This window comes from Brevibacillus fulvus, assembly GCF_016908525.1.
Lineage (GTDB): Bacteria > Bacillota > Bacilli > Brevibacillales > Brevibacillaceae > Brevibacillus_G > Brevibacillus_G fulvus.
The window spans coordinates 402,186-632,871 of sequence record NZ_JAFBEB010000001.1 but is presented as its reverse complement, the minus strand read 5'-3'; the positions used below and the strand labels follow the sequence as shown (position 1 = coordinate 632,871).

Below are 230,686 nucleotides of genomic sequence, written 5' to 3'. Positions count from 1 at the left end.
GGTTTAATAAACGAAGAGTCGGGCGTCGCGAAGATGTTATTTCCCTTGTGTTGGGCGATCATCTGGAAGCCATCTGCTATCTGCTTGACCAGCGCGGCAGTCGGGCGGAATTAACGGATTTTCTCCGCAAACGGGAATTGCTCCGCTTGCCGGGAGAAAACCATCTGCGTTGGATATACGGACGGGAGTAAGCAAAGAAAGCGGCAGGAGGTGAAGCGGTATGAAGAAGGAGAAAAAAAGCAGACGAAGCATGCGGGAGAGCGGCAGCAAAAGTGCAAAAAATGCCAGCGTCGGCAAAAAACATGACGATTCTTTTTTGCGAAAAGTGTACAAAGCCTCCTTTTTGCGGGAAAATCAGCAGCATTTGTCCGTGATCATCTCAGTCTACAATGAGGAAGAAACGATAGGCGCTTTGTTAAAAAGCGTAAAGAAGCTCAATCCGAAAGAGATCATCGTGATCGAGAACGGTTCGACGGACCAGACGCTGGATGTTTGTCTCGATCATGGCGTCAAATGCATTTCTTATCCGTTTCGGCTGGGCCATGATGTCGGCAGGGCGATCGGCGCGAGGGAATCGACCGGCGATGTTTTGCTGTTCCTCGATGGGGACATCGTGTTTTCTTCCAAAGACCTCGCTCCCTTCGTAGCGGCTTGCTATGAAGGTGTCGATCTGGCTCTCAATGACGTCAATCCGTTTTACACCAATACGGAACTTCTCGATTATGTCAGTTTGGCCAAAGCTTTTCTCAACAAAAGCTTGCTTCATTCAGAACTGGGCTACGCTTCGTTGACAGCGGTGCCCAATGCGATGCGACGAAGCGCGGTGGAGCTGATTGGCTATAACAATCTGGCCGTTCCGCCAAAAGCGCAAGCGATGGCGGCCATTTTGGGACTGAGCATCCGCTGTGTCCATTTTGTTAATGTGTTTAAGCCGAACAAAGTTCGCCTGTACAATTCCACAGAAAACAACCGCGTCGAGCAGATGATTTTGGGCGATCACATTGAGGCGATTGAGTGGGCACGCTCAGTCAAGGGCGACCGCGTCTTTTTTGCTGATCATCTGCGACGGCGGGAAATTCTGGACCAGCTTTCCCACAGTTTGCTGACCAGTGAAGATCAATTGCTGTTCTCGCCTACCCAGGGTCCTAATTAACAGAGAGAGATAGAGAAAACGAAGAGGGTGTGATTATGTCAACTAACAGTTCGATAGCTGTGATTGGCCTCGGATACGTCGGCTTGCCGTTGGCACAGCTATTTGTTGCTGAGGGGTATCGCGTGATCGGGGTCGATATTGACCAGGCCAAGATTGAGTCGATTCAACAAAAGAAAAGCTATGTTTCCGATATTAGCGATGCCGACTTGCGGGCCATGGTTGAAAGCAGCAGGTTTGAAGCAACGCCAGACTTTCGCCGTGTCCAAGAAGCCGATTATATTGTCATATGTGTGCCGACACCGCTGACCAACAGGGAACCAGACATTACGTATATCAAATCGGCGGTAACCAGCATAGCGCCGTATTTGCGGGAAAATCAGACGGTGATTCTGGAAAGTTCCACTTATCCCGGAACGACCGAAGAGATTGTCAAACCATTGCTGGAACAAAATCCGCAAAGTCTCATCATTGGACAACATCTGTATCTCGGCTATTCACCCGAACGCATCGATCCGGGAAACAAGCAGCTAACTTTGCGGCAGATTCCCAAAGTGATCAGTGGAGTGACCTCCGCTTGTCTGGAAAAAGTAAAAGCATTTTACGGGCAAGTGTTCGAGACAATTGTTCCCGTCACTTCAACCAAAGTGGCGGAATTTGTGAAAATGTTGGAAAACAGCCAACGACTGATCAACATATCGTTTATCAATGAAGTGAATTTGTTGGCCAATCGGATGCAGGTCGATCTGTGGGAAGTCATTGAAGCGGCAAAATCCAAACCGTTGGGATTTACGCCCTATTACCCGAGCGCCGGTATCGGCGGACATTGCATCCCGGTAGATCCCTTCTTTCTTTCGTGGATTGGCTTGCGCGAGGGCGTTCCGTTGACGATGATTCATTTGGCGGGAATGATTAACGAACGAATGCCGCATGAAATTGTAGGCCGTGTCCTGGAGGAACTGGACAAAAAAGGCATTGATCCGCAAAACGCTTCCGTTGGCATTATTGGACTAACCTATAAGAAAGACGTTAACGATATTCGCGAATCAGCCGCATTGCGCGTCATTGAGCATTTGCTGATGAAAAAAGTAAACGTTTCGGTCTATGATCCGATGTATACCGGGGAACCGCCGTTCCAAGTAAATCGATTTGAGTTGACTCCGGAAGCTTTGGGCAAGCAGGACATCGTCGTAGTGCTCGTTGACCATTCGGCGATGGACTGGCAGCAGATCGCCATGCATAGTCAATGTGTGATTGACACCCGCAATATTGTGCCAAATCAGGCCGGAACCGAAATCATCCGCATCTAGCCATGCGAGTACCGACCTGTCAAGGGAGGGAAAGAGGATGATGTACCGCATATTTTTTCTGGACCATCGCTCCATCTATTTAAACAGTTTGGGGGACGCGCTTAGTCAACGGGGAAATCAGGTATTTTACCAGACTTCCTGGAATATGCGGGAGATTGAGGCGGGCATTGCCTACTTCAAACCCGATATTTTGTTAACGGTAGGTTGCGATCTGCCTTTGTATGGATTGAAGGAAGGGGAACTTGCCGAACTGTGCCGGAAGTACAATCTTTTTCATATATACTGGGCTACCGAAGACCGCCTTTTTTTCGAACAATGGTCCGTTCCGTTCATCCGACGCATTCAGCCCGATCTGGTTTGGACAGTCCACCCGCTCTGCGTGGACGAATACAAAGCGCTGGGAATTCCGGCCCAATTCTTCAATTTTGCCTTTAATCCGCGGATGTTCCCGGCCAAGCCGGCACAGCCCAATGAATTATTTGACATTACTCTGATTGGCACTACACATCTGCATCAACGAACGTTTCGGTATGAAAGTTTGCGGCATTTGCTGTTTCCGCTTGTCGAAGGTCATCGGGATTTGCACATTTGGGGCTATGGCTGGGAGCAGGATCGGCAACTGATTCGAGAAGAGTTTGGCGTGCAGCTTCCGCCAACCATTCTGCACGGGTATTTGCCGTATAAACATAATTACTTCATCTATCATCAATCGAAAATTGTGCTGGGGGTTCAAAATGCTCTCGACCAATTGTCGCAACGAACATTCGAAATCATGGGGACCGGAGCGTTTATGATTGCCAGCAAAACCGCTGAGCTTTCCCGGTTGTTTCAAGACGGGGTGGAACTGGTTTTGACGGAAAGTCCGGCGCAAACAAGAGAACTGGTCGACTATTACCTGGATCGACCGTCAGAACGTCATCAAATAGGACAAAACGCTCGGAAAGCGGTAGTAAGCAACCATACGTATGAAGCGAGACTAAACGAAGTCTGGGAACAGCTTGAACAAATGATCGCCGCCCGAAAAGGAGGGGTGTAAATGATTCCATTGGTAGATTTGACTCGCCAGTTTCAATCCATCCAGACGGAGATTCTTCAGGCAATTGCCAGCTTGATCGACAGTGGTCACTATATTTTGGGTGAAAAGGTAAGCGAACTGGAGCAAAAAATTGCCGAAAAATTGCACGTCCCCCATGCAATTGGGGTCGCAAACGGGACCGATGCGCTTACACTAACCTTGGAAGCGTACGGAATCGGCCAGGGTGATGAGGTGATTACCACGCCGTTCACCTTTTTTGCGACGGCGGAAGCCATTTCACGTGTAGGCGCGAGGCCCGTTTTCGTCGATATCGATCCGCATTCGTACAATCTCGATTACCGCCAGATCGAAACGAAGATTACCTCGGCTACGAAAGCGATTATTCCGGTCCATCTGTTTGGCCAGCCGGCTGACATGGCGGAGATCAAGGAGATTGCCCGCCGCTATCATTTGCGGGTGATTGAAGATGCTTGCCAGGCGTTCGGTGCCACCTATCAAGGAAAGTCTGTCGGCGCTTTGGGAGACGCCGCCTGCTTCTCTTTCTTTCCCACCAAAAATCTCGGTACGATTGGCGATGGCGGGTTAATCACGACCTTTGATGATCAACTGGCCGCTAACCTGCGACAATTGCGCCAACATGGCAGCCGCCAAAAATATTATCATGAGCGGATGGGCTACAACAGCAGATTGGATGAACTGCATGCAGCCATCTTGCTGATTGCGCTGGAGCGGCTGGAGCAGTGGAACGAACGGCGCCGACAGTTGGCCGCGCGTTACCGGGAAAGGCTGCAACATCAGCCGCTGTTTCGCATCCAGCCGGAAGCGGCCGACCGTACCCACATATACCATCTGTTTTGCCTGGAGACCGCGGAGCGAGATCGGCTGCGCTCTTTCCTGGAGAAAAGGGGAATTCAATCAGGGGTTTATTATCCGCTGCCGCTGCATCTGCAAAAAGTGTACCAAACGCTTGGCTATCGAGCGGGGAATATGCCGCATGCCGAAAAGGCAGCGACTTCGCTCATCGCGATCCCACTCAGCCCGTTTCTGCAAGAGACGGAGCAAGATCAGGTAATCGAGGCCATGCTTCAGTTTGCGGATACTGCCCCATCGGGGGAACAAAGATGACGATAAAGGGTGTTTCAGCATGAATTACGGGAATGTTTTGGTTACGGGCGGGGCCGGCTTCGTCGGCTCGCAACTGGTCAAGCGGCTGCAACCGATCGCCGGGAAAATTTATGTGATTGACGACTTGAGCACGGGCCAGGCGGAGGCGATCCCGCAAGCGGACAACATTGTGTTTTACCACGATTCGCTGTTGAATGAAGCGCTGTTGGAAGAAATTTTGCCGCAAGTCGAATGGATTTTTCATTTGGCTTGCCGCAATCTGGTCTTGTCGGCGACCGACCTCTTTGCTGACTTTCAGGTGAATTTGGCCGGAGGTCTGCTGCTCTTGGAAAAAGCGCGAACATGCGGGGGCAAGCTGAAAAAAATGATCTACACCTCAACGGCTTCGGTATACGGCAATGCACCGCTGCTCCCGACACCGGAAACATGGCATCAAACGACAATGCCGTATGCCGCCAGCAAATTTTCGATGGAACATTATTGCCAGGTGTATTATCACATGTATCAACTCCCCGTAACGACGCTGCGTTTATCCAACGTGTATGGACCTGGTCAATTGTCATCCAACCCTTACTGCGGCGTGGTCGCCAAATTTTTTGAAGCCATCTGGCAAGATCAACCGCTGATCATTTATGGAGACGGACAGCAAACACGAGATTTCACCTATATCGACGATGCGATCGATGCATTGTTGACGGTAAGCGGAGAGAGCAGGACAACCGGCGAAGTCTACAACGTGGGGACCGGTGTGGAAACCAGCGTCAATCAATTGGCAAAAGCTGTGCTACGGATTACGCAAAACGAGCAGCGAGCGATACTCTATCAACCAAAACGGACGGTTGATCGCATCAGCCGCCGAGTGTTGGACAGCAGCAAATTGCAAAACGAAACGAACTGGCGGGTCCGGATTTCCCTGGAAGATGGGCTGCGAAAAACCTATCAATGGCTGCGGGAAGGAGGGAAGCAGGGGTGAAGATCTTTCACGGCATCATTGAGATCGCAGGGCAAATGGGCATTCTCAGCGGAGCGCTCAAGCGCAAAGGACATTTGTCTGTCGGCTACAATACGTTTCATAGTTACTTGGGCTATAAAGATCATTTGATCAATACAGACTGGTTTGAAATTCAAAATATATATAAACCACTGCTCAATTTCTTCGATGTCTATCATTTTCACTACGGCAGCACCATCCTCGACAATTTTGCCGACTTGCCGATTCTGGCGGGAAAAGGAAAGAAAATGGTGATGCATCATTGGGGAAATGACGTGCGCTTCCATGACAAGGCCCGGGAGCGAAATCCGTATGTATTCACCGGCGACTCGCCGCCGAACGAAGAAATTCATCAGCGATTAAGCGAAATCAGCAAATATATTAAAGAAGCAATCGTGCAGGACTATGAAGTGTTGCCTTACGTGGAACCTTATTATGAAAAAGTCCATGTTGTGCCGATCGCCGTAGAACTTGCTCGTTTCCAGCCTGTCTATCCGGCTTTGGAACAGACGACTCCACTGATTCTGCACGCACCGACCAATCCGGAGTTTAAAGGAACGGCCAGTATCGAACAGACATTGGTTGAGTTGAAGAAACAGTATCCATTCCGCTATCGGCGGATTGAACAGATGAGCAATGAAGAAGCGCTGCGTCTGTACGCTCAGGCCGATATTATTATCGACCAGATTCGCTGCGGTTCGCACGGGTTGCTCAGCGTAGAAGCGATGGCTCTGGGCAAGCCGGTCGTCGCTTATATACGCGATGATTTGGCAGCGAAGTTTCCGCCAGACCTGCCGATTGTCAACGCAAATCCGGATACTCTTTATGAACAATTAAAAAAGTTGCTGGAGCAACCCGAATTGCGCCAACAGTTGGGAATCCAGGGAAGGCAGTATGTCGAAAAGTATCATGCCAGTGACGTCGTGGTGGAACAGCTGTTAGCCATTTATGAAAATTTGCCGCACTAAGGGGGGAGCACAGTGGTTTCCTTTGAAAAATGTATGTTTTTTCTGCCCAATCGCTTCTTTGTGCAGGGCAAAGAAGCATATGTCTCTTTTAATATCGCCTCGATTCCTTCCGATATGATCGTTACATCCATGAATTTGCAAATACCGTTGCCCGCTCATCAAACGGATCTGGCGATTCTCGTTCAGGAGATCACGACCGGTTGGGACGAATCTTTGATGGCTGGGGGTTATCAACCCCAGCATCCGCTTTTGATCAACCAGTTGGTTAGTCCGGCCGGTGAACCGGAGATAACGGTCCATTTGCAACACTTGCAGGAAAAATGGCGCCATGACAGTTTGCAAAACCATGGCGTCTACATTCAATTGCTTTCGTTGGAACCTTGTTGTTTCACCGAAGAACAACCGCCGTATTTGCTCGTGTCCACTGTATAGTCGTCTCGCGCGGGGAGAGCGACTGCCGCTGTTGCAAAAAGGTCGTACGGTTTCTGGGGTGGAGCAAGTTTTTCACCGTTCGCTCAAATTGTTCCGGCGAAAGGTTATCGAACCGGGAGAAGCCGTGTCCTTTCAAGGCGATCGTTTTTCCATCCATGATTGGATAGACGCCTTGCCAACCGCCGACCAAAGAATAAAAATTGGTTCCTTTTACCGGCTGCAAGAACAGGGCATACTTGCCCTCGGCTAGCGCCCCCGGATAGGTGATGTTGGAGGAATGAGAAGGATCGGGAAGCGGTTCAACCCCTGTCGTGACGAGACGAATGTCACGGCCGACTTCTCCTTTCACTTGCTTCTCGACCTTCAAATTCTGCACATAGTGAACCAATCTTCCATTGGGGATTGTGCGGTTGGTCGGATAAGACTGATAGCTGCCGTCACAATTCACCATCAAAATCAAGGCTGCGCGATTGACCAAGGCTTGTTCGGTTTGAGAGCGGCTCATGTCCAGTTTCAGATTGGCCAGTTCCGTCACGGTTTGTCCCGTTTCAATACTTACTGTCCAAATGAGGCAGGCCAGCAAGAGTGATTTCAACACAATGATCCCTCATTTCCCTCTTTATGGTAGCTCTCCTGCTAGTATCTCTCCCGGTCATCGGATTCATGTACGAACAATCAAAGCGGAATCTGTCGCGAGACGAACAGAGCCAATGAAAAAAGCTCGAAACGTCATGTTCGAGCTTTTTCGGGAGTTTAAGAGGGACAACGTCGGCGGCAATACTGGCATGCTCTTCTGCTGCCATAGGCGGCGCAGCGGTAACAATTTGCACAGCATGCATCGTAGCAGATTGGGCCGGCCGCGGCTGCGTAGGGACGAACATAAGGGAGCGGAACAAACGGAGGTCCTCCGTACGGATAGGGCGGAACAGCGGGAAAGGGAGCGCCTGCCCCTGCATACGGGCGAACCGCAGCTGGTGTGCGCGGCGGACAGTAGCGTCGTTCTACGGGGCTGGCAGGAGCAGTGGGAAAAGGAGCAGGAAAACCTTGCTGCATAAATGGACCAACCCCTGGAGGAATCTCCCCGTACGGATTCAGCGATGGAGCGCACGCATTGTCTCCGTAACTGGAAGAACCCCATGAGACAAGACGTTCTTTTGTCTCTCTCTTCTTGCGTCTCATCGAATCACTCCTAGTGATGTACTGTACCATATGTATATGTTTATCCACGTTGGGGGAATAGGCATCTAGCGGGAGCAATTCGTCTATTTTCGCACCGGCGAGACGGTCGGCTGGCGTTTGCCTTTTTGCTGGCGTCTATTAGCAAGTCATCTGACCCATTTCGATACGTGACAAGCACGACTTGGCTGTCTGCGAATATTCTTGTAACGAGATCGGACAATCATGCTGGGCCGTATGATCGGTCATGCGCTTGGGGAGGGAAAGGAGGCACTATGCCATTTAGTTCAACACAAGGTAAGGCTTGGATCGAACGTCTGGTAACGCGACTGATCCATCACTGCAAAGAAAACTCGATCTTGGATGTTGGGGCGGGTGCCGGCACTTATTCTGAGCTGTTGCGTTCCAAATTGCCAGGGACGCATTTTACCGCAATCGAAATTTGGCAGCCGTATCATGAGATGTACAAGTTGCAGCAAAAGTATGATCTCGTACTCAGCGAGGATGTCCGGACATTTGAACCAGCCAAACGGTACGGAATCACGTTTTGCGGCGATGTTCTGGAACATATGACAAAGGAAGAAGCTTTGCAGGTCTATGAAAAATTGCTGACGGCCAGCGAATTTGTTGTCATCAGCATCCCTATCGTACATTATCCGCAAGAGGCTTATTTGGGCAATCCCTACGAAATTCATGTTAAAGATGATTGGACACACGAAGAAGTAATGGCGACCTTTCCTCACCTCGGCTTGACTCATCGGGAAGGGATCATGGGCGTCTATGTTGGCTACAATCCGCAGTTTCAGTCCAAAGCGACACTAAGCAAAGCGAACCAGCCGCTTACCGCTGTGTATGCCTTGTATCAAAATGATCAGCAGGGCGTTCGGCGATTTTTGCAATCCGTCAAAGAAGCCGATCAAATCGTCCTCTGCGATATCGGGGCTACTGATCAAACGACAGCGCTGATCGACGAGTTCGCTCGCGAACATCCCGCGGTTCATCTTCAACGTTACGAGCTTTGCCTGTCTCCCTGGCGGTTTGACGATGCCAAAAACATTGCCTTATCGTTGGTAAGTCCGGCGATGGATTTATGCATTTGCCTGCAACTGGACGAATATATGGAACCGGGCTGGAAAGAGCAAATAAATGCGGCGTGGGAAAGCGGGATCACCGGATTTGCCCATCGACTAAAAATCATTCAGCCTGATGCAACGGAACTGGAAGGGTGGGCACAGCAAATCCATCTGCGCAAAGGACATTTGTGGAAGCTCCCGGTTCATGAGGTGCTTGAATATCAGGATTTGGCGATTATCAAGGAACTGAATCAACTGACGATTTTCCGCCAACCATACCGTGACACGACTCCGGAAAACTACGAAAAACTGTTGGAATGGTCGGTCAAAGAACGCCCGAACAATTGGAAAACCTGGTATCATCTAGCCCAGGTCTATGCGCGGCAACGAAAATGGACAGAAGCGCAAACGGCCATCGACAAGGCAGCCAGTCTGCCTGAAATGAATCCTGCCGCTATTTACCGGTTGAAATATGAGATTTGCCGGGAGCTCCAGCAAACGGATCAAGCCTTGGCTTACTTGAATCTGGCCATTCTTCATCTGCCCGCGCGACGGGAATGGATCTTTGAAAAGGCGACCTATCTTTTTCAGCTTGGCCGGTTTCGCGAAGCTTTTTCCGCGATTCTGGAAGCGGAGCAGCATACCGCGGTCAAAATGGATGCCTTTTACAATCCGGAAGCGTGGGGAGACAAGTTTGCGCAGTGGAAACAGCAGATTAGCGAAAACGTGAAAAAAGAAGGGTTTACGCTATGAACAACTTGAAAATTGCTGTTTATGCCATTTGCAAGAATGAGCAACAGTTTGTAGACCGTTGGATGGATTCGATCCAGGATGCCGACGTCGTCGTCGTTGCGGACACCGGTTCCAGCGACGATACCGCTGCCGCTTTGCGGGAAAGAGGCGCCATTGTGCAAACTATTAAAGTCGATCCTTGGCGATTTGATCTGGCCCGCAATGCCGCGCTCAGTTTTGTTCCCAAAGACATCGATATTTGCATCTGCATGGATCTGGACGAAGTATGCGAACCGGGATGGCGCGAAAAAATTGAACGGACATGGACGCCAGAAGCGACTCGGATGCGCTACATGTTTACGTGGTTATTTAACCCCGACGGCACGCGGGGAAAGTCATACCGGGCAGAGAAAATTCATCGTCGCCATGGGTTTCGCTGGGTTCATCCGGTCCATGAAATTTTGCAATATTATGGTGATGATCCGGAACATTACGTGGAAGATTTAAGCCTGTACATCAATCATTTTCCGGATCAGGGAAAACCGCGAAGTCAATATTTGCCCTTGTTGGAGCTCTCGGTCAAGGAAGCTCCCGATTACGACCGGAATGTGCATTACTTGGGGCGCGAATACATGTACTACCGGATGTGGGACAAATGCATTGAAACCTTGAAGCGGCATTTGGAACTGCCGACCGCCTTGTGGAAAGACGAGCGCTGCGCCTCCATGCGGTATATCGCCCGTTCCTACCGGGAAAAGGGCGATTTTGCAGAAGCGCGCAATTGGTATTATCGGGCGATCGCAGAAGCGCCGCATCTTCGCGAACCATTTGTCGATATGGCAGTTCTAGCTTACATGGAAAAAGACTGGACAACCGCCTATCACATGATCGAGGAAGCATTGAAAATTACCCAACGACCAATCACCTATATCAATGAACCGTATTGTTGGAATGCGAGCGTCTATGATCTTGGAGCGATGGCTTGTTATTATCTGGGTATGTATGAAAAAGCGGAGCATTACGCCAAAATCGCTGCCGAGATGGCTCCGCAAGATCAACGGATTCAAAACAATTTGGCGATCACCCAGGCGAAAATCCGATCGCTGGGCAAAACAAGCATAGAACAAAAATGAACACATCAGGTTGCCTGTTTTTTTACGTATATAAATTCTGCTAACATCGCTGAAAACAGGTACAGGAAGCCATTAAAAGGAAAGCACCAAGGGGGCGTAGCGAAGCAAACGCCTCCGTTTTTCCATTTTATGAAAAAATCTGTTGAATCTAGCCGGCCAGCCGCAGCCTTGGCTTACCTCGTCATTAACAAATTGCCTTCGGAAAACAGTCCCGATATTTTTGTCGATGATGTAATGTTAAGCAAATTGTTTGCACCAGGTGGTCCAACCGGCCCAGGTTCAACCATCTTCTTTTCGCAAACTGCTACACCTCAGCCAATCGCCTTGACGGGCGCGGAAACAACCGTGCTTACCACTGGGCCTGTCCCTGTCGTGGCTGGCCAAACTTTAAAAATTGACACCACCGTGCAGATCACAGCCGTGTCTACTGCTAATTCCACTCTCTCCTATAATATTAATGTTAGAAGAAATGGTGTACTGCTTACGACAACAACCGTTCAGCGGAGTCTAGCCATAGCAGGTACAGCCATCTTCGTAACCCCCAATACGTATGTTGATACAGCGCCGGCCACAGGAAGCAATACGTATACGGTCGGTGTGATGGTTACGGATGCAACCAACATTACATCCCTTACCGCCATGACAAGGGCAAATAATGTGGTGCGATTCCCTTGAACGAATTTGTTGACTGACTGCCTTCTTCATCGTGAAGTGCAGTCTTTTTTGCTTTCCATTTCCGTTTCGAAAGCGAAAGGGTGTAAAATGTAAGCAGACACTGTTCCGAAGGAGGTTTGACCATGAAAGCGGTTTTAATAGACGAACAAACGAAACGACTCTTTATTGGAGATTGGGAAGAGCCTGTGCCGGAAAGTGACCAACTGCTGGTCAGCGTGCGGGCTACCGCCTTAAATCGCGCCGATTTGCTGCAAAAACGAGGCTTATACCCCCCGCCGCCGGGCGCTTCGCCTATCCTCGGCCTGGAGATGGCCGGCGTAGTTGAGCAGGTTGGCGCCAGCGTCACGGGCTGGAAACCGGGCGATCGCGTATTTGCCTTGTTGCCGGGCGGTGGCTACGCCGAGCGCGTCGTGATACCGGCGGCGATGGCCATGCGGATACCTGATTCGTTTACATTTGAACAAGCTGCGGCGATTCCCGAGGTCTTTTTGACTGCTTATCTGAATCTTTTCCAATTGGGCCAACTGCAAGCCGGACAAACCGTTTTGATTCACGCCGGGGCGAGCGGCGTTGGTACTGCGGCAATTCAACTGGCGAAAGAGGCCGGCGCTCGTTCGATCATTACCGCTGGCAGTCAGGCAAAAATTGATTTTTGCCTGCAACTGGGAGCGGACTTCGGCTTAAATTATAAAGAAGGGCCGTTTGGCGAAAAAGTGCAGGAGATTACCGAACAAAAAGGCGTCAACTTGATTTTGGATTTCGTCGGAGCTCCCTATTTCGAGCAAAATCTCCGCTCGCTGGCCACCGATGGACGGCTGATTTCGATTGCGACGATGGGCGGACGCAAACTGGAGCAGGTAGACCTGGGAATGTTGATGGCGCGTCGTCTGCAACTGATTGGCAGCACTTTGCGTTCGAAGCCCGTTCAGCAAAAGATTGAACTGACCCAACAATTCGCGGCATATGCGATGCCCCGCTTTGAGCAGGGCCGGTTAAAAGCGATCATTGATTCCGTGTGGGATATGCGTGACGCCAATGAAGCGCACCAGCGGATGGAAGAAAACAAAAACATCGGAAAAATCGTTTTGCGGATCAATCCATAACGGCAGTCGGAGGGCAGCAAGCGGCGAAGCAGGAGAGCACATCACTCCGATTAGCTCCCGTCCTTTCATCGCTCGTTGCCCTCTTGAGCGATAGCGGCAATGGAAGCGCTTACAAATCTGGCCTGTTTTTAGTCAGGATCGAAAGTGTTCAGGAGGTTTAGCCATGTTACAACCGAAAGAATGGGTAAGGCAAGCATTTGGGCAGATGCTGAAACAGAACCGGCCCGTCATTGGGGTAGCGACGGGAACGGGCTTTGCAGCGCGGCAAGCAGTGGAAGGCGGAGCGGATTTTTTGCTGGCGCTAAATGCAGGGCGATTTCGGTCTTCAGGCATCTCCGCAATGGGCTGTTTGCTGCCGTTTGCCAACAGCAATCAAATGGTGTTGGACTTTGCTTCCCGCGAACTTCTTCCCAATGCCAAGGGAAAGCCGGTTATTTTTGGCGTGTGCGCGACAGACCCGACGGTGGATCGGGAAAAACTGCTGCAACAGATCAAAAGGGAAGGTTTTCATGGCGTCAACAATTTTCCTACCGTGGGACTGATCGACGGCAAGTTCAGGGAAGCATTGGAAGAGCAAGGCTTGGGTTTTCAACTAGAAATTGACTTTTTGGCGGAAGCCGCTCGCGCAGGCCTGTTTACGATCGGTTTTGTTTTCGACGAGTTGCAGGCGGAAGCAATGGCTGCCGCCAACGTTGACGTGATCTGTACCCATCTGGGCTGGACCATCGGCGGAGAAACGGGAGTGAAAACTGGCTTAAGTCTTGAAGAAGCGGCTGTGTTGGTCCAGCGGAATGAGCAAGCGGCCAGGCGGATGAATCGCCATAGTTATCACATGGTTTATGGCGGGCCGATTGTATCGCCGGAACAAGCAGGGTACCTCTACAAACAAACGAGAATCATCGGAACGATCGGCGGGTCCTGTTTTGAGCGGTTGCCGACAGAAGCCAAAATCAAGGAAATAACCGATCAGTTTAAAAATTTCACCGGTTTGGCCGATAACGCCGGCTTTCGCGGAGAGCATCTGCAAAAACAGAGCGGATTTGGCGAATTGATTGGCCAAAGCCGGGCGATGCAGGAACTGTACGAACTGATCAGAAGAGTGGCCAACAAAAATGTGAACGTACTGGTAACGGGTGAGAGCGGAACGGGGAAAGAACTCATCGTGCGAGCACTTCACGATTGCAGTGATCGACGAGGAGAAGCATTCATCAAGGTAAATTGTGCAGCTTTGCCAGATAACCTGCTGGAGAGTGAACTGTTCGGCCATGAGAAGGGAGCATTTACAGGAGCGACACAACAGCGATTAGGCCGCTTTGAACTGGCGCATAAAGGTACGCTGTTTCTCGATGAGATCGGGGAGATGAGCCTGGCGACACAGGCGAAATTGCTGCGGGCGATTCAGCAACAAGAATTTGAGCGGCTGGGCAGCAACAAAACGATCAAGGTTGATGTCAGAATTGTTTGCGCGACCAATGTTGATTTGCGCAAAGCTGTCACGGAAGGCAGGTTTCGCGAAGATTTGTTTTATCGCCTGAATGTCGTAACGATTCAGACAGTGCCGCTCCGCGAGCATAAAGAGGATCTCCCGTTGCTGATTCATCATTTTTTGCACAAAATCAACGACAAATTTCAATGTTCCATCCGCAAATTGACGCCAGCGGCGATGGATGCCTTGACCATGTATGATTATCCCGGCAATGTCAGAGAACTGGAACATATGCTCGAGCGAGCGTCGATTCTGTGCAATGGGGAAATCATTGGTCTGCCTCATTTACCCGGTTATGTCCAACAAACGCTGGAACGTCAGCATCATCTCACTGTACCGGATGATCAGCCGCGGTTTGCTGACCATCTGACTACGGTGGCCAGTTTTGAACGGGAAATGATTCTGCAAGTTTTGCAAAAAGCGCTGTGGAACCGCAGCAAAGCAGCCAAACAGTTAAACATAACGCGACGCACGCTGTACAACAAGATGAAAAAATACAAGATCGAACCGCAAACCGAGCAACGGGAGTGAGCAAAGAGCTTCCCACTGTGTTAAGTGTGGGAAGCATTTTTCTCAGCTTTCGATTCAAGCTGTGCCCGAAAACGGTGCAGACAGCAGCGTTTTCAGGCACAAGCGCTTGGCACCAATCTTGCTTATATAGGCAATGTACGCTGAATGAAGCGAGAAATAGATAGAAGAGAGGTGCCGGGTTTGGGACAAGATGCCGCAAGCGCAAAAACAGTGGTCCTGCTGGGGACGCTGGATACAAAAGGTATCGAGTACGGGTTTGTTCGGGAACGTTTGCATGAAGCGGGACTTCGCACGATATTGCTGGATACTGGCATACTGGGGTCCCCGCAAGTGGCGGCCGATATTAGCAGAGAAGAGGTTGCTCTGGCCGGGGGCGCATCGTTGCCCGATCTGATCGCCTCTGGAGATCGCGGGGCGGCCGTTGGTGCAATGGCAGCCGGTGCGGTTAAACTGGTTTCCCAACTCTATGCATCGGGAAATCTGGACGGAATTCTCGGATTGGGCGGTTCGGGCGGAACGGCGATCGCGACGCAGGCGATGCGTGCGCTGCCGGTTGGCGTGCCGAAATTGATGGTTTCCACGATGGCTTCCGGAGATACGCGTCCCTATGTAGGCGGTTCGGACTTGATGCTGATGCATTCCGTTGTGGATATTGCCGGAATCAATCAGTTGTCTGCCCGCATTTTGAGCAATGCTGCGGCTGCGATGGCCGGGATGGTCGCCGCTGCGCCGGTGCTCCTGCCAGAGAACAAACCGCTGGTCGGGGCAACCATGTTTGGCGTCACGACTCCGGCTGTCATGGCCGGGCGGCAACGACTCGAAGAACTGGGTTACGAGGTGCTTGTTTTTCATGCGACCGGAGCCGGCGGGCAATCGTTTGAACAACTGATTCGTGACGGTTTTATTCAAGCCTCTTTTGATTTGACGACAACAGAACTGGCCGATGATCTCGTCGGCGGAGTTTTATCCGCGGGACCGAAACGACTGGAAGCCGCGGGCGACATGGAGATTCCGCAGGTGGTATCCTTGGGAGCGCTGGATATGGTCAATTTCGGGCCGCGCCAAACGGTACCGGAAAAATTTCAACAAAGGCTGTTGTATGAACATAATCCAACCGTCACTTTGATGCGAACGACCCCGGAGGAATGCGCCGAGCTTGGCCGCAGGATCGCCCGCAAGCTGAATCAATCCAAAGGGCCGGTCACCTTGTTTGTTCCGTTAAAAGGGGTGTCGGCGATCGCCAGTGAAGGAAACGTCTTTCACGATCCGCTTGCCGATGAAGCGCTGCTGACCGCTTTGCGTGAACAGCTCGATCGGCAAGTTGTCGAAGTGCGGGAATTGGACATGGAGATAAACGATCCCCGGTTCGCGATCGCCATGGCCGAACACCTGCATGAACTTTATCAACAGAAACATACCAGGGGGAAATAGGATGCTGACGAGAGAAGAAGCATTAAGCCAATTGCGGCAAGAAGTAAACGAAGGGCGGCCGATTATCGGAGCGGGAGCCGGTACGGGTTTATCGGCAAAGTGTGCGGAGGCCGGCGGCGCAGATTTGATTATTATCTATAATTCGGGCCGATACCGGATGGCGGGGCGAGGATCACTCGCAGGTTTGCTCCCTTACGGCGATGCCAATGCGATTGTCGTCGAAATGGCGGGCGAGGTGTTGCCGGTTGTGAAACGCACGCCGGTGCTGGCGGGAGTGTGCGGGACGGACCCTTTTCGGTTAATGCCAGTTTTTTTGCGCCAGTTAAAGGAGATGGGCTTTGTCGGTGTTCAGAACTTCCCCACCGTTGGCTTATTTGATGGAAATTTTCGCGCCAATCTGGAAGAGACGGGGATGGGCTATGATCTGGAAGTGGAGATGATTCGCCAAGCCCATCAGCTGGGAATGCTGACAGCTCCTTACGTGTTTGATGCGGAGCAGGCGCGTAAAATGGCGGAAGCGGGAGCGGATATTCTCGTTCCGCACGTTGGACTGACGACGTCCGGAACCATCGGTGCGAAAACAGCCTTGTCCCTCGAGGAAGCGGTCGAACACGTGCAAGCGATGCACGATGCAGCCAAAGAAGTCAATCCCGACATTTTGGTGCTTTGCCACGGCGGCCCGATCTCCGGACCGGAAGAAGTCGATTATGTGCTGAAACATACGACGGGAATTGTCGGTTTCTTTGGGGCATCCAGTATGGAAAGACTGCCAACGGAAGTGGCGATTACGGAAAATATGCGGAAATTTAAAGCGTTATAAAGCCAGAAGCAAGAAAAGCCGCTTGTTTGCCTTCGCGAACAGGCGGCTTTTTGTATAGACGAGCCGCAGAATGGATGCGGCACGCAAACATCTTGGATAGAAACGTTCTGTTATACATAAAATAGCAGAACAGAAAGAGAATAAGTATGATTTTCATCGAAAAGGAGAGATCAGCGTGGAATTATCCGAACAACCGAAGCTTTCCGGTTTGGCCATCCCAGTGAAGGCGTTGGCCACAGCGGACAAAAAGCTCAATCCTTTTCCCTGGTTTAAAGAAATGCGCCAGACCCAACCGATTTCGTTTGACCAGCATCGCCAGTGTTGGGATCTTTTCCGTTATGACGATATTCTGGCTGTCCTGAAAAATCCGCAAACATTTTCATCAGCCAGACCGGCCGTAGGCGCAGTGCTGCTCGGGAGCATCCTCTCGATGGACCCGCCCAAGCATAATCAAATGCGAGCGATTGTCAGCAAAGCTTTTACACCACGGTCGATTGCCGAGCTGGCACCGCGGATTACACAAATAACCGAAGAGCTGTTGCATCAAGCAAAGGGCAAGCAACAAATCGATTTGGTCAAAGAAATTTCCACACCATTGCCGGTGATCGTCATTGCCGAACTGTTGGGCGTTCCCCCGGAAGATCGGAAACTGTTTAAAGACTGGTCCGATGTTATCGCGGAGACTGTCGAGGACGACTCGGAAGCGACGATCAAACGTTTCATGGAACGTCGCGGGAGGACGAGACAAGAACTGGATCAGTACTTTATGCAGGTCGTCGCCGAAAGAAGAAAACAGCCCCGCAATGACCTGATTACCAAATTGGTCGAGGCTGAACTGGACGGACAAAAATTGCAAGATGAAGAAATCATGGAATTTTGCATTGTTCTGCTGGCCGCAGGGAACGAAACAACGACCAATCTGATCACCAATGCGGTGAGATTGTTTACGGAACGCCCGGAACTGCAGGAAAAATTGCGACAAGAACCTCAGCTGATGGAAACAGCGGTCGAAGAAGTGCTGCGCTTCTATTCACCGATTCTTGCGATGAACCGGTATGCAACCGAGGATGTGCAATTGAACGGCCAGCAAATCAAGAAAGGTCAGCAAGTGGTGACCTGGATCGCATCGGCGAATCGGGATGAGCAAAAATTTTCCGATGCCGAGCAGTTTGTCGCAGACCGCTCGCCCAATCACCACTTGGCGTTTGGCCATGGAATCCATTTTTGTTTGGGTGCCCCCTTGGCTCGTCTGGAAGCAAATATCGCCTTGCCGTTGATCCTCAAACATTTTCATCAGCTTGAGCTGGTTCCGGGCAGCGATTTAAAACCGATTCCCAGTACATTTGTTTATGGGGTCAAATCGCTGCCGATCCAGTTCAAGCCGGGGACAACGTTTCATTGAGAGGGAATGATCCCTCTCCCTGCTGTCAATGGTGCGCCGCCGCTGCTGCTGACTTGCTGTTCCTGCGGGGAAAAGACGGCGTTTGTCTGATCCCAAGTGACCCATGTTTGCAGGTAGCCTAACGTGTCGGCGTTATACCGGCCAATGATTCGTTGAAACAGCAACAACTCAAAAACGCCATCCCGGTTTCGGTCCAGCGGAAATGCGCCGCCGACAGCGAGAACTTCCCCTTGTTGCGGCTGTTTCAGCTTACCGTTTGCGTCATACAATTCGTTTAAGTAAGCGGGGTCGCGCAAACTGATGTCGAGCAAATATTCCTTTGCGAGAGAGCGATTGATGATTCGAACTTTTTGCCCATCCAGATAATTGACCGATGTATTGCTGAAGTTTTGCATATACCAGTCGTTGTCGTATAATTTTTTCCATTGATTTTGTTCAAACGAATAAATCCGGTTAATCGTATACCCGCCACTTCCGCCAGTGTCAGCACTTACCATGATTTGCTTCGCTTGCTGTCCGGTAAAGTTCCCCAAAAACAGCGTCGGTTGATAACCGGCGAAATCGGGCAGCGCGATCGTATATTTCCTGTTCGTGACGCGATCAATGATCACCAATTTTACTGAATCGACGTATCCGCTTGTTTGCTCGGGATTTTTTTGCCCGACCAAATAAACGAGCTCGGGAATTTGATCTCCGTTTACGTCTCCCCATTTGACGTCAAGAATGGTATCCGCTGCGCTTTCTGGCAGCCCTTCGTTTGTCGGTGTTGTCATACATTTCCTCCTCGTTGAGTACTGTTTTCCTAGCATATGCTTACAGGATATGCGCTCAGTACGGAGCGGAAACGGGGATCATGACAGGACAGAATCCTTCACCAAGCCGTTTCTCTCTTAATACATATGAAAAGAACGATCAATAAAACCGGCAAGGAAAGCTAGGGAGGTTGTCATGAAGGATAACGCCGAACGTATTGCGGAGTTGGCGAAACAGATTGAACCGATTCAGGGGTGGTTGAATCCCCAGGCAGGCGGCACTTTGTACAATTTGGGCGTCCAGCATATTCCAACAGCGGTTATTGTCGAATTGGGCTCGTGGAAAGGAAGGTCCACAGCTTGGCTAGGATTTTCCCTGTTGGACAGGGGCGGGGGAACCCTCTATGCCGTGGATCATTGGATGGGGAGTACGGGAGAGATTGCTCATCAACAATTGCTGCAAAATTATGGGGAAGATCAATTGTATCAAGAGTTTGTGCAAAATATGGAGAAACTTGGTTTGCAAAACATCGTGAACCCAATCCGCATGGATACGATTCGGGCGACGCGACAAATCCCGCTGGAAACGGAAATCGGGTTGCTTCATATTGATGCATCGCACCGTTACGAAGATGTCCGGCGCGATTTTGAGTTCTGGAGTCCTTATGTAAAAACGGGCGGCTATATTGTGTTTGATGATGTCCCGAGTTGGCCGGGACCGACCCGACTGGTTACAGAATTGCCGCGTTGGTATCGCCAGGTGGCAATCAGTCCGAACCAGTGGATTGTCAAAAAAGTGGAATATTGAGCAGCTTCAAGCGAAAACCCTGTGTCCGGTAACAAGGATGCAGGGTTTTTGCGCACTCTCGTACGATCGCGATAAAATAGACGGCATTTGGTGCAATCGTAAATAAATGTATTTGGTGTATGCTATACTTTGTACAGGAATGCTATAATGGAGTTAAACCTTGCCAGCTTTACCAAGCTACATACTTAAATGTTCTGAAAAGAAAGGGAGAAGAAGGATGGATACAGCTTCCAAACAAGATGCAAGCGTTTTATTGGAGGAATTGTCGAATAAAGAAGTACAAGAGGCAATGGTGACGCTTATCCAGAAACTGCCACAAATCAAAGATGCGGTATTGAAGGTCGAGCAGGGGATTGGCACCGTCACATCTTTCGCGACAGACCCCAAAAATTTCAATTCTCTGGCTGATACGATTTTTTCATTAAGCAATGTGCTGAACAAAGAAAATTTGGAAGCGCTGCTGACGATTATCGAGAAGCTGCCGCAGATCGCCAAGATGGTGGAACTGTTGGATCGAGTCGCTCCGTTCCTCGAATTGGTTGCCAATAAAGATAATTTGGTAACGGTCGCGGAAACGCTGGAAACCCTCGCATCACCGGTCAAAGATCGGATTCAGGACGGCGTTTCGATCGTGAGGGAAGCAAAAGAACGGTCAGCGCAAAATACAACAACGGTATCCGTATTTGGCTTGTTAAAAATGTTAAAAGAACCGGCCGTGCAAAACGGCTTGAAATTTACACAAGCATTGTTGGAAGTATTGGCAGAAAAAAAGCTGGTTAAATAATTTGAAAAAAAGTCCTGGAACAGTAGCCAGGACTTTTTTATGTTCAATGCGATCCGCTTCGGGCTGCGGACAAACGGCCCCAGCTCCAGACAAGCAAACTTAGCAAAATCATGATGGAGCCGGCCAGACAGACGCCCGCCCACTGCCACTTGCTCCAGGCGTAGCTGCCCAGGCTGGAACCGATCGCGCCGCCAACGAAGTAGGTGACCATAAACACGGTGTTCAAGCGATTTCTCGCCTCCGGAACAAGACTGTAAATACGGGCTTGATTGGTAATTTGCGCTCCTTGTACCCCCAGATCCAGCAAAATAACGCCAAGCACCAAGCCCCAGAGCTTGATTCCCCATAACCCGAACGAGAGATAGGAAAGCAGGGTAATCACAACAAATATCCCGACGATGATATTGGCGCTGTAGCGATCTGCCAGCCGCCCCGCATACGGCGCCGCCAACGCGCCGACAACTCCGACCAATCCGAACAAGCCGGCGACCTCACTGCTGTAATGGTAAGGGGCTCCTTCCAGAAAAAAGGAGAGGGAAGTCCAGAAGACGCTAAAACCGCCAAACAACAATCCGCCCATTAGCGATGCTTCGCGCAGGATCGGTTGCCCGACAACAAGCTGGCCCATCGATTTGAGCAGTTGCCCATACGTTAAAGATTGTTCCGGCAAACTTTTTGGCAGCAGCCGCCACAAAATAATGGCCAAAGCCAGCATCAAAATTGCGGCAATCCAGTACATGCTGCGCCAGCCAAACGCTCCGCCAACAAAGCCGGCGACGGTCCTGGCCAGTAAAATGCCAAACAGCAAACCGCTCATGACCGTTCCGATCACTTTGCCGCGTTCTGCTTCCGGGGCCATCTGGGCGGCCAACGGAACGATTACCTGCGGGACAACGGTTGTAAATCCGACGAGAAGGCTGGCCATATTTACCCACAGCAAATTTTGCGCGGTTGCAACGCCAACGAGGGAAAACGCCACGGCAAACAATAACAGGGTGATCAATCTCCGCCGTTCTTTAATATCGCCTAATGGAACGAACAGAAACATGCCGACAGCGTAACCGACTTGTGTCAGCATGGATGTATACCCCATCTCATGGGCGTTTGCGTGAAAGCTGCGGCCCATGTCCGCCAGCAGCGGTTGATTGTAATAAAGGTTCGCTACCGCCAGCCCGCAAGTGGTTGCCATTAGTAAAATAAGTCCTCTTGTTAACTGAATTGCTTCTTTTTTTGCAGATTGATGCATACGAACGTAATTCCTCCATTAATCCAGATGTAAGGCCGGCAGTATGTATGAAAGACAAGCAGTCACTCCATAAGTATACGGGATCAGCTCCCAATCGAACAAATCAAAAAACCCGCAAAAGTGCAACCAGAAATGGTGCAGCATTTGCGGGAATGGATAGACGAAGCGCAACTGCCTGGCTTCTTACCAGCCAGGGTCTCCGACTTTCATCGGGGAAATTTTCGAAGTTGAATCAGTCTGTTGGTCTGTTTGCGTAGTCACAGGAGACAGTACGAGCATGAATGCTGCGGCCAAGGCAACTAATTTCCAGATCGCTTTTTTCATCATAAATACCTCCTAAAATATCTAAACCTAATTTAAGATAAGTTTAGCATAAATTTCCTGTACTTTTTGTAAAATTGGCACATAATTTTCCTTTAATTCTTCTGTGCAAAGCTGAAGCACCTGATTGATACATTCGTAGCTCTGTTTATGGTCGTTAATGTTGCCATAAGTCAACGCGGCTTGCAAATAAGGATCAACTGCCTGTTCGTATTTTTTTTGCTGGCAGTAATAATCTCCTTTCAGCCGGTGATAATGAGCGTATTCTGCATGTTTGAACGGGGTAAGCAGGGGCAGCCGTTGAATGGTTGCTTCATGTTGAAAAAGACTTTCGATCCCCGTCCAATCGTGGATTTGCATATACAGTTCAAACAGTTGATTGACCACGTGAAGCAACACATGCTCGCCGGCCTTGTTCAAACATTCGTTCAGTTGTTTCGCGGCGGCGCCGGTGTTGCCCTTTTTCCACAGCATCACTGCTTTCAGCAGCTTGATGTTTTCAGACACACCGGGATAGGAATAGCGGCTGTACTCGTCCAGGTAACGTTCGGCCAGCTGGTATTCGCCCAAATAGTAGTAGGAGTTGCACAGGGCAAAGGTCGAATCCGCCTTCACCTTGCTATTCGTTACGTCATGCTGCAAAACATATTGGCACAATTCGACGCAGTCTTCATAATAGCGCAAATTGTAGGCGTGAACGCCCAGCTTGTAATGCAGCAAAATTCTTTCGTCAAACGACAGAAAATCTTTGTAATACAGCATGTAACGACTGGTCTGGTATGTTTTGTCTAAACGGGTAAAATCATCGCGTTCGATCAAATAAATTTGAAACGTGCCTTTGGCAACATATTCTTGTACGCCTCGTTCCCTGCTGTAATTCACTATCACGCGAAACAAAAGCGATTTGATGTGAGTCTCAGCGACGTTTTCTGTGAGGTCATAAAGCCGTTGCAAAGCTGAGAACGTGTCAATCGAAGGGGTTTGCAAAAAACGGGTGGCTACTTTTTCAATCAAAGCCTCATTGGACAACTCGATGGCATCTAGCAACAATTCTTGTAAAATATCGCTCCGCTGTTCAATTTCAACGTAATGTTCGATCAGCTTTTCGTACGGGATTTCCAGGGCTCTCGCTATCGGTTTAATTGTCTTGAACTCAGGATGCTTTGTATCCCCCGTTTCAATTTTGGAGATAACGCCTTTCCTGACCCCTGTCAGCTTTTCCAAAGCGGATAGTGATAATTTCGCTTGCTGCCTGTACCTTTTCAATGTTTCACCGATCGTGATGTACAAGAAGGTGTCTGCACGTTCGATCACTCATCACTCCCTTACAGGGCTGCAAGAAATTACAAAATTTATATTATTAGCATAACATATTTGAGCAGAAAGTGATAAAGCGAAATTGGATAATTGTGGACAAGAATTGTACGGGTATAACAGGTGTTGACAAACTCAATTTAACAGTGTAAGATACGAAGATAAGATGTTTTATGGTTCACTTTTTGTTTGAAACAATTCACACAGGCGCGGTCCAAGGAGCCGCATGGACGATTGAGAGGTTAGGGCTTTCGTTGTTTTGAGATTACAAAGATTTTGTTCCATTTCTATTCTTATCAAATAAAATATGCCATTCATATATTGGGGAAAACGAATTCACATATTAGAAAGCTTGTCATCTCCTTTAGACTGATGCTCTTTCTAATATGTGAATTTTTATTTACCTTGTAAATATAAGGAACATATTAATCAAATTTGTTGGAGGTTTTATTATGCAAACGACAGGAACTGTAAAATGGTTTAACGCTGAAAAAGGATTCGGTTTTATCCAAGTTGAAGGCGGCGACGATGTATTCGTACATTTCAGCGCTATCCAAGGCGATGGTTTTAAATCCCTTGATGAAGGTCAACGGGTTCAATTTAACATCGTTCAAGGAAATCGTGGTCCACAAGCTGAGAACGTAGTAAAACTGTAATCACTCTTTGAAAAAAACGCCTCCGTTTAACGGAGGCGTTTTTTTGTGTTTGCATGTTGATGGCAATGCGAGGGAAGGCTAAGTGCTGTCGTTTTACGGCAAAAAGCAGGGTGTATTCCATTCGCAAAGGAGAGAATCTGACTGTATGGTCACAGAAGGAAAAGATCGATATGCCAACATTATCCCGATCGCGGAACTTGACAGCGCGGAGAAGCGCATCCATCCGTTTCCCGTCTACAACAGGTTGCGGCAGACTACGCCGGTTCGCTATGACGAGACGCGCAGCTGCTGGGATGTGTTCCGCTATGACGATGTTCACGCCGTTTTGAAAGATCCGGCTGCTTTTTCTTCCCGGCGAGCGCTGGCCGTTCGGGAAAAAGAGACGATTTTGACGATGGACCCGCCGCGGCATAATCAAATGCGGTCGCTGGTCAACAAAGCGTTCACGCCAAAAGTAGTCAACGACCTTGGACCGCGCATCGCAGCGATTACCGATGAACTGCTGGATTCTGTTCTGTCGCAGGGAAGAATGGACATCGTTCATGACTTTGCGGTGCCGTTGCCGGTCATCGTGATCGCTGAACTGCTGGGTGTTCCTCCGGAAGACCGCCATCTGTTCAAAGAGTGGTCCGATGTTCTGGTGAAAGGGCCGGAACAAAATACAGATGAGGAATTCAGGCAAGTGATTGATGAAAAAATAAAGGCGACCGATGAGTTGACGGCGTATTTTACGAAGATTATCAGTCAACGCCGCACGGAAACGGCGGAAGATTTAATCTCCATCTTGCTGCGTTCGGAAATCGAAGGGCAAAAACTGAGCGATGAAGAAGTGATCAGTTTCTCCATCCTGCTGCTGGCAGCCGGAAATGAAACAACGACCAATCTGATCACCAATGGCGTACGGCGGTTGACGGAAGACCCGCAATTGCAACAGCGGCTTTCGCAAACGCCAGAGGACATTCCGGCATTTATTGAAGAAGTGCTGCGCTATTATCCGCCGGTTCAAGCAATTGGCCGGGTGGCGACCCGTGATATTGAAATCGGCGGTCAGCGAATCAAAGCCGGTGATCAAGTTGTTTCATGGGTCGCTTCGGCAAATCGCGATGAGACGAAATTTGACAACCCTGATCAGTTTATATTGGAGCGCAAACCGAATTCGCACCTGTCGTTTGGCTTTGGCATCCATTTTTGTTTGGGTGCGCCTTTGGCCAGATTGGAGGGACAGATTGCCATTCGTAAGATGATGGAACGTATGAAAGAAATTCAGCTTCAATCCGGTATCCAACTGACTCCCATCCCGAGTCCGTTTGTTTATGGCGTCAAGGAATTCCCCGTTTCTTTTCGAACGTTGCAATTCGCTTGAAGCAGTGCAGGAACGAGTCAAACGCCGGCGCGTAAGCAGATCGCGGTCGGCGTTTGATTTTTTGCCATTGTTGATTGAAGCATGGAGAAAATGGTAAAGCTGTTGTTATTCTGTGCAGACATTTGCGAAAAAAAAACAATATCTTTACTTTCTCTTATCAAGTATTTCACATCTTCACAGAAGTGGTTATAATGAGTAGCGGTAAATTTTAATTCGCTTGAAAGGGTGGCCTTTAGATTGGAGTCAACATCAAAAATAAAAATACCGATCTCAATCATCACATTCTGCTTGTTGATGATTAAGCTATATGCAGTCAAGCTGTATATGTTTCAGGGAGAGGTCAGCTTTATTTCCTTTCTGTTTGATTCGTTGTTCTTGTTTGTCGTGACGTTAGCTTTCGAGTTTTTGCCGAAGCAATGGAAGAATTATCCTTACCTGTTGATCAATTTGCTGGCGTCAACCTTTTTTCTCGGAATCACGATGTATTACGACTTTTTTGGAAAAATGGTCAATTATTACGCGTTGCTGCAACTCGGTCAGGTAGGGGGGATTCAGGGCAGCGTGTTTTCGCTGTTAAAGCCGATTTATTCGCTCTTTTACGTGGATATTTTGCTGTTGGGATTGTCCGGCTTTTCCAAACGAGTGATCGGATATACGCGGCTCCGCTTGCGAAAACTGTCGCTTGCCATCGTGTTGCTCGCTTTGGTGTTTGTTTTATCCGGTTCCTTCGTCATGATCGGGCATGCGGAAAGCAGTTCTGCTCTGGACCACGGTATTTTTTACTATGAAGCAGAGCAAGTTTTGGCTAAGACCGCTTTCAAAAAGCAGCGCAAAATTACATTTACGAATGCGGACATTCAGAAAATCAAAGGAACCGACCCAATCGTCAATCCGCAATATTTTGGCGTTGCCAAAGACAAAAATGTGATCATGATTCAGTTGGAATCGTTTCAAAATTTCCTGATCGGCTTGAAGATTAACGGCCAGGAGGTTACGCCGAATCTGAACCAACTCGTGAAAGAAAGCTATTACTTTCCGCGCTTTTTTTCGCAAATTGGTCAGGGGAACACATCGGATGCGGAGTTCATTGTCAACAGCTCGCTGTACCCGCTGGAAAACGGGGGAATCTCGCAAGTTTACGGAAACAAGGCGTTTCCAAGCTTGCCAAGGCTGTTGAACGCGAGCGGCTATTGGACGGCAACTTTCCATCCCAATGACGTTTCGTTCTGGAATCGGGATGATTTGTATCCCGCTTTAGGGTTTTCCACATACTTTGATGATGATTTCTTTGGCAAAGAGGATTTGGTCGGGATGGGAGCTTCCGATGAAGTGCTCTACCGCAAAACGGCTGGTGAATTGCAAAAACATCGCGGACAAAAGTTTTACGCGCACCTGATCTCCCTATCCAGTCATCATCCGTTTGAAATCCCCAGCGCGAAGCTGGACTCCTTTACCTTGCCTCCGGACTATTCGGGGACATTTTTGGAGAACTATCTGCTGGCAACGCATTATGCGGATCGGGCGTTGGGACAGTTCATTGACCAGTTGAAACAAGATCAGCTGTGGGACGATACTTTGTTTGTCGTTTATGGCGACCATTTCGGTTTCCCGTTGGATCAGGCGAACAAACGAAAGTCGCTGGTCACTTCCATGTTGGGCCGTGATTATACGATTCGCGATGTGTTTAACGTGCCGTTTATCGTGAAAGTGCCGCATCAGCAAACCGGGGAAGTTCGCGAAAATGTTGGCGGTCAGGTCGATGTCTTGCCAACTTTGGCCAATCTGCTTGGCATTCCTTTGGACAAACAGATTCACTTTGGGACCGATTTGTTAAACAGCCACCGCAATTTGCTGGGTGAACGTTTTTACATGCCGGAGGGTTCCTTTATCAATGACCATGTCATTCATGTTGACGGAAAACAACCGTACAATGTGCCGCTGGATGAACAAGGGATCGGCTATGAACCGGCCGAGGACAAACAGCGAATCCAACAGTTGCTGAAAATGTCGGAAGAATATATGGACGCCCTGCCCGAGCATTAAGTTCGGCAAAACCCGTTGCGCAAACAAGTTGCGCAGCGGGTCTTTTTTTCGGCAGACAAAAGCCGAATCCTTATTTTGGCTTATAAGTCGGGGAGAATTGGTAAAACTAACCGAAGCGAACCATACCGAACCTAACATGCACGCGGGAGTGACGGCCGTGAACAATTTTCGCAATCCCTTTCGCAATCGGCGTTACAAAGCTTTGGTCAGCCCCATTGGCACGACACAGCTTCACTTGCGCAAGCCGCTGGTCATTGCTGCCTGGTCGGTGGCCTTTCCGGGGTTTGGGCACTTGCTGTTGAACAAATATTTGCGGGGATATGCCTTGATCATCTGGGAAATGTTTATCAATCAAACGATTCATTTGAATCTGGCTATGGTTTGTTCGTTCAATGGCCAGTTTCAGGCAGCGCGGAATTTGATCGATCCCAAGTACATGGCGATGTACATTCCGGTTTACTTTTTCGCGATTTGGGACAGCTATCGAACAACCGTTGACCTGAACCGGATTTATTTGCTAGCCCAACGGGAAAATGCCCCTTACAGCACCTTCAGCATGGGCGGATTGGAAATCAATTATCTCGATCGGCGGAAGCCTTGGCTGGCGGCGATCTGGTCCATGGGAATCCCCAGTGTCGGTCAGTTATACCTGCATCGGATCGTCTTTGCCGCTTTTGTTCTTATCTATACGATTATCATTGTGGATCAATCCAATCTGCTTTTGGCGATCCATTATTTGATCTTGGGCGACATTTCTTCTTCGTCGGCGGTGTTGGACCCGCAATGGCTGTTGTATTTTCCGTCGTTATACTTTTTTTCGATCTATGATTCAACGGTGAACGCAATTGAAAACAATAAATTGTTTGAAGATGATTTGCGTCAATATCTTCAGCAATATTATCAACCAGCTGGAAAGTTCGTGATACCAGGAAGCAAGGTGAAATGATGCAAGTTTTTGCGACATTTGCGTACACTTCTCTCTTGGAGGTAGTGATTTCCGAACTAAAAATCCAAGGGGTACATGAGATCTATGCCGTACCTTTGGAAATACAACATCCGGAGCCAAAGTTCATCGATAGCATGTATTATACCGATGGCCTGTCATTTACGGATACGGGTTTTATTTTCGCTTTTTTGTTTGCCACAATTGGAGCTAGCAAAGGTTTTGTTTGGGAGTGGGGGCCGATTATTTGGGGATTGATCGGCGGCGGCAGCGGGTTTGTCCTCGGGGTGTTCGCCAGCTGGTGTTTATACCGTTTTCGTCACGGGAAGGGCAAGCGTCACATTCGCCGCGGGATAAAAGGTGAAGTCATCCTGATTGTTACCTGCAGTGCCGAGCAAGTCGGATTGGTTAAAAAACTGCTGTGGGAACATTCCGCGATTGGAGTGGCGGTTACTCGCTGAGCAAAGCGACTCCGTTAATTTGTCGGAAAACCGGTCACGACAACTGTTGGGAGCTGCTATTGCTGATTGGCTTTCTGCCGGTTGCCGCCCATGTCTCGCCGGTTCAGTTTTCCGCTGTTTGCATGGGCGCCCCAATCGCGACTTATCTGCAACTGTCAGCTGTTCAACGGCAAATGGCGCTGTTTCAGCGCTTTCTGCATCTCGACAAGTTCGTGACGAAGATTGGGGAATCCGGTAATCTCCGGGACTTCCTGTCCTTCAAACGGCAATTGGTGCTCAATAGAACTGGCCATTGACTCAAACAAATAAAGCAAACGCGCCAGCTCTGCTGCCGACAGTCCGGGGCGCTCATCATTTTTTGCGCTGGCATCCAGATAGTAGCCCAGCTGTTCCAGCGAAAAGAGGAGCGGCCAAAACGCTTCCACCTGTTCTTTGCCGGTTAATTCTCCCGAGGCGGTCTGGTACACCGCGATCAGATTGGTCAGATTGGTCCGCATTTTGTTGCGTTCCCGGCTGATTTCCAACGTAACTGACTGGTTGCGGGCCGAAAACAACCGCAGCAAATATTGTCCCTGGCTTCTGATCGTTTTGGCGATAAAATGGTTCAACAGGTTGGACGCCAGGCGTCTGCCGATCAAAATCGTTCCCGCCAAGCCTAGCAAGCTTCCCGCCAAAATGTCAGTGATCCGGACGGTTGCAAAATACGGGAAGTTAAACTGCTGGGCGGAATATTCCGCCATGAGCAAGGCATTGGGCGTAAAAAACATGGCGGCCAGGCCGTAATTGCGAACGATAAAAATCTCGGTGAGAAATGTCAGGACTACGATCAAGAGAGCGACGACGAAGCCGTTATGCACTTGCGCTAGAATCAAGCTGGCGATCAATACGCCGATGAGCGTGCCAAACGCCCGCTGGATTGCGCGATGAAACGTACCGATGAACGTAGATCCAGCCATTACGGCCACGCAAGACAACGGAACCCAGTAAGGACGGCTAAAAGGAAAAACAGTCGAAACAAGTGCAGCGATGATCACCACGAGTCCGGTGCGGACAGCGGTCAGCAGAACGATCGAGTTTTTATCAAACGCGGCAAGAAATTCCGATTTCAGGGAGGGCTGAAAGATTTGCACTTCCTGTCCGATTTGATCGGACGATTGATTCAAGATGGCATAGGCCTGATATATTTTTTCGACCAGCTGTTGCGATTCTGCATCGGCCGGCTCTGGCTGCGGCAGGGTCAACTCGCTTGAGTCATTCTCGCCAATCCGTTCGGCCAGACTCGCCACTGACTTCGCCCATGCTGCAGGCAGCTTGCTTTGTTCTCGCAGAGAGAAAGCGGCGGCATCCAAATAGATGAGATTGGCTTGTTCATAAAGGAACAACAACCGCTTTGACATAGCCGATGAAAAGCACGAGGAGCAGCCCGCGATCAAAATCTCTTCGGCTTCTTTTAATGTGCGAACCACCCGCTGTCTTGCCGCATTGAAACGGTCTGTGCCAATCGCTTCCAGAAAACCGGCCAGCTCCCGATAGACTCTTTGTAACATGGACACTTCCGGAGCATGCGGCTCGACCAACCAGCCGAGCATGCTATTTAACCAGGCTAAAATTCCGCCAAGAAACACCAAACCGCCGCGCAGCGGGGCCAGTGTGGGATCAATCGGCATCCCCGTCGTCATTGCATAGGTGAGCACGAAAAAGATGACCGAAGGGCCTGATATGCGCAATGCACCAAAAATGAAAATGGAAACCATCGCGATCAATCCCATGACAAAGGCCGAGAAAAGCGGATAGGGGGCAAAGACCGTGCCCAAGACGACGGAAAGCGAAAGTCCGACAGCGACGATGAAAATTCGTCTTGCCCGTTGCGCATACGGCTGATTAAACACGTATAGATAGGCAAAGCCGCCCAAACTGGCCAGCAACCCATAGTTGAAATGGCCGAACAACAACCCGATAAAAACGGGAAGTGCCGCAGCCAACCCGGCCCGGAACGCTTTGAAATAAGGAAAAGGATGTTGCCGTAAGCGAAACGCTTGTCGAAAAGCGGTATGGATTCCGTTTGTTTGTTGTTCTTTTTGTTTCCCCATGGCGCCAAAACCCTCTCCTCGAACATACTGCAGAACCGGCAGGAAGATATGATGATCCCTAAGCAGAAGCTTTCCTCAAGCGACTCATTTTATGCGAACGGGTTTGCGTGATGATCGTGCGACCAACGGATTCTCGGAGAACCGACTGCCCCGTTAAAAACTGCCGCGGGGGCAAGGCAAATGGGCGGCTTGAATTTCGGCGAATTGCAAAAAAAGTAGGTGGCACCCCAGCCGCTTTCCGCATACGTTGAAACCATGACCAACCAGAAAACGGGAACGGAGATAATGCCGTTTCGTAAATTTCATACTTTACAGATAGGATTAATCAGTTTAAGATCATGATACAGGAAGGTATTCCGCAATTTCCCCAATTTGTGCTGAAAAACATACTTGACCAGTCAAGTATTCGTTTGCAAACAAAGCCGTTTGTGCGGCAAGAAGGGTCGTTTCTGCGAGCCGAGTGTCATTCGCTACCCGGACCGGCGACCCGGGTCAATCCGGGGACCAGCCGCACAGCGTATCGAAAGCTCTCCTTAATCAGCCAGCCGATCGGATCACCGAAGGCTCCCATCACCAACCCTCAGGGTTTGGCGTGGGAGCCTTTTTTATATTAAAAGGGAAAGGATGTAGATTGCATGGAAATTTTCTGGTTTATCCCCACACACGGAGATGGCCGCTATTTGGGAACAGCAGAAGGGGCGAGGGAGTTCGACTGGAGTTATGCCAGTCAAATTGCCCGAGCAGCTGATCAGCTTGGATTTGGCGGAGTGTTGCTGCCGACGGGGCGTACCTGCGAGGACGCGTGGGTGACAGCATCCACTTTGATCCCCGTCACCGAACGCCTAAAATTTTTGGTGGCGGTCCGTCCAGGGTTAATGTCTCCTACGTTGTCGGCGCGGATGGCGGCCACGTTTGACCGGCTTTCCCAAGGGCGCATGATGATCAATATCGTTACCGGCGGCGACCCCGGAGAAGCGGCTGCGGATGGATTGTTTCTCGATCACGACGCAAGGTATGTAGTAACCGATGAGTTTTTGACGATCTGGCGAAAGCTGCTTCAAGGCGAGGAAGTCGATTATTTTGGCCGGCATCTTCGGGTGGAAAAAGCTAAAGTGCTGTTTCCGACCATCCAGCAGCCATACCCCAAACTGTATTTTGGCGGTTCCTCGGAGATTGCGCTGCAAGTGGCAGCCGAACACATTGACGTATACCTCACTTGGGGAGAGCCGCCCGCTCAGGTGAAGGAGAAAATCAGCCGCGTGCGGGAATTGGCGGAAGCTAGAGGGCGTCAGGTTCGCTTTGGCATACGCTTGCATGTCATCGTCAGAGAGACGGCAGAGGAAGCCTGGCGCGATGCAGACCGACTGATCTCCAGGCTCGATGAGCAGACGATCGCCAAGGCACAGGCCGCTTTTGCCAAAATGGATTCCGTTGGGCAACGCCGGATGGCCCAGCTTCATCTCGGGAACCGCAGTCAGTTGGAAATTAGCCCGAATTTGTGGGCGGGTGTTGGGCTTGTGCGCGGCGGGGCCGGAACGGCGCTTGTCGGGGATGCGGACACTGTGGCGGAGCGCATGCTGGAATATGCGGAGCTTGGCATTGAAACGTTTATTTTCTCGGGCTATCCACACTTGGAAGAAGCGTACCGCGTTGCCGAGTTGCTCTTTCCGCGCTTGCCGCTGGTGAGCCAAGAGACAGTACGCCGATATGCCGATACCAGTCCATTAGGGGAAATGATCGCCAACGGAATCGTGCCCCCATTGCCATCTCGCTCTTAAAACAGTTTTCGATTTGCTACGCTGACTGGTCAATCAGAGGCATGAAGGTTTGAAACGTTCTCGGATTGTGCGGACTTTGCTGCCGTTTTCATTGCGGCGGTTGACTGCCTGTGATCTGACAACAATGACGGAAGGAGACGGTTACCTTTGACAACATCCAATGTGTTGCAAGTAAGTTCGCTGTCAAAAACATTTGAAAAACCGCAGGGCAAGGTGCATGTGCTGGCAGACCTCAACTTCCAGGTGGAACCGGGTGAGTTCATCACGATCATCGGACCGAGCGGCTGCGGAAAAAGTACATTATTGAAAATCATTGCCGGGTTGGATGTGCATTATCAAGGTTCAGTCACGCTTGGTCATGCAAAAATTGATAAACCTGGCAGACGACAAGGTTTTATTTTTCAGGAACATCGCCTGTTTCCTTGGCTAACGGTGGAAAAAAATATCGCGGCGGATTTGTCCTTGAAGGACCCGGAAGTGCGGGCAAAGGTGGATGCTTTGATCAGCACGGTCCGATTGCAAGGCTTTGAAAACGCGTATCCGCGAGAATTGTCCGGCGGGATGTCGCAACGAGTGGCCATCGCCAGAGCGCTATTGCGTAATCCGGAAATTTTGTTGCTGGATGAACCGTTTGGCGCATTGGACGCTTTTACGCGCAATCATCTTCAGAATGTTCTGCTGGACATTTGGCAGCAAAACAAGACAACGATGATCTTGGTTACGCATGATATTGACGAATCGATTTATTTGGCCAACCGCGTCCTCATCATGGACGCAAAACCCGGCAGGATCAGCCGCATCGTGCCGGTTGATCTGCCTTATCCCCGCAAACGCTCGAGCAGCGGCTTTCAGGCAATTCGCCAGAAAGTTATGCAAGAGTTTGAACAAGTGGAACATATGCGAAGGGTGGAACGCTGAACGGAGAAATTGAAAAGGGGAGGAAGAAGATGGAAAATACCGAAAAGATGATTCGTACCGCCCATGGCTCGGAACGAGTGCTTGCCCCAAGGGCTGGAAAGCTCGGCAAAGGCGGCGGAAAGTGGAAGGCAACTGTGCGCGGGCTGTTCTTGCCCGTGCTCATTGTCGGCATCTGGCAGATGGTCGGTTCGCTGGGCTTTGTTTCGCCCACTTTGTTGCCGACCCCGCTGGAGATTGCCGAAGCGTTTGTGCAGCTGACATTATCGGGAGAACTGCTTGCCCATCTCAAAATCAGCGTGGTTCGCGCCTCGATCGGATTCCTGCTGGGCGGCGGATTGGGCCTGTTGTTCGGCCTGTTGGTTGGCTTTTTCAACAAGGCGGAGCAATCGCTTGACCCGACATTTCAGATGATCAAGACGATTCCGCATTTGGCGGTGTTGCCGTTGTTTATTTTATGGTTTGGGTTTGGCGAACTGTCGAAAATACTTCTTATTGCCAAGGGGGCGTTTTTCCCGATCTATTTGAACACTTTTCTCGGGATTCGCGGAGTCGATTCCCGCTTGTTTGAAGTGGCCCGCGTCTTGGAGTTTAGCCGTCTGCAGCTGATCACCAAGCTGATTGTGCCGGCAGCTTTGCCCAATATTTTGCTGGGGGTACGGCTCTCGTTGGGGATTGCCTGGCTCGGACTGGTGGTAGCGGAATTGATGGGCTCCAGTGAAGGCATCGGCTACATGATTACCGATGCGAGACAATTCAGTCAAACCGCCATCGTTTTTGTGGGCATTATCATTTTTGCCGTCGTGGGCAAGATCACGGATTCCTTCGTGCGGTTTTTGGAAAACCGCCTGTTGAAATGGCGGGACAATTACAAAGGCGAAGGAACTATGGCGTGAGTATTCAGGAGGGGAAGATAATGAAACGGTGGAAGAAGTTCAGCATACCGCTCATGTTTCTTGTAAGTTTGGCTCTGCTGACGGGCTGCTCACTCACACAAGCCGGCAGTTCCGGAAGCGAACCGGTCGGGTCCAATGCAGCCGCAAGCGCAGAGCCGGGCAAGGAAGCGATCGTTGTGAATATCGGCATTCAGCAAAGCATTTCGCCTTTGCTCCTCGCCAAAGAAAAAGGCTGGTTTGAAGAGGAGTTCGCCAAAGCGGGCGCAACAGTAAACTGGGTGGAGTTTCAAAGCGGGCCTCCGCATTTCGAGGCGATCGCCTCCGGGCGACTGGATTTTGGGCGAGTCGGAAATATTCCGGTTTTGGCCGGTCAGGCAGCCGCTGTGCCATTTAAGGAGATCGCCGTCGGCAGTCTCGGGGAAAAAGCAGACTCGATTCTCGTGACAAAAGATAGTCCGATCAAAACATTGCAAGATTTAAAAGGCAAGCAAATCGCGGTCGCCAAAGCGAGCAGCGGCTATGGGCTGCTGTTTCACGCACTGGACTATAGCGGATTGAAACCAAGCGACGTCAAAATCATCCAGTTGCAGCCCGATGAAGCACAACCCGCATTTGAAACAGGAAAAGTAGACGCATGGGCAATCTGGGAACCGTATCCGTCGATTGAGGTCGTCAAAAACGGAGCAAGAGTCCTGGCGGATGGCAAAGCGATCAATGCATACAGCCCGGGCTTTCATATCGTACGCTCAGCATTTGCCGAAGAGCATCCCGATCTTGTCGTCTTGTATTTGAAAGTGATGGAAAAAGCGACCAGGTGGCAAAAGGAACATCCGGAAGAAGCGATCGACCTTTACGCAGCCTTGAAAAAAACAGATAAAGAAACGATGCGTCGGGTGATGGAAAATACCGAACCGTTGAATCTGCCGACTACCCCGGAAGTGATTCAGATGCAGCAGGAGACAGCCGACTTCCTCGTCTCCCAGGGGGGACTGAAAGGAAAAATCGATGTCTCCGCTGTTGTCGATAACCAGTATATTGAGAAGGCACTGCGCGAATACGATTTGGAAGAAAAGGAATAAACAACAGACGGAAGCGACGAAGGTAACGGATGGCCAAATCAGTCAAAATGATCTGGCCATTTATTTATGCTTTTTGTCTGTCTTTCGCTTTGAAGGCATTGGAGGAAAAAGGCGAGCGAGCGGCTGCTCGCTGTTTCGGTTTAATGGCGAACAGAGCCAGGATCAAACCAACCGCACTGACGCCACTCAAAGTAACAAACAAGATCAGATGGGATTTCTCCGAGAGAATCGACACGAGCGGAGGTCCCAGCGACACTCCGACGAAGCGCATGCTGCTGTACAAAGCGGAAACGGTGCCACGCTGCGGTTTGGCAATTCCCTCGGTAATAAAAGCATCCAGACAGGGGAGAACCAGGCCGATGCCGATGCCGCCGATGAAGATAACGCTTAGCAACAAAAAAATGTTCGTCGAAAACGCTCCGCCAAACATCGAAGCTGTTAGCAGGACAAGCCCGCTGAAGCAGACTCGCTTCATCCGTCGTTTGTCTTGTCCGATGCCGCGCCCGGTGAAATAGGAGGCGACAGACAAAGCGGTCAACGGAATCGCCAGCATAAATCCCTTGCGCACGCCTTCCATATGATATTTCGCTTCCAGAAAGCTGGATAAATAAAACAGCACACCGAACAAGACAAACATACAGATCCCGCCAACGGCGAAAACGGCAGATAGCCAGCGGGCTTTCTGTTTGAAAATCCGCTTCAGCCCACGCAGAAAAACTGCCAAGTCCTTATCCGCATCGCTTTTGCGGGGAGATTTGACCAAAAGTGCCACCATCAGGAGCGAGGCCGCACAAAACACCGGGATGGAGAGCAGCGGCAGGAACCAAACAAATCCGGCCAGCAACGCGCCCAAGATCGGACTTAGCACCTTGCCGACGGTATTGGCGGTTTCTATAACGCCCAGCCCATGGCTGACATCCTGTTCACGTTTGAACATATCTCCCACCAACGGCAAGACCACCGGTGCGGCGCCCGCCGCGCCAATACCTTGAATGACACGTCCCGCCAGTATCCACCAATACGGCTGTTCGAAAAACCAGCAAGCCAGTCCCGCCACCAATCCGCCTGTACCGGCAAGGAACAGACTCGGAATGATCACCTTCTTTCGGCCGATTTGATCAGACAAGTAACCGGCAAGCGGAATGAACAAGATCGAAACAAAAGCATACACCGTAATTATCAAACTGATTTGAAAAGACGAAACCCCCAACTGTTTTTTCATTAGCGGCAGTACGGGAATCAACATGGAATTGCCTAATGTCATAATCAACGGAATGGAAGCAAGGGAAATCAAATCCCATTTCTTTAGCTGTTCCATGGCCAGAGCACCTCGCGTCGTCGGTTGAGTTTATAGTGAATTGTGCCCATGCCAAAACCATTTATTCAGATAAAACAAAGTGGTTTAAACGGATTAAGTGGACAAGGCCGGGAAAATTGGGCGACATAGGTTTGAAAATTGCCAACCGGTCTAGGTGTCAACCCAGAGCGTCTCATCATACGTTAAAAGCAAGAATCAACAGGAAACGGCGTCTTCGGATAATCGGTGAAATTATCCAATTCATACTTTACAACTATGATTAATCGGAATAAGATATGGATTATACAGGATGGGTTACGGGATGCCAGCGATCTTCACCAAAATGTTTACTTGATTAGTCGAGTATAGAAAGGAAGAGGATTCGATGAAAGTATCCAGCAGAGGGGAGTACGCCCTGCGTTCATTGCTGCTCTTGGGCCAACACCAAGGCCAAATTTTACCCATCAGTGAAATCGCCGAAAAAACGATGGTTACCGTAAAATACTTGGAACAAATCATGCATCAGTTAAAGAAACTCGGTTATGTAGACAGCAAGCGCGGCATGCAAGGCGGTTACACACTCCGGTTTCCCCCGGAAGAGATCAATGTGGGAGAGGTCATCCGCAAACTGGAAGGGCCGCTTTCTCCCATGGGCTGTGCCAGCGTCACTTCCTACGAGCGATGTTCGCTGGAAGCGGGCTGTCTATTGAAGCCGCTTTGGGTGCTGGTCAGAGACAAAATTGCCGAAGTGCTGGATCAGACTACGCTGGAGGATTTGTTGCAGCGGAAAATTAAACCGGATGCGGGGGGGAGTCTCCTTGTCAAAAATTAGACTGGATCAAGAATGGATCGATCGGATTATACAGACGATCCAAGGTTTGGAGTATGGCTCGGTTCATATTACCGTGCATGATTCGCAAATTACCCAAATAGAAAGATTGGAGAAACATCGCTTTGCGTTGGATAAAAATCCGGCGACAAAACGAAAAACGTCGGAAACTCGTTATGAATAATGTTGGCCGATCGGACCGCCGAAGGCTCCTTACATCTTGCACACATGCCAGTTGTGTCAGGATGTCAGGAGTCTTTTTTGTTCTGCCGACCACCATTGAACTACGTTTGGAGGGATCGAAAATTGAAAGTGATGCCAACGGTAACACCTTATCAAATCGCCGTGCGTTCCCTTTTGATCGGCTATCTGTTGGTCTTGGTCGTAATGCCGATTGCCGCTGTTTACGCTGAAGGATTCTCGCTTGGTTGGACGCCGTTTTGGGAAGCGCTGACGGCTGTCATCGCCTGGAAGGCCATCCTGCTGACGGTCAAATTGAGTGTCGTTACGACCGTGATCCAGGCGGTGATCGGCACGATGAGTGCGTTCGTCTTGGTACGCTGCCGGTTTTGGGGCAGACGGCTGTTCAATAGTCTGGTCGATCTGCCGTTTGCCTTGCCAACCGCAGTATCCGGTCTGATGCTGCTGACGTTGCTTGGGCCGCAAAGTTTGCTTGGCAGCTGGCTTCAGGCGTTCGGCATCAGTTTGCTGTTCAACCAGACAGCGATTGTCATTGGCATGGTGTTTATTACCTTCCCGTTTGTCATTCGTACTGTGCAGCCGCTGATCGAACAGTTTGACCTTGCCGAAGAGCAGGCAAGTTACACGTTAGGCGCCAGCAAGGTGTACACCTTTTGCAAAGTGTTGTTGCCCGCGGTTGTGCCGGGGATCATTGCCGGCGGCTTGTTGACCTTTTCGCGGGCGTTGGCCGAATTTGGCGCCCTGTCCTTGATATCCGGCAATCTTCCGGGGAAAACGCAAGTCGCTTCCGTGTTTATTTACGGGGAGATTGAAAATTTCAACACCCAGGGGGCAGCGGCCGTTTCCATCGTCCTGCTGACACTGTCCTTTCTCGTGTTATGGGCGGTTCAGGCGCTGCAAAAAAGGCGGGGAATCGTGACATGAGAAGCTTGTTTATCTTGTTGACTGTTCTGCTGTTCGTGCTGATTCTCGTTCTTCCTTTTCTGGGGATTCTCGCAGGGGCCGGGGCGGAAGGATTTGCCGCCATCTATGAGGCGTTGATGCGGCCGGAGTCGCTGCACGCCCTGCAAGTGTCTTTCATCATCGTCCTGATCGTAACGCTGTGCAACGGAGTGCTGGGGATTCTGTTTTCCCTGCAAATGGTGCGGGGACCGTGGCTTGCCGGCTGGCTGCGGCCATTGCTCAATGCCATTGTCGATTTGCCGTTTGCCGTTTCGCCGGTGATCGGCGGACTCATGATCATCTTGCTGTTCGGGCCGAACACCTTGCTGGGGGCGTTCTTTGAAAATGTCGGTTTCAAGATTGTGTTTGCGCTGCCAGGCATGGTCATGGCCACGATTTTTGTCACCTTTCCGCTCATGATACGCGAACTCGTGCCGGTGTTGACCGAGCTGGGGCAAACTGCCGAGGAAGCTTCGGCAACGCTTGGCGCAGGGCCGATCCGAACCTTTTTTCGGGTCACCTGGCCGTCAATTCGCTGGGCTGTGTACTATGGGTTGGCGCTTACGGCAGCTAGAGCGATTGGCGAATTTGGCGCGGTGCTGGTTGTTTCCGGTAACATCGTCAAGCAGACGCAGACGGCGACGACGCTGGTTTACCAGGATTCGATCGATCAAAATCTGGTTGCGGCCAACAGTGTTGCCTTGCTGCTCGGGCTCATCTCGATTGTGATCTTGCTGTTTTTGGAATGGATGAAAAAACGAAAGGAAGATCAGTTGCATGCACATTGAAGTGAGAGATTTGGTCAAAACTTTTGGCGACGTTGCTGCGGTCAACAAAGCCAGCTTTCAAATCCAAAACGGGCATCTCGTTGGTCTGCTTGGGCCTAGCGGCGGCGGCAAAACTTCCATTCTTCGCATGTTGGCCGGATTGGAGCAGCCGACAGCGGGCGAAATTTACTTCGACGGAAAGCTGGTCAACCCGATCCCTGTTCAGGATCGCGGGATCGGGTTTGTGTTTCAGCACTATGCGCTGTTCAAACATATGACCGTATTTGAGAATGTCGCCTATGGACTCAAAGTGAAAAAACAAAAACGCCAGGCGATCAACGAACGCGTCTACGAACTTCTTCAACTAATCGGGCTGGAAGGAACAGAGAACAAGTATCCCCATCAACTCTCCGGGGGGCAGCGGCAACGCGTTGCCTTTGCCAGGGCGCTCGCACCCAAACCTCGTTTGCTGCTGCTTGACGAGCCGTTCGCGGCGATCGATGCCAAAGTCCGCAAAGAGCTGCGCCTTTGGCTGCGCAACTTGATCAATCAGTTCGGGACGACGACGATTTTCGTAACCCACGATCAGGATGAAGCAATGGAGGTGGCCGATGATTTGATTATCGTACAAAAAGGGCGCGTGGAACAACAGGGAGCGCCCTGGGACATCTACAATCACCCCGCTTCCGCTTTCGTCGCCAGCTTTATCGGGGAGTCCAACAAGCTGAAGGCGCCGGTTGCGCTGCAAGGGTTTCCGGAGCTTTCCGCCTACCGCGCTGGAGGCGAGTGGCAGGAGGGTACACAAGTGTTCATTCGTCCGGAAGCGATTGAGCTGCGCGCGACGCACCATCCGCAAACGGCAGAAGCGGGAGAACCCGGCAAAATTACTCATGTGCATTTCCGCGGCGATGCCTGGTATGTGGAAGTCGAACTCGCGGGCGGCATGACCTTGTTCACGTATCAGCCGCTGCATCAAGAGGCGCTGCAGGCGGGAGACAGCGTCAGCGTATTCATCCAGCAACTGTTTGTCTTTGCCCCGTCCGATATCCGCATTCTGGAAAATCGGAGCAGGAAAGGTCAAAGACGACTGTATGTATATCCGACAACGGAAAAAAGGAGCGGGTCCAAATGAAGAACAACGGGCAGCGTCAGATTTCGCTCGCCACTCTCGTCAGCTTGCTTTTCACCGCTGTCTTGTCCGGCTGCTCTTTCACGGAAGCCTCGCCGGATTCGACGCCAGCTTCCGATGCCAGCTCGCGATCGGCGGAAACAGTCAGCTTGACGATCGGCGGGTATTCAACGATCAAGGAGGAATTTGAAGCAATCTTCCCTTTATTCCAGAAACAATGGAAAGAAAAGACGGGGCAAACCGTCGAGTTCAAACAATCGTATCAGGCATCGGGCGCACAGGCGCAAAACATTATCAATGGATTTGAAGCCGATATTGCCGCTTTATCCTTGGAAGGAGACATCGACAAAATTGCCAAGGCAGGCTTGATCACCCATGAGTGGAAAGAGGCGCCGCATGGCGGGATGATTACCGGCTCGATTGTGGCCTTGGGCGTACGAGCAGGGAACCCGAAAGCAATCGAGGACTGGGCTGACTTGACGAAGCCGGGGATCGAAGTCCTGCTTCCGAATCCGAAAACATCGGGCGGGGCGAAATGGGATGTCAACGCCATTTATGGGGCAGGGCTGAAACAGTCTGCGGAAGCGGGACAGCCAGACCCTGCTGCCGCCAAGAAAATGCTCAGTCGGATTTATCAAAATGTGAAAACCCTTGACAAGAGCGGGGAGGAATCGATGGCAACCTTTGACAAAGGCGTCGGCGACGTGATTATCACCTATGAAAATGAACTGATCGACCGGATCAAGTCGGGCAAAAACTACGAGGAAGTCGTGCCCCCCTATACGATCGCCATCGAAAATCCGGCTGTGGTCGTTGACGCGTACGTCGAGAAGCATGGCACAAGGGAAGTGGCGGAAGCGTTTCTCGACTTCCTTTGGAGTGCGGAAGCGCAGCGAATATTTGCCGAAAGCGGCTTCCGTTCGGTAGACCCGGAGATTGCCAAAACGTATGCCAACCAGTACAAACAACCGGCAAGCTTGTTTGACACGAACTATTTGGGCGGCTGGGACAAAGTAAACAAAGAACTTTACGGCAACGGAGGCATTTGGGATCAGATTGTCGCGGGAAACCAATAGCGTCGGTTCGGCCCTTCCAAATCAGCATCGGTTTTTTTGACGGCCGAACAGTTGGGCAAGCGGCTCGGCTTTCAAGTAGTAAAAAATATCGCGGAGTAGAATAAGGGTTGCAACCGGCTTTCCCGCCGATCTTGCAACCTTTTTCATGCGCGCTTGGATGCGACAAAATCAGATACAGTGCCGTTCCAGCCACCGCTGCAAGACGACGGCGTGGTTGTATACAGGATCTTTTGTCGCAGTCAGAAGCGTGACAGTGTTCTCTTTGGCGATCTCACAGATGTGCCGCACGAGTGCGCAGCGGGTCGGATCTTCGGCCAATTCCCGTTCGTATTGCGCGGAAAACGCTGAAAACAGCTCCGGTTGATGGCAGAACGACTTACGCAACTCGGGACTCGGTGCGATTTCCTTCATCCATTCGGCAATGAACGCTTTCTTTTTGGAAATGCCGCGCGGCCACAGACGATCGACCAAAATGCGCACGCCATCTTCAGCAGAGTGCGGTTCATAGATTCGTTTGATTTGGATCGCGGAGCAGTTCGATTCGTCCATCTGGTGTTCAACTCGTTTCCCATAATGTATTGGTCGCAAAACAAGATTTCCTTATAAAAAACAGCTTGTTTCCACAAACTGCTTTTCAACTGGCGACAGTTCATAATGCTTCCGGGTACGACCTCGCTCCAGTCCATGCGCGGCATACATTTGTTCCAAAAGCGATCGCTTCCGTCGTGCCAGTTTTTTCCCTAAGCATCCAGGGGGAAAAAGGGGTGATTCAGATCAAGCAATCCCATTCGCTAGGCCATGTACAGTTTGGAAATTTGATCGCCAAACAGACGACCTATCGGGCTGTTACAGCGGTACGAGCCGGTAACGAGCAGCATTTTTCGACGCTCTTTGCAGAAAACGAGTCACCGGAACCGCCGTTGTTGCTCGTGGCAAAAGCGCATGAGGTGCTGGCGGACGATATTCAATCCGCCGCCTTTTGTTCCCCTGACTTCCACGATGCCGTCCGTTTGCATCGCCTGCTGGATTCGATTCGAGAGGCAGCGATAACGGGAACCAGACAAAAACTGCAATAAGACAAGATACGAGCGACGAACCTGTGCGCGATCAGAGCGTTTGTCCGCTGTCCACGGTAATAATCTGTCCGGTCATCGCTTCTTGTTCAAGTGCGGCACATATAAAAGCGGCAATATCTTCCGGTGTGGAAATGCTTTGCAGCAACAGATTGGGAGCCAATCGCCGCATTTGTTCTTCTTTGCCGGCCCACCATCTTGTCGAGACGGCTCCCGGTACCACGCAATTTACCCGGATAAACGGCGCCAAGGCGCGTGCCAACGATTTGGTCAGGCCATGAACGGCGGCCTTGGATACCGCGTACGGCAGCGAAGAACCCAGCCCGGTATTTCCGGCAATGCTGCCGAGGTTGACGATCGCCCCATGCTGCCTGCGGATCATGTATGGGGCGACAGCGCGCGCACAGGAAAACATCCCTTTGACGTTCACCGCAAACAGCTCATTCCACACTTCCTCGGTTACCGCCTCCAGGTCCTGGAAAGGGATATGGCGGGTAATACCGGCATTGTTGACCAACAGATCAATTCCTCCGAACGTTTCCGCCACCCGTTCCACCATCAGCCTGACTTCCGTGTCTGCGGCAATATCCGCTTTGATGGCGATCGCTTGTCCGCCTTTTTGCTTGATCATTTCCACCGTTTCCGCAGCTTCTGCAGCTGATCGCGAATAGTTCACGGCAACAATCGCCCCGCGTTCGGCAAGCGCCAAGCTGGTCGCCCTGCCAATCCCCGTACCGCCGCCCGTAACCAACGCCACTTTGTTTGCAAGATTCATCATTTGCCATCTCCTTACCGTTTGATAGTAGTGATTGTAAATCATTGGCTTTCATTTGTATAATTGAATGAATTGAATTACAAATTCAACAAACGTGAATCGAAAGGTGAATGAGATGGATTGGAAAACATTAAAGACGTTTCAGGTGATCGTACAGTCCGGCAGTTTCATGCGGGCGGCAGAGGAACTGAATTATGTGCAATCAACGGTCACGATGCAGATACAAAAACTGGAAGCCGAATTGGGTGTGCAGCTGATCGAACGCGGGAAAAAGTCGCTTCGCTTGACGGAAGCGGGAAGATTGCTGTATGAGCAAAGTTTGCCGATCGTCAAAAGCATGGAACGCTTGACGGCCACTCTGGCGGAGCTGCAGTCAGGGGAAGGGGGCGAGATTCGCTTGGGAGCGACGGAGCCGACGGCCAGCTATCGTTTGCCTTCACTGCTTGCCATGTTTTTGGCCGACTTTCCCAAAATCAAGCTCTCCGTGGATATTGCCAATACGCCGCGCTTAACGGACCAGCTTCGCAAAGGAGAACTGGATCTTGCGGTCTGTTTCGCGCCGGACCTCAGTCCCGAGCTGTATTACGAACCGTTGCTGATCGAAGAATTTGTCTTGTTGCTGGCGGAAGATCATCCGCTTGCCGCAAAAGAAAACGTAACGCTTGCAGACTTAGGGGAATATCGGCTGCTGATTACTGCGAAAAACTGTCCCTACCGGCGAAAACTGGAGATGGTTTTGCAGGAAAACGGAGCGATTTCCATTGAGACGATGGAAATTGGCAGTATGACCGCTTTGCCGCATTATGTGGCAAACGGCCTGGGGATTGCCCTCGTTCCCAAGATCTTGGTGCAGCCGGTTCCCGCCGGTACCGTGATCAGGACGGTCAACGGCGATCTGCTCGGCATGAGCTTCGGAATTGTTTCCAGACCGTCCGAACATTCCGCGAATCACGCCAGCTTGCAGCTGTACCATTTCCTGAAGCGTCATTTATCCCAAACGGTCGCTCTGCTGGGATAATCGGTCGCTTGCGTCTGTCCGCAACTGTAAATAAATGCTAAAATCAACCTGGGGAGAAAGCCCAGAAAGGAATAAAGAAGAAACCATGTTATACGCATTTCTCTTTTTTGTCTTGGTCTGTCTTGCTGTGGTTTTGTTTTTAAACGTACACCCTGTGTTTGGCGGTAACGCAAGCAAAGAACAAAAGCAGGCGTATACCGGGTTGAACAACTATATGAACGGGAAATTTGTCAATCTGGTGCCGACGAACATGAATATGAGTGCACGCGATCTGTTTTCCATGATTCGCGATTCGTTTTCCGGCGGCACCGATCGGAAACCTCGCGGCGACATCCCTGTTTCGCCGATCGATTGGACACTGATCAATGGCGAGGAAGACATTCTGACCTGGTTTGGCCACTCTGCTTTTCTGCTCAGTATCGATCGGAAAAAGCTGCTCGTCGACCCGATGTTCGGCCCGGTTGCCTCCCCGGTTTCTTTCGCTGGCAGCAAACGGTTCAGCAAAGACATGCTGTCGGTTCTTGATCAAATGCCGTTTCTCGACGCTGTTTTGATTACCCACGACCATTATGACCATCTGGACTATCCTTCCATTAAGAAACTGATGCACAAGGTCGGTCACTTTTTTGTTCCGCTCGGAGTCGGAGCCCATTTGCTGCGGTGGGGCGTTGCCAAAGAGAAAATTACGGAACTGAACTGGTGGGACGAACGCGTGTTTGAAGGCTTAACGATTGCGTTCACGCCGTCGAAGCATTTTTCCGGAAGAGGAGTGTTGAATCGCGATTCTACTTTATGGGGAGGATGGGTGGTTCTTGGGCAACAGACGCGTTTTTATACGAGCGGAGATGGCGGATACGATGCCCATTTTCTGGATATTGGCAAAAAGTATGGCCCGTTTGACATGACTTTGATCGAAGGCGGTCAATACGATCGGCGTTGGTCCTGGGTTCATATGCAGCCGGAAGAAGCGGTGCAGGCCCATTTGGATGTACGGGGAAAAACGATGATGTTGATCCACTGGGGAGCGTTTTCCCTTGCCTTTCACGGTTGGGCAGAACCAGTCGAACGCGCATGGAAACAGGCCGAAGCAACCCATGTTCCTCTCATCGCGCCGAAAATTGGCGAAACGGTTTACTTGCACAAACAACGATCGCTGTCGGTATCGCCCTGGTGGAAAGAATGACAACAAAAGGAGGGAAAGCGGATGAAACCGCGGATTACGGTTCTGACATTGGGCGTCGATGATCTGGAAAAGTCGGTGACTTTTTATCGCGATGGCCTGGGCTTGCCGACAGAAGGGATCGTCGGTCAGGAATTTGCGCATGGAGCGGTTGCTTTTTTTGACTTGCAGGCAGGGGTAAAATTAGCGCTCTGGAACCGACAAGACCTTGCCCACGAGGCAAAAGTACCGTTGACCGCACGAAGCGCGGCGGAAATGACGATCGGACACAATGTTGCCAGCAAGGGAGAAGTCGACCTTATCATGGAACAAGCCAAACAGGCGGGGAGGGCTATCGTTATCGAATAAAAAATCAAAATAGGCGCGGGCGCGGATGGGTCATACTAGATCTATCAGGGTCGATCTCGAAAATTCAAGTAAGGAGGCGGGTGCCTGTGACGATCAATCGAAAACCGAATCGGCTCGCCAACGAAAAATCCCCCTACCTGCTGCAGCATGCTTACAACCCCGTTGACTGGTATCCTTGGTCGGACGAGGCATTTGCCAAGGCCAAAGCGGAAAACAAGCCGATTTTTCTCAGCATTGGCTATTCCACCTGCCATTGGTGTCATGTGATGGAACGTGAGTCGTTTGAAAATGAACAGGTGGCCGAGCTGCTCAATGAGCAGTATGTGGCGATCAAAGTCGATCGGGAAGAGCGCCCCGATGTCGATCACTTGTACATGACCTTTTGTCAGGCGTTGACCGGACAGGGCGGCTGGCCGCTGACGATTTTGATGACGCCGGAGAAACAACCGTTTTTTGCCGGGACCTACTTCCCCCGCGAGTCCAAATGGGGCCATCCCGGTCTGCTGGACATTTTGGGGCAACTTGCCGACAAGTGGGCGGAGGATCGCGCCGAGCTGGAACACCACTCCAGGCAAATCGTCGACAGCCTCACACCGCATTTGTCGCGGACGGAAGCGGGATCGATAGGCGAACCTATTTTTGCCAAAGCGGTTCAACTGTATCAGGAGCAGTTTGACCCTGAGTACGGCGGGTTTGGCGAAGCGCCGAAGTTCCCGACGCCGCACAACCTGCTGTTTCTGCTGCGTCATTGGAAGACAAGCGGCGAACACGCAGCCTTGGGGATGGTCGAAAAGACGCTGCAAGCAATGCAGCAAGGCGGGATTTACGACCACGTCGGTTTTGGCTTTGCCCGCTATTCCGTCGATCGCGAATGGCGGGTGCCGCATTTTGAAAAAATGCTTTACGACAATGCGCTCTTGGCTTACACCTACCTGGAAGCTTATGAAGCGACGGGCAACGCCGCTTATGCAACCACCGCCCGGCAAATCTTCAGCTACGTCCTGCGCGATATGACCGATCGGCAGGGCGGATTTTATTCGGCGGAAGATGCTGATTCCGAAGGCGTGGAAGGCAAGTTTTACGTTTGGACGCCGGAAGAGGTGTCTGAGGTGCTTGGTCCGGAGTTGGGAGCGTTGTACTGTGAAGCGTATGACATTACGCGCAGGGGCAATTTTGAAGGCCATAGCATCCCGAATTTGATCGGCCAGCCGCTGGAAACGTTTGCCCGGCGGAGAGGACAAAATCCGGATGAGCTGGGCCAAATGTTGGAGATGGCCCGTCAGAAGCTGTTTGCCGCCCGGGAACAGCGGGTTCATCCCGGCAAGGACGACAAAGTTTTGACCGCCTGGAACGGCCTGATGATCGCCGCCTTGGCCAAAGGGGCAAGAGTGCTGAATGAAGCGGAGTATTTGCAAGCGGCCGAAAAGGCGGTTCAGTTCATCTTGACCGTGCTGCGGACTCCGGAAGGGCGGTTATTGGCGCGGTACCGCGACGGCGAAGTGGCACATCTCGCTTACTTAGACGATTACGCCTTTGTCATCTGGGGACTTCTCGAATTGTATCAAGCCAGCCAAAACGTGGCGCATTTGCGAGAAGCCTTGTCGCTGACCGACGATATGCTTCGCCTGTTCGGGGATGAGCAGGAGGGGGGACTGTTTTTCTACGGCAGCGATGCGGAACAACTGCTTGCCCGGCCAAAAGAAATTTATGATGGAGCGACACCGTCGGGCAACGGGGTAGCGGCTTATGATTTGCTCGTCCTGTTTTATTTGACGGGCCGAATGGACTTGCGGGATAAAGCGGAGACATTGTTGCAGGCTTTTGCCGGCAGTATCGAGGAGTACCCGATCGGCTACAGCTTCTCCTTGCTTGCGCTGCAGTTGTTGTTGGGCCCTGTTCGGCAGTTGGTCATTGCCGGCGAACGGGAAGCCGAACAGACCGCGCTTATGCTTCAGGTGGCGCGAACCGACTATGAACCGTTGCTGTTTGTTGCTGTGCATGAGCCGGACGGTGGCTTGGCCGAGTTGTCGGAAGCAGTTCGGGACAAGCGGCCATTGGAGGGCAAGGTGACGGCTTACCTGTGCCAAAATTTCAGTTGCCAGTCTCCTGTGACGGAGCCGGCCGAACTCGATCGCCAGCTCGTTCAGCAATATCGTTGATTTTCCGATCGTCACGCAGAAACGAAAACAACAGGAACACTCCAAAGAGTTCCTGTTGTTTTTCGTTTACAGGAGAAACATGGCAAAGATCGTGGTCACGATCAGGCCGATCACGACGGGGAGCAGGTTTCGCTTGGCCAGCTCCATCGGATCGACCCCGCAGATGGCGGCCGCCGGGATCAATGCCCATGGCACCAACGTACCGCCGCCTACCCAGATGGCAGCGATTTGCCCCAAGGCAGTCAAGGTGGCGATGCCTTCTCCCAGTGCCGCCGAGAAAAGTTGGGCGAGCGAACCGGCCAAGGTGATGCCGGAGAAGCCCGATCCATCCAGGCCGGTAATAACCCCGACAGACGCCACAGTTACCGTCGCCACTTCGCGGTTGATCGGGAGCATGTGGGCCAAAGCGATCCCCAAATCATTGACAATCCCTTGCGATCCGGCGGGAAGCACTTCCCCAAAGACGGTCGTAAACCCAGCATCGCCCATATAAAAGAAGGCGGCGATGGGAATGACCGGGCCAAACACCTTGAAGCCAAACTGAAAGCCTTTGATCAACTCCTGCGTGACCCGTTCCAACGCCGCGCTGCGATGAGCGATCAGGGTGACGAGAATCAGGATGAGCAGAGAGGTGCCGCCGACCAATGCAGTGGCGTCGCCGCCTTTCAAATCAAAGACGAACATGGCGGCCACATCGAGGAGAAACAACAGCGGGATGACAATAGCCAAACTGCGAACGACCGATTTGCCCAAAAGCGACGTTTGCCGCCGGGAAGCGGGATCGGTCGCCGCCGGTTTGCCAGGCTGGCCTTCTGCCTGCAGCTTCCCTTTTTGTAAATCGCGCCGCAGCAGCCAAAAGGCGGTTACGGTCGTGACCAAGCCCATTACGGCAACCAATGGTACGCTCGCTGTAATGACGTCCTGCACGGGAATGCCGGCAGCCTTGGCCGTTAACGTCGGCGCTCCCTGAATAATGAAATCTCCGGACAAAGCGATGCCATGCCCAAACAGGTTCATCGCAATTGCCACGCCAATCGCCGGCAGACCGACGCGCAAAGCAGCCGGCAGCATAACCGCGGCCACCAATGCCACACCGGGAGATGGCCAGAAGAACCAGGAAATGATCATCATGACAATCCCGATCACCCAGTAGGCGGCCGCCGGATTGCGCACCAGTCTGGAGATCGGGCGAATCATCGTTTCATTGATGCCGGTTTCCGTCAACACATGGCTCATCGCCACAATAATACAGATCACCAGAATCGTCGGCAACAGCTCGGTAATGGCATAAATAAAACTGTTGAAAATTCCGCTGATGGAAGCGGTGAGCGAACCGGTGGCTGTCAGCCCCAGCAAGACAATCCCGATAATACAGACAAGACTCGTTTCCCTTCTGATCACCATCATGCCGATAATGATCAGGATAAAGAGGACATAGATCAAGTGCACGGAGCCAAGCGCAACACCCATTCCAACCCCTCCTTTACTTTTGATGGCAAGGGGTGCCCTTTTTTCTCACCATATGTCGGGGTCAGAAAATGGGTGAATACCTACGTGGGCTCTTCAGGATTGCTGAATGGGGAGCGGTTCAGTCACCTTGCCGTGATGAAGCAGACGCCATACTTCCCACATCAGATGGTGCGTCACATGATCCAACTCTTCGGTGCGGTCGAGGACTTTGTAAACACGTTCCATCAAACGCTGGTACTCCTCTTCGGAAAACTGCAGCTGCGGCAAAAGATCCACCTCCTTGTCGCTAATCGTTGAGTTTAGTTTTACCCAAACACCGCGGTCTTTTGTTCGAACGACCACGCGAAAACTAGCTTTTTGTCGCTCGTTGTGTCACTATAATAACGGAAAAAGATGGAGCTGAAACGAGAGGGGGACAGACGGCACTTTTACCTTTTTGTCAAAGTGGCCGAAGCATACGATGAAACTACAAATACAGCCATTGCAACGAAAAATGGAACAAGCGATGCAGTTGTTGGAAAAACGTTTCTTTGAACGCAGCGAACTTATCCGGCTTTTGCTGCTGGGGATCATGAGCGGGGAAAATGCGCTGCTGATCGGTCCGCCCGGTACCGCCAAATCGCAAATGGCGCGCAGCATCGCGCAACTGTTCGGCTCCGAACATTGGTTTGATTACTTGTTGACCCGTTTTACCACGCCGGATGAGATCTTTGGTCCCGTCTCGCTGCAACAGTTAAAACAAGACTTGTATGTGCGGAAAACGGCGGGCTACTTGCCGACCGCCCAATTCGCCTTTCTGGATGAAATTTTTAAAGCGAACAGCGCGATACTCAATGCGCTTTTATCCATTTTAAATGAACGGGTCTACTTCAATGGCCGGGAAAAGGAACAGGTGCCGTTGCTGTTTCTCATCGCCGCCTCCAACGAACTGCCCGAGGATTATGAACAACTGTCCGCCTTGTATGACCGGTTTTTAATCCGTTATGAGGTTGGTTACCTGAAAACCGCGTCGAGTTATGAAGCGATGTTTAACCAGACGCAGGAGCAACTGCCGGTCGTGTTTTCGCTGTATGATGTCAAGGACGTGCAGGCGGCCGCCCGACAAGCGGCGTTGCCGGAGTCGCTGGTCTATTTTTTATACCGTTTAAAGCAGGACCTCGAAGAAAAGGAATTTATGTTGTCCGATCGCCGTTGGAGCAAAATCGGTCAAGTTTGGAAAACTTCAGCCGTACTGAATGGCCGGGATACCGTTTCTCTCTGGGATACGATTTTCACCCCGCATATGCTGTGGGACGTGCCGGAAGATCTGCCTGTCTTGCAGGAAGTGTTTGAACAGCGGTTTACAGAGGCGTTGAAAGCGGAAATTGCCAATGAACTGCCGCTTCGCCAATATGAGCAAGTGGCGCAAAAATGGCTCGACAAAGAAAGCGAGCTGCAGTCGTTCCAATTTAGAAAAGAGCTTGGATCAAAAATGGGCAAGGAGACAGCGGAAACATATCGGGCGATGCTGGAACAATGCCGCTGGGAGTTGGAAGAAACGGCGCGCGAGCTGAAAAACAGGCTGGTCGCCTGGCTGCAAAAGGAAAAAGATCTGGAAGCCTATATTCGCGGCAAAAATTACTTGATTCTCAAAGCGGAGACGTACACCGTGAAATTTGCCCATTTGCGCGTGGAAGGAGAGCGGATCTTACAAGTATTGCAAGGGTTGTACCGAACGATCTTTGACAAGGAAATCCCCGGTATCGACTATGATTACACGTTGTAAAAGTCAGGAGGGGCGCCATGATTGTTCGCTGCAAACGGGTTGACCGTTACTTGTTTGACGCTTATTTCCATTCGTCGCGGGTTGCCCAGGAATGGATGGAGCAGGCCAAACTTCGCGCGGCATGGTTTGACCGGGAGCTGTTGGCCGACTTTTTCCTTTGCTTTTATCTTGCTGACCCGGAATTGGATCAGACACAAGACGCTCCTCCTTTTCATCGTTGGCTGGTGCAAACGCTGCGCAAACAGTATTTTTACCGGCTGATCCATCCGCGGACAGAAGGACAGGAGAGCGCTGCCTTCAAAACGGCGATTAAAGCGCTGATGTGGCTCAGTCAAACGTATGCCGAAGAAGTCCAGCGCCGCGAGAAAGAACAGCGTCCCTGGCCATTCGGAATGCAGGAGCTGCAAGGGGAGCAAGGGGAGCAGCAAGCGAATGTGGCAGAACGTTTGACCGACCAACAGATCGAGCAGTTGCGGCTGACCGGGTTTACGCTGCAGCAGGGCAAACGGATGGTCGAAGACAAGCAGTCCGCACGGGATCATCGCCCGCTGGTGGAACAGGAGATCAAGGCGTTGCGTCAGCGGCTGGAAGAAACGCGCGCGGAAATGAAAACGCAATTTACGAAGCGCAGCAAATTGCTGCAAAAAAGCAAAAAGCTGGAGGAGGAACTGGCGCAACGGGAGAAACAGCTGGACAGGCTGGAGCGGCAGGAAAAAGCGGCCATTGAACGGTTTGAACAGGAACTGGGCCAATGGGTGGAAAGCTCCTTGAAGCAATCTCTCGCGGAGGAAGCGGAGGAAAGCAGTTTGGTCCATGATTTGCTGCTGGCCAGCCAACGGTTTGCCAATCGCCGGTGGGGTAGCGAATTGGGCAAGCTGCGGCGGCAAAGCTTTGAACAATATTTGCAGTGGGTGGAAAAGTTAAAAAAATATCCGGATTTGCTGCAGTTTATCCAGCAAGTGGGCCGCAATGTCCACGAAATCCGTGTGAAGCAAAAACAGATCCGCCGCAACCGTCTGCCCGAAGAATACTATGATTTGCGGCAATCCAACGATATTTCACATCTGCTGCCAAGCGAAGCGGTGCTTCTGGCTGATCCGGAACTGGAAACCTACTTTATGCTCAAATATGTGGAAGAGAAATTGTTTACCTATGATACGGCGGGGTGGGTGGAACAGCCGCCGAAAGGTCCGGTGATTTGCATGCTGGACACTTCGCATTCGATGCGCGGTGCCAAGCTGAAGCTGGCGCAAATTTTCGTCATGACGTTCGCTGCGCTCAGTTTGCTGGAGAAGCGCGATTTTCTGCTGTTGTTGTTTGGCGCCAAAGGGGAGTTGAAAGAACAACCTTTGTACTATCGGCGTCCCAATTGGCCGGCTTTTTATGCTTTGGCCCAAATGGCATTCGGCGGGGGGACGCATTTTGATGCGCCGTTGAAGCGGGCGATCGAGCTGGTGGATGGCGAAAAAACGTTTCGCAGCGCCGATTTTGTTATGGTCACCGACGGGGTCGGCGGAATCTCGCCAAACGTGCAAGGGATGCTGGCACAATTGGCCAAACAAAAACAGGTGCGACTGCACAGCCTGATCGTCGGCTCAGCCCGCCAACACTTGATCCAAAAATATGATATTGCCGGCGTGTCCCACCAGATCCGCTTTGCTACGACCTGGGAGACGTCTAACGAAGAAAATACGGGCTTGCTGCTGGATGTGTTCGAACAGTAACCGCAAGGAATGCGGGCGACCGCTTCGCTATTGTTCCCGCCCAAGCATTTGCCCATACAACAAACCAGGTCTGCTCGCGACCTGGTTTGTTTTTTCGTGTTATGCATCAGCCGAGGCGGCTGGTTGTTCAGACAAGCGGACGGGACATTTTGGCCAGTCGGGAAATCATCGTTTTGCCAAATTCCAGCTCGTCAAATTTTTGCTCGACTTGCTGCCGATCAAACGCCCACTGGGCTTCATCCAGCGCGAGTTCAAGCGGAAGATCGCGGAAGATCGTGGCCAATTTCCGGCTGAGATACACTTGCTCTTGATGTGTTTCCAATTTTTCTCTCAGCTTCGCTGTGCATTGATGCAAGTTGGCATACAGATTTTCCAGACTGCCAAATTCCATGATCAATTTCAGGGCGGTTTTTTCGCCGACTCCGGGACAGCCGGGGATACAATCGGAGGTGTCGCCTTGCAATGCCTTAAGATCGACGACCTGTTCCGGCGTAATGCCGCGCAGTTCCCGCAGGCTTTCCGGTGTATAGTGCTCATGTTTGCCGCCATTTTTTAAAATTTTCACCGCCACCTGCGGCGCGACGAGCTGGAGACTGTCGTAGTCGCCGGTGGCGATCACGACTTCGCTGCCTTCTTCGGCAAAGCGAGTGCTTAATGTTCCCAAAATATCGTCGCCTTCATAGCCGGGCAAACCAACATTCGGGATGGAAAATGCTGCTGTTACTTCTTTGACCAGTTCAAATTGCGGCACGAGTTCTGGCGGCGGCGACACCCGATTGGACTTATACCCCGCATACCATTCGCTGCGAACCAGCGTTTCGCGGGAAGCGACGTCCCATCCGACAATGACGTGGGTCGGGGAAAGCGCCTCTGTATAATCAAGAAGCATCTTGGTAAAACCATAGACAGCATTGGTGTAAACCCCCGAGGAGGTTTGACGGTAACTGCCTGTCCAAGATGAAGCGTAAAAGGCACGAAACAGGAAACTCATTCCGTCAATCAGCAAAATAGTTGGTTGCAAACTCAAACTGTTGTTCTCCTCTCATCTTGTATTGAATGATTATAACACATTTCCTCCTTACAAAAATTACAAGGGATTGAAGATGAATCTGGAGGCATCCTAGTAACACCAACACAACAAAACAACTTCCCATCGCCTCTCGGTCTCACTGAAGAGAAGCATATAGCTGGCGGTGCAACCCCGTCCCGAGAGAAAAAAATGCTTAAGGAGGCATCACAAATGGCTAACAACGGTGGTAATAACAACAACTTGTTGGTTCCTCAAGCAAACCAAGCTCTGGATCAATTGAAGTATGAAATTGCTTCTGAATTTGGTGTAACTCTTGGTGCAGATACGACTTCTCGCCAAAACGGTTCTGTCGGTGGAGAAATCACCAAGCGTCTCGTAAGCTTTGCAGAACAACAACTTGCTGGACGTTAATTTTCCGCAAACTGAATAGCTGGATGCACAGAAGGGGTCCTACGGGGCCCCTTTTCCCTTTTTATAAAAAGTCGGGTAACGATCCTGTCAGGCCCATTCTCCTAGTTCTGGTTGATGGCACAAGCAAACAAATGGACGCGTTCGTAAAATACCGAAGAAACCGAGGTATGCGTTTTGAAAGGAGCATCGACGGATGAGGAGAAGGGCAGCAAGAAGAGCCGCCAACAAAATTTTGCGGGAAAATCCCAATTTCTCCAAATGGTTGCTCAGTGACAGCAATCGAGTAAAAGAAATTCGCGCCAATCCGGAAATCGTACAAACATGGCACCAAAAATGGAGAGAACAAAATTTTGGCAAATTAAACTTATATAATTTAACAGAAAAAACAAGAAGAGCGAATGAGTGGTTGACAAAGGTACAATCGGCTTTGGAGAATATGTCCAATCCTGACAAGAAAGATACAACCACACCGTGAGAGGGGGGGATTACCCTCCTTTTCCTTTTTCATTCGCTCTGTTATTTGGTATACTGGGAAAGGGAGGGAAAACCAAGCGATTTTTTTGCTTGTTTCCGCTCCTTAGTTTGAGTGTGTTCACTCCCGGGCTTGTTGAGGAGGTTTATAGCAAAGATGAAGACAGAAGTTCCAAAAAAAGTGTTTAATAGCCTGGTACATTTCCTCGCTCCGTACGAACAGGCGGTAGACGAGTTGAAAATAAAATTAAAAGGAATCAAATACGGCTTTTTGAAAAGCGGCAGATATTCTCCGATTGAGTTTGTCGTAGGAAGAGTCAAAAAAATCGATAGTTTATTAAAAAAAGCACGGGAAAAAGGAATCGACTTCACACAGGAAAACTGGATGGAGGTACTGAACCGCGAAATCGTGGATATTGCCGGTCTGCGGATCGTTTGCCGCTATATTGATGATGTGCGGGAAGTGATGCAGCTTTTGCAAAATCGGGAAGACATCATCGTGCACGACATTAAAGATTATATCACCCATCCGAAAGATTCGGGATACCGCAGCATTCACATGATCGCTTCCTATACGGTTTACCATGGCAGCGAGAAAAAGAAGCTGTTTTGTGAGATTCAAATCCGGACGCTGGGTATGAATTTTTGGGCCACAAACGAGCATGAACTGCGATACAAATATGACGGAAACATTCCAAAAGATGTCCTGGAGCATTTAAATCAAGCTTCAATGATTACACACCAATTGGACATTCTGATGAATAATTTGCGCCAGGATGTATTGACGCCGAAGCCGGTGGACAACACGTTGGAAGAGAAATTGGAAGAGATTTTTTCACTCTATGTCAAACAAGATATGGAATCGGCTGCTTCGCTTTATCGCGAACATGTGAGCAGCTTTGAACAAGCCTTTCAGGACAACCCTAAATTCAAAATGATCCATGATCTGTTGGGCAAACGCCTGGGCGAGTAACGTACAAGCCTTGTCCTTTCGCTCAAAAAACGGTAGAGTGTGTAGAGAACGTTTTGAAAAAATGAAAGGAATTACAGCTACGAATGAGAACATTAGTCCGACAACTGGTTCTGCTGGGCTGCCTGCTCTTGGTAATGGGAACAGCCAACATTGCATCTGCTCAAGCAGACGATCAACTGACGAACGAGATGATTAATGGAGAAGGCGCTGTCTTGATTGACGCGACAACAGGCAAGGTTCTGTTTGAGAAAAACCCGCACGAACGTTTGTTTCCGGCTAGTATTACCAAGATTGCAACCGGAATTTATGCGATTGAAAATGGAAATCCTGATGATATTGTAACCGTCTCAAAAAAGGCGAGGTATGAAGAGGGCACACGGGTTTACTTGGCGGAAGGGGAACAAGTGCCGTTGCGAAAGCTGGAATACGGCTTATTAATGAATTCCGGCAACGATGCGGCAACCGCGATTGCAGAGCATCTGGCAGGCACCACGGAACAGTTTGCCGAACAATTAAACGCCTTTTTGCAGGAGAAGGTCGGCGTACAGGATACACATTTTACCAATGCGCACGGTTTGCATGACGATAACCATTATACAACCCCTTACGATATGGCCAAGATTGCACAGTACGCCATGCGCAACCCGATTTTCCGTGAGATTGTCGCTACCAAAACATTGCCATGGGATGGGAAAGAGTGGAAGACAACGATCGTAAACCATAATAAATTGCTATGGAGTTACGAAGGGACGACAGGGATTAAAAACGGCTTTACGGATCAGGCCCAGAATACGCTGGTTACGTCTGCGAAACGGGGCGAGAGTGAATTTATCGCGGTGACGATGAAAGCTCCCTCGAGCAACTACGCCTACAAGGATGTAACCAAAATGCTCGATTACGCTTTTGCGCATTACGAGACAAAGCAAATCGCCAAAGCTGGCGACACGTTTGAACTGGCATCAACTTCACCTGATCAACCGAAACAGGAATTTTACACGAATCAAGATTTGTATGTAACGGTACCGCTTGGTTCCACAATCGTTCAAGAAGTAACGGCGAACGGTCAATTGGTCGTGCAAGCAGGGGCAGACGGCGAAGAATTTCCCCTGCAGAAAAAAGCCCCGCCGCGACAGGTAAAATCCGTTCAGCAAACAGCCTCACCGCAAGTACCTGGGCAATCCAATGCGCCGTATTATGCGCTGCTCATTGTTTGGCTGTTGCTCAATCTGTTCCTGCTGACCGTTTTGATCGCGAGAATCCGCAACAGACGGCGGCTGCGCCGAAACCGCTATCGTTATGAGCGCACCGACTACCGGAGAACAGATTGGTCTTGATGATGACAAACAGCACACTTGCCTGATGGACAAGCGTGCTGTTTTTTTCGTCCCCAAAAGCTTCTTTTCTTTATACTCTTTATACCGGACGCTTGAAACTGTGCATTCAACCAATCTTTTGACGGAAGCGATAGCTTACTTTTACGTAGCGCCAGATTCATTCAGCGGTCGCAGGAAACAGATCAAGAACCGTAACAGGGTCTGTTTTGATAATTTTCTTTGAGTCCGATAATATATATTATGTAAACTTATAAAACGAAAAAGAAAGGCACAGACGGATTTTTGTGGTTCACGCACAATGATTCGAACTGAATGGATCATTGTTGTTCTGATATGGTTGTACGAATGTTAAAACGGTCGCCTGGGATCGTTTATATTGGACGCTGTTTCATTATTATTCCGCTGCAGCGGTTTCTTCTGGGCGTGGAATGAATCATCAACCGAGATTTATTGGATAAAACTCATCAATAAAAATAATGGCCGATAAACGGTGCACAACCGTTAAAACATGTGATTTTTGGCGGATTGACGCAATCAATGAACACAATTGAACACAAATTGGCAAGATGGTCAGTCATCACATCGATTAGACTCAAATTTAGCTGGCTGACCCAAGAGCCAGCAGCTTCTTCATCATCCTTGCTTTCTGTTTTGATTTCAGTACATGAAATTGACATTTCATGTACTGTTTTTAATTTGATTAAAAACAGCAACTTTTTTAAGCGTTTTGTGAAATATTTGCTTACTCGAGCTTTTACCTAACAGACGTGCATCTGTTTTCTTCCACCCGTCAATCGGTTCATTCCCTGCTTGCCTCTCTTCTCTGTTCTGTTCTTCAGAATGACTGACCGATTATGTGAGTTAGCACCTTGTTCCGTTTTCCCCTCCTCTGCCTTTCCCCTGCGATTTTGCTGCGGAATGACGAAGTACGCCGGATAGACAGGCACGGCAGAAAAAAATAGACTCGATCGTCCGGACATGGATCTGATCGGGCCTTTCTGATGAGTCTTATATCGTTTTGTCAAGCTTCCGCATGAACGCGAAGCAAGCTGTTTTCTTCAACAAGCGCCTTGGGAAAACCATTAGCTTAGGTTTTTGTCGTAACAAATTTCTCCGCCAATAATCGTTTTCTCGATCCGCGTAGATAACAATTCATCCGGATCGATTTCGAGGAGATGATGCGAGAAAACGGTCATATCTGCATATTTTCCGACGCTGATCGTGCCCTTCACATGCTCTTCGTTGGTGGCATAGGCACCTCCGAGCGTGAACAACTGTAACGCCTCCGCCATCGTTAGTTTTTCAGCCGGGTTGTAGCCGGCGTGCTGCTCATGCGGTGAGCGGCGTGTCACAGCGGCGTGGATTCCCAGCAATGGTTCGATCGGCTCGACTGGCGCGTCAGAACCTCCAGCGCAAAGAATTCCCGAAGAGAGCATGGACTTCCAAATGTAGCACTGATTTGCCCGCTCTTCTCCAATACGTTCGATCAACCAGGGGAAATCACCGACCAGAAAACGCGGTTGAATATCGGCAACGATCGTTGGCTTACGGAGTCTTTCCAGCAAATCGGCACGGAGTAACGAGGTATGGATCATTCGATCCCGATACTTCACTGGCGGAAACTTCTCCAAAGTGGTCAACACATGATCAAGCGCTTGATCGCCAATCGTGTGAACGGCAATCGGCATCATGGCTTCTCTTGCTTCCTGAAACAACTCGGTTAAGCGCTCCAGATCATGGATTTCGCTGCCATATTCGTCCGGTTTATCTTCATATGGACTGGAGAGCAACGCGGTTCGGCCCCCAAAGCTGCCATCTGCGAAAATCTTGACCGCTCCGATCTGCAACGATGCGTTTCCATACCCCGCATACATCCCCAACTCGCGAAGTTGTTTGATGAATGGATAATAGATCAGCAAATTGCAACGCAACCCGCTCTGTTCCTCATTGATCAACTGATCGTATAGTTTGTATGTTTGCTCCAGTCCGCCCAGATAACGCAAATCTTCGGTGTGTACGCTCGTTAAGCCATGACTCATCGCCGCAGTCATCGCTTTCCGCAGAGATTCCTTCCACTCCGCGAATGTCGGTGCGGGAATGTGCCGCGCGATGATTTCTGACGCCGTTTCCAGCAACAACCCTGTCGGCTGCTGCGTTGTCGGATCTAGCACGACTGTGCCCCCGGGAGGGATGGGCATATCGGGTGAGTAGTTGGCCATTTCCAACGCTTTGCTATTGACCAGGGAAACATGGCCGCAAATCCGCGTCAGAAAAATCGGACAATGCGGGGCAGCTCAATCTAGTTCCGCAATGGTCGGCAAAAGATGATCGCAAAACCGGTTTTCATCCCATCCTCTGCCTTGAATCCAAACTCCTTCAGCGGTTTGCGCGGCTTTCTTCTTTACTGTCAGGAGCAGTTCTTCTTTGGAAGTTGCCTGGCTTAAATCAACGGATAAAAAGCTCATTGCCAGACCGGACAGGTGGAGATGACTGTCGATAAGACCGGGTGTGACGAACTTTCCTTCCAGATTGATCACTTTGACATCGTTGCGCCCCCATTGCAAGAGCATGTCGTCCTCGCTTCCCAGATCAACGATTTTCCCATCTTGCACCACTACCGATTCAACCAGTGGTTTAGCCGGATTCAACGTATGAAAGAACCCATTTCGAAATATGGTTGTCATCTTACAGATACCCCTCTTCCATCATGTGATAGACATCGCTTCCCGCTGCGATAATGTCGTTTTTCGACCGGCGACTGATCTCGTTTGCCGCTTCCTGCGCTTTCTTGATGGCGAGCTGTTCATCCACCGTCAACAACTTTCGCTCTTCCATAATCAGTTGTCCATCAATCAGCACCGTTTCCACCTCATTCCCGCGGGCTGAATAGACGAGATTTGGGACAAGATTGCGGATAGGGTCGGTGATAATCGGTGTCATATTGGCTTCCAACAAGTTAATTATAAGTATATCCGCCTTCTTGCCCGGGCGAAAGCTGCCAATTTCGTGATCCAATCCGATCGCTTGTGCGGCTTCGATCGTTGCCAGACGCAACGCCTGCCAGGCAGGGAAAACGCGGGGATCTGCTCGCTTAACCTTGTTTAAGATCGCTGCAAACTTCATTTCATTAAACATGTTGTTACAGTTGTTTCCCGGAGCCTGATCGGAGCCTAGCGCCGCCTTTCCACCCGCCTCGATAAAATCCAGAACAGGCGGTACCAACCCATCGATAATCCCGATGCTGCCCGGGCAGCAGATCATCGATGCTCCGCGCATGGCAACCAGCTGTGTTTCTGTTTTCGTGGCCTCAGTCAAATGCACAGCCATCAATCGGCGATCCAGGTAATTCAATTCATCGAGGAATGGAATTGAACGTTTCTGATAGCGCTTTTCCATTTGCGCGATTTCCCGATCCCCTTGTGCCACATGCATGTGAATCAAGGTATCGTATTTTTCGGCGAGAGCCTTTACTTCCAGCAACAATTCAAGCTCCAGCATATCCGGCCCCTGCGGCCCAAACAGACAAGTGATCCGGCCATTTTCTTTGCCGTGCCACTGCTCGATCAGACGGATGTTTGCCTGCAGTTTTCTTTCTCCGATCGCCGGATCAAACGGGTAAAGTTCCCCTACGGGAATGGAACTGATATCATCCGGAAGTTGATTGATCATTTCACACACTCTGGCACGGGCGCCTACTTTTGAATAGTTTTGCACCAGCCGGTTCATGGATGAATCGTAATCGCAAAAGGTGGTTGTGCCCGCCTTGATACCTTCAATAATGTTAACGAGCGAGCCGGCTGCGGCGTCATCTTCTTCGCTGTTCTTCTTAAAGGGCCACAGCCCTTTTTGCATCCAGTGCGACATATCCTGGGCCATCCCCCGATAGATCGAGATTCCCGTATGAATGTGAGCGTCGATGAGTCCTGGCATGACCAGCTTATTTGTGGCATTGATCAGCTGATCGGCTTGACAGTTTGATAAAATTTCATCGCTGCGGCCAACAGCGACAATCGTATTCCCGCGAACAGCGACCGCTCCGTCTGCGATCATGCCGACGCCTTTGCCTTCCATCGTGATAACATATCCATGCGCGATGATCAAGTCGACTTTCATCAGAATCCCCCCCGCCGATTAATGCTGTAATACTTTCGCCAAAAAGTCCTTCGCCCGCTCGGATTGGGGATTGCTGAAAAACTGTTCGGGCGGGGCCACCTCAACGATTTTTCCATCTGCCATGAACACAATTTGGTCGCAAATTTCTCTGGCAAAGCCCATTTCATGCGTAACGACAACCATCGTCATTCCGCTCGCGGCAAGTTTGCGTATCGCATCCAGTACCTCTTTGATCATTTCTGGGTCCAGGGCCGAGGTCGGCTCGTCAAACAGCATAAGTTTGGGGTCCATCGCCAGTGCCCGTGCGATCGCTACACGTTGCTGCTGTCCGCCTGACAGCTGTCCCGGATAGGATGCGAATTTTTCCCCCAGTCCCAAAGAGCTCAACAGCTCTCTCGCCTTCTCTTCCGCTTCTTTTTTCGGGACTTTTTTTACCTGTATGGGGGCTATGGCCACATTCTCCACGGTTGTCAGATGTGGATACAGATTGAAGGATTGAAACACAAAACCAACATCGGCTCGAAGTTTATTAATGTCTGTCTTTTTGTCATGCACCGATATACCATCGATCAAGATTTCGCCCGCTTGTATCGATTCCAGGGCATTCATCGTGCGAATCAACGTGCTTTTCCCAGCGCCGCTCGGACCGATGATCGCGTACACATGCGATTTCGGTACCGTGAGATTGATAGCCTTCAACACCTGCTGATGCCCAAAGCTTTTGCTTACTTGGTTCACCTGGATCACATCGCTTGCCCCCTTTACTCCAACACTTTGTATTTCCGCTCCAATAAACCGATGAGCTGAGATAATGAGAACGTCAGACAGAAATAAAGCAGGGCGACAAAGGTCCAAATTTCTAACGCGACAAACGACGTTGCCACCAGGTTTTTCGCCACGAGTGTCAGATCGACTACCGAAATAACGGAAACCAGCGAAGAGTCCTTAATGAGAATGATGAACTGCGATGCCATGGGAGGCAATACTTTGCGGATGGCTTGCGGAAAAATAATAAAACGCATGGCTTGTGCATAGGTCATGCCGGATGAACGGGCTGCCTCCATCTGTCCACGCGGTACGGACTGGATGCCTGCACGCACAATCTCGGCAATGAAAGCAGCGGAGAACAAAGACAAGCCAAGGATTGCTGACCAATACGAGCCGAGCTTTAAAAACCGTCCCAACACGAAATAGATCCAAAGGAGAATGACGAGGAGCGGTACGCCGCGAATAAATTCAATATAGCCGATGGCCAGATTGGCAATGACGCGATTGCGCGCTACCCGACAAAGTCCGATGAATACGCCAATCGGGATGCTAAAGAGCAACGCCAATGCGGAAATTTCAATGGTTAACCAAGTGCCCTCGAGGAGTAGATCAATATTTTCGGGAATGACATTCCAATGCATGCAGTATTCCTCCTCCTGCTATCCGTTCGTCTGCTCTACGGTATTGATCCAGTCGTTCGATTGAAACCACTTGGCAAATGAGGCTTGCTCCGCCGCCCCGCCCCGATATGAATACAGGAATGAGTTGATCCAGTTGACCATGGCAAAATCGTTCAAGCGCACGGCAATTCCCAAATTTTCGTTCGAAATCAACTCATAAACCCCTTTGACCGAATCGGCGTTCATGACTTCATACATCCGAATGCCCGGCTCGTCAAAAACGACCCCATCTATCTGTCCGCCCTTCAGCGCAATAGACGCACTCGTAAAGCCGTCAAAATCTAACACTTCAGCTTGTTTATACAGTTGCTTGGCGAGCAGCGCGCCTGTCGTACCTTGGGAAACACCGATCTTCTTGCCAGGCTGATCGAGGTCTTTCCAGCTTTTGGTGGCTTTGTCCCCTTTTTGAATCATCAATACCTGGCCAGAGGTGTAATACGGATTCGAGAAGCTCACAGATAATGCACGATCTCCACGAATCGTCACTCCTGAAATCACCATATCGATGTCACCCGTTTGGAGCGCGGGGATCAGCCCGCTAAATTCAAATTCCTTAAACTCGACGTCGACCTTCAACGACTCCGCGATCGCTTTCCCCAAATCGATGTCGTAGCCAACAAAGTTCCGCTCCTTATCTCTCATCTCAAACGGGGGATAACCGGGAGAAGTGCCAATAATCAGTTTTTTTCGCTCCTTGATCTGATCAAGGGTGGATGGTGCCGCTTGACCGACACCTGTCTCCTGTGAGCATCCCGTCACAAACAGCATGAGCAAGACCAAAAAGGTCAAAACGAGCTTGTTCATTCCCTTCCCTCCTCCATTTCGTATTTCATGACGAGCCGATCGGATCGCGGCGTAAAAATACGGTCATACAGTGGATGGCACCCCAACCTTTCATAATTTCGTCCATTTCCACTTCAATGACAGTCACCCCTGCATCTTCCATCTTGGCTTTCGTTTCCGGGTTGCCGGCCGGCATCAGAACTTTTCCTGGCTCCAGCGCGACAAAATTTGTACAGAACGACTCTTTCACCTCTGCGAGATTCGTCGCTTCAATAATGGTAAAGTCGCGGTCAAGCAAAGGTTTGACCACGTCATAAGGAACCTGCCAAGGGAACAAGACCGCTTTCTTTTTATCGCAAATATTCAATAGACCATCAATATGGGCATGGCCGTACGGGATTTCAAAGTGAATGAAGTCGGTAACCCCGATATTGCGCAATTCCGCTTCCACCTGAGCGGCTCCCGATTTGTTGGCACGCGCCCCCGTTCCGATAATGACCGTTTGCCGATCTACCCACATGGCACAGGCGCCGTCAAAGTAACCGTCCCCGTTGATCGTTTTCAAGATGGGAACCCCCAGCTTTGCCAGCTGCTCTGCCACATAGCGTTCTTCGCCCCTGCGCGCTTCGATGCCCGGTCGACACACGATCGCGCCTTCCGGTGTCATCACGATCAGATCACGCAAATAAAGCGCATTGGGTCTATCTGGTCGCATGTTCTCTACATAATGGACTTGTACCCCATGCTCTCGATAAAGCTGTGCCAAAACATCTTGCTGCCTGCGCGCACGATCGGTCTGCATGGGGGATTTCCAGCGGAATTGAGTGTAATTGTCCTGATTCACGATATCGATTTCCGCCCCCGGCCTCCGCAGCAACACGGTATGAAGCTTGCCTACCTCTGAGTCACAATACCAGTCCCCCCATAAGTGGGGCATATCCTCCGCAAAGCTCTTCTCGGAAGGGAACCAGCGCTCCCCTTGTACCGTGATTTGTGGCATCCAAAGATCACCTCCCTGTTTATAATCCATGCTATGCATAGTGATATAAACTTATTTACTGATTATTCAGAAAGATACAAAACTTAAAGACAAGATGGCTCTGTTCCTTCAGCTTGCAAGCACCGTCCTGCCCGCCCGATCGAATCCAGTCACGCGCCGAATTGCGAGGTTGCGAGTTTCAGCTGTTTGCCAAAATCTTCTCCAATCGCAGAATGGAAAGAGAAAGTCTATCAGTCTGTTGTACCCTCCTGAATAAGACCTCCTCATCTGGGAGCGCAAGCGGCCGCTTTCAAAAGTGGCGCAACGGTTTATAGAAACATTTGATAGAAAGGCAAGCAATCGTTAATCAGACAAAAAAGCGCAAGGGATTTTGCTTCCCTGCGCTTTTTTTGCGACGCTGCCATCGCGATTCGCAGTTTATTCTCAAGAAGTTTGCCCGCTAACGTCGGGATGGGGAAACGTGCGGAGCATTCCTTGCAGCGTCTGCTTGTCCAGATAGCGGCCATCGCTGATTACCGACCAAATCTGGCGCGTATGGGCAATCTCAACCAAAGGATTTTCGTCGAGCAGCACCAAATCGGCCCATTTTCCCGCTTCGATGCTGCCTGATGAATTTTCGATGCCCAGAAAACGCGCAGGTGTAATCGTCGCCGCTTGCAGCGCTTCCAGCGGAGTCAGCCCTGCTTGTACCAGCAATTCCAGTTCATCATGCAGGCTAAAGCCAAAGACGAGGTTAGGCGTCGGCTCTTTTTCGTGCCAAAGCGTATCCGTCCCGGCCATAATCGGGACGCCTTGTCTGTTCATCTCGTCGATTAAATGCGGATATATTTGATAGAGTTGGCTGATGACCGATTGGGTCAATTGTGCCCCCGGGTTTTTCGCTTTGATTTGCTTTTGGTAATCTTCCCAATATTTTTGGATGTCGGTCGGAACATGTTGAGCAAGCGCGGGATCGATCGGGCCTAACAGGTTGTGATACACAACCAGCGTCGGCACCATATGCGTATCGTGGTTGGCAAAAGTCTCAAACAAAGCGTGCGCCTTCGCCTTGTCGAAAGATTGGGCCGCTTCCAGGTCGACAGCAAAGATGTAGGATAAATGGTCGGCATAATTCTTTCTGATTTCCGCTTCCCGACTGGAAGAGGCGATCAGCACACCGTACAGATGCTCGATACTTTTTTGGCCCATCTCCGCTGCCGTTTTGGCACTGACGGCAAACGGCACATGACCGGCGAAGGGAATGCCTTGTTCCTTGGCCTCATCGGCGATTGCCTTGTACACGTTGTCCGGCAGATATGTATACACCTTGATAAAATCGACGCCGGCCTGAACCAATTGATCCACTTCCGCCCGCGCCTCTTCCGGGGAACGGAGATTGACCTGCATGAGTGAACCATCCCCCAATGTTCTCGCCCCATCGAGCGCGGGACCAGCGAAGAATACGTGCGGTGCCGGCGTCCCGTCCAGCAGCGTTTCCCGCCATCTCTGGACATCTTCCAGCGGCGCTCCCATATCGCGAATGCCGGTTACCCCGTTGGCCAACAAATACGGAAACGCAATCTGCTCATCATCCAGCAGGTGCACATGCATGTCCCACAAGCCCGGGATGACAAACTTCCCGGTCGCGTCGTAAACAACGGTGTCTTGCGGCAAGCGGATTTGGCCGGATGGTATCACCTGTACGATACGGCGGTTGTCCATCACGACAGTCTGATCAGGCAAAAGAGCACCGTTCTTCACATCGACGACGGTCACATGGGTGATCGCCAGCGGTGCGGGATTGCTTGCATCGTCGGCAGCTGCCGAACAGACGGGAGCAAGAACGACTAGGGAAGAGAATAGTAATGCGATCGTCAACAAACCTTTTGTCTTCATGCATTCCTCCGTAAACTGGGCTATGTCGCGTTGATTCCTTGTCTTGATTGTATCAAAGCTGGAAGCAAATCGCTTGAGCTTGGCGCAATTTGTTCGAACAAGCCATTTCGCGAACGAGCCCGGCATTGGTCAATCGATGCCAGCACGGTATAATATAAAGAGAAAACTTGCTTTTTGCGAGAAGAAAGCGCGTATGGACAGAGGATGTTGCAAAAATGAAATCTTTGATTGTAGTAGGTGCGGGAATACTGGGAGCATCCACGGCTTACCAGCTGGCGAAAAGCGGCGTTCCGGTCACGATCGTTGACGAAGCGCACAACGGACAAGCTACCGATGCGGCGGCGGGCATTATTTGTCCATGGCTGTCGCAACGGCGCAATCAGGCGTGGTACCAACTGGCCAAGAGCGGGGCTCGCTTTTATCCGACGCTGATCGATGAATTGCAGCAAGCGGGTGAAACGCAAACCGGTTATCGGCGGGTTGGAGCGATCAGTATTCACAAAAATCCGCAAAAGTTGGCGGATATGGTCAAACGTGCGGTCAAACGCAAAGAGGATGCGCCCGAAGTTGGCGAGATCACTTTGTTGACGTCTGCCGAAGCAAAGTCGTTGTTTCCGCCGCTCGCTGATGATTATGGAGCGGTCCACATCAGCGGTGCCGCCCGTGTCGATGGTCGAGCGTTGCGCGATGCCCTGCTGCGGGCGGCAGTCAGATTGGGAGCGAGACGAATCAAGGGAATGGCTGCGCTCCACTGCGATGCCCAACGTGTGACGGGTGTAAAAGTGGGAGCGGACTTGCTTGAAGCCGACACCGTGATCGTTTGCGCCGGTGCCTGGGCTGAGCAAATACTGGCTCCCTTGGGCGTCACGTTCAAGGTTACGTTCCAGAAAGCGCAAATTGTTCATCTCGAATTGCCCAAGACAGATACGGAACACTGGCCGGTCGTCATGCCCCCCAGCGATCAATATATGTTGGCGTTTGAACACGGGCGGATTGTCGTGGGCGCGACGCACGAAAACGAGGTAGACGGCTTCGACACGCGCCGCACCGCTGGCGGCATGCATGAAGTATTGACCAAAGCATTGGAAACGGCACCCGGCTTGGCCGACAGCACGTTTCTCGAAGCCAGAGTCGGTTTTCGCCCATTTACACCCGGATTTCTCCCCGTATTAGGTTATTTGCCCGGATATGAAGGAATTCTCGTGGCGAATGGTCTGGGTGCTTCAGGGTTGACGATGGGGCCATTTATTGGTGAGCAGCTGGCCAAGCTGGCTTTGGGACAAGAGGTCGACCTTGATCTTGAGCCGTACGAGGTAAAAGGCGCTTTGCTCCCTTCCTAGGAACGAAAAAACCGCGCAAAAAAACCTGGTGTTCCTCGCGATGAGGATCATCAGGTTTTTTACTTTCTGGCGTACAAAGGGTCCGTAAGCCACGTTTTGTTCTTCGTCGTGCTGGCAACGGAAGCCATCCTCGCACAATGAAGGAGAATCATCTATCTCACATCTTGTTTGCCCAAGATGTGCAACTCCTCTGTTCTCGTTTCCTTAGGAGTTGTTCCCCGACCAACATTTGGGTTTCTCGCAGAGGGTGTTTACCTCGTTCCACTTTCCACGTTTCCATGGAAACTTCGTCACTGTGGCACTTTCAAGGTATTCGGGACATATCCGCAAACGGACGTAGCCCCTTTCCCTGACGTAAGCTGATGTACAGCTCCCTAGGGTTGTTAGCCCTAGCCTCCAAACTCCAAGCATCTCAGCTTGGGCGAGCGTGGACTTTCCTCAAGGACATCGTCGTCCCTGCGATTCTCTTCGTTTACCTTTGTACCTCTATCGATTTTTGTGATTTACAAACGATCGGTCCCACTGATTGCTTGTCGGTGGGTGGACTCTTACTATACCAAAAAAGCGTCTTTATGCTCAAGGGACAAATATTGGCACTTCCGCCTTCTGTTTGAACGGACCGGCTCGCTCACTGGTGGCGATCCGGTTGACAATGGAGTTTTTTATGTCGACTTGCCTGTTTCAACCTCGCCATACCATTTATTCATTCCGCCGTTCATGTTTGTCACGTTGTAGCCTTGAGCGGCGAGAAACTCGCACGCTTTGCTGCTTCGTCCACCACTGCGACAGACGACAACCGTTTCCGTCTGGCGATCAAGTTCCTGCAGCCGCTCAGGAAGTTCGTTCAGCGGAATATGCTTTGCATTGGGAATATGGCCCGATTCCCACTCCTCTTGTTCACGCACGTCCAAAATAATCATCCGATCTTTGTTCTTCAACCGCTCGTGGATATCGGAAGGGAATTGTTCGTTAAAGCTGACCGCAGTCATTTGCTGCCTCCAATCTTATAAAAGTTTGCTGTTCCCGCGTAGTTTTGGTCTGCAGCGCAAAATGCATACGGTCTGCCGCTTTTTTGCCGGTGCATTTGCATTACAGTTTGCTGTTCCCGCGTAGTTTTGGTCTGCAGCGCAAAATGCATACGGTCTGCCGCTTTTTTGCCGGTGCATTTGCATTACATAGAGATACGAAAAATGGTAAAAATAACTGGTAATCCAAAACAAAGGTTGAATCCAATGTATACGTTTGCTTTTATTGCTTTGGCAGTCAATTTTCTGATCATCGTGCTGATGCCCAAGCGTCTTACTCGTAAAGAGATGTATATGACCGGGATGACCATGCTGGGCATCACCTTGTTTATTGATTGTATCGTTGGCTTTGCTCTGGACTTGTTTGACGATGTAGACAAAGAGATTCATGTTGTTGACATTATTCTGGAAGCTACGATCGGTCCTTCCTACGGATTGATCATTACCAACTTTTTGCCGAAAGGGAAGGCAAAATTTTGGCTGTACCTCGTCGCCGTTGTGATCATTTCGCTCGTTTTGGAGTCACTGTTCGTTTACTTTAAATTCCTCGTTTATAAAGGCTGGACCTTATGGTACTCGAGTCTGGTTTATGTGCTCGGTATGCTGTTTCTGCGTTGGCACTTGCGGTTTATCCGCTCGCCGGAATGAACCGAGTGAAACGGCAACATCAATACTATTCTTAAGGATCGATTCGTTGATGAGAATAATAGCTGCACTGTTCTCGATTGTCATGCCCGGATTTGGCCAAATCTACAACGGACAATTTATCAAAGGACTCGTGTTTGTGATTTTTGAGCACTTTGACAACTCCGCCGCTCTGATCAACCAAGCCATTCACCTGGATTTCAACGGTCAGCATGCAGATGCGATTCGCACGGTCAATTTCCAATACCTGCTGTTTTATTCTCCGTTTTATGCCTACAATGTATGGGATGCGATGTTTTTTGCCCGACCGGGTCTGGACAAAGCCAGGTCGGCCATCCCTTTTGTATGCGCCGCCATTGTTGGCGAGATTGGTTCCATATACGCCACTCTCATTCCGTTCCCCAGTTTCACCATCGGGTTGCTTGTTATTATTCCGATGCTCATTGGCTTGTTGGTGTTTGCTCGAAAATAATCGCAAAAGCCAATAAGATCAGGGCAATCATTGGCTAGATCCGCATTTTGCAAACCTCACTGCCTGCATGCTGTCCAACCGAATCTTCGCCAAAGCATCCCCTCTATTGGATTGACGTGCGCGGAGTGATTGCTGCCGGTTCCTTCCTGCAATTTTCAGTTTACGCCCCTCGTGGCGGCCTGCACGTTGCGAAACGTCGCGGCCGCGCGGTTTATACGCCCAAATATTGATGCTGTACCTCCTTGTTGGCCAACAGCGCTTGTGGCGAACCGTTCCAGACGATTTGCCCCTTATTCATGATCAGCACTTCATCTGCCACCGCGCAGGCCAAATAAAAGTTTTGCTCCACCAGCAAGATGGACAGTCCGGTTTTCTTCAAAGTTTGAATGATCTCACCGATCTGCTCGATCACGACCGGAGCCAATCCTTCCGATGGTTCATCCATGAGCAAAAAGTGCGGGTTGGTCAGCAGCGCGCGGCCAATCGCCAGCATCTGCTGCTGCCCTCCGGAAAGCTGCGTGCCCATGTTTTGCTCCCGTTCCTTCAAGATTGGGAACAGTTCATAAACCTCCTCCAGCGTCCACACCTTTTGCCCGGCTTTGCGATCTTGCCTCGCTTCCCGCGCCGATACGGTCAAATTTTCACGAATCGTCAAGGAAGGAAAAATGCGCCGCCCCTGCGGCACCAGGGCAATTCCCTGTCGGGCGATTTTGTACGACGGCAGGCCGGAAATCGTCGCGCCGCAGAAACTGATCCGACCGTGGCGCGGCGTGGTTAAGCCGGCGATCGAGTGGATGGTCGTTGTTTTTCCCGCGCCGTTGCGGCCGAGCAAGGCCATGCACTTGCCAGTCGGCACCTCAAAGGAGAGCCCTTGCAAAATATGGCTATTTCCGTAATAGGTATGAACTTGTTCAAGCTTCAGCATGCTGCAGGGTCCCTCCTCCGAAATAAATCTCCTTGATCCGTTCATCCCCGCTGATATTCCCAGGCGTGTCGCTGGCAAATACTTCGCCGTGGTGTAAAACCGTAATGCGGTCGGCGATGGAAAAGACAACCTCCATATCGTGCTCGATCACCAGCAGCGTGATCGAGCGCGGCATGCGCTGAATCAGTTTGGTCGTTTGCACCGTTTCCGCCGGTGACATACCCGAAGTAGGTTCGTCAAGCAACAAGATTTTCGGTTTGGAAGCGAGCGCCAACAACACTTCGAGCAATCGCTGCTCCCCGTAGGAAAGTTCATTGACAACGCGGCTGCGTCGCTCCCATAAATCCCATTGTTTGAGCAGCGACTCCGTTTCTTCGACCGTCTCCGTATATCGAGCGAGCGGTTTCAAAAAGTGAAAACGATGCGGCTTGCAGGCATTGACGGCCAGCTGCACATTTTCCTCCACCGTCAAACTGCCGAACAGATTGTTTTTCTGAAAGGTACGGGACATGCCGACCCGCACGGCGGTATAGGCGGGAAGGCCGCTGATTTTCTGTCCGTTGACGGTAACCGTGCCCGCGTCGATCGGCAAAGTGCCGGTGATGCAGTTAAACAAGGTCGTTTTGCCGGCCCCGTTAGGCCCGATGATGACATGGCGTTCTCCCGCGCCGATTGCCAGGGATACGTCCTTTAGCACATGCAGCCCTTTAAACGATTTGTGCAAGTGTTCAACTTTTAACAGACTCAATTCCATTCCCCTCCTTCGCCATCGCCTGTTGCGCGGGTTTGCTGTTGCGCTGCGGACGGAACCGTTGCCAAAGCAACGCGGCGATCTGCATAATGCCGCCTTTCCCGAAGAGGACGATCAAGACAAAGATCAGTCCCATGATCAGCGGCCAACGATCGGTAAAAGAGCTGATGTAGTTTTGCAGAACCACAAAGAACCCCGCCCCGATCGCTGGTCCGACGAGTGTTCCGACGCCGCCGACAATCACCATAATCAGCGCTTGCCCGGAGAACATCCAGTACAGCAAATCCGGGGACACATATTGGTTGAAATAGGCGTATAGCGCCCCGGCAACGCCCGCCAGCATGCCGGAGATTGTATAGACTGCCAACTTGTAAGTGCGTGTCTGGTAACCGAGAGCGGTCATGCGCGATTCGTTCTCTTTGATTCCCCGCACGCTTTTGCCAAAGGGCGAAGCGATTAACAGACGAAGAAAATAATAACTGATGAGGAAAGCGACCGCGGTCAGGTAAAAGAAGCCGAGGCGGCTGTCGATCGGACCTGCGCCCAGGTTCGGACTGGCGACAACCGCCATGCCATCAGCGCCCCCGGTCAAATCTTCCAGTTTGTAGACGATAGCGTAGATCATCTGGCCAAAGGCAAGCGTAATCATCAAAAAGTAGGCGCCGGATGAACGAATGAACAACAGTCCGGATAAAAAAGCGGCCAGCCCGGAAATGACGAGGGCGCTTATCAGCAGCAAATAGGTGTTCTCCCAATGATTGCCCAACAATGCCACCGCATAGGCCCCAAGGCCAAAAAAGGCAGCGTGGCCAAGCGAAACGAGACCGGCGAAACCGATGATCAAGCCGAGACTCATTACAAAAATGGCCATGATCAAAACTTCACTGGCTAACTTCACGCCGTAGCTGGTCAGGATGAACGGGCAGAGCAAAAACAAGGCGATGCAGCCGATGTGTTTTCCGTACGCGGATGCCTTCATGCCTGTGCCCCCCTTCCAAACAGTCCGTTTGGTCTGATTAACAGCACCATAATCATGATGACAAAGATCATCGCCATGGTCAGCGAAGGAAACCAGACACGGCCTAACGTATCGGTGAGACCGATCAGGATCGCTCCGATAAACGCTCCCTTCCACGTGCCAAGACCACCGACGACGACGATGACCAGGGAGGAGACCAAAATTTCCGAATCGATTCCGACGTACATGCCCATTATCGGTCCGCCCAATACGCCGCTTAACCCGGCGAGCGCCGCACCTACCGCAAAAATGGCGGTAAAAACAATTTTGATGTTGATTCCCAGCGCCGCAAGCATCTCTCGATCATCCACACCCGCGCGGATAATCGCTCCGATCCGTGTCTTGTTTTCCATGTACCATAGACCTGCGGCCAGCAGGCAGCCAATGCCGATGACAAATATACGATAAGCGGGGAATTCGGTCAGTCCGACATTCAAGGAAAAATCAAGCGCTGACGGTACCGGCAAAGTGAGCGGGCTTGATCCCCAAATCCATTTCACCACGTCGGCAAAAATAAAGGACAAGCCAAACGTGAGCAGCACCTGTTCCAATTCTTTGCCATAGACGCGCTCCATTAAAACCTTTTCCATCACCATCCCCAAGGCGGCAACAATGACGATTGCCAGCAACAAAGCCGGCCAAAATCCGGTTCCCTGTTGGACAAATGTGTAGGCAACATAGACGCCAACCAAATAAAACGTGCCATGGGCCAGGTTGACGATATTCATTAAGCCGAAGATGATTGACAATCCGGCTGCGATCATAAACAAAAGCATGCCGTAGGCCAAACCGTTCAAAATGTGCATCGCTAAGGTGGACGTCGTCATGGTCTTCTCTTCTCCTTTTCTCGCTGGTTTCCCGGGAGAGTTGGGGATTCTCCCGGGAAAGCTCAGCGTTTATTTGGATGGAGTCGGCGGAGTCTCCGGAATTTTCAGTCCCTTTGCTGCGATCCCGAGAACCTCCTGAACGATCTTGCCATCCTTCCAGACGTTTTTGACCAAATACATATCCAGTGCCAAATTATGCGTCTTCGGGTCCATGGCCAGCTCGCCGCGCGGGCTGCTGAATTTGATTTCCTTCAATACGTTGATCAGATCATCCGCATTTGTACTGCCGGCCTGTTCGATCGCTTTGGCGATCACTTGAGCCGAATCGTACCCTTGCACGTTGAAGTAGTTCGGTGTTTTGTTATATTTTTGGGTGAACGCTTCCACAAATTTTTGGTTGACAGGATTGTCAAGCGAGGAAGTATACATCGTCGCTCCGATAATTCCTTCTGCGGCCTGTCCGGTTGGCTCTGTGACTAACGGATCCAAAAACTCCTCTGTACCGGTCAGCGGAATCTTCCCTTTAACCCCGAACTGTTCATACTGCTGCACGAAGCGAATTGCATCGGTGCCCGACAGGAAAGAGAACACAAGGTCCGGCTTGGTTTGCAAAATGTCAGTCAAATAGGTGGCATAGTCGTTGTTGCCGAGTTTGGGCCAAGCCTCCTTGACAATTTCGCCTCCGGCTTTTTTGAAAGCATCCTCAAACGCTTCAATCGTTTCATGCCCGGCCGGATAATCGGGTGCAAGCACATACGCTTTCTTGCCGATATTTTGCGCAATGTATTCCGCTGCCGGCATGCCGTCCTGCCAGTTGGAAATGGATACGCGGTAAATGTAGTCGCTTTTTTTGTCCCAGGAAATATCGTTGGCGGCCGCATTGGCGTCGATCAGCACGATTTTGTCTTTTTCAATGACGTCGCGCAGCGCATAGACGACGGATGAAGAGATCGGGCCGACAAGCAAGTCAACTTGTTCGCTTTCAACCAACTGCCGATATTTGCGCAATGCGACCTGCGGATTGGCTTCGTCATCTTCATAGACGATCGAGACCTGGCGATCGCCGATCTTGTTGCCCGTTTGCTCGAAATACAGTTCCATCCCTTCCTTGATGCTTTCCGACAGCGGGGCAAAGTTGCCGGAAAACGAGAGTATCGCGCCAATTTTGATTGGCTCGCTCGCTCCGGCCGAACCATTCGTGCCCCCCGATCCTCCGGCACTCTCTGATGCGGTTTGGCTGCCGCACGCGGCGAGCAGCAGCGTCAACGCCAAGATTGCGCAAAGCCAGGCTCGTGTCCATCGTGTTTTTCTTGTTTCTTTCATCATTCTAACCCCCTCTTTTACGGATACGTCCCGTTACGGCTGTTACAAAAACATGCTGAGATTCATCATCGAAATGACCGTCTGATCCGGATAAATCGTCCGGGTGACTAGCTTCCAGCCATCTTTTTCCTTGCGCAGCACATCCATCCGCTCGCCAAACAATTCTTCAGCGGACAGATCGGCAGCCCGGCTCCGTTTCAGCAAGAAATTGCTGCGCGCCTTGACGAGTTGTTGGTCAGGCATTTGTTCAACGATCAAATTGGAGACAAAATGCCGTGTTCTTGGCGCCGGGTCCTCTGCCCAGGCCGAGGTTGTTCCCAGGCGATTGACCCGGGTGGTCAGCGATGTTTTCGTCTCCTCGAAAAATGTCATCGCCTCGACAATGCCGGAACCGTCTCGATTCTCCCGCGTAGCGCGCAGCGGCATTCGATAGACGATGTCATCCGCCAGCAAATCGAGCCATTCGGCAAATCGCCGGCTATCGAGAAGAAATGCTTCCCGATGGAGAAATTGCGTGATTTCAAAATGTACCTCGGCAATCAAGACCATTCCCTCCTTTTGCAGATCTGCTTAATCTTCACAAATCAGTTTCAGCCAGTTTTCATGTGTCGCCCGATGGATCGCATCAAGATAGCAGGTCGGATAGGCCAGGCCCGGTCCGGGAAACGATGGGTCCGGTTGTACGCGATCAAAGCCCATCAAGTAGTTGAGCAAATTGTTGTAACTCAGCATCTTATCCCGCGACATGAATCCTTTGCTCGCCTGAGCGACGCGCGTCCAAATCTCCGTATCATCCTGTTCCAGCGTGCCGGAAGGTCCAAAAGAACTGATATACCCTCTGTAAGCATCTTCTTTGTAGGATTCCGGAGCGGCTTTGTCGATCATAAACCATGACCAAATCTCTACCCGCTCTGGTCCAAGCGGTCGCCACAGACGAAAATTCAAGTAATTGTGCAGATGTCCTTCGCTTCCATGCACCGGGCTGTTGAACGACAAGGTCGGATAAATGGACCCGACAAACACGGTCGTTTTGGAGAAGACCTGCGCTTGCTCCCGTATCAAGTTTCGTTCAAACATCGGCCACATCGCTTCGGGCAAGCCTTGATACGGCGGCCGATCGTTCTTGCCCGGTGCGGAGGCGGTGATCACGTTGATTCCATGCCCATTTTGCAACACAACCTGATGGCCGTATCCTGCGTAGAGCGGATCTTTCGGGCTAATGCCTAATTCCACCGTCGAGCGGTGTGTCGTTTGCACATGGTAGGGATCGCCGGAAAAATTCTCCAGCACCAGTTTCCAGTTCGTGTTGACCACCCAGCGCTGCGGGATGCCGCGCACTTCCATTCCTCCGTCGCTTCGGCCGAGCAAAATATCCATGTACCATTTCATATCGCCTAAATATTCAGCCAGCGGCGGCGCATTTGGGTCGAGATTGGCAAAAATCATTCCTTGGTAGGAATCCAGCCGCGGTACTTGACGCAGCCCCCATTCCTCCTTGTTCATTTCCTCGCCGTACACTTTGTCGCCCGCGACCACACCGATCAACTCTCCGTTCAGGTTGAAACTCCAGCCGTGATAAGGGCAGATAAACGTTTTTTTCTTGCCAAAGTCAGCGGTGCACAATTGGGTGCCGCGATGCGGGCAAGAGTTCAAATAGGCTTTTATCTCGCCCTGATTCGTCCGCACGATCAAGATCGGATCATCCACCAACCAACGCGTGACATAACTTCCCGGTTCCGTCAGTTCCGATTCATGGGCCAAAAATTGCCAGGTGCGGGCAAAAATTTTTTCCTGCTCCAGTTCGTAAATGGCCGGATCGGTCAAAATCCACTGGGGCAGCAAGCCTTGTGCCATTTTTTCTTTGATGCCTGCCAGAATTTGCGGATCGATATTCCTTCTTTGCATCGGAAGTCAACCTCCTTGCCTGATCATACAGCCATGCGTTCAGCGTTTTTGTATGCGCTTACAAAAGGTGTTGTCTGGCGCTGCCGCCGGCATGTGACGGATTTTATCCTAACTATAGCTTTCAGCGGAACAGAGCCAAATAGCGTTGTTCCGATATAGTAAACAGGAATGCTTTTTTGCGGAAAATTTATGTTAAGAACAGGGAATAATGGTAATATTTTGATATATAATGAATGGCAAAAATGAGAGGGAGGTCTGTTCCATGGCCGCCAACGAAGAAAAACGGATGTTGTCGTCTTTAAGCAACGCTCTTCGCATCCTTCGTTCCTACTCTTTGGAAAAGCCGAGCCAAGGCATAACGGAAATCGCCGCTTCGCTGCAATTGGGAAAAAGCACGGTGCACCGGCTCGTTTCCACATTGGTCAGCGAAGGCTTTTTGGTGAAGGATGAAAAAACGAAAAAGTATCGGCTGGGTTACTCCGTTCTGGCTTTAAGCGGCGTGATCACCTCAACTTTGGACATATATACAGAGTCATTGCCGATCATCCGCAAGCTGGTCGATCACGTGGGGGAAACCGCGCATATCGCGATATTGGACGGGTGTGAAGTCATTTATGTGATGAAAATCGAGTGCAACCACCACGTTCGCTTCCTGACCCATGTCGGCAGACGCAATCCGCTGCATTGTACGAGTTCGGGGAAAGTTTTGCTGGCCCATCAAGAACCGGCATTTTTTGACAGACTTTTGCAAAAAGGATTGGTCAAGCATTCGCACAATACGATAACCGATCCGGTTGCGCTGCGTGAACATTTGCAAAAGATTAAGGAGAACGGATATGCGACCAGCTATGAAGAGCTTCTGGAAGGAGTTCACTCTATTGCCGCCCCGATTCGCGATTACACCGGACAAGTTATTGCCGCCGTTACCATTGTCGGGCCAAAGCAACGGCTGACCCGCGCCAAAATCCCGTTTCTTGTCAAAAAAGTCAAAGAAGCGAGCCGGGAAATCTCGGAAAAGATGGGATATTATCGCCGCAAACATGGATACTAGCCAACGGCGGCGATGGATTTGAGCAGTCCATGCTCGTGCGACGGAGATGGGCTGCTCGTTGCTTGCGCTCCTCAGAACTCCAGCGGCAAACCGACATAATTTTCGGCAAGGCTGACCGAAGCAGCACGCGAGGATGTCAAATATTCCAGTTCGGCCAGTTGCAGCCGCTGGTCAAATGGAGAATGCTGTTCGTCTCGATGCAGCATCGTGGTCATAAAACGGGAGAATCGCTCTGCTTTCCAGACGCGGCGCAGGCAAATTTCCGAGTAGCGGTCCAAATAATCCCGCTGATTCGACCGATAGTACAGACTGAAGCCACGGGCAAGCACTTGCACATCGGCAGCGGCCAGATTCAATCCTTTCGCACCGGTCGGCGGGACGATGTGGGCTGCGTCTCCCGCCAGGAACAGGCGGCCATACTGCATCGGGTCGCAAACAAAGCTCCGCATCGAGACGATATTTTTTTGGAAGATCGGTCCTTCAATCAGCTGAAAACCATCGTCTGTTTCCAGGCGGGCGTGAAGCTCTGTCCAGATGCGGTCATCCGACCAGTTGGCCAGATCGTCGCGCGGGTCGACTTGCAAATACAGCCGCTGAATCTCCGGAGACCGCGTACTGACCAAAGCGAAGCCGCGTTCATGCCGGGCATAAATCAATTCGGGCGCTGATGACGGCGCTTGGATCAAGATGCCCAGCCATCCGAACGGATACAGCTTCTGATACTCGGTTCGCCTGGCTGCCGGGATGCTTGGACGGCTTGGACCATGGAAGCCGTCGCAACCAGCGATAAAGTCACAAACGATGTCCTGCCATTCCCCGTCGCTGCCCTGCCGGAAACGGATTTTCGGCCGTTCGCTGTCAAGATCGTGCAGGCTGACCTGTTCCGCTTGAAACCGGATCTGTCCGCCTGTTTGCAGGCGAGCTGAAATCAAGTCTTTCAACACCTCGTGTTGCGCATAGACAGTGATATACTTGCCCCCGGTCAGTTCATGCACATGAATGCGATGCCGCTTGCGCTGAAAGAGCAGCTCAAAACCTTCGTGAAAATGCCCTTCCTTGTTCAGCCGCTCGCCGACACCGATGGCATTCAGCAAATCAACGGTTCCTTGCTCCAGCACCCCGGCGCGAATCGTCTCTTCGATCTCTTCACGCGAACGGGTTTCCACGATGACCGACTCGATCCCTTGCAGGTATAGCAGATGGGAAAGCAGCAATCCAGCCGGTCCTGCGCCAATAATTCCAACCTGTGTCCGCATTTTTTGCCCCCCTTGTGTCAGTGAATAGACAAATCCGCTTCCAGCAAACGGTGAAAAGATTTCTCCCCGTTGATCATTGGCGGGAAATCGCAGAGATCAAACGGAAAATCGGTGCCAGGCACAACTTTTTCCTCGCCTACCAAGCTGATCAGAAGCTGCAGACTGTCGCGGCTCCACAATACGGAGTCGTACCAGAACCGCCTGGCCAGCTCTTTTGGCGATTGCTTTACGCCTGTGGAAACAGCGGGCCATGTCTCGTAGCCTTTTTGCACCCGTCCGAGTTGAAACGGAAAATATCCGCCGCCGTGTGCCAACAAGATTTTGACATCCGGATACCGCTCCAACGTCCCGGACAGGACGAGGTCCGTTGCGCAGACGGTCGTTTCCCACGGAATGCCGATCAAATTGGGCATCATCCGTCGATTTAACCGCGGATCGGTGCTGAGCAACGGATGCAGAAAGACGATCGCCCGCTTGGCATTGGCCATTTCCCAAAACGGGGCAAAGCAATCGTCACTTAACCGGTGTCCTTGCCAGGAGGTCGCGACAATCGCACCGCGAAGTCCAAGGTTCATCGCCCGCTCCAGCTCGGCGGCGGCCTGTTCCGGTCGATTCAGCGGCAAGGTCGCCAAAGCAGACAGTCTGGCAGGATGTGACCGTGTCCATCGGACAAGACTGTCATTGTATACAGCAGCCAATTCCGCGGTAATGGCCGGTTCCAATTCATACAAAAACAACTGGGGGACCGGGGAGACGAGCGAGTGACGAATCCCTGCCTGCTCCTGAGTCTGCAAGTAGAGATTTTCCTGAAGAAAGTATGGCTTCAATTCAAACTCCCATTTTCCGTTTATGCGTAAAAATTCTGACGTTTTCGCTTCCTTTTGGTTCCACTCGGCTTGAACCAGCGACTGATGCTCTCTCAGCCAACGGATCACTTCTGTGGGGATGAAATGGGTATGAACATCGTACATGGTCTGACCTCCTGCCCGAACGGTTATGGCTTAACGATCCTCTCTGTCGGAAGCGGCGATGCCTCCAATCCCCCAATGCGTTTTCGGGATTTCAGTCACCAGCACTCTGATCCGCTCTTTCGGCGAGCCGAGCTCTTCAGCCACCGTGTCCGTAACGCGCTCGATCAACTTTTTCACTTTCTCCGGCGGTCTGCCGGCCATCATTTGAATCTGAACAATCGGCACCTTGCCTCATCCTTTCTGTTCTGTTACGCGAAACTCGACGCTGCCCAAGCCGTCAAACTTGGCGGACACCGAATCTCCGACATTCAGCATGACGGCGCCGGTAATGCCGCCCGTCAAAATCGTTTGCCCCGCCTTCAGCTTGATTCCTTTCCGCGCCAGCATATTCGCCAGCATCGCCACCGAATGGGCGGGATGGCCCACGACCGCTGCCCCTGCTCCCAACTCGCGAATCTGGCCATTGATAGATAACGTAACCCCGACCAAATCAAGCTCGAGCTCGTCGGGGCGAGCGAGTTTGCTGCCAAAGAAGACTCTCGCGGAAGAGGCGTTGTCAGCGATCACATCGGATAAGGTGAACTGAAAATTCCGATAGCGGCTGTCGATAATTTCCAGGGCGGGCAGTACATACTCGGTGGCCGCCAACACCTGGGCGCCGGTAATTCCTCCGCCCTCGATGTCCCGCCCCAGCACGAAGGCGATTTCCGCTTCCACTTTGGGATGGATCAGCTCGTTGAACGCCAGTTCCTGCCCGGATACGACCATATTGTCAAAAATGTAGCCATAGATCGGCTCATTGACGTTCATTTGCTGCATTTTCGCTTGGCTGGTTAATCCCATTTTCGGACCGACAATCCGATAACCGGCTTCCAGTTTCCACTGAACGAGCTGCTCCTGAATCTGGTAACCATCCTCGACCGACAGATCGGGATGATCCAACGAAATCCGGCTGACCTCGCGGCGATCCACTTCCGCACTGATCAAAAGTTTGGCCAGTTCCTTGGCTGTTGCTCTGTCCATGAAACGTCCCCCTCTCCCCCGTTATGGCTGCTGCTGGGCCAATTCGGCAGCCACGTCAACGATCATATCTTCTTGCCCGCCGACAACCTGGCGTTTCCCCAATTCCACGAGAATATCGCGTGAATCGATCGCGAACCGTTTGGACGCGCGTTGGGCGTGCAGCAAAAAGCTCGAATACACCCCGGCGTAACCGAGCACAAGGTTATCGCGGGTAATCTCCTGCGGCACCTGCAAAATCGGGGCCACAATCTCCTCGGCGGCATCCATTATTTTGTAAAGATCAATCCCGGTTTGAATCCCCATCCGGTCGAGGACAGCGACCAGCACCTCGGTTTGCGTATTTCCGGCTCCTGCGCCGAGGCAGCGAATGCTTCCGTCAATCCGTTGGGCCCCTTCTTCGATGGCCGCCAGCGTGTTGGCCATTGCCAGCGACAGGTTGTTATGGGCATGGAAGCCGATGTTTACACCGAGCGATTGCCGCAGGGCGCGCACTCTTTCCCGCACTTGATGGGGCAACAGCGCACCGGCGGAATCGACGATATAGACGGTATCGGCGCCGTAGCTTTCCATCAGCGCGGCCTGTTCGACCAGTTTTTCCACCGGCGCCATGTGAGCCATCATTAAAAATCCGACCGTTTCCAGCCCCATTTCCTTGGCCACGGACAAATGCTGTGCGGAGACGTCTGCTTCCGTGACATGTGTGGCAATCCGCGCCATTTTTACACCGAGATTGGCAGCTTCCTTCATTTGTTTGATCGTGCCGATTCCCGGGATGACCAAAACGGCGATCTTGGCAGGGCCGCAGACGGATACCGCCGCTTCAATCAGTTCCATTTCATTCGTTCTTGACAATCCGTACTGCAGCGACGATCCGCCTAATCCGTCCCCATGGGAAACTTCAATGTAAGGAACGTTCGCTTCCCCGAGCGCTTTCGCAACCTGCAACACCTGCTCGACCGTATACTGATGGGCAATGGCATGGCTGCCGTCGCGAAGCGCCACCTCCGTAATGACCACGTCTCGCTGCACGCTCATGATTGCATCTCCTCCCCGATTGCCGCGCCCTCCAGCCGATGGCGGGCGATCTCTTCCGCTACTTTGACGGCTGCGGCAGTCATAATGTCCAGATTGCCGGAATAGGTCGGCAAATAATCACCGGCACCCTCGACTTCCAGAAAAACAGTTACTTTGTTGTCGTCAAACAGCGGCTCTGTGCGCAACCGATAGCCCGGCACATATGACTGGATGGCGCGCACTGTTTCCACAATGGAACGGGTGATAGCCGCCCGATCCAACCGCTCGCGCTCCACCAGCGCATAGACGGTGTCCCGCATCAAAATCGGCGGTTCCGCCGGGTTCAGGATGATAATCGCTTTCCCTTTTTTCGCTCCGCCGATGTTTTCAATCCCGCGCGCCGTCGTTTCCGTAAATTCATCAATGTTCGCCCGCGTCCCGGGGCCGGCGCTTTTGCTGGAAATCGTCGCCACGATCTCGGCGTATTCGACAGGGGCTACCCGTTGAATCGCATGGACGATCGGGATCGTCGCCTGACCGCCGCACGTCACCAGATTGAGATTGGTTTCATTGAGATGCTCCTGTATATTGACGGTTGGTACAACCAGCGCCCCAACGGCAGCCGGCGTCAGATCGATCGCTACCTTTCCCGCATTGCGCAACGCTTTGGCATGACGAATATGCGCTTTTGCCGAAGTGGCATCAAAAATAATCTCGGCCAGCTCGGGCTGTTGTTCCAAAAAATCGTTCAGTCCTGTATCAAATGTGGCGCAGCCCAATTGTTTGGCGCGAGCCAGCCCGTCGGAAGCAGGATCGATCCCGATCATCGCCGTCAACTCCAACACGCTGGACCGGCGCAATTTATACAGCAGGTCTGTGCCGATATTGCCAGAGCCCAACACAGCCACCTTCACTTTCGTCATCGCTGTCACCATCCTTTACCGATTCCATCTCTTTCGACTGTCAGTCGGCCGAAAAGCTGACGCTCACTTCTCCCAAGTGGGCCAGCCTTGCCCGAAATTGGTCGCCGGGCTTGGCATCGATCGCTGCCGACAAGGCCCCTGACAATATGACCTCGCCTGCTTTCAGCGTGATGCCGTATTCAAACAATTTGTTGGCCAGCCAGGCGACACAAACTGCCGGATCACCCAGCGCGGCAGCGCCGACACCCGTGTTCATCATTTCGCCGTTTTTGTATAAAACCATCCCGATTTGCGGCAGATCGACAGCGTCCGGCTTCACCGGTTTTCCCCCCAAAACAAACAGGCCGGATGAAGCGTTGTCGGCGATCGTGTCTGCCAGCTTGATTTTCCAGTCGGCGATGCGGCTGTCGACAATCTCCAGGGCCGGCAGCACATATTCCGTCGCGAGCAAGACATCCAGTGCCGTCACTCGGGGGCCGATCAGCTCTTGTTTCAGCACAAAGGCGATCTCCGCCTCGACGCGCGGCTGCAGCACGCGGGAGAAAGGAATCACGCCGCCGTTTTCCACAGCCATGTCATCAAGCAGATGCCCGTAGTCGGGCTGGTCGACCTGGAGCAAAGTTTGCATGGCCAGCGAAGTGAGCCCGATTTTTTTGCCGACGATTCGCCGACCCGCTTCCACTCTTTGCGTGATCGTCTCCAGTTGCACTTGGTAGGCTTCCTGAATGGTGAAAGCAGGGTCCGCGCTGGTGAGCGGAGCCACAGCTTCCCGCTTTTCCATCGCCATTTCCAGCAGCCGGGCATAGGTTTTCACTTTTTCATTCATCCGCACTCCCCCTCTACAACTTGATGCAAATGTTGGTCAATTCGGTGTAAAATTCGAAGCTGTGCAAACCGCCTTCCCGACCGATCCCGCTTTGTTTCATCCCGCCAAATGGCGTCCGCAAATCGCGCAGGAACCAGGTATTGACCCAAACGATACCGGCTTCAATTTGTCCGGCCACACGATGAGCCCTGCGCAGATCGTTCGTCCAGACGGTCGCACTCAGACCATAGTGGGTGTCATTGACCTGTTCCAGCACTTCCTCCTCCGAATCGAACGGAATGACCGTGACGACAGGTCCGAAAATTTCTTCATTGACAACCCGGCATTTGCGATCAAGTCCGGTGATGATCGTTGGCTCCAGATAGTAGCCGGTATCCAATCCATCCGGGCGTTTGCCGCCACAGAGGATTGTTCCGCCTTCTTCCACTGCCAGGCGAATGTAGCCAGTGACCCGTTCGTAATGTTCCTCGCTGATCAAGGCCCCCACCTTCGTTTTTTCCGCAAACGGTTCACCGACGACCAGTTCTTTCGTTTTGGCGACAAATTTGTCGAGAAACGGTTCATACGCCGCCCGTTCCACATAAATGCGCGAGCCGCACAGACAAACTTCCCCCTGATTGATAAAACTTGACTTCAACGTGGTTTCAATCACTTCATCGAGATTCGAGTCGGCAAAAATAATGTTCGGATTTTTCCCGCCGAGCTCGAAGGAGAGGCGTTTGAGCGAGTGGGCAGCGGCGGCCATGATCACTTTTCCGGTCGTCGTTTCCCCGGTGAAGCTGAGCGCATTGACGTCGGGATGGGAAGACAAGGCGGCGCCTGCCGAGTTGGGACCAAAACCGTGCACCAGGTTGACGACCCCATCGGGAACGCCGGCATCGCGGCAAATCTCGGCCAGCACAGTCGCGGTCATCGGCGTCAATTCGGCCGGCTTCATCACAACCGTATTGCCTGCGGCCAGCGCGGGCGCGAGTTTCCAAGTCATGAGCAGCAAGGGCAAGTTCCATGGATTAATCAGCCCGATCACCCCGACAGGCCGGCGAATTGCGTAGTTCAGCGCCACATCGTCCTGCTGGGTCGCTTCCGTGGTGATTGTGCGGATGTAGTCGGAAAAGAAATGAAAATTGTAGGCTGCCCGGGGAATATCCACGCTTTCCGAAAGCCAGAGCGGTTTTCCGGTATCCAGCGATTCCAGCGCAGCCAACTCCGCTTTCCTTTCCAAAATCAGGTCTCCGATCTTGCGCATAATCGCGATTCGCTCGTTGGCGCTCAGTTTTTTCCACGGGCCATTCAGCGCTCTTCTCGCCGCTTGAACAGCCAGATCCACTTCCTCCGCTCCGCCTTCCGCGACTGTTCCGAGCGTTTCTTCCGTAGCCGGATTCATATTGGCAAATGTTTTGCCGTTCAACGACGGCATAAAGCGTCCATCAATGAAATGCAAACAATCAATCGGTCGATACGACGTTCTTTGCATCGGTCTCTCTCCTTTTGCTTGTATGTTAAGATACAAATGAGATCACGGCGTTGGCGCTGCCGGATGATTGGCCATACCCCCAGAATTCCGCCTTTTGATTCGGTTCCAGTACGCCGAGCAGCGCGGCCAAATGGCGACCGCCCGATTCCACGCTGGAGATGCGGGCATACTGGGTCAGCATTTCACGGGCGGCGGACAAATCCAATTTCATCAAATATTCAATAAATTGATTGTCCATCGCCTGTTCCGACAAGGTGGGCATGTGATGGCGACCGCGCACCAGATTATGCGATAGCGCGCCGCTGCTGATAAACACTGTTCGTTTTTCGCTTTGACGCAATACTTGGCCGATCACTTTGCCCCATTGCCACGATTCTTCCAGACTGGCGGACCAGCAAACAGACAAACTGATCACCGGGATGTCCCCGTCAGGGGTCAAGTAGCGCAGCGGAACGACTGTACCGTAATCCCAAATATAAGTCGGATCATCAAACCCGACGACGGGCAGCCCCGCCTCTACGCCTGCTTTCACCAGTTGGTTGGCCAGTTGTTCATCCCCAGGATAGTCATAGGCCACATCAGAAATCAGATCAGGGGCTTCCACCGATGTCAAAATCCCGCGATGATGCGGAGTCGCGTCCACATAATGGTGAAACGTGCCGGGAAAGTGGCAAGACATCAGAACAATCGCTTCCGTTTGCATCTCGTGGATGCGATCCCTCATCTTCTTCATGCCTTTGACCAGCTCCTGTTGAAAATCCGGCACTTTCTCCTCGTAACACATGCTTGGCACATGAGCGGCCAGCAACGCCATATTCAGCGGCATAAACATCCTCCCCTCGCTGGAAATGTAAGCACTTACAATCATTATCTTACGGATTGCGAATCGGCCAAACTATATCGGTGTTTCTCTATACGGAACGAGTGGGAATTTTTTTGCTTTTTTGCGGAATAGGCAAAGAAAAAAGCTTTACTCCTTCATCAGGAATAAAGCTTTGTTGCAATTACTGCCAAGCAGGGCTTGCCATTTATTAGAGGAACATCATTCAATCGTCAGCAGCTCGCGGACATCTTGCTCGGTCAAGGCGGACAATGCTTCTTCGCCAGATTGGATCACCTGGCTGATCAACGACTTTTTCTTCTGCTGCAGTTCATACATTTTTTCCTCCACGGTCCCTTGGGCGACAAGACGAATGATTTGCACGACTTTCTTCTGGCCGATGCGATGGGCGCGGTCCTCTGCCTGCTGTTCGACCGCGGGATTCCACCACAAGTCGTACAGCACGACGGTATCGGCGCCGGTCAAATTCAATCCGGTGCCGCCAGCTTTGAGCGAGATCAGGAACAGATCGCGCTCCCCCTCATTGAAGCGGGCACACAATTCGACCCGCTCGGCTGCTGGCGTGCTCCCATCCAGATAGAAAAACGGGAGCCCCCGGTAACCGAGTTCACGGCTGATGAGCCCAAGCATTTCCGTAAACTGCGAAAAGACAAGCAAGCGCCTGCCTGCGCGGCGACTGTCTTCAATCAGTTCCAGCAGTTGTTCGAGTTTTGCCGAACTTCCGGTGTAATCCTCAACGAACAAGGCGGGATGGCAACAAAGCTGGCGCAAGCGGGTTAAACCAGCCAATATCCTTATCCGATTGGCGTGGAAGTTGTCTTCGTCCAAATGTTTTAAGGTTTCCTGGCGCAGTTTGGCCAAATAGGCCGCATACAGTTTCTTTTGCTCCGGCAGCAGCTGAGACATTTGCAGCGTCTCAATCTTTTCCGGAAGCTCCTGAAGCACATCGCTCTTTAATCGCCGCAGCAAAAACGGGCGGGCGCGTTTGGCGATCGTCTCCCGCGGCAAGTCGGCAAACGCTTTGCGTTCGGGAAACAAGCCGGGAAATACGGCATCAAAAAGCGCCCATAACTCCTCCAATGAATTTTCAATCGGCGTACCGGTCAGAGCGAATTTGTACTCCGCCCGAAGTGACTTCACCGCCCGCGCCGTTTGGGTCGTATAATTCTTAAACGCCTGGGCCTCATCCAGTATCAAGGTATGAAACGAAAGTCCGCTGTAACGGGCGATATCCCGGCGTAACAACGGATAGGAGACAATCACCGCGTCAGCCTGTTCCGCTTCCTGTAAAGTCTTGGTGCGCTCGGTTTTACTGCCGTCCGCAATCACCGCTTTGATGTCGGGCGCGAATTTGCGCAGTTCGTTGCGCCAGTTATACATAAGCGAGGCCGGTGTGACGATCAGGGCGGGCTGTTTCCTTGCCCTGATCTCCGGCAAGACAGAAACGAGAAAGGCGATGCTTTGCAGCGTCTTGCCCAGTCCCATGTCATCGGCGAGGATGCCGCCAAATCGGTAATAGGCCAGCGTCTTCATCCATTGGTAGCCAAATTGCTGGTAATCTCGCAACACAGGGGTCAATGCCTCCGGGATGGGAAAAGCATGCTGCTGCGGATTGCGCAACTGTTCCAGCAGCTGTCGGATCGACTGTCCCAGGCGGACGACATTTCCGCCGCCGGTGTTGGTTCCCTCCAGCAAATGCAGAGCGCGCGCGATCGGGAGCCGGAAATGCGAACCGATTGCTTCCCCTTTCGGCAGGCCTGCTTCGTTGAGAAAACGGATCATATCTTGAAACTCGTCTGTCTCCAGCGGAAGCAGCGCACCGTCCTGCAACCGGTGATACTTGCGTTTTTCCGCCAACGAACGGATGACATGGCGAATTTCCGCTTCGGGAATCCCGTCAAGCTGAAAGCGGAACTCCAGCCAGTTCGTTCGTTCATCAAGGTCCACGGAAAGGTGCGGGACCGGATTGCCGGGAATGAGTCTTGCCTTCACCGCGGTCGTGGCATAAATTTTCGCCAGCTTTTCCAACTGGGGCACGACATGGTATAAAAAGTCGTACTCCCTCTCCTCATTTTGCAGGAAATAGCTGCCTTCCGTCTTGGTAAACCCGGCTGTTTCCAGCAGCTCCTGGATGCGGGCTTCCTTTTCCCCCTCGCGCAGAAGAATCCGCTTTTCTCCTCGCCGGGCACCTTCCCCCTGAAGCGGGTCAATCACAATATCGCCATATTGAAACTCCAGTCCGACGAGCAAGCGGTCGTGAACCCGATCCAAATAAATCCGGGCTTCCAGCGGGGATTGAACGATTCGTTCCGAGACAGCTTGGGCGATGCGAACGTCACCCAGTGTCATCAGTCCGGGAACGACCCGTTCCATGAAAGGTTCCATTTGTCCCGGCGGAATGCGGATTTGTTGCGTTTCGGCAGTTCGCAAAATTTGTTGCAGCTCGATCAGCCGCTTCGCTTGATCGGCATGCAGCCTGAAGCACTGTCCTTGCGACAGGGCCAATCCGTATGCTTCCAGAATCACGCTGTCATTCAAGCCGCGGATGTCGAGACGAAAGGCTTCTTCTCCCTCTGTCTGGTCAAATTCGAACGCAAGCGGGAGCGAATCCGCGCGGTAATCAATCCCGTCGTAGGTGCGTTCACCATACTGCAGCTTGGCTAAAGGAGCTTTTGCCAGCTTGGACGCAAGCGTTTCCCAAGCGTAAGGTGGAATTGGCATCGTTCGCGTATCGTCCACTTCTCCGGTATAAAGAGCGCCCGCCGCTTCCCGCTGCAATTTTTCGTTGCGGCGGATTTCGATCAGTTGGACGAAAATCGCCTCATCGCTGGCGTTGAAGCAATGCTGGGCCGGATCATACGTAAAATGCCGCGAAAAAGCGTACTCTTCCCCGCGTTCAAAATGGCGCAGAAACGCTCGAATGTCCGGCACAACATAGCGCTTGTCGCCCCCAACTCTCAGCTCGATGCCAAGCAAATGTTTGCGCGGGCCGAACAAATAGGGCGCAACGAGAAATTCCACTGTAAGCGGCGTCCGGCTTTCAAGAAGAGCGCGAGTACCGTTGACGGGACGCTGTCGGTATTGGAACAGGTCGAGCACACGGTTGACCAGTTGCAGTTCAGCCGCGCGCACGGCCTCAGGACGGCTTATTTCCGTTTCCGCAAGCGGCGGTTCGCCCATCTTCTCTTCCAGATGCTGCACACTGCGAATCTGCTGCAGCGTCGCGGCAACATGCTTGCAATATTTAGCGAATGAAAAATGGACCGAGCAAGAGCATTGCGCCGCGATCCGTCCGTCACGCTGAATTTCCACGGTAACCCGGCAACTGCCGTGATCCTTGACGTCCGCTTCGTAAATCAGGCGCTCCACATCAGTTTCCATGAGCGAGAGTTTCACTTTTCCTGCACGGCGGTATGCCTCGCCCTTCTGATAGGAACTTTGGCCGCACAGCGATTTGATCGTCCGTTCGGTTAGCTGAAAGCTCATGGCGGTTCTCCCTCTGCGAAATTTGTTCGTCTCGTCTAAGTCTACTTACCTACCCTACATGATCTTCATAGGAAAGATCAACTCCGTTTTACAAGATCCGTTTCGCGTTTCCGTCTCTTCTGTTGCCGTCTGCTGTTAAGGCGTACGAAAAATCGCAGGTATGGATGGGGAAGCGAATCGCTTGCTTGCCACTATTTATTACATAGACTTAACATAGTTATGAAACGTTCTCTCTCATTGAAAATTCTTTTGACAGATACCGAAAAGTACCATAAAATACGGATAGATAGGTTTTGAAAACGCTTACAGGAGGTAATCCGCATGATTATTTTCCGAAACTATGCGCTTTCTGAAAAAGACGACTATCGCCTCAATGTTCTTGTCTGGATTCATAGTAAAAATTACGCCAAACCGATTCGCGATCCGAAAAATGGTGTTGTCGGCTGGAAAATTTATCAGTAAAAAACAAAGACTGGGGATCGCGTATTAAAGCGTTCCCCAGTCTTTGTTTTGTCGGATCAAAGAGCCATCAATTCGACATTGAATGGCTTAAAAACAAAATACCCTGGCGACATGCTGCTGCCGAGGGTACTCTTTTTTTATTATCTTGACTCGCCGACTGCCGCGTATACCGGAGATGGTTCCTGTTCACACACGGGCAAACGAATGCTAAACACCGTTCCGCAGTTGACGATGCTTCGTACATGCAGCGATCCGCCGTGGTCCTGAATAATCTTCTGGCAGATCGACAAGCCTAATCCGGTTCCCGACTCTTTCGTCGTATAGAACGGATCAAAGATTTTGCTTAACACTTCTTCCGCGATCCCGCATCCAGTGTCTTCTATTTCGATCAAAATGTCTTTGTCTGCAAGAATGGTGCGAATAGAAACTTCTCCGGGGGCCTCCATCGCTTCAAAGGCATTGCGGATCAAGTTTAACAAAACTTGCACGATTTTATCGCGATCCATTAACAGCAAGCTGTCGCTTAGCGGTGTCTCCAGCACAATGTTATGACCTCTGGCCAACGCCTCTGATTCCGTCAAGGAAAGGACGCGCCGAATACAGTCAACGATCGGTTCCGGCTTGAGGTTGCTGATGTGCGGTTTGGAAAATTGCAAGAACTCGGCGGTCAATTCGTTCATCCGCATAATTTCTTCCATAATCACATCAAACCAGGGCTTTATGTTGTAATTGCTTTTCGCGGAAATTTGCAAAAAGCCTTTGATGGTTGTCAAAGGGTTGCGAATCTCGTGCGCCATCCCGGCCGCTAGCTCCCCGACCACCTTCAGTTTTTCCGAACGGAATAATTCCTCTTCCCGCTTGAGCCAAACCGCGCGTTTATGCTGAAACAATCTTTCTTCCGCAGTGGAGATGATCGCCTCTTTTGTCAGTGATTCTTCCGGATATTGCGCGATCCCGAAAGTGACTTCAAAGCCCAACCGTTTGGAGAGCAACAAGTTCTCCATTTTTTCCTTGCCTTGTCCAGCCGGCAGGAGCAACGCAAACTGGTCTCCGGCATAACGGGCGATGCCGTAAGCGTTGGGAAAATGTTTTTTCAGGACAAGCGCGATTTGTGCCAATGTTTCGTTTCCGGTCTGGATACTTTTATTATTGACCGACTTATAATTTTGCAAATCAAGCAATACGAGCAAAAATCTGGTTTGTTTGCGAATCAGCGATTGGATGCAATCGATATAACCGTCGTAGTTTAACAAGCCTGTCAGCGGATCGAGGATGACCAGCAGATCGTTTTCTGTCAGCAGACGGCTTTTTTCCAATTCCACGCGATAAATATACTGGACGATCAAAGCAAAAAGCATAATACTGATCAGATCGTATAGGGTAACGAGGAGAGTGTATTCGCTAAGGGGACTGTAGCTGAGACGGATTGCCGTATACAGCGACAAATATAACAAAGCGGTCAGCATCACCTTCAGATAATGCTGTTTCTCTCTCAACGAGAATACAAGTAAAATATAATACAGAATCATCGCCCAATTTAACTGAAGCGACCAATGAAAATATACCAAAGCAAGCAAACGTACTTTATATAAAAGGGGGAATCTCTTTTCAAACAAAAAACTGAACGCAAACAAACCGGCGGAACAGAGCAGCGATACCAAATTGCTCGCTGATCCCAATACCAGGGAAGAGATGACGAGGATGACGCAAAGCGATGGAACACATATGTTTCGAATCGATTTCAATACCATACACTCCCGCCCACAGCCTATGTTGGAAAGTTTTTTCCTTTTTCATTATACTGAATGGATTTCTTGTTTTTTGTCGACTTTTGCCAGAAGAGAATTTTTTTTCGTTCAACAACGTTGTTTTACAAGCGCGGCGGGCTTCGACATCGCTATGTCCTCAACTTCTCACCCTGCGTAATGGTCATTCCCATCTTCGTTTCCATACGCTTGTTCCACATCGGCAGCAGAACCGTTTGGCAGATTTGCCACGCTGAATGGTTCGATCTGCAACTCTTCCTGGATGCGCTGCAGATCATCATCCGTCAAAGCGGTAAAGCTCCCCATGTCGCCGTCTCCGTCGGTATCCACTTTGGTGATAATCCGCGGATACGCCTGCGGATTTGCCTGGTTGACCAACAGCTGGTAATGACCAAGCCGTTGTGAGGTAAACTCGCCGACGATCTGTTTGAATGTCTCCGACTCTGCGGCAATCTCTCTGATCCATGCTTTGTTTTGCTGATCGAGCACAATAATACGCATTGACCTATCCCCTGTCTGCTTCGTTCTCTTTTGACCCGTTTGTAGTTTGCCTTAGGAAACAGCGCTTTTATACTTGACTTTTTCATTGCATTCTAAAAAGCTCGCAGATGGGTACATTAATCTTTGCAGGCAACAGAAAGGAGCTGAATGGGATGGATAAGAATTTGCTATTTGAGCGAGTCAAAACGGCAATTCATTCTTCTACCAAAACTCCGAAATACATGGCGGTTTCCACCGTACGGCTCGCTTCGGTGTTCGATGTTTCCCCTGCTGAAATCGAACAAGGCTTGAATGAATTGGTGCAAGAAGGAAAACTGCAAAGAGGAACAGCCGAACAGCGGCCAAGCGTTACCGTCTATATGCTGCCTGCATGACCAAAGCCTTTCGCCGGCGGGCGGGGGCTTTTTTTCTACTGAATGAAAAAATCCCCCGCGATACCGCAGGGGATTTTTTGGCCGTTATTTATTGCCTACCAGCTCCGCGACGAGTTCGTAGGAGCGCAACCGTGCCTGATGATCATAAATCTGGGCCGTAATCATCAGTTCATCGGCTTGTGTTTCATCCAAAAACGTTTGCAGTTGCTTTTCAACTGTGGCCGGACTTCCGACAAACATGTAGCGCAGTTGCTGATGCACCGCAACCCGTTCAAATTCATTCCAAATCTCATCCATGCTGTCCACCGGTGGTCGTAGCTGACCAGGACGGCCGCGAACGAGATTGAGGAATTGCTGCTGCATAGAAGTCGCCAGACGTTGCGCTTCTTCATCGGTATCCGCCGCGACCACATTGGCGCAAACCATGGCATAAGGTTGGGCCAGCACTTCCGATGGCCGGAAGCTGTTGCGATACAATTCCAGAGCAGCCAGCATATGATTCGGGGCGAAGTGGCTGGCAAAAGCAAATGGCAAGCCTAGTTGAGCGGCCAACTGAGCGCTAAAGCCGCTCGAACCCAGCAACCAGATCGGAATACGTAATCCTTCGCCGGGAATTGCCCGCACCGGCATCGTTTCCGGATTAACAGGCGGATTTAAGTAGTAACGCAGTTCCTCGACAAGTTCGGGAAAATCATCGGCGCGTCCGTTCAGATCGCGACGCAATGCACGGGCTGTAACTTGATCTGTCCCCGGAGCCCGCCCCAGTCCAAGATCAATACGTCCCGGATAGAGGGATTCCAACGTCCCAAATTGTTCGGCGATCACCAGCGGAGCATGGTTGGGCAGCATGATCCCCCCGGAACCGACGCGAATTTTGGTCGTGCCCCCGGCGATATAACCGATAACAACCGATGTTGCCGAACTGGCAATCCCGGTCATATTGTGATGTTCAGCCAACCAGTAGCGATGGAAGCCCCATTTTTCCGCATGTTGGGCCAAATCCAGACTGTTGCGCAAAGCAGCAGCAGGTGTGGCTCCTTCCACAACGGGCGCCAGATCGAGTACCGATAACGGAATATCGCGAAGTTGTTTATTGGTTTGCCTGGACATACTGTGTCCTCCTTACGAAAGAAATGCATGGAATGATTGGTTCAAATCAATTTGAACATATCTTTATCATACTACATGTTTTCCCCTGCATTGACACTTTGCGGCAGCGTCACAGCATCTTCTTCATAAGAGATCAGATTGCGCCCGTGTTGTTTTGAACGAAGCAACAAGTTATCCGCCTTGACATAGTTCTTTTCCACCGGATCGGCGTTGTTGGCGTTTCGATAGGAAAGTCCAAACGAAGCGCTGTAAGTAATGTCTACGATATTTTCGCCAAACTCCACCCTTATGATACTGCGCTCGATTTCCTGCCGAATCTGTTCAACCAGCGCGACGCATGCTTCAAAGGAGCGATTGCGAAGAAAGATGGTGAACTCTTCTCCCCCGGAGCGAATCAGGACGTCTTCCTTGTCGAGAAGCGCCTGGATCGTTTTTGCAAAATGGATAATCACCTGATCGCCGACCAAATGATTATACCGATCATTGATTTTTTTAAAACGATCAATATCCGTTACAACAACGCCTACCGCTTCCCGTTTTTGATTTAATTCCAGCATTTGTTTTTCCATATAAGCGCGGTTGAAGACACCGGTCAAATAATCGGTGTAAGCCATTTGTTCAAACTTGTCCCGTTCCATTTTGTGTTGCATGTTTTGCATGCTTTGCAAAAATGTGCTGCCAATGAGATAGGTCAGCATGAACAGGCCGATCAGCATAACCCAGTTTTGCTCCAACAGGAAATGCAGCAGCAAGCCGTTGATAAAGGTTGTTTTCACAATATCGGAAAGGTCCCTTTTTCGATATATGGCTACCGCATCATCCCAAGCGCGAATCTGTTTATCCCAATACAAGCTGATAATCAGAAATGAGTCCGACAAAAACGTGTTGAGGCAAACAAGCACGAACAAAGAAATCCAGTGATACCAGGGAAAATCAAAAAACGGCTGCAAAAATGCCAGATAGATTGCGTAGGCAATCGTATTTTGCAGGACAAAGGAACCGACATTGTAAAAATAATCAATTCCTTCTTCCGGATCTGCGGTGCGCGTATATTTTTTGTAGGGGTCCCGCCAACATTTTAACGAAAATATACGCTAAGCCCTCAATTATGTGCGGCTTGGCGTTTTTTCTTACTCTAAGCTGGTCCGGGACTATCACCCGGACCAACCTTTCATTCAATGTCCTGTTCTTTAAGCGGACGCAATGAATTAAGAGAAGTATTCTGCCTTAAATTGAACTTGTATTCTCCTAAGAAATTGATATGCTCCCATCCAAGTGGTGAAATATGCTTTAGTAGATCTTCCTGAAGCTTACCTTGCTTTTTGCGATGTTCTGATGCTTGCTGGAGATAGACGGTATTCCAAACGCTAATAGCATTAATGATGATGTTCAATGCGCTGGCTCGCTGGAGCTGATCCTGTAGAGCGCGTTCTCGCAGTTCTCCATGTTTGCCGAAAAAGATCGCCCTGGCCAATGCATTCATGGCTTCCCCTTTGTTCAATCCCCGATGGATTCTTCGCCGTAGCGCTTCACTTGAAAGATAATCCAGGATGAAGATTGTTTTTTCGATTCTACCCATTTCCCGGAGTGCGGTAGCCAAACTATTTTGTCTTGCATAGGAGCCGATTTTCCCCATAATGAGTGATGCCGAAACCGTTCCTTCCCGGATGGAGTGAGCCAGTCGGAGAACATCGTCATAGTTTTCCTGAATGATTTTTGTGTTGATCTGACCTCGCAGCAGCTTCTCCAGTTTAGGGAAGTCGGCAGGCTTCCCAATTGTGTACAGTTTGGAGTCAGCCAAGTCGCGTAAGCGCGGCGCAAAGCGAAATCCGAGCAAATGTGTTAAACCAAAGACTTGATCGGTGTAACCGGCTGTATCGGTATAATGCTCCTCAATGGTCAGATCCGTTTCATGATGCAGCAATCCATCAATGACATGTACGGCATCCCGAGCGTTCGTATTGATGACTTTCGTGTAGAACGTAGAAAATTGATCGCTCACGAACCGATAAATCGTAGCGCCTTTCCCGGTACCGTAGTGAGGATTCGAATCTGCATGAAGCGCCGAAACACCGATCTGGACGCGCATTCCATCGGATGATGAGGTGGTACCGTCTCCCCAGTATGAGGGCAGCGCCAGCTTATGATGGAAATTAACAAGAACGGCCTGCGCTTTATTCATCGCGTTTTCGTACAGCCGCCATTGCGCTGCATTAGCCATCTGCCGATATGAAATGCTCGGCGTGGCTTCAGCCATTTTCGTAAGTCCAATGTTCGTTCCCATTGCCATAATGGTAGCCATAAGAATTTTCGTTTCTTCCTCGTTCGGAGTGCGGTTACTGGAGGCGTGAATAAACTGTTCATGAAAATTCGTCCAGTTGGCTACTTCCATGAGCAGATCCGTTAGTTTGATTCGTGGAAGAAGTTCGTAAAGGGAAAGACTGAAATTCCGAGATTCGTCCGGAACATCTTTCTCCAATCTTTCAATGTGCAATTTCCCGTTCTCCAAATTCACGCCGTCCAGCTCGTCGATATGTTCGGAAACCCAGTTTAATCTTTGAAGAAGCGATTCAGTCCGTTCTTCAAGATAATTTTTTGCCGAAAGGCTGACGGCAAGCTTTGTAGCATTTGGATCGATGCCATTCCAGTCTTCTTTCGGCACAAGGTATTCCTCGAAATCTTTATGCTGACGGCTCCCGACAATGGAAACGTCACCAGAACGAACGTAATTGCGCAGTTCTGTCAGAACGGCCATTTCGTAATAATGCCGGTTGATCGTTCCGTCATCATCGTAGACGTGCTTTTGCCAACGGTTTGAAACGAAATTTAGCGGTGCGCCTTCCGGAACTTTTCGCTTCCCGGTTTCATTCATATCCCGGATGATATCAACCGCCTTCATTAACGGTTCCGCCGACTTAGTTGAGTGAAATTCCAACGATTTTAACAGCGTTGGCGTATACTTCCGGAGCGCATAGAATTTCTTTTCCAATAAGTCTAAATAGTCATAATCTACGGGCCGCGCCAGCCGCTTGGCTTCCTCCACGGATTCGATGAGCTGATCCCACGGCATAACGGCTTCAAGCGCAACAAATGGGTCAACACCTTCACTACGAGCTTTGATCAGAGCCGCCCCAAGATCGGCAAAGTGAACAACCTTTTCGTTGATCGATTTACCGTTTTGCTTTTGAATTTCTTCTTGGGCTTTTCTCCCTTTCGAGAGCAGTATCATGATCTGCCGGTCATGAATCTCGAAAGCCAGGTCTGTCAAATCCTGAATCAGCTCCAGTAGGCACGCTACTAAAATCGCGTACTTTTTTGGATCATCAAAGCGACGGAAGGAGTGAGGTTCGTAGCGTGAACCAATTTTAGAAAGTTGCCGCAGCCGGTTCGGATGAATGCCTTTTGTATCGACTTGTAGCTGCAAGTCACGTATGAATTCGAGTTTTTCAATAACCTTCAAAAAAGAATCCGGAGAGCTGGTACCGGGAATTTCCCTTAACCATGCCAAGTAGGTTTTGCTGCTTTCCGGCATTATGGTCAAGATTCGATCCAGCTTAGCAATCTGTATTTCTGTAAGCGAGCTACTGAGCAGCCTGAATATTTTTTCTTCTGTTCGTTTGCGAGTCTCCCAAACTGCTCTTTCAATCGTGGCCATTGAAGGAAGTATGATTTTACGCTTGCGTAACTCTTCGAGTGCGAGTTGAATCAAGTGTAGAGGATTACCGTTCGCCATTGCATGGTTAAAAAGATGCTTGCACAGGGAACGATACTCACTCAAGGTAAACGTCTGGAAGCCATATTCCTTCCTGATTTCCTCCAAATGCTCGTATTTCGTGGCTTCTCGTTCGCCGTAAGATGCAAAAGACTCCAAATCGGCGTTGATTTGTTTAGCGATATAACGAAGGACTTGAATTGGTACTTCTTTTACGTCAGAGAGCGTCCAGCCGAGATAGCGAAGTACGCACAGCTGCACGGCAAAGCCGAGTCGATTATAATCTCTTCGCCGCTGCTGAATGATTTCAAGGTCATGCTGGGTAAATGTGAAATAGGTGCCCAATTCCCATTCGCCGAGATTAGGCGGTATTTGCAAATATTGCAGCCGTTCCTCCGGAGTTAGCAATTCCCTTACTCTCGCGTACATCGTTCTCATCCCCTCATTGCCATGCTATTTTTTCGACTTCAGATTGCAGATCCGCGCGAGTCGCCTTGACGTAAATCATCGTTGTATCCAGACTATCGTGTCCCATAATTTGCGCCAAGCGGTGCAATGGCGTGTTCTCTGCCATCACGTACCCGAACCGGTGCCGTAGATCGTGTGCGCTCAGTCCTTCGAGCCGCGCCACTTTCATGTATTTTTGAATCAAATGGCGTAAAGCTCGTTCGGTTAATCGATCGCCAGTTTTCTCCGAAGGAAACAGATAAGGACTATCCGGAGGAAGAACTGTCAGATATTTTTCCAAAGCAGATCTGCACGTTGCGTTCAAAGGTACTTCACGCTGTTTATTTCGTTTTCCGGACCGCACCGTAAGTTGACCGCTGCGTTTTCCGATTTGAATATCGCCGGGAGTCAAGTCGCAAACCTCCATCGTTCTGATGCCGGTATGAAGCATGACAATAAGGATCGTCTGATCCCGGAGAGAGCCGCTATGCTCGGCCGCAGCAATCAATGCAGCTTCTTCCTTGTCAGTCATCTGCCGAGGGCTTACCTTTTCTTCCGGAACCAATTTGACCGGCTTGGAAGGATCACGGCGAATCCTGGATTCCGAAGTGGCCCACTCAAAAAAACGTTTCAGAGTTATAAGTCGCCGATTAATGGTCGCCGGTTTTAATTCCATCACTTTTTGCGCGGCTTCCCGGTATCGTGTTAATGTTGGAGTAGCCACATCTTCGATTCGAAATATAACTTCTTCCTCTTGGTGGTCGGCTGTTTCAAACCAACCAATAAAATGTTTCAGGTCACTTGCGTATTCCTTTAGCGTTTTGGGATTCAAATCTTCGCGGGTGGTGAGAGCGTGAATGAAGTCATGAATAGTCTGCTCACCCTGTTCCGAAATCCCGGTCGTCTCTCTCATTAGCAAAGCCTCCAAATCTTGACTTACATTAGCGGACATGGTATTCTTATCTTAACCTATACATTAGCGGACATCAAGTGTGCGTTCTGAAAATGCATAACGACCGCTAATCTTAATTAGCGGTCGTTAGAAAATTAGGAGGTCATTCCTTCATGGTAGTTCGTAAAGACGATTTGCATAGCCTGATTGAACGGCTCCAAGAACCCGATCAAAAAACAGCTTTTGACTTTCTTCAATATTTAATAGAACGTTCGGAAAGAAAGCCGCTGAGCTGGGAAGAGATAGATCGGCAAGAACCCGATGACGAGCCTTTGACGGAAGAAGAACTTCGCCAATTAAAAAGCGATGCCGGATATGTGTCGGGGGAGGTAGCCAAGTGTGAGTTTGGGCTACAAGTTGACTTACCATAAAGATGCGGTAAAATTTATCGCCAAGCAAGAGAAGCGGATTCAAGAACAAATCACGCAAGGTTTGAAAGGTCTGCTCATCATTCCTCCAGTTGGAGATATCAAACCAATGAAAGGCTTTATTGGCCTGTACCGACTGCGGATCGGTACGTTAAGAATTCTTTTCGAAATCAATCACGATGAGAAGGTGGTTTATATACGAGCTATTGATTCGCACGGCGGGATTTACAAATAACTTTTCTTTCGCTTTGTAGAGTTTGGAGTAATTAAGGGAAATGGGAAGTTTCCGAATTTGGGTAAACCTACTACTGTAACCCAAGATATAAACAATATTATCCTGTGATTTAGGAACAAACCGTCGAGGGAGCATGCTATTATTTGTTGACCTCTTCAACGTAAAGGAACGAAGATTAGGAAAATGAGATTGATTAACGTCTGAGGTCGACGTTCGTCGTTAGGTCCTGATTTAGTGCCATTATCCGGCCCCCCGAACATCTGCCGAAAATGAAGAAACGGCACAATTTGGAGCCTCCGAATTTATGGTCACCAACAATAACTGAAAATATCGATATACCACTTTCGATATTCAGATTGCCCAATTTTTGATGCTGACAGTGCAGATGCACCGATCGCTTCGGCCATGACCCAATACGATTTGTCGGTATCGATGATTCTCCTATTGGGATCATCCATCGAGTAGAAAATCCCTCCATTCTCTCGGTCCACTCCCTTGGTCGCTGCAAATCGAAATAATCGCTCGGCATAGAGGGCATGCCAAACCTCCGGAGCGTACTGATCAAGCAACTTTGCACCATTCAATAGAATGACCAAAAATATATCCATACGGACGAGTTTCGTCTTTTGTTTTTCCCTTATTATAATTCCAATCGATTTCCCAGTTTCCCAGTCCGCGTTATAATGCTCCCAAATGAGTTCTCCAGATTGCGGCAATAGTTTAAACATGACTGATTGCGCCAACTGTCTTCCCAGAACGATATTTTACGAAATCCCCGATCTGGCTGGCAATACTAACCACGAAAATAAATCTGGAAATACCCACAAGATGTTTTGTTAAATTCTCTTCATCATTCGGCCGTTCGTTGCATTTTCCTGGATTCCCATGAAATAGCCAACGAGAAGCAATAGACGTCATTTACTATCCTCGGGGTTATTAACCCCATTCTCTATGTCTTTGAGAAATTGGGGTAAAATCAGGACTGCAACAAGGATACAGGTAAATATAACAAACATTGAGGAAACCGGGGAGCTTGACATATACATCCTCCCGGTTATTGCGAAGTGGAACGCGAAGAAAATCGCAACGATCCAGTTAAGAGTGATGCAGATTCGAATTAACGAACATAACAGTTTCCTACCCCGTGTCATTTTGTGGAACACCTCTTTTGTAGTTATCTGGAAATGGGTTTCATTTAGCCATTCCTTCCTTTTATCCTGATCGACCCCCTTCCATCCACTTCAACACTTACCATGTTTCAAGGTAACTTTAGTTTCCCTGCATTGTTCAATTTAACTGAAACCTTGATCTCTTGAAGGGATTCCGTTGTTATTTTGAAATCTCTTTCCGCGTAGATCTTTTTCCAATCTTTATTTTTCTGACGATACAGCGCATGTTCCAGTTGTAACAGGTCGGAATGGATTTCAAGCCCTTTTTCGAACGTTCTTTTGATTTCATTTTGTACTAGTTCTGCCGCTTTCTCCTCCATAAGCCGTTCAGACATGGGTTGGATGATCTCGCTAACATTTCCCGAAAGCTTAACATCGACGGTATACGTAACTTCCTTTCCCTTGACATGCGGAATGATTTTAACCTTTGGATTCTCGAGAGACAATGCAACCTGTGGCTTTCCACCACTGCGAAGTATTAAAGGGCTACGTTGGGTTTGGGGTTCCACCCAGCGGAGGCCCGGAATGTTTTCCCTGGTGAGCCGACCTCGATATTTTCCATCCTGCAAAACGAAAACACCATCCATTTCAAGCATCGAATGCGGGTCTCCACCTTTTTTCCAATGCCGATCCGAAATGGATAAAGAAGGTAAAAGGGTCGCCTTTCCTGGTTCGTGGATATCGGACACGAACTCCCTCGAGGTTATCGGGGCAATGACCGATTCTTGTTTGTAACTCTCCTGCGGTTGATGAAGCAATGACATAAGCGGTGATAGATTAAAAAAAGGAGTTACCGCGAAAATTTGGTCTATCGGCTCTGTAGTGCCAAAAAACCATGGTGTGTAGCGCATTTCATAATAGCGGTGCCGCAGTTCATCGATCTCCTTTAATCCCTTTTTCAATACGTTCTCACTTACGACAACGGTGATAATTTGGCCATAAAAAATCCGCATCTCCGATGTGTGGTACAAATCATTAACGGCACTAAGTGTCGTATCCCCCATGCCTTGACCGACCCACACGGGAATTGGCTGGAGCGGCTTCCCTGATTCCATTTTTGCGACATCCGAGAAGTCCAGCAGTTGCCCATAAACGACGTATTGACCCTCGACATAATCGATCCCGATACTTGTTAAATAATTGACATCTTGAATATCCTTAATATCCCAGCAGCCAGTTAAAAGAAGTGGGAATATCAAATAGATGGACGTCAATTTCTTCCATCCCGACATTTAGGAATCACCTCTTCTCGTGGAATCTTTCGTATGCAACATTTCGGGTCGGCGATTTATTGTGTTCCACGGTTTTCGGATAACAGCCGCAATAAAGTCCTTCCAAGTTAAAGGGGATAAGGGGGCAAGATACGGTACACCAAAGGACTCCAACCGCGAAAGATACAAAACAATCGCAATCGTAGACAAAATAAATCCGTACATGCCCAGCACCGACGAACAAATCAATACAAAAAATCGGATGATGCTAACTGAACCCACAAGCGATTGATTGACCAATGTAAAACTTGAAACTGCGGTTACGGCCGCTACGACAAGCAAAGTCGTTGAGGCAAGTCCAGCACGAATGGCTGCATCCCCAACCACAATTCCCCCAACAACAGATACCGTTTGGCCAACCGCTTTAGGCAGCCTCTCTCCGGCTTCTCGAAACAGCTCGAACATAAAGATCATTAAAATAGCCTCCATGGGCCCAGGCATAGGTAAGCCAATTCTTGACACCGAAATCGTTGCTAAAAGTGGATACGGTATTTGTTCCACATTAAAGGACGAAAGCGCAATCCAAAAACCCGGCAGCAGCAATGATATGACTAGACCCACAAGACGCAAAAACATCCCCAAAGTAGCATAATAAAACGGGAAATAGGCATCTTCAGGTGATTTTAGTAAGAGGGTTAAATTGGCAGGTCCTATAATGGCATTAGGGGCCCCCTCGACAATAACGGCGAATCGTCCGTGTATGAGACAGTCTGCCACATAATCGGGGCGACCGGAATAATCCAGTAAAGGGAATAAGGTGAACGAATAATCGGAAATGATTTTTTCCAATTGGCTGCTCCCCATTATGGCATCTATATCGATGTGTTGTAAGCGGGTTTTCGCCTCCTTCACAATTTCAGGCTGAATGATATCTTCGATGTAGAGCAAAGCCACTTTGCTGTTGCTCCTTTTTCCAATCGTAAATTGTTCATAACAAAGGGAATTGGTGCGAAGGCGTTTGCGAATTAATGCTACGTTGGTTGTTAGTTCTTCCACGAACCCGTCTTTTGGCCCTTTGATGGATATTTCCGTGTTTGATTCCGAGGGGCTTCGATGAGGGGGAGAAGCAATATCCAATGCATAAAGAGCATTCAGGTTTGAAAAGTAAATGATGAGTTGACCCGAAAATACGCGGGTTGTCAGATCCCCAGTCTGATCGACTCGGGTTAATTCCAGCTTTTTATCGAACCCTATACCAGGTTTCGAATGATGCAACATACTTTCCAATCGCGGAAGCACGTATTCGTTGATCTGCTGTATATCCGCCAACCCTTCGCAATAGATAAGGTGTACCGTTTGCAGGGAGTCCACATCGCCAAAGTCATACTTATCCATCTTCACATCTGCGCAATTGCGAAATAAGGAGCGGAACCCTTCCGGTGACCATTCGTGATTTTGGGGCAGGGCAACCGATGGTACCGGGGAAGATGTATGATTTTTCAATAGGGATTTCCATAACCGGCGAAATTTCATTTATGTCTCACTCCAGTTCTATTTTTCACGAGTACAGCAATAAACAACAAAAGCGATACCCCTACAACTAAACCTAATGACAAAGGTAAATATACCTGTTTCAAAAAGCTGGCATATTGCATGTCGCTGACGGGTAACTCAACAACGACGACAATAATGATGCCGAGGAGCGTTAACCATACAAGCCTAAAGTTCTTGTTATGACTTGCTGGCAATAGATCGATTAGTAAAAGCAGCGAAATGGAAACCCGGACAAATGCCCCCGATAGCCACTGATAAATGGATAAGAAGTCTACATGCCGAATATAATTTCCAACTTGTACGAGACGCCATTCTTCATAAGCCGGGTATCGCAGTTTGGCTGCTTCAAAAGGTCCAAATTCGGCGATTGCACCCGTAACGGGCCCAAATACCAATATAACCAAGAAGATGGCTAATAAACATAACGACCATGGACGAATGTTCGATTTCATTCGATGATGGAATAGCAGAATAATAATGAATTCTGCAAGTCCTCCACCTACATACATACATCCTTTGAGAACGGGCTCCACTCCATGTTCCATGATGGGTGTCAACAAAGCATAATTTTTCTTGGGAAGATTGGAGCTCATGACAAAATCCCCAAATACGACCACGAACGGCAGCAAAATGCCTGCAGTAATCGCAATGGTTCGGAGTCCGAAATGGACGGCATAACAACATAAAAGAATCAATGAAACGGATAAAACAAGTTGTGGCGTTTTTGGCAAGTAGGAGGCATGCGTCCAAGTGGTTGTTTCCTTTACCGTTAAAACAATAATCAAAAATAGATAGGCGATGAAAAAAAAACGAAATGCGACGGAAATGACCGTTCCATAATTCCCCTGTAACCAGGTCACAATCGGTTGCTGTTTTGTCTTTTTCATGATGTAGTAGAGAATAAGTGTCCATATTATATACGGCAAAATCATGGCCAAAACACTTAACCACGCGTCTCTTTTCGCCTCTTGCAACAAGGAGGGAATGACCATGACATGGTTCATTAACCCTACCGCTAAGGCAATGATGGAAAACGATGGGATTGTGCCAATGGCGAAACCTGTTTTATTAACCATATCGAATAGTCCCCTCAACAACAAATGGTTCCTTCTTCTTCAGCTTGTTATCCAAACTGGAAGGAAGCCATGAACTTAATAAACATTTATTCCCACAAATCCTGGAAGTATTCCTGTATCAAAGAAGTTGCAATATGTGCTTCTGGGACGTCCGCCATAATTGGATGACGGATTACTTTATGGACCATATTTGTAAACGTGAGTATCTCAAGCCAAAGAGTCCAGTTTGATCTTTTTACTCCTTAAAAAGAAAAGGGTCAGCGCCGTAGCGCCAACCTTTTATTTGAAGATGGCCAATCCACCGCTGAAAGAACTGGAAGTTGAATAACCGGTGGTCCGGGCTATGCCGCCCGGACTATTGAACTTAGAGTAAGAAAAAAAGCGAAGCCGGAAACATCCGAAGGCTTAGCGTATATTTTCGATAAAATGTTGGCGGGACCCCTTGTACAAATAAATCAGGAATCGGTATATAAGTTCAAAGAAGAGCAAACCGCTTGGTGTCGTGGCGATCACAAACGAGAGATTATAGTTCATCCCGTATTCGATTGTTTTGGTTCCCAAATGGCTGACAAAACGCAAGTGATAATAGAGCAAGGAAAAAAACAAATACACGCACAATGTTTTGACATATTGCAGATCGAAGGAAAACGTGTGCCAGGAGCAAACGGCCGCCCCTATACTGATTATAAATAAGAAGATTATAAAAATTCTGCTCAATAACATGTTCATTCAGCCCTATTTTTTACGTTTATCCGCAAGATACTGCCACTTCTGTCAGCAAAGAAGAAGGTAAGTAAAAAGCTTTTCTGTGGATGAAAAGAGAAAATATTGAAAATAATTACATTAGAGGGAATCAATGGATCTTGCCAAGGCAAGATTTAAATGGATGCACAATCGATAACGAACTGCAGTGCACAGCAACAACCATTCTTAGTCGAGGAAGACAGAGCTTTGTTTCCCGATCAAGAAGGACAATCTCTATTCTAGCGAAACCTAACAATAATTACAAACCTAGAATCGGGCAAATGCTGATCAACTGGAAGAAAAACCAAAATGAAGGTAAAATAAGGAATACGCGAAGAAGAGGAGGTTTGTCCATGAGTGAATCTGGTAGATATCCCCTGAACAAACAAAAATCGTATGGCGGGACAAGCACGGCAGAAAGGAGCGGAATACGATGCTGCTCGCAAGCAATGCTCTGCTCTCCCTCTGTCACGTCTTCATGATCAGCCTGCTGCTCGTTCAGAACGGTTCGCTGGCAGCAGAAGCGACACCAGGCTCCTCGCTATTAGGGGGACAGATCAGGAACCTGCTCGGCGAATGGGAACGAGATCCGCAGAGCAACGGAAGCATCGTTGGCATGGATATTTTCGACTTGTCTACCCGGCAGCACTTGTTTACCATCAACCATGAGCAAAACTTTGTGCCTGCCTCCATTATGAAACTGTTTACAACGGCGGCCGCCCTTGACCGCTTGGGACCCTCCTATCAATTTAAAACGGAGTTGTATGTGGACGGAACACTGAGCTCTTCCGGTGTATTGCAAGGAAATGTCATTTTGAAAGGTTACGGCGATCCTTCGCTTGATGTTGAACAATTGGCGGAATTCGCGCGGGATTTGAAGCGAGTCGGCATCAGGAAAATTAACGGAACGATCATGGTGGACGACTCGTTTTTTGATGGAACCCGGCTGGGACCGGCCTGGATGTGGGATGATGAAGCGTATGACTTTAGCGCGCAAATCAGCAGTTTGGCTGTAAACGAAAATACCGTCACGGTCAACATCATCCCTGACAGGCGGATTGGCGAAAGACCAACACTCACCTATACTCCCCCCAACCGCTATGTCAGGCTGAATAATCAACTCACGATTACAGATGGCGATGAAGATCAAACAGAAGCAGAGCGGTCCGTTTCAGGAAATACGATCACCTTGCGCGGCTCGATTGGCAAAGCGGCCCCGCCTGTTGAGGCCGGTTTCACTATGAACGATCCCGCCTTGTTTGTGGGAGACGTCTTTCAACATGTATTGGCTGAAACCGGGATCGTTTTTGCTACGGATGTTCACGTCCGCAAAACGGTGATGGACGATGCAACTCTCCTGTTGGCGACACATTACTCCCGGCCGCTATCTGAACTCATTGTCCATGCCAACAAGGAAAGCGATAACTTTTATGTCGAGATGTTTTGCAAAACATTGGGGGCGTTGGAAAAGCAGCAAGGCAGTTTTGCGGCAGGCACCGAGGTGGTCCGGGAGTTCTTGCAGAAAGCCGGCGTTCGCGATTACAGGCAGGCGGACGGTTCCGGTCTGTCGCGTTTGAACTTGTTCTCTCCCCGGGACATGATCCAACTGCTTCGCTATGTTGATCGGCAACCGTATCGAGATCATTTTTACCGCTCCTTGCCGATTGCCGGTGTGGACGGAACGCTGCAACACCGCATGAAAGATACAGCCGCCGCGGCCAGGCTCCAGGCCAAAACAGGCTCTATGTCCGGCGTCAATTCGCTCGCAGGCATCATTACGGCCGAAAACGGACATCGCCTGATCTTTTGCGTGATGATGAACGGCGTGTTGGACGCTTCCGCCGCTCAAGCGTTTCAGGATAAACTGGCTGTGTTGTTGGCGAAGTATCCCCAGCTCGCTATGCCGCAGCAAAAGCTGGCAACGTCCCAGTCGTATCCGGCGTCTGCCCGATTCGAGCGGATTTTGCAACAAAGCAAGCTGAACGGAACGATTGCCGGTGTATCGATTCGCCGCCTTGGAGACAATGGTGATGATTCGCTGCTGTATGAGCGGCTCGGCGACAAGCTGCTCTTCCCAGCCAACAACCTCCAGTTGCTGACGGTTGTCGCGGCCTTGCAACAGCTCGGACCAGCCTACCGGTTTCACACAGAAGTCTCTCTTGCGGCTCCGCCTGACCCCCAAGGGATCGTAAATGGCGATCTGTTCATCAAGGGGGGCGGCGATCCGCTGATCGCGGATCAAGAGCCGCTGCTCGCCGGCGGACTGACCTTGTCGCAATTGGTCAAAAACTTGCAGGAAAACGGTATCACCCAGCTTAACGGCAATATTATCGTTGATGACAGCTTCTTCGATGACCAACGGTTGCCGGCCGGATGGCGCTGGGATCGGGAGAGCGATGCCCGGAACGCGCAGATCAGCGCCTTGTCCTTGCAGCAAGGAAGCGTCAGGTTGAACATTACGCCGGCTGTACAAAGCGGACAGCCTGTCCAAGTCCAACTTTCTCCCAAGACGAACTATGTCCAGGTGACCAACCAGGCTGTCACTGTCGAACGTCATCAGCCCAAGACGCTGCAGGTTAAGCGGCTTCGCGGGACCAATACGCTGGTGATCCAAGGGAAACTGCCGATCGGCACTGCCTTGAGCCAACAATTGCTCACCGTTGATCAGCCTGCTTTGTACTTGGGAACTGTGTTCAAAGAACGGCTGGAGCAGGCAGGAATCAAAGTGAGCAAACAAAGCAAAGTGCTGCGCGGAAAAGCACCGGCAACGCAGAATCATGTCGCCCGCTATGACTCTCCGCCGCTTGCTGAGGTGGTTCGCTTCTGCTTGAACAACGACAGCGCACCTTGTATGGAGATGCTGCTGAAAACGCTGGGTGCGACCAAACACGGAGCAGGCGGTTTTGAGCAAAGCATCGAAATCGTCAAGGAAACGGTTCGCCGAATGGGTATTTCCCGCCCATTTGAAATGAAAGACGGCTCCGGTTCGAGCGGTTACAACCTGCTCTCCGCGAACCAACTTACCAGCTTGCTTGGCCAATCAGCAGAACAATTGTCTGACCTTCTGCCGCGCCTTGATCGACGAATCAGCGCTTACCGCGGCATGGCGGAAGGTACCCGGACGCTGTCGGGTTATGTCACGACCAAAGACGGGCAACGGCTTTGTTTCTCTTTATTCCTCAACAATGCCACCGGAGATCAACAGCAGTTAGCCCTGATCGAAAAACGGTTACTACGAGAGCTTGCCGCTCTTGATTTGACCAATCTGCGCTGATTGGGAACCCCGTGCCGAAGAGGATGGCAAATCTCCCGCCGAAAAATACGAAACGCTTCCGTTTGCGACGGAAGCGTTTTGCTGTCTTGTTATGATTGTTTTCGGAACTGCGATCAGCTTAAGATGCCGGTTCGGCGCAAATTTTCCTCGACCCGGTTATCCACTTCCACTTCATAGTGGTCACCAGCATCTTTGACGATCGTGCCATTCCCGATGTACATCCCCCGATCGGAAAACGGAACACTATCACCGACTTGCAACTTTTTGGCAAACATCTGTTTGGAAAGCGTAATTTTCATACATCCTCCTGGATCATCGTTGACTTATCCCTACTTTACACAAAGCCGAAGCGATCGTCAAAACGATCTTCGCCGCTTTGGGCCATTTCGTCCATTCGTTGCTGAAACTTGGCGCTAATTCGCTGCAGTTCCCGAATTTTCGCCTCCGTACTGCCTTTTTGCTTTTGCAACGATCGGGAACATTCCTGTTTCTGATTGATCGAGATACTCCTCTACTTTTTGGGAGACGAAATCGGGATTCCCATTATATTTGGTTGCCAGCGATTTAATTGTAGAGATACGCTTATTGGGATCATCATCCAAATAGATCATGGTGTAACCTGTATATCCCCGAAAATCTTCTCCAGTATTTTCTTGGAGATCAAAACTTGTAATGGCCCCATTTTCGATAAGAGATTTATCCGCTGACTTTACGATCAGGTATTCCCATTGCTTTACTAGAGCATTGTGTACCTCTTGTCTTGCTGATGGGGATGGGCTGAAATCACCATAGAACCGTATATAATCGTTTAACCTTAATGGCTCAGTTATACCAGCGGCAGATGCTATATTTGACCATAAAGAAACAGCCGTTAAAACGGCTGCCAAGATTGCTTTCTTTATCATTTTTTTCCCCCATATACAACCTTCATGGATGGATAATCTATGAGTACCTCACCAAAGTTTGTTCCATCTTGTCCGAGTAATTGAATTAGACTTTTGGCATCATTTATCTTTAATTCATATTTTTGGTTCGGTTTTAAAAAATCCGTATATATAACTGGCTTGTTTTCATCATCTGGAATAAATCCAACCAACATATATCCAGTAATGTCACTCGGAACTTGACCTGTTAATACACCATTTTCAACCTTGAAGGTGGATACAGTCGCTTTCCCACTCAACAACCAGGCAGGCAATAAAACCAGCAACGAAGGAACGTACATCGTCCATGAATAGCATCCCGATGCTGATGATCCCCAGCTGGATCAATAAGATTGATACCTTTCAGTACTCGTCTGCTTATTATGTGATGCACCTCCTCCATATCGTTGTTCACATACCCTTACTTCATCGGCGGTTTCTACATGCCGGAGAATCAATCCGCTCCTTTGCTTTTTGGTCAAACAAATTTATGAAAGATTTCCGGGTTGGCGAGGTGATCCGGCCGTTCCCCTGCCAGTACTTTCAGCACATTGCGAGCAACCGCGGTTGCCATCAAATAGTTGGCTTCCACAGTCGTTCCGCCCACATGGGGCGTGACGATCACATTCGGCAAGGAAAGCAGCGGCAGGTCCGCATCCGTCGTCGGTTCCGGATCAAAAACATCGAGACCGGCGCCGGCAATCTGTTTTTTCGCCAACGCCTGATAAAGTTCCTGCTGATTGACGACCGCTCCTCTCGCCGTATTGATTAAATAAGCGGTCGGTTTCATGCGTTGAAATTGCTCCCGCCCAAACATGCCTCTCGTCTGGTCGGTCAAAGGGACATGCAAAGACACAAAATCAGCTGTCGGCAACAAGTCGTTCAAGTCTGTTGTGACCGTAAGTCCGAGCTGCTCGGCCAATCCATGCTTGTCCTTGTCAAAATGTCGAACCCATACGCGTACATCCATTTCAAAGCCCAGCTTCAACCGTTTGGCTACCTCTTGGGCAATTCTGCCAAAGCCAATCAAAGCGACTTGCTTGCCGCGCAGTTCATGTGTCTGCAAGAGCGTGCGGGCGTGATAACGACCTTTGCTCATTTCCTGATGAAAAGGCAGCAGCTGTTTGCCCAGCGCCAGCAGCAAGGCAATCGCATGTTCCGCGGTAGAGACTTGATTGATCGCTGGCGCATGCAAAACCGGAATGTTCTTCTGCGAGGCATAGTCCACATCGATATTGTCAAGACCGACGCCCGCGCCCGAAATGACCCGCAAGTGCGGGGCAGCGTCGATAATCTCTGCAGTAATCCGCGCCGGCGCCCGCAACACGATGGCCTGCACCTCTTTGACCTGCTCGCATAAATGCGAAATATCATACTGGTCGGTGCGAATCACCTCGCCGCCCTGCCGCAAAATACGCTCTCCTTCCGAATGATACATCGGCAATATTTGCAAGATTTTCGGTTTGCTCATGTTGCTGTCTCCTTTCTGTCTTCATACTAAAATTAGCTTTTGACAATTGATACTCCTTTTTTGTAAAGGAGAATTCTCATAAAGGAGACAGGCGAATTTACATAATATAATTATGGTTAAGTGTAATTTCTCGCAAGCCCGATTGAAGCAAAAAAGCGTAGCGACAATTCGCTACGCTTCCAGTTTCGTCAAAGACAAGTGGACGGTAAACACATATCCGGCGTTCAGTTGATCGCTCTTTGGCGTAACACCTTTCCTTGACGAGCGACCGCGCACTGGAACATCGTTGCTCCTCATGCCCGGGCAAGCAATTGAACGGCGGATTTTCACCCAGGACGTGTTACCGATCAACATTTCCCTTTCTGTCTGTTTGCACCAGTTCGCTTTCGTAATAATGAACATTGTCTGCTTGCAAATATTTTCGCAAGCCCCCAAAGTCCAGGCGCAGTTCGCCGCGCGCGATTTTTTTCTTTTCCTCCTCTTCCGCACGCAGTCGTTTCCGGGCCTGTTCCCAGACGGTTTGCGCTTGTTCTTTTGCCACCACGACCACCCCGTCGTCATCAGCCAAAATAACATCCCCCGGACGGACCGCGCATTCTCCGCAAACAACCGGCACATTGATCCAGCCGCCTTTGGATTGGGTGGCGCCACGCGAATAAATCCCTTTCGCCCAAATGGGCAATCCGAGTTTGCGCAATTTTTGCACGCTTCTTACACCAGAATCAATCACTACGCCACGAATCCGCTTGTGTATGAGAGCGCTTACAATTTTGTCATCGACCATTCCGTATATTTCATCACTGTCGGCGGTGATCACAAACAAGTCGCCCGGTTGGCAAACTTCCAATGCCGCTTCAATCATCAAGCTGTCACCTGCTTGGCAGTGAACGGTGAGTGCCGGCCCACAAGCAGTGCTTCCGGGGATGACCGGCCGCAGCCGATTATGCATGAGCCCGCTTCTCCCTTGCGCTTCGTAAATCGTTGTAACATCCAGCGCCCCCAACCGTTCGATCAAGGCTTTGTCCGGTCGTTCAAACTGCCTGACCACATACTTTTCCATTTGCTTCCCCTCTTTCCGCTGTGTAGCCTCCTTTTTTATACGTTATTCAACCTCCCCCTGTTTAAGTGCTCCGTCTGTAACCACCAGAAGAGATTCTTCCTTATAAATGTTTTTTCCGTACGAGCACAGCGAACCCGCCAAAACAGGAACGGAAAATGAGTCACTTCGTTCGGCTTTAGCGAATATTTTGTTTATATATACTTGATTGTGACAGGAACAGCATGATAATTTTTGTTTGGGACTAAACTTTCGTTCTAACTTATTCCCAAAACGCCGTAATTTTTCCAATTTGTTCAGCAAGCAAATATTTTATTCTATTAATAATAGTGATAAACTATGAATGGGTTACCATTAATTCAGAAAAGGTGTGTGACTAGGTCGCCCCCTGCCCTCTGGTTGTTGCTTGGCACAGGAGCGACTCCATCTTTTCTTCAAATAACAGTGTGATAGGACGGTAAACATGAGCAACGGACAAACTCAAACAGACGTTATCTTAATTGGTGCAGGAATCATGAGTGCGACTTTAGGGTCACTGCTGAAAGAATTAGTACCAGACTGGGAAATTACAGTGTTTGAGAGGCTTGCAAAACCAGGCGAGGAAAGTTCGAATGAATGGAACAATGCGGGTACCGGGCATTCCTCATTGTGCGAGCTTAACTACACCGTCGAAAAACCGGACGGAACCGTAGATATTAGCAAAGCGATCAAAGTCAATGAAGAGTATCAACTTTCCAGACAATTTTGGTCTTATTTGGTAAACAAAAATTTGATTCGCAATCCGCGGGATTTTATCCGCCCTCTGCCGCATATGAGTTTGGTTCAAGGTGAGGACAATGTAAACTTTTTAAGAAAACGTTTTGAAGCGTTATCGCGGAATCCGCTCTTCCAAGGAATGGAATTTTCCGCTGACCCGGAAAAATTGCGCGAATGGATTCCTTTGATTATGAAGAATCGGTCAGGGAACGAACCAATCGCGGCCACAAAAATCGACTCCGGTACGGATGTCAACTTTGGCGCTTTAACACGCATGTTGTTTGACCACTTGCAGAAGCAAAACGTTACCATTAAATTCAAGCAAAATGTAGATGACATCAAACGTACTCGCGACGGCTTGTGGGAGTTGAAAATTCGCAATTTGGACAGCGGTGTGACCGAACACCATAGAGCAAAATTCGTCTTTATCGGCGGCGGTGGCGGAAGCCTGCATTTGCTGCAAAAATCCGGTATCCCGGAAGGAAAAGGAATTGGCGGTTTCCCGGTAAGCGGTATCTTTATGGTCTGCCAAAACCCGGAGGTCGTTGCGCAGCATCATGCGAAAGTATACGGGAAGGCGCCGGTGGGTGCTCCCCCTATGTCCGTGCCGCATCTTGACAAACGGTTTATCTACGATAAAGAAATGCTGTTCTTTGGCCCGTTCGCCGGTTTCTCGCCGAAGTTTTTAAAATACGGTTCGATGCTTGATCTGTTCACTTCCTTGAAACTGCATAATATTGGAACAATGATCGCGTCGGGCATCAATAACATCTCTTTGGTGAAATATTTGATCAAGGAACTGATGTTATCGAAAGAACAGCGCATGGAAGCATTGCGCGAATTTGTCCCCAACGCCAAAAGCGAGGATTGGGAGTTGGTCGTGGCGGGGCAACGCGTGCAAGTTGTCAAAGACACGCCGGCCGGAAAAGGAACGTTACAATTTGGTACGGAAGTGATCAGTGCCGCGGATGGCTCGATCGCTGCCTTGCTCGGTGCTTCGCCGGGTGCTTCCACCGCCGTTTCCGTCATGTTGGATGTCATCCAAAAATGTTTCCCGCAGCATATAAAAGCGTGGGAACCGAAGATCAAAGAAATGATCCCCTCTTATGGCGTGTCGTTGCAGGAAAATCCGCAACTAATTCAGGAAATCCATGCATCGACAGCACGAACACTTGGTTTAAACAATTAACGGGCACAGGACAAACCAACCCCAACAAACCGAGAAAATGAAACGGCCTTCGCCTGAATTTCAGGAAGCAAGGCCGTTTTGCTTTGTCTGCAAACCAGAATGACAGGCAAAACTGTTTAAAAAGACAAACTTCGACAGACGCGCGCCGCAAATTGCGCAATTTTCAGGAAAAAGCGCAAAATCTGCGCTTGCCAAGGAAATAAAAAAGAGAAGTCACGTTAATGACTTCCCTCAATCGACGGAGCAGGTGCCGCACCGGTCGGTTCTCCCCCCGGTTGCTTCAGCAGTTTTCGTTTGTCACTCAAAAAGCGCAACGTTACCAGCAGCAGCATGACACCGAACAAAATAACAAACGCTCCCAATTCCGGATACAAGGCGGATAATGGCGCTCCCCGCAATCCCAGATCGCGGATAAATTTCATCAGCCAAACCATCGGAAAGAAATTGCCAACGATCTTTGCCCATTCCGGCAATAACGCCGTCGAGATCGTCGCCCCGCTGAACAAGAAGCCAGGGATCAAGATCAGCATCATTTTGCTCATCGCTTCGCCCGGATGTCTCGCCTTCCATGCAACGAACACCGCCAACAGACCTTGCGAGATCGTATACAAAAAGATGGGAATGAGCAAGGCAAACGCGTTTCCTGCGTAGCGGAAGCCGCCTACCGTTTTTAACAAGCCCAGCCCAAAATAGATGCCAATTCCGGCAAAGAGCGCATAGGGAAGCACACGACTGGCGACCCCGAGCGGTGAGCTGTGGCGAATTTCCGCTTCAAATCTGCCGGTCATACGCAAGCGAGCCATCAACGGTAATACTTGCATATGATAGATAATCGTCGGATACAGCACGAGAAATCCCAAAACAGTCGTATTGGCGTAATTGCCATTCGGGTTATACAACAATCTTTGTTGGACCGTGATATTATTGATAATCCCCGTCGTTTGGTCATCGTTGACTCCCAAGGCCTTCACCCGCGGAATCGCCACCGTCATATTTTCCGCAGTGATGACTTCTTGAACGGCGGTGCGCAGGTTGGCCGTGCCCATCATGTTCGTATTGTCCAGGAATAAGCCGATACTGTTGGGCAAGGCTCGCGTGTGATTGGCTTCCAAATCTTTGGGTAAGTAGATGACGGCCAAATATTCTTCATGGTAGAGCGCTTGGTCGATATCGATATTATCATTGACAACAGTTTTGACATCTATATATTGAGACGCGTTCAGCTTGTCGATCAACTGCCGGCTGTAGGCGGAATTGTCCATATCAATAACCAGGACGCCGCCTTCGTTGATTTGATTATGAATAAAAATTGCGGAAAAAACGAGTGCGATGATAATCGGAAACACCAAGGCCAGAATGTAATATTTTCCTGCCTTGCCGCTCAGCATCAAGGCAAATTCATCGCGCAGCGAGTTCATCGACATTCACCTCGACAGTCATCCCTGGCAGCAGGGCTTCGGTACGTTGGACATAAACTCTCACTTGAAATGCTGCCAGATCGGCCTGCCCTTTTTCCCGGCTCATTCGCAGATTGGCAAACTGGGGCGCTGCGGTAATAAAACGCACTTTGCCAGGAAGATCCTGATCCAAAGACACCAAGTGGCCGGTCAATTCGCCGCCTGCTTTAATTTTCGTCACCTGTTTTTCATCGAGATACACATCATAGTACAATTCATCGGTTTCCAACATGATGACGGGAGCTCCGGCGGTCACATTTTCCCCTGCTTTGGACACGACCTTAATAATTTTGCCATCCTGCGGGGCGAGCAAAGTGGCCCGTTCCTTTTTCACCTGCAATGACTTCAGCTGTACTTCCAGCGCTTCTTTTTGCGTTTGCAGCTGTTGCACGGCCAATTTCTGCGTCTCCAAATCCTGCCGGGCCTGCTCTACCTGGGCTAAAGCGGTCCTCGCCTTTTCCGTAGCCAAAGAGGCCTGGGTTTTTTCTTCCGCTGTTGCACCGGTCAGCATTTTGGACAAAGCTTCCTGCTGCTGCTTCACTTGTTTTTCGGCGAGGGACAGCGAAGTGGAAATGCTGTCAAACTGTGATTTGGATACAGCACCTTGGTCGTATAGTTGTTTGGTACGGTCGTATGTTCTTTTCGTATCCTCATAGGACGCTTGTGCGGACTGTACCGCAATCTGTTGCTGGCGGATATCTTCATCTCTGGCACCATCGTAAACTTGTTTTTCCGCTGCTTCCGCTGTCTTGATGCCGATTTCCGCCTGCTCCTGCTGCGTAGCCAGCTTATCAAAGCCGGTTTGTATCGTTTGATTGGACTCCTTGATTTGCAGATCAAGCTGGGCAATTTGTTTTTCCAGTTGAGCAATTTCCAGATCGGTATCGGTCGTGTCCAATTTCATCAACACATCGCCTTTTTTGACATGCTGTTCTTCCTCGACGAGAACCTCGGTAATGTTTCCGCCAACTTGCTGGAAGGAAACATTGATCTGTTCTGCGGTCAGCATGCTTCCTTTTTGGGCACTCGCCACAGTGACCGGGTCGGAGCCTTTCGCCATCAGCATCGCTCCTCCGCCAAGCAAAAACGCAACTGCTACCGCGGGAATGATGATCTCTTTCTTCATTTCCACTTTCCTCTCCTAACCGCTCCCGATTAAGGGATTCTTCTGTTTATAAGCAAATTAGCCACCAGATGTAGATGGATAATTTGTTTGCAAAAGGAACTTCATACAAGAAAATAGAGACAACTCAAACTTTTAGCCGCCTAATTATTTATGTATAAAAGTAATGATATATGTTTTTTGTTAGCTGGTCTTGCCTGATCATTTCCGGAAAAATCACGGCTCTTGTACTGGTGTCTGAGCATGGTCAGGCAAATTTTGTTCGATTTTTTCCAGCAGATGAACCAGCGACTTGCGCTCTGTTTCGTTCAGGCCGCTCATCAACTGGGCAATCAGCAAATAATGGGGCGGCAGCACGCGGTTCAATAACTTCACTCCATCATGCGTAAGTCTGATCATGACCATTCTGCGGTCATTGGGGTGATTTCTTCGTTCGACGATTCCGTCACGCACCAGCCCGTCCAGCAAGCCGGTGACAGTGGCCCGGGTAATTCCCACTTTATCGGCCAGTTCTGAGGGGGTAAAATACTTGTCATTCTCGACATACATGACGAGCAGCACGCGGATTCTGCCGGGAGAAAGGCCATAAAACCCGAGATTTTCTTCAATGAGCGAGTGGACCTTGTAGGAAGTCTTGATAAAGGTTAACAAAGTCTCTACCGACGATACATCCAACTGCGGAATTTTTTTGGCGACCTCCTGCAATGTCTGCTTATTAAAAGAATCACTACGGTCAAAATCCATGGCTGTACCTCCTCGTGACAGGGAAGAAAACTGTTAGCCACCTAATAATAAGTCGGCTGCCTTTTCTCTGTCAACCTATTTTTGTCAGGACAACCGTTTCGTTGCGCCGGGAAAAGGCGCACGCTTCGTGCCAGAAGACGTGTGCCTTTCCTCCTTTTGTTTTTTAAATATAACCAGACCATTCGATAAAGGGCGGCTCTTCCTCTTCTTCTTCCGCTTCCGGGTTATCCTCGTATGATTCGCGTTCCTCTTCTTCCTTGACAAACTTCTGCTTGAAGAAGTTCTCCAGCATTTCTTTGCCCTCCTTTGCTGATATTGGCAAATCCAGATTTAGTTTCTGCCGGATTCCGCAAAATATGAGAGCCATGCAAAAAAAGCGGTACCTCTCCAGAAGAGGTACCTAAACGCTATTCGTGTTCATCCGCGACCAAACGAAGTTGCTCCCACGCTTGTCTTGCCAGTTCTCGCGCCTGCTCCACCGTATCCGCCGTTGACAAGGCAACGGCCAGCCGTCTTCCAGCGGTGGCAAGCGGCTTGCGAAAAATGCGCAATTGTGTGTTCGAAGTCGCCAACGCGTCGGCCACGCCCTCGATACGATAATGGTCCATCGCTTGCTTTGCTTTCAACGGGCGACTGGCTCCTGGAGACAGCAAGGTGATCTCTGGAATCGGCAAGCCTAAAATCGCCCGGACATGCAAGGCGAATTCGGACAAATTTTGCGTGACGAGTGTTACCAAACCAGTATCGTGCGGGCGCGGTGATACTTCGCTGAAATAAACCTGATCTTTGCTTAAAAACAGCTCCACGCCGAACAGGCCAAACCCGCCGAGCGCTTCCGTGATTGTCGCAGCGATCTGTTTGGCTTGCTCCAGTTGCTCCTCTGTCATCGTATGGGGCTGCCACGATTCGATGTAGTCGCCATCTTGCTGCAAGTGTCCGATTGGCGCACAAAATAACGTTCCGTTTGTGCTCCGCACCGTCAGCAACGTGATTTCCGAATCAAACGAAATAAATTCCTCGACAATGACCTTCGTCGCCTGTACCCGGCCGCCTTCCATCGCCACCTTCCAGCAGCGTTCACGATCTTCGGCCGAGCGACATACGCTTTGCCCTTTGCCGGATGAACTCATAATCGGCTTGATGACACAAGGAAACCCGATTGCCTCCGTGGCCGTCACAAACTCTTCGAAGGAAGCGGCAAAACGATATTTGGCTGTCGGCAAGCCGAGCGTCTCTGCAGCCAGCCGGCGAATTCCTTCGCGGTCCATTGTCAGGCGAGCCGCTGTCGCTGTCGGAATGACCCGGTAGCCTTCCTCCTCCAATTTCACCAGTTCAGCAGTTGCAATCGCTTCAATCTCTGGAACGATCAAGTCGGGCTGCTCTGCTTCGATGACTCTGCGAACTTCTGCCGGGTCGAGCATATCGATCACATAGCTGCGATGGGCCACTTGCATCGCCGGCGCATCGGCGTAGCGGTCAACCGCAATCGTCTCCACTCCCAGTCTTTGCGCTTCAATGATCACTTCTTTTCCTAATTCACCGGAACCAAGCAGTAAGATTTTTTCGGTATAATACATCGAATACCTCCTGTAATCCTTGCGATATTTGCATTATAACCGAACATTATGAGTTAATCAAACAATAAATATTCGTGTTTGGTCGCTCCGGCAAGCAAATGCGGGCAAAAAGCAGAACGGTACGAGACCGTTCTGCTTTTTCCATCCATCCGATGGCGCCACACTTGCACGCGGAATGAAGGTATGCGGTCAGATTCATCGTTGTTCCTGTTCGTACACATCCAAAGCAGCTTGTACAGCCAAGCCCGGATGAATCGGGACTTGATGCCGCAACAACGTTGCTTCCAATGCTCCCAGCAGATGCAACACATTTTTTTGATTGCAGCTGTATCCCATCGTGCCGATCCGCCAAATTTTCCCTTGCAAAGGACCAAAAGAACTGGCAATCTCGATGCCAAATTGATGCAGCAGCATTTGCCGAACCGATTCGCCGTCGACCTTGTCCGGAATCAGGACACAAGTTACCATCGGCATTTTGCAGTGAGGATCGCCGAACAGGCTCAGTCCCATCTGAGTCAGTCCGGCCACCAGTGCCCTTTCATGGCGTTTATGACGTTGAAAGCGGGCTTCCAGTCCTTCCTCCAGCACAATCCGCAATCCTTCGCGCAGGGCGTACAGCATCGACGTGGCTTCCGTATGATGGTTCAAACGGACAGGGCTCCAATAATCTTGCAATTGGCTCAAATCAAAATAGTTGCTTTGAATCGCCCGACCGGTTAAAGCCGTATCCGCTTCTGCGGTTCGCAAGCCGCGTTCCACTTTTTTGCGTTTGGCAATTTTATCTGCGACGCGTTGGTTGTACGTGATCGGCGCCATGCCTGAGGGGATGGACAAACATTTTTGCGTCCCGCCGATGACGGCATCAAGCTGCCATTCGTCGACAGCTACTTTTGTCCCGCCAAGCGTTGCGACCGCGTCAACGACAAGGAGAACATCGAGTTCCCGGCAGGCTTTGCCGATCTCCTCCAGCGGCTGCATGCAGCCGGTCGACGTTTCCCCATGAACCAACGCAAGAATGGTCGGCGGATGTTTGCGAATCTGTTGAATGATTTGCGCGGGATCAAAAACTTTTCCCCATTCCTGTTCCAGCGTCGTTACCTCCGCGCCGCAACGTTCGCTGATCTCCACCAGCAAATGGCCAAATCTTCCGTATATCGGTACCAATACCGTGTCGCCTGGCTCAATCAAGCTGGTCAGCACGGCTTCGATGCCGGAGCGGGAAGTGCCGTCGATCGGATACGCCCAGTGATTTTCTGTGTAAAAAACCGTTCGCAGCATCTCCATCGTTTCATTCATCAATGCGGTAAATTCCGGATCGAACTGTCCGAGAATCGGAAAGGACATGGCCCGCAACACCCGCGGATCAACCTCAACAGGGCCTGGCGTCATAATTGTTCGCGGCGACGGCGATAAATCTTTGTATGTTTTCATCCTGGTTCCCCCTCATATGCCAATGAATAAAGCAGATCCGTCAATACTTCAATTCCTGCCGTCAATGCTTCGGGTGGTGTATATTCCATCGGTGAATGGCTGATTCCTTTATGACTGGGTACAAAAATCATCGCGGTCGGACACACTTTTTGAAATATTTGCGCATCATGACCCGCTCCGCTGTAAATCGGGCGATAGTCGATTTGCCGTTGTCGGCAGATTTGCTCAATTTGCTCGACCAAAGCAGAATGCATGGCAACAGGCGGGTCATTTAACCATTCCTGCCAAGCGATGCGGATTGCTCTTTGTTCCGCAATGCGCTGAAATTGCTGCAGAAATTGCTGGCAAAACTCATCCAGTTGCTGTTGATCGGCATGTCGCGTATCGACCGTGAACGTTACATTCCCCGGAATGACGTTGGAGGTGTTCGGCTTCGCTGTGATGTTGCCGACAGTCGCCACCAACGGTTCCCCCCGTTTTTTCGCTTCCGCCTCCAGCCAGACAATCATTTCTGCGGCGGCGCATAAAGCGTCCTGGCGCCAGGCCATCGGCGTCGTGCCGGCATGATTGGCCTCGCCTTGCAATTCAACGGTAAACCGTTTTTGCCCGACGATTCCTTTCACCAAACCGATTGTTTTCTGTTCACGCTCCAATGTGCCGCCCTGCTCGATATGGAGTTCGATGTAGGCCGCGATATCTTGACGCAAACTGGGCCGGTACGCTCCCTGACCAAAACCGGCAGCAGTCATTGCCGCCGCCAAACTGGTTCCCGCTGAATCCTGCACATCCGGAACGGCGTCCGGCAGATAGCGACCGGTAATGTTTCCCGAGCCCCAAAAACTGAGCGGAAAGCGGCTGCCTTCTTCTTCACAGATCGAGACGACTTCCAGCGAATGTTTGGGTATTCCGTACATTTGCCGCAATCTTGCCAATGCCAGCAAGCTGGCGATAATCCCGTAAGCGCCGTCATACTTTCCGCCGCATTTGACCGTATCGATATGGGAACCGGTTAAAATGGTCGAACCCGTCTGCTCGCTTCCTTGCAGGCGGCCAAACAGATTGCCGACATCATCATAGTAGACGGTCAAGCCCGCCTGTTCCATTAACACGGCCATTGCCGATTGCCCGGCGGCCCAATCGGAGGAGTACAGCAGTCTCGTTACGCCCCCGTCCGGATCGGCTCCGAACGAAGCGAGCCAATCGATTAATTCTTCTACTTTTGGCAACGGATTGGCGGCGATCTCTGCCAACTGCGGGATTTCTTTGTTACAAGCCATTTTGTTCTCTCCTTCAAAACTGCAGTCTGTTGTCCTATTTCTTGCCGTCCACCCGGTTCGTCAGCATGTGAACAAACACCTTGCGTCTACTTCCCGCATCGTCTTTCTTAGGCGGCGGCGTGACGAAAAAAACGAACCATCGAATCGGCCGCGAATTCTTGCTGTTATCTCCTTCGACAGAGATAGGCGAAAACTCCTCCCTGTATAAAACAATCTTCACATACGCCGTTATGTTTGGCGCAATCCTTCCGCTACAATTTGCTTAACAAGCGCTTGATAGCACGGTCAGACTCCCGCAGGACGGTGGAACGATCGATTGTTTTCAGCTCTTTTTGTTCCATCACAATCCGCCCGTCGATCATCACCGTGTCCACATCCCCTCTTGTCGCCGAATATACTACGCGGGAAAACGGATCTGCTTCATAGGAAGGATACGCATGGAAATCATTGAGATCGAGCAGGATCAGATCGGCCTTTTTGCCGGGTTCAATGCTGCCGATTTCCTTTTGCAAGCCGAGCACCTCCGCTCCGCCGAGCGTCGCCATGCGCAACACTGTCTTGGCATTCATCATCGTCGGTCCGTGCGTAACTTTTTGCAGAAACGCGGACAAGCGCATTTCCTGGAACATATCCAAATTGTTGTTGCATGGTGCGCCGTCTGCACCAAGCCCTACATGGACATGCATGCCCAACAGTTCCGGCACTTGCGCGATTCCGGAAGCAAGCTTTAAATTGGACCCCGGGCAATGGCTCACTTTTACTCCGCGGCGCCGAATAATTTGCTTCTCTTCTTCGTTGAGCCATACACAATGAGCGAGGATGAGCCGAGGGGAAGCAAGGCCGATGTGATCGAGATAAACGACATTGCGCATCCCTCTTTCCTGTGCGACATGAGCAATTTCTCCGCGATTTTCCGCGGCGTGAGTATGAACTTTGACATCATAGTGCGCTGAAAGATCTCGTACCTCCTTCAGCAAACGTTCCGTACAGGAAATGACAAATCGCGGTGAAAAAGCGTACTGAATTCTGCCGTTCGCATAGCCATTCCACTTTTCCAGTAAATCCACGCTTTGTTGGATCGATGTGTCCGTCCGTTCCCGCAATGCCGCGGGTACTTCCTCCCCGTGATCCATCATCACTTTGCCCGAGATTGCCCGCAATCCGGTCTCGGCAATGGCGCGAAAAGCCGACTCGGTATGATGGACCGTTTCCATATCGAGGATCGTCGTCGTGCCGCTGCGAATCAGTTCACCGATCCCCAGCATCGCCGAATAGTAGACGGACTCTTCGTCGTGAGCCGCCTCCAGCGGCCAAATGCGCTGCTTCAGCCAATCCAACAGCTCCAGATCGTCGGCTCTCCCGCGAAACAATGTTTGACATAAATGAATATGCGTCTGCACAAACCCGGGCAACAGCACTTTGCCTTTTGCTTCGATTACTCGCTCGGCAGGTATGCGCAGTTCGCTGCCAAGCTGCTTGATCCGGTCACCGTCAATCAACACATCGCCGTAAAAAACGGCATTTTCCGCATTCATCGTCATGATTTGTGCCTGTTTGATTAAAATGGTCCCCAACCTCTCGACCTCCTCGGTTTTTTACGCAAATAACGCGTTAGATCCTCTTTTTTCCAGTTCCCTTCATTATATGGAATGTTCTGTTCTCCATGTTTGTAAAAGGGCAAAAAAAAGCCGCCGCAAAATGCGGCAGCATCCGTTTTAAGCCTCGGTTCATTGTTTTTGGGTAATTGTGATCGTTTGCGTTTGTGGTTCCCACTCCAGCGTTGCCTCCAGCTTGTCGGTAATGAACCGCAACGGCACCATCATCCGTCCATTTTTTACTTCCACCGCAGAGCTTAACTCCGCCACGCTCCCGTTCACCCTGGCCATCCGGCTGCCGGCGGTAAAGGAAATCGTGCCGGATGCGGTTTGCAGAGTTGCTTGCCTTGTCTGTTCATCATAGGCAACCCGCACACCCAACCCTTCGGCGACAAACCGCAACGGCACCCATGTTGTACTGTTGCGCAAGTAAGGCGCCGCTTCCAAGCTGAACACCTGCGTTTGCACTTGGCCGTCGACCGAGCGGATTTGCGTGCCGGAGCGGTTGCCGATTTGGATGAGCACCTGAGCCCGATCCTGATCCGCATTGTCTTGCGGTTGTATGGGCGGTGAAGCAGGACTGTTTCCGTTTCCGGCAATTTCAATCGATTGCGTAAAAGGAAGACGAAGATAAAACGTTTGTTCTTCCCCATCTCGTTCGTCGACCCGCTTTAAATAAGGAGTGACGGTCAGCTGGTACGAACCGGCTGCCGGCGGATTTTTCAGGCCGGCACTTTTGGCGAAGCGTATGTACAAGCGACTGTCCCCGTCACATTCATCCGGTATAGTCAGAGAAACGGTGTTGCCGACTACATGGATATCTTCCGGTTCCCAGTCATTGATCGTAACCTCATCCCGTGAAATCTGCCGGTTTACCGAAAATTCCGCTGGAAACTGGATGAGCACCTCTTTATTCTCGACGAGCTGATAATCCTTTTGGGTAAAATCGATTACAAATTCCAGTGCCGACGACTGTCCCGCTTCTGCGGACGACAACTCGACCATAAAATCGTCCGCCGAACTGGCCAATACCGGAATGGTATCGCCAAATAAAAGGACAGCCATTGCCGTTATTGTCAATGATCGTTTGATGGATTGCCTCATACCGCCCCGTCCTTCCCGTGGAAATCTGATCGTTGCTTTTGTTATGGCAACATCATCATACCATGTTTCGTTTTTCCTGTAGCTCCTATTTTATTGGCAGATGCGCGAAAAATATTAAATATAATTGAACTTTTTAAGCGAGTCCGCCATTTTTCGCCAAGCTTCGCTATAATCAAGGTTGTTCTGTGGCCAGATGCAGTTTGACTGCGATTTGAATTAGTCGTTGGAGGTTATAACCTTGGAAGCTCTTTCTCACTTATCTTTGCAACAGTATTTCACCTGGGCATTTTGGTCCCCATACCTCTCCCTGGTCATGCAGAGAAGCTTTACCATTGTCATTATTTTGCTGCTTACTTGGCTCGCCCTGAAAATCCGCAAAATCTTGATCGGCAAAATTTTCCAGATTACGCGGTTGGACGAAAAACAAGAGAATACTCTGGAAAGTTTGCTGCTCTCACTGACCCGGTATGTGATTGTGATCATCGCCATGGTGATGATTCTCAGCAATATCGGCATCAGCGTCGGGCCGATCATCGCCAGTGCGGGCGTGCTGGGGCTGGCGGTCGGGTTTGGGGCGCAAACGCTTGTCAAAGATTTGATCACCGGTTTTTTCATCATCTTTGAAGATCAGTTTTCCGTCGGCGATTATGTCAGTATCAACAACGGACAAATCACCGGGACGGTGGAAAGCGTCGGACTGCGCGCGACCAAGATCCGCACCTTTGCTCAGCATGTCGTGGTCATTCAAAATTCGGAGATCAAAATTAGCCAAAACTATAACCGTGAGCGGATGCGCGCAGTCGTCCATGTGAACGTTCCCTACGAAATTGATCCGGCAGATGTGGAGCAAGCGGTCCAATCCGTCTCGATCTACATGCAACAGGCCCATCCGGAATATTTCATCCGCGATGAAAATGGCGAATTTCTTGAACCGCCGCAATTATACGGGATTACCGACGTGGAAAATAATGCGCTCGGTGCAAAATATACCGTCACCTCCCTTGTCAGTGATCAGTATTACTTTACCTGTTCCAAGGAATTGCGCAGCCTGCTGCTGAAAGAATTGAAAGCGGCCGGCGTCTCCATTTCCTATCCGCGCATGATCGGCGTTCCGCATATAACGAATTGAGCAAGTGACAGCCTCGGCCTAGCCGAGGTTTTTTGCTTACTTGTCGAACTGCGGTTGAAACCACAGCTTCTGAAAATCCACCCAACCGCGCGGGTGCAGCTTGACATTTTTCAAGGAAGGGTGGGAAAGCGAATCTACCGTTTTATAGGCGAGAAACAGGAAAGCTTGCTCTTCGCTGATTTTCTCTTCCAATATTTGCAACTTTGCCTCCCGGATGGCGGGTTCAGATTCTTGCAACAACGCTGCGATGCAATGGTCTGCGAAAGCAAGCAGCGACTTGTCCGCATGTTGTCTAATGAAACTGAAGCTTGATTGAAAATATTCGATCATGCGCACGATTCCCTCCGCCAGCAACGCTTCAAACAGGATCAGATCAGCCTGTTCCACCAGCTCTTTTCGCATCATCTCAATCCACGGCACGATGTGGATTTCCAGCCGGATTCCCTGTTTTTCGTACTCACGCTGCAGCCAGCGGGCATCCGGTGCGTGCCGATGATACGTATAGAGATGCAACGTTTCCCCGCCATAGCCCGATTGTTGAAGCAAACATTGGCCCATCTGTTTGCTCTCCGCGTTGTCAGCGGCGGCGTGTTTTGTCTCAGGATGAAAAGCATACGCCGGACTGATGCTCGGCCCGGCCAACTCGGTCACTAGCTGGTGGCGGTCCAGCAGCTTGCTCATCGCCTGGCGAAACGACCGATTTTGCAAAATGCCGGGCTTGTTCAGATTGAACGTGCAGAGCGTTGCCCCAAAGATGCCATTTCTTCCTTCCCACGTTTTTGGCATCGTCGTCCGCTCTTCCCCTGTGCGAATTAACAACAGATTGGGCTCTTTGCCCAGCAACATTTCCCCGCAGTCTTCCGGGACCTGGAGCAGCTCGATTTCATCGATATGCGCTCGCCCTTGAAAATAATGATCATAAGCGGTCAACACGCACTGGCCGGATGTTCGTTTGGCAACGCGATATGCTCCCGAACCGACAGGCTGGACCAATTCCGCGTCTACTGACAGCGAATAAAGATCGGCTGGAACAATCGAAGCGGGGACATAGCTGAGATAATGCAGGAACAGTGAATGCGGCTTGTTTAGCTGAATTCGAACCAGATAGTTGGAGAGCAGCGTCATCTCTTCGATCGCATTCGTCAACCATTTATGCGGAGAATTACGCAAGCGTCGCAAGCTGTGGATCACATCGGCCGCAGTCAACTCGCGGCCATGATGGAAGCGGATGCCTTTGCGTAAATAAAAAGTCCATTCTGTTTTGGCACCGTTTGCTTCCCAGGCGTGGGCGATCCCCGGCAAGAACTTGTCCGTCTCGTGGTCATACTCGAGCAACGTATTAAAAATTTGACTAATCAGATGTGCATCCAAGGCGTAAAACGCCATCGCCGGATCAAGCGTATGAATCGGCCGAAAAATGGGCAACTTCAATGTTTCGCGATACGCTTCCGCCTGATCGGCCACCTGGTAGCCAAAATATTGCGTGAGCCAATAGAGAAAGGTTGTTTTCAATGATGAATGCTGGTTGGCATAACGGTTGAGCAAGACAAAAGCTGCTTCCAACCGGCCATTTTCCGCATACTTTTTACATTGCGCAAGCAACAATTCATCCGCGTCCATGCAAAAAGTCAACAGAGACATATGTCCCCTGCCTTTGCCGGAAGCAAAGCGGATCCATTGCAGTTCCATCATTTTCATCAGCAACAGTTTGGCATTTCGGCTGCTGCAATACAATGCATCGGCCAATTCCTGCATCGCCACCTGAAATGGTTGATCGACGGGAATGTGGCAAAAAGCTTTTCGCAGCAACAGGTAATCATCCAATACACGCATCGGTACGCTCCGTTCAGTCAAGAAAAGTTGTAAAATCGCAGAAGAAAATTGGCATTTTTCCTCCGCCACTCCCCTCCTATAATTAAGCTGACAGCAAAAGTCGGGAGGAATTTACAGTGAAATCGGAAATCGAAACCACAGGTCAATTGCACATTTTGCGGAAAAATCAGTCGTTTTCCATCATGTTAATCAGTGTCTTGTTTTTGACGATTGGCAGCAAACTGTATGAAATCATTTTGCCGTTGATGATGTATGAGCTGAGCCATTCTTCGGTGATTATGGCCAACATGCGCACAGCCGAACTGCTGCCCAATTTCTTTTTCGCCATCCTCATCGGCGTCATCGTCGATCGCGTCGATCAGAAACGTTGGGTTATCTGGATGATCGGTCTGCAGGCACTTTTGTTGCTGCTCTTTGTCCTGTTATACAAGATGAATACACAGGCGATGTATGCCTATTATGTGCTTGGATTTTTGTTGATGACGTTGAATTATGGCTACTTCAACGCGCAGGTCAGTCTGGTCAAACGCATCGTTCCTTCCCCGCAACTGACCATGGCCAATGCCCGACTGTCGTTGACGGAAACATTGGTCAGCATTTTGGGGCCGGCTTTGTCCGGGCTCGTGCTGATGTTGCCGGACACGTCCGATGGCATCGTGCTCACGGCAATTTGTTACGGACTTTGCTTGCTTCTCTTTTCCCAGCTAACCCTCCCGCACCAAACCGATTCCCGGCCAAGGAGCAGCTTCTGGCAAGAAATCAAGGAAGGCTGGCTGATTTTTTGCGCCAATCGCTCCCTTTGGATGCTGACTGGGTTCGTCATTTTTGTCAACTGTACCTCCTGCGTAGTCAGTATGACAACGATTTATTATGCCAAGGATGTGCTGCAGCTGTCTTCCGCTATGCTGGCGCTCGCGCTGTCAGCTTCCGGGATCGGCGGACTGGCCGCCGGTTTGTTGACCAGCAAGTGGCGCTCCCGCTTTGGCTTGGGCAAAGTGTATGGCTGTTCGGTGTTGACTTACGCCTTGGCCTACCTGCTGCTCTCTTTTTCTGCTTCGTCCCTCTTCTTGTTTGTTGTGGCCCTTTTGGCGATTGGCTTTGCGACTTCCTTGCATACGATTACGGTTTATGCCTTTCGCCAAGAGCAAACTCCCGCCGATGTGATGGGGCGAATCGCCGGAATCACCGGTACGCTGTTCCGCTTCGGAATGCCTCTGGCGATGTATGCTTCGGGGTATTTGATTGAATGGTATGGAGGTTCGGTCATTTTTGTCGCATCCGCCATCTGGAACGCGGTGATCGGGGTTGTTTTGCTCAAGACTCATTTGTGGAAAGTTGCCTGATCGCAAGCTTCTCCACGCTCATCAAACTTGCCGATCCGTTGCGGTTGCGGGCAAAATCAGGGCAAGATTTTCTCGCAGCAGAAACCCGATGATGGTCAGCAGCAAACTGACGGCCAACTGGCGGGTTTGACAATAACCGAATATTCCGAGTTCGCGGAAGATGCAAAAATGGCATGCCACGCTTCAGCCTGCACGCTTACAGATCGTGCACAAAATCCACTTGTCCGACAAACCGGACAAACTCATCGACCATTTTCAATTGCCGGGACTGTTGTTGATACAACATCCATGTCCGGCGTACGATCGGCTCCCCGGCCCGATCGGTCAGCCGGATTTGATAAAGCTGATCGTGCTGATTTAACAGAACGCTTGCCAAGATGGCATAGCCCAACCCATTGACCACCATCTCTTTGCACGTGTCGCTTTTGTCCACTTCCATCGCGATGTACGGAGGTTGGGAAAACATTTCGTGCCACCAATCGTCGATCATCGCCTTCATCAGCAGATCTTTTTCATATTCAATCCGCGGCCGCGCAGGCAGGTCGGCCAACTCGATCTTTTCTTTGGAAGCAACGCAGATATGTTCTTCAAACAAAAGCTGTTTGCCGTCCGACCACGAATAGTCACCGCGCACAATGCCGACATGCACCTCCCGGTTATAAACCAATTGGTAAACATCATGGCTCCAGCCGGTGATCACCTGGTACTCGACCTGCGGGAATCGTTGCTGGAACTGTTTCAGCAATTTAGGCAGCTTATGTCTGGTAAAATAATTGGACACGCCCAAGCGCAAGGTGCCCCTGACTTCCTGAGCCATATTGTCAACCGTTTCCCGGATTTGCCGCAACCGTTGCAACATCTCCTCCGCACACTTGGCCAAAAACTCACCTTGTGGCGTGAACTGGATGCCTTTCGTTCCTCTCTGCACCAAGATGACGTCAAATTTTTTCTCGATTTGCTGCAGCCGTTTGGTCAAAGTCGGCTGAGAGATATACAAACTTTGCGCCGCTTTGGTGATATTTTTCTTTTCAAACAGCACTTTCAGCATCAACCAATCTCTCTCGTCCATTTCTCGCTTCCTCTTTGCTTAAACCGAATTTTTCAGATTCTCACTCCAACGTACCATATTCCAAGTGGAAACGACAGAAAAAAAGAGAACCGTCGCGCTGACGGTTCTCTTTTACCGATAATGCTGGCCATCCTGCATCGTTTGCATACATTCCTCGCATACGCCGAGATAACGTTCGGCCGGGTTTTGCTCCTCTTCTGTCGTTTGCTCTGCACCACAAATTTCACAGATTTTCATGATTGACCCTCCAGTTGAAAACCGGCATCAGCAAGCGCTTGCCGAAAGTCTTGAAGCGATGCGGCCTGTTCGTCATACGTCAACTGAACTACACCCGTCTGTTGGGCAATTTCGACATTGCGCACTCCCCAAACGTCGCGCAAAGCGGAGGTGACCCGCTGGGCGTCCTGGGGCGTGGACATGTTTTGCAGTCTGAACGTTTCTGTCTTCATCGCACTCCCCCTCAATGAACCGGCCGGGAATCGTTTTGGAACGATTTGCCCATTCCTTTTAATATCCCGATCATGGCGTAAAGCGATGTTCGTACTTCCGGGTCTTTCATCGATCGGGCCAATTCCCATAAAGTAGGGGCATTAGCGGCCGCGTTTTGATTGCCCGTTTGCCCCAAAGCGCCGGTAAGTCCGTTCAACAGACGCTGCAATTGGTCGGGCTGGATGCTGCCAATCGTCTGGACAGCCGTCATCGCATTTTTGATCAAGTGCTGCATGCTGGGCTGATTGAGCTGCTGGATGGCCAACCGGCCGACCTCATTACGCTGGATGAGCAGCGCTTTGACAGCGGCCAAGACGCCGATTTCATGCAGGTGGCTGAGGATCTCGACCGTCTCCACGATCGCTTCCCGGTTCTCGGTCAACGATTTCAGGATGACTCCGATCGCTTCCGCCTGCTGTTCTGCTTCCGAAGGCGCCGACTTTTTAATGTTGGTGATCGGTCTCGCCATGATATTCCCCCTCTGCAAACAACTGATCGATTGGTGTGAAATCCGAACGGTTCCATTTTTCTTCCACACGGATGCCAATTTGCGGCTGCCGGTTGCCGAAGCGATGGTTATGTGGTGGCAGCGGCGGTTCACCTGACGATTCCAGCACCTCCAGTTTGACGCTCATTTCCTTGTAATTGGGGGTATGTGTCGTCTTGTCGTGGTAGCTGCTGGTCAGCCGGTTGACCGCTTTGCGCTCGTCAGGCGTATTCATGGTCAGATACAGTTCATGTCCGCTGACATTGTCCGTGACCAAAGCCCGTACTTCCACTTCCCCATAGGGGGAGGTCAAGCGAACCAAAGCGCCGTCCTGAAGCTGACGTTCTTTCGCCAGCTCTGGCGAAATTTCCACCCACGGCTCCGGCACTTTGTGGGTGATTCCCGCCGAACGGTAGGTCAGATTGCCTTCATGGAAATGCTCCAACAGCCGCCCGTTATTGAGATGAATATCATAGTCGGCTCCCGGTTCAAACGGCGGCGTCCAATCGACAGGGACCAGCCTTGCCTTCCCGTCGGCAAAACCGAACCGTTCGGTAAACAGCAACGGTGTGCTGGTGCCATCCGGCAAAACCGGCCACAATTGGCTGTTCCATCCTTCCAGCCGTTCATAGCTGACACCTGCGAAGATCGGGGCCAGTCTGGCTGCTTCCGCCATAATTTCGCCGGGATGGGCATAATGCCAATTCGCACCGAGCAAATTGGCCAGCTCCTGGAAGATCTGCCAGTCCGGTTTGGATTCGCCCAATGGCTCGAACACTTGATAAAGCCGTTGAATGCGCCGTTCAGTGTTCGTGAAAGTCCCTTCCTTCTCCAGACTGGGAGCGGCCGGCAAAATGACATCGGCATACCGGGCTGTCCGGCTGAAAAACACATCCTGTACCACAAAAAACTCCAGTTGCCCAAATGCTTCTTCCACATGATTGGAGTTGGAATCGACAAGCGCCATATCTTCGCCAAACAAATACATCGCTTTAATCTTGCCGCGGGTGATTCCTTCCACCATTTGATGATTGTTCATGCCCGGTTTTTTCGGTAATGTGACCCCCCACGCTTGTTCATAGCGCGCCCGCACCTGATCGTTTTCCACCGGTTCATACCCCGGGAACCAGGCCGGCATCGTTCCGAAATCGCAAGCTCCCTGGACATTGTTATGGCCGCGCAGCGGATACGCGCCCGTTCCGGGCCGGCCATAATTTCCGGTTACCAGCAGCAGGTTGGAGATGGCTGTGCTCGTATCGGTTCCGCCCATATGCTGGGTAACCCCCATCGCCCAACAAATGCACATGCTCTTCGCTTCATGTATCATCGTCGCCAGGCTGACCATTTCCGCTTTTGAAATGCCCGTTTTTTCTTCCGCGTATTCCAGCGTGAACTTGTCCAAAGAGGCGACGTATTGTTCATAACCATTGACACGAGCCTGAATGAAAGCCTGATCGTGCCACCCTTGATCGATAATGTACTTGGTCAGCGCCGACAGCAAGATCAGATCGGTGCCAGGTTTGGGATGGATAAACAGATCGGCCCGTTCGGCCAGCTCATGCTTGCGCAGGTCGATGACAGCCAGTTTCTGACCGTGCAATTTATGGGCACGCTTGATCCGAGTGGCCAATACGGGGTGCGACTCGGCGGGATTGGCCCCGATTACAATGACCAAATCGGTGAGCTGCAAATCTTCGATCGTGCCGGAGTCGCCGCCGATCCCTACGGTCCGCATCAGGCCGGATGTCGCCGGCGATTGACAGTAGCGTGAACAATTGTCCACATTGTTGGTGCCCATAACCGCCCTGGCGAATTTTTGAAACAAGTAGTTCTCTTCATTCGTGCATTTTGACGAAGCGATATAGCCGATCGCATCCGGGCCATGCGTTTCCTTGATTTCGGTTAAACGGCTGGCCACAAGGGACAGCGCCTCCTCCCAGGTCGCTTCCACGAACTCGTCCCCTCGCCGGATCAGCGGTTTGGTCAAGCGTTCTTCACTGTTGACGAAATCCCAGCCAAATTTTCCTTTGACACATGTGGAGATTCCGTTGACCGGCGCTTCCGCCTGCGGTTCAACCTTGAGAATTTTGCGGTCCTTCGTCCAAATTTCAAAACTGCAGCCTACTCCGCAGTATGTACAGACTGTCTTCGTCCGTTTGATCCTCGTCTTGCGCATCGACGCTTCGATTTCTGAAATCGTGAAAATTTCCTTGTAACCCGGTTCGACTTCTTTGGTCAAATCGATCATTGGTTCCAAAACTTCCGGGGGAATGCCCGTCAGGAAACCGGCTTCGCCCAGCATTGACTTTTCCATCAAAGCGTTGCATGGACAAACGGTGACACAGTGGCCGCAGGACACACAGGAGGATTGATCGATAGGCACATCGTTATCCCAAATGACGCGCGGAACTTCGCGGGACCAATCGATCGACAGCGTTTCATTGACCTGCAGGTCCTGGCAAGCTTCCACGCAGCGGCCGCACAAAATACATTGGTCCGGTTCATAGCGGTAGAACGGATGCGAGTTGTCTGGCGGATACGGTTTTGCTTCGAATTTGTACTTTTGGTGTTCGATCTCCAGCAGTTCCGCCGTATTGTGCACGACGCAATTTCCGTTATTGTTGTCACAGACCGTGCAATACAGTTCGTGGTTTTTCAATATGCGGCTCATCGCTTCGTACTGGGCTTCTTTTACCCAATTCGAACGGGTGTCGACCTGCATGCCTTCTGTCACCGCTGTGCTGCAAGCTCGCGTCAGCTTGCCGTTGACCCCCACATGACACGTATCGCAGGATTGGATCGGTCCCAGCATGGAATGGTAACAAATGCTCGGAATGATATAATTTTGCGCAGCCGCGGCATTCAAGATCGTTTGTCCCGGTTCGGCCTGAAAAGCTTGGCCATTAATATAAAACGTAATCGTTTGCTTATCCGATGTTGTCTGCAACCAAAACCGCCTCCTTTCAATCAGTTGGCCGCCCTAATGTAGGAAAGCCAATACAGCAGGGCAACAAAGATACTCCCGCCAACAGCGTTGCCGAGAAAAACCGGGATGAAATTGAGCAACCACGCCGTCCAGGTGGTGTGGCCGGCGAAGATGGCAGCGGGAATCACAAACATATTGGCGACTACATGTTGGAAGCCGATGGCGACAAAGCCCATCACCGGAAACCAGATCGCCAAAATTTTGCCGCTTACCTCCTCCGATGCATAGGAGAGCCAGACCGCAAGCGTTACCAGCCAATTGCAGCCGATGGCGGACAAAAACGCTTGCAAAAAGTTTTCCTGTAGCTTGGCGTCGGCAATCGCAATGGTCTTGGCCAAGAAAACCCCTTCCGCCGTTAAACCGACCAGGTGGCCAAAGGCGTAAGCGACAAACACGGCTCCGACAAAATTGCTCATGGTGATCCAAAACCAGTTGTACAGCAATTTCCCCACCGATATTTTTCCTGCCAACAAAGCCAAGGTGACGGACATCATATTGCCGGTCAGCAATTCTCCACCCGCGATAATGACTAATACCAGTCCCAAAGGGAAGACAGCCGCTCCCAAAAAGCCGGCAAACGTTCCCCACTCTTTGGGCACATTGGCGCTGACCCGAATATCAAGCAAAAAACCAATGGCGATAAAGGCTCCGGCCAAAAAACCGAGAATGAGCAACGTGGCCAACGGTAAATTTGCCTTGCGTGTGCCTGCGTCGATACTGAGTTCGGCGACGCGCTGCGGGGTATGAAAAGCCATTTGTCCACCTCCTCTCCCCTATGCTTTGCTTTTTTTGGACAGATATGTAAAGAAAGCAAGAAAAAAGTTGCCCCTTTTGTCGTGGGGGCAGCGGCTTATTCTCCAGGAGAGCAGTACAATGGACTATTTGTTTTCAGAAAGCAAAGCGTGCGGGCCGAGCTCGGATCAACGCAAGTGAATGTCCGGCTAACGCGTGCCCACTCCTTGATAACTGGGTACGATATGATGCAATAAAGACAGCAGTTCCTCATTCAGCGAAGGCGTATAGCTGCTGTGAGTCATTTGTTCCAGCCTGCGCAGCACATAGGAAAAGTCTTCATAAGAAAAGTCGGTTGGTTTTCCCACATAAATGCGTTGATGCTTGGAAGCCGTTGCTCCCTCTTCCTGGGTCAAAATTTCTTCAAACAATTTTTCGCCGGGACGGATTCCGGTATAGACCACTTGAATATCGGTACCGGGTTCCAAACCGGAGAGGCGGATGAGGTCATGGGCCAGATCAGCAATTTTAACCGGTTTGCCCATATCGAGAATAAAAATTTCGCCGCCTTCCGCGAAAGCCCCGGCCTGGATCACCAATTGCACCGCTTCCGAGATCGTCATAAAATAGCGCACCATCTCCGGATGCGTCACGGTGACCGGGCCGCCTTCCCTGATTTGCTGTTTGAACAAAGGAATGACGCTTCCGCGGCTGCCAAGGACATTGCCAAAACGAACGGCCACAAACTTCGTCATGCTTTGTTTATCCAAACTTTGGATCATCAATTCGGTAATGCGTTTGGTGGCGCCCATCACACTGGTCGGATTAACCGCCTTATCTGTTGAGATGGACACAAACCGTTCCACCTGGTAGGTGTCTGCACATTCCGCCAGGTTTTTGGTGCCAAAAATGTTGTTCTTGATCGCTTCCACCGCATTTTGTTCCATCAGTGGCACATGCTTGTGGGCCGCCGCGTGAAAAACGATGCCAGGACGATACATTTGAAAAACCGATTCGATCCGGTTGCGGTCTTGAATATCGGCAATGATCGGGTGAAGTTCCAGGTGAGGAAACGATCGCCGCAATTCCTGCTCGATCGCGTAGATGCTGTTTTCGCCATGGCCCAGCAACAACAAGGAGCCCGGATGGAAGGCGGAGATTTGCCGGCACAATTCCGATCCGATCGAACCGCCCGCCCCGGTCACCAATACCACTTTGTCCTGCAAATAGGCGGAGATCTCTTGCAAGTTGATTTCGACCGAATCACGGCCCAATAAATCTTCGACCTGCACATCGCGGATATGTTCGATTGTGACTTTTCCTTCGATCATGTCGCTGACCCGCGGCAACATTTTCACTTGGACCCCCGTTCTTTTGCAAAGACCGATCAGTTCGGCCACCCCTCTTTTTTCCAAGGAAGGAATGGCAATGATAATTAATTCAATCTTGTATGCCTGTACCGTTTGCTGCAAAACAGCGCGAGTGCCGACAATCGGAACGCCCATCACCGTCAGCTTTTGTTTTCGCGGATCATCGTCAAGAAACGCGACCGGATACAGTGTGGTGTCCGGCGATTCCAGCAGTTCTTTCACAACCAATCGCCCTGCCGAGCCAGCTCCGATTACGAGCGTTCGTTTATGATGCGGCTGGTATTTGACCGTATCATGCCGATACACATACCAAGCCATGCGCGACGCTCCCATCGCGGTCAACGAGAGTAACCCGGCGAGGATAAAAATTGATGACGGGATCGGCGGGTGCAAGCCCAGCGCTCCCGATCCAAAGCTAAGCACCCAGGACGTCACCATCGCCAGCGCGGCCGCTTTCGTCAACAGCAACAATTCACGGGTACTGGCATATTGCCAGGAACAGTTGTAAATTTTCAAGCGAATAAACACGGCCAACGAGCAGCCAACGACCATCAACAAGGCATACGGAATACCTGCGAGAAACGGCTCGCTCACTTCCGCTTCGAAGCGGATCAGATAGCTGAAGATAACCGCCAGCGCCAGCAACATCGCATCCAACAAAATCGAGATGAACAGCCTATGTTTCCGATTCATCTTACTCCCCCAGAAAAATAACCACTTCCCGCGCATGCGGCGGGTTGGGTTATCATGGCTTAAATCAGCCGTACTTCGTCGTATTTCAGCAAAATACTTCCTTGCGGATACGTTCCAATCCGGGGCGTGTTTGCAGTTCCTTGCAAATTGGCCAGCATAAAGGAAAAGTAGTTTTCCCCGCACAGGTAGGCGTGGAGGTAGCCTCCTCCGAATCGTGGATTAATCTCGGAGATCACGAACTGATCACCGCATTTGAAACAGTCGATATCGATCGGACCTCTCAGCGGCAAGCTCCTGATCAGTTGCTGGAGCAGTGAAAACAGCGCTTCCTCATGGATCGCCTGGGACCGATCGGTTTCCCCTGCACGCATCCGCAGCTTCCGTTTGGCAAAGACCGAAATAAGTTCGCCGCTAATCAGATCAACATAGGCATCGACGCCGTATTCCGCAGCTTGCAGATACGGTTGCACAACGAGATCGTTGCCAGTTTGAAACAAATGCTCCAATGCATCGAATGACTCGGCGATGGCGATTCCCTGGCTGGCGCTTCCGCAGCGAGGTTTGATCAAAACCGGCAAAGACAGATTGCCATGCATGAGCGCTGTAGAAATATCTTCCCAGTCGGTGTACGTCGGTATGAACGGCAGGCCGATTTGCTTGAGGAAAGCACTCGTGGCCTGCTTATCCAGACAGATCTCGACAGCGTCGGCAGGAGAAACGACGACTTGCACGCCGATTTGTTGAAAAGCAGCAACATGCCGGCAGAGCAGAGACAACTCCGGGTCAATCAGCGAAAAAAGTGCGTCGATTTGTTGACGTTGGCAAATTTCCAGCAGAGCATCGATATAGTCGGGATGGTCGATGCGCGGGACGAGCTCATATCCATCTGCAGCATACAATGCCGGAGCCGTGGCATCGCAATCGACGGCGATCACACGTCCCTTGTCGCCCAGTGTTTCCCGCAAACAGCAGATCAATTTCACTCTGCGCCCGGCGCTTGTTACCAAAAAATTCATGCAACATTCTCCTTACATCGTTGATCAAGCAAAAGAAAACGAATACAGTCGCTCGGAAAAAAATTCGTCGCTCGTTTCCTTCGCTCTCACTTCTCTCGCCGTCTGCCGGTACAAGGCAATGATTGGCGGCCGTTCTTTGATAAAGGGCGGGGAAAACACGATCGTATACGCGCCCACATGGCTGAACACGAGAAAATCGCCCGCTTGCGGCAGCGGACCTTTGTGAGCGGTTAACAAGTAGTCTTTTTCCATACATGTATAACCGACCACATGATATTCCGCCGCGTCTTCACGCTGTTCCGCTGCCACCAGTTGAACCGGCATCGGGTGTTTGTGCAGCGTCGGTTTAATGTTATGTACGCTGCCATCAACCAGCACAAAGCGCTGCCCGCGGTTTTCTTTGACATCGATCACCTTGCAAATGAAAGAAAACGTATCCGCGACAAGCGAAATTCCCGGTTCGAGGATCAGCAACGGCATTTTTCCCCTTGCTCCCAACTCTTCGTGCAGTGCCCGGCCGATCACCTCGGCATATTCTTCGTAGGTCGGAGCGCGTTGGGCAAACGTCGCCGGCAGCGGTCCCGACATTCCCCCGCCAATATCCACATAAACGAGCTCATCGCCGAGGTCTTCCGCCAACCGGCTCAGCTTGCGGGTCAACGTGTCGTAGACCGCCAGACTGCGATTGGTGGAAAAATGGCCGTGCAATCCCGTCACCTGTATGTTCGGCTCTTGCTGCAAAATGGCCAGTGCCTTGCGGTAATCGCCGTTTTCCACACAAAAGCCGAAGCGGCTGACCGGCAAGCCGTCTTGCAGCGGACTGTCGCCAGCGTCTGTCAGTGAAAAATTGACCCGCAGCCCCACTTTAATCTGTCTGTCAGGCCGGGAACGGGCGAAGCGGATTACTGTGTGCAGTTCGTGAAACGAGTCCAGGTTGAGCAAACTTTGCCGCTGCAACGCCTCGATCAACTCTGCTTCGCGTTTCAAAGGTCCATTGAAGATAATCTGCTCGTATGGAACAGCAAGCTTTTTCGCCAGTTCATACTCCAGTCCGGAAACGACTTCCGCCCATGCACCCGCCTGATGCAGCGTATGGCAAAGGAATGGCAAATAGTTGGTTTTGTAGGAATAAGCGATCTGCACATGCGGATAACGGTTCTGAAAAGCGCGGTGCATCCGCCGGTAATTGGCCAACAAATGATCGGCGTCAAACAGATAGTAAGCGGATTGATACGTTTCATACCATCGCGAAAGCATTTCATAGGAGTGCATGGCTGCCTCCTTCCTGCTTGAGCCCAAGACACTCGGCGACTGCGGCAATCACTCGCGTTTGCTGCGCTTCGGTCAAACTGGAACCGGACGGCAGACAAATCCCTTGGGCAAACAAGCGGTCGGACACACTGAGCGTGTCATCATGCGGATAATACCGACATTCACGGTAAAGCGGTTGCTGATGCATCGGTTTCCACACGCGTCTCGCTTCGATGTTGGCCAGCGCCAGCGCCGTGATCACGGCTTCGGCATTGCACCCGCAAACCGCTTCATCAATCGTGAACACACTTAGCCAGCGGGTCGACACTCCATCCGCGCTCTCCGGCATCGGCGAAATCCCCGGCAGTTTTGCCAACGCTGCTTGATAACGCTGAAAAATCGCTCTTCTCGCGGCCACACGCTCGGCCAAGACCCGCAGTTGCCCGCGGCCTACAGCAGCCAGCAAATTGCTTAACCGGTAGTTATAGCCCAACTCGCTGTGCTGATAGTACGGGACTGGCTCCCTAGCCTGAGCAGCCCAGGAACGTGCTTTTTCCAGGGCAGCCAAATCGTCGGAGACGAGCATCCCCCCGCCCGAGGTGGTAATGATTTTGTTGCCGTTAAAAGAGTAGACGCCAAAGCGGCCCCAAGTGCCGCACGCCTTCCCGCGATAGGTCGCGCCAAGCGCTTCGGCGGCATCCTCGATGACGGGGACTTCATATCGGGCGCACAGCCGGTTTATGGGTTCCATGCCAGCAGACTGGCCGTACAGATGAACAACGATCACTGCCTTGGGCAAGCGATTTTGCGCCGCCGCCTCTTGGAGCGCGCGTTCCAAAGCAGCAGGAGACATATTCCACGTCTGTGGCTCCGAGTCAATCAAAACCGGCGTTGCCCCCACATACAGCACCGGGTTTACACTTGCCACAAAGGTCAGTGTGGAACAAAAGACCGTATCGGTCGGCCCTGCCCCAAGCAAACGCAAGGCGAGATGCAGACCGGCCGTTCCGGACGATAGAGCCACCGCTCCTCTGGCTCCAACTCGCTCGGCGATCTCTTGTTCAAAAGCGTCTACATGTTCGCCTAAAGGCGCGATCCAGTTGGAAGCAAACGCGTCGAGTAGCAATTTGCGCTCTTCTTCCCCCAAATGCGGCGGCGATAAAAAAATCCGTTCATTGGTCACACTCATTCGCTTTCCTCCGTTGCGCCAAACATTTATTCGTCCATCGCTTTCCTCGCACTGCCGGTGAAGTCCTCCACGATGAAAAACTCCTGCGCCGAAGTCGCCGCGGGATGAACCACTTTGCATAGGGTCATCCAGAGAATGCGCAAATCCAGCCAAAAGGAGCGATGATCGACATACCACACATCCAGCGCAAATTTCTCTTCCCACGTCAAAGCATTGCGTCCGTGAACTTGAGCCCAGCCCGTGATGCCCGGTCTTACTTCGTGACGCCGCGCCTGCTCCCGGTTGTAGAGCGGCAAGTATTCCATCAGCAAAGGGCGAGGGCCGACGAGACTGAGCTCCCCCTTGACGACATTCCATAATTGCGGCAGTTCATCCAGGCTGTATTTTCGCAGCCATCCGCCAAACGGAGTAATCCGCCGTTCATCGGGCAACAAGCGCCCTTGCTGATCGGTTTCGTTGGTCATCGTGCGGAATTTATACAGTAAGAACGGCTTTCCTCCCAGTCCGGGACGCCACTGGGCAAAAATGGTCGGCGAACCGAAACGGATTCGCACACACGCCCATAAGCCGAACATAACGGGCGACAGCAAGAGCAGCAACAGAAAGGCGACAATCAAATCAAAGCAGCGTTTCATCTTGCCGCAGATGCACCGGCCGTCTCGCTCGCCAATCGGTCGGCCAGCAGCGCCAGTACATCATCGCGCAAATCAGCGCGAGCCAAGGCAAAATCAAGAGTAGCTTCAATAAAGCCAAGCTTGTTGCCCACATCGTACCGTTTTCCGGGCAATTCATACGCCATGACCGCTTGCTGTCTGGACAAAATGCGCAACGCATCGGTCAACTGAATCTCCCCGCCTGCGCCTGCCTCCAAACTTTGCAAAATCGAGAAGATGTCCGGCCGAAGCACATAACGTCCCATAATGGCCAGACGGGACGGCGCTTCCTCACGCTTCGGCTTTTCCACCAGATCCCGGATGTGATACAGCACGTTGTCGGCCGCCAGTCGATCGGCGGAAACAATCCCGTAACGCTCCACCTCTGCGGGAGGTACTTGCTGAACACCAATAATAGATGTGTGAAAATGTTCATATGCTTTAATCAAGGATTGCAGACAGGGAGTATCGGAAACGACGATATCGTCGCCGAGCAGCACGGCAAAAGGCTCGGAACCGATAAAGGAACGGGCGCACCAGATCGCGTGTCCCAGCCCTTTCGCCTCTTTTTGCCGAATATAGTGAATGTCTGCCAAATTGCTGATTCGTTCGATTTCTTCCAGTTCGCTATACTTCTGTCTGGCGGAGAGCGAAGCCTCCAGCTCATATGATTTGTCGAAATGATCTTCAATGGCCCGCTTGCCCCGCCCTGTTACAATCAATATGTCCTCGATGCCGGAGGACACGGCTTCCTCGATAATATATTGGATCGCTGGCTTATCGACGATGGGCAGCATTTCTTTTGGCTGCGCCTTGGTTGCGGGAAGAAAACGCGTGCCCAGTCCCGCTGCCGGAATAATCGCTTTCTTAACTTTCATTTCGCATATATCCTTCCTTTCGCGTCAATCGAACGTCCTTGTTCGTACGCAGCAACGAGCACTCGTTCCATCTGGTCGGCCAACTTGCCTCGCTCAAATCTTTCTTCCGCCAAACGGCGTGCCCGCAGGCCCATGGCCGCAAGCGTTTCCTTGTCGCTTTTGAGCGACTGCAACAACGCTGCCAATTCGGCTGGATCTGTCGGATTTACATAAAACCCGATTCGCTCGGACTCCACGATCTCCTTTGTCCATCCGGCAGAATTGACGATTACCGGTTTTCCGGCCGCCAGTGAGTCAAAAAATTTATTCGGTGAATTGGTGGCGAAAATGGGCAAAGGCAGGAAGGAAGTAATTGTCAGATTGCAGATGGACAAATAAAGGGGCATTTCTTTGCGGGGCACTGGTCCGGTAAAAATCAGATTGGTCAAACCGTGCTGTTGGCACATCAGCTCCAACTGTGGTTTCATTTTGCCGTCTCCAGCAAACAGAAAGCAGATGTCTTGTTCGCCCCATTGTTGCAAGAGGATCGCCGCGCGGACCACATAGTCCAGCCCATTGGCTATTCCCATCGCTCCGCCGTGCAAAACGACCAACTGATCGGACAGTCCGAAGCGGCGGCGAAGCTGGGCCAGCTCTACCCGCGTATCGGCAGGGGCCAAAAACAAGTCCAGATCGCTGCAATTCGGGATCATCGCGACTTTCTGCGCAGGTGTCCCCGTTTGCAAAATACCTTCGACCATGCCAGGGGAAAGGCCGACGACCGACACCGCCTGTCGATAGGTGAGCCGTTCCAGAAAACGCAAACCGCCGATAAGCCATGGAGAGCGAATGGCTCCCACCTGGATGGGCGCTTCTGGCCACAGATCACGCACTTCGAAAACAAACGGAACTCCCTTTAGCCATTTGAGCGACAAGGCGACTATCGCGACCGTCAACGGTGTCGAAGTCGCGAGAACAAGATCGGGACGTCGGAGAAACAAAGCAATCCAGAAGGAATGGAACAAAAACAACAGGAAGGCAAGCACTCGCCGGAAATACCCCATATAGTTGGAATAAGCGTGCTTCACGGCAATGATCCGCACTCCGTCAATCGTGCCGGTCCGCGTAAATCTTCCCTGCCGCTCCCCCGCCAAGGGAGGCAGATAGGCATCACCGGTCAGTACCGTCACGTCGTGTCCTTTTCGGACAAAATGTTTGGCAAATTCAAACGATCGGGTGCCCAAGTTCCCTTCCCTCGTTGTAAAGTATTGATGAATATAAAGAATTTTCACTAAAATTCCTCCAAAACGCCCAAATTGCCACGGTTGCACATTTTCCTGTTAGTACTTTATTCACACGCTTTCCCTTCCAGAACCAGACTTCTTTTACCGGTAACATTGGCGCAGCCATACTTCCAGGGCAAGCGGCTGAAAAATATCTCTGAACCAGATCGCGCCTTGGCCTGCCGGCTGAAGGCGATACCGCTCATACTTGGCCAGCAGTTTGTTCCGATCAATCAGACCATGGGTAAAGATCAGGCTGTCAGGCGCGAAATAACGGAGCACTTCTTCGCGCAGCTCCTGCTTCAGCCACTCGCTTTGCGGATTGATAAAGCCTTGCTTGTCTTTGCGCCAGACGATTTCCGCCGGGAGCACGGATTGCATCGCTTGGCGAAACACATATTTTGACCAGCCGTCGCGCAACTTGCAGGCCGGAGATAAAGGTAGCAGCAGTTCAACCAGGCGATAATCGAGAAACGGAAGCCGGACTTCCCTCGACCAAGCCATCGACATGCGATCTTCATAGTGGGTCAAGGCGGGCACCGAAAAACGGGCGATATCCAGCTTTTGCCGCTCGATTACCGTCATCCGCGCAGGCAGTCCAAGCTCAATCGGCTGATAGTCTCGCAGCGCTTCCCCGGCGATATCCTCCTCCCTGCTTCGCAAAAAAGACGGCAAATACCGTTTCGCTTCTGAATAGGAGAACTGGGAGAGAATCGTCCCTTGCTTGCGAAACGCATGGAAAAGCTGATGGGCTTGCCGAAACTTTCCCGTGCGAACCAACGCTTGCAAATAAAAGCCGAGATATTTGCGATAGCCGCAAAGCAGTTCATCCGCCCCTTGCCCGCTCAAAATCACCGTTATGCCCAACTGTTTGGCTTGCCGCATCAACAAGTAATGAGCGATCGTGGAAAAACTGCTGATCGGCTCGTCATTATGCCAGGTCACCTGGTGGAGATAATCAAAGGCTTGCCCGGGCGCAAATTGCAGCATTACTTTGTGCACAGGCTGTTGCAAATACTTGCTCATCACATCGATATAGCGGCTTTCGTCAAACCGCTGATCGTCGCTGACTGCCGAAAGGATGTGCAAGTTTGCTTCAGCAGGAACCAACTGATTCATGATGGCCGCAATCGAGGAAGAGTCGATTCCGCCGGACAGCAGCACGCCTACCGGCACATCGCTGCGCAAGCGCAGGCGAACAGCGTCGGTAAACAGCGCTTTTATTTGTTCGGTCAACGCCGCTTCCGAGGCAACCGGCTCCGCTTCCACCGGAAATTCCCAATATGGCTCTAGGTCAATGTCAATTTTGTCTGCTGACAGATCGAGGCAGAGTGTATGGCGAGACGGCACTTTTTCAATTCCCTGGTAAAACGTCTGTTCATCAGCAGCGAGCAGCGACTGTTGGACGTAGGCGCCAATCACCTGATGGTTGAGGGAAAAGCAACGGCCGGCCAGCTCTTTGACCGTCTTGATTTCGGAGGCAAACACCAATTCCCCGGCCACTTTGGCATAGTAAAGCGGTTTCACCCCAAACCGATCCCGGCAGAGGTACAATTGGCGCTTGCGACGATCCAGCCAGGCAAACGCCCACATCCCGTTGAACCGGGACAACGCTTTGGCAATTCCCCACTGATGCAACGCTTTCAACACCACCTCGGTATCACAGTCGCTTTGAAATTGCCAACCGAGCGTCTGCAATTCCTGGCGAAGCTCTCGGTAGTTATACACTTCACCGTTGTAGATGAGCGCACCCTGTCCATCCTCGAGGACAAACGGCTGCGCCCCTGCTTCCGTGCAATCGATGATGGAAAGTCGTTGGTGGGCAAACCCGACCTGCCAATGTCCCGCTTGATAGATGGCAAGCCCTTGGCTGTCCGGACCGCGATGAGCTTGCAGCGCAGCCGCCCGCTGCAGCCGTGGAAGCTCTAAGTCCCCTGTCATCGTCACGATTCCCGCTATTCCGCACATCGCTTTAGCCTCCTCCTTCCCCCGGTTGAACACGATAAAGCAGCGTTTCAGCCCTGCCGCTGTCCAACAACGGTAACAAAATGTCGCCGATCACCGCTTGCTCCGTATATTGTTCTGCCGCAGCGCGGGCATTGTCCGATAGCAGCTCATACCGTTGCGGCTCGCTCAAAATTTTCTCCACACAGGCTGCGATCTCGGCCGGACAGTTCGGTTTCACCAGAAAACCGTTGACCTCGTGCTGGACCAATTCGGGGATCATGCGCCATGCTGTCGCAATGACCGGTACTCCGGCAAAAAAAGCTTCCAGGATCGCCGCCGGATAACCTTCGCCGGGGTGATAGCTGGGCAGCAGCAACAGATCGTACTCGGCAATTTTGTCAACGACCTCGCCGGGGGACAATACTCCCCCGTAGGCAGCGCGCGGAATTTCCGCCAGCAATTGTTGAAAACGCGCTTGTTCCCGGGCAAAAATCGGACCGTAAAACGTGCACGTCATCGCAGGAACCCTCTTGACCGCTTCGAGAATGTCAAAAACGCCCTTCTCCGTACGGATTTGCCCGATAAACACGGTCCTTAGGCCGGCCACAGGCAAGCGATGTACGCTTATTGGCGGCTGGTACGGCAAAAAATTGGGCAAGTGAACGACTTTTTCCGCGGCCATGCCCATCCGCTGGCGGAAAAAGTCGCACAATCCCCGTGTTTCAGGCAATAAATAATCGACACGGGAAAACAGGCTTTTGACCAGCTTCTGCATCCAGCGGGGCAACCGGGCGACTTCTTCGGCAAAATCACCGCCGAACAGTTTGATGATGACCCGTTTGCGCCGCATCGAAAACAACAGGATCAACAGCAGTCCCAACGTGTAAGCAAAGCGATTGTTTGCCCACAGAAGCAGTCCGTCCACTTCCGGTCGTAACCGAATCGCCCGCCAAAGGAAACGGACGGCATTTTGCGCATCGCGAACATCCAGTCGGCGAACGAGTCGACTCTCTTTCTCTTTTCGCGAAGTATCGATCACTTCCAGTTCAATTCCGGCCTCCTGCAACAGTCTGCTTCGCAGCAGTCGGGAAAACAAGACCGTGTCGCCGCCGATCGGCGGTGGAAGCGGCCCCATGGCCAAATATTTGCGTTTGCTCATACTCTATCCGGCTCCTCTCTTTGCGCGAAACGCAGACAATCAAACAGTTGCTCATAGCTCCTCGTCACCTGCACGGCGTCATACATTTGCGCCCGTTTCCGTCCATCGGCAAATGACCGGTCACCGCTGAGCACGTCGATCATGCCGCTGGCCAATTCAGCGACGTTATCCGGCTCGACCAAGCGGCCATATACGTTTTGCTGCAAAATCTCGCGCGGTCCGCTGGGACAATCGGTCGCTACCACCGGGCAGCCGCAGGCGAGAGCTTCCAACAGCACATTCGGAAACCCTTCCCAACGAGAGGAAAGCACAAACAGATCGGCTTGTGCCAACCAGGCATGGGGATTTTCCTGAAATCCGGCAAAGGTGACCTGTTCGGCTATCCCGCACGATTGTGCCAACTGCTGTAAATCGTGCAACAGCGGCCCCTCGCCCAGTATCGTCAGCTGCGCATCGGCAAATCGCACGACGACCAGACGAAACGCGCGCAGCAACAAATCAAACCCTTTTTGATGGGTAAGTCGACCGACCGCTACAATCTGTTTGCCCGCTGTGGCAAAGCGAGCTGCTTCTGTTCGCTCGGCTTGTTGCAAAATCAACGCGAAATCAATCGGATTATAAATACGGATAACTTTTTCTTGAGGCAATCTTGGCAGAAAAGCAAGGAGATCTGCTTTCATCCCTTCCGACTGGACGATCAGTTGATCTGCCTGAGGATATAGAAATTTGTATAAAATCCGGAATATCCCTCTTCTTGCCGGCGGGAGCGCCCGGATGGATCGGGAAGGTGTGTTGTCTTCCCGTACGATCAATTTTGGTTGATTGCGGTACAATATTTTTCCGGCCAATATCGCGAAATTGACGTAATCCATAGTCGAAAGCAAAATGTCGGGGCGAAGCCGATTGATCGCTCGGATCAGGGGAAGCCACGCCCGCCGCAGACGGTGGGCCGACAGCGTAACGACTTGAACATCAGCTGGAATGAAGGATACATACGGCCCGCTGTAATCGATCACCAGCAAGACCGGTTCAAAACGGGTACGGTCGAGATGTCGCAGCAAGGTGACCATCACCCGCTCGGCACCTCCTCCGGCCAAATTAGGTAAAACGATGACGACTCGCTGTCGCTGGATCATGCACTTCACCTCTTGCCATACTTTGGTTGCCGAGCAAGACCGGGTTTTTGGCCGGTTGAACAGTTGCAGACTGATGCAACAGATAAAATGATGCGACAAGCAGCAGCCATGTGCTTTTTTCCGCGTAACTGACCAAACCGATGTCCCAGAGCAGAGAATTGGCCGTGATGACCAATACGAGCAATTTGCGTTGATTATGCAACGATCCGCGCAAACAGCCAGCGATTAAAACGAAATATAACACATAATACAGGATCGTTCCCCACAACCCGAAGTTCGCCAACAGTTCCGTAAAATTGTTATGGGAGTACGTTCCAAACGAGCCAAGGACGCGGACTTGATCGATTCCGTTGCCGATCAACGGGTGCATGCTCCAAAGCGAAAGCGCCTCTTCCGCCATCGAAAAGCGAGTCGCGGAACTTGTATTTTCACCCGCGAGGAAATCGGCAAAACGTTGGGTGACGGTTAACGATTCGAGTTGCTCTGTCATGAAGCTGCCGATGGCGATGGGCAACAACAGCAGCAACAAATACACGACGGTCAACCATGTATAGCGCAAATAGGAAACTCGTGCCCAGACATGCAGCTTGACCGCAAGATACAGCAGGAAGACGCCCCAAAATATGATCATTTTCATACTGCCGGAAAAAAGTGTCGCAAACAGCACAAAAACGGTCGCCGCTCCCATATACACTTTTTTTCTACACTCCGCGGTCAGCAGCAAAAAGGCGGCAGCTGTCAATTGAATCGCCATTCCGTTCGGATTTTCCAAAATGCCGGCCAGACGCATTTCTCCCTCAGTTGCTTGGCTCATTTCCGGGATGGTGCTCAGCATGATCACAAGCCCGCTCCAAAAGCAACTGCCCAGCACAGCCTGCCAAGAGGCGCCTGACATCAAGGCGATCCACACGACGAGCGCACCCGTTATGCTGGAAAACAAACTGATCAGATATAACAATGCGGATTGGATATCTGTCGCCCATAAAACAGAAGCAAGCGCATACAGAAAAAACAGATAGGGCAGGAGCATCCAGCGCGACAACGGCAAGCCGCCCCTTTGCCGGGAACAAGCAAGCAAATAAACGATCATGATCCCGCAAAGCACAATGCTGCTGCGCGAAAAGACCGGGGTTTCGGAGAAAAGCAGCGCACTGCATACATATAAAAACACAAGCACCGACAAAAACCGATCGGAACCGGCGTGTGTACGGTATGGCAAATCGCTTCCTCCCTCAATGCGGAACATGGGAAATCGTATACCGATATTTGCCTGACGGAGTCGGGAGAAGTTCTTGGTAATACTCGACCCGCACCTCACAGTCCATAATTTGTTGGATGACCCGCACCACCTCTTGGGTCTCTGCCGCATACGTTTTCTGCGGGTCATCCGTCCATTGTCTGGGGACTATTTTTACCGTCAACATGTCCGGTTGTTCTTGAATCACTTGAAATTTCGAGATGAACATTCTTGAATCAAGCGCATACAGAAAAACCCGGCCATCAACCCAGACGCCTTGACGATCGATAAACATATCCGTTACCCGTCCGCTTACTTCCTGCAGCAAAGGGAGGCCGCGACCGCAGGGACAAGGCTCTTTTCCCCACGCTCCCATATCGCCAATCCGGTAACGAATGAAAGGCATGGCTTCCTCGCGAAGCAACGTTACGATGATTTCGCCGATTTCTCCGGGAGGCGCTGGGTTTCCCTGGCTATCCACGATCTCGATGTAATGGGTTGGCGATGATACGTGCAACCCAGTGTGGTATTCACATTCACAAGCGATATCCCCCGCCTCCATCGAGCCATACCGATTGAACACGGGTGCCTGGAACACGCGCTGTATCGTTTGGCGCATCGGTTCGTACAAGACGCCGGCAGAAGTCATAATCGCCCGCGGGGAATAGACGGCAAGCCGCTTTCGTTCACAAAATTTGGCCAGCTCATACAAACTCTCGGCATAGGCCAAAAGTTGCACAGGGCGGAATGAATTCATTTTTTTGACAAAGTTGTACATCTCATCCGGGCCCATGCAAAAGGCGTTGCACCAAAGTTCATTGCGCAGCCAGCGTCCAACCCGCGTTCGCAAATATTCATTGCCCTCGGCAATCTCACGTGGAGACGCCCATAATCTGACTTGCCGATCGGTCAGGGCACGGCCAGTCCACTCATCATCGAGCGCCTTAATCGCTTCACTCCAAAAAAAGTAGTCTTTATCGCGGATAAACTCGACCGGATCACCGGTTGATCCCCCCGAACTGTTCAAATACCAGTTCCTGTTATGGAGATCAGCCGACAGTAAGGAAGCGTACTGTTGACGCAAGATTGTTTTGTCCAAGAACGGGATTTGCGCAAATCGCTCCATTTCTACCTGACCTTGCCGGTTCACGATATGGTGTTGGTCAAATAATTGACGATAGTAGGCCGTATATTCATAGGCATGCTGCAACAGTGCCCGCAATTGCCTTTGTTGCAATTCTCTCAATTCCTCTGACGAAAGCCATTGCCATTCTCGCAGCTTTTGCAAATATTGCAACGTCTTGCCCTGCCATGATATTCTCTTTTCCCAGACGAATCGCTTGAGTTGACTGCTCATCCTTTCCCTCTTCCCTCTTCCAAAATGATCGCGGCACCAAACTGCTGTTCGCGCACGTCTAGACTTGCCCTGCCATTTTTTGCAGGCTTTGTTTTCGTTTTCCGTAGACCATCACATAGACGATCAAAAACGCGTTAAAGCAGGCGCCGATGACTGAATACAGCGCAATGGCGGTGATCGCTGTCATCGTCGCGGTTGCCCAAAACAAAACCAAGATCCTTGCGCAAGTCAGGGCAAGTTCATAACCGAGCAGAAAATGTTGCAAGCCGTAAATTTGCGCGGTCGCCACTGAGGGCGTATTCACAAAGCCAAGATACAGCCAAATGGCCAACCATTGTGCGCAATGTCCCGCCTCCGTCCATTGCGTTCCCAAAACTAAGGCGAACAGTTCCGGTCCCCAAACCAGCACCAACATGACCGGCAGTAACCCGCAAGCTGCCAGACCGGCAGTCGAGACGAACAGAAATGAATCAAGGCGGGCCAGCTCTTGGTACATTTTGGCGGCCCTCTGGTAATAAACTTGACCGAGCGATTGTCCCAACAAGCTCAGCGGCAGTTCGATCAATCGATGTGCCAAGGCATACCAGCCGACAACCGTTGATCCGTACGCATGGATCAAGAAGAACGTCGGGACGTTTTGCGACACGGCATTCAGCAAAATTTGCGGGGTACTGTACAGCGGAAAACGCATGTAGGCAATGGCGGTCTGTTTCATTTCAGCCAGCGAGAACAGCGTCCTCCAGAACATCGGCTGCTCTTTCCACGTCTTGACGGCGAGCACAGCGGCGGCAGCGATTTGCCCCAACAGCTGTCCGGCAAGCAGACCGGAAAACCCTTGATGCAGCAAGCCTCCCGACAGTTGACTGATATTGACGACTGCGGACCGGCTGATCTGTGCAGCGGAATAGTGCAGATACGCCTCACGCCTGGTCGTCCAGCAGGACAAACTTTGAAAGAGGCCGATGCTTAACAAACTTAGCGGTGCCCACCAGAGCCAGGCTGACAGCTTCTCCGGAATCCCTCCGCTGACCAGTCCGCTTCCGCCGCAGCTGAGAAAGATCAAACCCACAGCGGAAAAGCCGGCGGCGACAAGGACGCTTAACAGGAGAAGCCTGCCTGCTTCTTCATCCGATTTGGGCAAGCAAATGGCGAGTTCATACCGAAGACCGATGCCGACGGAAAGCACGCTGATAATCGATGTATACAGTGAAAGCAGGCCAAAGTCAGCCGGTTCATACAGCCGCCCAAGGAGAGGAGCGGTCAGGACGGTGAGCAGTTGCGCCAGCCCTGTTCCGGTCATCACAATCATCATCTGCTTCAGGAAGCGACTTTGAAAAAAAAGGTACAGGCGACCGATCATACTCATCCCTTGGCTTGCGATTGTACCCAATCCAGATAGTTCGACAATCCCTGCTCCAGCGTGACGGTCGGCTGGTACTTGAGCACCTGCCTGCTTTTTTGCAGATCGGCCCAAGTTGCCGGGACATCGCCGACTTGCAGCGGCAACCATTCAATTTTCGCCTTTTTGCCGATCGCCCATTCCAGTGCGTTGACCAATTCGATCAGTTTGGTCGGTTGATCATTGCCCAGATTGAACACGTGATAACCTGACAGCTCTGCCTCCATCGCGCGGCGGATGCCGGAGACGATGTCGCTGACAAACGTATAATCGCGGCTGGTTGTGCCGTCCCCGTACAATTGAATGGGCTGATCGTTCATCATCTTGTGCACAAACGTATGAATGGCCAGATCAGGTCGCTGACGCGGACCATACACGGTAAAAAAGCGCAAGACAATCACATCAAGCCCATAACAATTCGAATAGCTTTGGCACAAAGATTCTCCGGCAATTTTTGTCGCAGCATAAGGGGAAGCGACGGAAAGTAGCGGATCTTCTTCGCAAAACGGTACCTTGTCGTTCAACCCGTAGACCGAACTCGATGAACCGAAAATAAATCGTTTTACCTTGTATTTCGCCGCAAGATCAAGAAGATGGAGCGTTCCCGTCACATTGGTTTCCACATACGCGGCCGCATTTTGCACGGATGGGCGCACACCTGCGCGCGCGGCCAGATGGATGACTATCTCCGGCTGCCACGCTGCAAAAATGTCCTCCAATTTGTCACGCTGGCATATATCCACTCTCGAAAGCGAATAGTGTCTGGAATGCAAATGGTGTTGAATGTTTTTTTCTTTTTGCGCGATTTCATAAAAATCATCGAACATGTCAATTACATGCACGTCAAATCCTTCTGCCAAAAGCTGGTCGACCAAATGGCTGCCGATAAACCCGGCTCCCCCGGTCACAAGCACACGCTCTTTGCGAGGCAACTGTCCCCTGCCAATCCCGCGATACGAAAAGCCTGCATTGCGCAAGCGCGCAGGGTCCCAAAAGTTTCGCGTATCGATCACCCGTTTTTCCGTCATGTACTGGCCCAATCGCGAAAAAGGCAGATCGCGGAACTGTTCCCACTCGGTAACGAGAATGACCGCATCCGTACCGTCAAACAATGCGTCCACATTGTCACAATAGTTCACATCCAGCGTGGGAAACAGCTTTTGACAAGTCTCCATCGCCACCGGATCGAACACTTTGACTCTCGCTCCGTATTTCGCCAATTGTTCAATCAACTCCAGGGCTGGAGCATCGCGCAAGTCATCCGTATTCGGTTTAAACGCCAAGCCTAAGATTCCGATCGTCCTGCCATGAAGATCGGACAGTTCATCCATGAGCAAATGAAGCACTTTTTGCCGCTGCTGTTGGTTCACCGCCAGCGTTGCCTCGATCAGTTGCATCGGCGTTGCATGTTGTTTTCCCAACTGGACGATCGCTTTCGTATCTTTGCCAAAACAGCTTCCGCCCCATCCGATGCCCGCTTGGAGAAAATGCGGACCGATGCGCTTGTCTAACCCGATCCCTTTCGCTACGTCGATGATATCGGCCCCGACTTTGTCGGCCAGGTTGGCAAATTCGTTTATAAAGGATATTTTCATCGCCAAAAACGCATTGCTGGCGTACTTGATCATTTCGGCAGTCGCTGAATTCGTAACCAGCAAGGCAGGCGCCGCATACCCCACCGGTCTGAAGACGCCTGCCGGCGGATGAAACCGTTGCTCCAGCAGCGGCTGATACAGTTGATGAACCGTGGAAAGACACTGTCCATCGTCGGTTCCGACAATGAGCCGGTCCGGATAAAAGGCGTCTTGCAATGCTTCGCCTTCGCGAAGAAATTCCGGATTGGCGATTACGGTGATACTCCCCGGCCATTCACGGTTGTCCAGCTCTTGTTGAATAATCGCCTGAACCTCCTTGGCTGTCCCGATCGGAACGGTCGATTTCAGCAAAATGGGCAGGTGACGGGCAATCAGACGCCGCCCAATTTCCCGCGCAACCGTATGCACATAGGAAAGATCGACATCGCCCGATTCCCGGGAAGGTGTCCCGACGGCCACCATGACCACATCCGCGCCTGTGGAAAAATCATCCCACCGGCAAGTAAATGCCATATTTTTACGGGCTGCTGCAAAAACCTCCGGCAACCCTTTCTCGTGAAAAGGGATTTCGCCTGCCTGCAACCGGGCAATCTTTTCCGCGTCCGTGTCCAGCAGCGTCACCTGATGTCCCAAGTAAGCAAACATGCAGCCTGTCGTTAATCCAACATAGCCAGAGCCAATCATCCAAATATGCATACTTCCATCTCCCCTATCTCTTACTACCAAAACCACCATTTCCGTCTGCTTGACACCGCTGGTTCAACAACGCGGCAAGGTTGCCCGTTCACGATTGCTTCGCCATTGTGCAAATAGGTTTGCACCTCTGCTTCAGATACCAATTGATGGAGACGGGCAAACGCATGAGACAACCGGGGAGTACGCCGATCAGCGTGATGGGCATCACTGGCCAGCAGATGAACAAGCCGTTGCCTGATCAACGTTTCTGCTGCGCGCTGGACCCGCTTTCCCTGTTTCCCGAGCAAACTGTCTGCTGTCACCTGAGCAATTGCTCCCCGCTCAATCCAGTTCGCCAGCCATTGCGGTTGTTCGGCGATCACAACCAGTCGCTCGGGGTGCGCGATAATCGGCGTTATTCCATGTTCCAAAAGCGCTGCCAACAGTTGATCAGTAAAGCGGGGAAGCTGCAGCGACGGCAATTCCAGCAACACATATTTTTGCTGATTGCCCAAAGTGGGAAGTTCTCCCGTACGCAGGTTGGTCAGCAAGTCGGAGTGGATATGAATTTCTGCGCCAATATGTAAACGTAAGGGAATTTTTTTAAGCCGGAGCAATGCTTGCAACTGTTCCAGCTTCGCTGTGATCAGTTCTGTATGGTTTACGAACAAACCATCGTGCGAATGCGGCGTAACAAACATATCGGTAATACCGTCCAACCATGCGATTCGCGCCATTTCAAGCGCTTCCTCCATTGATTTGGCCCCATCGTCGATCCCTGGCAATAGATGGGCATGGATGTCAACCATCGCTTTTCCCCTATTCTTTATGTTTTTCCGTATATTCGTAATAGTAGGCACTGTCTTTCCCGATTTTCTTGTCATTGAATACAGCACCAAGCAGATTTGCGCCAACATGTTCCAGCAGCATTTGTGCTTTTTTTACATGTGTCGTTTTTACCTTGCCGTTGCGGATGACCAAGATCACACCTTGTACCATGGTGGAAAACAATTGACTGTCAGTTACGGGCAAAATGGGAGGGGTATCAACGAGAACAATATCGTAGGTTTCGGTGAGCTGGTTGAGTATGCTGCGCATACGCGGGGTGCTGATCAATTCGGCGGGACTTTCCGGGATGGGACCAGCCGTAATCACATCGATCCCGATTTCGGGAATCGATTGGATCACTTCCTCCAAGTCCATACCGTGCTGCAAAACATCAGACAGACCGCGACTATTCAGCAATCGAAAGACACGATGCATAGTTGGCTTGCGCATGTCGCCATCGAGGAGGAGCAATGAGAGGCCGGTTTGCGCCAACACAACAGCGAGGTTGGCAATTGTGGTCGTTTTTCCTTCTCCTGGTTCTGCACTGGTAACCATCAGTGATTTTGGATATTGCCCGTTGCCGGTGAATTGAATGTTGGTCCGCAATGTTCGGAAGGCCTCGGCGGCAGGTGTTTTTGGATCGGTATAGCAAATAAGCTTGATGATCGGTTTCTTATCTCTCAAGCTGGACTTACCCCCTCCGGCCTGTTTTTTCCACCCTGACTTGACTCAAGCGTTGAAATAACACCAAGGACAGGAATCGCCAAAACTTGCTCAATTTGTTCTTCACTGCGAATCGTTTGATCCAAATATTCCAGAAAGAAGGAGAATCCGATACTGCCGAGCAAAGAGAGGAAAAAAACGACAGCCACATACAACCACGGTTGGGGAAAAATTTGCACGGCCTTGCCTTCCGGATTGGCTTCGTCAAGGATCGTCACATTATCCACTTTCATGATCTGACCAACATTGCGTTTAAACGATTCGGCAATTCCGTTGGCGATGCGGGCGGCGGTGGCAGGGTCGCCATAAATGACGCGGATCGTTGTAACGAGTGACTGTTCCGTTTCTTGCACTCGGATCTTCTTCAGAAGCTGCTCGGGCGTCAAGGGAAGTTGCAACGATTGGATGACTTCTTCTGCGATCCTGTTGCTCCTGATAATGGCACCGTATGTTTTGACCAATTCCTGGTTGGCGCGAATATCGTTGTACAACGAGTCCTCCCCTTGACTATTTCCCTGGACGACAAACGTCGCTTTTGCTTCATACTGCGGGGCCAGCACGAAGAAACTGATCCATCCACTGATGGCAACCGACAGCGTGACCACCAGCAGAATGAGTCTGACCCGTTTTCGCAAAACTTTGGCTATCGCAGAGACATCAATCGTTTCCATAGTGTCGTTACTCCTTACCGAAAACTTCTTCGGATCTTATTTATCCTTGTCTGATTGGTCCAGCTATCTTTGAGATGATCGATTGAATCGGGAAAACAAAGCCGGATTTTAGCGAAACAAGGTCTCCTAGTCCCATTACGATTTATACCACGATATACGGATTGCTTGCTTTTTATTCCATTTTTCCTGTTTTCTTTTTCTTTTTCACCGCCATTCGACCTAATGTTTCCTGAACTACAGCCAAACAGTGCGCGAAGGCAGTACCGGATTTCAGTTTGTTGCAGCAGGGCGAGATGACTGCTCAAGCGGCCTTGCGATACCTGTGGCCGCCGAACTGTCCGGCGTTGGCGCCAAATATTGCTCGATCGTGTTTTTTAGCCGCTGTCGTTCCCGCTCGCTGACAACGAAATAATAAATGCCGTTGATCATCTCTCCTTTCCCGCTGATTTTTTCAGCATCTACCTGATCCAATGCCGGCTTGTAGTGGAGCATGAGATCTTGCATATTTTCCCAGGTCAAATTTGTTTTAAAACTGCTTCCAACTTGGGCCAACATTTCGTCGAGCTTGCTGATTGTCCCGATTTGTTTTCCTTTGTTCATCAGCTCTCGGATAACCTGTTGCTGGCGCTTGTTTCGCCCAAAATCTCCTTCAGGATCGTCATAACGCATACGCACGAACGCCAAAGCCGCCTCTCCATCCAGCTCAATTCTGCCTTGCGGAAAATGATGGCCTTCATAGGAAAAGGCGAACGGATTGTCCACCTGAATCGGCCCGACCGAATCGAGGACACGGGCAAAACCTTCCATATTCACCTGGATAAAATAATCAATGGAAATGTTCAAAAACTGTTCGACTGTTCTGACCGTGGCCGCATTGCCGCCATATTGGTAAGCGTGGTTGATCTTGTCCTGCTTGGCTTGCGCGAAAATTTCCGTCCGCGTATCCCGCGGGATACTCAGCATCATGCTCTGTCTCTTTGCCGGATTGAGCGCTAACAAAATCAACGTGTCTGTTCTTCCGCCGGCTTGATGCCTTTGATCGACGCCGTATAGCAGAATCAGCAACGGTTTTGGCTGAGAAGTCGCAGCAGGTTGCGGCATAGGGGCCGGGTTCCGGGGTACAGGTCCGGGGGCAGGTTTGGGGGCAGGCAATGGCTCGTACATTTGCTCCGCAGTTGCTTTCACATGTTGAAACATGTGATAAAACCACCAGGCGGAACCGCAGGCTGCAACGAACAGCACCATCATCGCAATCTTCAGCAACCGTTTCATGGCCAACCTCCCCTATTTTCGTTTTTCCTGCTTACGAATGATCTTATTCGGGGGGGTACCTGTTCAGCACAGCCTGGCGAAACTGCCAAATGGTCGGGTTAAATAACTGAAAATTGGCTGGTTCTGAATGATCTTGCCTTTTTTATAATAAACATAGTGATCGTATGCGAAGTGTGAATAAGGAGGAAACCTGAAATGAAAAAATGGTTTGGCCTGGGACTGGCTATTTTGAGTTTGTCGGCGATGGCATCTTCCGTAATGGCTGCGGATGGCACCAAAAATATGGCGGTATCGCAAACAAAAGCGCAAGTCTCCATCTTGACCGATCTCGACCCGTATTTTTCCACAGGAATGAGAATTGAAGGGATTATCGGGGACAACCAAGGACGTTTGTATGTGGCGGATATGGATTCCCATCGCCTGTTCCGCGTTTCAACGGAAACCGGAAAAGCGGAAGCGTTGACGCTCTTGCCCCGTTCGACAACCGGCATGGCCTTTGATCAACAAGGAAATCTGTATCTGGCGAGTGCGGGAAATCCGGGTGAGGAAGGGGTAGTGTATCGGATATCGGCAATTGACTTGAAAGGCAGTTGGATCATTCCCAATGATGTAAAAGTATTTGCCCGCGGTGTAAACGGAGCAAACGGTCTCGTCTTTGACCAAAAGGGGAATTTGTATGTCAGCGGCGCTGCGACCGGGAACATCTACGTCGTGAAACCGGATGGCAAGGTAACGGCATGGGCCACCGGTTTGAAACCGGAACGGACCTCGCAGCCGATTACCGTGAACGGACTGGCTTTCGGTCCAGACCATCGCCTTTATATTTCCAATACGAGTTCTGGTGAAATCAATCGCGTGACGATAAAAGCGGACGGCAGCTTTGGCCAATTGGAGCGGTTTGTGAAAAGCCCGTTGCTGTACGGAGCGGATGGCATCACCTTTGCCGCAAACGGGGATTTATATGTAGCCGTCAACGAACGCAATGCCATTGTCAAAGTAACCAGCAAAGCCCGGGTGAGCGATGTCGCTGTCAATGACAACCGTGGAAAACTCGAGTTTCCGGCAAGCCTGCATCGCAACGGCAACACGCTTTACATCAGCAATTACGACCAACCGCGCGGGGTCAATAAAGACAACAAACCGGGCATCGGCGCGTCCATCGCCGAGATCAGCATCGGTCAATAATCCTTCTTTACACAAGGAACAAACAAGCCATCGATCAACCGTCGATGGCTTGTTTCTGTCTGAATTATTTTGCTGGTTGCAGCGCTGCATACTGGATAATATCTTGCTCGTTCAATCGGGACAATTGGTTCAAAAATTGCATCTGAAAACTGCCCGGACCTTCCATTGTGGATTGTTCAGCAGCCAACTGTGCCGCAACCCCGTAACTGACCAATGCGGCGACGGCGGCCTGAAGCACATCGCTTTCCACCGCGGCAAAAGCCGCGATCACCGATGATAACAAACAGCCGGTTCCAGTAACCTTCGTCAACAGCGGGTGTCCGTTGCCTACCTTGTAAACCCGCTCTCCGTCGGTGGCCACATCTTCCTTACCGGTAATGACTACAGTCGTCTGCCACTGCTTCGCCGCCTGTTTGGCCAGGGAAACCACGTCCCCGTCCCCGGCCGCGGCATCCACTCCTTTGATCGTCCATCGTTCGCCGATGACATGCGCGATCTCGGCGACATTCCCCCGCAAAAGCGAAACGTTTACCTGAGTGAGCAGCTTTCGGGCTGATTCCGTTCGAAAGACAGTCGCCCCCGCGCCCACCGGATCAAGGATGACCGGAACTCCGGCTTCGTTTGCTGCTTGACCGGCGATCAACATCGCTTCGACCGTTTCTGTCTGCAAGGTGCCGATATTCAGCGTCAATGCGCCAGCCATTCGCGCCATTTCCGCCACTTCCTCCTTGGCATAGGCCATGACGGGCGAAGCGCCCAAAGCAAGCAAGCCGTTGGCGGTAAAATTGGTCACAACAACATTAGTAATATTGTGAACCAGAGGACTGTTCGTCCGCACTTTTTCCAATAATGCGGCAATGGTTTTTTGTTCCATTCAGCTTCCACCCTTTGTCTTTTGCATCAAAAAAGCGTGATCATTCAAGACCACACTTTCATTGTAGAGCTTGCTTGTCCGTTGCGAAAGAGTTCTTTTGCTAAACCAAGACCGGCTCGACCACAAGCGGCGTCAGTGCATTCGTTTGCTCCACATAGACAAAGGCATCATAGCGCATCGACAGGATCGTGGGCACATAGTTTCCGCGTTCATCTTCCGGAAAGTAGACGACGCCGATCGCCCGATGGCCAATCGCCTGTTGGCGGTAAGCTTCTCGGTTTTCGCTAAACAGGATCAGCTTGTTTTCCGGCCCCGCCTCATGCAGCATATCCTCCCAACTGTTTGTTTGCGCCGGAGGAACCTGCATCCGTTGCAGCGGTTCTCCCCAGCCTCTGGCGGCGATCACAGTCCCGCGATATGTGCCAAAGCCTACCGCGAACACTTCTTCGGCAGCATACTGCTCGCGCAGCAATTGTCCGACATTGATCTCGCCTTCCTCGGCCATATCCGTTGCCCGAGCGTCCCCGATATGGGTATTATGTTCCCAGATGATCCCTTTCGCCTGTTTGCCGTGAAAATCGAGCAAGCGGTTGATCACTTCGACCATATGAATGTCGCGGATGTTCCACGATTGCGGTCCCCCCTGCACCATCGCCCGATAATACTGTTCGGCATTGCGGGCGACCAGCGCATTCAGCTCCATATTCAACGCAGCTTCGCGATCTCCTTGTTCCCAGCGTTTTTTCTGCTGCAGCTCCAGCAGCAGTTGGACGACCTCTTCTTCACAGGCGGAAGAAAAATAAGCCGCCGAAATGCCATATTCCTGTCCGTCCCGTTGATACGGTTCAAAGCAGGAAAACACTTTTTTAGCGGTTTCCAGTTCAGGTGAGTTCGTTTTTTTCAAATATCGCATAATCTCGTCAATCGACTCCCACAAGCTGTAAACATCCAAGCCGTAAAAGCCGACTTTCTGCTCATCCGCCAACCCCGCATTGTACGCGCGCAGCCATTTGGCCAATTCGGCGATTTCCCGGTTGGCCCACATCCAGGTCGGCCAACGGTTGAAAGCCTGCAAAACTTCCTCGACGTCTTCGGTTTCAAGGTAACCTTTTACATACTGATTGAGCACGTAACAGGAAGGCCAGTCCCCTTCAACGGCGATAAAGGAAAACTGCTTTTGCTCAATCAAGGTTCTTGTGATCTCGGCACGAATGGTGTAAAATTCGGAAGTCCCATGGGTGGCTTCCCCAAGCAAGACCAGTTTCGCCTCCCCGATGGCGTTGACTAATGGCGTACAATCAAATTGTTCAAAAGTAAACGCATCCCGTTGGATCTGCGCAATCCATTGCTTCTTATCCATTCCGTATGGCCTTCTTTCGTCTCATGTTCTGATTCGGATATATCGTTTCACCGCTCGACGCGTTTTATAAGAAAAACCATGCAAAAAATACATGTGCATGATCAGAGAAAACTTGAATGGCAGATAAGGGGGAAACCGATGTCGATTCACGTGCAACATTTGCAAAAAAACTTTCAGGTCCATGTTCGCAACGCCGGTTGGATAGATGCTTTGCGCAGTCTATTCCATCGCGAATATCGCACCGTAGAGGCGGTAAAAGATATTTCTTTCCAGATTGAGTCAGGGGAAATCGTCGGGTTTCTCGGACCAAACGGAGCCGGCAAAACGACCACGATCAAAATGCTGGCCGGATTGTTGTATCCGACTGCCGGACAGATCTTGGTGGAAGGGTTTGTTCCGTTCGAGCAAAAGGTTGAGTTTAAAAAAATGATGAGCCTGGTCATGGGGCAAAAAAGCCAGTTGATCTGGGACATCCCGCCGATGGAAACATTCCTTGTCAACAAGGCGGTGTATGAAATCGAGGAGCGCGCCTTTCAACGCACTTTGGAGGAATTGGTCGAATTGCTGGAATTGCAGCCATTGCTCGGCAAACCGACCCGCAGCCTGTCGCTTGGCCAGCGGATGAAATGCGAACTGGCCGCTACGCTTTTGCACCAGCCGAAAGTGCTGTTTCTCGATGAACCGACGATCGGTCTTGATGTGCATACCCAGGAAAAAGTTCGCCAGTTTATTGCCAAATACAATCGAGAGCACAATACGACGATTTTGCTGACCTCTCACTATATGGGAGACGTCACCGCCCTGTGCCAACGGGTCATGATTATCAACCACGGGCAACTGCTCTATGACGGCGATTTGCAGATTTTGTCCGAAAAGCTGACGCCCTATAAGTTGATTGAAGTTCGCCTGCCGGAAGTCCCTTCCGTATCCTGGGAAAAATACGGGGAATTGGTTGGCGTGGACGAAGGCAAAGTGTCGCTGCGAGTGGCCCGCGAACGGGTAACCGATGTATCTGCCCGACTGCTGCACGATTTTTCCGTCGCCGATCTCAACATCCAGGACCCACCGATGGAAGAAGTGATTACTTTGGCGTTTCAGGAGGAAGTCCATGCTTCATAAATATGCCGTATTGCTCCGGATGAAATGGGTGGAGATGTTTGAATACCGCCTGGCTTCACTGGTCTGGGTATTCGGCGCGATGACGCAGCCGTTGATCACGATGCTCGTCTGGATGAATATTGATCGCGAGGCCTCTGCCACCTTTATCCTTTATTTTGCTTCCTTGATTGTAGTAGAGCGGCTCACGACGGCATGGGATGTCTGGGAACTCGACCGCGAAATCCGCGAAGGCTCGTTTTCCTATTATATCGTCCGGCCGTTTGCGCACGTCCACTGGGCGATTGCGGAAAATCTCGTGTATAAACTCGTCTTTTTCGTGATCCTCGCGCCGGTCTGGCTGGTTGCCGCCATTTTTGTGCCGGCCTTGCGCCTGAAACTGGATTGGGGGCAATTGGCGCTGTTTGTATTCGCTTTGCTCATTGCCTCCGCGATCCGTTTTTTGTTCAGCTACTCATTCGGGTTGCTCGGTTTCTGGGTGACGAAAGTAACTGCCATTTACGGAATGCTCGAAGCGATCTCGCTGTTCTTTTCCGGTCGGATCGCCCCGCTTTCCTTTCTTCCGCCGGTCATCCAGCAGCTCAGCTTTTACTTGCCGTTCCGCTATATGGTCGGCTTTCCCGTCGAGCTGTTGACCGGAGACGTTCACGGCACGGCAGGGGACGGCTTTCTGCTCGCGATTTTTTGGATGCTTTGTTTTCTTGCGCTGACGTTCGCGTTGTGGAAACGCGGATTGAAAAAAAATCAGGCTGTAGGAGGCTGACATGCGGAGGAATTTACGGATATTTCGCGAGTTTTTTCGCACTTGTTTGGTCGAAGAACTTGAATACCGCAGTGAATTTTTGGGCAATCTCCTGTCCAGTCTGTTCGGAATTGCCATCGCGATTTTAACGATCCAAATTTTCTTTTTTCAAACCGATCAGCTTGGCGGGTGGCCGTATGCAGACGTGCTGGTACTGTTGGGCATTTTCAACACGTTGCAAGGACTGATCGATTTTGCCCTCAAACCGAATATGTCGCGCTTGCTGCAGAATATTCGCAAAGGAACGCTCGATTATGTGCTGACCAAACCGGTTGACTCGATGTTTTTTGTCAGTTTTCGCCATCTTGTTTTCTGGCGGCTCGTCGATGTCTTGCTGGGGTTGGGACTGGTCGCCTACGGGCTGTGGGTGAAACGATACGTGCCCACGTTAAGCGATTTGTTGATCTTTCTCGTTACGCTGTTTGCTTCGCTCGTGTTGATTTACGCCCTGTGGATGCTGTTGATGACCACCGCCTTCTGGGTGATCAAAATCGATGATTTGTCATTTGTTTTTAACTCCTTTTTTGAAACAACCCGGTTTCCGATCGGGACGTATCGCGGTTGGCTGCGGATCGTGCTAACCTACGTTTTGCCGGCGGCCTTGATCACCAGTACGCCGGCCAGCGCGCTGCTTGGCAACTGGAGCGTTGGCGCGACGCTGATCACGGTCGTTGTCGCCGGTATCTTTCTCTGGCTGTCCCGCCTGTTTTGGCGATATGCCTTGCGAAGTTATACGAGCGCCAGCAGTTGAGACGGGAATCGGCAAAAGACTAATGAGAAAAGGGACGTGGTGCCTGCGCGATTTGTATGCTGCCGGGCGAATCCGCGTCCCTTCTCTTTATTCTTTTTTCTGCAACAACACGGCAATCACGATAATGCAGCCTTTGACCAAACCTTGCAAATACGGCGAAACATTCATTAAGTTGATCATGTTGTTTAATATGCCCAAAATCAACACGCCGAACAAGGTGCCGACGATACTCCCCTTGCCCCCCGACAGCCGCGTCCCGCCAATGACAACAGCGGCGATTGCATCCAACTCATAGCTGATCCCCGAACTGGACGATGAGATCGAATTGAGGCGTGACGATTCGATCAGCGCGGAACATCCAACCAAAAAACCGCATAAGCTGTAAGCCGCCAGCTTTACCCGATTGACCGGAATGGCTGACAATAGCGCGGCCCGTTCGTTGCTGCCGATGGCATACAAATAACGCCCCGTTCGCGTCTTTTTCAACACGATCACCAACAATACGGTCAACAGCAAAAAGAAGTACACCGGGTAGGCGATGCCCAGCAGCTCGCCGTTGGCAATCTGTGTAAACCCTTCTACTTTGCCGGTTGTGCTTCCCCCGTCGGCAAAGTAAAGACCGATCGAGCGGGCGGCGGCCATCATGCCCAACGTGGCAATAAACGGAGCGATTTTGCCCTTGGTCACCATCGTTCCGTTCAAAACGCCGATCAGCACGGCGCAGACAAGCGTTCCAATCACTCCGCTCAGCACGCTGCCGGTCTCGTTCATCAACGTGATCCCGACTGCGCCGGACAACGCGAGCGAAGCTCCGACGGACAGATCCAATCCGCCAGACAAAATCACGATCGTTTGTCCCAGGGAAATGATGCCAATAATCGCGACCTGCCGCAAAATATTCATCAAATTGCCGGAGGTAAAGAAGTTCTCGTTGACGACTGCGGCGGCCAGCAACAGAATAAAAAAAGCGATAATGACGCTATATTTCTCCCAAAGCCGCTGTACCCGGACCAACGGCTTCTGTTCAGGAGATGCGCTCTGATTGGGCACCGGTTGCATACAGCATAATCCTCCCTTCGGTCGCGTGCTGACGATCGAGTATGTGCGCAATTCGTCCTTGATACATGACGACAATCCGATCACACAATTTCAACATCTCCGGAATCTCCGTGGAGACGACGATGAATGATTTTCCCTCTGCGGCCAAGTCCATGATCACCTGATAAATTTCGCTTTTGGCCCCGATGTCCACACCTTGCGTCGGCTGATCCAAAACGATGATATCGGCGTCCGCTTCCAGCCATCTGGCCAAAATCACTTTTTGTTGATTCCCGCCGCTCAGACTGGTGATCGGCAAGTCCGGCTGAGGCGCTTTCATCTGCAGCTGCTTTTGAAAGTGACGAAAATGCTCACGTTCCCTTGTTTCCAAAATCCAACCATTGCGGACAAATTTCTTCAGTCCGGCCAGGCTAAAGTTTTGCAAAATGCTCATATCTTTAAGAATGCCATTTTCCTTCCGGTTTTTCGGAACAAATCCGAGCTTGTGAGCGAGCGCATGCAACGGCTGCTGGATCTGGACAAGTTGGCCATTAATCTTGATCTCGCCCGCTGTTTTCGCTTTGTAGCCAAACAGCGTCTCCATCAGCTCGGAATGGCCAGCCCCGGCCAAACCGGTAAAACCGAGTATTTCGCGTCGGCGCAGTGTGAAGTGGATATCCGCCAGCCCCTTGGCCGCCAGACCTTTGACCTCCAATACGGTTTCTCCTAAAACCCGTTCACGATAGAGCGACTGCGTCTGCACAGAGCGGCCAACCAGTTCCTGTGCCAAACGTTGTTCGTCGGTGTCCCCGATCATTCCGCTCGCCGCAACCTCTCCGTCCCGCAAGACAGTGTACTTGTCGCAAATATTCATGACCTCTTTCAACTTGTGCGAGATAAAAATAAGCGAGACCCCGTTTTGCTTCAGCTTGTGCATCACTTGGAAAATATTGTCAATCTCTTTTTCCGTTAAGGACGTCGTGGGTTCATCCATTATGATCACAGTTGAATCTTTCAGCAAGGCTTTGCCAATCTCAATCACTTGCTTGAGTGAAGAGTCGAGACCCGAGACAGGTGCTTGCGGGTCCAGCTCAACGCCGAGCAGGTCCATAATTTCCCTCGTTTTCCGCTGCATCTGCCTGGCGTCCAGCCATCCGAGGCGATTTGTCCATTCCGCGCCCAAAAACAGATTTTCCGCTACCGTCAAGTCCGGTATCAGATTGAGTTCTTGATGGATAAAACTGATGCCGAGACGACGGGCATCAGCGGGAGTGGCAATGCGAACCGCCTGGCCATCCAAACGAATGTCTCCTTCATCTGCTTGCAATACGCCGCCGAGAATATTCATCAGCGTACTTTTCCCCGCTCCGTTCTCCCCCAACAAGGCGTGAATTTCTCCTGGCTGCAGGGAAAAATCAACACCTTTCAGTGCCCGAATGCCGCCAAACTGTTTGACGATGCCATTCATTTGCAACCGCGCTGTATTCAACTCGCTCACCTCCAGGTCAGGCCGTTTTGGAAAAGAGAGGCAAGCGTACAGCTTGCCCCATCACTTGCTTAGTAACTGGCATCCGGAACATAAAACTGATCGACGTTATCCTTGGACACCTTTTCTGCCGGCAAGGTGATATTTTTTTCCGCAGGTGTTTTGCCATTGGCGATGTCCACGCCTACCTTGACCGCTTCTTTTACCATCAGCGGCGAGTAGGTAAAGGTAGCCAATGTCAGGTCGGAGGCATCTTTGATTTCCTTGTAAAAGTCTTTGGCTCCGCCGGCACCTGTCACCACTTTAATCTCGCTGCGCTTGGCTTCGCGAATCGCTTGCAGCGCTCCCAAAGCCATTTCGTCATCAATCGTATAGACGGCGTCGATATGGCTTTGCGCCTGCAACAGGTTTTGCATCACTTCATAACCTTTCTCTTTCCGGAACTCACCGTTTTGGTCGGCCAATATCTTGATGTCCGGATATTTTTCCTGAATGACGCTGGTAAAACCTTCAACGCGTTGCGTCGTTACCGAACTTGGAGGTCCGGAAATCACTACGACGTTTCCTTTGCCGCCAAGCTGTTCACCGATAAACGCGGCGGCGTTCTTGCCGATCCCTTCGTTATCCCCTTTGACCAAAGCGGTGTAGTTGTCATTGGCAACTTCCCGGTCGAAAACAACAAGCGGTATGTTCGCTTCCTTCACTTTGTCGACAGCGGGAGTCAGCGCATCGGTCTCAATCGGCAGCATGACGAGGACATCGACTTTTTTGGTAAGCAAATCTTCGACGTCATTAGTCTGTTTGTTCGGGTTGTCAGCCGTGGTCATCTCTACTTTTACCCCAGCTTCTTCCCCTTGTTGTTTGGCATACTCGATGACGGCGCCCATCCAGCCGTGATCGGCAAAGGGAAAACTCATTCCGATGACTTTTTCCGCTTTTGCCGTACCGGAATCCGGCTTTGCATCTGCTTGATTCGCCTGTTGCGCACCCCCGCCGCACCCCGTCAGCAGCGAAATCAGCAAGAGTGATGACACTAGACTGCCCAACCTTGTGCCTCGCTTCATCCTAAATCCCCCTTAACCCTTTTTGCAAACGCTATCAATTCAACGAAACGCCAACCTCCTGAAGCAAGTCGGCAATGTTTACCCAGCTTTTTGTGACAGTGGATCGTTGCACCGCTTCCATTACCGCCTGGTTGCGCAGGCCATCGGCAAAGGAGGGCTGTACTTGCCGCTGGTCAGCGATGCCGTTGATCAGTTCATCCAGCATGTTCAAAAACGTATGTTCATAGCCGATAATATGACCGGCCGGCCAGTAGTGACCGCTATACGGATGAATATCTTCGGTGACCGTAATTGTGCGAAACCCTTGCAACCCTGGCTCATCTTGATCAAAATAAACTTCCAGCAAGTTCATATTTTCCAGGTCCCAACGAATCGAACCGAGCGAGCCATTGATTTCGATTTTGTTTTTGTTGCGGTTTCCGGCGGCAAAGCGGGTCGCTTCAAACACGCCCAAGGCGCCATTTTCAAAACGGGCCAAAAAAGCGACGGCATCATCGACATCGACGCTTCCGCTCCCCTCTCCTTGGACTGCTTGCAGATTGCCGGCCATCTCGCCGATCGGCCGTTCCTTGATGAAAGTTTCCATCATGCCGCAGACCGAAGCGATTTCGCCGACGAGAAACCGCGCAAGATCGAGGATATGCGATGCGATATCGCCCAAAGCGCCGCTCCCGCTGACCTCTTTTTGCAACCGCCAGACTAACGGATAGGCTGGGTCCATAATCCAATCCTGCAAATAGGCCGCGCGAACATGGTAAATCTGGCCCAGTCGCCCTTCGCTGATCAATTTTTTGGCAAACTGGATCGCCGGGGCAAAACGATAATTATGCGACAGCATATGGACGAGATCACGTCCTTGCACCGCCTGCCAGATCGCTGCCGCTTCCTGCAAATTCATCGCCAGCGGTTTTTCGCATAAAATGTGTTTTCCCGCTTGCGCAGCGGCGATCACGATTTCCGCATGGGTGTGGTTCGGTGTCCCGATATCGATCAGATCAATGTCGTCTCGCTCCAGCAAACGGCGCCAATCCGTCTCAAAGGAGGCAAAACCGAACCGGTCCGCTGCCGCCTTGACCGCCGTCTCGTCTCGTCCGCACAGCGCTTGCAGCACCGGGGTTAGCGGAGCATCAAAGAAAAACGGCAAATCGCGATAAGCATGGGAATGGGCCTTGCCCATAAATTTGTAACCGATCATCCCGACGCGAAGCTGGTTGTCCTTTAGGCCCACCATATATCTTTCACCCTCTCTTGAATCAGGCAATTTTTCAGAAAAGCTGCCGCTTTGGCAAACCCTTCTTCAATCGACATCAGGCTGTCTTCATGTTCAATCGATACGGTTCCTTCATAACCGACAAGTTGCAATGTACTGATGATCCGTTTCCATTCCTCCTCACCGTGGCCATAGCCTACTGTGCGAAAAATCCAGGAACGGTTCAGTTCATCGCGATACGATTTGCTGTCCAGCACGCCATTGAGCGCTATATTTTCGCAATCGAGGAACGTATCCTTGGCATGCACATGAAACAGCGCTCCCGCTTTGGCCAAACTTTTCAGACAAACACAGGGGTCCATCTGCTGCCAGTACAAATGGCTCGGATCAAAGTTCACCCCGATCGTGTCTCCGGCTTCCCGCCGCAGCCGCAGCGCAGTCTCCGTATTGTAGACGACAAAGCCGGGATGCGGTTCGATAGCGACGCGAACATGGTGCTCTTGTAAAAACGAAGCCATGTTCCGCCAATATGGTATCACTTTCTCCTGCCACTGCCACTCCAGCACTTCCAGATGTTCCGGCGGCCAGGCACAGGTTACCCAGACGGGAAAGCGGGAATGATCCGACTCGCCCGGGCAGCCGGAAAACGTAATGACCGTGTTCACCCCTAATTTCTCCGCCAAAATGACAGCGCTTTCAAAATCTTGCTGAAATTGCTCCGCTTTTTTTGGATCGGGATGAAGCGGATTGCCGTGGCAAGACAGAGCGCTGATGCCGAGTCCACGGTCGGTCAGCAACGTCTTTAGTTGCGTCAGCTTTTGTTCGTCTTGCAGCAATTCGCGAGGATCTGCATGGGTTTTTCCGGGATACCCTCCCACGCCGAGTTCAACCATCTCCAGTCCATGCGCCTTGATCAAATCAAGCGCCGTCTCCAGAGAACGGTCTTGAAACAGAACGGTGAATACCCCCAGTTTCATTCACATCTCTCCTTTCACATGTGTTCTTTTGGGACACCGCTCGACTCCCTGATCACCAGGCTATCATCCAAAACAACTTGTGTCTGTGCCAAAGGTTCGGAACGTATCAGCCTGATCAGCATTTCGACGGAACGGTATCCAATCTCGTAACGTGGCTGCTGGATCGTCGTCAATGACGGTGAGACAAATGAGGATACGGTTAAGTCATCAAATCCGGCCACGGAGATGTCATCAGGAATCTGCAAACCATGCTCGCGAATCGCCCGTATCGCGCCAATGGCCATCTCGTCGTTAGCAGCAAAAATCGCGGTAGGCGGCCGTTTGAAGGACAACAGCTTGCGGGTTACGCGATACCCGGAATCAAGCGAAAAATCGCCTTCCTGAACCAGCATTTCATCCACCTCCAACCCATGTTGCTGCAAAGCTTGCCGGTACCCTGCCAACCGAGCCCGACTCAAGATCACCTCGTTGGGGCCCATGATATGCGCGATCCGGCGATGTCCCAATGCCAGCAGGTGCTTTACGACTTTTCGGGCTGCGCTGATGTTGTCGATGGAAACGGTAGGTATCGTACTCCCCTCCATATATTCGCAAGCAAGGACAATCGGTCTGTGCGCCGCAAACTCATCCAGAAAAGCTTGATCCGTTTGCGCCGTCGTCAAAATCAACCCGTCTGCAAGACTTTCGTCTAGCAAAGCCATATACTCTTTTGCTTTCCCGCGATCGCCGTCGGTATTGCCAATCAATAAATGAAACCCCGCTTCTCTCGCTCCATCCTCAATACCCCTGATCACTTCGGAAAAGAACGGGTTTTGGATATTGGGCATCAGCGCGATGATAACATTCGTCCGCAAGTTGCGAAGATTACGCGCCAATCCATTCGGCCGATAGTTTAACTTTTCCATCGCAGCCAATACGCGCTGCTGTGTTTTGGGGTTTACCGGATCGGCACCGGACATTACCCGGGAAACCGTGGCAATGGAGACTTTTGCCAGTTTTGCTACGTCGTGAATCGTCGCCATAACCTCACTCAACATCCCTTTAATTTCATGTAAAGGATTACACCAATGAATGGGAGCTTCTCCCTACTCTTAACGTTTTCTTACTTCAAATATTACAAAAAGTTGTAAAGGTTTACAATCGCAATTTTGTGAATATTCTTTCATATATACTAAAAAAGAGCAGTGTTCTGCTCTTGTTCCGCAAACATCTTTGTTCATGGGTGGTTGGCCACACAAGCTGCAGGCGCTCGAACTCTTACAACTGCGGCTAATCAGACGATTCTTGCCCGCGTGGCGAAGCTTTGCTTATTTTGAGACAACTCATCGTACATGACCAGCTTTTCTTTGGTTAAAAAAATGATGTTGTCCAACTCTTCCCGCTTTTTTTCCAATTCCTGCAAATGCTTCGTCAAAATATCCGTCCGCCGTTTTAATGATGGCGTCAATTTGCTGATGTCCTCCCCCTGCTCGATTTTTTCCAAGACGCAACCATCCCGAAAAAATTCCGTGATCTCCTCAAGCGACATTCCCAGTTTCTTTAGCCCACATAAACATTGAATGAGCTTCACATCACTTTCCGTATAGACGCGAGCTCCGCTGTCTTTTCGCTGCTGCATTTTCAGGACGCCAATTTTTTCGTAATACCGCAGTGTGTATGGGGTAAGTCCCGTTCTTTCCGCCACCTGTTTTATTGTCAGCATCTGTTTATTCCTCCTGATTGTGCCGATGTTCTTCTCATCATACAACTTAGAGTTGGCTCGAAGTCAAGACATTTCGCATTCTCTTTTTTCGGCTTGACTTCAAGTCGACTCTAAATTGTAAGCTGTTGCTACTAAATCGCAGGAGGTAAACTTTATGAAAATGCTCATTTATGTAAAGCTGCTGTTCACTTCGATTTTCATCGGGGTTTCGTTTAATCTCGCTTCTTATGCGGTGAACTATTTTTCCGCCCCCGCTGCCGCCGCTTGGAGGTTCGGCTTGGCCGCTGTTTTGCTTCTGATCCTTCTTGCAATGAAAGAACGCATGAATCTGCCCGCCTTAAAACGCAATTGGCTGATCTACCTCATTCTCGGCATAATTGGCGTGTTTGGATTCAATTTGCTGCTCTTCAAAGGCATGGAGTCAACTTCAGCGCTGAACGGCGCGTTGATCATGGCCACCAATCCTTTGCTGTCAGCTCTCTTGGCCCGCTTTATCAGTAAAGAGGTGTTGACTTTCCGGCAAATACTCGGCTTGTTCCTTTCATTGTTCGGGGTGATGTTTGTCATTACACAAGGCTCATGGCAAGTGATTCGTACCCTCACGTTCTCTGCGGGGGACTTGCTCGTTTTGGGCGGTAACTTCTGCTGGGCCTTATATGGTGTGCTGCAACGAAAATGGATCATCAAGGCCAGCAATTCCGCTACGACCGCTTACACAATGACCATCGGTGCTTTTTGCCTGCTTCTGTTCTCCGCTGGTGCAACCAATCCGGTCGCTATGGAGGAGATTCCGGTGACGGCATGGCTGGCAGTCGGGTTTATGGCCGTTTTCACCAGCGTGCTTGGCTACTTATGGTGGAATCACGGCCTCGCAGTCGTCGGTGTCGCCAAAACCTCCATCTTTTTTAACATTGTGCCGCTGGTTACCATGCTGTTCTCTATCTTGGAAGGAACAACGATAACTTCTCCCCAAATGATTGGAGCTGCCGCCGTTATTTCCGGCATGATCATTTCGACCCAGTCGTCACGCAAACTGATTCAACCGCAATTGTCCGAGTAAGAGTGGACGAAGTCGTCAACAGACGATGGCAACCTTGGCTAAGCCGATTCGCTTTGAACCGTCTTAGACACTTTGCCTGCGCAGTTTCGACTTGCATTCTGCCCGTAACGAGGCCGGCTCAGCAAATCGCTGGCCTCTGTTGTTTGGCTGCCGTTGAACTGTGAGTAACCCGCGACTCCCAGAATCGACCACTTAACGTTAATTGCCTGACAAAATGAACCAGCCCGTCTTCGCGAACTGGTTCATCAATGAACTGACTGGCAGCAACAGTTTTCGCTGCATTCCTTATTTGTTGCAAAACTTATCCAAAACGGGCCAAAGGTATTCCATCAGCAACGCCGGATTCTCACTCATCGGAAAATGACCAATCTCACGCATCACCTGAAACTCGGCTCCAGGAATACGTTTCGCCGTCCTTGAGGACATTTCCGGCGAACAGGAGTAATCGTACTCGCCGGTAAACAGGTAAACCGGACATTTGTTCGTGTCAATGTTTCCGACCCTGTCCGTGGCATCCCAGTCTTCGCTATAAAAGAAAATGTCCCCGTAATAGACGCCAGGTGCTCCTTGGCTGTAAATCCACCAAACATCTCTGCGCAGATGTTCCGGGCTTTGCGGTGCCATCAGCCCATAGACATTGGTCGCACACATTTCCCCGCCGTTGACTTGCGGGTGAAACAAGTAATCATTGAAGCGTCCTCTCGTAGCGGCGGCCGCTTCCAGCGAAATCACTCCCCGGAACTTCTCGGGGTAACGATACGCCAGCTCCAGGGTGATATTCCCGCCCATGGAGCATCCCATCATCAGCGGCCTTTCGATTTCAGCCGCTTGCAGGAACGCCATAATGAATTCCACATACAAGTCGGTGGTTAAGCGATACGGCTCAAGCCACCACCCTTCCGGCGGCATCGATCGTCCATGAAAGGGAAGGTCGAAGGCAATCACCTGGAAACGCGAAATGAGTTGCCGGTCGCGCAAAATCTCCTGAAACTGACGGGAATCGGCCCCCGCCGTATGCAGACAAACGAGCGGTACTCCTTGTCCGGCGCTCTCGTAATAGACTCGGTAGTTCCTGCTTCGCACCTGAATTTCAACATACCTTCCCGTGACTGGATCTTTCATCCTATCCCCCCTCATACCTCTCGTGCCAGCGACATCATCCTCGTTAACGAACGGATATTTTGCATGGCTTTCAACCGGTTTCCTGTCAATCGACACTCCGGCAAACGCGTAACCATACCAAGAAGGTCATAGTACATGGGGGGAGGATACGGTCTGGCAAACTTCTCCCATGCCCCCTCCGTGCCCTCGATGGCGAAGTCCCAGCTGTCATTCCACGTAGGGGAGGCAATCGAAAGCACCTTGCCCGCCTCGACATGAAACAAGTGAGCGGATTGGCCGATTTGCCAAACAAAATCACAAGTCATCCATCTGCCAATCCAGGCTAGTTCGCGGTCTTCGTTAACGACCTGACGGAATCGTTCCATCCATTCGGGGGTGAACAATTGTTGATCAGCAACCATTCTTTTGCCACCTCCACTCGTTTTCCTACCAAGCTTGCCCAAACAACCGAGCGATCTTTTCAGGCAATCCGGACGACGATCCCTTCCAGACCTTCGGCAGCTGCCGGGAATCGCTCCATCACCAGTGGGTCATGTCCCGGTATGATCAATTCCGGTGAATCCGCCAGCGATTTAACCAATTCGAACGCATCGTACATTTCTGCAAGATTGGTCACGACCCAAAACGGCCGATCTTCGTTGATGTTCTTGTAGTAGTGGGTTGCATCGGAGGCGAGAACCACCGTTCCTTTTGCTGTTTGCACCTCCACAATCTGCAAGCCCGCTGAGTGCCCCCCCGCCTTATGGACGGTAATCCCCGGCAAAATTTCTTTGCTTCCATTGACGAACCGCACTCTTCCTTTGAAGTTCTCCTGGACGAGATGAATAACGTCGTCGGTGGTAATATGATGGAGAAAATGAGGTTTGGATGCATACTTTCCGGTCCAGAAAGCCATTTCTTCCTCCTGCACCACGAAGGTGGAATTGGGGAACTTATCCAAATTGCCCAAATGGTCATAATGCATATGCGTAATGATCACAAGCGGAACAGACTCCGGGTCCACCCCGAGTTTCCCCAAGACGCTTGCCGGACATCGCAAAAATGTGCGGTTTCGTTGTTCGGCCACCTTCTCATTGAATCCTGTATCGACAACAATTGCCTGTTCACCCGCTTTGATCAGCCAAATATAGTAATCCATCGGCATGGCGTAATTTTCATGCGGATCGATCGCCCCGTAGAAATGATCGCTGCAAATGGCGTTGCGTGTCGAATACTTGATGGCATAGACCTCATATGGTTGTTGCGCTGTCTTCATCTTCATTCTTTGTTTACACCCCTCGCAAGGTACGGCATATTAAATTGGTTCATGGAAAGAAATCGGCAAGGTTCGAGAACACCTGCCGATGGAAACAACTGCGTCATTTGCAAGAGCGGTTTACGACAATTTGATTCCGATAAATTTAAGCTCGGTCATTTCTTCGATCGCGTAGGCTACACCTTCTTTGCCGATTCCGCTCTGTTTGACCCCTCCATACGGAATATGGTCATAGCGACGAATGGAAGCTTCATTAATCCAAACGCCGCCGGTTTCCAAAGCATCGGCAACTCGCAAGGCGCGATTAATATCTTTCGTGAAAACTCCGGCATGCAGTCCCAATTCAGAATCATTCGCTTGCGCAACAGCCTCTTCTTCATCGTCAAAAGGAATGACACTGAACACCGGTGCGAAAATTTCCTGACAGACGACTTTCATTTCCGGGGTTACGTCTGTGAGGACAGTTGGTTCCAGCAAAGTACCTTGACGCTTCCCGCCAGCCCTTACGATCGCTCCCTGTCTGACCGCTTCCTGAATCCATTCCTCTGCGCGGGCCGCTGCTGCTTCCGTAATCATCGGCCCAACATCTGTGGCCTCATCCAGAGGATCTCCAACACGCAACGCTTTGACGCCGTCGACCAATTTGTCAAGCAAAGCCTCATAAACCGGGCGTTGCACATAAACTCTTTGCACCGAAATGCAGGCCTGACCGGAAGTAACAACCGCTCCGCGCACCAGCGCTCCGGCTGCCGCATCCAAGTCCGCATCGGCAAACACGATATTCGGTGCATTTGACCCCAACTCCAGTGTGACATTTTTATGACCAGCCAGTTCTTTCAGCTTCCAGCCAACGAATCCGCTGCCTGTAAAAGTCACCCGTTTCACCCGGGGATCTGTAACAAGGGGGTCTGCCAAATCTTGTCCCGGCCCCATCACAATATTCAGCGCGCCCGCCGGCAGCCCGGCCTCCAGCAACAATTTGTACAAGAAAACAGGAGACAGCGGCGTCTTTTCAGCAGGTTTCAGAACAACTGCATTTCCTGCGGCAATCGCCGGGGCAACCTTATGCAATACGAGATTAAGCGGGAAGTTAAAAGGCGTAATCGCGACCACGACACCAATCGGATTCCTTCTGGTCAGGCCAAGTTGATTTTCTCCGCCACGGGCGCTATCCAACTGGATTTCTTCACCGTGAATGCGCTTGGCACCCTCCGAAGCAAAGCGGAGCACTTGTACTGCGCGGTCTACCTCCACGCGCGCTTCGCGTATCGGTTTGCCCGTTTCCAAGACGAGCAGATTGGCAAATTGTTCGGTTCTGCTCTCCAACAAATCAGCCGTTTTGCGCAAAATATCGGACCGGCGGTAGGCAGGCATCTTCTTCATCGTTTCGTGAAACACGCGCTGGGCAACCGTAATGGCTTGCTCTGCATCTTCCTTTGTTGCACAGCATATTTTTCCGACCAAGCGGTTGTCGTAGGGACTGCGCACTTCCAGCGTGGCCCGGTCGTCCGATTTGACTTCCTGGCCGTCAATAAAAGATCCAAAATAATAGCAGCTCTCCGTAGGTAAATTCATCTCCGTATCCTCCTTTGCTTGCTGATTGTCCTAATCTACTTGGTTAAAGTCGACGTCTTTCGTTTCCGGTCCCAGATAAGCACCGATCGTGCCGATGACCGCGCCAATGACCAACAGGGCAAGAATCGTTGCATTATACGACATGATTCCCCCAAGCCAGTTCATGTAGAAGGCATAGAAAGACGGAAGGATGACAGAAGCGCTAAAGCCGAGCCCAAAACCGGAAGCGCGCACTTCTGTGGAAAAGCGCTCGTTAATATAAGTGACGATGACGCCCCACGGTGCAGTGACGATTGCGGAAAATAAGACCACCAGCAAGATAACGAGCGCGAGCGGCATCGATTTTCCATTTAACAGAATTGCCAGTAAGGCAGTGCCCAAAATGACGATGGCAGGTCCGAGGATCAAGAAGAAACGACGACGTCCAATTTTTTGTCCGATGATTCCAGCAGCGATATAACTCCCGAAAAGGACCGCGTAGCTGATCAGCAAGGTCAGCGTCACCTGTACCCCGTCCAGTTCGAGGATATTGCGCAGTACCGTTGTCGGCAGGATAAGCGTCACGATGTTTTGCGTTAACCAAAATCCGTTCATCATCAAAAAGACTTGAAAAAAGCTGCGTCCCGTTTTTCCTCTAAACATACTGGCCAAAGAGTTTCTCTCTTTTTTGGAGTTCTCCCAGGTCTCGGACTCCGGAACTTTGCGTATATAATACCAGGCCAGCCAAAACGCCAGTAAGGCTCCAATCACAAACGGAATCCGCCATCCCCACACGGCATACGCTGATTCTGGGCCAGCTTGCGGAATAAAGGCAAATGCTACCATACCGAGTAAATTAATCACAATGTAGGCCAATGGGAACGCCGACAGGATGAAAGCGCCGACAAATCCACGCTGTTGTTTTTCCGAGTATTCCATAGCCAATGGGTGTGAGCCCGTATAACCTCCGCCCAAACAGATGCCATCAAGAAACCGCAACAACACCAGCAACCAATAGGCGGTAATGCCGATTGAACTATATCCGGGCAGCAGGGCAATCAGCAAGGTGATAATCCCGAATCCGAGAACGGAAGAGATCGTTGCCTTCCGCCGGCCAATTTTGTCTCCAATGGCCCCAAAAATGGTGGCGCCCAATGGACGTCCGAGCAATGTTGTAACGAAAACGAGCGATGTCAAAATTCCCGCCATACCTTGTGGCAAATCTGCAGGTTGAAAATAACCTAAAGCAGGTGTTAAAATAATTGTCGGTAAATAAATATCAAACATGTCTACGAATTCCGTTAAAAACGCTCCCTTTATCGCCGCGTTTCTTTTGTTGACGATCGTGTCTTTCGCAATTGTTGTTTGTACCTGGGACGCCATAAATTTCACCCTTTTCTGAACATATTTTTCGTCTTACGCTGATCAGATTTGGCTGCAATGACCGGGAATGAACCCCCTTTGCCTAAAGTTTCATTCCCAGCGTCACGAATTCAATCTCCCGCAGGAAGTAACCGTTTATGCTTTGCGTCCATTGATGAAACTGGACAGGATCGGGACACTTACTGTCGCCGCATGGATCCCCAGGGTACTTGTCAGTTCCAGAACCTCCATGATTTCTTCTTTTGTTGCACCGTATTTTAAGGCGTTGCGCATGTGCAAACGAATGCCGGGTTCGTACATATGGGTAGCAGCAGCATCCACCGCAAGGCAAATGAACTCTCTTATTTTCGGATCGAGATGATTGTGTTTGAAGGCAACTCCGGAAAACTCCAGATAAGCTTCAAAAAAGTCCGGATCCAAAAGCAGAATGCCGTCCCACATTTCCGACCAATCGCCGCGTTCGTCGATAAACGCCTGCTTCAGTTGCTTTTGCCGCTCGGTCAATTCCTTTTCGCACGGTGTACCTTGCTCGCTCAATACTTCCAGAAGAATGGGAGAACCGACTGTCGCAGCGTGAATCCCCAATACGCTGGCCAGCTCGATGACCTCCATAATTTCCTCGGGGCTGGCCCCTAAGCTGAGTGCATTTTGCATATGCTGCCGTGTTCCCGGCTGATACATATGAGTGGCTGCGACGTCAAAAGCGATGTAAATCAGTTCTTTTGTCTTCAAATCAATGTGGCGGTGATTTTTTTGAAAAGGAACTGCCGAAAATTTCAGATAAGCCGCAAGGAAGTCGGGATCAAGCTGAAGCACATCGTCCCAGATCTCCGTTGACCAATAGCCTCTTTCTTTGATAAATGCTTCCTTGATAGCCGCTTGCTTGGGAGTTAATCCGTCGTTCATGTCACTCACTCCTCGCTCGCTCCCACTTGAACCTTGGCCCAATCTTCAAACAGCCGAACCACTTCGGTCGTATCCGAATCTGCACCAAGATGCTCTTTTGTGAGTTTGAAAAATTCTTTTACATTGCTGCCGATCCACATGGTCGCCCCCAGTCGGTCGGCCTCTTGCATGCAGAGCGCCACATCTTTGTACATGAGCCCTGATTTAAAGCCATAATCAAATTTGCGGTTCAGAACGGCGGCAGGAAACTTATCCAGCGAAGCGCTGTTACGTCCGCTGCTCACGTTCAGCACATCCAGCATAATTTGCGGGTCCAGACCGGCTTTAACCCCCAACACCATCGCTTCCGACGTAGCGATCAACGCAACTGCAGACAGATAATTATTGGCGATTTTAAGGGTTTGCGCTTGACCAGCCTTCGCCCCGACATAAAAAATTTTGTTACCGATTATCCCCAAAATGTCATGGTTCTCATCATAGGCTTCTTTCGGACCTGCAACCATAATAGACAAAGTTCCCTGTTCCGCCCCCGGAACACCGCCGCTGACAGGGGCATCCAGACAGGCAACGCCGCGTTCGCCTAAAGCGGTGGCAATCTGTTGGGAAGCTTCTGGGCCGGTTGTGGATAAATCGATATACGTCTTAAATGCCCTGCCGGAAGTTAATCCATTTTCGCCAAAAGCTACAATCTTTGCGACTTGCGGATTCGGCAAACTGACCAGAATCGTATCCGCAAATTGCGTGACTTCTGCTGGCGTTGCAGCAATGGTTGCGTTCGGATAAGCTTGGAATGGTTCAAGTGCTTCTTTTCTCGTATCGAGCAGCGCAACGGAATGCCCTTGCTCGAGAAGCCTCCGCGCCATATGAAATCCCATGTTTCCAAGGCCGATAAAACCTAACTTCGTCAATTTGCTCAACCTTCTTTCGTCATTGGTAAGAGTCTTGTTGCCTCATTTTTCCAGTTCGGCCAGCACACGTTTGCCGACTTTGAACGCTTCCACCCCTGCGGGGACACCGCAATAGATCGCCACCTGATAAAAAACTTCGGTGATTTCTTCCGGCGTAACTCCATTCGTAATCGCGCCCCGTACATGCAATGCCAATTCATCGGGACGGCCAAGCGCACTAAGCATCGCCAGATTAATCATGCTGCGATCTCTGCGCGAGAGCCCCGGCCGTGTCCAGCATGTTCCCCAGCACCATTCAGTGGTAAGCTCCTGCATGGGTCGATCAAAATCAGTAGCATTAGCCAATGATCTGTCCACATGTTCCGCTCCTAGCACTGCTTTGCGAACCTCTAAACCTTGATTGAATTTTTCACTGCTCATTTTGCAACTACCTCCAATTCAAAATGTATCCGCTTTCATTTTGTTGTGAATGTTTCGCCCCTTTGCCCTTTTGCGAACATAAAAACAAGGTTGAAACGGATCAGGTTATGTTTTACAAGTTAATAATACATTATTGAATACAAGATTGTCGACAATGTTGAATAAAAAAATTATTTTTTTAACGAACTTGCCTTTTCTGAATCCCTCCCACCTGACACGAATCGCTGCTGCACCTATAATGAACAAGTTTTTGGTAACGCTTACATTATACAATAATTAATCCATATTGTCGACAATTTTGCTTATTGCCGACAATTCGCACCATTTCGCTGGTGTTCGCTCGACATTTTCCATCTCTGACCCGGGCACCGAGGTGAACAAAACCAATTACATCGGATAGAAGATGTCGAGCGTTTTCAAAGAACGGCTTTCCTGATCGCGGATCGCTTGAATCCCCGCTTCCTTGTCGCGCAATTTCAAAGCATCAAGCTGGCGCCGATGTTCCTCATAGGAAGCGTGCATGTTCCTTCCTTGTCCCATATTTAAGACGCTTAAAGGACGAGATGATTTCCGTAATGAATGATGCATCTCAGCCAGAAATTCATTGTTGGCAATCGCGAAAATCGTTTCGTGAAACTTCTCATTGAGTGAATAATAGCTCACGATATCATCACTCTCGATTGCCGCCCATTGCCCGGCAAGAATTTCCTCCAACTGCTGAATATCGTGATCCGTCACGTTTTCCACCGCTTTGGCCATTGCGATTTCTTCCAGGCGAAAAGTTGCGTCGTACAATTGGTGGATCTCTTTCTTGGAGAACTTTTTGACAACAAAACCATGGTGGGGAACACGCGTGACGAGCCTTTCCTTTTCAAGCATCAACAGCGCTTCACGAATCGGAGCTCTGCTCGTATGAAATTCTTCGGCAAGCTTGGTTTCAACCAAATGTTCATTTGGGCTGAGCTTTCCGTTGGCGATCCGTTGTGCCAGTTCTTCCGCAATTTGCAAGGCGATCGTTTTCTTCGTCTCCTTCACTTCCTAAAGCTCCTCTTGAGTTAAAATGATGTTCACTGATTCTTATTATAGTATATTTTGTCAGAAAAAAGGTAATGAAGTGAACGGATTCTGGCAAAAGCTTTCATCATCGCAAAAGGAAGAGCGGACACAGATCGTCCGCGGTGTTCCACTGCTTGTTTGCGGAATGAAGGAAAGGACAAAAATGGCCAGCGGTGAACCGGGACCAACAAATTCCGAATGTCAAGCAGTACCGCCGGCATACTCTGTCGGCTTGCGGCGGTACTTTCTTTGTTTTCGGCGAGATTACCGTTTCGGAAAGCGGAATTTCGCTGTTTTCTTTGGATTCACAACCTGGGATATTGCCAGGTCGCCTCTTTCCCCAAGCAAACAAACGAGATCGTTGCTGGTCAAGTGAGGAAACTGTTCCTGTAAAAAGTGGAACATGCCGTCCATCGCCAATTCCGCTGCCACGTCCAGCGATTCATGTGAGGCCAGCGCATAATAGTACTGTTCATCTTCAACAAATGGCAGCGCTTGTTGCTTTCCTTTGATCAATTCGAGTGTTACCGTGACTTTGCCGCCAATCTCCACGCCGCAACCGGCCACTTCCCCGTCGCCCATGACCGCGTGCAGGTCGCCGATAGCCAGATTGGCTCCCGACTGAAAGACAGGCAAATAGACGGTCGCACCGGTCGTAATCTCTTTGGTGTCCAGGTTTCCGCCATATTCGTTTGGCACGAGTGTCGAGATGCTGCCTTCCCGCGGTGAAACGCCGATCACCCCGATCATGGGGCGAAGGGGTATCCGCTGGGAACGATCAAACACCAGCTCATTGTGTTCAACGGGGAACCTTTTGACTTCCGGATATTCCACGAACTTTTTCACGCCATAGCTGCCAGGGCGAAGATAGACGGTTCCCACTTCATCCAGCTCGATCTGTTCGATCGTCACTTTCAATGTATCGCCCGGTTCAGCCCCAGCGATAGCGACAGGCCCGGTTGCCGGATTTATCCCGTTCAGTTCGATCGATTGATGAGAGGAACTCTCCGTAATCTGATTGCCGTAGCAATCCATCGTTTCAAACACGACCTGAGTGCCTGGTTGAACCGTCAGCACGGGCTGGGCTGCTGCCGCAAATTCATAAATGCAATGTTGTTTGGAGATTTTCTCCATGATCTTTTCCTTCTTTCTGACAATCGTTGGATCATTTAACCGGTTGAATGGCAATGTTGGCAGCCACCAGCGACTGGCGAATCGTTTGGGCAAATGACAAGGCGTGCGGCCCATCTCCATGGATGCAAATCGTATCCGCCTGAATTTGAATCTCAACCCCTTGTTCGGTGCGGACCATACCTTCTGTTACCATCCGGATTACTTGCGCTGCGGAACGTTCCGATTCATGAATCATGGCGTTGGCCTGCGTACGCGGCGTCAAACTGCCATCCTGCTGATACGTTCGGTCCGCGAACACTTCCTGGGCAGTTTGCAAACCTGCCTTTTTCCCGGCTTTGATCAATTCGCTGCCCGCCAAACCGAACAGCACCAGTTCAGGATCAACGCGATAGACCGCCTCCGCAATCGCTTCCGCCAGGCGGACGTTTTTCGCCGCCATATTGTACAGCGCGCCATGCGGTTTGACATGTTGCATGACGCCGCCTTCCGCCCGAACAAATCCATACAGGGCTCCGATCTGGTACACGACCATATCGTAAGCTTCCTGTGCGGAAATATCCAGAACGCGGCGGCCAAACCCGACCAAATCGGGCAAACCTGGATGAGCGCCGACGGCCACTCCTTTTTCCAGCGCCAATTTCACCGTTTTTCGCATTGTTGCCGGATCACCGGCGTGAAAACCGCAAGCGATATTGGCGGAAGAAATATAATCGAGGAGTTGCTCGTCCTGCCCCATCGTATACGCTCCAAAACTTTCGCCCATGTCACAATTGAGATCGACGCGGCTCATCCCCGCTCCCCCCTGCCTGAAAATAATTGTAAACCAAGCTTGATGCGTTTCATCGTCGCTTCCCGCCGCAACAGAGCCGATTGCGCTTCTCTCAGCGTTATTTCCTGAAAGCGGACCATTTCTCCCGGCTTAAACTGGGCCAACAGCGGTAAATCGACCGTCGCGACATGGCCGATTTTCGGATAGCCGCCGGTCGTTTGCCGATCAGCCATCAGGACGATCGGGTTGCCTTCCGGCGGCACCTGAATCGTTCCGACAGTGACCGCTTCCGACGTCAATTCCAGCGGCATGGTCAATTCCAGCTTCGCTCCGCTCAGTCGATAGCCCATCCGGTCAGAGTGCGGCGTGATCTGATACTCGCTGGCAAAAAACGCCGAGCGGCTCTCCGCTGTAAAGCAGGCAAAATGTTCCGCCGGAATGACGCGTATGCATGATTGTGTATAACTGGGAAACAACGACTGGGAAATATGCCAGTCCGCTGCGGCAAACGAGGCGTAATCCATTTTCTCGGCCAACTGTCGGGAAGCGGCATAATTTCCTTGCTGCTTCCGTTGCTGTCTTTGGATGATGTCTCCTTCCGCCAAGGCTCTGCCGTGATAGCCGCCGATACCGGCCCGCAGGTTAGTGTCTCGACTGCCCAAGACGATCGGCACATCAAAGCCGCCTTCAACAGCGAGATAGGCCCGGCACCCTTTCCGTGCATAGCCAAATTGCAGCATGCTGCCTTTTCGTACCCAGACCGGCCGATTCAGAGCGACTGGCTCGCCATTGATTTCCGGCGAAAGGTCCCCGCCGCAGATCGCGATCAGCATTTCTTCGTGAAAAAGCAGGCGCGGTCCTTTCAAGGTAATCTCCATGCCTGCCGCTCCTTCGTCATTGCCGACCAAGTAGTTGGCCAGCCGCAGCGCAAGCGTGTCCATCGCTCCACCGACGATGATCCCATATTTTTGAAAACCGTTGCGGCCGAGATCCTGAATCGTCGTGTTCATCCCCGGTTTGATCACTTCGATGCTCATCGCGCCACCTCCTGCCATCGGTCAAACTCTTCGCGCGTGATTGCTCGAAATCGTACCGTATCACCTGCCTGAAGCAAGGTGGGCGGTTCATGTTCCGGCCGAAACAGACGCAGCGGTGTTTTCCCGATTAACTGCCAGCCGCCCGGACTTTCGATCGGATAAACGCCCGTTTGGCTTCCGCCGATGCCGACACTGCCTGCTTCGATTCGTAACCGTGGTGTGCCGCGGCGCGGTGTGGCAATCCGTTCATCCAATCCGCCCAAATAGGGAAACCCGGGAGCAAACCCGATCATGTGGACAAGGTAATCCGGTGCGGTATGAAGCCGAATGACTTCTTCGACACTCAGCTGGTGGTAATCAGCCACTGCCTCCAAATCAGGCCCCAACTCTCCGCCGTAGCAAACCGGAATCTCGACGATTCTGCTGTCAGCGCTTGGCCGCTCGGTTACTTGCGCCAAAATCTTTTGCAACAAAGCGCACACCCGTTCATAGGGCGATTGCGGGGAAGCAGGATCAGAAAGCAAAACCGGGTCATAGTAAACGGTAACGGTGGTAAATGCCGGTACATATTCCACCATGCCGTAAAACGGCGATTCCTCCAAGTAATCTGCGAGGGTTCTGACTTTTTCGTGAGTCAATCGATCAATCGCTTGCCCCAGTTTCACCATTACGCCCGAATCACCAAGAGGAAAAAAATCGTAGTTTTCCATCTCGTTCCCCTCTTTTGTTCCGAATTATAGAATGATCATTCCGAATTTAACCGGAAAGAAAAGAGGAGTTATCCTCCTCTTTTTTAATGTGTTTCTCCGCCCACTTCAACAATATCGGTTTCCGTCTTGAGCGCCACCTCGATGGCAGTGACCAATCCTTTGACAATCGTGTCCAAAGCCATGCTGGGCTGATGCGGTTGAAGCGCCGCTTGCTCCGGCAGAAACGGAATATGGATAAACCCGCCGCGGATCGGAGATTGCTTTTCCGCCAGATAATGCATCAACCCGTAAAAAATGTGGTTGCAAACAAATGTACCCGCGGTTTGGGATACCGCCGCCGGAACCCCGCGCAAATTCATTTCTTTTACGATCGCTTTGATCGGCAAAGTGCTCCAGTAGCCGACTGGCCCGCCGGGAATAACAGGCGTATCGATCGGTTGGTTTCCTTCGTTGTCGGGAATCCGCGCATCGTTGACGTTAATCGCGACGCGTTCCACCGTAATCTGTGGCCGCCCGCCTGCTTGACCGACGCAAATGACCAGATCAGGGTTGACTTGCTCCATTGCCTGATACAAATGGGTCAGTGCCTTGTCGAACACGGTCGGCACTTCCCGCACCTCAATCAGAAACTCCTCTGTCTGCACATCCTTCAGGCGCTTCACCGCTTCCAGCGCAGGATTGACCTGATCGCCGCCAAACGGATCAAATCCCGTAACCAATACTTTTTTCATCATAATCCCTCCCTTTTTGCCCTATGTTTTGTCCGTTCCATCCCAACTCCGCCGAAATTTGCCGCGCCGCCTGCTGCAGCAGGGAAATCAATGCCGGCAACCGCTCCGCACCAAACCGCACGTCCGGTCCGGCAATACTCAATCCGGCGCACAACCGTCCTTTGTGGTCAAAGATGGGTGCGGCCACTGCCGCTGTATTTTCTTCCAGTTCGGAATAGCTGATCGTATAGCCGTCAGTTCTGGCATTGCTCAATATCTGACGAAGCTGCTGTTTGTCCGTGATCGTCCCGGTCGCAATCGGGATCAACTCGGTTTTCCGCAAATAGCGTTCACGTTCCGCTTCATCCAAATAAGCCAGGATGATACGAGAACAAGCACCTGCGTACAAAGGAGATCTGCGGCCAATTTTGGTATACAGTCTGACCGGATGCAACGTGTCCAACTTTTCAATGTAGATGGCCTGATCCCCATCCTTCACGATCAGATTGACCGCTTCGTCGACCTGGTCCCGCAACGTTTGCATCACCGGCAAAGCGATCTGCCGAATGTCCAGACGATCGGCAACCAGTTGTCCATATTGCAAAAATACAAGTCCCAACCGATAGCGGCCGCTTTCATCTTTTTGCAAGAAACCCATTTCTTCCAGCGACCCGACCATACGATGCACGGATGTTTTCGGTCTGCCCGACAATTCCGCCATTTCATTCAGACTCAGTCTGCTATGCTGGAGAAAAAGCTGGAGCACATCCATTGATTTGACGAGGGTTTTATTCTTATTTTGGATCATGCAGCTTCGTCGTCTCCCCTCTGTACGAAACGATGATGGTTGTTTTTTATTTTAGCACGATTTGCAATATTTGTATAAGCTGTCCAACCATACCTCTATCACAGGGAGAAGCAATACATCAGAACGATATTGACAGCGAGAATGATCAAAGCCGTCGGTATTTGCACGCGGATGACATGGTTTTTGTCTTTCAAGTCAAGCAGCGCCGCCGGGACGATATTGAAGTTGGCTGCCATCGGTGTCATCAGCGTTCCGCAATAACCGGCAAACATCCCGATCGCTGCCAGGTGGTTGGCATCGACGCCAAATTGGCCGATCAACAGCGGTACAGCGATTCCGGCGGTCATCACCGGAAAAGCGGCAAAGGCGTTCCCCATGACCATCGTAAACAACGCCATGCCGATACAGTAAGCGAATACCACCCAAAACAAGGAATGGGTCGGAATCACCTGGCTGACCAAATTTGAAACGACGCTGCCGACGCCGGCCGTATTAAAAATCGTCCCGAGTGTCGCCAACATTTGCGGCAATACCGCTGCCCAGCCGATCGCCTCCAGCAATCTTCTCGATTCCTTGACAGCCACAGCCGGCGCGGACTTGGTCATCCACAGTCCTACGATCAAGGCAATCAGGGTGGCGACTCCCAGCGCCACAAGCGTAATGTTTTTCGGATCAAAAATGAACAATTCGCCAATTTTCACATCTTTCATTCCGGTAGCACCGGCCACAGTCAAAATTGGAATCAACAATGCCGGGATAAACAGCTTATGTCCCAGGCGATTGCGGTTTTGGATCCGTTCTTCGCGGCTCGCTTCGCCATAACTGCCCAGCTTCAAACCGCCGGCGCCGACGATCGCGACCATGACGAGCACAAGCAACCCCATGAAAAACGGCGGGATGACGCTGCCCAACAGCAAGGAGATACCATAAAGCAAATAGAAGAGTCCGGATGTGATCCGTCGCGGGTTTTTCTTGTCGACGAACGTATAAAAGCTGCCGCAGACCGCGATTAAGCCGAGAAAAATATAAACCCATTCAATTGAAATAATCATCGACTACTCCTCCTTCCCCTGTTCAAGCGGAACGTTTTTTCCTGCCCCCAACTGTTTTTGCAGTGAACGGTCGAGCAAATACAGACGAATACAATGGACGATCAAGGCAGCAATCGCCGTAGGAATTGCCCAGAGCGCCATTTTCAGCGGATCGGACGGGATATTGTTCTGGTCAAAAAACCCTTTCATCAGCAGGATGGCGCCAATGGCGACAAACACATCCTCCCCGAAAAAGACACCGATATTATCGGCGGCGGCAGAGTGGGCGCGGATCTTGTCGCGCACATCATCGGGCAATTTTCCATACTTGGCTTCAGCTGCGCCTTCTGCCATCGGAGCAACGAGCGGGCGAACCATTTGCGCATGTCCGCCGATGGACGTCAAACCAACGGCAGCAGCTGCTTCACGAATAATAAAGTAGGCGGTAATAATCCGGCCCGTTGTCGCCGCTTTAATCTTGGAAACAACATTTTCGGCCTGTTCCCGCAAGCCAAAGCGCTCCAACAGACCAATGACCGGCAAAGTGGCGATAAAAACAGCCATGTAACGGTTGGTTGTAAATGCTTGGCCGAACTGCTCAATAATTTCATACAATGATTGCTGGGCAATCAGCCCGGTCACCAGCCCTGCGATGGTTACAACCAAGAGCGGATTCATCCGAATGATAAAGCCGACGATAACGATGGCAACCCCGATTAACACCATAGTTCTTCTCCCCTTTGTCTTTTCATTTATATATCTAAAGCGGGCGTTTCCGCTCTAGTCCAATGCGAACCCGTCCATCGGCCATAACGTTCCGGACGATTTTTACCTGGGTTGGTCTGCTTTTGATCCAGTCGAGGATGGCCTGCTGCACGACCAGATGCGCATGTTTGCAGGCGGCCAGTTCCGCTCCGTAAACGGTCTCGTCGTTTACTTCCGTCATCAAGTCTGCTGTCATCCATTTGCCAAAACGTTCAATCAATTCATGCGATTGGCTGTTTGCTGGCGAATGACGGGTATAGGCGATGCTGCCGTTGGACAGTTCGATCGGAAAGTGTTGTGGATCAAACTGGTTGCCCCAACGGGTATACGTGTATAGCCACCGCTCATTATCCATTGCCACTGCCGGATCTGCCTGCAAACGTAAAGTCAGGAACGAACGCAAGGATTGATATGCCGCCCGCTGTTCATCCGTATAGGTGGTCAGTTCCCGCCAGATTGTATACATCCGCGCGCTGGGAATCCAATAAGAAACCGGAAAGCGCGGTGGGCTGTTATACCCGCTAAAAGGCTGAATCCACTCATGCGACGGCACGCCGTGATCATCGAGCACAATATCAGGCGCCCAGCGTTGCCAAACTTTTGGATAAGCCCGGCTTTCGCCAAACGGGACATCCTCCTGAAAGCGATACTTGGCAAACTCCAAACCGCAAGCGTTGTAACGCGCGGCATGATGCTTCCAGCATGGATGTTCGGCAGCCATCACCGCATGCAAGTCGGCGCCGTCGACATTTTCCAATGGTATCAGCACGAGATTGAGCCGATCCAGCAGAGCGGGCGCTTGCCTGAACTGTTCAATCAACTGCAAGGCCGCATTCGTGCTCGACACTTCATTGGCATGGTGACGCTCATTGATAAACAGCGTCGGCTTATACAAAGCGTGCTTCAACCGACTGGCAATTATCTGGTCGCTGCCGCTGTCCGCGAACAGTTCGACAAGCCAGATCGGTTCGCCGTTAAAAGAAAAATCTAGCGGGACGAGCTCACCCGGCAAACTTTCCCGCCGGTTTTCCAGCCATTGCCGTACATCTTCATTGACAAAGACATCTTCATCCAGCGATTTCTCAGGCAAGGTTTTTGCAGCATAACTCCCATTTCGGCGAACCGTTCCCGCTGATGACAACCACTGTTCGCACATCGTCGCCGACGCATGATCTTTTACACCGGCCACTACGAATCGCCGCTGTCCGTCAACGCGGCTCATCGAAACAACCCGCGCTCCGTCCCAAACAGCTTGCTCCGATGGATGAACGATCAATTCCTGCTGTTGGCAATCAATCAACGTAATCCGATGATCGGTTGGCAGAGCGTATAACGCCACTTCCGCACGCGGCTGCCCGTCCGGCTCGTGATGCATAAAGGGCAGGATGCCGCCGGGAGCGTCCCAGCCGTCGTCTTCCTGTTTCTTTCCGTAATCATGCAGCAGATGCAACGTATAAAAATAAATGTCCTCATGCAGCGCTTCCAGCGTCGAACTCGTTTCCTCCAAATACGGAATCTTCCGATCGGCCGCATCCATCCAAACATGACAGTCCAGCCGCAAAAATTTCGGCACCCCTGCTACGAAACCGCTGCGGGAGATCACCTCCGGCAGCACCGTTTGCTGGTACCACCGCCAAAATCGATAAGGGTTGGTGGCAAACCTGCGCCCGGCCTTCTCCCGCTTCTGTCCGGCCTCATAAATCCGGCAACCGCTGTACGGAACCAGCACATACCCGCGGCTTTCCTGGCCAGGCATATACGGCTGGCTCGCAACCCAACCTTCCCATTGCCACTCCGCCAACAGCTCACCCTGCTTGTCGCGGGCCGCAATCCGAAACATCGGTGCCGTTTCCTCCTCGGCCAATTGGAGGTGAATGTTTTCCAGCGGCAAAGCAAGCTCCCTGGATAATATCGCGTCAAGCGGATACAGTTCCTGCAAAAATCGCTGAATCAGCTCCAAATGGCGTACTTGCGGACGAAATGCGCGGGCCTGCAACACGACGCTTTCGATCTTTGGCAGCTGTTTGAGCTGCGGCAGCACATCCTGAAGCGCCCAGTTGAGCCCGGCCTTGTTCGCGTCCCGATAGACAAAGCTCACGGTTACGCCCGCTATCTTTTGCAGCCGGTCGGCCAACTGTTCCGCCCACTTTGCAAAAGTCGGCTCACTGACAGTCGTTGTCACTTCGATTTGCCAGGCTTTATTGTGAACTTCATCCATGCCCGGCTCGGTCCAGACGGCCAGGAGATACTGTTCGATTTCCGCCAATTCCCCGTTATCTTGCCAATTGGCTGTCCAAACCGGTTTGGCCTGTTCCACCTGCAACTTTACTGAACCATCGCTCATTTTTGCTCCGGCCAAACGCTGCCAAAGCTCAACCGGTTTGCCCAGATGCTCTGGAACATTGACCTGTTTGATCTCGCTGCCGGACAGTTTGGCAAACATTTGCAAGCCCAATTCCGCCCGCCGGCGTATATCGGGATGTGGACTTTGCAATGCAGCAAAACGATGCCGCCAAGTACCTTCAGCCAAGACATCCAAAGGAACAAACCATTCGGCGATCAATTCGCGAACAAAGGGGAGCAACTCGCCCGGCTTGGCGACAATCCGCAATTTGTGCTCCTCGACGAGCGTCGCTTCCGCAGCCGGGTTGTTCGCCGCGTTGCCGATCGAGATGTGAAACCGTTGATTTTCCGCCTTCTCCTCGCCGCAATCGGTCAAAGGAAAACAGACATAACCTGCAGATAACGCCAACCGCGCCGCCAATTCCACGCAAGCGATCGTCGCTTCTTCCGCAGCATCGTTCACCTCAAAGCAAAGATCAAGCGTTGGATGAAGCTCCTCTTCACGCTGTTCATAGACGCCATCGGTCGTAAACAAGCTGTGCAGCGAGAAGCCGGAAGAGCTTTTCGACGGTTGCCGTCGGGTTTGCGGCAACAGCCGTTGCCAAGGGATGTTGCGGATTTGCATGTGCTGGCCATCGCCTTCTGTATTGCCGAAATTGTCTGACACAAGCGACCTGGCAGCGTGCAAGACCATTTGTGGGCTTGTCCCGGTGATAACGATCATCGAACGGTCACCACGCTGTATTTGGCAAATCAGCCCGCGCTGTTCGCCCGGCTGTTCCCTGATCGTTTGCAACCGCTTCAAATCCTGCTCGTCCAAAAATTGGGCCAACCAAGCAAGTTCATGGCCGACCAGCACGTGAAACCGCTGATCTGATCGATCGCTCATTTGATCCAGACGATCAAACGAAAACAGTTGATCCACAATCGGCAACGACAGATTTGTCAGATGCAAACCGATTCGCCCCGCCAGTTCGATCAGCGCCGCGCTTTCCCAGCAAGATCGTTGCGACGGTACGGTGATGCGCGAACGCAAGCCGGCTGGATAATGTTGCCCCTTTTTGGCAAAGAAAAGCCCGTCCACCGTCCAGAATTGACCAATATCCAACGCGATCCCCCCTATACGAGCGTCATATTCCGATTTTCGGAATCTATATTTCGAAAAATGTTATTTTCATGATAAACTTTATGCAATAAAAAAATCAATACTTATTTTTCAGAAGGTTTACACAGTTCGCAATTGAAAAGAGCCTCGCATGAAAAGCAAGGCTCGCCTGTTCGTTCTGCTATATTCTTCTATAAACTTGTCTCGTCGCCAAAAAATTCTTCGTACAAGGCGATAACCGCCCGTTTTGCATCGACTTCTTTCACGCCGAACATCATGCTTACCTCGGAGGAACCCTGGTTAATCATTTCCAGGTTGACTTTTGCCTTGGCCAGTGCGGATGTAGCCCGGGCAGACGTCCCCACCGATCTCCGCATTCCCTCGCCGACAATCATTACCAATGCCAAATCACAGGTGACTTCCACATCCTCCGCATGCAACTCTTCCTTTATACGCCGGATCACTTTCGCCTGAATTTCCGGAGTAAATCCGTCTTTCCGCAAAATCACGGAAATGTTATCAATTCCGGAGGGAGTATGTTCGTAAGCGAGTCCTTCATCTTCCAAGATTTGCAGCAATCTGCGGCCAAACCCAATTTCCCTGTTCATTAAATACTTGCTGACAAAGATGCTGCAAAACCCGCTGTCACTGGCAATCCCGGTAACATGGTAGTCTCTGCTGGCCCGCTCCGCCACGATCATTGTCCCCGGGGCAGCCGGGTTGTTGGTGTTTTTGATGCAGACCGGAATCCCCGCGCGATAGGCAGGCAGCAGCGCTTCCTCGTGGAACACGGTAAAGCCGGAATAGGAGAGCTCCCGCATTTCCCGATAGGTAATTTCTTTTATTTCTTTCGGCTGATCGATCAGTTGCGGATTTACCACGTAAACCGAATCGACGTCGGTAAAGTTCTCATACAGTTCTGCTTCCGTTGCCGCCGCGAGGATAGACCCGGTAATGTCGGAACCGCCTCGCGAAAACGTAACCAAGATTCCCTCCTCGGTATATCCGAAAAACCCGGGGAAAATGACAATCTCATCCCGCTCGCGCAGTTGTTTTAGCCGTGCGTAAGCTTCCGGCAGCACCTGGGCCTGCCCCGCTTCATCGGTGACCAATAAACCGGCTTCATACGGATTGACATAGCTCGCCTTTACGCCGAGGCTTTGCAAATAGCTGGCCACCACTTTGGCACAGGTATCCTCTCCGGATGCTTTGACGCGGTCGAGAAATCGGGCCGGCGCCTCCCCCTCCTTACGCCGCATTTGCTCGTGCAACTCGGCGCCAATCCGTTCCGTCACCGCTTCTGCCAACTGCAGCCCGTTTCCGATCTCGACGAATCGACTGACGATTTCGTCGCGGATCGCTTCGGCCTCCGTATCGGCCAGACAAGCGTTGACATAGTTTATCAACAAGTCCGTTACTTTCGTATCTTCCTTAAATCGTTTGCCGGGGGCTGATACGACGATCAATTTTCGTTGCGCATCCGCCTGAATGATTTGGCATACCTTTTTGATCTGTTCGGCGCTGGCCAAAGAAGTTCCCCCAAATTTTGCTACTTTCATCTCCTAACTCCTCCATCTGGTTAAAGGCTTTGTCATTACCGACCGTATTTTGGATTACTGTTATAGGGTAAATGAGTTCCGTCAAAAAGACAAGTGTCTTTTTGACGCGGACATAAAAAGGATTTGTTTAGCTGTCATTTCTTTTTTGCAATATACTTATAAAATATCTTGATTGGTCAAATCTTCACGAACAATGATAAAATGCAAATAATTAGTAATATTTGCAAATTCGTAAAGGTTGTGTTACTGTGTCATTTTCTTGGAAAAGAAATTTGTTTGTTCTTTGGATCGGCGTCTTTTTTTGCAGTACGGCCTATTCGATCTCGATCCCTTTTTTGCCCATCTTTTTGCATTCTTCATTAGGCGTTCAGGATCACCTTGAGTTATGGTCGGGAATTTCCTTTGGCATTACGTTTCTGTCCAGCGCGCTAATCGCTCCTTACTGGGGCTCACTGGCTGACAAGTATGGGCGGAAACCGATGTTGATTCGGTCAGGTTACAGCTTGGCCGTCTTATATTTTCTGAACTATTTGGTAACCGATCCTTATCTGTTCGTCGGTCTCCGCATCTTCCAAGGATTGCTTGCCGGCTTCGTCCCCGCCTCGATTGCGCTGGTCGCAACCAACACGCCGGAAAAGCATGTCGGCTATGCGCTTGGAGTCATGTCAACAGCCGGTGCGACTGGCAATATTGTCGGACCATTGATCGGCGGCGTCGTCAGCCATCTTTGGGGCAACCGGGAAGCGTTTCTGTTTTCCACATGTGTCGTGTTAATTGCCGCTTTGATCGCGACCTTGTTCGCCAAAGAGACCACGTTTAATCGTTCGTCCGTCCGGTCTACTGTAAAAGAAGATCTGAAAATCGCCTTTGCCAATCGTCCGTTTGTCCGTGTGTTGGGGCTTACCATGATGGTGACCTGTTCCGTCATGCTGCTCGAGCCGTTAATCACGGTTTACGTGCTGCAATTGGGGGCTTCCCAACAGGATGCCTCGCTCAGTTCGGGGATTATTTTTTCCGCCGTCGGGATTGCCACGGTTTTGGCTGCGCCCCGCTGGGGAAAAATCGGCGGCAAGATTGGTTACAGCAAAGTTTTGTTTATCGGCTTGCTCGGCGGAGGGATCGGCAACCTGCTGCAATATGTGTTTACGAATCTGTATGGTTTTGGGGGACTCCGCTTCTTTTACGGCTTGTTCTTCGCGGCAGTCTATCCATCCATCAATGCCCTGATCGTCAAATTGACCGCCGCCGATTTCCGCGGACGGGCTTTCAGTTTGAATCAATCCGCCACCCAGATCGCCACCATGATCGGACCGATCCTCGGCGGTATTCTGGGCGGGCTGATCCCGATCCGCGCGATCTTTATTATCAATGGGCTTGCTTTGTTGCTGACCGCGTACGTCTTGAAACGAATCAGCGACCAGCCGTATTCAGCCTCAGAGACGATCATGAGCGAAAACGAAGTCCGCGCCAAATAAACCTGCCTGCCCTGTCCCTCGCTGCATAGCTGCCCTTCCTCTTGTGGAAAGCTAAAGCGACGATGGACAGAAAGGGGTCAGGCAATTGGCAGTTTTAGAAGCGTTTCGCGCACAACGACCAACCACTTTATCGGTCGCGGACAAAATCGCCTTCATCACGGGGGCAGGCTCCGGGATCGGCCGGGCAACGGCACGCAAGCTGGCCGCGCATGGGGCAAAAGTTTGTTTGGTTGATTTGAAAGATCGCCGCAGCGAGGAAGTAGAGCAACAGATCAGAGATGCCGGCGGCGAAGCCTTGTTTGTGGATACCGATGTCGGTGACCCGGAACGTGTTCAAAAAGCGTTCCAAGCCGCAGCCGAACGTTGGGGCAAAATCGATATCGTTTTTGCCAACGCCGGCATTAACGGCACATTGGCGCCGATCGAAGAAATGCCGCCCGACGCTTGGGACCAGACGCTGGATACGAACTTAAAAGGAACGTTTTTAACTGTTAAATACGCGATACCTTATATGAAACAAACGGGCGGCAGCATCATCATCACCAGTTCGATCAACGGCAATCGCACCTTTTCCGGTTTCGGCATGACCGCCTACAGTACATCCAAAGCCGGACAAATGGCTTTTGGCAAGATGGCCGCGCTGGAATTGGCTCGTTATCGTATACGCGTCAACATCATTTGTCCCGGTGCAATCCAGACCAATATCAGCGAGAGTACCCACCCTATGGCGAGTTTGGAGCAGATCAAAATACCGGTAAAATATCCGGAAGGAAATCAACCGCTGGAACACGGGCCCGGCCAACCGGAACAGGTTGCCGATTTGGTGCTGTTTCTTGCTTCAGATGCATCCCGGCACATTTCCGGTACGGAAATTTACATCGACGGAACGGAATCGCTGTTGTAAACTGTGTTCACATACAAACATATAAAGCGTTGCGGTGCTTGAAAATAAAAGGCAGAGACAAGCGGCATTGTTCCTTTGTCTAACCAACTTGGTGCCAAAGCACAGCTCCTTGGCTACAAGCGGCTGTTACGGCACTTTTCTGGTTTGGACGAGTGGAATAGCCACTTGTATCTGCCTTTTACTCATATAACCGATTCATGTCAAGCATTCACACTGTGCCGCTTATTTTTTTCTTGCACGCAGCTGATAGTATGTGACCGCCAACGCTAAAGCGAGCACAATCCCCTTGATAATATCGTAGGCATAGTACGGAAGATTCAGCATCGTCATGCCGTTCAGCAGCACACCGATCAGGATCGCTCCGATGAACGTGCCGAACACATTTGGTTTTCCGGCGCCAAAAACGGAGAAACCGACAAACGAAGCGGCCACGGCATCCATCAGCATCGAACCGCCGCTGTTGACTTGCCCTGTCCCTACCCGCGCCGCCAGCAAAATTCCGCCCAATCCGGCGAACAAAGCCGACAGCACATACGCCAATGTCCGATACCGGTCGACGGGAATCCCGGACAGGCGCGCGGCCTCCAGATTGCCCCCTGTCATATACAACATTCTCCCCTGCTTCGTGTAGGTCAGGTAGATATGAGTGATCAACACCAGCAAAAAGGTTAAAAGAACCGGGACAGGCACAGAAAGAATTTCTCCTTGGCCCAGCCAAAGAAACCACGGTTCGATCACCCCCGGTGCCGTCGAACCGTCTTCCATCGGCATATTGGGATAGATGGAATAACCTTTGGAATACGTTGTATGAATACCATTGACAATATAAAGCATCGATAATGTCGCCAGCAAATCAGGAATGCGAATTTTTACTGCCAGAAAGGCGTTGATCAAGCCGATCAGCAAACTGGCCGCGATCGGAACGAGCAAGGTCACCGCAGCGCCTTGTTGATACCATACCATCATCGACGCTGAGATGACTGTCGTCAACGAGACGATCGATCCAACAGACAAGTCAAACCCGCCGACGATCAAAGAAAAGGTAACCCCTACCGCGACAAAAGTCACAATCGAGATGGACCGCAAAATATCGGTAATATTGTCATATGTAAAAAAATACGGATTCAGCAAGCTAAACAGCAAAATGACCAGAACCACAACCGCCACTGTGCCGTACTTGTAAACCAATTGCAAAAAGCCGCTTCTTGTTGTCTCCACCTTATTCACCTCCGCTAGCATAAAACATCAGCAATTCTTGTGTTGCCTGTTCCGGCAGCAATTCCTTGACGATTCTTCCTTCATACATCACCAGAATGCGGTCGGCGATGCCAAGCGCTTCCTGAAACTCACAGGTAAAATACAAAATTCCCTTTTGCTGCTGGGCCAAATTGCCGATCAACCGGTAAATATCGCTTTTTGCCCCGATGTCGACGCCTTTCGTCGGTTCGTCAAACATAAATAGGCGGGCTTGTGTCGGCAGCCATTTGCCAATCGCGACTTTTTGCTGGTTTCCGCCGCTTAGATGCCCGACCAGTTGCCCCAGATTCGCCGTTTTGACACCGAGCTTTTGCACGAGCGTCTGCGCTTGCGCCGCTTCCAAGCCACGGCGGATGAAGCCAAGTGCTGACAAGGCAGCCAGGGCGGAGACCGACAGATTGTTTTTAACCGACTCTTCAACAAAGATGCCTTCTTTGCGGCGTTCCTCCGGCACCAACACGATTCCGGCATCTACCGCATCTTTTGGCGTTCGCAGACGGACGTTTTGCCCGGCCAGCCGAATTTCACCCGCTTCCAACCGATCTGCTCCAAAGAGCAGCCTCGCCAACTCCGTTTTGCCCGCACCGACCAGGCCCACGATCGCGACTATTTCTCCCTGGCGTACGGACAAGTCGACGCCGCGCACTTTTCCGCTTTTTGCCTGGGTTACTTCCAGCACAGGCTCACCCAGCGGAACGGCCACTTTCGGAAATTCTTCCGCAAACGTTTTGCCCAGCATATGCGAGATCACCTCATCGATCGTCGTGCTGGCCGTTGTCGTTGTCACGATTTTTTGCCCGTCACGCATGATCGTTATCCGGTCGCACAGCGCGAAGATTTCCGGCAGGCGGTGAGAAATGTAAATGATGCCAACGCCTGCCTGTTTTAACTGCGCAATGATCTGAAACAATCGCTCGGTTTCCCGTGTGCTGAGCGGTGCGGTCGGTTCGTCGAAAATGATGAATTTGGCGTTTTGCACCGCTGCGCGGGCGATAAGAATCAACTGTTTTTCGGACAGCGTGCATTCATCGACCTGTTTTTTTACCGGAATGGAAAAACCGAACCGTTGCAAAATCTCGGAAGATTCCGCATACAAGCGAGGCCAATTGACCAAACTTTTCGCCCGGGTTTGCACCTGCCGATCGAGCAAAATATTTTCGGCCACACTCAGGTAAGGAATCAGGGCGGTGTCGACTTCCTGGTAAACGCACTGAATTCCCAACTTTTTGGCATCTTGCGGCGTACGGATCACAACCGGCTGCTCATCGATCCAAATTTCCCCCTCATCCGCCGTGTAAGCGCCGGTGAGAATTTTCATCAACGTGCTTTTCCCCGCGCCATTTGCCCCGAGCAAGGCGTGGACTTCGCCCGCTTTCAGTTCAAAGTTAACCCCTTGCAAGGCGGGCACGCCGGAAAAGCTTTTGCAAATTCCTTTCATCTGCAGAGTGGACACCGCATGACACCCCCTTTATAAATAAGATTCCCGTTGAGTTGCAACGGGAATGAGCGAAAAAGTCGTTATTTTGGTTACTTGCCCCACTCCTTCACGTATTGAGAAAGGTCTCCCATCGTCACTTTTTTATCTTTTGGCAAATCTTTGGCTTCCACCAACACCGGGTTCAATTTCACACTGTCGGGAATCTGCTCTCCCTTGATTTTCTTGAACACGGTCTCTGCCTGCAACCGTCCGATATTGCTTGGATCAACCGCTGCGGTCGCCACCCATGGCGAGTTTTCTTCTTGCATCAATTGCAAATCCTCGTCGCTCATATCGATTCCGTACACTTTGATCTCGGTGCGACCGGCTTGCAAAATCGCGCGCGTTGCCCCTTTGGCAAATTCATCCCACGATGCCCAGACTGCGGTGATATCCCCTTTGTTCGGATATTTTTTCAAGATCGCTTCCATTTGCGATTGGGTATCCAAAGCCGTATTCGTCGTAGCGGAGCCAAAAGCGGCAACTTCCTTCAAGTCAGGATATTTTTGCTGGAATGCTGCGTAGGTGATTTGCCGTTTTTCCATGGGCGGGAAACCCGCTACCCAAATTTTCACGATGTTTCCCTTTCCACCGGTATCAGCGGCCAATTTTTCCAAAGTTAATTCCGCCAATTTTTCATCGTCCTGTTCGACAATCGGCACTCCGGGGATCTTAATGTCGGTGTCAAACAACACGAGCGGAATTTTACGGTCAACCGCTTTTTGCGCTCCTTGCTGCAACGCTTCCGCCGTGCCGTGATCAATCAGGATGCCATCAAAATGCTGATTGACCGCCGCGTCCAGGTTGGAAGCCATTTTGGCCAAATCCCCGTCCGCATTGAAGACAGTTAACTGTCCGCCGTTCTTTTCCACTTCCGATTTTACCCCGGCTATGTACTGAGCGGAAAACGTCCCCAAATTTTGCCGGATAATCAGGGCGATTTTTTTCGCACTTTCTTGACCGGCCGTTCCGCCATTGCCCGCAGCCGGGCTAGCCCCGCCTCCGCAAGCGGTTAAAGTCAGCGACAAGGCCGCGATGATTGAAAAAACCAGACTAATCCTCTTTTTCATATAGGTTTACCCCCTTTTTAAACTGTAAACATCCTCAGGTGCCTTTCCGGAGAGGGCAAAGAAGTACACGGCTGACAGAAGATTGAACTTTCCGACTCCTCTGCCGATAGGTCAAACGTGTGATCCTTTGCTTGTACGGTTCAGACTTTGCACTAAAAAAGCCTCTTTCAGATGAAAGAGGCTTAAATCCCACAGATTCGTGCCTCTCATCTGTCAGGTAACGGTTGTTACCTGTTGGAGTTAGCACCTTGACTCTAGCAGCTTGACCGCTAGCGTTAGGTTGCCGGGCTTCATAGGGCCAGTCCCTCAGCCTTCTCTGGATAAGAGTTTACCGATGTTATGTTTGTTATATACAGAATATAATGGGAACCAAGAATCTTGTCAATTCTTTTTTTCGTCTATTTTTTCAAGTTGCGCCTTGCTTTACGACAATTGTGTAATCCGCTGGCAAATTTCCGCAGTGACTTCGCCGGTCGTCGCTTTCCCGCCGATGTCTCCCGTTTTAATCCCGGCTTGGGTGACTTCTTCGATGATCCGCAGCAATTCCTCCGCCAGTTCATTTTCGCCAAAATGATCCAGCATCATTTTCGCTGTCCAGATTTGCCCGATCGGGTTCGCGATCCCTTTGCCGGCAATATCGGGGGCCGAACCGTGAACGGGTTCAAACATCGACGGATATTTTCCGTTCAAGTTGATATTGGCCGACGGCGCTACCCCGATGCTTCCCATAATCGCCGCACCCAAATCCGTCAAAATATCGCCAAACAGGTTGCTGGCCACGATCACATCAAATATTTGCGGTTGCGTTACAAAGAAGGCGGTCAAAGCATCGATATGGATCGACCGGGCCGCGATATCGGGATAGTCGGCTTGAACATCCTGAAACACTTCGTCCCAGAACGGCATCGAATGGAAGATCCCGTTGGATTTCGTCGCGCTGGTCACATGCTTCTTGCGGCCTTTGGCCAATTCAAACGCATAGCGCATCGCCCGTTCCGAGCCTTTTCGGGTAAAGATCGCATTCTGGATCGCCAATTCATCTTCGCCGCGGAAAATTCTGCCGCCCACCTCGCTGTATTCGCCTTCACTGTTCTCCCGTACAACAATCAAGTCAAAGTCGCGGGGATTGGCCAGCGGCGAAGTAATGCCCGCAAATACTTTCGCCGGCCGCAGATTAATAACCAGGTCGAATTCCCGCCTGATTTTGATCAACAAGCCCCAAAGCGAGATATGGTCAGGCACCAGCTGCGGATTTCCGACCGCCCCGAGAAAAACAGCCTGAAAATTGGCCAACGTCTGCAATCCGTCAGCGGGCATCATTGCTCCATGCTGCAAATAGTATTCACAATTCCACGGAAACTCCGTAAACGAAAATTGAAGTCCGCCATGCACTTCCGCCAGGGTGTCCAGCACTTTCAAGGCGGCCGGAACGACTTCTTTCCCGATACCGTCACCTGGCACGACTGCGATTTCCAATTTTTTCATCTTGCTTGCCTCCTCAAACCGTTCTGCTAATCTGAAATGTCAGTCTAGTCGATCTTACGGGAAAATTTTATCGGACGCAAGTCAAGGAAGGAAAAACACTGGTGAATGAAGCAAAAACAAGCAACAGCTTCTCCCAAGAGAATGCCGTTGCTTGTCCGTGATTGTTCGCCAGCTGGTCAGCCTGCTGCTTGTTGCTTGGCCGATTGGCTTGCTCTCTTGGCCCATTTGTTGGCGAAAAGTGTAATGACAAAGGAACAAACCAAACCGCTGGCCATGGATATGGCGAAGCCGAGCAAATTGTTGGACAACAGCGGTGCCATGATCGATGGGACATAGGCCGTTCCTCTGACGTTGAAAATCCCTACCAGCATTCCGGCTACTCCAGCGGAGAGGATTGCACCGCCAAAGACCACTTTATTGGAAAACATAAATGGATAAGCGGCCTCAACAAACGTCCCGAAGCCCATGTTGACCAAAAAACCGGGCGCTGCCACCGTCGCTTCGCTCTTTTCGCGAGGCGAAACGATGTTGGCCAAAGTAATTCCGGCCGAGACCATCACCAAGCCGACCATATCGACCGCACCGAGAAAACTGTTTCCGGTCTTCTCCATTTCCAACAAGACGATCGGCAAGATCGCCGCATGATAAACCCCGCCGATGATCGCCGGCCAAATCAGCAAGCCGGCAATCAAGCCGGCCAATACCGGACTAAACGCCACACAAGTTTCGATCAGCATTTTGACATGATCGCCAGCCCACAAGGCGACAGGCGCCAGCAAATAATAGACGATCAAACCGGAAACGAGTCCGGATACCCCGCCGGCAATAATATTGACGGTAGTCGTTGGAAAACGCCATTCAATACATTTGCGGAATAAAAAGTTGACCAGCAAACCGGCGCCAATCCCGCCGATCATCCCGCCGATAATCCCGCCCTGTTGGGAAAGAATTCCGGCCAATACACCGGCCACAATCGAAACCTCTTCCATATCGGATACTTGTTTGGCAGCAACAGCGGCGATGACCACCGGCAGCGCTCCGATCAAAAGGTCAAACACCGGACTTAAACCCGATAGACCGGGAATTTTGCTGATCGCCAAAACAAGCGCGAGCGCAATAAAGCCGGGCAGTGAAGCCATCATGATACCGCGGATGTTGATTCTTCGCCAGGAACCGGCCGTTACCTTTCCTCTCTCTTTGGCATTGCCGATCACCGGCAAGTATTTGATCTTCCACTGTTTGCACAAGGCAGTTACAAAGCTGATCGCCCGCGTCCGGTTGGTCGTTCCGGTCGTGCCAGAACTTAAAATCACTTTTGCGCCTTTGGAACTGACCGTTGCCATTGAAGTACCGCCCGTACCGACGATCGGGATCTGCCGTTCTACCGCCGCCTTGATCACCGAGCGATTGGCTCCGTCCGGATCGGAACTCATGATGATGAGAGCGTCAATCGTTCCGTTGGTTATTTGTTGCGCGATCGCTTCATCCAGTTGTCTTGCGTATTCGTTACATTCTTCCAGACTCCCTTGAAAAACAGCGGCGGGCTGCTTGGCGTCTGCATCCCAGCTATATACAGTGGCCTGGGTATCGCCACGCACCATATCCATCGTTCCGTGAGCGGCAACGAACTGGACGCCAGCCACTTCGAGATTTACCGAACTGGATTGTACCAGGATTTCACCCAGCAACTTCTCCGGTTCTTTCCCACCCAGGTTATATAGATTGCCCCCACTGCTCCCAACTATTGCGATCCGCTTCATTGCTATGTTTCCCCCTGCATTTTGTTTGTTAAAGCTTTCCCTTGGTAAAGAAATAAAGAGTACAATCTATACTTTAGCGAAAAGCACAACTAAATTCAATAGATTTTAATTTTAACGGATTTTTATGACATTCTTAAATTTTCGTTTGCCCGCAAACCAGTTTTGGGACTTCCGAGCTATCTGCAAAAAACTGAAATAAAATCGCGAATCGCAGGAGCCTGTGAGCAAAAAAAGAGTTACGGGAAAACCTGCGTTTTCTCCGTAACTCTTGACGAATGTCAGCTCGCATTACACACGAAATTTGCTGATTACCTGCTGCAGTTCTTCCGCCATTTTGGTTAGCGAGGCTGCCGAGGCGGTGATCTCTTCCATCGAGGCCAACTGCTGCTGAGTCGCCCCGGAGACATGTTGAATACCGGAGGCGGATTGTTCGGAAATTGCCGCCACATTGTTCATCGATGAGGCTACTTGGGCGGTTTGCTCTGCGATATGGAGTGCAGCTTGGGATACTTGGCCGATTTGTGCGGCTGCATCGCCAATCGCCGCCATGATTTGCTCAAATGACATTCCGGCAAAGTTGACCACAGAAATCCCGTTGCTGACCTCTTGCGTGACTATTTTCATTGTGTCAATTGTCGCTTGCGTATCCTCCTGTATCGCTTTGATCAAATGGCCGATCTGTTGAGCGGAAGTTGCAGATTGTTCCGCCAGTTTTCTCACTTGATCGGCAACGACAGCAAACCCTCGTCCATGCTCACCTGCGCGAGCAGCCTCGATTGCTGCGTTCAACGCTAACAGGTTGGTTTCTCCGGAAATGCTATGAATAACATCAATAATCTTTCCAATCTCCTGTGAACGCTCGCCCAGCGTCTGCACCGAAACGGCCAATTGCTCCACCCGTTCGCTGATTTGATCCATCTGCTCGACTGCCTGACGAATCGATCGACTTCCTTCCGATGCCTTTTCATTGGCCCGGTTCGCCGAATGTTGCACATGCTGGGCATTGCTGGCAATTTGCTGTACCTGTCTGGACATTTCATTCATCGCCGCCGCCGTCTCTTCTACATGAACCAGCTGCTTATCCGTTCCGCTGGCCATTTGTTGAATCGACTGAGCGACTTGCTGACTCGATTGTGTGCTTTGTTCCGCACTGGCCGACAGTTGTTCGGCGGAGGCAGACAGCTGCATCGCACTTTCACTTACTTTCAGCAAAATATCGTGCAACGAACCAGCCATTTCATTGAAGCGCAGTCCCAATGCCCCTAATTCGTCGTGCCGCGAAATTTGTATTCGCTCGGTCAAATCTCCCTCTGCAATTTGTTGGGCTGCCTGTCCCATCCATTTCAACGGACGGATGATATTCATAATGAGATAGAACATCAGCAAGGCACCGATGATCAGAGAAATCGCCAGAACCGTCAATGTGATATGCCAAATCGGGCTCGCCTCCTGCTCAACCTCGTTTGAATACATCGTGGCCGCCAACTTCCATCCGGTAATCGGATTGGTAACAAAACTCATTTTTTTCAGGTCGACTCCATTATACAAATATTCGAAGCTGCCTGATTCACTGGTGAACAAATGGTCATTTTGCACATTTTTCGGCGCTGCACTACCCGGCTTGATCGTTGGGTGAACAACCATGTTGTAGTCCTGATCAATTATGTAAACGTACCCTTGAGAGCCAATTTTTACACTTTTGGCAATCTCCGATATCTTGTCAATATTGACATCGATTGCGACGACTCCGTGACCATCAGCCATTGTCTTGGAGATGGTTACAACCATGCCGTTAGAGGCAAGGGAACGGTAAGGAGCGCTGATACTGGCTTGACCATTGTGCTCCATCGCCTGCTTGTACCATACTCTTTGCCGAAAATCTTGCTTTTCCAGCGCCTCAGACCAAGGCGAAAGCAGCAAAATTCCTTGATCGGTACAAACATAGGCCAATTCTACCTCGGGGTGGTTCATTTTAAACGTCCTCAGCATCCCGTCCACTTCCGGACTGATCCCTTTATTTGAGCCCGGAGTTGCCTGGATCAACCGGGTATCGATGCTTTGCGCAAGGGTTCCCACCTCCTTGATTCCGCTTTCCAAAAACTGGGTAAACACTTGATTCAACAGGGTAACATTTTGTTCGGTCGCCTCCATCATCTTCTCGTCAATTTTTTGTTTGGCTGTTTGATAAGAGCCAAAGGCTACGGCAAGACTTGGCAGGAGCAAGGCGAGAACGAAAACCAAAATCAGCTTTTTGCGCACCGTAAAAAAGCTAGACTTTTGCAAATTGGCTAGCTTCCGATTCCTTTGAAACAATGTTCGCATTGGTGATCCCCTCTCAGATGTGGTCAATCTAAAAAAATAATTTTGACGGATGAAAGTTCTGGCATCAGAGATTATATACTGAAAGCAAAAATAATTAAATATATTATTAGTAAACATTGATTATAATTAAATTACATGCTAATTTTTACTTGTATGATATTTTTGAGAACTAGGAGCGATCAACATGACCAAAGCGGCAATCGGCCAACCGGCCCCTGAATTTACGATGGAAACAATTACCTATGACAATGGCTTCCCCATCACCAAGCAATTATCCGATTATAGAGGAAAATGGCTGCTCTTATTCTTTTATCCTTTTGATTTTTCCAAAGTGTGCCCAACAGAAATTTTAAGTTTGAACAGACGCTTGGAAGAGTTCGAAAAATTAAATGTGGAAGTGTTGGCGGTCAGTACGGATAGCGTTCATACTCACCGCGCCTGGCTCCGCTCGGCTGACGGCATCGGTCCGCTCTCTTTCCCGCTGGCTTCCGACTTTGACAAAGAGGTGGCGAAAAGCTACGGCGTTCTGGATGATCACACCAAAGCCGCGTTGCGGGCCAGTTTTATTATCGATCCGGAAGGGATTATCCAATATTATGTGGTTTCCAACGCAAAAGTAGGACGCAGCGTAGATGAAACATTGCGGGTGATTGAAGCGATTCAGTCTGGAGGATTGTGCCCGATGGATTGGAAAGCAGGACAAAAAACGTTGTCATAACTTATTCATAATACAGAAGCAACAGCCCGGGGCCAAGCTCCCGGGCTGTTGCTGTTTTTCCACTATTTGTTGGATCGGCTCACTTACTCGGTAATATAGGCGTATTTAAAGTAAGCTCCACCCAACGGAAAGATGATGAAATCTTTGACTTTGTCATTCTTCACATATGGATTTCCGCGGAAGTTGATCGGAGCCAACGGCATTTCATCCATCAGAATCGTTTCCGCCTGTTTTAAAATATCTTTGCGTTTGTCCAGATCAGTTTCATGATAGCTTTGATCGATCAATTGCTTGAATTGCGGGTTTTCCCAGTTTGGATGGTTATTTCCGCCATCTTTATCGCGGAACATTTCCAGGAAGTTGATCGGGTCATTAAAATCGGCCCCCCATTGGAAACGAATCATATCAAAGTTTCCTTGCGATCTACGCTCTTGATAAACTTTTGTCTCCGCTGTTTCCAGGTTAACCGTTACGCCAAGCGTTTTGCGCCATTGGTCTTGCAGCGCTTCGGCCATTTTGCGGTTAACCTCGGTCGTATCATATGTGTAAGTCACTGTCGGGAACTTGCTCAATCCAAGTTCTTTCATGCCTTCCGCCAGCAATTGTTTCGCTTTTTCCTGATCTTCCTTAAAATAACCGTCAGGGTTCAAGCCCATTGATACCGGTACCCAACCATAAGCGGCCGGAACTCCGGTTTGCAGGATGTTGTCGATAATTTCCTGACGATTGATTGCGTAAGCGAACGCTTGACGAATCTTTTTGTTGTTGAACGGCGGTTTCTCCGTATTAAACACAACCGATTGCGTTCCCGGGTTGTCAGCAACCATCAAACGGTCTTGATCTTTTAAAGCCTGGATGGCGTCTGGCGGCAAAGTGGAAGCCGGATAACCGCCCCAGTCGAGATCGCCGTTCTCAAACATGGAAAATGCCGTGTTGTTGTCGTCGATCATCGTAATTTCGATGCGGTCGAGTTTTACATGGTCCTTATCCCAGTAGTTTGGATTTTTCACGAAGACAATTTTGTTTTTGTGTTCCCATGAATCCATAATAAATGGACCATTGCCCACGATTGTTTTTGCTTCCGCCGCCCATTGAGGGTTGGCTTCAATTGTTTTTTGATGAAGCGGGAACAAGGTCGGGAAGAAAGTCAACTCCCGGAAGAATGGCGTTGGCGCTTTCAAGTCAAACTGGATCGTGTAGTCGTCCAGCGCCTTGACACCAACATCCTCCGCTTTGCCTTTGCCTGTGTTGTACTCTTCTCCGCCTTTCAAATAATACAATTGGTAGGCGTAGCCGGATGCGGTTTTCGGATCAAGGTTCCGTTTGATCGCGTATTCAAAGTCATGCGCAGTCAGCGGGTCGCCGTTGCTCCATTTCAAATCTTTTCGCAGTTTGAAAGTAAACTGGGTGAAATCGGGGGAATTTTCGAAGCTTTCTGCCTGAGCGTTGACCAATTGTCCATTCGTATCATAGTTGGTCAACCCTTCAAAACAGGCATAAATCATGTCGAACGAATCGGCATCTGTCGCTACACCGGGATCGAGCGATGATGGTTCGCTGTTGATACTCCAGTGCAATACCATTGGTTCTGTTCCTTTTTCGGTTGAGGCTGACGGTTGTTCGGAACTTGTTTGCCCGGGTGCGCCGCAACCAGCCAGCAGCCCAAAACCAAGGGCGAGGCTAGCCAACAAAGCAATTCCCTTTTTCAATTATAACTCCCCCTAAACATTCTCTTTTCTCTCATATTCATTGAATATGCTTTAACTCAGAATATTTTAGTATATGTGAAATGTCAACCATTTCATGGCATCTATTAATAACTTAAACGGCCAGCGAACAAATATGCTCGCTGGCCCAAAATATTTCTTCTATTATTTACGGTTTTTCATCCATTCCGGTTTAAAGAAGCCTTTGAACTGCTCATCGATGACGGCTTCAAATTCCTTGGATTCGATTGCCTCCTTGATGTCTTTCACAAACGGCTTGTCCAGATCGGCTGTTTTGACAGCGACCAGATTCAAATAATGCTCCGGCATCTCTTCCAATGCAAGCGCGCTGTTCAAATCCATTTTCGCGGCCAAGGCAAAGTTGCCCGGTACAACGGAAATGTCCTGTCCGTCCAATGCACGCGGCAACTGCGCTGCCTCCACAGGAGTAATCTTCAAATTTTTCTTGTTTTCAGCGATATCTTTTTCCGAAACGGTCAACGGATCGGTGCCTTCCTTAATTGTGATCAAACCGTTTTGTTCGAGAATACCAAGTGCACGCGCCAGGTTAGCCGGGTCGTTTGGCAAAGCGATGGTCGCTCCATCGGTAATTTCAGCAATGGATTTGAATGTTTTCGAGTAAATGCCCATCGGACCGGTCGGTACATTGATAACCGAGCTTAATTGCAGATTTTTGTCTGCGGCAAATTTCTTTAAATAAATTTCGTGTTGGAACAAGTTTGCATCAAGCGAACCTTCGGCCAACGCCAAATTCGGCTGCACATAATCGCCAAATTCCGTCAGCTCCACTTGGTAGCCTTTCTTTTCCAAAATCGGTGCGATCGCTTTTTTCACCATGTCGCTGTATGGACCCGCAGATGCCCCAAAACGGATCACTTTCGCATTGGCGGAGTCGCTTGCCCCGGCAGCCTCACCGCCGGTTGCCTGTGGCTGCGAACCGCAACCTCCAAGCGCCAAGGCCGCCAAAAGTCCAACGGAAGCGGCAATCAAAGATAATTTTTTCATGCTGGTTCTCTCCCTTATCTTAATTTTTTTATTTCAACGTTTGTCCAATCGTTTGGCCAGCTTATCCCCGATAGCCTGGATAACCTGTACAATCACAATCAAAATGACAACCGTTGTAAACATAATGACATTGTCAAAGCGGTAATAACCAAAGCGAATGGCCAAATCGCCGATTCCTCCGCCGCCGACAATCCCCGCCATGGCGGAGAAACCGAGCAGGCTGATGGTAGTGACAGTCAGGCCGAGAATCAAACCGGAGCGCGCTTCAACCAACAAGATTTTGAAAATGATGTGCCACAGTGTTGAACCCATGGCAATGGCAGCTTCGATAACGCCTTTGTTGATCTCTTTCAACGAACTCTCGACCAATCTCGCATAAAACGGGATGGCAGCAACAGCCAACGGGACGGTAGCAGCCTTTGGTCCGACGATCGTCCCCGCGACGATACTGGTCAGCGGAATCAAGGCAACCAGCAAAATGACAAAAGGCGTGGATCGGATCACGTTGACGACGAATCCGGCAATCCGGTTAATCCAGCGATTTTCCGCGAGCAACTCATTGTCTGTCACAAACAGCAAAATCCCGAGCGGAATGCCAAATACGGCGGAAAGAACGACCGAAATGCTCATCATCAGAAACGTTTCGGAAAAGGCTTTGTTTAAATCCGGAATGATGGCGACAATTTGCTCAAGAAACATAAGGGATCACCTCCGTACCTGCTGTCTCGCGATCAAGAAAGGCGATGGCCCGTTCCCGCTCTGCAAGGTCGCCGGCCAATTCAAGTACGAAAACCCCCATCGGCGTATCCTGAATGTAATCGATTCGGGCATGCAGGAAATTGGCTTTTACCGAGAAATTCCGCAGCATCGAATCGATAATCGGTTCCTCTGCCTCTTTTCCTTTAAATACCACCTTGATCAGTTGCTTGTTATCCCCTTTGTCTGTCAGCAAATGCGCCGGAAGTTGGATATCGAGAACGGAATTGACAAACCCTTTCGTAATCTCCTCCTGCGGATTGGCAAAAATTTGAAAAGCAGTTCCTGTTTCCACAATTTTGCCTTCGGACATGATCGCCACGCGATGGCATATCTCTTTGACAACTTCCATCTCATGGGTAATCAGCACGATCGAAATTCCCAATTGCTGATTAATCCGCTTTAACAGATTCAGAATGGAACGGGTTGTTTTCGGATCAAGCGCCGACGTCGCTTCATCGCATAACAGCAGCTTGGGGTCATTGGCCAAAGCTCTGGCGATCCCCACCCGCTGCTTTTGCCCGCCGGACAGTTGTGCCGGGTAAACATTCGCCTTGTCGGAAAGTTCCACCAGTTCCAACAATTCAGCCGTCCGGTTGGCAATTTCTGCTTTGCTTTTCCCAGCCACTTCCATTGGGTAGGCAATGTTGCCCGCGACCGTCCGGTTGGCGATCAGATTGAAATGCTGAAAGATCATGCCAATCGACTGACGCAGCCTGCGCAAGTCCGGCAAGGACAGTTTGGTGATGTCGGTGCCATCAATCAGCACTTGCCCGGAAGTTGGTTTTTCCAGCATGTTGATACAACGCAGCAGCGAGCTTTTTCCTGCGCCGCTGTATCCGACAATACCGAAAATTTCGCCGTTTTCAATTTTTAACGAAATGTTGTCAACGGCATGGACGGTTTTGTTTTTACTTTGGTACGTCTTGCTCAACTCAATCAATTCCACCATGTTAAAATCCTCCATAAAATAAAAAAACTTCTTCTGACAGAAGAAGAAGCCAAACAATCTATTTGCACGCAAAATCGGTAATAGATGGGTTTCTTATTTGTCAGGAGTCATCCTGCAGGAATTGGCACCGAAGAGCGCTATGGCTCAAGGTTGCCGAGGTTTCACTGGGCCTGTCCCTCCACCTCTCTCAATAAGAACGCACTCGCTATGAAGTTATAAACGAATAATAGTGTGTAATCATTCATCTGTCAATCATTTTTGTCAGCTTTTGTGCTGTACGAGCGAAATTTTTGGTTTTTCCCGCTTCCGCTCTCTTCGTTCGATCTCCCGATTATAGAGAATTCGGACCACATAGTAAGAGAGCAGCCCGAGCAGCAAGCCGAAGAACAACATTCCGGTCAGCACCTGCAAGCCGCCATTGAACAGAGCGGTCAACATCCCCTCGCTAGTGTTCGTCGCTTCCGGTATAATCAACGCTCCGATTTTCTTCGCTAATGGCAGCAATAGCAACGGCAAAAAGGTCAGTTTGCCGATGACATTGCCGATAATCGCCGCAGGCATAGACGCCCGGAGACATTTGACCAATGGATAGAGCAGCAAATAGATGAGAGAAGCCGTGGAAATCACCAGCATTTCCAGGCCAAAGCCAATGGCAAAACCGGCAGCCAGTTTGTTGGCGCTGTCAGGAGTCCGAAACAATTTGACGAAATAAAATTTAAGCGAGCGGTACAATCGTTGGATCATGGTCTTTTGTCCGTTCATCTGCATCCTCCTCCAAACAGGACGATTTTCCCGTTAGTATGGGTGAGGTGATGTCAACCTATACCACAGGATGAACGCAAAGAGAAATCGATTGAAACCATTTGCCGACAATTGCGTCTATAATAACTGGATTGTTTTTCCGTACGACAAGCTCAATCTGCAAGGAGGGAACCGGATGCGGATCAAAATCGTAATCAACTTCTGCCTGTTGTTGCTGGTTTGCGGCCATGTCGGAGCCGTTCATGCTGCCGCCGCCAATCCTGTCAGCGAAGAGAAGTGGCAAGCGATTGACAACGGGTTGATTAAAACCAAAACCGTACGTTTTGCCAATGGTGATACATACTGGATGAAACGGATCGAATTTTTAAGCGATCAAGCTTCACCGTATTCACTGTTTATCCCCTTGTCCGGTTATGAAGCGACGTTCCGCTATGTGGACCCGTTGGCCGCAGAGCCCGCCTGGCTGTCGATTCCTCTGTCCACCACTTTGCCGGCCCGGAGCGGTTTTCTGCAAACAGAGCAAATGAGCATGCTGATGAATGCCAGCAACTTGTTCCAAACGGTCCATTCCGGTACAGTCGAGGAACAGCCGAATTATTTGCCTATTTACGTCTATCCAACTGCCGAGGGCTACACGCTGGAAGTACAAATTCCGCAGCAAGCCAATTTTGTTGCCGAGGTATGGGGGCTAACCTCGAACCAGCCGCTGATCGACTGGGAGTATGATTCGGCCGCAGAAGTGATCTGGCATAAAATCGACTTGCAATATGAGACAAAATGGTCCTGGGACGGGTTTTACGTCAAAACGCCCGCCACCTACACGCCTTATTCCGCGCAGTCGTTTTGGCGGTTGCCGACCAATTATGCCGCCTACTGGCTGTTGACAGAAGAAAACAGCAGAGCAAGCGATGAACTGGTCTGGGTGATGCTGGACACCGCGCTTGCCAATCAGAATGAGGCTGGTTATTGGGAAACGCTGCCCCAATCCAACTGGCTATGGCAAGACTATGGGATCGGGCCCAACTTTTTTGACACGCGCTTCAATACCGATATCGCCAGCCTTTTGTTAAAAGGGTATGAAAAATATCATCGAGCGGAATTTTTGCAAGCCGCGAAAATGTACGCCGCTTTCCTGATGCAGCACATGAACGAAAACCATTATCTCACATACGGCACGCAGGAAGGATGGCTGGTTCAGGACTATGGCTGGACGCAGCCGCACTTGCCCACCCACGTCTCGCTGAATCATCAATTACAAGAGATGAATTTTTTGTATCAGCTGTATCTGGTCACCGAACAGCCCGTTTATCGGGATTACGCCGACAAGCTGTTGTACGGGATCAAAAACACCGGGCAGCGATGGCTCAAACCGGACGGCAATCTTCATTACGCCTATTTGAACGATGGAACGTTTGGCCTGCAAGATTATCCCTACTTAACGTATAATGATCTGGTTGAAGCGCAAAATCTGTTAAGCCGGCTGTATGGAATGACCGACCCTGACTTGTTGGAACTGATGAGCTCGAAAAAGCGCTGGATGGATGAAAATGGCATTTATGACTACCGTTCTCCGGAGTTCTCTTTTGAGCCGCTGACCGATTAAGCAACCGATCAGGTATGCAAGGCAGGCTGGTCTTATGGTTTAATGGAGAAGAGCAACTAACTGAAAGATGGAGGTACCGCAATGAGTCAAGCTGAACACAGCCAGGCAAAAACGGCTGAATACTGGAAAAAACATTTGCAGCTAACCGCACACGAGGAAGGAGGATACTTTCGGCAAATATATCGTTCGAGCGAACAAATCAGCGATCAGGAACTGTCCGTTTCGTTTGCGGGCAAACGCCTTTTGGCCACCAGCATCTACTTTTTGTTGCCATCGGATGAAGTGTCCCACTTTCATCGTTTGAAATCGGATGAACTTTGGTACTATCACGCCGGCAGTTCGCTGACCATTTATATCATTCACGAAGATGGCCGGCTGGAGACGGTCAAACTGGGGCTGGATATTGAAAATGGCGAGGTACCGCAGGCGTTGGCCCCGAAAAACAGCATTTTCGGCTCGGCGGTGAATCAGCCGGATACATACTCGCTGGTTGGCTGTATGGTCTCCCCCGGCTTTGAATACGAGGATTTTGAATTGTTCACTCGTAATGAACTTTTAGAGAAGTATCCGGCACACGAAGCGATTATCAAGCGATTGACTCCGGACGAATAAGTTTCCGCCAGACCGTTCAAGCCGTTGCATCTTGAACGGTCTTCTTTTTTTGGTTTGAACGGGCCCGTTGGCTCGCTGGAGAATGCTTGTTCGCCCCGCTGTTTTGAAGTAAAATTTTAGCAAGAACAGTGATTGGTGGTGATATAGTTTGTCAGTGACCAGACAGCGCGATGCGCTTGCATTGCTGCACGAGATGGAACAATTCCCCTGGTTTGTGGAAAAATATATTGAACATAAAAAAGCCAAGAAGCAATCTCCTTCTACGCTGCTGGCCTATTTGCGCGATTATCAGTACTTTTTTCAGTGGATGATCGCGGAAGGATTGACAGCAGCCAAGCAGATCAAGGCGATCACCCTCGAAGATTTAAACCGCCTGAAAAAGGAGGATCTGGAAAGCTATTTGCGCTATTTGGCGGAATCTCATCTGTTTCAGCGCTCGATTTTTCTCAAGAAACCGACCAAAAGCGCTGGCAAGGAGTACAGTGACCATACGATCAACCGGAAAATTTCCAGTTTGAAATCGCTCTTTTATTATTTGTCCGCACTGTCGGAAGACGAACACGGAGAATCGTACCTGACGCGCAATGTCATGGCCAAAATACAAGTGTCCAGCGAAGCGATGACGCCGCTCGCCCGTGCCCATGCGATCAGGGCGAAAATTCTTATTGACGAGGAGATCCAACAATTTGTCGATTTTGTTTACTCCGGCTATCTTCGCTATTGCGACACGATGAAAAAGCAACAATACCATTTGCTAAACCGGGAACGGGACACAGCCATCATCGCTTTGATCCTGTCTGGCGGTTTTCGTGTGTCTGAAGTGATCAATCTGAACTTGTCCGATCTCATTCTGGAAAAGAACCAGGTAAAAATAACGCGCAAAGGCAAAAAGGAGGACGCTCCCTTTTTCAGCGACTGGGGCAAAGCCTATCTCGTCCGCTATTTGGAAAATCGGCATAAATACAAGCCGTCCGAGCAAGAGGAAGCGGTTTTTCTGGCATGCTCCCCGTCCAATCCGACCGGACATCGGATTGAGTTGCGCTCTGTGCAAAAAATGGTGAAAAAATACGGAAAGGCGTTCGGCGTGCCCGATTTGTCCGTACATAAGTTGCGCCACAGTTTTGCTACCCAATTTCTGCGTCTGAATCCTGATCCTCATCAACTGCAGGCGCAGCTGGGCCATTCCAAAATCGATACGACGATGCAATATGCCCATGTCCTCGACGATACGTTGAGCAAGGCGATTAACCGGACGACCCCGGTAAGATAAAAGCGTGGTGTTTGCTACGTTTTCAATTGTGACCTCTGCCCATAATTGGTTATAATGAAAGGATAAGACTTCGAGCGGAGGATCCATATGCTGCAAAAGGAACTAAGCCGGGAGCAAGTTTTGCACCTAGCCGAACAAGTTGCCGATCAAATTGACGCACCTATAATCGAACAAGGCTATGACTATTTTTCCCGCGGAATGGTATTCAACATCCATGTTGTGGATGGAACGCTGGTTACGAGCGATGTGCAAGGAACCCGTATTTACCATGTGGAAATCGATCTGGATTTTTTGGTCAGCAGTACTTGCAGCTGCCCTGCCACCGGTTACTGCAAGCACCAGACGGCTACTTTTTTTCAGATGTATTCCGTGTTCGCAAACCCAAAGACGTTCTTGAAGGAAGTAAAAAAACCTCGCAATTTTACGTTTTCTCGTTCGATGTTGTACCAAGTGCCAAAAATCCGGGTAAACCCGGCTGCGGTCCAATCCCCTGTCCTGACAGTGGAAAAAACGATTACGGAGCATGCGACCGTCGCACAGTGGTGGTCTTTTTTGGCGGACTGGACGGAAACGCTGTTTAACACAATTGATTCTTACCGGATAGCTGCTGAACTGACCACTAGCTACCAACGCGCGTTGACCGTCAGCGAGAACTGGCCGAAACCGCTGGCCCAATTATTTGCCATTCACGCCAGCCTGTTTCATTTGCTGGCGATTCAACAGTACGTACAGCGAGAAAACTTGTCCGCCACTTCCTATTTGTATCTGGAACTGTCGCGGATCAGCGAGCAATTCGTCAACCAGCTGGAAGCCAGCTTGTTGGCAACGGACATCGCCGCTTTGCGCGACGCTTACCCGTCTTATCTCGAGGATACTTTGCAAAAGGTCAAGGAGATCCGATCGATGGATTCGCGGGTCATCAACTGGCTGTTTGTCTATCGTCTGTTGTGGTGGTTTTTGTTTAACCAGCCAGCCTGGATCGAGACCGAACGAACCGATTTGCAGCGGCAATTGGCTCGTCCCGATCTGTCGGCACAAGAAAGGCGAAAATTGCTGCTGATGCTTAGCCATTTGTCCGTCGTCACTGGAGAAGATCAGGCGGCTTTGGCCCAATGGCGAGAATGGGGCAATCTGTCGCTTGCCTTTTATCTGTTTTATTTGAAAGCATTTGGCCGGCGCAATGAGTGGCAACGTGTGCTGGAATGGCTGGATGAGCTGTGCGAAGTAATTGGCGAAGCCGACAGCCAAGACTTTCGCTTGATCCTTGGCTTATGGCACGAAGCTTTGCAGGAAACGAACCAGCAGCAGCGCTGGGGCAGCGTACTGAAACGGTTTTTGCCAAGAAGCCTTTACCAATATTCCGCCCATTTGTTGGAACATCAGCATTACCGTGAGTGGATCGACCTGCAGCTATCCAATCAGGTCTCATATCTGGAGATCAGTTCGGATCATCTGAAACTGATCGAGTCGCTCCGTCCGGACCTGTTGCTCCCCTACTATATCGGGGAGATCAATCGTTTGCTGGAACAGCGAAACCGCGCCGCCTACAAGTCGGCGGTACGGTTAATCAAAAAATTGCGCGCTTGTTTCAATAAAGCCCAGCAAAAAGAGCGTTGGAAGAGCTACATTGAACAGTTGACGGCCAAACATAGCCGCCTGCGCGCTTTTCAAGAGGAATTAAGGAGAGGAAATATCATTACATGAGTGTGAACAGCACCGTTTATCTTAGCGGAGAACAATTACCCGATGATTTTTTACTGATTCGCGGGCTCTCCCATCTTCAGCAACCGATTGCAGGTGAGGCTTTATCCGGTCTGCTGTTTGCCTGGGATGACCCCTCTTTTTATGGTACTTTTATCGAGAAGACTGAGGATGGCGGGATTAAGCTCAGCCCGGCGGAAGCGTACCGTTTGTTTGCACAGACTCCTTATTTGCAGCACATCACGCTGGTTTATGACGATGTGCTCCGGGAGGTTGCCGAGATAGCACTGCAGATCGCGAACGCCTTGCAAACCGGCATGTTCATACCCGATCTGGCTGCTTGGAAGCAGCGGCAAATCGGCTGGAAACTGCTGTCAGTCGATGAGACCATTCAGCCACGCACCAATCGCTGGCTTACGCTGCTCATTAACGAAGCGATTGCGGAACAGCGTGAGCTTGATCTCGCCTGGACCGTCGTTCAGAACCAGTTTCCGGCTTTGTATGCCAGCGGTGAGCAAATCTCTCCTCTGCTGCAGGAAACCGATTGGCTGCAATCGATCGGCCTGTTGCCTGATCCGACTCCGTTTCGCACTTGTCTGCAGTTGATGGAACCAACTGCGGGTGAACAGGACTGGTCGCTTAACATCATTTTGCAAGATCGAGAGCTGCCGGAACGCATCTATCCGCTTCGCATCGCCAACTCATTGCAACCGGTAGAACAACTCCCCGCTGGCTGGATTGAGCACTGGGAGCGGGTTACCCACGATTTGCAGCTGTGCGGGGAAATCATTCCTTGGCTTTACGAGGAGGCATCTCCCCTGCATGTGCGGCACCAGTTGACGACTGATCAAGCATGGAGTTTTCTCAATGAAGCCAGCCTCCAGCTGGTGCAGGCGGGCATTCACGTCTTCTTGCCGGCCTGGTGGGAACAGGTTCAGCGGGCAAAGCCGCGTTTGAAAGCAAAAGTGAGAACTTCGGTAGGAGCGGCGAGACAGTCATTCTTTGGCCTCTCCCAAGTGATGAACTTTGAATGGAAAGTCGCGATCGGTTCACTAGAACTGAGCGAGCAAGAATTCGAGGAGATACTCGCGCAAAACCAGCGTTTGCTGCAAATTCGCGGACAATGGATTCAGCTGACCCCCGCTCTGCTCTCTCAGTTGCGGGAAACCTGGAAATTAGCGAAAACGAAGAAGACCTTGACCTTTCGCGAGATTATGCAGCAATATTTGCTGGGGCAAGAGACCGGTGAAGAACTGCCCGATGAATTTGACGAGCAACAAGTGCCTTTTACGGTCGAACTGGATCGACAACTGCTGTCTCTCATCCACCAATTGCAAGCAATTGAGAAAATCCCGCTGATCGAGCAACCGGCCGGTTTCCAAGGAACGTTGCGAAAGTATCAACTGGAAGGGACCTCCTGGCTGCTGTTTATGGGACAGTTCGGGCTTGGCGCCTGTCTTGCCGACGACATGGGCTTGGGCAAGACCGTTCAGTTTATCTGCTATTTGCTGCATCGCAAAGAACGCGGATTGATCGAAGCGCCGTCCTTGCTGATTTGCCCGACCTCCGTCATCGGCAACTGGCAAAAGGAACTCGAGCGCTTTGCTCCTTCCTTGAACATCGTCCTCCACTACGGACCGGGGCGCACAAAAGGCCAATCGTTTGCGGAAAATGTGCGGGATGCCGATTTGGTCATTACTTCGTACGCTCTTTCCCATCTTGATCAGGAAGAGCTCTCCTCCGTTCAGTGGAGTACGATTTGTCTCGATGAAGCTCAGCATATCAAAAACGCCTACACGAAACAGGCGACGGCAATTCGCGGATTGACGGCCCATCATCGGATCGCTATGACCGGAACGCCGATCGAAAACCGCTTGACCGAGTTATGGTCGATCTTCGAGTTTCTCAATCCCGGCTATTTGGGCGGACTGCGCGACTTTTCGCTGCGCTATGTTCAGCCGATCGAGCGAAACCAGGATCAAGCGTTACTGGAGCAAATTCATCGGCTGATTCACCCCTTCCTGTTGCGCCGGGTGAAAAATGATCCAGCCATTCAACTTGATTTGCCGGATAAACTGGAAAGCAAGGAATACGTGCCGTTGACCGCCGAACAAGGAGCGTTGTATGAATCCGCCATCCAGGATATGTTTGCCCGTTTGGAACAGCTCACGCCAATGGAGCGGCGCGGGATCATTCTAACGACATTGACCCGGCTGAAGCAGATCTGCGATCATCCCAGCCTGATCTTGCAGGCTGCACCCGGCCCGCAATCCAAACAACGCTCCCATAAAGTGGAACGGCTGCTGGAAATGCTTGAAGACATCAGAAAAAACAAGGAGCGCTGCCTGATCTTTACGCAATATCTGCAAATGGGCCATCTGCTTCAACAACTGCTGACCGAAGAAGGGTACGGTCCGGTTCTGTTCCTGCACGGCGGCACGCCGAAAGCGAAACGGGACGAAATGATCTCCCAATTTCAAAACAGCGACGAGAATGATCCATATCGGCCGCAAGTATTTATCTTGTCGTTGCGTGCCGGTGGAGTCGGTTTAAATTTGACAGAAGCCAATCATGTTTTTCATATTGACCGCTGGTGGAACCCGGCCGTGGAGAATCAGGCGACCGACCGCGCTTATCGGATTGGGCAGAAACGGAACGTCCATGTCTACAAATTTGTGACACTGGGGACCATTGAGGAACGGATCGATGAGTTGATGGAGCGAAAACTGAGCTTAAGCGACAAAATCGTAGGCAGCGGTGAGCAATGGATTACCGAGCTGTCCACAAGCGAGCTGCACGATTTGTTTCGATTGCGCAAAGAATGGATTGATTAAAAGGACAGGTGAACCCATATGGATGTGGAAGAAAAAAAGACGCAGCCCGAGCCTCCCATTCCCCTGCCCAATCAGGCGGAGATGCCGGAAGCGTGGCGACGTTTTTACCAACTCCTGCAACAACATCTTCATCCGGACAACAACAAAAAAGCATAAACCTAGACAAAAAAAGGCTGTTCCCTGCTCAGACAAGGAACAGCCTTTGGCTTGTCCATTATTTTGGATTGGTCGTCCAGATGCCCGCTGCTTTCACAAAAACGCGCTCCGGCAAGCGAAGTGTGGCCAACGCCAGTTCGGCTACATCTTCCGGCTGCAGCATCTCGGTTTCATCGCCTTTGATCAATCCCGTGTTCACCGACAGTTCAGTATTGACGGTACTTGGTGTCAGCGCGGTCACCCGAATATTGTGCTTGCGGACTTCCTGCAAAACCGATTCAGTCAACCCAAGCACGGCCGCTTTGGAAGCGCAATACGCAGAGCCGGTGGCAAAACCGCGTTCGCCGGCGGTAGAAGAAATATTAATAATATGTCCGCTGCCCCGCTCAATCATCTGCGGCAAAACGGTATAAGTCATATAATAAGTTCCCATCAGGTTTACTTGAATAATTTGCTCCCATACTTGCGGGTCCATCTCCGTCACTTTTCCGAAGCTGGCAATTCCGGCGTTATTGATCAAAATATCGATCGCACCCAGTTCCGCCTTGATTTTGTCACAGGCTGCTTCCACTTCTGCACGTTTCGAAATATCCGCGGCAGCGATGCTTGCTTTTGTGCCATATGTATGTGTAATTTCTTGGGCCACTTCCTCCAGATCGGCAGAAGTGCGGGCGATTAAGCCGACGTTTACTCCTTCTTTAGCCAAAGCCAAGGCGATCGCACGGCCGATTCCTTTGCCTGCTCCGGTAACAATGGCGGTTTTTCCTTGAAAATCCATGGTTCTGTTCCCTCCTGATTGTAAATTGGATCTATTTTCCCTTTCTATCTTACCTTCTGTTTGAACACTTTTACAAGTTTCAACTCCGTTCTTCTTGCACTTTTGCCATTCATAGAAAAAAACGGGGCTTCTCCCCGACTCGGTCGGAGGATGCCCCGCAGTTTCCTATTCCTTCACGCTGTTGGCCACTTCATCGATCATCGCTTGCACAGAGAGCAAACCACCTCCGGACAAGTACCAGTAGTTCGGATCGAGATAGACGATATGACCGTCTTTGTATGCTTTGGTCTGTTTAACCAAATCGTTTTCGATCACTTGTTTTGCCGGTGAACTGCTGTTCCCTGTCGTAACCACTGCGCCCCGGTCAATGACAAACAAGTAATCGGGATCTTTTTCAGCGATGTACTCAAACGAGATGCTTTGTCCGTGCGTCGAAGCTTCAATATTCGGATCAACCGGAACAAATCCGAGCAGGTCGTGGATAATTCCAAAGCGGGAACCAGCTCCGTACGCGCTTACCTTTCCTTCATTGGCCAGGATGATCAACGCGTTTTTACCGGTTGCCGTCACTTTCTCGTGGACGCTTTTGATCGTGTCGTTCAATTGAGCCAGCGCTTCATCGACCGCGGCTTCCTTGCCAAAAATTTGTCCCAGCGTCTTCATGTTGTCGGTAAACGACTCCATATACTTGCTGGTGTCAACAGCCATGTATAAAGTAGGGGCAATCTTGCTGAACTCTTCATAGGAGTCCTGTTGTCTTCCGGAAATAATGATCAAATCCGGACCGATTTCATTGATTTTTTCAAAGTCAGGCTCTTTCAATCCGCCTACGTTCGCATATTTGCTGTCTTTATATTTGGAGAGATAAGCGGGAATATTGTTTTGCGGCACGCCGGTTACTTCCACGCCCAATTTGTCGAGGGAATCCAGTACGCCAAAATCAAACACCACGACTTTTTGCGGATTTTTCTTCACTTTCGTCTCGCCCAGCTGATGTTTAATCGTCAATTCTTCCTCACCCGGCTGTGCAGCGGCTGTAGCTGCCGTCGCATTGGCGGCCGGTGCAGGAGCGGCACTGTTGGTACCGCAAGCCGCGGTGAAGACCGCCAACAGGCCGGTAAATAAAATGGAAAGCAGTTTTTTCTTCATGATAAGCACCTCTTTGCGTTTTGATGTTGTAATTCGCCCGACTCATCTTCAAATGCCAGTTGCGTTATTGTAGCAGCTTCCTGGCGATGAGCTGGCTATGTAATTGGCCAACAGAACATTCGATAATGATATTCATTATCAATTAGTCGAACACTTTTGATTATATTCATTCCCGTTTATTTGTCAAGCGCTCTATTTTTTGTTTGCCAAAAAACAGCGAACGCTCTAATCACCTGAATACTTTTCATTGCACAAGCAAAGCAGATATGGGATTATTTACAATGTGTAGTGCGATCCGCCGAAACATTCCGGTGGAGCAAAATGCTGGAGGGGTGAGAAGCTTGAAAAAGAGAATCGCCATTGATATGGACGAAGTGATGGCCGATGCCGTCAGCAAACATTTGGAATTGTTCAACCGCGATTACCAGGAAAACCTGACGGTCGCTGATTTGCAAGGAAAGAAATTGCGGGATTTGCGCCCGCATTTGGCCGAGCAAATCTCCGCTTACTTTGATCAGGATTCATTTTTCCGCGATTTGAAAGTGATGGAAGACAGTCAGGAAGTGATTCGCGAACTGAGTGAGCATTACGAGATTTTTATCGCCACTGCCGCGATGGAGGTGCCCAATTCCTTCGCCGACAAATATGCCTGGCTGCGGGAACATTTCCCCTTCTTGAACGATATGAACTTCGTTTTCTGCGGAAATAAAAGTATTATCCATGCCGATTACCTGATTGATGACAATGTGAAACATTTCCCCAACTTTTGTGGACAGGGCATCCTGTTTACCGCCCCTCATAACATTCACGAAACGGGCTATGTCCGGGTCAATAACTGGAAAGAAGTGCGCGCCTATTTTTTGTCGTAGCCCGTACGCGTTCTGCCTAAACCAAAACGGCCTTGAGCAAGCGTTCCCCGCTATGCATCAAGGCCGTTTATCCGTTATCCGCCTAACTGCCTGTACCGGCAACTTCATATACATAAGCAACAAACATTACGGTGGTAATCACACAAATGACCAGCATGATGACCCCGCTCTTGATCCGTTGCTGAAACAGTCGAAGAATCCCCAGACTAAACAGACAGCCGGTGATGGCCAAATAGGCAGCCGCGATCCAAAATTGTTGCCATGTTAAACTTCCGATATCCACACTAACCAAACAAATGCTCCACCTTTCCCGAATGCTCCATACTGTTGAATGAGACCACTACTTCTTGACTATAACAAAATTTGCGGCGGGAATCTTCTTTTTCGGCAACTCGTCAAAAAACCGACGTATTCATAGCAAAAGAGTGTCCACACAAACGGGACACCCTTCCCTATCGAACTCCACTTACGCTTGATAACCATCCACGATCACATCGAGTTTTCCCGTTGCCGGATCGATAATCAGTCCGTGTACAGGGGTTGTTTTCGGAATCAATGGATGCTGTTTGATAATCGACACGCTCTGTCTGACGCTTTCTTCCACACAATCAAAACCATGCAGCCATTCTTCCAATCGAATCCCCGAATGTTGCAATACACCGATCGTTTCCGGTGATACTCCCCGCTTGGTCATTTTTTCAATCATCGCTTTCGGATCGATTGCGCTCATCCCGCAATCGTAATGACCGACGACGATCACTTCCTCGGCGTTTAATTCATAAAGCGCCACCAGAATACTGCGCATGACGCTGCCAAACGGATGGGAAACAATGGCGCCCGCACTCTTGATGTGTTTAAAATCACCATTATGTAAATTCATCGCTTTTGGCAGCAATTCAACGAGGCGTGTATCCATGCAAGAAATTACGGCCAGTTTTTTGTTTGGAAATTTGGTTGTTTGGTATTGCTCATATGCTTTTGTTTCCACAAATTTTTGGTTAAATTCCAGAATATCTGCCAGAATACTCATTATCCATACCACCTTTTCCTCTTTATTTTACGCTTTCTGTTCCGTTTTGTCGATTGTTTGCCGCTTCACTGCGATCGCTGGAAAAACAGACTTCGCCAAGGAGTGGTCCCGTTGGAAATTTACTGTCGCTATCATCAGGTCAGTCCTTTTTGTTTGGGGAAAAACAGACCTCTGAACAAAAACGAGATGACGATTGAACACTTGATTCCCAAAACGCGGATGCGGCAAGCCAGTTTTCGCGACCGGTTCGGGTTAAAGGGCATAGGAACATCTTCGCCAGAGAATACCGATATTTCCTGCAAACGTTGCAACCATTTCAAAAAAAATGCAACCGATCTGGAATTTGTCTGGAAGCTGCGTTACTTCCAGCAGTATCAGATCGATATTCGCAGCAAGGCCAAACTGCTCGCCTCGCTGCCCGGCACGCTGCCACGCCTGTCCCCTGACGATCTGCAGGCGTTGCTGCGAACCATCCAGTACGGGGAATGCCAAATCAATCGGGAAACGGCCAGACTGACCTTGGGCAAAAATGTCCTGGTGATGCAAGCAGGGCGGCTGATCGATTTCCGGAGAGGCAACAAAACCAAAGTGCTCTTTTCGGCTTCGTCTACAAGCGAGTGAGCTTTCGCTGCAAACGGTCGATCCGCTGTTCACAGGCCCGCAGATCCTGCTTGGCTTTTTGACGCAGCAAACTCCCCTTTTGCTGGAGCAGCCGCTGGGCATGCTTGGCATAATAGAGCGCCTTCTCCGCGTCTTTTTGCTGATGTTCATAAATCTTGGCCAACTCAATGAAAAAGTCGGCGGAGAGGTAGCCGCCTTCCTGCAGCAAACCTTCCCAGACGGCGAGTGCCTGGGAATAATTTTTTTGTTTTTTGTAGAGGTGACCAAGCGCGATGCACGCCTCTTTGCGCAAGGAATGCCGGCTATTGGCGATTTGTTCGTACAAAATGGTCGCTGGCTGATCTGCTCCCAGCGTTTCAAACCAGCGGGCGATTTCAAAACGCTCTTCCGCGCTAGCCGCCTGTTGTTCCAGCAGCAAGCCGGAAAGGTGTATATAGAGGGTAATCAGCGACAAAACGTCCCACTCATTATGCTGTAAAACCCCTGTAATCGTATCGGGATTGGCGTCCTGTAAATAATCGAAATAAAGAATCGGAGCCATATAGCCGGGCACATCCTCCTGCCGCTTGACCCCCAGCTTCGCTTGTTCAATGAGGGACAAACGACAGGACGCCAATTCGTGCTTCCACAAACGTCTCGCTCCGTGCAACAGATCAAAATGGCCAAATTGGGGCAATTGCGGAACCTCATGCCGGACCAGTGTATGTCTGGTCCTCACCTGCGGCCAGTCAAAGGACTTTCCGTTAAAGGTAACAAGATGGGTAGCGGAGTCAACCGCTTGCAAAAACGATTGATAGAGTGCAATCTCCGCATTCGCTTCCGCCAAAAAATGCTGCCGCATCACGACGCTGTCCCCGTCAAAACGGCTGTAACCGAGCAGAAAAATCGTATTGCCGACGCCCCCCTGCAAGCCCGTCGTCTCCGTGTCAAAAAACAGCAGCTGTTCTGCATTCAGCCCCGCTGCAGATAGCGGATGATCCAAACCGCAGCTTTGCCAGGCAGCCAAAATTTCATGCAATTGTTCAAACCGATACCGGCCGTGCTGATAGGCAAGCGGATAACGCACCTCGCGGACCATCACGAATTCGTCTGCCCAAAACTGCGGTTTGGCTTGCAGCTTGTTCCACTTGTCCATATGCGGGATTTCTTTTGCTTCATGCGCTTCCGGCAAACTCAACGCCGGTTGCTGTTTTTCCTCCAGTTGCATATGTCCCTTCAGGCGATTCAATTTTCCCTTAAGAGACATAAAGCGTACCTCCCTGCGCCACCCGCAGCAAAGACTGGGCCAGCTCTTTGCCCCCTTCTTCCGCCGCACCAATGCAGGACGGACAGCCGCTTTCACAGCCGCATGACTGAATCAAATGTTCCGCCTGCTGTAAGATCGTGCCCATTTCCTTGTATACTTCTTCGCTTAATCCGATGCCGCCCGGGTAGCGGTCGTAAAGGAAAACGGTCGGTTGTCCGGAATGAATCGCTTTTCGTTGGGCAATGACATGCAAATCCATTGGGTCACACATAACAAACAACGGTGCCACATGCTGCAAAACATGCGCGACGCCGATCAATCCCCGCTCCACTTCCGTCTGCCCCATCGTTTGCAGCAGCGTTTCCGGAAAACTGACCCAAGCGGCATTGGTATGCAGCTCTTCTTCGGGAAGATGAATGGGGCCCGAACCGATGTTTTCATGGGTTTCAAACTTGATCTTTTTGAACATCGTCGCCATCGCGTGGACCGATACTTCGCCGTAAGCGATCTCCACCTGTCCGTTCGTCCGTCCTTGTTCTTCCTCCAGCACTTTCAATTGCACGGCCAGGTTGGCATCCGTGTAATAGTCGACCTGCACCTCACGCACATACGCCTTTTTCTCCGCGTAGTCGAGCCGCTCAACTTGATACTGGGTGCCTTGGTGCAAATAGATCGCTTCTTCGTGCAACAGCGTCAACGAGCTAAACCGATCCATCTCGCCGATCACACGCTCGTTTCCCTGCTCCGTAATATCAATGATCACGACATTTTCCTGAGCAGCGGATCGCAAACTGACGTTGTGGGCCGGAAACGACTCGTTCATCCAAAACCATTTTCCTTTGGCAAAATGCAAAATTTGCTCCTCCGTGAGAAATTCCAATATTTCCACAATCTCCGCTCGCCCAAACCGCTCTCCTTGCCGAAACGGCAGTTCGTAGGCGGCGCATTTGATATGGTCAACAAGAATAATCAGATTGTCGGGATTGATTCGCGCCGTTTCCGGGCTCCGCTCAAAGAAGTATTCGGGATGCTGGATGATATACTGATCGAGCGGAGAAGAGCTGCCGACCATAATCACGGCGGACTCGCCCTGTCTGCGGCCGGCTCGCCCCGCCTGTTGCCAGGTGCTGGCCACTGAACCGGGATACCCGGTGATGATGCAAGCCTGAAGCTGGCCAATATCAACGCCGAGCTCCAAAGCGTTTGTGCTGACCACCCCGATAATCTCGCCTTGCCGCAGCCCTCGCTCGATTTGTCGGCGTTGGCTGGGCAAATAGCCGCCGCGATAGCCTTGAATCGTCTTTGGCCCCAATTTCCGCTTGATCAGCTCTTGCAAATACGTCAGCAAAATCTCCACCCGCACGCGGCTGCGGGCAAACAAAATCGTTTGAATGCCGTTCTGCAAAAATTGGGCGGTCAAATCCCGCGCTTCCAATGTGGCGCTGCGACGAATGTTCAACTGCTGATTCACTACCGGAGGATTATAGAAAATAAAATGTTTCTTTCCGGCCGGAGCGCCGTTGTTGTTCACGAGCTGCATCGGTTTTTCGGTGAGCTGTTCGGCCAGCTCGCGGGGATTGGCGATTGTCGCCGATGTGCAAATAAACTGTGGATCGCTTCCGTAAAAGCGGCAGATCCGTTGCAAGCGGCGCAGCACGTTGGCCACATGACTGCCAAAAACGCCGCGGTATGTATGCAATTCGTCAATCACCACATATTTGAGATGTTCAAAAAAGGAAACCCATTTGGTATGATGCGGCAAAATGGCCGAATGCAGCATATCCGGATTGGTAATGACAATGTTGCCCGCCTTGCGGATCATCTGTCGGATGGCGGAAGGAGTATCCCCGTCATACGTCTCCGATTTGATTGCCAGCCCCATTTCGTTAATCCAGTCATGAAGCTCGCTCTTTTGATCCTGGGCGAGCGCTTTTGTCGGAAACAAGTATAATGCCCGGGCTTCCTGATCTTCCGTCAGCTTTTGCAACACCGGCAAATGATAGCACATGCTTTTACCGGATGCGGTCGGGGTAACCGCCACAATATTCTTCCCCTCGCGAACCAGTTGAAACGAACGGGCCTGATGCGTATATAAAGAATCGATGCCCCGCTTGGCCAAGGCTTGGCAAATCCGTTGATCCAGCTCTTCCGGAAACGGTACGGTTTGTGCCAGACGGGGCGGAATTGTCGTCCAATGAACGATATTTCGCCGGAAACGGTCATCCGCGCGCAAGTACTCTAAAATTTCCGATATTCCCATTTTCCCTTGCATCTTTTCACCTTCTCCCTCTTTATTTTACGAATGAATGTTCGGCCTGTAAAGCAAAGAAAGCGCGACCGCTTGAAAACTGCCGAACAGAAAAAAGCAACCGAGCCAATCGGTTGCTTTTCCAGCCATGACAGCGAGTATGCTCAATCCGCTTCCCATTCCGGCTGTTCTCCCAAATGACGGTTAAACCAGATGAAAAGCGCGTCGAGCAAGAGAATCGCCATCGTCACATAAAAGACGGTACGCAGTCCGAACGCGGCTGCCACGTGGCTGCCCATCAACGGTCCGATCAAGTTGCCCAAAAACAAAGAGGATGTGTTAAAACCATATGCCGTAGCGAGAAGATTGGGCGGGGCCATCTTTTTAACCAGCACGTTCAAGGACGGAACCATCCCGCCGACAAACAGCCCCAGCAAAAAACGTCCGAGCAGCAGCACAACGATTCCGGTTGCCCATGCTTGCGGCAAAAAGGCCAAAGCAGACATGCTCATGGCGATCAGCAGCGTTTTTCGCTGGCCGATCCGATCTCCCAACCGCCCCAACGTCGGCGCTCCGATCAGATTGGCAAATCCGGTGATCGCCACTACCAATCCGGCGACCAACTCCAAATGGCCCCCGTGATAAATCGTCCGGGTGTAGACCGTCACAATCGGCTCGATGCTCATCATCCCGAGATTGGTAATGAAGGAGGCAACGAAAACGGGCAAAATCGGTTTGATGGTTGCCCAGTCCATCTTCGCTGCTTTGCTGGTTGTGTCGGCTGTCTTTTTTTCTTCATGAACGAGAAAAAAGACGACCAAACTGGCGATGAAAAACAAACCACCCGTAAACAGGAACACGTTGCGGTATCCGACAGCCTCGGCCAACACTCCACCGAACAAGGGCCCCAACAACGATCCGGCAATTCCTCCCGTCTGCAGCAATCCCAACGCCCTGCCTGAATATTCCGTAGGGGTGATGGACGCCTGCAAGGAAACCGCCATTGAAATAAAGCCGGAAAACACGCCGTTAAGCAACCGCAGCGCCAGCAGTTGCCACGGTGCCGTCACAAACCCCATTAAGGTGGTGACGACACACATCCCCAAAGCCGCACGCAGCAACATGATCTTTCGTCCATGTTTGTCCGCGATCCTGCCCCACAGCGGTTGAAACAGGAAAGAGGTGACAAACTGCGCTGAAAACACCCAGCCGGACCAGCGTTCCAGATCCTCGAGCTGATGAACCCCGAGGTGCTCAATATAGTAGGGCAGAAACGGGATGACGAGGTTCGTCCCGGCCGTTATGGAAAAATTCGCCGCCCATAAAATCCATAATGTACGTTTCCACTTCAAATTGTCCCCTCCAAACCCGATAACCTAAGATAGTAGTGAAAAGTTCACCAGGATTTCTCTTTTGTTTTTTACCATACCCTGTTTTTGCAGTTCCATGAAAATTTCCATTGCTTGGCTGGCAAAAGAATTAGTTGTATCGTACACCAATTTTACAAGAAGCGACAATATCTTAAAAAATATTTTTTATATATCAATTAATAAGTACCGATTAACTTCATTTATACTGTGTTTAATTCCAGCCAGAATCGTAAAAATTAACTTTGGTGATCAAGATGACAAAAAGAGACATGGCCTTAGTTGAATATCATCGCCGACATATTTTGCGGATTTTGCGGCAAATCCGTCTAAAACCTTATCTTCCCTATTGGGGCGAGCTGTATTGTTCGCTGGAGCAGCTTCGGTCGATTGCGAAGCTTAATCGCACTGATTTGGATATTTTTGCAATTTATCCCGTTGGCACACTTCTTTACAGCGTCCATCTGGATCAGTTCATGGCGATTGTTCCCGAACTCAACATAAAGATCGGCATGCAGTTGGAGGAATGCATTGACTCTTTGCAGCAAGGCAGGTTTTCTCCGTTTCCGCGAAAACCCAAGCAGGCGGATGATCCGGGCACTATCGCATTTGGCAAAATACGCAATCGTTGATAACTGCCAAACCGGATTCCCTGATGTCCGCAAGCATGGTAAACTGGAAGCATCATGTGTTTTACGGCAGAAGGGTAGAGTAAAAAATGCATTTAATGAGTTTGATTATGATCGTCGGGATTGGTTCGATCAGTTTTATTTTTAGCAAAGTCCGCTTCCGGCGATATTTTGGCTATTATTCCCTGGTTATTCATGTCTGTTATTTGCTGCTCAGCATTTGGCTGGGGAAAAACCTGCACAGCGAACATTCCCTGTATCCCGACGGCGGGGATTGGGTCAGCTTCTTTATCGGCGTACCTGTCTATGGCCTGTTGCTAGGTGGTGCTTATCCCCTGTTCAGAAGAAAATGGAAACGGAAAAAGTAAAGGGACTTCAGCTTTGAAGTCCCTTTCGTGCAAATACAAACGTGCAGGCAAGCGAAAACACGAATCAAGCGGTGTGAACAAGCTTGGCTGCCAATTTGTCCAGCATATCCTCCGTCATACGCGCCAAATCGTATGCCGGTGCAAAGCCCCATTGCTCTCGGGCTGCCGACACATCCAACGAGTCGGGCCAGCTTTCGGCGATCGCCTGTCGGATCGGATCAATCTCATAGGCGAGCTGGAAGTGCGGCAAATGATTGCGAATCGCAGCGGCAATAGCCTCCGGATCAACACTCATCGCCGTCACATTATACGCGTTGCGGTTGACCAGTTTGGCTGGGTCCGCTTCCATCAAGGCAACAATCGCATCGAGCGCATCCGGCATATACATCATGTCCAGATAGGTTCCGGCTGCCAGGTAAGACGTATAACGCCCCTGTTGGATTGCTTGGTAGTAGATCTCCACGGCGTAATCGGTCGTTCCCCCGCCAGGCGGAGTCACATAGGAGATCAAGCCGGGAAAGCGCAAACCTCTCGTATCAACGCCAAACTTGTGATAATAGTAGTCGCACAGCAATTCCCCCGCAACCTTGTTGACCCCATACATTGTCGTTGGCCGCTGAATCGTTTCTTGCGGTGTCAGTTTTTTCGGCGTAGTTGGTCCAAACGCCCCGATGGAACTGGGGGTAAAAAACTGACAGCCGAGGGAACGAGCCACTTCCAGCGCATTGACCAGACCGCCCATATTCAAATTCCAGGCCAATAGCGGATTCGCTTCTGCTGTTGCCGACAGCAAGGCGGCGAGATGAATAATCGTATCCACCCGATATTTTTGGGCAATTTCGTGCATGCGGTTTGCGTCCATTACATCCAACAGCTCAAACGGCCCGCTCTCCTCGATGACGCCGGCACAGTGGCGAATATCCGTCGCGATGACCTGATCGTTTCCATACAGCTCACGCAGTTTTGTCACCAATTCCGAACCAATTTGCCCTAAGGCACCTGTCACCATGATTCGTTTCATGCCAGTATCCCCATTTCTTTCCCAACTTTTTCATAAATAGCCAACGCCTGATCCAGCATTTCTTTCGTATGCGCTGCTGTCGGCATATTTCTGACCCGTCCCGTTCCCCGCGGCACCGTTGGAAAGACGATCGCTTTCGCATAGACTCCTTCTTCATACAAGCGTCTGCTGAATTCCTGCGTTTGCTTTTCATCCCCGATAATGCAGGGCGTAATCGGTGTTTCGCTCTGACCGATATCAAAACCCAATTGGCGCAGACCCTGTTTCAAATATGTTCCATTTTCCCACAGCCGATCATGCAATTCCGTGCTGCCGGCTAAAATGTCGATCGCCGTCAGACAAGCGGCAACATCCCCCGGCGGCAAAGCGGTCGAGAACAAAAACGGCCGGCTTCGCACCTTTAACCAGTCAATGAGCTCCTGCTTGCCGGCGACATATCCGCCGACTACGCCGATTGCTTTGGATAACGTTCCGATTTGGAAATCGACCTTGTCGGACAGGCCAAAATGTTTGACCGTGCCGGCTCCCTTGCCCAAGACCCCGGAACCATGCGCGTCATCCACATACGTAATCAAATCGAATTCATCGGCAATTTGGACGATTTCCGGCAATTTGGCGATATCCCCGTCCATGGAGAACACCCCGTCGGTAATGACCATGATTTTTTTGTAAAGACCGGACTGTTTGGCCTCTTTCGCTTTCAAGCGCAAATCATCCATGTCAGAATGCTTGTAAGGAATAATCTTTGCTTTGGACAAACGGCAGCCGTCAATGATGGAAGCATGATTTAACTCGTCGGAAAGAATCGCGTCCTGTTTGTCCATCACCGCCGAGATGGCCGCCATATTGCAGTTAAAACCGGATTGATAGGCAATGGCCGCCTCTGTCTGCTTGAAGTGGGCCAGCTTTTGCTCCAGGCTGACATGAAGCTGCAACGTTCCGTTGATCGTTCTGACCGCCCCGGCT

209 protein-coding genes, 1 other RNA gene, 2 pseudogenes and 2 riboswitches (2 of these 214 only partly in view) are annotated in these 230,686 nt (G+C 50.7%); of the genes and pseudogenes, 74 read left to right on the top strand and 138 right to left on the bottom strand.

What is annotated here, in order from left to right; genetic code table 11:
- The 8 genes in view from JOD01_RS03120 to JOD01_RS03085 are tightly spaced (at most 37 nt apart) and all read left to right on the top strand, a layout consistent with a single transcriptional unit that may run on beyond the window.
- A protein-coding gene (locus JOD01_RS03120; protein WP_204516737.1) for a glycosyltransferase crosses the window boundary here: on the top strand, nucleotides 1-191 show its 3' portion. It extends 598 nt beyond the left edge of the window; 191 of the gene's 789 nt are visible here — the last part of the coding sequence; its start codon lies off the left edge, out of view; its stop codon occupies nucleotides 189-191.
- A gap of 29 nt (nucleotides 192-220) precedes the next feature.
- Nucleotides 221-1,153: a glycosyltransferase family 2 protein gene (locus JOD01_RS03115; protein ID WP_239565128.1), complete on the top strand. Its 933-nt coding sequence runs from the start codon at nucleotides 221-223 to the stop codon at nucleotides 1,151-1,153.
- Between the two features lie 35 nt (nucleotides 1,154-1,188).
- Nucleotides 1,189-2,460, top strand: a complete 1,272-nt coding sequence (locus JOD01_RS03110; RefSeq protein WP_204516736.1) for a nucleotide sugar dehydrogenase — start codon at nucleotides 1,189-1,191, stop codon at nucleotides 2,458-2,460.
- Nucleotides 2,461-2,497: 37 nt separating this feature from the next.
- Complete coding sequence (locus JOD01_RS03105; protein ID WP_204516735.1) at nucleotides 2,498-3,496, top strand: CgeB family protein; 999 nt, start codon at nucleotides 2,498-2,500, stop codon at nucleotides 3,494-3,496.
- The gene (locus tag JOD01_RS03100; RefSeq protein ID WP_204516734.1) at nucleotides 3,497-4,621 is read left to right on the top strand and encodes a DegT/DnrJ/EryC1/StrS family aminotransferase; all 1,125 of its coding nucleotides are present in this window, start codon (nucleotides 3,497-3,499) and stop codon (nucleotides 4,619-4,621) included.
- A 19-nt stretch (nucleotides 4,622-4,640) separates the two neighbouring features.
- The gene (locus JOD01_RS03095) at nucleotides 4,641-5,594 is read left to right on the top strand and encodes an NAD-dependent epimerase/dehydratase family protein (RefSeq protein WP_204516733.1); all 954 of its coding nucleotides are present in this window, start codon (nucleotides 4,641-4,643) and stop codon (nucleotides 5,592-5,594) included.
- On the top strand, nucleotides 5,591-6,580 hold the full coding sequence (locus tag JOD01_RS19950) for a glycosyltransferase family protein (RefSeq protein ID WP_204516732.1): 990 nt from the start codon (nucleotides 5,591-5,593) through the stop codon (nucleotides 6,578-6,580). Before JOD01_RS03095 ends, JOD01_RS19950 begins: the two co-directional genes overlap by 4 nt.
- A gap of 12 nt (nucleotides 6,581-6,592) precedes the next feature.
- Nucleotides 6,593-7,012, top strand: a complete 420-nt coding sequence (locus JOD01_RS03085) for a hypothetical protein (RefSeq protein ID WP_204516731.1) — start codon at nucleotides 6,593-6,595, stop codon at nucleotides 7,010-7,012.
- Here JOD01_RS03085 and JOD01_RS03080 read toward each other — a convergent pair.
- Nucleotides 6,969-7,610 (bottom strand): hypothetical protein, encoded by a 642-nt coding sequence (locus tag JOD01_RS03080; RefSeq protein ID WP_204516730.1) that lies wholly within the window; start codon nucleotides 7,608-7,610, stop codon nucleotides 6,969-6,971. The two genes, JOD01_RS03085 and JOD01_RS03080, sit on opposite strands and share 44 nt — an antisense overlap.
- Before the next feature lie 853 nt (nucleotides 7,611-8,463).
- On the opposite strand from JOD01_RS03080, the gene JOD01_RS03075 reads away from it, so the two are divergent.
- The 8 genes from JOD01_RS03075 to JOD01_RS03040 all read left to right on the top strand — a co-directional run bounded on the left by JOD01_RS03075 (nucleotide 8,464) and on the right by JOD01_RS03040 (nucleotide 18,574).
- Nucleotides 8,464-10,014 carry a hypothetical protein gene (locus JOD01_RS03075; RefSeq protein WP_204516729.1) on the top strand — a complete coding sequence of 517 codons (1,551 nt, stop codon included), beginning with the start codon at nucleotides 8,464-8,466 and terminating at the stop codon, nucleotides 10,012-10,014.
- Entirely contained in the window at nucleotides 10,011-11,126 is a 1,116-nt protein-coding gene (locus JOD01_RS03070; protein ID WP_204516728.1) for a tetratricopeptide repeat-containing glycosyltransferase, read from the top strand. The genes JOD01_RS03075 and JOD01_RS03070 overlap by 4 nt, the downstream gene beginning before the upstream one ends.
- A 129-nt stretch (nucleotides 11,127-11,255) precedes the next feature.
- The gene (locus tag JOD01_RS03065; RefSeq protein ID WP_204516727.1) at nucleotides 11,256-11,801 is read left to right on the top strand and encodes a hypothetical protein; all 546 of its coding nucleotides are present in this window, start codon (nucleotides 11,256-11,258) and stop codon (nucleotides 11,799-11,801) included.
- Nucleotides 11,802-11,923: 122 nt separating this feature from the next.
- Nucleotides 11,924-12,904 (top strand): NAD(P)H-quinone oxidoreductase, encoded by a 981-nt coding sequence (locus JOD01_RS03060; RefSeq protein WP_204516726.1) that lies wholly within the window; start codon nucleotides 11,924-11,926, stop codon nucleotides 12,902-12,904.
- Between the two features lie 163 nt (nucleotides 12,905-13,067).
- Entirely contained in the window at nucleotides 13,068-14,921 is a 1,854-nt protein-coding gene (locus tag JOD01_RS03055) for a phosphoenolpyruvate hydrolase family protein (RefSeq protein WP_204516725.1), read from the top strand.
- Nucleotides 14,922-15,101: 180 nt separating this feature from the next.
- On the top strand, nucleotides 15,102-16,352 hold the full coding sequence (locus JOD01_RS03050; protein WP_239565127.1) for a Tm-1-like ATP-binding domain-containing protein: 1,251 nt from the start codon (nucleotides 15,102-15,104) through the stop codon (nucleotides 16,350-16,352).
- A 1-nt stretch (nucleotide 16,353) separates the two neighbouring features.
- A complete protein-coding gene (locus JOD01_RS03045) occupies nucleotides 16,354-17,172 on the top strand; it encodes a phosphoenolpyruvate hydrolase family protein (RefSeq protein WP_204516723.1) in 819 nt (272 codons plus the stop codon).
- 175 nt (nucleotides 17,173-17,347) lie between these two features.
- A complete protein-coding gene (locus JOD01_RS03040) occupies nucleotides 17,348-18,574 on the top strand; it encodes a cytochrome P450 (protein ID WP_338028510.1) in 1,227 nt (408 codons plus the stop codon).
- Here the strand turns inward: JOD01_RS03040 and JOD01_RS03035 are convergent.
- Nucleotides 18,568-19,347 carry a VCBS repeat-containing protein gene (locus JOD01_RS03035; protein WP_204516722.1) on the bottom strand — a complete coding sequence of 260 codons (780 nt, stop codon included), beginning with the start codon at nucleotides 19,345-19,347 and terminating at the stop codon, nucleotides 18,568-18,570. The genes JOD01_RS03040 and JOD01_RS03035 overlap by 7 nt on opposite strands.
- Before the next feature lie 175 nt (nucleotides 19,348-19,522).
- Between JOD01_RS03035 and JOD01_RS03030 the strand changes: the two genes are divergently transcribed.
- Nucleotides 19,523-20,134 (top strand): class I SAM-dependent methyltransferase, encoded by a 612-nt coding sequence (locus JOD01_RS03030; protein WP_204516721.1) that lies wholly within the window; start codon nucleotides 19,523-19,525, stop codon nucleotides 20,132-20,134.
- Between the two features lie 217 nt (nucleotides 20,135-20,351).
- Nucleotides 20,352-20,918, top strand: a complete 567-nt coding sequence (locus JOD01_RS03025) for a DUF1641 domain-containing protein (RefSeq protein WP_204516720.1) — start codon at nucleotides 20,352-20,354, stop codon at nucleotides 20,916-20,918.
- Nucleotides 20,919-20,961: 43 nt separating this feature from the next.
- Here JOD01_RS03025 and JOD01_RS03020 read toward each other — a convergent pair whose 3' ends face one another.
- The 3 genes from JOD01_RS03020 to JOD01_RS03010 all read right to left on the bottom strand — a co-directional run bounded on the left by JOD01_RS03020 (nucleotide 20,962) and on the right by JOD01_RS03010 (nucleotide 23,799).
- Nucleotides 20,962-22,107: an MFS transporter gene (locus JOD01_RS03020; protein ID WP_239565126.1), complete on the bottom strand. Its 1,146-nt coding sequence runs from the start codon at nucleotides 22,105-22,107 to the stop codon at nucleotides 20,962-20,964.
- Between the two features lie 240 nt (nucleotides 22,108-22,347).
- Nucleotides 22,348-22,488, bottom strand: a complete 141-nt coding sequence (locus JOD01_RS03015; protein WP_204516718.1) for a hypothetical protein — start codon at nucleotides 22,486-22,488, stop codon at nucleotides 22,348-22,350.
- 27 nt (nucleotides 22,489-22,515) lie between these two features.
- Nucleotides 22,516-23,799, bottom strand: a complete 1,284-nt coding sequence (locus JOD01_RS03010; protein WP_204516717.1) for a helix-turn-helix domain-containing protein — start codon at nucleotides 23,797-23,799, stop codon at nucleotides 22,516-22,518.
- Between the two features lie 452 nt (nucleotides 23,800-24,251).
- Between JOD01_RS03010 and cspD the strand changes: the two genes are divergently transcribed.
- Together cspD and JOD01_RS03000 are read left to right on the top strand one after the other, a co-directional pair.
- Nucleotides 24,252-24,455, top strand: coding sequence for a cold-shock protein CspD (gene cspD / locus JOD01_RS03005; RefSeq protein WP_204516716.1), 204 nt, complete (start codon nucleotides 24,252-24,254; stop codon nucleotides 24,453-24,455).
- A gap of 145 nt (nucleotides 24,456-24,600) precedes the next feature.
- The gene (locus JOD01_RS03000) at nucleotides 24,601-25,818 is read left to right on the top strand and encodes a cytochrome P450 (RefSeq protein ID WP_204516715.1); all 1,218 of its coding nucleotides are present in this window, start codon (nucleotides 24,601-24,603) and stop codon (nucleotides 25,816-25,818) included.
- Between the two features lie 17 nt (nucleotides 25,819-25,835).
- Here JOD01_RS03000 and JOD01_RS02995 read toward each other — a convergent pair whose 3' ends face one another.
- Nucleotides 25,836-26,096: a hypothetical protein gene (locus tag JOD01_RS02995; protein WP_204516714.1), complete on the bottom strand. Its 261-nt coding sequence runs from the start codon at nucleotides 26,094-26,096 to the stop codon at nucleotides 25,836-25,838.
- A 46-nt stretch (nucleotides 26,097-26,142) separates the two neighbouring features.
- Here JOD01_RS02995 and JOD01_RS02990 point away from each other — a divergent pair, with 46 nt between their 5' ends.
- The 3 genes from JOD01_RS02990 to JOD01_RS02980 all read left to right on the top strand — a co-directional run bounded on the left by JOD01_RS02990 (nucleotide 26,143) and on the right by JOD01_RS02980 (nucleotide 29,265).
- Nucleotides 26,143-27,861, top strand: coding sequence for an LTA synthase family protein (locus tag JOD01_RS02990; RefSeq protein ID WP_204516713.1), 1,719 nt, complete (start codon nucleotides 26,143-26,145; stop codon nucleotides 27,859-27,861).
- Between the two features lie 157 nt (nucleotides 27,862-28,018).
- Nucleotides 28,019-28,807 (top strand): hypothetical protein, encoded by a 789-nt coding sequence (locus JOD01_RS02985; RefSeq protein WP_204516712.1) that lies wholly within the window; start codon nucleotides 28,019-28,021, stop codon nucleotides 28,805-28,807.
- Nucleotides 28,804-29,265, top strand: a complete 462-nt coding sequence (locus tag JOD01_RS02980) for a hypothetical protein (protein ID WP_204516711.1) — start codon at nucleotides 28,804-28,806, stop codon at nucleotides 29,263-29,265. The genes JOD01_RS02985 and JOD01_RS02980 overlap by 4 nt, the downstream gene beginning before the upstream one ends.
- 155 nt (nucleotides 29,266-29,420) lie before the next feature.
- On the opposite strand, the gene JOD01_RS02975 is transcribed toward JOD01_RS02980, so the two are convergent.
- Nucleotides 29,421-31,355 carry an FUSC family protein gene (locus JOD01_RS02975; protein WP_204516710.1) on the bottom strand — a complete coding sequence of 645 codons (1,935 nt, stop codon included), beginning with the start codon at nucleotides 31,353-31,355 and terminating at the stop codon, nucleotides 29,421-29,423.
- Between the two features lie 635 nt (nucleotides 31,356-31,990).
- Between JOD01_RS02975 and ssuD the strand changes: the two genes are divergently transcribed.
- The 4 genes from ssuD (at nucleotide 31,991) to JOD01_RS02955 (ending at nucleotide 36,023) form a co-directional block, all read left to right on the top strand.
- Nucleotides 31,991-33,133, top strand: a complete 1,143-nt coding sequence (ssuD, locus tag JOD01_RS02970) for an FMNH2-dependent alkanesulfonate monooxygenase (protein WP_204516709.1) — start codon at nucleotides 31,991-31,993, stop codon at nucleotides 33,131-33,133.
- A gap of 147 nt (nucleotides 33,134-33,280) precedes the next feature.
- On the top strand, nucleotides 33,281-34,051 hold the full coding sequence (locus tag JOD01_RS02965) for an ABC transporter ATP-binding protein (RefSeq protein WP_239565125.1): 771 nt from the start codon (nucleotides 33,281-33,283) through the stop codon (nucleotides 34,049-34,051).
- 29 nt (nucleotides 34,052-34,080) lie between these two features.
- Nucleotides 34,081-34,944 carry an ABC transporter permease gene (locus JOD01_RS02960; RefSeq protein ID WP_204516708.1) on the top strand — a complete coding sequence of 288 codons (864 nt, stop codon included), beginning with the start codon at nucleotides 34,081-34,083 and terminating at the stop codon, nucleotides 34,942-34,944.
- Nucleotides 34,945-34,964: 20 nt separating this feature from the next.
- Nucleotides 34,965-36,023: an aliphatic sulfonate ABC transporter substrate-binding protein gene (locus tag JOD01_RS02955; RefSeq protein ID WP_204516707.1), complete on the top strand. Its 1,059-nt coding sequence runs from the start codon at nucleotides 34,965-34,967 to the stop codon at nucleotides 36,021-36,023.
- A 64-nt stretch (nucleotides 36,024-36,087) separates the two neighbouring features.
- Here the strand turns inward: JOD01_RS02955 and JOD01_RS02950 are convergent, their stop codons facing one another.
- Nucleotides 36,088-37,341 (bottom strand): bacillibactin exporter BcbE, encoded by a 1,254-nt coding sequence (locus JOD01_RS02950; protein ID WP_204516706.1) that lies wholly within the window; start codon nucleotides 37,339-37,341, stop codon nucleotides 36,088-36,090.
- 364 nt (nucleotides 37,342-37,705) lie between these two features.
- Between JOD01_RS02950 and JOD01_RS02945 the strand changes: the two genes are divergently transcribed.
- From JOD01_RS02945 to JOD01_RS02920, 6 genes are all read left to right on the top strand, one after another.
- Nucleotides 37,706-38,152: an RrF2 family transcriptional regulator gene (locus JOD01_RS02945; protein ID WP_204516705.1), complete on the top strand. Its 447-nt coding sequence runs from the start codon at nucleotides 37,706-37,708 to the stop codon at nucleotides 38,150-38,152.
- Complete coding sequence (locus tag JOD01_RS02940; protein WP_204516704.1) at nucleotides 38,121-38,333, top strand: YezD family protein; 213 nt, start codon at nucleotides 38,121-38,123, stop codon at nucleotides 38,331-38,333. The genes JOD01_RS02945 and JOD01_RS02940 overlap by 32 nt, the downstream gene beginning before the upstream one ends.
- A gap of 131 nt (nucleotides 38,334-38,464) precedes the next feature.
- A complete protein-coding gene (locus tag JOD01_RS02935; RefSeq protein WP_204516834.1) occupies nucleotides 38,465-39,274 on the top strand; it encodes an ABC transporter permease in 810 nt (269 codons plus the stop codon).
- Nucleotides 39,271-40,080, top strand: coding sequence for a sulfate ABC transporter permease subunit (locus JOD01_RS02930; protein WP_204516703.1), 810 nt, complete (start codon nucleotides 39,271-39,273; stop codon nucleotides 40,078-40,080). Before JOD01_RS02935 ends, JOD01_RS02930 begins: the two co-directional genes overlap by 4 nt.
- Nucleotides 40,070-41,191, top strand: coding sequence for an ABC transporter ATP-binding protein (locus tag JOD01_RS02925; protein ID WP_204516702.1), 1,122 nt, complete (start codon nucleotides 40,070-40,072; stop codon nucleotides 41,189-41,191). Before JOD01_RS02930 ends, JOD01_RS02925 begins: the two co-directional genes overlap by 11 nt.
- Nucleotides 41,188-42,264, top strand: coding sequence for a sulfate ABC transporter substrate-binding protein (locus JOD01_RS02920; protein WP_204516701.1), 1,077 nt, complete (start codon nucleotides 41,188-41,190; stop codon nucleotides 42,262-42,264). The genes JOD01_RS02925 and JOD01_RS02920 overlap by 4 nt, the downstream gene beginning before the upstream one ends.
- A gap of 168 nt (nucleotides 42,265-42,432) precedes the next feature.
- On the opposite strand, the gene JOD01_RS02915 is transcribed toward JOD01_RS02920, so the two are convergent.
- Nucleotides 42,433-42,813: a DUF488 domain-containing protein gene (locus JOD01_RS02915; protein ID WP_204516700.1), complete on the bottom strand. Its 381-nt coding sequence runs from the start codon at nucleotides 42,811-42,813 to the stop codon at nucleotides 42,433-42,435.
- 215 nt (nucleotides 42,814-43,028) lie between these two features.
- On the opposite strand from JOD01_RS02915, the gene JOD01_RS02910 reads away from it, so the two are divergent.
- Complete coding sequence (locus JOD01_RS02910; protein WP_204516699.1) at nucleotides 43,029-43,340, top strand: hypothetical protein; 312 nt, start codon at nucleotides 43,029-43,031, stop codon at nucleotides 43,338-43,340.
- Nucleotides 43,341-43,371: 31 nt separating this feature from the next.
- On the opposite strand, the gene JOD01_RS02905 is transcribed toward JOD01_RS02910, so the two are convergent.
- On the bottom strand, nucleotides 43,372-44,112 hold the full coding sequence (locus JOD01_RS02905) for an SDR family NAD(P)-dependent oxidoreductase (RefSeq protein ID WP_204516698.1): 741 nt from the start codon (nucleotides 44,110-44,112) through the stop codon (nucleotides 43,372-43,374).
- A gap of 115 nt (nucleotides 44,113-44,227) precedes the next feature.
- Between JOD01_RS02905 and JOD01_RS02900 the strand changes: the two genes are divergently transcribed.
- The 4 genes and pseudogenes from JOD01_RS02900 (at nucleotide 44,228) to JOD01_RS02885 (ending at nucleotide 48,817) form a co-directional block, all read left to right on the top strand.
- On the top strand, nucleotides 44,228-45,130 hold the full coding sequence (locus JOD01_RS02900) for a LysR family transcriptional regulator (protein ID WP_204516697.1): 903 nt from the start codon (nucleotides 44,228-44,230) through the stop codon (nucleotides 45,128-45,130).
- 85 nt (nucleotides 45,131-45,215) lie between these two features.
- Nucleotides 45,216-46,313, top strand: coding sequence for an MBL fold metallo-hydrolase (locus tag JOD01_RS02895; RefSeq protein WP_204516696.1), 1,098 nt, complete (start codon nucleotides 45,216-45,218; stop codon nucleotides 46,311-46,313).
- A gap of 21 nt (nucleotides 46,314-46,334) precedes the next feature.
- A pseudogene (locus JOD01_RS02890) lies at nucleotides 46,335-46,646 on the top strand (VOC family protein); the annotation flags it as partial.
- A gap of 98 nt (nucleotides 46,647-46,744) precedes the next feature.
- Nucleotides 46,745-48,817, top strand: coding sequence for a DUF255 domain-containing protein (locus JOD01_RS02885; protein ID WP_204516695.1), 2,073 nt, complete (start codon nucleotides 46,745-46,747; stop codon nucleotides 48,815-48,817).
- Nucleotides 48,818-48,883: 66 nt separating this feature from the next.
- Here JOD01_RS02885 and JOD01_RS02880 read toward each other — a convergent pair whose 3' ends face one another.
- Together JOD01_RS02880 and JOD01_RS02875 are read right to left on the bottom strand one after the other, a co-directional pair.
- Nucleotides 48,884-50,287, bottom strand: a complete 1,404-nt coding sequence (locus tag JOD01_RS02880) for a hypothetical protein (protein ID WP_204516694.1) — start codon at nucleotides 50,285-50,287, stop codon at nucleotides 48,884-48,886.
- Between the two features lie 93 nt (nucleotides 50,288-50,380).
- On the bottom strand, nucleotides 50,381-50,554 hold the full coding sequence (locus JOD01_RS02875; protein ID WP_204516693.1) for a hypothetical protein: 174 nt from the start codon (nucleotides 50,552-50,554) through the stop codon (nucleotides 50,381-50,383).
- A gap of 193 nt (nucleotides 50,555-50,747) precedes the next feature.
- On the opposite strand from JOD01_RS02875, the gene JOD01_RS02870 reads away from it, so the two are divergent.
- Together JOD01_RS02870 and JOD01_RS02865 are read left to right on the top strand one after the other, a co-directional pair.
- Nucleotides 50,748-52,052 carry an AAA family ATPase gene (locus JOD01_RS02870; protein WP_204516692.1) on the top strand — a complete coding sequence of 435 codons (1,305 nt, stop codon included), beginning with the start codon at nucleotides 50,748-50,750 and terminating at the stop codon, nucleotides 52,050-52,052.
- Between the two features lie 17 nt (nucleotides 52,053-52,069).
- On the top strand, nucleotides 52,070-53,776 hold the full coding sequence (locus JOD01_RS02865; protein WP_204516691.1) for a vWA domain-containing protein: 1,707 nt from the start codon (nucleotides 52,070-52,072) through the stop codon (nucleotides 53,774-53,776).
- Nucleotides 53,777-53,903: 127 nt separating this feature from the next.
- Here the strand turns inward: JOD01_RS02865 and JOD01_RS02860 are convergent, their stop codons facing one another.
- A complete protein-coding gene (locus JOD01_RS02860) occupies nucleotides 53,904-54,797 on the bottom strand; it encodes a 5'-3' exonuclease (RefSeq protein WP_204516833.1) in 894 nt (297 codons plus the stop codon).
- A gap of 219 nt (nucleotides 54,798-55,016) precedes the next feature.
- On the opposite strand from JOD01_RS02860, the gene JOD01_RS02855 reads away from it, so the two are divergent.
- From JOD01_RS02855 to JOD01_RS02840, 4 genes are all read left to right on the top strand, one after another.
- A complete protein-coding gene (locus tag JOD01_RS02855; protein WP_204516690.1) occupies nucleotides 55,017-55,217 on the top strand; it encodes an alpha/beta-type small acid-soluble spore protein in 201 nt (66 codons plus the stop codon).
- A gap of 193 nt (nucleotides 55,218-55,410) precedes the next feature.
- Nucleotides 55,411-55,692 carry a hypothetical protein gene (locus tag JOD01_RS02850; RefSeq protein WP_204516689.1) on the top strand — a complete coding sequence of 94 codons (282 nt, stop codon included), beginning with the start codon at nucleotides 55,411-55,413 and terminating at the stop codon, nucleotides 55,690-55,692.
- A gap of 153 nt (nucleotides 55,693-55,845) precedes the next feature.
- The gene (locus tag JOD01_RS02845; RefSeq protein ID WP_204516688.1) at nucleotides 55,846-56,661 is read left to right on the top strand and encodes a GTP pyrophosphokinase; all 816 of its coding nucleotides are present in this window, start codon (nucleotides 55,846-55,848) and stop codon (nucleotides 56,659-56,661) included.
- Between the two features lie 83 nt (nucleotides 56,662-56,744).
- A complete protein-coding gene (locus tag JOD01_RS02840; RefSeq protein WP_204516687.1) occupies nucleotides 56,745-57,995 on the top strand; it encodes a D-alanyl-D-alanine carboxypeptidase family protein in 1,251 nt (416 codons plus the stop codon).
- A 1,082-nt stretch (nucleotides 57,996-59,077) separates the two neighbouring features.
- Here JOD01_RS02840 and JOD01_RS02835 read toward each other — a convergent pair.
- From JOD01_RS02835 to JOD01_RS02805, 7 genes and pseudogenes are all read right to left on the bottom strand, one after another.
- A pseudogene (locus JOD01_RS02835) lies at nucleotides 59,078-60,679 on the bottom strand (amidohydrolase).
- 1 nt (nucleotide 60,680) lies between these two features.
- Nucleotides 60,681-62,108: an amidohydrolase family protein gene (locus JOD01_RS02830; RefSeq protein ID WP_204516686.1), complete on the bottom strand. Its 1,428-nt coding sequence runs from the start codon at nucleotides 62,106-62,108 to the stop codon at nucleotides 60,681-60,683.
- Between the two features lie 18 nt (nucleotides 62,109-62,126).
- Entirely contained in the window at nucleotides 62,127-62,855 is a 729-nt protein-coding gene (locus JOD01_RS02825; protein ID WP_204516685.1) for an ATP-binding cassette domain-containing protein, read from the bottom strand.
- 14 nt (nucleotides 62,856-62,869) lie between these two features.
- Entirely contained in the window at nucleotides 62,870-63,517 is a 648-nt protein-coding gene (locus JOD01_RS02820; RefSeq protein ID WP_204516684.1) for an amino acid ABC transporter permease, read from the bottom strand.
- 18 nt (nucleotides 63,518-63,535) lie between these two features.
- A complete protein-coding gene (locus tag JOD01_RS02815) occupies nucleotides 63,536-64,360 on the bottom strand; it encodes a transporter substrate-binding domain-containing protein (RefSeq protein WP_204516683.1) in 825 nt (274 codons plus the stop codon).
- Nucleotides 64,361-64,385: 25 nt separating this feature from the next.
- Entirely contained in the window at nucleotides 64,386-65,339 is a 954-nt protein-coding gene (locus JOD01_RS02810) for a dimethylarginine dimethylaminohydrolase family protein (protein WP_204516682.1), read from the bottom strand.
- A 423-nt stretch (nucleotides 65,340-65,762) separates the two neighbouring features.
- Nucleotides 65,763-67,214 (bottom strand): amidohydrolase family protein, encoded by a 1,452-nt coding sequence (locus JOD01_RS02805; RefSeq protein WP_204516681.1) that lies wholly within the window; start codon nucleotides 67,212-67,214, stop codon nucleotides 65,763-65,765.
- Between the two features lie 215 nt (nucleotides 67,215-67,429).
- On the opposite strand from JOD01_RS02805, the gene JOD01_RS02800 reads away from it, so the two are divergent.
- A complete protein-coding gene (locus JOD01_RS02800) occupies nucleotides 67,430-68,554 on the top strand; it encodes an NAD(P)/FAD-dependent oxidoreductase (RefSeq protein ID WP_204516680.1) in 1,125 nt (374 codons plus the stop codon).
- An 83-nt stretch (nucleotides 68,555-68,637) separates the two neighbouring features.
- On the opposite strand, the gene rnpB is transcribed toward JOD01_RS02800, so the two are convergent.
- Both rnpB and JOD01_RS02790 read right to left on the bottom strand, forming a co-directional pair.
- Nucleotides 68,638-69,028, bottom strand: an RNA gene (rnpB, locus tag JOD01_RS02795) — RNase P RNA component class B.
- Between the two features lie 188 nt (nucleotides 69,029-69,216).
- The gene (locus JOD01_RS02790; RefSeq protein WP_204516679.1) at nucleotides 69,217-69,543 is read right to left on the bottom strand and encodes a rhodanese-like domain-containing protein; all 327 of its coding nucleotides are present in this window, start codon (nucleotides 69,541-69,543) and stop codon (nucleotides 69,217-69,219) included.
- Nucleotides 69,544-69,786: 243 nt separating this feature from the next.
- On the opposite strand from JOD01_RS02790, the gene JOD01_RS02785 reads away from it, so the two are divergent.
- Both JOD01_RS02785 and JOD01_RS02780 read left to right on the top strand, forming a co-directional pair.
- Nucleotides 69,787-70,227 (top strand): hypothetical protein, encoded by a 441-nt coding sequence (locus JOD01_RS02785; protein ID WP_204516678.1) that lies wholly within the window; start codon nucleotides 69,787-69,789, stop codon nucleotides 70,225-70,227.
- 49 nt (nucleotides 70,228-70,276) lie between these two features.
- A complete protein-coding gene (locus tag JOD01_RS02780; RefSeq protein WP_204516677.1) occupies nucleotides 70,277-70,696 on the top strand; it encodes a hypothetical protein in 420 nt (139 codons plus the stop codon).
- Nucleotides 70,697-70,907: 211 nt separating this feature from the next.
- On the opposite strand, the gene JOD01_RS02775 is transcribed toward JOD01_RS02780, so the two are convergent.
- The 7 genes from JOD01_RS02775 to JOD01_RS02745 all read right to left on the bottom strand — a co-directional run bounded on the left by JOD01_RS02775 (nucleotide 70,908) and on the right by JOD01_RS02745 (nucleotide 77,445).
- Nucleotides 70,908-71,621, bottom strand: a complete 714-nt coding sequence (locus JOD01_RS02775) for an ABC transporter ATP-binding protein (RefSeq protein ID WP_204516676.1) — start codon at nucleotides 71,619-71,621, stop codon at nucleotides 70,908-70,910.
- Complete coding sequence (locus JOD01_RS02770) at nucleotides 71,608-72,369, bottom strand: ABC transporter ATP-binding protein (RefSeq protein ID WP_204516675.1); 762 nt, start codon at nucleotides 72,367-72,369, stop codon at nucleotides 71,608-71,610. Before JOD01_RS02770 ends, JOD01_RS02775 begins: the two co-directional genes overlap by 14 nt.
- On the bottom strand, nucleotides 72,350-73,351 hold the full coding sequence (locus JOD01_RS02765; RefSeq protein ID WP_204516674.1) for a branched-chain amino acid ABC transporter permease: 1,002 nt from the start codon (nucleotides 73,349-73,351) through the stop codon (nucleotides 72,350-72,352). The genes JOD01_RS02770 and JOD01_RS02765 overlap by 20 nt, the downstream gene beginning before the upstream one ends.
- Nucleotides 73,348-74,217 (bottom strand): branched-chain amino acid ABC transporter permease, encoded by an 870-nt coding sequence (locus JOD01_RS02760; protein WP_204516673.1) that lies wholly within the window; start codon nucleotides 74,215-74,217, stop codon nucleotides 73,348-73,350. The genes JOD01_RS02765 and JOD01_RS02760 overlap by 4 nt, the downstream gene beginning before the upstream one ends.
- 69 nt (nucleotides 74,218-74,286) lie before the next feature.
- The gene (locus JOD01_RS02755; protein ID WP_204516672.1) at nucleotides 74,287-75,540 is read right to left on the bottom strand and encodes an ABC transporter substrate-binding protein; all 1,254 of its coding nucleotides are present in this window, start codon (nucleotides 75,538-75,540) and stop codon (nucleotides 74,287-74,289) included.
- Between the two features lie 42 nt (nucleotides 75,541-75,582).
- Nucleotides 75,583-76,089 carry a 3-phenylpropionate/cinnamic acid dioxygenase subunit beta gene (locus tag JOD01_RS02750; protein ID WP_239565124.1) on the bottom strand — a complete coding sequence of 169 codons (507 nt, stop codon included), beginning with the start codon at nucleotides 76,087-76,089 and terminating at the stop codon, nucleotides 75,583-75,585.
- A gap of 21 nt (nucleotides 76,090-76,110) precedes the next feature.
- Entirely contained in the window at nucleotides 76,111-77,445 is a 1,335-nt protein-coding gene (locus JOD01_RS02745; RefSeq protein ID WP_204516670.1) for an aromatic ring-hydroxylating oxygenase subunit alpha, read from the bottom strand.
- A gap of 262 nt (nucleotides 77,446-77,707) precedes the next feature.
- Between JOD01_RS02745 and JOD01_RS02740 the strand changes: the two genes are divergently transcribed.
- Nucleotides 77,708-78,496, top strand: coding sequence for an IclR family transcriptional regulator (locus JOD01_RS02740; RefSeq protein WP_204516669.1), 789 nt, complete (start codon nucleotides 77,708-77,710; stop codon nucleotides 78,494-78,496).
- A 71-nt stretch (nucleotides 78,497-78,567) separates the two neighbouring features.
- Here JOD01_RS02740 and JOD01_RS02735 read toward each other — a convergent pair whose 3' ends face one another.
- The 10 genes from JOD01_RS02735 to JOD01_RS02690 all read right to left on the bottom strand — a co-directional run bounded on the left by JOD01_RS02735 (nucleotide 78,568) and on the right by JOD01_RS02690 (nucleotide 90,310).
- Nucleotides 78,568-79,752 (bottom strand): 4-hydroxybenzoate 3-monooxygenase, encoded by a 1,185-nt coding sequence (locus tag JOD01_RS02735; protein ID WP_204516668.1) that lies wholly within the window; start codon nucleotides 79,750-79,752, stop codon nucleotides 78,568-78,570.
- Nucleotides 79,753-79,769: 17 nt separating this feature from the next.
- Nucleotides 79,770-80,723 (bottom strand): amidohydrolase family protein, encoded by a 954-nt coding sequence (locus tag JOD01_RS02730; protein WP_204516667.1) that lies wholly within the window; start codon nucleotides 80,721-80,723, stop codon nucleotides 79,770-79,772.
- Between the two features lie 30 nt (nucleotides 80,724-80,753).
- Nucleotides 80,754-80,948 carry a 4-oxalocrotonate tautomerase gene (locus tag JOD01_RS02725; RefSeq protein ID WP_204516666.1) on the bottom strand — a complete coding sequence of 65 codons (195 nt, stop codon included), beginning with the start codon at nucleotides 80,946-80,948 and terminating at the stop codon, nucleotides 80,754-80,756.
- Nucleotides 80,949-80,954: 6 nt separating this feature from the next.
- Entirely contained in the window at nucleotides 80,955-81,746 is a 792-nt protein-coding gene (locus tag JOD01_RS02720) for a 2-keto-4-pentenoate hydratase (RefSeq protein ID WP_204516665.1), read from the bottom strand.
- Between the two features lie 21 nt (nucleotides 81,747-81,767).
- A complete protein-coding gene (gene dmpG / locus JOD01_RS02715; protein WP_204516664.1) occupies nucleotides 81,768-82,781 on the bottom strand; it encodes a 4-hydroxy-2-oxovalerate aldolase in 1,014 nt (337 codons plus the stop codon).
- Nucleotides 82,778-83,683 carry an acetaldehyde dehydrogenase (acetylating) gene (locus tag JOD01_RS02710; RefSeq protein WP_204516663.1) on the bottom strand — a complete coding sequence of 302 codons (906 nt, stop codon included), beginning with the start codon at nucleotides 83,681-83,683 and terminating at the stop codon, nucleotides 82,778-82,780. The genes dmpG and JOD01_RS02710 overlap by 4 nt, the downstream gene beginning before the upstream one ends.
- Nucleotides 83,684-83,723: 40 nt before the next feature.
- On the bottom strand, nucleotides 83,724-84,509 hold the full coding sequence (locus tag JOD01_RS02705; protein ID WP_204516662.1) for a 2-keto-4-pentenoate hydratase: 786 nt from the start codon (nucleotides 84,507-84,509) through the stop codon (nucleotides 83,724-83,726).
- 13 nt (nucleotides 84,510-84,522) lie between these two features.
- Nucleotides 84,523-85,983, bottom strand: coding sequence for an aldehyde dehydrogenase (locus JOD01_RS02700; protein ID WP_204516661.1), 1,461 nt, complete (start codon nucleotides 85,981-85,983; stop codon nucleotides 84,523-84,525).
- Nucleotides 85,984-86,008: 25 nt separating this feature from the next.
- Nucleotides 86,009-86,809: a DODA-type extradiol aromatic ring-opening family dioxygenase gene (locus JOD01_RS02695; protein WP_204516660.1), complete on the bottom strand. Its 801-nt coding sequence runs from the start codon at nucleotides 86,807-86,809 to the stop codon at nucleotides 86,009-86,011.
- Nucleotides 86,810-87,025: 216 nt separating this feature from the next.
- Nucleotides 87,026-90,310, bottom strand: a complete 3,285-nt coding sequence (locus JOD01_RS02690) for a DEAD/DEAH box helicase (protein ID WP_204516659.1) — start codon at nucleotides 90,308-90,310, stop codon at nucleotides 87,026-87,028.
- A 321-nt stretch (nucleotides 90,311-90,631) separates the two neighbouring features.
- Here JOD01_RS02690 and JOD01_RS02685 point away from each other — a divergent pair, with 321 nt between their 5' ends.
- Nucleotides 90,632-90,772: a hypothetical protein gene (locus tag JOD01_RS02685; RefSeq protein WP_204516658.1), complete on the top strand. Its 141-nt coding sequence runs from the start codon at nucleotides 90,632-90,634 to the stop codon at nucleotides 90,770-90,772.
- Nucleotides 90,773-90,912: 140 nt separating this feature from the next.
- On the opposite strand, the gene JOD01_RS02680 is transcribed toward JOD01_RS02685, so the two are convergent.
- Nucleotides 90,913-92,523 carry a sensor histidine kinase gene (locus tag JOD01_RS02680; RefSeq protein ID WP_204516657.1) on the bottom strand — a complete coding sequence of 537 codons (1,611 nt, stop codon included), beginning with the start codon at nucleotides 92,521-92,523 and terminating at the stop codon, nucleotides 90,913-90,915.
- 162 nt (nucleotides 92,524-92,685) lie between these two features.
- Nucleotides 92,686-93,039: a hypothetical protein gene (locus tag JOD01_RS02675; protein WP_204516656.1), complete on the bottom strand. Its 354-nt coding sequence runs from the start codon at nucleotides 93,037-93,039 to the stop codon at nucleotides 92,686-92,688.
- A 152-nt stretch (nucleotides 93,040-93,191) separates the two neighbouring features.
- Here JOD01_RS02675 and JOD01_RS02670 point away from each other — a divergent pair, with 152 nt between their 5' ends.
- Complete coding sequence (locus tag JOD01_RS02670; protein WP_204516655.1) at nucleotides 93,192-93,413, top strand: helix-turn-helix domain-containing protein; 222 nt, start codon at nucleotides 93,192-93,194, stop codon at nucleotides 93,411-93,413.
- An 84-nt stretch (nucleotides 93,414-93,497) separates the two neighbouring features.
- Here the strand turns inward: JOD01_RS02670 and JOD01_RS02665 are convergent, their stop codons facing one another.
- The 4 genes from JOD01_RS02665 to JOD01_RS02650 form a co-directional block, all read right to left on the bottom strand.
- Nucleotides 93,498-94,523 carry an LLM class flavin-dependent oxidoreductase gene (locus JOD01_RS02665; RefSeq protein WP_204516654.1) on the bottom strand — a complete coding sequence of 342 codons (1,026 nt, stop codon included), beginning with the start codon at nucleotides 94,521-94,523 and terminating at the stop codon, nucleotides 93,498-93,500.
- A 71-nt stretch (nucleotides 94,524-94,594) separates the two neighbouring features.
- The gene (locus JOD01_RS02660) at nucleotides 94,595-95,299 is read right to left on the bottom strand and encodes a diguanylate cyclase (RefSeq protein ID WP_204516653.1); all 705 of its coding nucleotides are present in this window, start codon (nucleotides 95,297-95,299) and stop codon (nucleotides 94,595-94,597) included.
- 395 nt (nucleotides 95,300-95,694) lie between these two features.
- Complete coding sequence (locus JOD01_RS02655; protein ID WP_071977830.1) at nucleotides 95,695-98,664, bottom strand: Tn3 family transposase; 2,970 nt, start codon at nucleotides 98,662-98,664, stop codon at nucleotides 95,695-95,697.
- A gap of 13 nt (nucleotides 98,665-98,677) precedes the next feature.
- A complete protein-coding gene (locus JOD01_RS02650) occupies nucleotides 98,678-99,595 on the bottom strand; it encodes a tyrosine-type recombinase/integrase (RefSeq protein WP_071977829.1) in 918 nt (305 codons plus the stop codon).
- A gap of 152 nt (nucleotides 99,596-99,747) precedes the next feature.
- On the opposite strand from JOD01_RS02650, the gene JOD01_RS02645 reads away from it, so the two are divergent.
- Both JOD01_RS02645 and JOD01_RS02640 read left to right on the top strand, forming a co-directional pair.
- On the top strand, nucleotides 99,748-100,005 hold the full coding sequence (locus JOD01_RS02645) for a hypothetical protein (protein WP_071977828.1): 258 nt from the start codon (nucleotides 99,748-99,750) through the stop codon (nucleotides 100,003-100,005).
- On the top strand, nucleotides 99,974-100,237 hold the full coding sequence (locus JOD01_RS02640) for a type II toxin-antitoxin system RelE family toxin (protein ID WP_071977827.1): 264 nt from the start codon (nucleotides 99,974-99,976) through the stop codon (nucleotides 100,235-100,237). Before JOD01_RS02645 ends, JOD01_RS02640 begins: the two co-directional genes overlap by 32 nt.
- A 308-nt stretch (nucleotides 100,238-100,545) precedes the next feature.
- On the opposite strand, the gene JOD01_RS02635 is transcribed toward JOD01_RS02640, so the two are convergent.
- The 4 genes from JOD01_RS02635 to JOD01_RS02620 all read right to left on the bottom strand — a co-directional run bounded on the left by JOD01_RS02635 (nucleotide 100,546) and on the right by JOD01_RS02620 (nucleotide 105,247).
- On the bottom strand, nucleotides 100,546-100,980 hold the full coding sequence (locus tag JOD01_RS02635; protein WP_260440119.1) for an AGE family epimerase/isomerase: 435 nt from the start codon (nucleotides 100,978-100,980) through the stop codon (nucleotides 100,546-100,548).
- A 515-nt stretch (nucleotides 100,981-101,495) separates the two neighbouring features.
- On the bottom strand, nucleotides 101,496-102,638 hold the full coding sequence (locus tag JOD01_RS02630; RefSeq protein WP_204516652.1) for a Ger(x)C family spore germination protein: 1,143 nt from the start codon (nucleotides 102,636-102,638) through the stop codon (nucleotides 101,496-101,498).
- Entirely contained in the window at nucleotides 102,639-104,150 is a 1,512-nt protein-coding gene (locus JOD01_RS02625) for a spore germination protein (RefSeq protein ID WP_204516651.1), read from the bottom strand.
- Entirely contained in the window at nucleotides 104,147-105,247 is a 1,101-nt protein-coding gene (locus tag JOD01_RS02620; protein ID WP_204516650.1) for a GerAB/ArcD/ProY family transporter, read from the bottom strand. The genes JOD01_RS02625 and JOD01_RS02620 overlap by 4 nt, the downstream gene beginning before the upstream one ends.
- A gap of 1,177 nt (nucleotides 105,248-106,424) precedes the next feature.
- Between JOD01_RS02620 and dacB the strand changes: the two genes are divergently transcribed.
- Nucleotides 106,425-109,265, top strand: coding sequence for a D-alanyl-D-alanine carboxypeptidase/D-alanyl-D-alanine endopeptidase (gene dacB / locus JOD01_RS02615; RefSeq protein WP_204516649.1), 2,841 nt, complete (start codon nucleotides 106,425-106,427; stop codon nucleotides 109,263-109,265).
- Between the two features lie 113 nt (nucleotides 109,266-109,378).
- On the opposite strand, the gene JOD01_RS02610 is transcribed toward dacB, so the two are convergent.
- The 5 genes from JOD01_RS02610 to JOD01_RS02590 all read right to left on the bottom strand — a co-directional run bounded on the left by JOD01_RS02610 (nucleotide 109,379) and on the right by JOD01_RS02590 (nucleotide 112,719).
- A complete protein-coding gene (locus JOD01_RS02610) occupies nucleotides 109,379-109,564 on the bottom strand; it encodes a hypothetical protein (RefSeq protein ID WP_204516648.1) in 186 nt (61 codons plus the stop codon).
- Nucleotides 109,565-109,678: 114 nt separating this feature from the next.
- Nucleotides 109,679-110,170, bottom strand: a complete 492-nt coding sequence (locus JOD01_RS02605; protein ID WP_204516647.1) for a hypothetical protein — start codon at nucleotides 110,168-110,170, stop codon at nucleotides 109,679-109,681.
- Nucleotides 110,167-110,490, bottom strand: coding sequence for a hypothetical protein (locus JOD01_RS02600; RefSeq protein ID WP_204516646.1), 324 nt, complete (start codon nucleotides 110,488-110,490; stop codon nucleotides 110,167-110,169). The genes JOD01_RS02605 and JOD01_RS02600 overlap by 4 nt, the downstream gene beginning before the upstream one ends.
- A gap of 176 nt (nucleotides 110,491-110,666) precedes the next feature.
- Nucleotides 110,667-111,659: a hydroxyacid dehydrogenase gene (locus tag JOD01_RS02595; RefSeq protein ID WP_204516645.1), complete on the bottom strand. Its 993-nt coding sequence runs from the start codon at nucleotides 111,657-111,659 to the stop codon at nucleotides 110,667-110,669.
- Nucleotides 111,660-111,999: 340 nt separating this feature from the next.
- Nucleotides 112,000-112,719: a 4-carboxy-4-hydroxy-2-oxoadipate aldolase/oxaloacetate decarboxylase gene (locus JOD01_RS02590; protein ID WP_204516644.1), complete on the bottom strand. Its 720-nt coding sequence runs from the start codon at nucleotides 112,717-112,719 to the stop codon at nucleotides 112,000-112,002.
- A 460-nt stretch (nucleotides 112,720-113,179) separates the two neighbouring features.
- On the opposite strand from JOD01_RS02590, the gene JOD01_RS02585 reads away from it, so the two are divergent.
- Complete coding sequence (locus tag JOD01_RS02585) at nucleotides 113,180-114,661, top strand: malate:quinone oxidoreductase (protein WP_204516643.1); 1,482 nt, start codon at nucleotides 113,180-113,182, stop codon at nucleotides 114,659-114,661.
- A gap of 218 nt (nucleotides 114,662-114,879) precedes the next feature.
- On the opposite strand, the gene JOD01_RS02580 is transcribed toward JOD01_RS02585, so the two are convergent.
- The 9 genes from JOD01_RS02580 to JOD01_RS02545 form a co-directional block, all read right to left on the bottom strand.
- A complete protein-coding gene (locus tag JOD01_RS02580; protein ID WP_204516642.1) occupies nucleotides 114,880-116,079 on the bottom strand; it encodes an ABC transporter permease in 1,200 nt (399 codons plus the stop codon).
- The gene (locus JOD01_RS02575) at nucleotides 116,060-117,244 is read right to left on the bottom strand and encodes an HlyD family secretion protein (RefSeq protein WP_204516641.1); all 1,185 of its coding nucleotides are present in this window, start codon (nucleotides 117,242-117,244) and stop codon (nucleotides 116,060-116,062) included. Before JOD01_RS02575 ends, JOD01_RS02580 begins: the two co-directional genes overlap by 20 nt.
- Nucleotides 117,245-117,457: 213 nt before the next feature.
- Nucleotides 117,458-117,985, bottom strand: a complete 528-nt coding sequence (locus JOD01_RS02570) for a MarR family winged helix-turn-helix transcriptional regulator (protein WP_204516640.1) — start codon at nucleotides 117,983-117,985, stop codon at nucleotides 117,458-117,460.
- A gap of 163 nt (nucleotides 117,986-118,148) precedes the next feature.
- On the bottom strand, nucleotides 118,149-118,277 hold the full coding sequence (locus JOD01_RS19815; protein ID WP_275581909.1) for a hypothetical protein: 129 nt from the start codon (nucleotides 118,275-118,277) through the stop codon (nucleotides 118,149-118,151).
- A 115-nt stretch (nucleotides 118,278-118,392) separates the two neighbouring features.
- Nucleotides 118,393-119,562: a phosphoribosylglycinamide formyltransferase 2 gene (purT, locus tag JOD01_RS02565; RefSeq protein WP_204516639.1), complete on the bottom strand. Its 1,170-nt coding sequence runs from the start codon at nucleotides 119,560-119,562 to the stop codon at nucleotides 118,393-118,395.
- A gap of 195 nt (nucleotides 119,563-119,757) precedes the next feature.
- Complete coding sequence (locus JOD01_RS02560; protein ID WP_204516638.1) at nucleotides 119,758-120,993, bottom strand: pyridoxal-phosphate-dependent aminotransferase family protein; 1,236 nt, start codon at nucleotides 120,991-120,993, stop codon at nucleotides 119,758-119,760.
- Complete coding sequence (gene allC, locus JOD01_RS02555) at nucleotides 120,990-122,270, bottom strand: allantoate deiminase (RefSeq protein WP_204516637.1); 1,281 nt, start codon at nucleotides 122,268-122,270, stop codon at nucleotides 120,990-120,992. The genes JOD01_RS02560 and allC overlap by 4 nt, the downstream gene beginning before the upstream one ends.
- Before the next feature lie 251 nt (nucleotides 122,271-122,521).
- Nucleotides 122,522-123,844, bottom strand: coding sequence for a 5'-deoxyadenosine deaminase (locus JOD01_RS02550; protein WP_204516636.1), 1,323 nt, complete (start codon nucleotides 123,842-123,844; stop codon nucleotides 122,522-122,524).
- A 153-nt stretch (nucleotides 123,845-123,997) separates the two neighbouring features.
- The gene (locus JOD01_RS02545; protein ID WP_204516635.1) at nucleotides 123,998-124,969 is read right to left on the bottom strand and encodes a stalk domain-containing protein; all 972 of its coding nucleotides are present in this window, start codon (nucleotides 124,967-124,969) and stop codon (nucleotides 123,998-124,000) included.
- Nucleotides 124,970-125,207: 238 nt separating this feature from the next.
- Between JOD01_RS02545 and JOD01_RS02540 the strand changes: the two genes are divergently transcribed.
- Nucleotides 125,208-126,098 (top strand): mechanosensitive ion channel family protein, encoded by an 891-nt coding sequence (locus JOD01_RS02540; RefSeq protein WP_239565123.1) that lies wholly within the window; start codon nucleotides 125,208-125,210, stop codon nucleotides 126,096-126,098.
- Nucleotides 126,099-126,134: 36 nt separating this feature from the next.
- Here JOD01_RS02540 and JOD01_RS02535 read toward each other — a convergent pair whose 3' ends face one another.
- Complete coding sequence (locus JOD01_RS02535) at nucleotides 126,135-127,931, bottom strand: ABC transporter substrate-binding protein (RefSeq protein WP_204516634.1); 1,797 nt, start codon at nucleotides 127,929-127,931, stop codon at nucleotides 126,135-126,137.
- Between the two features lie 116 nt (nucleotides 127,932-128,047).
- Here JOD01_RS02535 and JOD01_RS02530 point away from each other — a divergent pair, with 116 nt between their 5' ends.
- Complete coding sequence (locus JOD01_RS02530) at nucleotides 128,048-129,274, top strand: MFS transporter (RefSeq protein ID WP_204516633.1); 1,227 nt, start codon at nucleotides 128,048-128,050, stop codon at nucleotides 129,272-129,274.
- Between the two features lie 21 nt (nucleotides 129,275-129,295).
- Here JOD01_RS02530 and JOD01_RS02525 read toward each other — a convergent pair whose 3' ends face one another.
- From JOD01_RS02525 to JOD01_RS02410, 25 genes are all read right to left on the bottom strand, one after another.
- The gene (locus JOD01_RS02525) at nucleotides 129,296-129,454 is read right to left on the bottom strand and encodes a hypothetical protein (RefSeq protein WP_204516632.1); all 159 of its coding nucleotides are present in this window, start codon (nucleotides 129,452-129,454) and stop codon (nucleotides 129,296-129,298) included.
- Nucleotides 129,455-129,470: 16 nt separating this feature from the next.
- The gene (locus JOD01_RS02520) at nucleotides 129,471-130,343 is read right to left on the bottom strand and encodes a LysR family transcriptional regulator (RefSeq protein ID WP_204516631.1); all 873 of its coding nucleotides are present in this window, start codon (nucleotides 130,341-130,343) and stop codon (nucleotides 129,471-129,473) included.
- 111 nt (nucleotides 130,344-130,454) lie between these two features.
- Nucleotides 130,455-130,580, bottom strand: a complete 126-nt coding sequence (locus JOD01_RS19810; protein WP_275581908.1) for a hypothetical protein — start codon at nucleotides 130,578-130,580, stop codon at nucleotides 130,455-130,457.
- Entirely contained in the window at nucleotides 130,577-130,792 is a 216-nt protein-coding gene (locus JOD01_RS02515; protein WP_204516630.1) for a heavy-metal-associated domain-containing protein, read from the bottom strand. Before JOD01_RS02515 ends, JOD01_RS19810 begins: the two co-directional genes overlap by 4 nt.
- 11 nt (nucleotides 130,793-130,803) lie before the next feature.
- Nucleotides 130,804-131,301, bottom strand: a complete 498-nt coding sequence (locus tag JOD01_RS02510; protein ID WP_204516629.1) for a helical membrane plugin domain-containing protein — start codon at nucleotides 131,299-131,301, stop codon at nucleotides 130,804-130,806.
- Nucleotides 131,276-134,266 (bottom strand): formate dehydrogenase subunit alpha, encoded by a 2,991-nt coding sequence (gene fdhF / locus JOD01_RS02505; protein WP_204516628.1) that lies wholly within the window; start codon nucleotides 134,264-134,266, stop codon nucleotides 131,276-131,278. Before fdhF ends, JOD01_RS02510 begins: the two co-directional genes overlap by 26 nt.
- 20 nt (nucleotides 134,267-134,286) lie before the next feature.
- Nucleotides 134,287-135,060 (bottom strand): formate/nitrite transporter family protein, encoded by a 774-nt coding sequence (locus tag JOD01_RS02500; RefSeq protein WP_204516627.1) that lies wholly within the window; start codon nucleotides 135,058-135,060, stop codon nucleotides 134,287-134,289.
- A 186-nt stretch (nucleotides 135,061-135,246) separates the two neighbouring features.
- Nucleotides 135,247-137,100 (bottom strand): polysaccharide biosynthesis protein, encoded by a 1,854-nt coding sequence (locus JOD01_RS02495; protein ID WP_204516626.1) that lies wholly within the window; start codon nucleotides 137,098-137,100, stop codon nucleotides 135,247-135,249.
- Nucleotides 137,101-137,159: 59 nt separating this feature from the next.
- Nucleotides 137,160-138,116 (bottom strand): ATP-grasp domain-containing protein, encoded by a 957-nt coding sequence (locus JOD01_RS02490; protein WP_204516625.1) that lies wholly within the window; start codon nucleotides 138,114-138,116, stop codon nucleotides 137,160-137,162.
- A 24-nt stretch (nucleotides 138,117-138,140) separates the two neighbouring features.
- Nucleotides 138,141-139,388: a type III PLP-dependent enzyme domain-containing protein gene (locus tag JOD01_RS02485; RefSeq protein ID WP_204516624.1), complete on the bottom strand. Its 1,248-nt coding sequence runs from the start codon at nucleotides 139,386-139,388 to the stop codon at nucleotides 138,141-138,143.
- Entirely contained in the window at nucleotides 139,375-140,556 is a 1,182-nt protein-coding gene (locus JOD01_RS02480; protein WP_204516623.1) for a DegT/DnrJ/EryC1/StrS family aminotransferase, read from the bottom strand. The genes JOD01_RS02485 and JOD01_RS02480 overlap by 14 nt, the downstream gene beginning before the upstream one ends.
- Nucleotides 140,557-140,582: 26 nt before the next feature.
- Nucleotides 140,583-141,191 carry a sugar transferase gene (locus JOD01_RS02475; protein WP_204516622.1) on the bottom strand — a complete coding sequence of 203 codons (609 nt, stop codon included), beginning with the start codon at nucleotides 141,189-141,191 and terminating at the stop codon, nucleotides 140,583-140,585.
- Nucleotides 141,188-142,087 carry a UTP--glucose-1-phosphate uridylyltransferase GalU gene (galU, locus tag JOD01_RS02470; protein ID WP_204516621.1) on the bottom strand — a complete coding sequence of 300 codons (900 nt, stop codon included), beginning with the start codon at nucleotides 142,085-142,087 and terminating at the stop codon, nucleotides 141,188-141,190. Before galU ends, JOD01_RS02475 begins: the two co-directional genes overlap by 4 nt.
- The gene (locus JOD01_RS02465) at nucleotides 142,084-143,358 is read right to left on the bottom strand and encodes a glycosyltransferase (protein ID WP_204516620.1); all 1,275 of its coding nucleotides are present in this window, start codon (nucleotides 143,356-143,358) and stop codon (nucleotides 142,084-142,086) included. Before JOD01_RS02465 ends, galU begins: the two co-directional genes overlap by 4 nt.
- Nucleotides 143,359-143,451: 93 nt before the next feature.
- Entirely contained in the window at nucleotides 143,452-145,317 is a 1,866-nt protein-coding gene (asnB, locus tag JOD01_RS02460; protein ID WP_204516619.1) for an asparagine synthase (glutamine-hydrolyzing), read from the bottom strand.
- A gap of 4 nt (nucleotides 145,318-145,321) precedes the next feature.
- Nucleotides 145,322-146,455, bottom strand: coding sequence for a glycosyltransferase family 4 protein (locus JOD01_RS02455; protein WP_204516618.1), 1,134 nt, complete (start codon nucleotides 146,453-146,455; stop codon nucleotides 145,322-145,324).
- Nucleotides 146,452-147,591, bottom strand: coding sequence for a glycosyltransferase (locus JOD01_RS02450; RefSeq protein ID WP_204516617.1), 1,140 nt, complete (start codon nucleotides 147,589-147,591; stop codon nucleotides 146,452-146,454). The genes JOD01_RS02455 and JOD01_RS02450 overlap by 4 nt, the downstream gene beginning before the upstream one ends.
- Nucleotides 147,554-148,810 carry an O-antigen ligase family protein gene (locus JOD01_RS02445; protein ID WP_204516616.1) on the bottom strand — a complete coding sequence of 419 codons (1,257 nt, stop codon included), beginning with the start codon at nucleotides 148,808-148,810 and terminating at the stop codon, nucleotides 147,554-147,556. The genes JOD01_RS02450 and JOD01_RS02445 overlap by 38 nt, the downstream gene beginning before the upstream one ends.
- A 13-nt stretch (nucleotides 148,811-148,823) precedes the next feature.
- The gene (locus JOD01_RS02440) at nucleotides 148,824-150,185 is read right to left on the bottom strand and encodes a phenylacetate--CoA ligase family protein (protein ID WP_204516615.1); all 1,362 of its coding nucleotides are present in this window, start codon (nucleotides 150,183-150,185) and stop codon (nucleotides 148,824-148,826) included.
- 58 nt (nucleotides 150,186-150,243) lie between these two features.
- A complete protein-coding gene (locus JOD01_RS02435) occupies nucleotides 150,244-151,551 on the bottom strand; it encodes a lipopolysaccharide biosynthesis protein (protein WP_204516614.1) in 1,308 nt (435 codons plus the stop codon).
- The gene (locus JOD01_RS02430) at nucleotides 151,548-153,875 is read right to left on the bottom strand and encodes a nucleotide sugar dehydrogenase (protein ID WP_204516613.1); all 2,328 of its coding nucleotides are present in this window, start codon (nucleotides 153,873-153,875) and stop codon (nucleotides 151,548-151,550) included. The genes JOD01_RS02435 and JOD01_RS02430 overlap by 4 nt, the downstream gene beginning before the upstream one ends.
- A gap of 23 nt (nucleotides 153,876-153,898) precedes the next feature.
- On the bottom strand, nucleotides 153,899-154,663 hold the full coding sequence (locus JOD01_RS02425; protein ID WP_204516612.1) for a tyrosine-protein phosphatase: 765 nt from the start codon (nucleotides 154,661-154,663) through the stop codon (nucleotides 153,899-153,901).
- Nucleotides 154,664-154,673: 10 nt separating this feature from the next.
- Nucleotides 154,674-155,366 (bottom strand): CpsD/CapB family tyrosine-protein kinase, encoded by a 693-nt coding sequence (locus JOD01_RS02420; RefSeq protein WP_239565122.1) that lies wholly within the window; start codon nucleotides 155,364-155,366, stop codon nucleotides 154,674-154,676.
- Entirely contained in the window at nucleotides 155,363-156,076 is a 714-nt protein-coding gene (locus JOD01_RS02415; protein WP_204516611.1) for a YveK family protein, read from the bottom strand. Before JOD01_RS02415 ends, JOD01_RS02420 begins: the two co-directional genes overlap by 4 nt.
- Nucleotides 156,077-156,346: 270 nt before the next feature.
- Nucleotides 156,347-157,348: an LCP family glycopolymer transferase gene (locus tag JOD01_RS02410; RefSeq protein ID WP_204516610.1), complete on the bottom strand. Its 1,002-nt coding sequence runs from the start codon at nucleotides 157,346-157,348 to the stop codon at nucleotides 156,347-156,349.
- A 195-nt stretch (nucleotides 157,349-157,543) separates the two neighbouring features.
- On the opposite strand from JOD01_RS02410, the gene JOD01_RS02405 reads away from it, so the two are divergent.
- Entirely contained in the window at nucleotides 157,544-158,533 is a 990-nt protein-coding gene (locus tag JOD01_RS02405) for an SMP-30/gluconolactonase/LRE family protein (protein ID WP_204516609.1), read from the top strand.
- 64 nt (nucleotides 158,534-158,597) lie between these two features.
- Here the strand turns inward: JOD01_RS02405 and thiM are convergent, their stop codons facing one another.
- Nucleotides 158,598-159,407 (bottom strand): hydroxyethylthiazole kinase, encoded by an 810-nt coding sequence (gene thiM / locus JOD01_RS02400; protein WP_204516608.1) that lies wholly within the window; start codon nucleotides 159,405-159,407, stop codon nucleotides 158,598-158,600.
- A 100-nt stretch (nucleotides 159,408-159,507) separates the two neighbouring features.
- Entirely contained in the window at nucleotides 159,508-160,767 is a 1,260-nt protein-coding gene (locus JOD01_RS02395) for an erythromycin esterase family protein (RefSeq protein WP_204516607.1), read from the bottom strand.
- Between the two features lie 138 nt (nucleotides 160,768-160,905).
- Here JOD01_RS02395 and JOD01_RS02390 point away from each other — a divergent pair, with 138 nt between their 5' ends.
- Genes JOD01_RS02390 through JOD01_RS02380 form a run of 3 tightly spaced genes read left to right on the top strand, consistent with a single transcriptional unit; the run spans nucleotide 160,906 to nucleotide 163,436 of the window.
- Nucleotides 160,906-161,886, top strand: coding sequence for an ABC transporter ATP-binding protein (locus JOD01_RS02390; protein WP_204516606.1), 981 nt, complete (start codon nucleotides 160,906-160,908; stop codon nucleotides 161,884-161,886).
- A complete protein-coding gene (locus JOD01_RS02385) occupies nucleotides 161,876-162,646 on the top strand; it encodes an ABC transporter permease (RefSeq protein ID WP_204516605.1) in 771 nt (256 codons plus the stop codon). The genes JOD01_RS02390 and JOD01_RS02385 overlap by 11 nt, the downstream gene beginning before the upstream one ends.
- Nucleotide 162,647: 1 nt before the next feature.
- On the top strand, nucleotides 162,648-163,436 hold the full coding sequence (locus tag JOD01_RS02380; protein WP_204516604.1) for an ABC transporter permease: 789 nt from the start codon (nucleotides 162,648-162,650) through the stop codon (nucleotides 163,434-163,436).
- Between the two features lie 87 nt (nucleotides 163,437-163,523).
- On the opposite strand, the gene JOD01_RS02375 is transcribed toward JOD01_RS02380, so the two are convergent.
- The 7 genes from JOD01_RS02375 to JOD01_RS02345 form a co-directional block, all read right to left on the bottom strand.
- Nucleotides 163,524-164,495 carry an ABC transporter permease gene (locus tag JOD01_RS02375; RefSeq protein ID WP_204516603.1) on the bottom strand — a complete coding sequence of 324 codons (972 nt, stop codon included), beginning with the start codon at nucleotides 164,493-164,495 and terminating at the stop codon, nucleotides 163,524-163,526.
- Complete coding sequence (locus JOD01_RS02370) at nucleotides 164,461-165,972, bottom strand: sugar ABC transporter ATP-binding protein (RefSeq protein ID WP_420829064.1); 1,512 nt, start codon at nucleotides 165,970-165,972, stop codon at nucleotides 164,461-164,463. Before JOD01_RS02370 ends, JOD01_RS02375 begins: the two co-directional genes overlap by 35 nt.
- 59 nt (nucleotides 165,973-166,031) lie before the next feature.
- Complete coding sequence (locus JOD01_RS02365; RefSeq protein WP_204516601.1) at nucleotides 166,032-167,024, bottom strand: substrate-binding domain-containing protein; 993 nt, start codon at nucleotides 167,022-167,024, stop codon at nucleotides 166,032-166,034.
- A 34-nt stretch (nucleotides 167,025-167,058) separates the two neighbouring features.
- Nucleotides 167,059-168,255, bottom strand: a complete 1,197-nt coding sequence (locus JOD01_RS02360; protein ID WP_239565121.1) for a Gfo/Idh/MocA family protein — start codon at nucleotides 168,253-168,255, stop codon at nucleotides 167,059-167,061.
- Nucleotides 168,243-169,211, bottom strand: a complete 969-nt coding sequence (locus tag JOD01_RS02355; RefSeq protein ID WP_204516600.1) for a sugar phosphate isomerase/epimerase family protein — start codon at nucleotides 169,209-169,211, stop codon at nucleotides 168,243-168,245. The genes JOD01_RS02360 and JOD01_RS02355 overlap by 13 nt, the downstream gene beginning before the upstream one ends.
- A gap of 14 nt (nucleotides 169,212-169,225) precedes the next feature.
- A complete protein-coding gene (locus JOD01_RS02350) occupies nucleotides 169,226-170,233 on the bottom strand; it encodes a LacI family DNA-binding transcriptional regulator (RefSeq protein WP_204516599.1) in 1,008 nt (335 codons plus the stop codon).
- Between the two features lie 251 nt (nucleotides 170,234-170,484).
- Nucleotides 170,485-170,913: a MerR family transcriptional regulator gene (locus JOD01_RS02345; RefSeq protein WP_204516598.1), complete on the bottom strand. Its 429-nt coding sequence runs from the start codon at nucleotides 170,911-170,913 to the stop codon at nucleotides 170,485-170,487.
- Between the two features lie 154 nt (nucleotides 170,914-171,067).
- Between JOD01_RS02345 and JOD01_RS02340 the strand changes: the two genes are divergently transcribed.
- Nucleotides 171,068-171,973, top strand: coding sequence for a DMT family transporter (locus JOD01_RS02340; RefSeq protein ID WP_204516597.1), 906 nt, complete (start codon nucleotides 171,068-171,070; stop codon nucleotides 171,971-171,973).
- Between the two features lie 285 nt (nucleotides 171,974-172,258).
- Here the strand turns inward: JOD01_RS02340 and JOD01_RS02335 are convergent, their stop codons facing one another.
- From JOD01_RS02335 to JOD01_RS02245, 19 genes are all read right to left on the bottom strand, one after another.
- Nucleotides 172,259-173,095, bottom strand: coding sequence for an alpha/beta fold hydrolase (locus JOD01_RS02335; protein WP_204516596.1), 837 nt, complete (start codon nucleotides 173,093-173,095; stop codon nucleotides 172,259-172,261).
- An 11-nt stretch (nucleotides 173,096-173,106) separates the two neighbouring features.
- Nucleotides 173,107-173,496: a hypothetical protein gene (locus tag JOD01_RS02330; RefSeq protein ID WP_204516595.1), complete on the bottom strand. Its 390-nt coding sequence runs from the start codon at nucleotides 173,494-173,496 to the stop codon at nucleotides 173,107-173,109.
- A gap of 59 nt (nucleotides 173,497-173,555) precedes the next feature.
- Complete coding sequence (locus JOD01_RS02325; RefSeq protein WP_204516594.1) at nucleotides 173,556-174,356, bottom strand: N-acyl homoserine lactonase family protein; 801 nt, start codon at nucleotides 174,354-174,356, stop codon at nucleotides 173,556-173,558.
- A 114-nt stretch (nucleotides 174,357-174,470) separates the two neighbouring features.
- Entirely contained in the window at nucleotides 174,471-175,925 is a 1,455-nt protein-coding gene (locus tag JOD01_RS02320; protein WP_204516593.1) for an aldehyde dehydrogenase family protein, read from the bottom strand.
- A gap of 30 nt (nucleotides 175,926-175,955) precedes the next feature.
- On the bottom strand, nucleotides 175,956-177,287 hold the full coding sequence (locus tag JOD01_RS02315; RefSeq protein WP_204516592.1) for an MFS transporter: 1,332 nt from the start codon (nucleotides 177,285-177,287) through the stop codon (nucleotides 175,956-175,958).
- A 135-nt stretch (nucleotides 177,288-177,422) separates the two neighbouring features.
- Nucleotides 177,423-178,193 (bottom strand): carboxymuconolactone decarboxylase family protein, encoded by a 771-nt coding sequence (locus tag JOD01_RS02310; protein WP_204516591.1) that lies wholly within the window; start codon nucleotides 178,191-178,193, stop codon nucleotides 177,423-177,425.
- A 5-nt stretch (nucleotides 178,194-178,198) separates the two neighbouring features.
- Nucleotides 178,199-179,101, bottom strand: a complete 903-nt coding sequence (locus JOD01_RS02305) for an NAD(P)-dependent oxidoreductase (RefSeq protein WP_204516590.1) — start codon at nucleotides 179,099-179,101, stop codon at nucleotides 178,199-178,201.
- 42 nt (nucleotides 179,102-179,143) lie between these two features.
- Nucleotides 179,144-179,521 (bottom strand): 4-carboxymuconolactone decarboxylase, encoded by a 378-nt coding sequence (gene pcaC, locus JOD01_RS02300; protein ID WP_204516589.1) that lies wholly within the window; start codon nucleotides 179,519-179,521, stop codon nucleotides 179,144-179,146.
- Between the two features lie 387 nt (nucleotides 179,522-179,908).
- Nucleotides 179,909-180,556 (bottom strand): FCD domain-containing protein, encoded by a 648-nt coding sequence (locus JOD01_RS02295; RefSeq protein ID WP_204516588.1) that lies wholly within the window; start codon nucleotides 180,554-180,556, stop codon nucleotides 179,909-179,911.
- 285 nt (nucleotides 180,557-180,841) lie between these two features.
- Nucleotides 180,842-181,711 (bottom strand): acetamidase/formamidase family protein, encoded by an 870-nt coding sequence (locus tag JOD01_RS02290; RefSeq protein WP_204516587.1) that lies wholly within the window; start codon nucleotides 181,709-181,711, stop codon nucleotides 180,842-180,844.
- 31 nt (nucleotides 181,712-181,742) lie between these two features.
- Nucleotides 181,743-182,501, bottom strand: a complete 759-nt coding sequence (locus JOD01_RS02285; RefSeq protein WP_204516586.1) for a LamB/YcsF family protein — start codon at nucleotides 182,499-182,501, stop codon at nucleotides 181,743-181,745.
- Complete coding sequence (locus JOD01_RS02280; RefSeq protein WP_204516585.1) at nucleotides 182,498-183,517, bottom strand: 5-oxoprolinase subunit C family protein; 1,020 nt, start codon at nucleotides 183,515-183,517, stop codon at nucleotides 182,498-182,500. The genes JOD01_RS02285 and JOD01_RS02280 overlap by 4 nt, the downstream gene beginning before the upstream one ends.
- Entirely contained in the window at nucleotides 183,514-184,227 is a 714-nt protein-coding gene (gene pxpB / locus JOD01_RS02275) for a 5-oxoprolinase subunit PxpB (RefSeq protein WP_204516584.1), read from the bottom strand. The genes JOD01_RS02280 and pxpB overlap by 4 nt, the downstream gene beginning before the upstream one ends.
- 83 nt (nucleotides 184,228-184,310) lie before the next feature.
- Nucleotides 184,311-184,958 (bottom strand): pyroglutamyl-peptidase I, encoded by a 648-nt coding sequence (gene pcp, locus JOD01_RS02270; RefSeq protein WP_204516583.1) that lies wholly within the window; start codon nucleotides 184,956-184,958, stop codon nucleotides 184,311-184,313.
- Nucleotides 184,930-185,742, bottom strand: a complete 813-nt coding sequence (locus tag JOD01_RS02265; RefSeq protein WP_204516829.1) for an IclR family transcriptional regulator domain-containing protein — start codon at nucleotides 185,740-185,742, stop codon at nucleotides 184,930-184,932. Before JOD01_RS02265 ends, pcp begins: the two co-directional genes overlap by 29 nt.
- A 101-nt stretch (nucleotides 185,743-185,843) precedes the next feature.
- Nucleotides 185,844-186,797: a DUF979 domain-containing protein gene (locus tag JOD01_RS02260; protein WP_204516582.1), complete on the bottom strand. Its 954-nt coding sequence runs from the start codon at nucleotides 186,795-186,797 to the stop codon at nucleotides 185,844-185,846.
- Between the two features lie 3 nt (nucleotides 186,798-186,800).
- Nucleotides 186,801-187,502, bottom strand: a complete 702-nt coding sequence (locus tag JOD01_RS02255) for a DUF969 domain-containing protein (RefSeq protein WP_204516581.1) — start codon at nucleotides 187,500-187,502, stop codon at nucleotides 186,801-186,803.
- A gap of 34 nt (nucleotides 187,503-187,536) precedes the next feature.
- Nucleotides 187,537-190,992: a M14 family metallopeptidase gene (locus tag JOD01_RS02250; protein ID WP_204516580.1), complete on the bottom strand. Its 3,456-nt coding sequence runs from the start codon at nucleotides 190,990-190,992 to the stop codon at nucleotides 187,537-187,539.
- Nucleotides 190,993-191,180: 188 nt separating this feature from the next.
- Nucleotides 191,181-192,548 (bottom strand): aspartate kinase, encoded by a 1,368-nt coding sequence (locus JOD01_RS02245; RefSeq protein ID WP_204516579.1) that lies wholly within the window; start codon nucleotides 192,546-192,548, stop codon nucleotides 191,181-191,183.
- Between the two features lie 248 nt (nucleotides 192,549-192,796).
- Here JOD01_RS02245 and JOD01_RS02240 point away from each other — a divergent pair, with 248 nt between their 5' ends.
- Nucleotides 192,797-194,023 (top strand): MFS transporter, encoded by a 1,227-nt coding sequence (locus JOD01_RS02240; RefSeq protein ID WP_204516578.1) that lies wholly within the window; start codon nucleotides 192,797-192,799, stop codon nucleotides 194,021-194,023.
- A gap of 85 nt (nucleotides 194,024-194,108) precedes the next feature.
- Nucleotides 194,109-194,927 carry an SDR family oxidoreductase gene (locus tag JOD01_RS02235; protein ID WP_204516577.1) on the top strand — a complete coding sequence of 273 codons (819 nt, stop codon included), beginning with the start codon at nucleotides 194,109-194,111 and terminating at the stop codon, nucleotides 194,925-194,927.
- Nucleotides 194,928-195,149: 222 nt separating this feature from the next.
- Here the strand turns inward: JOD01_RS02235 and JOD01_RS02230 are convergent, their stop codons facing one another.
- The 6 genes from JOD01_RS02230 to JOD01_RS02205 form a co-directional block, all read right to left on the bottom strand.
- Nucleotides 195,150-196,166 (bottom strand): ABC transporter permease, encoded by a 1,017-nt coding sequence (locus JOD01_RS02230; protein ID WP_204516576.1) that lies wholly within the window; start codon nucleotides 196,164-196,166, stop codon nucleotides 195,150-195,152.
- Nucleotides 196,147-197,637: an ATP-binding cassette domain-containing protein gene (locus tag JOD01_RS02225; RefSeq protein WP_204516575.1), complete on the bottom strand. Its 1,491-nt coding sequence runs from the start codon at nucleotides 197,635-197,637 to the stop codon at nucleotides 196,147-196,149. Before JOD01_RS02225 ends, JOD01_RS02230 begins: the two co-directional genes overlap by 20 nt.
- Before the next feature lie 74 nt (nucleotides 197,638-197,711).
- Nucleotides 197,712-198,731 (bottom strand): sugar ABC transporter substrate-binding protein, encoded by a 1,020-nt coding sequence (locus JOD01_RS02220; RefSeq protein WP_204516574.1) that lies wholly within the window; start codon nucleotides 198,729-198,731, stop codon nucleotides 197,712-197,714.
- 203 nt (nucleotides 198,732-198,934) lie between these two features.
- Nucleotides 198,935-199,058, bottom strand: a riboswitch (SAM riboswitch).
- Between the two features lie 96 nt (nucleotides 199,059-199,154).
- Nucleotides 199,155-200,216, bottom strand: a complete 1,062-nt coding sequence (locus JOD01_RS02215; RefSeq protein WP_204516573.1) for a tartrate dehydrogenase — start codon at nucleotides 200,214-200,216, stop codon at nucleotides 199,155-199,157.
- 176 nt (nucleotides 200,217-200,392) lie between these two features.
- Nucleotides 200,393-201,976: a PTS sugar transporter gene (locus JOD01_RS02210; RefSeq protein ID WP_204516572.1), complete on the bottom strand. Its 1,584-nt coding sequence runs from the start codon at nucleotides 201,974-201,976 to the stop codon at nucleotides 200,393-200,395.
- A gap of 288 nt (nucleotides 201,977-202,264) precedes the next feature.
- Nucleotides 202,265-204,298, bottom strand: coding sequence for a methyl-accepting chemotaxis protein (locus tag JOD01_RS02205; RefSeq protein ID WP_204516571.1), 2,034 nt, complete (start codon nucleotides 204,296-204,298; stop codon nucleotides 202,265-202,267).
- Nucleotides 204,299-204,482: 184 nt separating this feature from the next.
- On the opposite strand from JOD01_RS02205, the gene JOD01_RS02200 reads away from it, so the two are divergent.
- On the top strand, nucleotides 204,483-205,016 hold the full coding sequence (locus JOD01_RS02200; protein ID WP_204516570.1) for a peroxiredoxin: 534 nt from the start codon (nucleotides 204,483-204,485) through the stop codon (nucleotides 205,014-205,016).
- Between the two features lie 83 nt (nucleotides 205,017-205,099).
- Here the strand turns inward: JOD01_RS02200 and JOD01_RS02195 are convergent, their stop codons facing one another.
- From JOD01_RS02195 to JOD01_RS02175, 5 genes are all read right to left on the bottom strand, one after another.
- On the bottom strand, nucleotides 205,100-206,725 hold the full coding sequence (locus tag JOD01_RS02195) for a peptide ABC transporter substrate-binding protein (RefSeq protein WP_204516569.1): 1,626 nt from the start codon (nucleotides 206,723-206,725) through the stop codon (nucleotides 205,100-205,102).
- A gap of 162 nt (nucleotides 206,726-206,887) precedes the next feature.
- The gene (locus JOD01_RS02190) at nucleotides 206,888-207,748 is read right to left on the bottom strand and encodes a MetQ/NlpA family ABC transporter substrate-binding protein (RefSeq protein ID WP_204516568.1); all 861 of its coding nucleotides are present in this window, start codon (nucleotides 207,746-207,748) and stop codon (nucleotides 206,888-206,890) included.
- Nucleotides 207,749-207,781: 33 nt separating this feature from the next.
- Entirely contained in the window at nucleotides 207,782-208,447 is a 666-nt protein-coding gene (locus JOD01_RS02185; RefSeq protein WP_204516567.1) for a methionine ABC transporter permease, read from the bottom strand.
- Nucleotides 208,437-209,456, bottom strand: a complete 1,020-nt coding sequence (locus JOD01_RS02180) for a methionine ABC transporter ATP-binding protein (RefSeq protein ID WP_204516566.1) — start codon at nucleotides 209,454-209,456, stop codon at nucleotides 208,437-208,439. The genes JOD01_RS02185 and JOD01_RS02180 overlap by 11 nt, the downstream gene beginning before the upstream one ends.
- A gap of 90 nt (nucleotides 209,457-209,546) precedes the next feature.
- Nucleotides 209,547-209,653, bottom strand: a riboswitch (SAM riboswitch).
- A 64-nt stretch (nucleotides 209,654-209,717) separates the two neighbouring features.
- Entirely contained in the window at nucleotides 209,718-210,218 is a 501-nt protein-coding gene (locus tag JOD01_RS02175) for a DUF2062 domain-containing protein (protein WP_239565118.1), read from the bottom strand.
- A gap of 175 nt (nucleotides 210,219-210,393) precedes the next feature.
- Between JOD01_RS02175 and JOD01_RS02170 the strand changes: the two genes are divergently transcribed.
- From JOD01_RS02170 to JOD01_RS02145, 6 genes are all read left to right on the top strand, one after another.
- On the top strand, nucleotides 210,394-211,821 hold the full coding sequence (locus tag JOD01_RS02170; protein ID WP_204516565.1) for a hypothetical protein: 1,428 nt from the start codon (nucleotides 210,394-210,396) through the stop codon (nucleotides 211,819-211,821).
- Between the two features lie 81 nt (nucleotides 211,822-211,902).
- Nucleotides 211,903-212,433 carry a cupin domain-containing protein gene (locus JOD01_RS02165; protein WP_204516564.1) on the top strand — a complete coding sequence of 177 codons (531 nt, stop codon included), beginning with the start codon at nucleotides 211,903-211,905 and terminating at the stop codon, nucleotides 212,431-212,433.
- 154 nt (nucleotides 212,434-212,587) lie between these two features.
- A complete protein-coding gene (gene xerS / locus JOD01_RS02160; RefSeq protein ID WP_338028513.1) occupies nucleotides 212,588-213,703 on the top strand; it encodes a tyrosine recombinase XerS in 1,116 nt (371 codons plus the stop codon).
- Between the two features lie 87 nt (nucleotides 213,704-213,790).
- Nucleotides 213,791-215,407 carry an SWIM zinc finger family protein gene (locus JOD01_RS02155; protein WP_204516562.1) on the top strand — a complete coding sequence of 539 codons (1,617 nt, stop codon included), beginning with the start codon at nucleotides 213,791-213,793 and terminating at the stop codon, nucleotides 215,405-215,407.
- A complete protein-coding gene (locus JOD01_RS02150) occupies nucleotides 215,404-218,238 on the top strand; it encodes a DEAD/DEAH box helicase (RefSeq protein ID WP_204516561.1) in 2,835 nt (944 codons plus the stop codon). Before JOD01_RS02155 ends, JOD01_RS02150 begins: the two co-directional genes overlap by 4 nt.
- Nucleotides 218,239-218,256: 18 nt before the next feature.
- Complete coding sequence (locus JOD01_RS02145) at nucleotides 218,257-218,394, top strand: hypothetical protein (protein WP_204516560.1); 138 nt, start codon at nucleotides 218,257-218,259, stop codon at nucleotides 218,392-218,394.
- A 58-nt stretch (nucleotides 218,395-218,452) separates the two neighbouring features.
- Here the strand turns inward: JOD01_RS02145 and JOD01_RS02140 are convergent, their stop codons facing one another.
- Nucleotides 218,453-219,172: a 3-ketoacyl-ACP reductase gene (locus JOD01_RS02140; protein ID WP_204516559.1), complete on the bottom strand. Its 720-nt coding sequence runs from the start codon at nucleotides 219,170-219,172 to the stop codon at nucleotides 218,453-218,455.
- A 165-nt stretch (nucleotides 219,173-219,337) separates the two neighbouring features.
- Nucleotides 219,338-220,321, bottom strand: a complete 984-nt coding sequence (locus JOD01_RS02135; protein WP_204516558.1) for a siderophore ABC transporter substrate-binding protein — start codon at nucleotides 220,319-220,321, stop codon at nucleotides 219,338-219,340.
- Between the two features lie 341 nt (nucleotides 220,322-220,662).
- Between JOD01_RS02135 and JOD01_RS02130 the strand changes: the two genes are divergently transcribed.
- On the top strand, nucleotides 220,663-221,190 hold the full coding sequence (locus tag JOD01_RS02130) for a 5' nucleotidase, NT5C type (protein ID WP_338028504.1): 528 nt from the start codon (nucleotides 220,663-220,665) through the stop codon (nucleotides 221,188-221,190).
- Nucleotides 221,191-221,272: 82 nt separating this feature from the next.
- Here the strand turns inward: JOD01_RS02130 and JOD01_RS02125 are convergent, their stop codons facing one another.
- Together JOD01_RS02125 and JOD01_RS02120 are read right to left on the bottom strand one after the other, a co-directional pair.
- Nucleotides 221,273-221,482 (bottom strand): hypothetical protein, encoded by a 210-nt coding sequence (locus JOD01_RS02125; protein WP_204516556.1) that lies wholly within the window; start codon nucleotides 221,480-221,482, stop codon nucleotides 221,273-221,275.
- 174 nt (nucleotides 221,483-221,656) lie between these two features.
- A complete protein-coding gene (locus JOD01_RS02120; RefSeq protein ID WP_204516555.1) occupies nucleotides 221,657-222,220 on the bottom strand; it encodes a beta-class carbonic anhydrase in 564 nt (187 codons plus the stop codon).
- 111 nt (nucleotides 222,221-222,331) lie between these two features.
- Here JOD01_RS02120 and JOD01_RS02115 point away from each other — a divergent pair, with 111 nt between their 5' ends.
- Nucleotides 222,332-222,841 carry a hypothetical protein gene (locus JOD01_RS02115; RefSeq protein ID WP_204516554.1) on the top strand — a complete coding sequence of 170 codons (510 nt, stop codon included), beginning with the start codon at nucleotides 222,332-222,334 and terminating at the stop codon, nucleotides 222,839-222,841.
- Here the strand turns inward: JOD01_RS02115 and JOD01_RS02110 are convergent.
- Genes JOD01_RS02110 through JOD01_RS02100 form a run of 4 tightly spaced genes read right to left on the bottom strand, consistent with a single transcriptional unit; the run spans nucleotide 222,828 to nucleotide 227,687 of the window.
- On the bottom strand, nucleotides 222,828-224,087 hold the full coding sequence (locus JOD01_RS02110) for a ribonuclease H-like domain-containing protein (protein WP_204516553.1): 1,260 nt from the start codon (nucleotides 224,085-224,087) through the stop codon (nucleotides 222,828-222,830). The two genes, JOD01_RS02115 and JOD01_RS02110, sit on opposite strands and share 14 nt — an antisense overlap.
- The gene (locus JOD01_RS02105) at nucleotides 224,077-226,359 is read right to left on the bottom strand and encodes a DEAD/DEAH box helicase (protein WP_204516552.1); all 2,283 of its coding nucleotides are present in this window, start codon (nucleotides 226,357-226,359) and stop codon (nucleotides 224,077-224,079) included. Before JOD01_RS02105 ends, JOD01_RS02110 begins: the two co-directional genes overlap by 11 nt.
- A gap of 24 nt (nucleotides 226,360-226,383) precedes the next feature.
- The gene (locus JOD01_RS19805) at nucleotides 226,384-226,515 is read right to left on the bottom strand and encodes a hypothetical protein (RefSeq protein WP_275581907.1); all 132 of its coding nucleotides are present in this window, start codon (nucleotides 226,513-226,515) and stop codon (nucleotides 226,384-226,386) included.
- Nucleotides 226,500-227,687, bottom strand: a complete 1,188-nt coding sequence (locus JOD01_RS02100; protein ID WP_204516551.1) for an MFS transporter — start codon at nucleotides 227,685-227,687, stop codon at nucleotides 226,500-226,502. Before JOD01_RS02100 ends, JOD01_RS19805 begins: the two co-directional genes overlap by 16 nt.
- Nucleotides 227,688-227,974: 287 nt before the next feature.
- On the opposite strand from JOD01_RS02100, the gene JOD01_RS02095 reads away from it, so the two are divergent.
- Nucleotides 227,975-228,334: a hypothetical protein gene (locus tag JOD01_RS02095; RefSeq protein WP_204516550.1), complete on the top strand. Its 360-nt coding sequence runs from the start codon at nucleotides 227,975-227,977 to the stop codon at nucleotides 228,332-228,334.
- A gap of 86 nt (nucleotides 228,335-228,420) precedes the next feature.
- Nucleotides 228,421-228,699, top strand: coding sequence for a hypothetical protein (locus JOD01_RS02090; protein WP_204516549.1), 279 nt, complete (start codon nucleotides 228,421-228,423; stop codon nucleotides 228,697-228,699).
- Nucleotides 228,700-228,763: 64 nt separating this feature from the next.
- On the opposite strand, the gene JOD01_RS02085 is transcribed toward JOD01_RS02090, so the two are convergent.
- Nucleotides 228,764-229,720, bottom strand: a complete 957-nt coding sequence (locus JOD01_RS02085) for an L-threonine 3-dehydrogenase (protein WP_204516548.1) — start codon at nucleotides 229,718-229,720, stop codon at nucleotides 228,764-228,766.
- Nucleotides 229,717-230,686: the 3' portion of a glycine C-acetyltransferase gene (locus tag JOD01_RS02080; RefSeq protein ID WP_204516547.1), read on the bottom strand. The gene runs 224 nt beyond the window's last position; the window shows 970 of its 1,194 coding nt (coding positions 225-1,194); its start codon lies beyond the right edge, outside the window; the stop codon is at nucleotides 229,717-229,719. The genes JOD01_RS02085 and JOD01_RS02080 overlap by 4 nt, the downstream gene beginning before the upstream one ends.

Bases quoted from the DNA above. Each gene is read 5' to 3' on its own strand.
- JOD01_RS03115 (WP_239565128.1), top strand. From the start codon at position 221: ATGAAGAAGGAGAAAAAAAGCAGACGAAGCATGCGGGAGAGCGGCAGC.
- JOD01_RS03110 (WP_204516736.1), top strand. From the start codon at position 1,189: ATGTCAACTAACAGTTCGATAGCTGTGATTGGCCTCGGATACGTCGGC.
- JOD01_RS03105 (WP_204516735.1), top strand. From the start codon at position 2,498: ATGATGTACCGCATATTTTTTCTGGACCATCGCTCCATCTATTTAAAC.
- JOD01_RS03100 (WP_204516734.1), top strand. From the start codon at position 3,497: ATGATTCCATTGGTAGATTTGACTCGCCAGTTTCAATCCATCCAGACG.
- JOD01_RS03095 (WP_204516733.1), top strand. From the start codon at position 4,641: ATGAATTACGGGAATGTTTTGGTTACGGGCGGGGCCGGCTTCGTCGGC.
- JOD01_RS03075 (WP_204516729.1), top strand. From the start codon at position 8,464: ATGCCATTTAGTTCAACACAAGGTAAGGCTTGGATCGAACGTCTGGTA.
- JOD01_RS03070 (WP_204516728.1), top strand. From the start codon at position 10,011: ATGAACAACTTGAAAATTGCTGTTTATGCCATTTGCAAGAATGAGCAA.
- JOD01_RS03065 (WP_204516727.1), top strand. From the start codon at position 11,256: ATGAAAAAATCTGTTGAATCTAGCCGGCCAGCCGCAGCCTTGGCTTAC.
- JOD01_RS03060 (WP_204516726.1), top strand. From the start codon at position 11,924: ATGAAAGCGGTTTTAATAGACGAACAAACGAAACGACTCTTTATTGGA.
- JOD01_RS03055 (WP_204516725.1), top strand. From the start codon at position 13,068: ATGTTACAACCGAAAGAATGGGTAAGGCAAGCATTTGGGCAGATGCTG.
- JOD01_RS03045 (WP_204516723.1), top strand. From the start codon at position 16,354: ATGCTGACGAGAGAAGAAGCATTAAGCCAATTGCGGCAAGAAGTAAAC.
- JOD01_RS03035 (WP_204516722.1), bottom strand. From the start codon at position 19,347: ATGACAACACCGACAAACGAAGGGCTGCCAGAAAGCGCAGCGGATACC.
- JOD01_RS03030 (WP_204516721.1), top strand. From the start codon at position 19,523: ATGAAGGATAACGCCGAACGTATTGCGGAGTTGGCGAAACAGATTGAA.
- JOD01_RS03025 (WP_204516720.1), top strand. From the start codon at position 20,352: ATGGATACAGCTTCCAAACAAGATGCAAGCGTTTTATTGGAGGAATTG.
- JOD01_RS03020 (WP_239565126.1), bottom strand. From the start codon at position 22,107: ATGGCAACCACTTGCGGGCTGGCGGTAGCGAACCTTTATTACAATCAA.
- JOD01_RS03015 (WP_204516718.1), bottom strand. From the start codon at position 22,488: ATGAAAAAAGCGATCTGGAAATTAGTTGCCTTGGCCGCAGCATTCATG.
- cspD (WP_204516716.1), top strand. From the start codon at position 24,252: ATGCAAACGACAGGAACTGTAAAATGGTTTAACGCTGAAAAAGGATTC.
- JOD01_RS03000 (WP_204516715.1), top strand. From the start codon at position 24,601: ATGGTCACAGAAGGAAAAGATCGATATGCCAACATTATCCCGATCGCG.
- JOD01_RS02995 (WP_204516714.1), bottom strand. From the start codon at position 26,096: ATGATTGAGATCGGTATTTTTATTTTTGATGTTGACTCCAATCTAAAG.
- JOD01_RS02990 (WP_204516713.1), top strand. From the start codon at position 26,143: ATGTTTCAGGGAGAGGTCAGCTTTATTTCCTTTCTGTTTGATTCGTTG.
- JOD01_RS02980 (WP_204516711.1), top strand. From the start codon at position 28,804: ATGATGCAAGTTTTTGCGACATTTGCGTACACTTCTCTCTTGGAGGTA.
- JOD01_RS02975 (WP_204516710.1), bottom strand. From the start codon at position 31,355: ATGGGGAAACAAAAAGAACAACAAACAAACGGAATCCATACCGCTTTT.
- ssuD (WP_204516709.1), top strand. From the start codon at position 31,991: ATGGAAATTTTCTGGTTTATCCCCACACACGGAGATGGCCGCTATTTG.
- JOD01_RS02960 (WP_204516708.1), top strand. From the start codon at position 34,081: ATGGAAAATACCGAAAAGATGATTCGTACCGCCCATGGCTCGGAACGA.
- JOD01_RS02955 (WP_204516707.1), top strand. From the start codon at position 34,965: ATGAAACGGTGGAAGAAGTTCAGCATACCGCTCATGTTTCTTGTAAGT.
- JOD01_RS02950 (WP_204516706.1), bottom strand. From the start codon at position 37,341: ATGGAACAGCTAAAGAAATGGGATTTGATTTCCCTTGCTTCCATTCCG.
- JOD01_RS02945 (WP_204516705.1), top strand. From the start codon at position 37,706: ATGAAAGTATCCAGCAGAGGGGAGTACGCCCTGCGTTCATTGCTGCTC.
- JOD01_RS02940 (WP_204516704.1), top strand. From the start codon at position 38,121: ATGCGGGGGGGAGTCTCCTTGTCAAAAATTAGACTGGATCAAGAATGG.
- JOD01_RS02935 (WP_204516834.1), top strand. From the start codon at position 38,465: ATGCCAACGGTAACACCTTATCAAATCGCCGTGCGTTCCCTTTTGATC.
- JOD01_RS02930 (WP_204516703.1), top strand. From the start codon at position 39,271: ATGAGAAGCTTGTTTATCTTGTTGACTGTTCTGCTGTTCGTGCTGATT.
- JOD01_RS02925 (WP_204516702.1), top strand. From the start codon at position 40,070: ATGCACATTGAAGTGAGAGATTTGGTCAAAACTTTTGGCGACGTTGCT.
- JOD01_RS02920 (WP_204516701.1), top strand. From the start codon at position 41,188: ATGAAGAACAACGGGCAGCGTCAGATTTCGCTCGCCACTCTCGTCAGC.
- JOD01_RS02915 (WP_204516700.1), bottom strand. From the start codon at position 42,813: ATGGACGAATCGAACTGCTCCGCGATCCAAATCAAACGAATCTATGAA.
- JOD01_RS02905 (WP_204516698.1), bottom strand. From the start codon at position 44,112: ATGAATCTTGCAAACAAAGTGGCGTTGGTTACGGGCGGCGGTACGGGG.
- JOD01_RS02900 (WP_204516697.1), top strand. From the start codon at position 44,228: ATGGATTGGAAAACATTAAAGACGTTTCAGGTGATCGTACAGTCCGGC.
- JOD01_RS02895 (WP_204516696.1), top strand. From the start codon at position 45,216: ATGTTATACGCATTTCTCTTTTTTGTCTTGGTCTGTCTTGCTGTGGTT.
- JOD01_RS02880 (WP_204516694.1), bottom strand. From the start codon at position 50,287: ATGGGTGTTGCGCTTGGCTCCGTGCACTTGATCTATGTCCTCTTTATC.
- JOD01_RS02870 (WP_204516692.1), top strand. From the start codon at position 50,748: ATGAAACTACAAATACAGCCATTGCAACGAAAAATGGAACAAGCGATG.
- JOD01_RS02865 (WP_204516691.1), top strand. From the start codon at position 52,070: ATGATTGTTCGCTGCAAACGGGTTGACCGTTACTTGTTTGACGCTTAT.
- JOD01_RS02855 (WP_204516690.1), top strand. From the start codon at position 55,017: ATGGCTAACAACGGTGGTAATAACAACAACTTGTTGGTTCCTCAAGCA.
- JOD01_RS02850 (WP_204516689.1), top strand. From the start codon at position 55,411: ATGAGGAGAAGGGCAGCAAGAAGAGCCGCCAACAAAATTTTGCGGGAA.
- JOD01_RS02845 (WP_204516688.1), top strand. From the start codon at position 55,846: ATGAAGACAGAAGTTCCAAAAAAAGTGTTTAATAGCCTGGTACATTTC.
- JOD01_RS02840 (WP_204516687.1), top strand. From the start codon at position 56,745: ATGAGAACATTAGTCCGACAACTGGTTCTGCTGGGCTGCCTGCTCTTG.
- JOD01_RS02830 (WP_204516686.1), bottom strand. From the start codon at position 62,108: ATGAAAGTCGACTTGATCATCGCGCATGGATATGTTATCACGATGGAA.
- JOD01_RS02820 (WP_204516684.1), bottom strand. From the start codon at position 63,517: ATGCATTGGAATGTCATTCCCGAAAATATTGATCTACTCCTCGAGGGC.
- JOD01_RS02815 (WP_204516683.1), bottom strand. From the start codon at position 64,360: ATGAACAAGCTCGTTTTGACCTTTTTGGTCTTGCTCATGCTGTTTGTG.
- JOD01_RS02810 (WP_204516682.1), bottom strand. From the start codon at position 65,339: ATGCCACAAATCACGGTACAAGGGGAGCGCTGGTTCCCTTCCGAGAAG.
- JOD01_RS02805 (WP_204516681.1), bottom strand. From the start codon at position 67,214: ATGAAGACAAAAGGTTTGTTGACGATCGCATTACTATTCTCTTCCCTA.
- JOD01_RS02800 (WP_204516680.1), top strand. From the start codon at position 67,430: ATGAAATCTTTGATTGTAGTAGGTGCGGGAATACTGGGAGCATCCACG.
- JOD01_RS02790 (WP_204516679.1), bottom strand. From the start codon at position 69,543: ATGACTGCGGTCAGCTTTAACGAACAATTCCCTTCCGATATCCACGAG.
- JOD01_RS02785 (WP_204516678.1), top strand. From the start codon at position 69,787: ATGTATACGTTTGCTTTTATTGCTTTGGCAGTCAATTTTCTGATCATC.
- JOD01_RS02780 (WP_204516677.1), top strand. From the start codon at position 70,277: ATGAGAATAATAGCTGCACTGTTCTCGATTGTCATGCCCGGATTTGGC.
- JOD01_RS02775 (WP_204516676.1), bottom strand. From the start codon at position 71,621: ATGCTGAAGCTTGAACAAGTTCATACCTATTACGGAAATAGCCATATT.
- JOD01_RS02765 (WP_204516674.1), bottom strand. From the start codon at position 73,351: ATGAAGGCATCCGCGTACGGAAAACACATCGGCTGCATCGCCTTGTTT.
- JOD01_RS02760 (WP_204516673.1), bottom strand. From the start codon at position 74,217: ATGACGACGTCCACCTTAGCGATGCACATTTTGAACGGTTTGGCCTAC.
- JOD01_RS02755 (WP_204516672.1), bottom strand. From the start codon at position 75,540: ATGAAAGAAACAAGAAAAACACGATGGACACGAGCCTGGCTTTGCGCA.
- JOD01_RS02750 (WP_239565124.1), bottom strand. From the start codon at position 76,089: ATGGTCTTGATTGCCGAGGTACATTTTGAAATCACGCAATTTCTCCAT.
- JOD01_RS02745 (WP_204516670.1), bottom strand. From the start codon at position 77,445: ATGCAAAGAAGGAATATCGATCCGCAAATTCTGGCAGGCATCAAAGAA.
- JOD01_RS02740 (WP_204516669.1), top strand. From the start codon at position 77,708: ATGGCCGCCAACGAAGAAAAACGGATGTTGTCGTCTTTAAGCAACGCT.
- JOD01_RS02735 (WP_204516668.1), bottom strand. From the start codon at position 79,752: ATGCGGACACAGGTTGGAATTATTGGCGCAGGACCGGCTGGATTGCTG.
- JOD01_RS02730 (WP_204516667.1), bottom strand. From the start codon at position 80,723: ATGTACGATGTTCATACCCATTTCATCCCCACAGAAGTGATCCGTTGG.
- JOD01_RS02720 (WP_204516665.1), bottom strand. From the start codon at position 81,746: ATGGACAGAGCAACAGCCAAGGAACTGGCCAAACTTTTGATCAGTGCG.
- dmpG (WP_204516664.1), bottom strand. From the start codon at position 82,781: ATGAGCGTGCAGCGAGACGTGGTCATTACGGAGGTGGCGCTTCGCGAC.
- JOD01_RS02710 (WP_204516663.1), bottom strand. From the start codon at position 83,683: ATGACGAAAGTGAAGGTGGCTGTGTTGGGCTCTGGCAATATCGGCACA.
- JOD01_RS02705 (WP_204516662.1), bottom strand. From the start codon at position 84,509: ATGAATGAAAAAGTGAAAACCTATGCCCGGCTGCTGGAAATGGCGATG.
- JOD01_RS02700 (WP_204516661.1), bottom strand. From the start codon at position 85,983: ATGCAAAGAACGTCGTATCGACCGATTGATTGTTTGCATTTCATTGAT.
- JOD01_RS02695 (WP_204516660.1), bottom strand. From the start codon at position 86,809: ATGCCGCTGAATATGGCGTTGCTGGCCGCTCATGTGCCAAGCATGTGT.
- JOD01_RS02690 (WP_204516659.1), bottom strand. From the start codon at position 90,310: ATGAGCTTTCAGCTAACCGAACGGACGATCAAATCGCTGTGCGGCCAA.
- JOD01_RS02685 (WP_204516658.1), top strand. From the start codon at position 90,632: ATGATTATTTTCCGAAACTATGCGCTTTCTGAAAAAGACGACTATCGC.
- JOD01_RS02680 (WP_204516657.1), bottom strand. From the start codon at position 92,523: ATGGTATTGAAATCGATTCGAAACATATGTGTTCCATCGCTTTGCGTC.
- JOD01_RS02675 (WP_204516656.1), bottom strand. From the start codon at position 93,039: ATGCGTATTATTGTGCTCGATCAGCAAAACAAAGCATGGATCAGAGAG.
- JOD01_RS02670 (WP_204516655.1), top strand. From the start codon at position 93,192: ATGGATAAGAATTTGCTATTTGAGCGAGTCAAAACGGCAATTCATTCT.
- JOD01_RS02665 (WP_204516654.1), bottom strand. From the start codon at position 94,523: ATGTCCAGGCAAACCAATAAACAACTTCGCGATATTCCGTTATCGGTA.
- JOD01_RS02655 (WP_071977830.1), bottom strand. From the start codon at position 98,664: ATGTACGCGAGAGTAAGGGAATTGCTAACTCCGGAGGAACGGCTGCAA.
- JOD01_RS02650 (WP_071977829.1), bottom strand. From the start codon at position 99,595: ATGAGAGAGACGACCGGGATTTCGGAACAGGGTGAGCAGACTATTCAT.
- JOD01_RS02645 (WP_071977828.1), top strand. From the start codon at position 99,748: ATGGTAGTTCGTAAAGACGATTTGCATAGCCTGATTGAACGGCTCCAA.
- JOD01_RS02630 (WP_204516652.1), bottom strand. From the start codon at position 102,638: ATGTCGGGATGGAAGAAATTGACGTCCATCTATTTGATATTCCCACTT.
- JOD01_RS02625 (WP_204516651.1), bottom strand. From the start codon at position 104,150: ATGAAATTTCGCCGGTTATGGAAATCCCTATTGAAAAATCATACATCT.
- JOD01_RS02620 (WP_204516650.1), bottom strand. From the start codon at position 105,247: ATGGTTAATAAAACAGGTTTCGCCATTGGCACAATCCCATCGTTTTCC.
- dacB (WP_204516649.1), top strand. From the start codon at position 106,425: ATGCTGCTCGCAAGCAATGCTCTGCTCTCCCTCTGTCACGTCTTCATG.
- JOD01_RS02610 (WP_204516648.1), bottom strand. From the start codon at position 109,564: ATGAAAATTACGCTTTCCAAACAGATGTTTGCCAAAAAGTTGCAAGTC.
- JOD01_RS02605 (WP_204516647.1), bottom strand. From the start codon at position 110,170: ATGATAAAGAAAGCAATCTTGGCAGCCGTTTTAACGGCTGTTTCTTTA.
- JOD01_RS02600 (WP_204516646.1), bottom strand. From the start codon at position 110,490: ATGTACGTTCCTTCGTTGCTGGTTTTATTGCCTGCCTGGTTGTTGAGT.
- JOD01_RS02595 (WP_204516645.1), bottom strand. From the start codon at position 111,659: ATGAGCAAACCGAAAATCTTGCAAATATTGCCGATGTATCATTCGGAA.
- JOD01_RS02590 (WP_204516644.1), bottom strand. From the start codon at position 112,719: ATGGAAAAGTATGTGGTCAGGCAGTTTGAACGACCGGACAAAGCCTTG.
- JOD01_RS02585 (WP_204516643.1), top strand. From the start codon at position 113,180: ATGAGCAACGGACAAACTCAAACAGACGTTATCTTAATTGGTGCAGGA.
- JOD01_RS02580 (WP_204516642.1), bottom strand. From the start codon at position 116,079: ATGAACTCGCTGCGCGATGAATTTGCCTTGATGCTGAGCGGCAAGGCA.
- JOD01_RS02575 (WP_204516641.1), bottom strand. From the start codon at position 117,244: ATGAAGAAAGAGATCATCATTCCCGCGGTAGCAGTTGCGTTTTTGCTT.
- JOD01_RS02570 (WP_204516640.1), bottom strand. From the start codon at position 117,985: ATGGATTTTGACCGTAGTGATTCTTTTAATAAGCAGACATTGCAGGAG.
- JOD01_RS19815 (WP_275581909.1), bottom strand. From the start codon at position 118,277: ATGCTGGAGAACTTCTTCAAGCAGAAGTTTGTCAAGGAAGAAGAGGAA.
- purT (WP_204516639.1), bottom strand. From the start codon at position 119,562: ATGTATTATACCGAAAAAATCTTACTGCTTGGTTCCGGTGAATTAGGA.
- JOD01_RS02560 (WP_204516638.1), bottom strand. From the start codon at position 120,993: ATGAAAACATACAAAGATTTATCGCCGTCGCCGCGAACAATTATGACG.
- allC (WP_204516637.1), bottom strand. From the start codon at position 122,270: ATGGCTTGTAACAAAGAAATCCCGCAGTTGGCAGAGATCGCCGCCAAT.
- JOD01_RS02545 (WP_204516635.1), bottom strand. From the start codon at position 124,969: ATGAGGCAATCCATCAAACGATCATTGACAATAACGGCAATGGCTGTC.
- JOD01_RS02535 (WP_204516634.1), bottom strand. From the start codon at position 127,931: ATGCGTGTATTGGATGATTACCTGTTGCTGCGAAAAGCTTTTTGCCAC.
- JOD01_RS02520 (WP_204516631.1), bottom strand. From the start codon at position 130,343: ATGGACGAGAGAGATTGGTTGATGCTGAAAGTGCTGTTTGAAAAGAAA.
- JOD01_RS19810 (WP_275581908.1), bottom strand. From the start codon at position 130,580: ATGAAAATCTGTGAAATTTGTGGTGCAGAGCAAACGACAGAAGAGGAG.
- JOD01_RS02515 (WP_204516630.1), bottom strand. From the start codon at position 130,792: ATGAAGACAGAAACGTTCAGACTGCAAAACATGTCCACGCCCCAGGAC.
- JOD01_RS02510 (WP_204516629.1), bottom strand. From the start codon at position 131,301: ATGGCGAGACCGATCACCAACATTAAAAAGTCGGCGCCTTCGGAAGCA.
- JOD01_RS02500 (WP_204516627.1), bottom strand. From the start codon at position 135,060: ATGGCTTTTCATACCCCGCAGCGCGTCGCCGAACTCAGTATCGACGCA.
- JOD01_RS02495 (WP_204516626.1), bottom strand. From the start codon at position 137,100: ATGAATCGGAAACATAGGCTGTTCATCTCGATTTTGTTGGATGCGATG.
- JOD01_RS02490 (WP_204516625.1), bottom strand. From the start codon at position 138,116: ATGAATTTTTTGGTAACAAGCGCCGGGCGCAGAGTGAAATTGATCTGC.
- JOD01_RS02485 (WP_204516624.1), bottom strand. From the start codon at position 139,388: ATGCACTCCTATGAAATGCTTTCGCGATGGTATGAAACGTATCAATCC.
- JOD01_RS02480 (WP_204516623.1), bottom strand. From the start codon at position 140,556: ATGAGTGTGACCAATGAACGGATTTTTTTATCGCCGCCGCATTTGGGG.
- JOD01_RS02475 (WP_204516622.1), bottom strand. From the start codon at position 141,191: ATGAAACGCTGCTTTGATTTGATTGTCGCCTTTCTGTTGCTGCTCTTG.
- galU (WP_204516621.1), bottom strand. From the start codon at position 142,087: ATGAAAGTTAAGAAAGCGATTATTCCGGCAGCGGGACTGGGCACGCGT.
- asnB (WP_204516619.1), bottom strand. From the start codon at position 145,317: ATGTGCGGAATAGCGGGAATCGTGACGATGACAGGGGACTTAGAGCTT.
- JOD01_RS02455 (WP_204516618.1), bottom strand. From the start codon at position 146,455: ATGAGCAAACGCAAATATTTGGCCATGGGGCCGCTTCCACCGCCGATC.
- JOD01_RS02450 (WP_204516617.1), bottom strand. From the start codon at position 147,591: ATGATCCAGCGACAGCGAGTCGTCATCGTTTTACCTAATTTGGCCGGA.
- JOD01_RS02440 (WP_204516615.1), bottom strand. From the start codon at position 150,185: ATGAGCAGTCAACTCAAGCGATTCGTCTGGGAAAAGAGAATATCATGG.
- JOD01_RS02435 (WP_204516614.1), bottom strand. From the start codon at position 151,551: ATGAGTATGATCGGTCGCCTGTACCTTTTTTTTCAAAGTCGCTTCCTG.
- JOD01_RS02430 (WP_204516613.1), bottom strand. From the start codon at position 153,875: ATGCATATTTGGATGATTGGCTCTGGCTATGTTGGATTAACGACAGGC.
- JOD01_RS02425 (WP_204516612.1), bottom strand. From the start codon at position 154,663: ATGGTTGACATCCATGCCCATCTATTGCCAGGGATCGACGATGGGGCC.
- JOD01_RS02415 (WP_204516611.1), bottom strand. From the start codon at position 156,076: ATGGAAACGATTGATGTCTCTGCGATAGCCAAAGTTTTGCGAAAACGG.
- JOD01_RS02410 (WP_204516610.1), bottom strand. From the start codon at position 157,348: ATGAAACGGTTGCTGAAGATTGCGATGATGGTGCTGTTCGTTGCAGCC.
- JOD01_RS02405 (WP_204516609.1), top strand. From the start codon at position 157,544: ATGAAAAAATGGTTTGGCCTGGGACTGGCTATTTTGAGTTTGTCGGCG.
- thiM (WP_204516608.1), bottom strand. From the start codon at position 159,407: ATGGAACAAAAAACCATTGCCGCATTATTGGAAAAAGTGCGGACGAAC.
- JOD01_RS02395 (WP_204516607.1), bottom strand. From the start codon at position 160,767: ATGGATAAGAAGCAATGGATTGCGCAGATCCAACGGGATGCGTTTACT.
- JOD01_RS02390 (WP_204516606.1), top strand. From the start codon at position 160,906: ATGTCGATTCACGTGCAACATTTGCAAAAAAACTTTCAGGTCCATGTT.
- JOD01_RS02385 (WP_204516605.1), top strand. From the start codon at position 161,876: ATGCTTCATAAATATGCCGTATTGCTCCGGATGAAATGGGTGGAGATG.
- JOD01_RS02380 (WP_204516604.1), top strand. From the start codon at position 162,648: ATGCGGAGGAATTTACGGATATTTCGCGAGTTTTTTCGCACTTGTTTG.
- JOD01_RS02375 (WP_204516603.1), bottom strand. From the start codon at position 164,495: ATGCAACCGGTGCCCAATCAGAGCGCATCTCCTGAACAGAAGCCGTTG.
- JOD01_RS02365 (WP_204516601.1), bottom strand. From the start codon at position 167,024: ATGAAGCGAGGCACAAGGTTGGGCAGTCTAGTGTCATCACTCTTGCTG.
- JOD01_RS02360 (WP_239565121.1), bottom strand. From the start codon at position 168,255: ATGGTGGGCCTAAAGGACAACCAGCTTCGCGTCGGGATGATCGGTTAC.
- JOD01_RS02355 (WP_204516600.1), bottom strand. From the start codon at position 169,211: ATGAAACTGGGGGTATTCACCGTTCTGTTTCAAGACCGTTCTCTGGAG.
- JOD01_RS02350 (WP_204516599.1), bottom strand. From the start codon at position 170,233: ATGGCGACGATTCACGACGTAGCAAAACTGGCAAAAGTCTCCATTGCC.
- JOD01_RS02345 (WP_204516598.1), bottom strand. From the start codon at position 170,913: ATGCTGACAATAAAACAGGTGGCGGAAAGAACGGGACTTACCCCATAC.
- JOD01_RS02340 (WP_204516597.1), top strand. From the start codon at position 171,068: ATGAAAATGCTCATTTATGTAAAGCTGCTGTTCACTTCGATTTTCATC.
- JOD01_RS02335 (WP_204516596.1), bottom strand. From the start codon at position 173,095: ATGAAAGATCCAGTCACGGGAAGGTATGTTGAAATTCAGGTGCGAAGC.
- JOD01_RS02330 (WP_204516595.1), bottom strand. From the start codon at position 173,496: ATGGTTGCTGATCAACAATTGTTCACCCCCGAATGGATGGAACGATTC.
- JOD01_RS02325 (WP_204516594.1), bottom strand. From the start codon at position 174,356: ATGAAGATGAAGACAGCGCAACAACCATATGAGGTCTATGCCATCAAG.
- JOD01_RS02320 (WP_204516593.1), bottom strand. From the start codon at position 175,925: ATGAATTTACCTACGGAGAGCTGCTATTATTTTGGATCTTTTATTGAC.
- JOD01_RS02315 (WP_204516592.1), bottom strand. From the start codon at position 177,287: ATGGCGTCCCAGGTACAAACAACAATTGCGAAAGACACGATCGTCAAC.
- JOD01_RS02310 (WP_204516591.1), bottom strand. From the start codon at position 178,193: ATGAACGACGGATTAACTCCCAAGCAAGCGGCTATCAAGGAAGCATTT.
- pcaC (WP_204516589.1), bottom strand. From the start codon at position 179,521: ATGAGCAGTGAAAAATTCAATCAAGGTTTAGAGGTTCGCAAAGCAGTG.
- JOD01_RS02290 (WP_204516587.1), bottom strand. From the start codon at position 181,711: ATGGAGAAAATCTCCAAACAACATTGCATTTATGAATTTGCGGCAGCA.
- JOD01_RS02285 (WP_204516586.1), bottom strand. From the start codon at position 182,501: ATGAGCCGCGTCGATCTCAATTGTGACATGGGCGAAAGTTTTGGAGCG.
- JOD01_RS02280 (WP_204516585.1), bottom strand. From the start codon at position 183,517: ATGAGCATCGAAGTGATCAAACCGGGGATGAACACGACGATTCAGGAT.
- pxpB (WP_204516584.1), bottom strand. From the start codon at position 184,227: ATGGAAAACTACGATTTTTTTCCTCTTGGTGATTCGGGCGTAATGGTG.
- pcp (WP_204516583.1), bottom strand. From the start codon at position 184,958: ATGAAAAAAGTATTGGTTACGGGATTTGATCCGTTTGGCGGCGATCAG.
- JOD01_RS02260 (WP_204516582.1), bottom strand. From the start codon at position 186,797: ATGATTATTTCAATTGAATGGGTTTATATTTTTCTCGGCTTAATCGCG.
- JOD01_RS02255 (WP_204516581.1), bottom strand. From the start codon at position 187,502: ATGGTGTTAATCGGGGTTGCCATCGTTATCGTCGGCTTTATCATTCGG.
- JOD01_RS02245 (WP_204516579.1), bottom strand. From the start codon at position 192,548: ATGAAAGTAGCAAAATTTGGGGGAACTTCTTTGGCCAGCGCCGAACAG.
- JOD01_RS02230 (WP_204516576.1), bottom strand. From the start codon at position 196,166: ATGCTAGCGGAGGTGAATAAGGTGGAGACAACAAGAAGCGGCTTTTTG.
- JOD01_RS02220 (WP_204516574.1), bottom strand. From the start codon at position 198,731: ATGAAAAAGAGGATTAGTCTGGTTTTTTCAATCATCGCGGCCTTGTCG.
- JOD01_RS02215 (WP_204516573.1), bottom strand. From the start codon at position 200,216: ATGAAAAAATTGGAAATCGCAGTCGTGCCAGGTGACGGTATCGGGAAA.
- JOD01_RS02210 (WP_204516572.1), bottom strand. From the start codon at position 201,976: ATGAAGCGGATCGCAATAGTTGGGAGCAGTGGGGGCAATCTATATAAC.
- JOD01_RS02205 (WP_204516571.1), bottom strand. From the start codon at position 204,298: ATGCGAACATTGTTTCAAAGGAATCGGAAGCTAGCCAATTTGCAAAAG.
- JOD01_RS02200 (WP_204516570.1), top strand. From the start codon at position 204,483: ATGACCAAAGCGGCAATCGGCCAACCGGCCCCTGAATTTACGATGGAA.
- JOD01_RS02190 (WP_204516568.1), bottom strand. From the start codon at position 207,748: ATGAAAAAATTATCTTTGATTGCCGCTTCCGTTGGACTTTTGGCGGCC.
- JOD01_RS02185 (WP_204516567.1), bottom strand. From the start codon at position 208,447: ATGTTTCTTGAGCAAATTGTCGCCATCATTCCGGATTTAAACAAAGCC.
- JOD01_RS02180 (WP_204516566.1), bottom strand. From the start codon at position 209,456: ATGGTGGAATTGATTGAGTTGAGCAAGACGTACCAAAGTAAAAACAAA.
- JOD01_RS02175 (WP_239565118.1), bottom strand. From the start codon at position 210,218: ATGAACGGACAAAAGACCATGATCCAACGATTGTACCGCTCGCTTAAA.
- JOD01_RS02170 (WP_204516565.1), top strand. From the start codon at position 210,394: ATGCGGATCAAAATCGTAATCAACTTCTGCCTGTTGTTGCTGGTTTGC.
- JOD01_RS02165 (WP_204516564.1), top strand. From the start codon at position 211,903: ATGAGTCAAGCTGAACACAGCCAGGCAAAAACGGCTGAATACTGGAAA.
- JOD01_RS02155 (WP_204516562.1), top strand. From the start codon at position 213,791: ATGCTGCAAAAGGAACTAAGCCGGGAGCAAGTTTTGCACCTAGCCGAA.
- JOD01_RS02150 (WP_204516561.1), top strand. From the start codon at position 215,404: ATGAGTGTGAACAGCACCGTTTATCTTAGCGGAGAACAATTACCCGAT.
- JOD01_RS02145 (WP_204516560.1), top strand. From the start codon at position 218,257: ATGGATGTGGAAGAAAAAAAGACGCAGCCCGAGCCTCCCATTCCCCTG.
- JOD01_RS02140 (WP_204516559.1), bottom strand. From the start codon at position 219,172: ATGGATTTTCAAGGAAAAACCGCCATTGTTACCGGAGCAGGCAAAGGA.
- JOD01_RS02135 (WP_204516558.1), bottom strand. From the start codon at position 220,321: ATGAAGAAAAAACTGCTTTCCATTTTATTTACCGGCCTGTTGGCGGTC.
- JOD01_RS02120 (WP_204516555.1), bottom strand. From the start codon at position 222,220: ATGAGTATTCTGGCAGATATTCTGGAATTTAACCAAAAATTTGTGGAA.
- JOD01_RS02110 (WP_204516553.1), bottom strand. From the start codon at position 224,087: ATGTCTCTTAAGGGAAAATTGAATCGCCTGAAGGGACATATGCAACTG.
- JOD01_RS02105 (WP_204516552.1), bottom strand. From the start codon at position 226,359: ATGCAAGGGAAAATGGGAATATCGGAAATTTTAGAGTACTTGCGCGCG.
- JOD01_RS19805 (WP_275581907.1), bottom strand. From the start codon at position 226,515: ATGGGAAGCGGATTGAGCATACTCGCTGTCATGGCTGGAAAAGCAACC.
- JOD01_RS02095 (WP_204516550.1), top strand. From the start codon at position 227,975: ATGGCCTTAGTTGAATATCATCGCCGACATATTTTGCGGATTTTGCGG.
- JOD01_RS02090 (WP_204516549.1), top strand. From the start codon at position 228,421: ATGCATTTAATGAGTTTGATTATGATCGTCGGGATTGGTTCGATCAGT.
- JOD01_RS02085 (WP_204516548.1), bottom strand. From the start codon at position 229,720: ATGAAACGAATCATGGTGACAGGTGCCTTAGGGCAAATTGGTTCGGAA.